General features: G+C 74.6%; 220 protein-coding genes and 1 pseudogene (1 of these 221 cut by a window edge). 76 read left to right on the top strand and 145 right to left on the bottom strand.

Annotation, left to right across the window (positions count from 1 at the left end; translation table 11 throughout):
• From Sya03_RS31465 to Sya03_RS05320, 3 genes are all read left to right on the top strand, one after another.
• A protein-coding gene (locus Sya03_RS31465) for a HipA family kinase (RefSeq protein WP_203937015.1) crosses the window boundary here: on the top strand, positions 1-522 show its 3' portion. 225 nt of this gene lie to the left of the window's left edge; only the last 522 of its 747 coding nucleotides appear in the window; the start codon falls outside the window, past its left edge; the stop codon is at positions 520-522.
• Positions 519-887 (top strand): DUF3037 domain-containing protein, encoded by a 369-nt coding sequence (locus Sya03_RS05325; protein ID WP_203937014.1) that lies wholly within the window; start codon positions 519-521, stop codon positions 885-887. The genes Sya03_RS31465 and Sya03_RS05325 overlap by 4 nt, the downstream gene beginning before the upstream one ends.
• A gap of 784 nt (positions 888-1,671) precedes the next feature.
• Complete coding sequence (locus Sya03_RS05320; RefSeq protein WP_203937013.1) at positions 1,672-2,301, top strand: helix-turn-helix domain-containing protein; 630 nt, start codon at positions 1,672-1,674, stop codon at positions 2,299-2,301.
• A gap of 3 nt (positions 2,302-2,304) precedes the next feature.
• Here Sya03_RS05320 and Sya03_RS05315 read toward each other — a convergent pair whose 3' ends face one another.
• From Sya03_RS05315 to Sya03_RS05290, 6 genes are read right to left on the bottom strand one after another with little or no spacing between them, the layout of a single operon-like run.
• Positions 2,305-2,991, bottom strand: a complete 687-nt coding sequence (locus Sya03_RS05315) for a hypothetical protein (RefSeq protein ID WP_239107120.1) — start codon at positions 2,989-2,991, stop codon at positions 2,305-2,307.
• A complete protein-coding gene (locus tag Sya03_RS05310) occupies positions 2,988-3,782 on the bottom strand; it encodes an ATP-binding cassette domain-containing protein (RefSeq protein WP_203937012.1) in 795 nt (264 codons plus the stop codon). The genes Sya03_RS05315 and Sya03_RS05310 overlap by 4 nt, the downstream gene beginning before the upstream one ends.
• Positions 3,779-4,117, bottom strand: a complete 339-nt coding sequence (locus Sya03_RS05305; protein ID WP_203937011.1) for a PadR family transcriptional regulator — start codon at positions 4,115-4,117, stop codon at positions 3,779-3,781. Before Sya03_RS05305 ends, Sya03_RS05310 begins: the two co-directional genes overlap by 4 nt.
• 36 nt (positions 4,118-4,153) lie before the next feature.
• Positions 4,154-4,987 carry a MerR family transcriptional regulator gene (locus Sya03_RS05300; protein WP_203937010.1) on the bottom strand — a complete coding sequence of 278 codons (834 nt, stop codon included), beginning with the start codon at positions 4,985-4,987 and terminating at the stop codon, positions 4,154-4,156.
• Positions 4,988-5,004: 17 nt separating this feature from the next.
• Positions 5,005-5,943, bottom strand: a complete 939-nt coding sequence (locus Sya03_RS05295) for an SDR family NAD(P)-dependent oxidoreductase (protein ID WP_203937009.1) — start codon at positions 5,941-5,943, stop codon at positions 5,005-5,007.
• 9 nt (positions 5,944-5,952) lie between these two features.
• Complete coding sequence (locus Sya03_RS05290) at positions 5,953-7,020, bottom strand: ATP-dependent DNA ligase (protein ID WP_203937061.1); 1,068 nt, start codon at positions 7,018-7,020, stop codon at positions 5,953-5,955.
• Between the two features lie 47 nt (positions 7,021-7,067).
• On the opposite strand from Sya03_RS05290, the gene Sya03_RS05285 reads away from it, so the two are divergent.
• Complete coding sequence (locus Sya03_RS05285) at positions 7,068-8,630, top strand: alpha/beta hydrolase (protein WP_370872089.1); 1,563 nt, start codon at positions 7,068-7,070, stop codon at positions 8,628-8,630.
• Here Sya03_RS05285 and Sya03_RS05280 read toward each other — a convergent pair.
• Complete coding sequence (locus Sya03_RS05280; RefSeq protein ID WP_239107119.1) at positions 8,569-9,033, bottom strand: potassium channel family protein; 465 nt, start codon at positions 9,031-9,033, stop codon at positions 8,569-8,571. The two genes, Sya03_RS05285 and Sya03_RS05280, sit on opposite strands and share 62 nt — an antisense overlap.
• A gap of 66 nt (positions 9,034-9,099) precedes the next feature.
• Between Sya03_RS05280 and Sya03_RS05275 the strand changes: the two genes are divergently transcribed.
• Positions 9,100-9,549 carry a GNAT family N-acetyltransferase gene (locus Sya03_RS05275; RefSeq protein ID WP_203937008.1) on the top strand — a complete coding sequence of 150 codons (450 nt, stop codon included), beginning with the start codon at positions 9,100-9,102 and terminating at the stop codon, positions 9,547-9,549.
• Here the strand turns inward: Sya03_RS05275 and Sya03_RS05270 are convergent.
• Entirely contained in the window at positions 9,538-10,131 is a 594-nt protein-coding gene (locus Sya03_RS05270) for a CGNR zinc finger domain-containing protein (RefSeq protein ID WP_203937007.1), read from the bottom strand. The two genes, Sya03_RS05275 and Sya03_RS05270, sit on opposite strands and share 12 nt — an antisense overlap.
• Before the next feature lie 116 nt (positions 10,132-10,247).
• Between Sya03_RS05270 and Sya03_RS05265 the strand changes: the two genes are divergently transcribed.
• The gene (locus Sya03_RS05265) at positions 10,248-10,430 is read left to right on the top strand and encodes a hypothetical protein (RefSeq protein WP_203937006.1); all 183 of its coding nucleotides are present in this window, start codon (positions 10,248-10,250) and stop codon (positions 10,428-10,430) included.
• A gap of 6 nt (positions 10,431-10,436) precedes the next feature.
• Here Sya03_RS05265 and ligD read toward each other — a convergent pair whose 3' ends face one another.
• The 3 genes from ligD to Sya03_RS05250 form a co-directional block, all read right to left on the bottom strand.
• Positions 10,437-11,462, bottom strand: coding sequence for a non-homologous end-joining DNA ligase (ligD, locus tag Sya03_RS05260; RefSeq protein ID WP_203937005.1), 1,026 nt, complete (start codon positions 11,460-11,462; stop codon positions 10,437-10,439).
• A gap of 62 nt (positions 11,463-11,524) precedes the next feature.
• Positions 11,525-12,106, bottom strand: a complete 582-nt coding sequence (locus tag Sya03_RS05255) for a hypothetical protein (RefSeq protein ID WP_203937004.1) — start codon at positions 12,104-12,106, stop codon at positions 11,525-11,527.
• A gap of 93 nt (positions 12,107-12,199) precedes the next feature.
• The gene (locus Sya03_RS05250) at positions 12,200-12,688 is read right to left on the bottom strand and encodes a hypothetical protein (protein WP_203937003.1); all 489 of its coding nucleotides are present in this window, start codon (positions 12,686-12,688) and stop codon (positions 12,200-12,202) included.
• A 71-nt stretch (positions 12,689-12,759) separates the two neighbouring features.
• Between Sya03_RS05250 and msrB the strand changes: the two genes are divergently transcribed.
• Both msrB and Sya03_RS05240 read left to right on the top strand, forming a co-directional pair.
• Positions 12,760-13,170, top strand: coding sequence for a peptide-methionine (R)-S-oxide reductase MsrB (gene msrB / locus Sya03_RS05245; RefSeq protein WP_203937002.1), 411 nt, complete (start codon positions 12,760-12,762; stop codon positions 13,168-13,170).
• A 53-nt stretch (positions 13,171-13,223) separates the two neighbouring features.
• Positions 13,224-13,826, top strand: coding sequence for a DedA family protein (locus tag Sya03_RS05240; protein ID WP_203937001.1), 603 nt, complete (start codon positions 13,224-13,226; stop codon positions 13,824-13,826).
• Between the two features lie 10 nt (positions 13,827-13,836).
• On the opposite strand, the gene wrbA is transcribed toward Sya03_RS05240, so the two are convergent.
• Positions 13,837-14,436 (bottom strand): NAD(P)H:quinone oxidoreductase, encoded by a 600-nt coding sequence (wrbA, locus tag Sya03_RS05235; RefSeq protein ID WP_203937000.1) that lies wholly within the window; start codon positions 14,434-14,436, stop codon positions 13,837-13,839.
• 104 nt (positions 14,437-14,540) lie between these two features.
• On the opposite strand from wrbA, the gene Sya03_RS05230 reads away from it, so the two are divergent.
• Positions 14,541-15,035 (top strand): MarR family winged helix-turn-helix transcriptional regulator, encoded by a 495-nt coding sequence (locus Sya03_RS05230; protein WP_203936999.1) that lies wholly within the window; start codon positions 14,541-14,543, stop codon positions 15,033-15,035.
• Between the two features lie 3 nt (positions 15,036-15,038).
• Here the strand turns inward: Sya03_RS05230 and Sya03_RS05225 are convergent, their stop codons facing one another.
• Entirely contained in the window at positions 15,039-15,893 is an 855-nt protein-coding gene (locus Sya03_RS05225) for a hypothetical protein (protein ID WP_203936998.1), read from the bottom strand.
• Positions 15,894-16,044: 151 nt separating this feature from the next.
• On the opposite strand from Sya03_RS05225, the gene Sya03_RS05220 reads away from it, so the two are divergent.
• A complete protein-coding gene (locus Sya03_RS05220; protein ID WP_203936997.1) occupies positions 16,045-17,427 on the top strand; it encodes an AMP-binding protein in 1,383 nt (460 codons plus the stop codon).
• Positions 17,428-17,434: 7 nt separating this feature from the next.
• Here the strand turns inward: Sya03_RS05220 and Sya03_RS05215 are convergent, their stop codons facing one another.
• Positions 17,435-17,713: an early set domain-containing protein gene (locus Sya03_RS05215; protein ID WP_203936996.1), complete on the bottom strand. Its 279-nt coding sequence runs from the start codon at positions 17,711-17,713 to the stop codon at positions 17,435-17,437.
• 111 nt (positions 17,714-17,824) lie between these two features.
• On the opposite strand from Sya03_RS05215, the gene Sya03_RS05210 reads away from it, so the two are divergent.
• Positions 17,825-18,271 carry a GNAT family N-acetyltransferase gene (locus Sya03_RS05210; RefSeq protein ID WP_203936995.1) on the top strand — a complete coding sequence of 149 codons (447 nt, stop codon included), beginning with the start codon at positions 17,825-17,827 and terminating at the stop codon, positions 18,269-18,271.
• Here Sya03_RS05210 and hemQ read toward each other — a convergent pair.
• From hemQ to hemE, 3 genes are all read right to left on the bottom strand, one after another.
• Positions 18,268-18,969: a hydrogen peroxide-dependent heme synthase gene (hemQ, locus tag Sya03_RS05205; protein ID WP_203936994.1), complete on the bottom strand. Its 702-nt coding sequence runs from the start codon at positions 18,967-18,969 to the stop codon at positions 18,268-18,270. The two genes, Sya03_RS05210 and hemQ, sit on opposite strands and share 4 nt — an antisense overlap.
• Entirely contained in the window at positions 18,966-20,351 is a 1,386-nt protein-coding gene (gene hemG / locus Sya03_RS05200) for a protoporphyrinogen oxidase (protein ID WP_203936993.1), read from the bottom strand. The genes hemQ and hemG overlap by 4 nt, the downstream gene beginning before the upstream one ends.
• A gap of 61 nt (positions 20,352-20,412) precedes the next feature.
• Positions 20,413-21,441: a uroporphyrinogen decarboxylase gene (gene hemE / locus Sya03_RS05195; protein WP_370872092.1), complete on the bottom strand. Its 1,029-nt coding sequence runs from the start codon at positions 21,439-21,441 to the stop codon at positions 20,413-20,415.
• A gap of 93 nt (positions 21,442-21,534) precedes the next feature.
• Here hemE and Sya03_RS05190 point away from each other — a divergent pair, with 93 nt between their 5' ends.
• A complete protein-coding gene (locus Sya03_RS05190) occupies positions 21,535-22,104 on the top strand; it encodes a DUF3000 domain-containing protein (protein WP_203936992.1) in 570 nt (189 codons plus the stop codon).
• Between the two features lie 143 nt (positions 22,105-22,247).
• Here Sya03_RS05190 and Sya03_RS05185 read toward each other — a convergent pair whose 3' ends face one another.
• Entirely contained in the window at positions 22,248-23,321 is a 1,074-nt protein-coding gene (locus Sya03_RS05185; protein WP_239107117.1) for a S1C family serine protease, read from the bottom strand.
• Positions 23,322-23,563: 242 nt separating this feature from the next.
• Here Sya03_RS05185 and Sya03_RS05180 point away from each other — a divergent pair, with 242 nt between their 5' ends.
• From Sya03_RS05180 to Sya03_RS05155, 6 genes are all read left to right on the top strand, one after another.
• A complete protein-coding gene (locus tag Sya03_RS05180; protein ID WP_203936991.1) occupies positions 23,564-24,832 on the top strand; it encodes a ribonuclease D in 1,269 nt (422 codons plus the stop codon).
• 255 nt (positions 24,833-25,087) lie between these two features.
• Positions 25,088-26,281 carry a thiolase family protein gene (locus Sya03_RS05175; protein WP_203936990.1) on the top strand — a complete coding sequence of 398 codons (1,194 nt, stop codon included), beginning with the start codon at positions 25,088-25,090 and terminating at the stop codon, positions 26,279-26,281.
• A gap of 5 nt (positions 26,282-26,286) precedes the next feature.
• Positions 26,287-28,344 carry a 3-hydroxyacyl-CoA dehydrogenase NAD-binding domain-containing protein gene (locus Sya03_RS05170; RefSeq protein WP_203937056.1) on the top strand — a complete coding sequence of 686 codons (2,058 nt, stop codon included), beginning with the start codon at positions 26,287-26,289 and terminating at the stop codon, positions 28,342-28,344.
• Positions 28,345-28,487: 143 nt separating this feature from the next.
• Complete coding sequence (locus Sya03_RS05165; protein WP_203936989.1) at positions 28,488-29,930, top strand: hypothetical protein; 1,443 nt, start codon at positions 28,488-28,490, stop codon at positions 29,928-29,930.
• Positions 29,931-29,995: 65 nt separating this feature from the next.
• The gene (locus Sya03_RS05160) at positions 29,996-30,928 is read left to right on the top strand and encodes a hypothetical protein (RefSeq protein ID WP_203936988.1); all 933 of its coding nucleotides are present in this window, start codon (positions 29,996-29,998) and stop codon (positions 30,926-30,928) included.
• 400 nt (positions 30,929-31,328) lie between these two features.
• Entirely contained in the window at positions 31,329-32,438 is a 1,110-nt protein-coding gene (locus Sya03_RS05155) for a DUF2637 domain-containing protein (RefSeq protein WP_203936987.1), read from the top strand.
• A gap of 128 nt (positions 32,439-32,566) precedes the next feature.
• Here the strand turns inward: Sya03_RS05155 and Sya03_RS05150 are convergent, their stop codons facing one another.
• The 7 genes from Sya03_RS05150 to Sya03_RS05120 all read right to left on the bottom strand — a co-directional run bounded on the left by Sya03_RS05150 (position 32,567) and on the right by Sya03_RS05120 (position 42,613).
• Positions 32,567-33,799 (bottom strand): sensor histidine kinase, encoded by a 1,233-nt coding sequence (locus Sya03_RS05150; RefSeq protein WP_203936986.1) that lies wholly within the window; start codon positions 33,797-33,799, stop codon positions 32,567-32,569.
• The gene (locus tag Sya03_RS05145; protein ID WP_203936985.1) at positions 33,796-34,482 is read right to left on the bottom strand and encodes a response regulator transcription factor; all 687 of its coding nucleotides are present in this window, start codon (positions 34,480-34,482) and stop codon (positions 33,796-33,798) included. The genes Sya03_RS05150 and Sya03_RS05145 overlap by 4 nt, the downstream gene beginning before the upstream one ends.
• A gap of 123 nt (positions 34,483-34,605) precedes the next feature.
• Positions 34,606-35,889, bottom strand: a complete 1,284-nt coding sequence (locus Sya03_RS05140) for an outer membrane protein assembly factor BamB family protein (RefSeq protein ID WP_203936984.1) — start codon at positions 35,887-35,889, stop codon at positions 34,606-34,608.
• On the bottom strand, positions 35,886-37,250 hold the full coding sequence (locus Sya03_RS05135) for an outer membrane protein assembly factor BamB family protein (protein WP_203936983.1): 1,365 nt from the start codon (positions 37,248-37,250) through the stop codon (positions 35,886-35,888). Before Sya03_RS05135 ends, Sya03_RS05140 begins: the two co-directional genes overlap by 4 nt.
• Positions 37,251-37,301: 51 nt before the next feature.
• Positions 37,302-39,221, bottom strand: a complete 1,920-nt coding sequence (gene dxs, locus Sya03_RS05130) for a 1-deoxy-D-xylulose-5-phosphate synthase (RefSeq protein ID WP_203936982.1) — start codon at positions 39,219-39,221, stop codon at positions 37,302-37,304.
• A gap of 87 nt (positions 39,222-39,308) precedes the next feature.
• On the bottom strand, positions 39,309-40,547 hold the full coding sequence (locus Sya03_RS05125) for a class I SAM-dependent RNA methyltransferase (protein WP_203936981.1): 1,239 nt from the start codon (positions 40,545-40,547) through the stop codon (positions 39,309-39,311).
• Positions 40,544-42,613, bottom strand: a complete 2,070-nt coding sequence (locus Sya03_RS05120) for an APC family permease (protein WP_203936980.1) — start codon at positions 42,611-42,613, stop codon at positions 40,544-40,546. The genes Sya03_RS05125 and Sya03_RS05120 overlap by 4 nt, the downstream gene beginning before the upstream one ends.
• Positions 42,614-42,738: 125 nt before the next feature.
• Here Sya03_RS05120 and Sya03_RS05115 point away from each other — a divergent pair, with 125 nt between their 5' ends.
• Positions 42,739-43,404 (top strand): potassium channel family protein, encoded by a 666-nt coding sequence (locus Sya03_RS05115; RefSeq protein ID WP_203936979.1) that lies wholly within the window; start codon positions 42,739-42,741, stop codon positions 43,402-43,404.
• 1 nt (position 43,405) lies between these two features.
• On the top strand, positions 43,406-44,080 hold the full coding sequence (locus Sya03_RS05110) for a potassium channel family protein (protein ID WP_203936978.1): 675 nt from the start codon (positions 43,406-43,408) through the stop codon (positions 44,078-44,080).
• Here Sya03_RS05110 and Sya03_RS05105 read toward each other — a convergent pair.
• The 4 genes from Sya03_RS05105 to dut form a co-directional block, all read right to left on the bottom strand.
• Positions 44,077-44,835 (bottom strand): DUF3159 domain-containing protein, encoded by a 759-nt coding sequence (locus Sya03_RS05105; protein WP_370872093.1) that lies wholly within the window; start codon positions 44,833-44,835, stop codon positions 44,077-44,079. The genes Sya03_RS05110 and Sya03_RS05105 overlap by 4 nt on opposite strands.
• Positions 44,832-45,212, bottom strand: a complete 381-nt coding sequence (locus Sya03_RS05100; RefSeq protein ID WP_203936977.1) for an OB-fold nucleic acid binding domain-containing protein — start codon at positions 45,210-45,212, stop codon at positions 44,832-44,834. Before Sya03_RS05100 ends, Sya03_RS05105 begins: the two co-directional genes overlap by 4 nt.
• 81 nt (positions 45,213-45,293) lie before the next feature.
• Positions 45,294-45,980, bottom strand: coding sequence for a DUF3710 domain-containing protein (locus tag Sya03_RS05095; RefSeq protein WP_203936976.1), 687 nt, complete (start codon positions 45,978-45,980; stop codon positions 45,294-45,296).
• A 4-nt stretch (positions 45,981-45,984) separates the two neighbouring features.
• Positions 45,985-46,452 carry a dUTP diphosphatase gene (gene dut, locus Sya03_RS05090; protein ID WP_203936975.1) on the bottom strand — a complete coding sequence of 156 codons (468 nt, stop codon included), beginning with the start codon at positions 46,450-46,452 and terminating at the stop codon, positions 45,985-45,987.
• A gap of 61 nt (positions 46,453-46,513) precedes the next feature.
• Between dut and Sya03_RS05085 the strand changes: the two genes are divergently transcribed.
• Positions 46,514-46,990, top strand: a complete 477-nt coding sequence (locus Sya03_RS05085; protein ID WP_203936974.1) for a DUF3093 domain-containing protein — start codon at positions 46,514-46,516, stop codon at positions 46,988-46,990.
• Here the strand turns inward: Sya03_RS05085 and Sya03_RS05080 are convergent.
• Both Sya03_RS05080 and Sya03_RS05075 read right to left on the bottom strand, forming a co-directional pair.
• Positions 46,987-47,811, bottom strand: a complete 825-nt coding sequence (locus tag Sya03_RS05080) for a hypothetical protein (protein ID WP_203936973.1) — start codon at positions 47,809-47,811, stop codon at positions 46,987-46,989. The genes Sya03_RS05085 and Sya03_RS05080 overlap by 4 nt on opposite strands.
• 117 nt (positions 47,812-47,928) lie before the next feature.
• Positions 47,929-48,225 carry a DUF4193 domain-containing protein gene (locus Sya03_RS05075; RefSeq protein ID WP_203936972.1) on the bottom strand — a complete coding sequence of 99 codons (297 nt, stop codon included), beginning with the start codon at positions 48,223-48,225 and terminating at the stop codon, positions 47,929-47,931.
• A gap of 368 nt (positions 48,226-48,593) precedes the next feature.
• On the opposite strand from Sya03_RS05075, the gene Sya03_RS05070 reads away from it, so the two are divergent.
• Entirely contained in the window at positions 48,594-49,124 is a 531-nt protein-coding gene (locus Sya03_RS05070) for a LytR C-terminal domain-containing protein (RefSeq protein WP_203936971.1), read from the top strand.
• A 4-nt stretch (positions 49,125-49,128) separates the two neighbouring features.
• Here Sya03_RS05070 and Sya03_RS05065 read toward each other — a convergent pair whose 3' ends face one another.
• A complete protein-coding gene (locus Sya03_RS05065) occupies positions 49,129-49,950 on the bottom strand; it encodes an inositol monophosphatase family protein (RefSeq protein ID WP_370872094.1) in 822 nt (273 codons plus the stop codon).
• Between the two features lie 266 nt (positions 49,951-50,216).
• On the opposite strand from Sya03_RS05065, the gene Sya03_RS05060 reads away from it, so the two are divergent.
• The gene (locus Sya03_RS05060) at positions 50,217-51,821 is read left to right on the top strand and encodes an RNA polymerase sigma factor (RefSeq protein ID WP_275411429.1); all 1,605 of its coding nucleotides are present in this window, start codon (positions 50,217-50,219) and stop codon (positions 51,819-51,821) included.
• A 245-nt stretch (positions 51,822-52,066) separates the two neighbouring features.
• Entirely contained in the window at positions 52,067-52,300 is a 234-nt protein-coding gene (locus tag Sya03_RS05055) for a DUF7455 domain-containing protein (RefSeq protein ID WP_203937053.1), read from the top strand.
• 21 nt (positions 52,301-52,321) lie between these two features.
• Here Sya03_RS05055 and Sya03_RS05050 read toward each other — a convergent pair whose 3' ends face one another.
• The 5 genes from Sya03_RS05050 to Sya03_RS05030 form a co-directional block, all read right to left on the bottom strand.
• Positions 52,322-52,582: a helix-turn-helix transcriptional regulator gene (locus tag Sya03_RS05050; RefSeq protein ID WP_203936969.1), complete on the bottom strand. Its 261-nt coding sequence runs from the start codon at positions 52,580-52,582 to the stop codon at positions 52,322-52,324.
• Entirely contained in the window at positions 52,582-53,073 is a 492-nt protein-coding gene (locus tag Sya03_RS05045; protein WP_203936968.1) for a hypothetical protein, read from the bottom strand. Before Sya03_RS05045 ends, Sya03_RS05050 begins: the two co-directional genes overlap by 1 nt.
• A 43-nt stretch (positions 53,074-53,116) precedes the next feature.
• Complete coding sequence (locus Sya03_RS05040; protein ID WP_239107115.1) at positions 53,117-54,841, bottom strand: DEAD/DEAH box helicase; 1,725 nt, start codon at positions 54,839-54,841, stop codon at positions 53,117-53,119.
• Between the two features lie 226 nt (positions 54,842-55,067).
• Entirely contained in the window at positions 55,068-55,685 is a 618-nt protein-coding gene (locus Sya03_RS05035) for a trimeric intracellular cation channel family protein (RefSeq protein WP_203936966.1), read from the bottom strand.
• A 13-nt stretch (positions 55,686-55,698) separates the two neighbouring features.
• Positions 55,699-55,923: a DUF3039 domain-containing protein gene (locus tag Sya03_RS05030; RefSeq protein WP_203937052.1), complete on the bottom strand. Its 225-nt coding sequence runs from the start codon at positions 55,921-55,923 to the stop codon at positions 55,699-55,701.
• Positions 55,924-56,063: 140 nt separating this feature from the next.
• Here Sya03_RS05030 and Sya03_RS05025 point away from each other — a divergent pair, with 140 nt between their 5' ends.
• Both Sya03_RS05025 and Sya03_RS05020 read left to right on the top strand, forming a co-directional pair.
• Positions 56,064-56,987 (top strand): pseudouridine-5'-phosphate glycosidase, encoded by a 924-nt coding sequence (locus Sya03_RS05025; protein ID WP_203936965.1) that lies wholly within the window; start codon positions 56,064-56,066, stop codon positions 56,985-56,987.
• Positions 56,980-57,810 (top strand): carbohydrate kinase family protein, encoded by an 831-nt coding sequence (locus Sya03_RS05020; protein WP_203936964.1) that lies wholly within the window; start codon positions 56,980-56,982, stop codon positions 57,808-57,810. Before Sya03_RS05025 ends, Sya03_RS05020 begins: the two co-directional genes overlap by 8 nt.
• On the opposite strand, the gene Sya03_RS05015 is transcribed toward Sya03_RS05020, so the two are convergent.
• Together Sya03_RS05015 and Sya03_RS05010 are read right to left on the bottom strand one after the other, a co-directional pair.
• Positions 57,807-58,157, bottom strand: coding sequence for a DUF3099 domain-containing protein (locus tag Sya03_RS05015; protein WP_203936963.1), 351 nt, complete (start codon positions 58,155-58,157; stop codon positions 57,807-57,809). The genes Sya03_RS05020 and Sya03_RS05015 overlap by 4 nt on opposite strands.
• Before the next feature lie 78 nt (positions 58,158-58,235).
• Positions 58,236-58,802 (bottom strand): HhH-GPD-type base excision DNA repair protein, encoded by a 567-nt coding sequence (locus Sya03_RS05010; protein ID WP_203936962.1) that lies wholly within the window; start codon positions 58,800-58,802, stop codon positions 58,236-58,238.
• 140 nt (positions 58,803-58,942) lie between these two features.
• Between Sya03_RS05010 and Sya03_RS05005 the strand changes: the two genes are divergently transcribed.
• Positions 58,943-59,311, top strand: coding sequence for a hypothetical protein (locus Sya03_RS05005; protein WP_203936961.1), 369 nt, complete (start codon positions 58,943-58,945; stop codon positions 59,309-59,311).
• Between the two features lie 58 nt (positions 59,312-59,369).
• Here the strand turns inward: Sya03_RS05005 and Sya03_RS05000 are convergent, their stop codons facing one another.
• Positions 59,370-59,840 (bottom strand): glycoside hydrolase family 3 N-terminal domain-containing protein, encoded by a 471-nt coding sequence (locus Sya03_RS05000; protein WP_203936960.1) that lies wholly within the window; start codon positions 59,838-59,840, stop codon positions 59,370-59,372.
• A 55-nt stretch (positions 59,841-59,895) separates the two neighbouring features.
• Here Sya03_RS05000 and dtd point away from each other — a divergent pair, with 55 nt between their 5' ends.
• Positions 59,896-60,318 carry a D-aminoacyl-tRNA deacylase gene (dtd, locus tag Sya03_RS04995; RefSeq protein ID WP_203936959.1) on the top strand — a complete coding sequence of 141 codons (423 nt, stop codon included), beginning with the start codon at positions 59,896-59,898 and terminating at the stop codon, positions 60,316-60,318.
• 59 nt (positions 60,319-60,377) lie between these two features.
• Here dtd and Sya03_RS04990 read toward each other — a convergent pair whose 3' ends face one another.
• A complete protein-coding gene (locus tag Sya03_RS04990; RefSeq protein ID WP_203937051.1) occupies positions 60,378-61,166 on the bottom strand; it encodes a sporulation protein in 789 nt (262 codons plus the stop codon).
• A gap of 250 nt (positions 61,167-61,416) precedes the next feature.
• Here Sya03_RS04990 and sigB point away from each other — a divergent pair, with 250 nt between their 5' ends.
• Positions 61,417-62,370, top strand: a complete 954-nt coding sequence (gene sigB, locus Sya03_RS04985; protein ID WP_203937050.1) for an RNA polymerase sigma factor SigB — start codon at positions 61,417-61,419, stop codon at positions 62,368-62,370.
• Positions 62,371-62,432: 62 nt separating this feature from the next.
• Positions 62,433-62,783: a YrdB family protein gene (locus tag Sya03_RS04980; protein ID WP_203936958.1), complete on the top strand. Its 351-nt coding sequence runs from the start codon at positions 62,433-62,435 to the stop codon at positions 62,781-62,783.
• A gap of 8 nt (positions 62,784-62,791) precedes the next feature.
• Here the strand turns inward: Sya03_RS04980 and Sya03_RS04975 are convergent, their stop codons facing one another.
• Positions 62,792-63,163 carry a VOC family protein gene (locus Sya03_RS04975; protein ID WP_203936957.1) on the bottom strand — a complete coding sequence of 124 codons (372 nt, stop codon included), beginning with the start codon at positions 63,161-63,163 and terminating at the stop codon, positions 62,792-62,794.
• 132 nt (positions 63,164-63,295) lie between these two features.
• On the opposite strand from Sya03_RS04975, the gene Sya03_RS04970 reads away from it, so the two are divergent.
• A complete protein-coding gene (locus Sya03_RS04970; RefSeq protein WP_203936956.1) occupies positions 63,296-63,733 on the top strand; it encodes an ester cyclase in 438 nt (145 codons plus the stop codon).
• Positions 63,734-63,759: 26 nt separating this feature from the next.
• On the opposite strand, the gene Sya03_RS04965 is transcribed toward Sya03_RS04970, so the two are convergent.
• From Sya03_RS04965 to Sya03_RS04950, 4 genes are read right to left on the bottom strand one after another with little or no spacing between them, the layout of a single operon-like run.
• Positions 63,760-64,254: an SRPBCC family protein gene (locus Sya03_RS04965; protein ID WP_203936955.1), complete on the bottom strand. Its 495-nt coding sequence runs from the start codon at positions 64,252-64,254 to the stop codon at positions 63,760-63,762.
• Between the two features lie 31 nt (positions 64,255-64,285).
• Positions 64,286-66,838 carry a bifunctional acetate--CoA ligase family protein/GNAT family N-acetyltransferase gene (locus tag Sya03_RS04960; protein WP_203936954.1) on the bottom strand — a complete coding sequence of 851 codons (2,553 nt, stop codon included), beginning with the start codon at positions 66,836-66,838 and terminating at the stop codon, positions 64,286-64,288.
• Positions 66,839-66,840: 2 nt separating this feature from the next.
• Positions 66,841-68,019, bottom strand: coding sequence for an acetoin utilization protein AcuC (locus Sya03_RS04955; protein ID WP_203936953.1), 1,179 nt, complete (start codon positions 68,017-68,019; stop codon positions 66,841-66,843).
• Between the two features lie 5 nt (positions 68,020-68,024).
• A complete protein-coding gene (locus Sya03_RS04950; protein WP_203936952.1) occupies positions 68,025-68,810 on the bottom strand; it encodes a sulfurtransferase in 786 nt (261 codons plus the stop codon).
• A 78-nt stretch (positions 68,811-68,888) separates the two neighbouring features.
• On the opposite strand from Sya03_RS04950, the gene Sya03_RS04945 reads away from it, so the two are divergent.
• The gene (locus Sya03_RS04945; RefSeq protein ID WP_203936951.1) at positions 68,889-69,584 is read left to right on the top strand and encodes an iron-dependent transcriptional repressor DtxR; all 696 of its coding nucleotides are present in this window, start codon (positions 68,889-68,891) and stop codon (positions 69,582-69,584) included.
• Positions 69,585-69,588: 4 nt separating this feature from the next.
• Here the strand turns inward: Sya03_RS04945 and Sya03_RS04940 are convergent, their stop codons facing one another.
• The 4 genes from Sya03_RS04940 to Sya03_RS04925 all read right to left on the bottom strand — a co-directional run bounded on the left by Sya03_RS04940 (position 69,589) and on the right by Sya03_RS04925 (position 72,056).
• Positions 69,589-70,152: a hypothetical protein gene (locus Sya03_RS04940; RefSeq protein WP_203936950.1), complete on the bottom strand. Its 564-nt coding sequence runs from the start codon at positions 70,150-70,152 to the stop codon at positions 69,589-69,591.
• A gap of 80 nt (positions 70,153-70,232) precedes the next feature.
• Entirely contained in the window at positions 70,233-70,478 is a 246-nt protein-coding gene (locus Sya03_RS04935; RefSeq protein ID WP_203936949.1) for a C1orf53 family protein, read from the bottom strand.
• A 22-nt stretch (positions 70,479-70,500) separates the two neighbouring features.
• Positions 70,501-71,127 carry an alpha-ketoglutarate-dependent dioxygenase AlkB gene (locus Sya03_RS04930; RefSeq protein WP_239107114.1) on the bottom strand — a complete coding sequence of 209 codons (627 nt, stop codon included), beginning with the start codon at positions 71,125-71,127 and terminating at the stop codon, positions 70,501-70,503.
• A complete protein-coding gene (locus tag Sya03_RS04925; RefSeq protein ID WP_239107113.1) occupies positions 71,124-72,056 on the bottom strand; it encodes a DMT family transporter in 933 nt (310 codons plus the stop codon). Before Sya03_RS04925 ends, Sya03_RS04930 begins: the two co-directional genes overlap by 4 nt.
• A gap of 207 nt (positions 72,057-72,263) precedes the next feature.
• Here Sya03_RS04925 and Sya03_RS04920 point away from each other — a divergent pair, with 207 nt between their 5' ends.
• From Sya03_RS04920 to Sya03_RS04900, 5 genes are all read left to right on the top strand, one after another.
• The gene (locus Sya03_RS04920; RefSeq protein WP_203936947.1) at positions 72,264-72,707 is read left to right on the top strand and encodes a hypothetical protein; all 444 of its coding nucleotides are present in this window, start codon (positions 72,264-72,266) and stop codon (positions 72,705-72,707) included.
• Complete coding sequence (locus tag Sya03_RS04915) at positions 72,704-73,600, top strand: alpha/beta fold hydrolase (RefSeq protein ID WP_203936946.1); 897 nt, start codon at positions 72,704-72,706, stop codon at positions 73,598-73,600. Before Sya03_RS04920 ends, Sya03_RS04915 begins: the two co-directional genes overlap by 4 nt.
• Before the next feature lie 38 nt (positions 73,601-73,638).
• Complete coding sequence (locus tag Sya03_RS04910; RefSeq protein ID WP_203936945.1) at positions 73,639-74,070, top strand: helix-turn-helix domain-containing protein; 432 nt, start codon at positions 73,639-73,641, stop codon at positions 74,068-74,070.
• Positions 74,063-74,434 carry a DUF4180 domain-containing protein gene (locus Sya03_RS04905; protein ID WP_239107112.1) on the top strand — a complete coding sequence of 124 codons (372 nt, stop codon included), beginning with the start codon at positions 74,063-74,065 and terminating at the stop codon, positions 74,432-74,434. Before Sya03_RS04910 ends, Sya03_RS04905 begins: the two co-directional genes overlap by 8 nt.
• Positions 74,435-74,624: 190 nt before the next feature.
• The gene (locus Sya03_RS04900) at positions 74,625-76,157 is read left to right on the top strand and encodes a M28 family metallopeptidase (protein WP_203936944.1); all 1,533 of its coding nucleotides are present in this window, start codon (positions 74,625-74,627) and stop codon (positions 76,155-76,157) included.
• 56 nt (positions 76,158-76,213) lie between these two features.
• Here the strand turns inward: Sya03_RS04900 and Sya03_RS04895 are convergent, their stop codons facing one another.
• Entirely contained in the window at positions 76,214-76,705 is a 492-nt protein-coding gene (locus Sya03_RS04895; protein ID WP_203936943.1) for a GyrI-like domain-containing protein, read from the bottom strand.
• Between the two features lie 337 nt (positions 76,706-77,042).
• On the opposite strand from Sya03_RS04895, the gene Sya03_RS04890 reads away from it, so the two are divergent.
• Positions 77,043-77,981, top strand: coding sequence for a calcium-binding protein (locus Sya03_RS04890; protein WP_203936942.1), 939 nt, complete (start codon positions 77,043-77,045; stop codon positions 77,979-77,981).
• A 40-nt stretch (positions 77,982-78,021) separates the two neighbouring features.
• On the opposite strand, the gene Sya03_RS04885 is transcribed toward Sya03_RS04890, so the two are convergent.
• The 5 genes from Sya03_RS04885 to Sya03_RS04865 all read right to left on the bottom strand — a co-directional run bounded on the left by Sya03_RS04885 (position 78,022) and on the right by Sya03_RS04865 (position 83,428).
• A complete protein-coding gene (locus Sya03_RS04885; RefSeq protein ID WP_203936941.1) occupies positions 78,022-78,954 on the bottom strand; it encodes a DUF2332 domain-containing protein in 933 nt (310 codons plus the stop codon).
• Positions 78,951-79,382 (bottom strand): hypothetical protein, encoded by a 432-nt coding sequence (locus Sya03_RS04880; RefSeq protein ID WP_203936940.1) that lies wholly within the window; start codon positions 79,380-79,382, stop codon positions 78,951-78,953. The genes Sya03_RS04885 and Sya03_RS04880 overlap by 4 nt, the downstream gene beginning before the upstream one ends.
• A 106-nt stretch (positions 79,383-79,488) precedes the next feature.
• On the bottom strand, positions 79,489-82,359 hold the full coding sequence (locus Sya03_RS04875) for a vitamin B12-dependent ribonucleotide reductase (protein WP_203936939.1): 2,871 nt from the start codon (positions 82,357-82,359) through the stop codon (positions 79,489-79,491).
• A 44-nt stretch (positions 82,360-82,403) separates the two neighbouring features.
• Positions 82,404-82,859, bottom strand: a complete 456-nt coding sequence (gene nrdR, locus Sya03_RS04870) for a transcriptional regulator NrdR (protein WP_203936938.1) — start codon at positions 82,857-82,859, stop codon at positions 82,404-82,406.
• Between the two features lie 275 nt (positions 82,860-83,134).
• Positions 83,135-83,428, bottom strand: a complete 294-nt coding sequence (locus Sya03_RS04865) for a LysM peptidoglycan-binding domain-containing protein (protein ID WP_203936937.1) — start codon at positions 83,426-83,428, stop codon at positions 83,135-83,137.
• A gap of 295 nt (positions 83,429-83,723) precedes the next feature.
• Here Sya03_RS04865 and lexA point away from each other — a divergent pair, with 295 nt between their 5' ends.
• Positions 83,724-84,509, top strand: a complete 786-nt coding sequence (lexA, locus tag Sya03_RS04860) for a transcriptional repressor LexA (RefSeq protein ID WP_203936936.1) — start codon at positions 83,724-83,726, stop codon at positions 84,507-84,509.
• Positions 84,510-84,939: 430 nt separating this feature from the next.
• Here the strand turns inward: lexA and Sya03_RS04855 are convergent, their stop codons facing one another.
• Together Sya03_RS04855 and hflX are read right to left on the bottom strand one after the other, a co-directional pair.
• Entirely contained in the window at positions 84,940-86,859 is a 1,920-nt protein-coding gene (locus Sya03_RS04855; protein WP_203936935.1) for a YncE family protein, read from the bottom strand.
• Between the two features lie 158 nt (positions 86,860-87,017).
• On the bottom strand, positions 87,018-88,418 hold the full coding sequence (gene hflX, locus Sya03_RS04850) for a GTPase HflX (RefSeq protein ID WP_239107111.1): 1,401 nt from the start codon (positions 88,416-88,418) through the stop codon (positions 87,018-87,020).
• 185 nt (positions 88,419-88,603) lie between these two features.
• Between hflX and Sya03_RS04845 the strand changes: the two genes are divergently transcribed.
• Positions 88,604-90,064: an NAD-dependent malic enzyme gene (locus tag Sya03_RS04845; protein WP_203936933.1), complete on the top strand. Its 1,461-nt coding sequence runs from the start codon at positions 88,604-88,606 to the stop codon at positions 90,062-90,064.
• A gap of 47 nt (positions 90,065-90,111) precedes the next feature.
• Here the strand turns inward: Sya03_RS04845 and Sya03_RS04840 are convergent, their stop codons facing one another.
• Genes Sya03_RS04840 through Sya03_RS04825 form a run of 4 tightly spaced genes read right to left on the bottom strand, consistent with a single transcriptional unit; the run spans position 90,112 to position 93,522 of the window.
• On the bottom strand, positions 90,112-91,284 hold the full coding sequence (locus Sya03_RS04840; RefSeq protein ID WP_239107110.1) for an ABC transporter permease: 1,173 nt from the start codon (positions 91,282-91,284) through the stop codon (positions 90,112-90,114).
• Positions 91,281-91,937: an ABC transporter ATP-binding protein gene (locus Sya03_RS04835; RefSeq protein WP_203936932.1), complete on the bottom strand. Its 657-nt coding sequence runs from the start codon at positions 91,935-91,937 to the stop codon at positions 91,281-91,283. The genes Sya03_RS04840 and Sya03_RS04835 overlap by 4 nt, the downstream gene beginning before the upstream one ends.
• Positions 91,934-92,956, bottom strand: a complete 1,023-nt coding sequence (locus Sya03_RS04830; RefSeq protein ID WP_203936931.1) for a peptidoglycan-binding protein — start codon at positions 92,954-92,956, stop codon at positions 91,934-91,936. Before Sya03_RS04830 ends, Sya03_RS04835 begins: the two co-directional genes overlap by 4 nt.
• Positions 92,953-93,522, bottom strand: coding sequence for a hypothetical protein (locus tag Sya03_RS04825; RefSeq protein ID WP_203936930.1), 570 nt, complete (start codon positions 93,520-93,522; stop codon positions 92,953-92,955). The genes Sya03_RS04830 and Sya03_RS04825 overlap by 4 nt, the downstream gene beginning before the upstream one ends.
• A gap of 88 nt (positions 93,523-93,610) precedes the next feature.
• On the opposite strand from Sya03_RS04825, the gene Sya03_RS04820 reads away from it, so the two are divergent.
• Entirely contained in the window at positions 93,611-94,267 is a 657-nt protein-coding gene (locus tag Sya03_RS04820) for a response regulator transcription factor (protein WP_203936929.1), read from the top strand.
• On the top strand, positions 94,264-95,514 hold the full coding sequence (locus tag Sya03_RS04815; RefSeq protein ID WP_203936928.1) for a sensor histidine kinase: 1,251 nt from the start codon (positions 94,264-94,266) through the stop codon (positions 95,512-95,514). The genes Sya03_RS04820 and Sya03_RS04815 overlap by 4 nt, the downstream gene beginning before the upstream one ends.
• On the opposite strand, the gene Sya03_RS04810 is transcribed toward Sya03_RS04815, so the two are convergent.
• From Sya03_RS04810 to Sya03_RS04795, 4 genes are read right to left on the bottom strand one after another with little or no spacing between them, the layout of a single operon-like run.
• The gene (locus tag Sya03_RS04810; RefSeq protein WP_203936927.1) at positions 95,465-96,196 is read right to left on the bottom strand and encodes a glycerophosphodiester phosphodiesterase; all 732 of its coding nucleotides are present in this window, start codon (positions 96,194-96,196) and stop codon (positions 95,465-95,467) included. The two genes, Sya03_RS04815 and Sya03_RS04810, sit on opposite strands and share 50 nt — an antisense overlap.
• Entirely contained in the window at positions 96,193-97,038 is an 846-nt protein-coding gene (gene dapF, locus Sya03_RS04805) for a diaminopimelate epimerase (RefSeq protein ID WP_203937046.1), read from the bottom strand. Before dapF ends, Sya03_RS04810 begins: the two co-directional genes overlap by 4 nt.
• 10 nt (positions 97,039-97,048) lie before the next feature.
• The gene (miaA, locus tag Sya03_RS04800; protein ID WP_203937045.1) at positions 97,049-98,062 is read right to left on the bottom strand and encodes a tRNA (adenosine(37)-N6)-dimethylallyltransferase MiaA; all 1,014 of its coding nucleotides are present in this window, start codon (positions 98,060-98,062) and stop codon (positions 97,049-97,051) included.
• Positions 97,951-98,652 (bottom strand): class III extradiol ring-cleavage dioxygenase family protein, encoded by a 702-nt coding sequence (locus Sya03_RS04795; RefSeq protein WP_203936926.1) that lies wholly within the window; start codon positions 98,650-98,652, stop codon positions 97,951-97,953. The genes miaA and Sya03_RS04795 overlap by 112 nt, the downstream gene beginning before the upstream one ends.
• 216 nt (positions 98,653-98,868) lie before the next feature.
• Between Sya03_RS04795 and Sya03_RS04790 the strand changes: the two genes are divergently transcribed.
• A complete protein-coding gene (locus Sya03_RS04790) occupies positions 98,869-100,077 on the top strand; it encodes a DUF349 domain-containing protein (protein WP_203936925.1) in 1,209 nt (402 codons plus the stop codon).
• A 16-nt stretch (positions 100,078-100,093) separates the two neighbouring features.
• Positions 100,094-100,360, top strand: coding sequence for a YciI family protein (locus Sya03_RS04785; protein ID WP_203936924.1), 267 nt, complete (start codon positions 100,094-100,096; stop codon positions 100,358-100,360).
• On the opposite strand, the gene Sya03_RS04780 is transcribed toward Sya03_RS04785, so the two are convergent.
• The 3 genes from Sya03_RS04780 to Sya03_RS04770 all read right to left on the bottom strand — a co-directional run bounded on the left by Sya03_RS04780 (position 100,357) and on the right by Sya03_RS04770 (position 102,966).
• On the bottom strand, positions 100,357-100,818 hold the full coding sequence (locus Sya03_RS04780) for a group II truncated hemoglobin (protein ID WP_203936923.1): 462 nt from the start codon (positions 100,816-100,818) through the stop codon (positions 100,357-100,359). The two genes, Sya03_RS04785 and Sya03_RS04780, sit on opposite strands and share 4 nt — an antisense overlap.
• Before the next feature lie 174 nt (positions 100,819-100,992).
• Entirely contained in the window at positions 100,993-102,477 is a 1,485-nt protein-coding gene (gene miaB, locus Sya03_RS04775) for a tRNA (N6-isopentenyl adenosine(37)-C2)-methylthiotransferase MiaB (RefSeq protein WP_203936922.1), read from the bottom strand.
• 30 nt (positions 102,478-102,507) lie between these two features.
• A complete protein-coding gene (locus tag Sya03_RS04770; protein ID WP_203936921.1) occupies positions 102,508-102,966 on the bottom strand; it encodes a hypothetical protein in 459 nt (152 codons plus the stop codon).
• Positions 102,967-103,101: 135 nt separating this feature from the next.
• Between Sya03_RS04770 and Sya03_RS04765 the strand changes: the two genes are divergently transcribed.
• From Sya03_RS04765 to Sya03_RS04750, 4 genes are all read left to right on the top strand, one after another.
• Positions 103,102-103,848, top strand: a complete 747-nt coding sequence (locus Sya03_RS04765) for an amino acid ABC transporter ATP-binding protein (protein WP_203936920.1) — start codon at positions 103,102-103,104, stop codon at positions 103,846-103,848.
• A gap of 53 nt (positions 103,849-103,901) precedes the next feature.
• The gene (locus tag Sya03_RS04760; protein ID WP_203936919.1) at positions 103,902-104,771 is read left to right on the top strand and encodes a glutamate ABC transporter substrate-binding protein; all 870 of its coding nucleotides are present in this window, start codon (positions 103,902-103,904) and stop codon (positions 104,769-104,771) included.
• Between the two features lie 85 nt (positions 104,772-104,856).
• Positions 104,857-105,531, top strand: coding sequence for an amino acid ABC transporter permease (locus tag Sya03_RS04755; protein WP_203936918.1), 675 nt, complete (start codon positions 104,857-104,859; stop codon positions 105,529-105,531).
• Positions 105,528-106,409 (top strand): amino acid ABC transporter permease, encoded by an 882-nt coding sequence (locus Sya03_RS04750; RefSeq protein WP_203936917.1) that lies wholly within the window; start codon positions 105,528-105,530, stop codon positions 106,407-106,409. Before Sya03_RS04755 ends, Sya03_RS04750 begins: the two co-directional genes overlap by 4 nt.
• A 10-nt stretch (positions 106,410-106,419) precedes the next feature.
• On the opposite strand, the gene rny is transcribed toward Sya03_RS04750, so the two are convergent.
• The 5 genes from rny to Sya03_RS04725 form a co-directional block, all read right to left on the bottom strand.
• Complete coding sequence (gene rny / locus Sya03_RS04745) at positions 106,420-108,129, bottom strand: ribonuclease Y (protein WP_370872183.1); 1,710 nt, start codon at positions 108,127-108,129, stop codon at positions 106,420-106,422.
• Between the two features lie 1,227 nt (positions 108,130-109,356).
• Positions 109,357-109,875, bottom strand: a complete 519-nt coding sequence (locus Sya03_RS04740) for a regulatory protein RecX (protein ID WP_203937044.1) — start codon at positions 109,873-109,875, stop codon at positions 109,357-109,359.
• 776 nt (positions 109,876-110,651) lie between these two features.
• Positions 110,652-111,698, bottom strand: coding sequence for a recombinase RecA (gene recA / locus Sya03_RS04735; RefSeq protein ID WP_203936915.1), 1,047 nt, complete (start codon positions 111,696-111,698; stop codon positions 110,652-110,654).
• A gap of 191 nt (positions 111,699-111,889) precedes the next feature.
• Entirely contained in the window at positions 111,890-112,090 is a 201-nt protein-coding gene (locus Sya03_RS04730) for a DUF3046 domain-containing protein (protein ID WP_203936914.1), read from the bottom strand.
• A 404-nt stretch (positions 112,091-112,494) separates the two neighbouring features.
• Entirely contained in the window at positions 112,495-113,724 is a 1,230-nt protein-coding gene (locus tag Sya03_RS04725; protein ID WP_203936913.1) for a bifunctional pyridoxamine 5'-phosphate oxidase family protein/GNAT family N-acetyltransferase, read from the bottom strand.
• Positions 113,725-113,760: 36 nt separating this feature from the next.
• Between Sya03_RS04725 and Sya03_RS04720 the strand changes: the two genes are divergently transcribed.
• Genes Sya03_RS04720 through Sya03_RS04710 form a run of 3 tightly spaced genes read left to right on the top strand, consistent with a single transcriptional unit; the run spans position 113,761 to position 116,855 of the window.
• Positions 113,761-115,092 carry an aminotransferase class I/II-fold pyridoxal phosphate-dependent enzyme gene (locus Sya03_RS04720; RefSeq protein ID WP_203936912.1) on the top strand — a complete coding sequence of 444 codons (1,332 nt, stop codon included), beginning with the start codon at positions 113,761-113,763 and terminating at the stop codon, positions 115,090-115,092.
• Between the two features lie 44 nt (positions 115,093-115,136).
• Positions 115,137-115,802, top strand: coding sequence for a UdgX family uracil-DNA binding protein (locus tag Sya03_RS04715; protein ID WP_203936911.1), 666 nt, complete (start codon positions 115,137-115,139; stop codon positions 115,800-115,802).
• Between the two features lie 30 nt (positions 115,803-115,832).
• Complete coding sequence (locus Sya03_RS04710; RefSeq protein ID WP_203936910.1) at positions 115,833-116,855, top strand: GGDEF domain-containing protein; 1,023 nt, start codon at positions 115,833-115,835, stop codon at positions 116,853-116,855.
• 86 nt (positions 116,856-116,941) lie between these two features.
• Here the strand turns inward: Sya03_RS04710 and Sya03_RS04705 are convergent, their stop codons facing one another.
• Positions 116,942-117,385 (bottom strand): DoxX family protein, encoded by a 444-nt coding sequence (locus tag Sya03_RS04705; RefSeq protein WP_203936909.1) that lies wholly within the window; start codon positions 117,383-117,385, stop codon positions 116,942-116,944.
• Positions 117,386-117,537: 152 nt separating this feature from the next.
• Here Sya03_RS04705 and leuE point away from each other — a divergent pair, with 152 nt between their 5' ends.
• Positions 117,538-118,191 carry a leucine efflux protein LeuE gene (gene leuE, locus Sya03_RS04700; RefSeq protein ID WP_203936908.1) on the top strand — a complete coding sequence of 218 codons (654 nt, stop codon included), beginning with the start codon at positions 117,538-117,540 and terminating at the stop codon, positions 118,189-118,191.
• Between the two features lie 6 nt (positions 118,192-118,197).
• Here the strand turns inward: leuE and Sya03_RS04695 are convergent, their stop codons facing one another.
• From Sya03_RS04695 to Sya03_RS04665, 7 genes are all read right to left on the bottom strand, one after another.
• The gene (locus Sya03_RS04695) at positions 118,198-119,253 is read right to left on the bottom strand and encodes a hemolysin family protein (protein WP_203936907.1); all 1,056 of its coding nucleotides are present in this window, start codon (positions 119,251-119,253) and stop codon (positions 118,198-118,200) included.
• Complete coding sequence (locus tag Sya03_RS04690; RefSeq protein WP_203936906.1) at positions 119,250-120,596, bottom strand: hemolysin family protein; 1,347 nt, start codon at positions 120,594-120,596, stop codon at positions 119,250-119,252. Before Sya03_RS04690 ends, Sya03_RS04695 begins: the two co-directional genes overlap by 4 nt.
• A 168-nt stretch (positions 120,597-120,764) precedes the next feature.
• The gene (locus Sya03_RS04685) at positions 120,765-122,318 is read right to left on the bottom strand and encodes a M28 family peptidase (RefSeq protein ID WP_370872105.1); all 1,554 of its coding nucleotides are present in this window, start codon (positions 122,316-122,318) and stop codon (positions 120,765-120,767) included.
• A gap of 85 nt (positions 122,319-122,403) precedes the next feature.
• Entirely contained in the window at positions 122,404-124,275 is a 1,872-nt protein-coding gene (locus tag Sya03_RS04680) for a serine/threonine-protein kinase (protein WP_203936905.1), read from the bottom strand.
• A gap of 60 nt (positions 124,276-124,335) precedes the next feature.
• Positions 124,336-125,097: a class F sortase gene (locus tag Sya03_RS04675; RefSeq protein ID WP_203936904.1), complete on the bottom strand. Its 762-nt coding sequence runs from the start codon at positions 125,095-125,097 to the stop codon at positions 124,336-124,338.
• A 5-nt stretch (positions 125,098-125,102) separates the two neighbouring features.
• Positions 125,103-125,969: a DUF4397 domain-containing protein gene (locus Sya03_RS04670; protein WP_239107108.1), complete on the bottom strand. Its 867-nt coding sequence runs from the start codon at positions 125,967-125,969 to the stop codon at positions 125,103-125,105.
• A gap of 479 nt (positions 125,970-126,448) precedes the next feature.
• The gene (locus Sya03_RS04665; RefSeq protein WP_239107107.1) at positions 126,449-126,853 is read right to left on the bottom strand and encodes a hypothetical protein; all 405 of its coding nucleotides are present in this window, start codon (positions 126,851-126,853) and stop codon (positions 126,449-126,451) included.
• A 141-nt stretch (positions 126,854-126,994) separates the two neighbouring features.
• Here Sya03_RS04665 and Sya03_RS04660 point away from each other — a divergent pair, with 141 nt between their 5' ends.
• Positions 126,995-131,509 (top strand): ATP-dependent helicase, encoded by a 4,515-nt coding sequence (locus Sya03_RS04660; RefSeq protein WP_425543767.1) that lies wholly within the window; start codon positions 126,995-126,997, stop codon positions 131,507-131,509.
• Positions 131,510-131,524: 15 nt separating this feature from the next.
• Here Sya03_RS04660 and Sya03_RS04655 read toward each other — a convergent pair whose 3' ends face one another.
• From Sya03_RS04655 to Sya03_RS04645, 3 genes are all read right to left on the bottom strand, one after another.
• Positions 131,525-134,971, bottom strand: a complete 3,447-nt coding sequence (locus tag Sya03_RS04655) for a TIR domain-containing protein (protein WP_203936902.1) — start codon at positions 134,969-134,971, stop codon at positions 131,525-131,527.
• Between the two features lie 1,045 nt (positions 134,972-136,016).
• Positions 136,017-136,829, bottom strand: a complete 813-nt coding sequence (locus Sya03_RS04650) for a hypothetical protein (protein WP_203936901.1) — start codon at positions 136,827-136,829, stop codon at positions 136,017-136,019.
• A gap of 70 nt (positions 136,830-136,899) precedes the next feature.
• Positions 136,900-137,820, bottom strand: coding sequence for an LLM class F420-dependent oxidoreductase (locus Sya03_RS04645; RefSeq protein ID WP_203936900.1), 921 nt, complete (start codon positions 137,818-137,820; stop codon positions 136,900-136,902).
• A 53-nt stretch (positions 137,821-137,873) separates the two neighbouring features.
• Here Sya03_RS04645 and Sya03_RS04640 point away from each other — a divergent pair, with 53 nt between their 5' ends.
• The gene (locus Sya03_RS04640) at positions 137,874-138,662 is read left to right on the top strand and encodes an SAM hydrolase/SAM-dependent halogenase family protein (protein WP_203936899.1); all 789 of its coding nucleotides are present in this window, start codon (positions 137,874-137,876) and stop codon (positions 138,660-138,662) included.
• A gap of 13 nt (positions 138,663-138,675) precedes the next feature.
• Here Sya03_RS04640 and Sya03_RS04635 read toward each other — a convergent pair whose 3' ends face one another.
• Entirely contained in the window at positions 138,676-140,910 is a 2,235-nt protein-coding gene (locus Sya03_RS04635) for an RCC1 domain-containing protein (protein WP_203936898.1), read from the bottom strand.
• Positions 140,911-140,964: 54 nt separating this feature from the next.
• Positions 140,965-141,708 carry an N-acetyltransferase gene (locus Sya03_RS04630; RefSeq protein ID WP_203936897.1) on the bottom strand — a complete coding sequence of 248 codons (744 nt, stop codon included), beginning with the start codon at positions 141,706-141,708 and terminating at the stop codon, positions 140,965-140,967.
• Between the two features lie 61 nt (positions 141,709-141,769).
• Here Sya03_RS04630 and Sya03_RS04625 point away from each other — a divergent pair, with 61 nt between their 5' ends.
• Positions 141,770-142,564 (top strand): DNA-formamidopyrimidine glycosylase family protein, encoded by a 795-nt coding sequence (locus Sya03_RS04625; RefSeq protein WP_203936896.1) that lies wholly within the window; start codon positions 141,770-141,772, stop codon positions 142,562-142,564.
• Here the strand turns inward: Sya03_RS04625 and pspM are convergent.
• From pspM to rimO, 6 genes are all read right to left on the bottom strand, one after another.
• Positions 142,552-143,319 (bottom strand): phage shock envelope stress response protein PspM, encoded by a 768-nt coding sequence (gene pspM / locus Sya03_RS04620; protein WP_203936895.1) that lies wholly within the window; start codon positions 143,317-143,319, stop codon positions 142,552-142,554. The genes Sya03_RS04625 and pspM overlap by 13 nt on opposite strands.
• Positions 143,320-143,381: 62 nt before the next feature.
• Positions 143,382-144,269 (bottom strand): PspA/IM30 family protein, encoded by an 888-nt coding sequence (locus Sya03_RS04615; protein WP_203936894.1) that lies wholly within the window; start codon positions 144,267-144,269, stop codon positions 143,382-143,384.
• Positions 144,270-144,462: 193 nt separating this feature from the next.
• Positions 144,463-144,873 (bottom strand): helix-turn-helix domain-containing protein, encoded by a 411-nt coding sequence (locus tag Sya03_RS04610; protein WP_203936893.1) that lies wholly within the window; start codon positions 144,871-144,873, stop codon positions 144,463-144,465.
• Between the two features lie 205 nt (positions 144,874-145,078).
• A complete protein-coding gene (locus Sya03_RS04605) occupies positions 145,079-145,555 on the bottom strand; it encodes a CinA family protein (RefSeq protein ID WP_203936892.1) in 477 nt (158 codons plus the stop codon).
• Entirely contained in the window at positions 145,552-146,154 is a 603-nt protein-coding gene (pgsA, locus tag Sya03_RS04600; protein ID WP_203936891.1) for a CDP-diacylglycerol--glycerol-3-phosphate 3-phosphatidyltransferase, read from the bottom strand. The genes Sya03_RS04605 and pgsA overlap by 4 nt, the downstream gene beginning before the upstream one ends.
• Positions 146,151-147,602, bottom strand: coding sequence for a 30S ribosomal protein S12 methylthiotransferase RimO (gene rimO / locus Sya03_RS04595; RefSeq protein WP_239107106.1), 1,452 nt, complete (start codon positions 147,600-147,602; stop codon positions 146,151-146,153). Before rimO ends, pgsA begins: the two co-directional genes overlap by 4 nt.
• 89 nt (positions 147,603-147,691) lie before the next feature.
• Between rimO and Sya03_RS04590 the strand changes: the two genes are divergently transcribed.
• From Sya03_RS04590 to Sya03_RS04570, 5 genes are read left to right on the top strand one after another with little or no spacing between them, the layout of a single operon-like run.
• A complete protein-coding gene (locus tag Sya03_RS04590) occupies positions 147,692-148,273 on the top strand; it encodes an RNA polymerase sigma factor (RefSeq protein ID WP_306892237.1) in 582 nt (193 codons plus the stop codon).
• Positions 148,270-149,076, top strand: a complete 807-nt coding sequence (locus Sya03_RS04585) for a cupin domain-containing protein (protein WP_203936890.1) — start codon at positions 148,270-148,272, stop codon at positions 149,074-149,076. The genes Sya03_RS04590 and Sya03_RS04585 overlap by 4 nt, the downstream gene beginning before the upstream one ends.
• Complete coding sequence (locus Sya03_RS04580; protein WP_203936889.1) at positions 149,073-149,879, top strand: ATP-binding cassette domain-containing protein; 807 nt, start codon at positions 149,073-149,075, stop codon at positions 149,877-149,879. Before Sya03_RS04585 ends, Sya03_RS04580 begins: the two co-directional genes overlap by 4 nt.
• Positions 149,876-151,198: a hypothetical protein gene (locus Sya03_RS04575; protein ID WP_203936888.1), complete on the top strand. Its 1,323-nt coding sequence runs from the start codon at positions 149,876-149,878 to the stop codon at positions 151,196-151,198. The genes Sya03_RS04580 and Sya03_RS04575 overlap by 4 nt, the downstream gene beginning before the upstream one ends.
• Entirely contained in the window at positions 151,195-151,785 is a 591-nt protein-coding gene (locus Sya03_RS04570) for a hypothetical protein (RefSeq protein ID WP_203936887.1), read from the top strand. Before Sya03_RS04575 ends, Sya03_RS04570 begins: the two co-directional genes overlap by 4 nt.
• Here the strand turns inward: Sya03_RS04570 and Sya03_RS04565 are convergent.
• From Sya03_RS04565 to Sya03_RS04530, 8 genes are all read right to left on the bottom strand, one after another.
• Positions 151,782-154,274: a DNA translocase FtsK 4TM domain-containing protein gene (locus Sya03_RS04565; RefSeq protein ID WP_203936886.1), complete on the bottom strand. Its 2,493-nt coding sequence runs from the start codon at positions 154,272-154,274 to the stop codon at positions 151,782-151,784. The genes Sya03_RS04570 and Sya03_RS04565 overlap by 4 nt on opposite strands.
• A gap of 39 nt (positions 154,275-154,313) precedes the next feature.
• Positions 154,314-154,694, bottom strand: a complete 381-nt coding sequence (locus Sya03_RS04560) for a DUF2784 domain-containing protein (protein WP_203936885.1) — start codon at positions 154,692-154,694, stop codon at positions 154,314-154,316.
• 118 nt (positions 154,695-154,812) lie between these two features.
• Positions 154,813-156,408: a S1 family peptidase gene (locus Sya03_RS31460; protein ID WP_203936884.1), complete on the bottom strand. Its 1,596-nt coding sequence runs from the start codon at positions 156,406-156,408 to the stop codon at positions 154,813-154,815.
• Between the two features lie 89 nt (positions 156,409-156,497).
• Positions 156,498-158,186 (bottom strand): ribonuclease J, encoded by a 1,689-nt coding sequence (locus Sya03_RS04550; protein WP_203936883.1) that lies wholly within the window; start codon positions 158,184-158,186, stop codon positions 156,498-156,500.
• Positions 158,183-159,103 (bottom strand): 4-hydroxy-tetrahydrodipicolinate synthase, encoded by a 921-nt coding sequence (dapA, locus tag Sya03_RS04545; protein ID WP_203936882.1) that lies wholly within the window; start codon positions 159,101-159,103, stop codon positions 158,183-158,185. The genes Sya03_RS04550 and dapA overlap by 4 nt, the downstream gene beginning before the upstream one ends.
• A gap of 69 nt (positions 159,104-159,172) precedes the next feature.
• Positions 159,173-159,667, bottom strand: a complete 495-nt coding sequence (locus Sya03_RS04540) for a DUF2752 domain-containing protein (RefSeq protein ID WP_203936881.1) — start codon at positions 159,665-159,667, stop codon at positions 159,173-159,175.
• Positions 159,668-159,672: 5 nt separating this feature from the next.
• Positions 159,673-160,902, bottom strand: coding sequence for a winged helix-turn-helix domain-containing protein (locus Sya03_RS04535; RefSeq protein WP_203936880.1), 1,230 nt, complete (start codon positions 160,900-160,902; stop codon positions 159,673-159,675).
• Positions 160,881-162,050, bottom strand: a complete 1,170-nt coding sequence (locus Sya03_RS04530) for a glycosyltransferase 87 family protein (protein ID WP_203936879.1) — start codon at positions 162,048-162,050, stop codon at positions 160,881-160,883. Before Sya03_RS04530 ends, Sya03_RS04535 begins: the two co-directional genes overlap by 22 nt.
• 31 nt (positions 162,051-162,081) lie before the next feature.
• On the opposite strand from Sya03_RS04530, the gene Sya03_RS04525 reads away from it, so the two are divergent.
• Positions 162,082-162,639 carry a GNAT family N-acetyltransferase gene (locus tag Sya03_RS04525; RefSeq protein WP_203936878.1) on the top strand — a complete coding sequence of 186 codons (558 nt, stop codon included), beginning with the start codon at positions 162,082-162,084 and terminating at the stop codon, positions 162,637-162,639.
• Here Sya03_RS04525 and dapB read toward each other — a convergent pair.
• The 17 genes and pseudogenes from dapB to rimP all read right to left on the bottom strand — a co-directional run bounded on the left by dapB (position 162,636) and on the right by rimP (position 181,831).
• Complete coding sequence (dapB, locus tag Sya03_RS04520) at positions 162,636-163,400, bottom strand: 4-hydroxy-tetrahydrodipicolinate reductase (RefSeq protein ID WP_203936877.1); 765 nt, start codon at positions 163,398-163,400, stop codon at positions 162,636-162,638. The two genes, Sya03_RS04525 and dapB, sit on opposite strands and share 4 nt — an antisense overlap.
• Before the next feature lie 28 nt (positions 163,401-163,428).
• Positions 163,429-164,478, bottom strand: coding sequence for a phosphatase PAP2 family protein (locus Sya03_RS04515; protein WP_203936876.1), 1,050 nt, complete (start codon positions 164,476-164,478; stop codon positions 163,429-163,431).
• A gap of 11 nt (positions 164,479-164,489) precedes the next feature.
• On the bottom strand, positions 164,490-165,629 hold the full coding sequence (locus Sya03_RS04510; RefSeq protein ID WP_203936875.1) for a glycosyltransferase 87 family protein: 1,140 nt from the start codon (positions 165,627-165,629) through the stop codon (positions 164,490-164,492).
• A gap of 52 nt (positions 165,630-165,681) precedes the next feature.
• Positions 165,682-167,013 (bottom strand): M16 family metallopeptidase, encoded by a 1,332-nt coding sequence (locus Sya03_RS04505; RefSeq protein WP_203936874.1) that lies wholly within the window; start codon positions 167,011-167,013, stop codon positions 165,682-165,684.
• Between the two features lie 9 nt (positions 167,014-167,022).
• Positions 167,023-169,380 (bottom strand): polyribonucleotide nucleotidyltransferase, encoded by a 2,358-nt coding sequence (locus tag Sya03_RS04500; protein WP_203936873.1) that lies wholly within the window; start codon positions 169,378-169,380, stop codon positions 167,023-167,025.
• 208 nt (positions 169,381-169,588) lie between these two features.
• A complete protein-coding gene (gene rpsO, locus Sya03_RS04495; RefSeq protein ID WP_203936872.1) occupies positions 169,589-169,858 on the bottom strand; it encodes a 30S ribosomal protein S15 in 270 nt (89 codons plus the stop codon).
• A gap of 107 nt (positions 169,859-169,965) precedes the next feature.
• Complete coding sequence (locus Sya03_RS04490; RefSeq protein WP_203936871.1) at positions 169,966-170,898, bottom strand: bifunctional riboflavin kinase/FAD synthetase; 933 nt, start codon at positions 170,896-170,898, stop codon at positions 169,966-169,968.
• 10 nt (positions 170,899-170,908) lie between these two features.
• Positions 170,909-171,790, bottom strand: a complete 882-nt coding sequence (gene truB, locus Sya03_RS04485; protein ID WP_203937039.1) for a tRNA pseudouridine(55) synthase TruB — start codon at positions 171,788-171,790, stop codon at positions 170,909-170,911.
• Positions 171,791-171,800: 10 nt separating this feature from the next.
• Positions 171,801-173,135 carry an MATE family efflux transporter gene (locus Sya03_RS04480; protein ID WP_203936870.1) on the bottom strand — a complete coding sequence of 445 codons (1,335 nt, stop codon included), beginning with the start codon at positions 173,133-173,135 and terminating at the stop codon, positions 171,801-171,803.
• 497 nt (positions 173,136-173,632) lie between these two features.
• Complete coding sequence (locus Sya03_RS04475) at positions 173,633-174,661, bottom strand: DHH family phosphoesterase (protein WP_203937038.1); 1,029 nt, start codon at positions 174,659-174,661, stop codon at positions 173,633-173,635.
• Positions 174,662-174,675: 14 nt separating this feature from the next.
• Positions 174,676-175,164 (bottom strand): 30S ribosome-binding factor RbfA, encoded by a 489-nt coding sequence (rbfA, locus tag Sya03_RS04470; RefSeq protein WP_203936869.1) that lies wholly within the window; start codon positions 175,162-175,164, stop codon positions 174,676-174,678.
• 75 nt (positions 175,165-175,239) lie between these two features.
• Entirely contained in the window at positions 175,240-175,533 is a 294-nt protein-coding gene (locus tag Sya03_RS04465) for a DUF503 domain-containing protein (RefSeq protein WP_203936868.1), read from the bottom strand.
• 19 nt (positions 175,534-175,552) lie between these two features.
• A complete protein-coding gene (locus tag Sya03_RS04460) occupies positions 175,553-176,584 on the bottom strand; it encodes a TRM11 family SAM-dependent methyltransferase (protein WP_203936867.1) in 1,032 nt (343 codons plus the stop codon).
• 69 nt (positions 176,585-176,653) lie between these two features.
• A complete protein-coding gene (infB, locus tag Sya03_RS04455) occupies positions 176,654-179,692 on the bottom strand; it encodes a translation initiation factor IF-2 (RefSeq protein ID WP_203936866.1) in 3,039 nt (1,012 codons plus the stop codon).
• 94 nt (positions 179,693-179,786) lie between these two features.
• Positions 179,787-180,129: pseudogene (locus tag Sya03_RS04450) on the bottom strand (YlxR family protein).
• A 41-nt stretch (positions 180,130-180,170) separates the two neighbouring features.
• A complete protein-coding gene (nusA, locus tag Sya03_RS04445; RefSeq protein ID WP_203936864.1) occupies positions 180,171-181,187 on the bottom strand; it encodes a transcription termination factor NusA in 1,017 nt (338 codons plus the stop codon).
• The gene (gene rimP, locus Sya03_RS04440; RefSeq protein WP_203936863.1) at positions 181,184-181,831 is read right to left on the bottom strand and encodes a ribosome maturation factor RimP; all 648 of its coding nucleotides are present in this window, start codon (positions 181,829-181,831) and stop codon (positions 181,184-181,186) included. Before rimP ends, nusA begins: the two co-directional genes overlap by 4 nt.
• Positions 181,832-182,048: 217 nt before the next feature.
• Here rimP and Sya03_RS04435 point away from each other — a divergent pair, with 217 nt between their 5' ends.
• The 3 genes from Sya03_RS04435 to Sya03_RS04425 all read left to right on the top strand — a co-directional run bounded on the left by Sya03_RS04435 (position 182,049) and on the right by Sya03_RS04425 (position 183,737).
• A complete protein-coding gene (locus Sya03_RS04435; protein ID WP_239107105.1) occupies positions 182,049-182,516 on the top strand; it encodes a hypothetical protein in 468 nt (155 codons plus the stop codon).
• Positions 182,513-182,935, top strand: a complete 423-nt coding sequence (locus Sya03_RS04430; RefSeq protein ID WP_203936862.1) for a ferritin-like domain-containing protein — start codon at positions 182,513-182,515, stop codon at positions 182,933-182,935. The genes Sya03_RS04435 and Sya03_RS04430 overlap by 4 nt, the downstream gene beginning before the upstream one ends.
• Positions 182,936-183,020: 85 nt before the next feature.
• Entirely contained in the window at positions 183,021-183,737 is a 717-nt protein-coding gene (locus Sya03_RS04425) for a nucleotidyltransferase domain-containing protein (protein WP_203936861.1), read from the top strand.
• Here the strand turns inward: Sya03_RS04425 and Sya03_RS04420 are convergent.
• Positions 183,734-184,435: a VIT1/CCC1 transporter family protein gene (locus Sya03_RS04420; RefSeq protein WP_275411427.1), complete on the bottom strand. Its 702-nt coding sequence runs from the start codon at positions 184,433-184,435 to the stop codon at positions 183,734-183,736. The two genes, Sya03_RS04425 and Sya03_RS04420, sit on opposite strands and share 4 nt — an antisense overlap.
• Entirely contained in the window at positions 184,432-185,289 is an 858-nt protein-coding gene (map, locus tag Sya03_RS04415; protein ID WP_203936860.1) for a type I methionyl aminopeptidase, read from the bottom strand. Before map ends, Sya03_RS04420 begins: the two co-directional genes overlap by 4 nt.
• Positions 185,290-185,420: 131 nt before the next feature.
• Here map and Sya03_RS04410 point away from each other — a divergent pair, with 131 nt between their 5' ends.
• The gene (locus Sya03_RS04410; protein ID WP_203936859.1) at positions 185,421-185,738 is read left to right on the top strand and encodes an STAS domain-containing protein; all 318 of its coding nucleotides are present in this window, start codon (positions 185,421-185,423) and stop codon (positions 185,736-185,738) included.
• A 3-nt stretch (positions 185,739-185,741) separates the two neighbouring features.
• Here Sya03_RS04410 and Sya03_RS04405 read toward each other — a convergent pair whose 3' ends face one another.
• From Sya03_RS04405 to Sya03_RS04375, 7 genes are all read right to left on the bottom strand, one after another.
• Entirely contained in the window at positions 185,742-189,398 is a 3,657-nt protein-coding gene (locus tag Sya03_RS04405; RefSeq protein WP_239107104.1) for a SpoIIE family protein phosphatase, read from the bottom strand.
• 62 nt (positions 189,399-189,460) lie between these two features.
• Positions 189,461-190,015, bottom strand: a complete 555-nt coding sequence (locus Sya03_RS04400; RefSeq protein ID WP_203936858.1) for a pyridoxamine 5'-phosphate oxidase family protein — start codon at positions 190,013-190,015, stop codon at positions 189,461-189,463.
• 47 nt (positions 190,016-190,062) lie between these two features.
• Positions 190,063-190,746, bottom strand: a complete 684-nt coding sequence (locus Sya03_RS04395; RefSeq protein ID WP_203936857.1) for a gamma-glutamyl-gamma-aminobutyrate hydrolase family protein — start codon at positions 190,744-190,746, stop codon at positions 190,063-190,065.
• A 209-nt stretch (positions 190,747-190,955) separates the two neighbouring features.
• On the bottom strand, positions 190,956-191,717 hold the full coding sequence (locus tag Sya03_RS04390; protein WP_203936856.1) for a 3-oxoacyl-ACP reductase: 762 nt from the start codon (positions 191,715-191,717) through the stop codon (positions 190,956-190,958).
• A gap of 9 nt (positions 191,718-191,726) precedes the next feature.
• Positions 191,727-193,091: an aldehyde dehydrogenase family protein gene (locus Sya03_RS04385; protein ID WP_203936855.1), complete on the bottom strand. Its 1,365-nt coding sequence runs from the start codon at positions 193,089-193,091 to the stop codon at positions 191,727-191,729.
• Positions 193,072-194,403 (bottom strand): glutamine synthetase family protein, encoded by a 1,332-nt coding sequence (locus Sya03_RS04380; protein ID WP_203936854.1) that lies wholly within the window; start codon positions 194,401-194,403, stop codon positions 193,072-193,074. The genes Sya03_RS04385 and Sya03_RS04380 overlap by 20 nt, the downstream gene beginning before the upstream one ends.
• 74 nt (positions 194,404-194,477) lie before the next feature.
• Positions 194,478-196,031, bottom strand: coding sequence for an amino acid permease (locus Sya03_RS04375; protein ID WP_203936853.1), 1,554 nt, complete (start codon positions 196,029-196,031; stop codon positions 194,478-194,480).
• Positions 196,032-196,743: 712 nt separating this feature from the next.
• Here Sya03_RS04375 and Sya03_RS04370 point away from each other — a divergent pair.
• Entirely contained in the window at positions 196,744-197,085 is a 342-nt protein-coding gene (locus Sya03_RS04370; protein ID WP_239107103.1) for a MerR family transcriptional regulator, read from the top strand.
• 8 nt (positions 197,086-197,093) lie between these two features.
• On the opposite strand, the gene Sya03_RS04365 is transcribed toward Sya03_RS04370, so the two are convergent.
• The gene (locus Sya03_RS04365) at positions 197,094-197,909 is read right to left on the bottom strand and encodes an SDR family NAD(P)-dependent oxidoreductase (RefSeq protein WP_239107102.1); all 816 of its coding nucleotides are present in this window, start codon (positions 197,907-197,909) and stop codon (positions 197,094-197,096) included.
• Positions 197,910-197,947: 38 nt separating this feature from the next.
• Here Sya03_RS04365 and Sya03_RS04360 point away from each other — a divergent pair, with 38 nt between their 5' ends.
• Genes Sya03_RS04360 through Sya03_RS04350 form a run of 3 tightly spaced genes read left to right on the top strand, consistent with a single transcriptional unit; the run spans position 197,948 to position 200,376 of the window.
• Complete coding sequence (locus Sya03_RS04360; protein WP_203936852.1) at positions 197,948-198,556, top strand: DUF998 domain-containing protein; 609 nt, start codon at positions 197,948-197,950, stop codon at positions 198,554-198,556.
• A gap of 30 nt (positions 198,557-198,586) precedes the next feature.
• A complete protein-coding gene (locus Sya03_RS04355; RefSeq protein WP_203936851.1) occupies positions 198,587-199,057 on the top strand; it encodes a helix-turn-helix domain-containing protein in 471 nt (156 codons plus the stop codon).
• Positions 199,054-200,376: a serine hydrolase domain-containing protein gene (locus Sya03_RS04350; RefSeq protein WP_203936850.1), complete on the top strand. Its 1,323-nt coding sequence runs from the start codon at positions 199,054-199,056 to the stop codon at positions 200,374-200,376. The genes Sya03_RS04355 and Sya03_RS04350 overlap by 4 nt, the downstream gene beginning before the upstream one ends.
• A 1-nt stretch (position 200,377) precedes the next feature.
• Here Sya03_RS04350 and Sya03_RS04345 read toward each other — a convergent pair whose 3' ends face one another.
• Positions 200,378-200,863 (bottom strand): hypothetical protein, encoded by a 486-nt coding sequence (locus Sya03_RS04345; protein ID WP_239107125.1) that lies wholly within the window; start codon positions 200,861-200,863, stop codon positions 200,378-200,380.
• Positions 200,864-200,915: 52 nt separating this feature from the next.
• Positions 200,916-201,755, bottom strand: a complete 840-nt coding sequence (locus Sya03_RS04340) for a GNAT family N-acetyltransferase (protein WP_203936848.1) — start codon at positions 201,753-201,755, stop codon at positions 200,916-200,918.
• A 132-nt stretch (positions 201,756-201,887) separates the two neighbouring features.
• On the opposite strand from Sya03_RS04340, the gene Sya03_RS04335 reads away from it, so the two are divergent.
• Entirely contained in the window at positions 201,888-202,487 is a 600-nt protein-coding gene (locus Sya03_RS04335) for a PadR family transcriptional regulator (protein WP_203936847.1), read from the top strand.
• A 31-nt stretch (positions 202,488-202,518) separates the two neighbouring features.
• Here the strand turns inward: Sya03_RS04335 and ispG are convergent, their stop codons facing one another.
• The 4 genes from ispG to Sya03_RS04315 are packed head-to-tail and all read right to left on the bottom strand — an operon-like array spanning position 202,519 to position 206,706.
• A complete protein-coding gene (ispG, locus tag Sya03_RS04330) occupies positions 202,519-203,688 on the bottom strand; it encodes a flavodoxin-dependent (E)-4-hydroxy-3-methylbut-2-enyl-diphosphate synthase (RefSeq protein WP_203936846.1) in 1,170 nt (389 codons plus the stop codon).
• Positions 203,689-203,696: 8 nt separating this feature from the next.
• Positions 203,697-204,950, bottom strand: a complete 1,254-nt coding sequence (locus tag Sya03_RS04325) for a M50 family metallopeptidase (RefSeq protein ID WP_203936845.1) — start codon at positions 204,948-204,950, stop codon at positions 203,697-203,699.
• Positions 204,950-206,161 carry a 1-deoxy-D-xylulose-5-phosphate reductoisomerase gene (dxr, locus tag Sya03_RS04320; protein WP_203936844.1) on the bottom strand — a complete coding sequence of 404 codons (1,212 nt, stop codon included), beginning with the start codon at positions 206,159-206,161 and terminating at the stop codon, positions 204,950-204,952. The genes Sya03_RS04325 and dxr overlap by 1 nt, the downstream gene beginning before the upstream one ends.
• Before the next feature lie 53 nt (positions 206,162-206,214).
• A complete protein-coding gene (locus tag Sya03_RS04315; RefSeq protein ID WP_203936843.1) occupies positions 206,215-206,706 on the bottom strand; it encodes a YcxB family protein in 492 nt (163 codons plus the stop codon).
• Positions 206,707-206,784: 78 nt separating this feature from the next.
• On the opposite strand from Sya03_RS04315, the gene Sya03_RS04310 reads away from it, so the two are divergent.
• Complete coding sequence (locus Sya03_RS04310; RefSeq protein ID WP_203936842.1) at positions 206,785-207,630, top strand: YhjD/YihY/BrkB family envelope integrity protein; 846 nt, start codon at positions 206,785-206,787, stop codon at positions 207,628-207,630.
• Here Sya03_RS04310 and Sya03_RS04305 read toward each other — a convergent pair.
• On the bottom strand, positions 207,581-209,734 hold the full coding sequence (locus tag Sya03_RS04305) for an MMPL family transporter (protein WP_203936841.1): 2,154 nt from the start codon (positions 209,732-209,734) through the stop codon (positions 207,581-207,583). The two genes, Sya03_RS04310 and Sya03_RS04305, sit on opposite strands and share 50 nt — an antisense overlap.
• Positions 209,735-209,836: 102 nt before the next feature.
• Between Sya03_RS04305 and Sya03_RS04300 the strand changes: the two genes are divergently transcribed.
• Positions 209,837-210,526, top strand: coding sequence for a TetR/AcrR family transcriptional regulator (locus Sya03_RS04300; protein WP_203936840.1), 690 nt, complete (start codon positions 209,837-209,839; stop codon positions 210,524-210,526).
• Positions 210,527-210,553: 27 nt separating this feature from the next.
• On the top strand, positions 210,554-212,143 hold the full coding sequence (locus Sya03_RS04295; RefSeq protein ID WP_203936839.1) for a phytoene desaturase family protein: 1,590 nt from the start codon (positions 210,554-210,556) through the stop codon (positions 212,141-212,143).
• 54 nt (positions 212,144-212,197) lie between these two features.
• Here Sya03_RS04295 and Sya03_RS04290 read toward each other — a convergent pair whose 3' ends face one another.
• Positions 212,198-212,686, bottom strand: coding sequence for an aromatic ring-opening dioxygenase LigA (locus Sya03_RS04290; protein ID WP_239107101.1), 489 nt, complete (start codon positions 212,684-212,686; stop codon positions 212,198-212,200).
• An 81-nt stretch (positions 212,687-212,767) separates the two neighbouring features.
• Entirely contained in the window at positions 212,768-214,315 is a 1,548-nt protein-coding gene (locus Sya03_RS04285; protein ID WP_203936838.1) for a Rieske 2Fe-2S domain-containing protein, read from the bottom strand.
• Positions 214,316-214,449: 134 nt separating this feature from the next.
• Between Sya03_RS04285 and Sya03_RS04280 the strand changes: the two genes are divergently transcribed.
• Entirely contained in the window at positions 214,450-214,674 is a 225-nt protein-coding gene (locus tag Sya03_RS04280; protein WP_203936837.1) for a DUF2631 domain-containing protein, read from the top strand.
• A 60-nt stretch (positions 214,675-214,734) separates the two neighbouring features.
• Here Sya03_RS04280 and Sya03_RS04275 read toward each other — a convergent pair whose 3' ends face one another.
• The 8 genes from Sya03_RS04275 to Sya03_RS04240 form a co-directional block, all read right to left on the bottom strand.
• Positions 214,735-215,805 carry a DivIVA domain-containing protein gene (locus Sya03_RS04275; protein ID WP_203936836.1) on the bottom strand — a complete coding sequence of 357 codons (1,071 nt, stop codon included), beginning with the start codon at positions 215,803-215,805 and terminating at the stop codon, positions 214,735-214,737.
• A gap of 37 nt (positions 215,806-215,842) precedes the next feature.
• Positions 215,843-217,051, bottom strand: coding sequence for a dual-specificity RNA methyltransferase RlmN (gene rlmN / locus Sya03_RS04270; RefSeq protein WP_203936835.1), 1,209 nt, complete (start codon positions 217,049-217,051; stop codon positions 215,843-215,845).
• A gap of 31 nt (positions 217,052-217,082) precedes the next feature.
• Positions 217,083-218,174, bottom strand: a complete 1,092-nt coding sequence (locus tag Sya03_RS04265) for a phosphatidate cytidylyltransferase (protein WP_203936834.1) — start codon at positions 218,172-218,174, stop codon at positions 217,083-217,085.
• On the bottom strand, positions 218,174-218,731 hold the full coding sequence (frr, locus tag Sya03_RS04260; protein WP_203936833.1) for a ribosome recycling factor: 558 nt from the start codon (positions 218,729-218,731) through the stop codon (positions 218,174-218,176). The genes Sya03_RS04265 and frr overlap by 1 nt, the downstream gene beginning before the upstream one ends.
• 30 nt (positions 218,732-218,761) lie before the next feature.
• On the bottom strand, positions 218,762-219,526 hold the full coding sequence (pyrH, locus tag Sya03_RS04255; RefSeq protein WP_203936832.1) for a UMP kinase: 765 nt from the start codon (positions 219,524-219,526) through the stop codon (positions 218,762-218,764).
• Positions 219,527-219,628: 102 nt separating this feature from the next.
• On the bottom strand, positions 219,629-220,459 hold the full coding sequence (tsf, locus tag Sya03_RS04250) for a translation elongation factor Ts (RefSeq protein WP_203936831.1): 831 nt from the start codon (positions 220,457-220,459) through the stop codon (positions 219,629-219,631).
• 29 nt (positions 220,460-220,488) lie between these two features.
• Positions 220,489-221,310 (bottom strand): 30S ribosomal protein S2, encoded by an 822-nt coding sequence (gene rpsB, locus Sya03_RS04245; RefSeq protein ID WP_203936830.1) that lies wholly within the window; start codon positions 221,308-221,310, stop codon positions 220,489-220,491.
• Between the two features lie 333 nt (positions 221,311-221,643).
• Complete coding sequence (locus tag Sya03_RS04240) at positions 221,644-222,618, bottom strand: hypothetical protein (RefSeq protein WP_203936829.1); 975 nt, start codon at positions 222,616-222,618, stop codon at positions 221,644-221,646.
• A 154-nt stretch (positions 222,619-222,772) separates the two neighbouring features.
• Here Sya03_RS04240 and Sya03_RS04235 point away from each other — a divergent pair, with 154 nt between their 5' ends.
• Together Sya03_RS04235 and Sya03_RS04230 are read left to right on the top strand one after the other, a co-directional pair.
• Entirely contained in the window at positions 222,773-223,132 is a 360-nt protein-coding gene (locus Sya03_RS04235; RefSeq protein ID WP_203936828.1) for a YraN family protein, read from the top strand.
• A 1-nt stretch (position 223,133) separates the two neighbouring features.
• Positions 223,134-224,651 carry a YifB family Mg chelatase-like AAA ATPase gene (locus Sya03_RS04230; protein ID WP_203936827.1) on the top strand — a complete coding sequence of 506 codons (1,518 nt, stop codon included), beginning with the start codon at positions 223,134-223,136 and terminating at the stop codon, positions 224,649-224,651.
• Positions 224,652-224,791: the final 140 nt, after the last annotated feature.

The following is a 224,791-nucleotide window of genomic DNA, read 5'->3' as shown; positions in this document are numbered from 1 at the left end:
GCCCGCGCCGAGCCCGACGAGGAGGTGCAGGAGCTGCTCAAGGCCAGCGCCGGTGCCAACCTCGGCATGGACTTCCTGCCCGGCTCCCTCGGCTACGACCCGGTCGCGCACCCGGTGGACGCGACCCTGGCGTCGCGGGTGCTGTGCTTCGACGCGTTCGTGGAGAACGTCGACCGCAGCTGGCGCAACCCCAACCTGCTGATGTGGCACGGCGGCGTCTGGCTCATCGACCACGGCGCGACGCTGTACTTCCACCACAACTGGCCGCGGGCGGCCGCCGTCGTGCACCGTCCGTACCGGGCGGACGACCACGTGCTGCGCTCGTACGCGCGGCAGACCGCCGCCGCGGGCGACTGGCTGACCGCCACGCTGACCCCCGAGCTGCTCACCGGCGCCCTGGCCGCGGTGCCCGACGAGTGGCTCGCCGCCTTCGACTTCGACACCGCCGACGAGGCCCGCGCCGCGTACCTCGGCCACCTCACGGCCCGCGCCGCGGCGCCCGGCGACTGGCTGCCGGCATGAGGACCCCGTACGAGTACGCCACCGTCCAGGCGGTCCCGCGGGTCGAGCGCGGCGAGCGGATCAACGTCGGCGTGATCCTGTACTGCCGCCCGAAGGACTTCCTCGCCGTCGCCACCCACCTGGAGCCGGGGCGGCTGCTCGCGCTCGACCCGGGCGCGGACGTGGACGCGGTGGCGGTGGCGCTGGCCGGCTGGCAGCGCACCTGCGACGGCGAGGGCCCGGCGCGCGACATGCGGCAGGGCGAGCGGTTCCGCTGGCTGACGGCCCCGCGTAGCACGATCCTGCAGGCCGGGCCGGTCCACACGGGCCTCACGACGGACCCGGCGGCGGACCTGGAACGGCTGGTCGCGCTACTGGTCCACTGAGGCCGCGCGACACCCCCGGGTGAATTGGCACAAAGAAAATTTCGCGTAACGCCGATCACCGGCGTCCGCGGGCCCGGCTACCGTGCGTGACACGGCCGTCCGGTATGGGCGGTTGGCGCACTTGGAAGGCGTGCGCCCGGAAGAATCGGATCGGGAAATGCGAAGGAATGCGCCGGGTCCTCACGTTGTCCACGGTGGACGATCGCCGGCGCGCCCATTCCGGCGTCACGACGGGTGACCCGGGCGCCGGGACAACGAGGGCGAGGCCGGTGGACGGCGCAGCGCGGGGCGACCTCGACCGGCGGCGTCCACACCGGCCGCCACCTGCGCCGATGTCCCCGGGTCCCGCCGGTGCCGCGACCGTCGCGTTGCCCGCCGCCGCGGCGGGCAAGATCCACACGCTGCGTCACAACCGCCGGCGCCGCGGCGGCCCGGCGCCGCCACGAACGGCGAAGGAATGCGCGGGCCGGCATTCCGCGGGACATTCGTCCGTTTTGTTGCGAGCCACAACAAGGTTTATTGCCGGCTCGCGCGGGGTGCGGCGCGTTGCGCGGCGGCGACTGCGGGGCGTGACGAGACGGTTGGCCGACCCCCCGTCCGAGGTGCAAGATGTGTCGCGCAGTGACGGCCCGTCACCACCCGGCACGCCGGGGGCCAGCATGGACCCACCATCGGGGAGCAGCCTCGTGACCATCCGTACCGATCCCGCCATCCGGATCCGGCAACGCGCCGTGATCGCCGTCGCCGCCCCGCTCCGGAGCGGCCGCGTCCCGAGTGCCCTGCGGTGAGCGCCACGGTGCAGGTGCCGCCGGGCACCGCCGTCCAGCTGCCGGTCGGCGCCGCCGTGCAGGTGCCGGTCGTCGCCGGGCCCCCGGCGGAGCGCGGGCCGGGCCGGCAGCCGCGGCACGCCGCCCCGGAGCCGCCCGAGCGGCGCGCCGCCCACGCCGGGGGCACCCCCGCCGACCTGGTCATCGCGCCCAGCGAGGAGCGGGTGCTGCGGCGGGTGCGGCTCATCGACAGCGAGACCGCCGGGGCGGTGCTGGCCGCCGAGCTGAAGCAGGCGTACACCGAGGCCGGCAGCCCGGGCATGGGCGAGCTGGGCGACGCGATCGTCTACAGCAAGGCGACGGTGTCCCGGGTGCTGTCGGGCAAGATGCACCCGAAGTGGACGTTCGTCGACCGGTTCGCCGTCGTGCTCGGGGTGCCGCAGGAGATCGTCACCCGGCAGTGGCGGCCGCTGTGGATCGCGGCGGACCTGTACCGGCAGAAGACCGGCGCGCCGCGCAACGGGCCGGGCCGCTCCGACAGCGCCGGGTTCGCCTGCGAGCTGTGCGGGGCGTGGGCGGTGGACTTCGACCGGCACGCCGACTGGCACGCCGACTGCCACGGCGGCCGGCGGCCGGCGGCGCCGTGACGCTCAGGCCAGGCGGGCCGGCGGGCGGATCCGCAGCCGGGTCAGCGCGGCCGCCGTGCCCGCCACCAGCACCACCGCCAGGGTGAGGGCGGCGTGCAGCAGGCCGCGCCGCAGGTAGCCGTCGTCGGTCAGGTCGACGGCGTACGTGCCGATCTCGCGGACGAACCAGAACGGCAGCAGCTTGGCGGTCAGGCTCTCCGGCTCGACGAGCATCTGCAGGCCGACGACGGTGAGCAGCACGAGGGTGCCCTCCAGCTCGCGGGGCAGCACGGCGGACAGCAGCAGCCCGAACGGCGGCGCGACGGCGACGACCCCGGCCAGGATGAGCGCGACGGAGGCGTACCGGATGCCGGGGTGCTGGTCGTCGAGCAGGATCAGCAGGAAGTACGGGACGGCCAGGGCGGCGCCGAGCACCCACAGGGCCAGCAGCCGCCCGCCGTGCAGGTCCCGCCCCCGGTAGCCCGACAGGCGCAGGCGCGGTTCGAGGCCGCGGGCCGCGTTGCCGGCGAACAGGGCGGCCGTGGACACCGCCCAGCCGATGCCGAGGCAGACGAAGCGGATCGACTGGCCGAGGTGGCCGTCGCGGCGGCTCAGGTAGAAGGCGAGCGGCAGCAGGGCGAGGATCAGCAGCACCGAGCGGCGGCGGACGATCTCGCGCAGCGCCATCTCGGCGACGGTCAGGACCTTCACGCGCGGCCTCCCAGGTCGAGGACGGTGTCGACGCGGTCGGCGGCGGCGAGCAGGTGGGTGACCACGACCACGGCGCGGCCGGCGTCGCGCCAGTCCCACACCTGCGCCCAGAAGTCGAGGTAGCTGCCGTGGTCGAAGCCCTGGTACGGCTCGTCCAGCAGCATCAGGTCCGGCTCGCCGAGCCCGGCCAGCACGAGGTTGAGCTTCTGCCGGGTGCCGCCGGACAGGTGCCGGCCCTGCGGCGCCCCGGCCGGGTCCCAGTCGACGCCGGCGGCGGCGCGGCGGCCGGCGTCGCGGGCGGCGGGGCGCGCGAGGCCGCGCCCGGCGCCGACCAGCGTGAAGTGCTCGTCGGGGGTGAGGAACTCGGCGGTGCCGCCGGCCTGCGGGCACCAGCCGAGCGCGCCCGAGCGGTGCACGGTGCCCGCGTCGGGCGCCTCCAGCCCGGCGCAGATGCGCAGCAGCGTGCTCTTGCCGCAGCCGTTGGCGCCGACGATCGCGGCCACCTCGCCCGCGCGCACGGTGAGGTCGACCCCGGTCAGGACGCGGCGGCGGCCGTACGACTTGGTCACGCCGCGCACGTCCAGCCGGACGGGCCCGTGGCTGCGCGGCCGCGGGGTGCGCAGCGAGTCGACCAGCGCGTCCGCGTACGCGGCGGGCGCGCCGAACACGGTCAGCGGCGGCTCGCCGCTCTCGCGCAGGTGGCTGGCCGCCTCGGCGACGACGGCGCCCGCCTCGACGCCGCGCCGGCGCAGTTCGGCCGCCAGCGCGTGCAGCCATTCGTCGGTGCTCACGGTGTGGCCACCCCCGTCATCAGGGCGCCCGCGCCGGCGGTGAACCGCCGCCAGTCGGCGCCGGCGTCCGCGAGGGTCTGCCGGCCCTGCGGGCTGATCCGGTAGTACTTGCGTGCGGGGCCGCCCGCGCCGGCCCGCCAGTCGGCGGTGACGTGGCCGGTCTTCTCCAGCCGCAGCAGCACGGGGTAGAGGGTGCCGCCGGGGACGGGGCCGAGCCCGGCCGCCTCGAGCCGCCGGGCGATCTCGTAGCCGTAGGACTCGCCGTCGCGCAGGGCGCCGAGCACGCAGAGGTCGATCACCCCGCGCAGCCACTGCGCCCGCCGGTCCGTGTCCACGGCCGAGAAGGTAGCACGGCTATCTAGGTTGCGGCCCTACCCATTGGCGACGGGCTGCGCCACGTACACGAACGGGTCGGTGCCCTGAATGTCGCCCCAGCAGGCGATGTAGACCTCCCGGGCGGGCCCGGCCGGGACGCCCGTGGCGGCGATGTGCTCCTCGACGGCGTCGTAGGCGTGCATGATCCGCGGATACCAGCAGTCGTCGCGGGTCACGACCGTGTACGCCTCCTCGTGCGCCGCCTCCACCCGGATCGCGATCCGCCCGGCCGGCTCGACCGGCCCGGTGAACGGCACGCACACCTCGACCTCCGCCTCGCTGTCCGGCGTCACGAAGCTCTGGAAGATCACCCAGTGCTCGGCGGTGGTCCGCGCCCCGGCCGGGGCCAGGTGCTCGCGCAGCTCCCACTCCCCCGCCCGGATCGCCTCCACCAGGCCCTGCTGGTCCGTCTCCCGGCGCAGCGCCGCCACCTTCGTGTCGGGCACCGCGCGGCGCAGCACCGGGTGCGAGTGCCGCGGCTCGTCGGCCCGGGCGAGCCGGCCGCGCAGCCACTCCAGGGTGCCGCGCCGGGCCTGCATCGACTCCTCCTGCGCGGCCCACCAGCGGTCGAGCCGCACCAGCGCCTCGTCCTCGCCGGCCGCCAGCACCTCGGCGACGACCGCCAGCGGCATGTCGAGGCGGCGCAGCAGGCTGATCAGGCGGGCCCGGTCGAGCTGCTCCGGGGCGTACCGGCGGTAGCCGCTGGCCGGGTCGACGTGGTCGGGCGGCAGCAGGCCCGACAGGTCGTACAGGCGCAGGGCCTTGACCGACAGGCCGGACCGGCGGCCGAACTCGCCGATCGTCAGCGGACGGGTGTCGGGTGCCTCCATGGCGACCAGTCTGGACCCTAGCGGCCGCGCCGGGCACGCAAGGCCACCGCGCCGGCCAGGGAGAGCGCCGCCGCGGCCGCCGCCCCCGCGGCCGCGGCGCCGCGGCCCCAGCGGGCGGGCCCGCCGTCGTCGCGGGTCCGCGAGGCGAAGACGTTGCCCTCGTGCGGGTCCACCGGCCGCCCCGACAGCGCGACGGCGCGCATCATCGGCCCGACCAGGGCGTCGTAGACGCGCGGCAGCGCGGCGAAGCCGAACTCGACGACCCGGTTGGTCAGCCCCACCGACGCCTCCGCGCGCGGCCGGTCGGCGAGCTTCAGCGCGACCCGGGCCACCCGCTCCGCGGTGTCGACCGGGGGCGGCGGGCGGCCGATCCGCCCCGCGTAGTTGGCGGCGCTGGTATAGATCGGGGTGTCGACGCCGCCGGGCACCACCTGGCAGACGTGGATGTGCTTGGCGTCGCGGGTCTCCTGGCGCAGCGTGCGGGCCAGGGCGCGCTGGCCCCACTTGGCGGTCGCGTACGCCGACATGTACGGCGCGGTGACGTGCCCGACCAGCGAGCCGGTCAGCACCAGCGTGCCGGCCCCCTGGGACCGGAACACCCGCAGCGCCGCGCGGGCCACGTTCGCGCTGCCGATCAGGTCGGTGGCGATGACCTGGTCGAACACCTCCGCCGGGACGTCCTCGAAGCGCCCGTACGCCATCACCGCCGCGGTGTCGACCCACACGTCGATGCGGCCGTACCGGGCGACCGCCGCGTCGGCGAGCGCCTCGACGGAGACCCGGTCGGCGACGTCGACGGTGTGCACGAGCGCGCCGGGCGCGTGCGCCTCGGCCAGCGCCTCCAGCCCGGCCCGGCTGCGGGCGGCGAGCACGAGCCGGTCGCCGCGCGCGGCGCAGAGCTTCGCGGCGGCCCGGCCGATGCCGCTGGACGCCCCGGTCAGGACCACCACTGTCATGCGTGGCTCTTACCCACCGGAGAGCACGTCAGCCAGGTTGAAGCGAACGGGTCGCTCGAGCTGGTCGTAGGTGCAGGAGCGGGGCTCGCGGTCGGGCCGCCAGCGCTCGAACTGGGCGGTGTGCCGGAACCGCTCGCCCTCCATGTAGTCGTAGCGGACCTCGACCACCAGCTCCGGACGCAGCGGCGTGAACGACAGGTCCTTGCCGGCGTTCCAGCGGCTCTGCTCGTTGCGCCGCGGGGTGCGTTCGCCCTGCTCGTGGGCCGCCCAGTTCCACGGGTGGGCGTCGAACGTCGTCACGTAGCCCTGCATGCGCTCGAACAGCTCCTCGCGCACGGCCACCGGGAACGCCCCGATCACCCCGACGCTGGCCAGCACGCCCTCGTCGTTGTAGAGGCCGAGCAGCAGCGAGCCGATCCGGTTGTCGGCCGACTTGTGCACCCGGTAGCCGGCGACCACGCAGTCCGCCGTCCGCTTGTGCTTGATCTTGGTCATGACCCGCTTGTCCGGCTGGTACGTCAGGTCGGCGGCCTTGGCGATGAGCCCGTCCAGTCCGGCGCCCTCGAACTCGGCGAACCACCGGCGGGCGGTGTCCAGGTTGTCGGTCGCCGGGGTGACGTGCACGGGCGGGCTCGCGTCCGCCAGGCACCGCTCCAGCATCGCCCGGCGCTCGGCGAACGGCCGCTCGGTCAGGTCCTCGTCGCCCAGCGCCAGCAGGTCGAACGCGACGAAGCTGGCCGGGGTGGTCTCGCTCAGCAGCTTGATCCGGCTCGCCGCGGGGTGGATGCGCTGCTGCAGCGCCTCGAAGTCGAGGGTGTTGCGGGCCGTGTCGGCGACGATCACCTCGCCGTCGACGACGGCGCGCTGCGGGAAGTTAGCCAGCACCGCCTCGACCACCTCGGGGAAGTACCGGGTCATCGGCTTCTCGTTGCGGCTGCCGATCTCGACCTCGGCGCCGTCGCGGAAGACGATCGAGCGGAAACCGTCCCACTTCGGCTCGTACACCTGGCCGGGCGGGATGTCGGCGACCGCCTTGGCCAGCATCGGCTTGACGGGCGGGTTGACGGGCAGCTCCATCGGCACAGTGTCCATGATTTCCAGGAACGGTCGGTACCCTTCCGACCGTGTCCCGCCTGCGCCGACTCCTGCTCGCCGTCCCGCTGACCGCCGCGCTGCTCGCCGGCGGCTGCGTCGTGCCGGTGGTCGCCCCGGCCGAGGAGCCGGGCGGCGACGGCGTGCGGGTGCCCCCGCCCGCGGCGGCGCCGGGCACCGCCGCCTGGCGGCCGTGCCCCGAGGTGCCCGAGGAGGTGATCGGCCGGGGCGCGAGCGGCATGACGTACGAGTGCGCCACCGTCACCGTCCCGCAGGACTGGTCGGCGCCCCCGGGCGGCGCCACGTACGAGATCGCGCTGCTGCGGGCCCGCGCGCGCGACCAGCGCGACCGGATCGGCTCGCTGCTGGTCAACCCGGGCGGTCCCGGCGCGTCCGGCGTGGACACGGCCGTCTACCTGTCGTTCGGCGCCGCCCTCGGCGGCCTGCCCGCCGACGTGACCCGGCGCTTCGACATCGTCGGCTTCGACCCGCGCGGCGTCGGGCGGTCCAGCCCGGTCGAGTGCATCAGCGACGCCGACCAGGACGCCTCCTTCGCCGCCGACCCCGACCCGGTCAGCCAGGCCGAGTTCGACCGGGTCGCCGACCTGCAGGAACGCATCGCCGCGCGGTGCGGCACCGCGTACGCCGGCCGCCTGCAGACCTACTCGACCGAGCAGGCCGCGCACGACATGGAGGCCATCCGCACCGCCGTCGGCGACGAGAAGCTGACCTACCTCGGCTACTCCTACGGCACCCTGCTCGGCGCCACGTACGCCCAGCTCTACCCGCGCAACATCCGCGCGCTCGTGCTCGACGGCGCCATCGACCCGGCCCAGGGCCCGGTGGCGGGTGCCGAGCGGCAGGCGCAGGGCTTCGAGCGCGCCTTCACCAACTTCGCCGCGTGGTGCGCCTCGACGCCGGGCCGCTGCCCGGTCGCCCCCGACGCCCGCGCCGCGCTCACCGCCGCGCTGGCCGCCGCCGAACGGGCGCCGGTGCGCGCGTCCGACGGCCGGCTCGTCACCTCCGGCTGGGTGTTCTACGGGGTGGTGGCGTCGCTGTACGTGCAGGACAGCTGGCGCCCGCTCGCCGTGGCGCTGGCCGACCTGGCCCGCGGCGACGGCGACGGCATCCTGGCCCTCGCCGACGCCTACGCCGACCGCGACGAGAAGGGGCAGTACACGAACATGTTCGACGCCAACCTCGTCGTGAACTGCGCCGACGCCCCCGCCGGCGTGACCGCGGCCGAGGTGCGGCGGCTGCAGGCCGAGTGGCGGGCGACGTACCCGCTGTTCGGGGCGCCGCTGGCGGTCGGCATGCTGCCGTGCGTGTTCTGGCCGGGCGAGCGCGACCCGTACCCGACCGGCGCCGCGGAGGGGGCCCCGCCCATCCTCGTCGTCGGCACCACCGGCGACCCGGCCACGCCGTACGAGAACACCCAGAAGCTGGCCGACATGCTCGGCACCGGGCAGGTGCTGACGTGGGAGGGCGAGGGGCACACCGCCTACGCCGACACCCCGTGCATCACCGCCGCCGTCAACGCGTACCTGATCGATCTGGTGGTGCCGCGGCCCGGTCTGCGCTGTCCGGCACGGTGACGCCGGCGCGCTCGGCGAGCAGCTCGGTCAGCTCGCGCACCCGGCGCAGGTTCTCCTTCAGCTCCTCCTGCTCCTCGTGGTGGAACGCGTCGCTGTCCACGATCAGCTTGCTGGCGAAGTGGGCCGTGATCAGCGGCACCACCAGCAGGACCATGACCGAGATCATGAGGGCGGCCAGCAGCCGGGCGGGCAGGCTCTCCGGCGAGATGTCGCCGTAGCCGACCGTCGAGGCGGTCACCACGGACCACCACAGCGCGTCGCCCAGCTCGGCGTCCTCGAAGTAGCTGTAGAGCACGCCCGAGATCAGGATCATGCCGAGGTACGAGAAGATCAGCGTCCGCGGGGAGTTCGCCAGGTACACCAGCCCCCGGTAGACCGCGCGGAACGGTCGCGTGATGGTCATGCCCGCCATCGTGCCGCGCCGGGGCACGCCGTGAGCTCCGTTGGCCGGACGTGTCAGGATGGCCGGGTGGCTGAGCCCGAGTTCCGCCTCGCCGTCCGCGCCGACGTGCCGGCGGTCGTGGCCCTGCTCGGCGACGACGACCTCGGCGCGGCCCGCGAGGCGGCCGTCGGCCCGGCGTACTGGCGCGCGTTCGACGCCATCGACGCCGACCCGGGCAACGAGCTGGTGGTCGTCGTGCGCGACGGCGTCGTGGTGGGCACCTGCCAGCTCACGTACACGCCGTCGCTGAGCCGGCAGGGCGCCCTGCGGGTGACCGTCGAGGCGGTGCGGGTGCGCTCCGACCAGCGCGGCCGGGGCACCGGCGCGGCGATGATGCGCTGGGCGCTGGACCGGGCGCGCTCGCGCGGCTGCTCGCTGGCCCAGCTGACCACCGACAAGCGCCGGGCGGACGCCCACCGCTTCTACGCCGGCCTCGGCTTCGCGGCGACCCACGAGGGCATGAAGCTAACCCTGTGACGACCGCCGGCCCCGGTACGCCCGCGTCTTGGCCCGGTTGCCGCACCCCTCCATCGAGCACCACGCCTTCGACGTGTTCTTCGAGCGGTCGAAGTAGACGACCTGGCAGTCGTCGGCCCGGCACAGCTTGAGGCGGTGCCAGGTGCCCGCGCGCTCGGCCAGCACGACGGCGGCGAGCACCTGGGCGAGCATGGCGTGGGCGCCGCGCAGCCCGGGTGCCGGCGCGAACCCGGCGGCGGATCCGGCGGCGGACCCGGCCGCGGGCCCGGCCGCGGGCCCGAACGTGACCCGCAGCGGCAGCTGCCCGGCCAGCTCGTCGAGCCGGGCCCGGGCGTCGCCCGGGTCGTGGGCGCCGGCGTGCCGGTCGTGGCCGGCCAGGTCGTCGCGCAGGGCGGCGCGCACCGCGCGGGCCAGGTCGAGCTCGGCCGGGCCGGGGGGCGCGCCGGGGAAGCCGTGGGCGGTCAGCCAGCGGCCGAAGCGGGCGGGCGAGTCGAGGTCGTCCTGCGCGCTGTCGACGTCGACCGAGTTGGTGAACGACTCGACCAGGTGCAGGTCCTCGGGGACCTCGGGTTCGTCGGCCATCGCTCCTCGCCATCTGCTGACACCGGCTAAATACTTTGACCGGTGTTTGTCAGCGTACTACGGTGGGCAGGACACCATCAAACAGCTTTAGCCAGTGTCGGCATGGGAGGCGTGTCATGCACCCGTACATCACCGAGGCCCTGGTGGCCGAGCACCAGCGGCAGCTCCGCGACGAGGCCGCCCGCGACCGGCTCGCCGCCGCCCTCGCCCCGTCCTGGCGCTCGCGCGCCGGCGCCACCCTCATCCGGCTGGGCACGCTGCTGCAGCGCGAGCCGCGCCCGCGCGCCCGGGTCGCCTGAGCGGCGTCAGTCCTTCTTGCGGTCGCGGTCGCGCGACGGCTGCACCCGCTTCGGCTCGCCCGCCATCTTCGGATGGTCCGGCGGGTACGGCATGTCGCCCTCGCCGTTGCGCTCGTCGCGCTCGGACCACTCCAGCAGCGGCGTGATGTCGAACGGGGTGTCGTCGATGCCGGCGTGCGGGTCGCCGATCTTCGCGAACCGGGCCGGGACCGTGCGCAGGTCGAAGTCGTCCGGCTCGACGTCGGGCAGCTCGTCCCACGCGACCGGGGCGGACACGGTGGCGCGGGCGTTGGCCCGCAGCGAGTACGCGCAGGCGATGGTGCGGTCGCGGGCCATCTGGTTGTAATCGATGAAGACCCGGTCGCCGCGCTGCTCCTTCCACCACGCGGTGGTGACCAGCTCGGGGCGGCGGCGCTCCACCTCGCGGGCGAACGCGATCGCCGCCCGGCGCACCTCCACGAACGACCACCGCGGCTCGATGCGCAGGTAGACGTGGATGCCGCGGCCGCCGGACGTCTTCGGCCAGGCGGTGGCGCCGATCTCGTCCGCGACCTCCCGGACCAGGCCCGCCACCTGCACGACGTCGCCGAAGTCGAGGCCCGGCTGCGGGTCGAGGTCGATGCGCAGCTCGTCCGGGGCGTCGGTGTCGGCGCTGCGGACCGGCCACGGGTGGAACACGACGGTGCCCATCTGCGCGGCCCACGCCACGTGGGCGAGGTCGGCGGGGCACAGCTCGTCGGCGCTGCGGCCGCTCGGGAAGCGGATCGTGGCGGTCTCGACCCAGGGCGGCACGCCGCGGGTGGCGATGCGCTTCTGGAAGAACATCTCGCCCTCGATGCCCTGCGGGAACCGCTGCAGGGTGGTCGGGCGGCGGCGCAGCGCGCGCATGATGCCGTCGCCGACCGCGAGGTAGTACTCGAAGACGTCCCGCTTGGTGTAGCCCGGCCGGGGGAAGATCACCCGGTCGGGGCTGCTCAGACGGACCGTCCGGCCGTCGACCTCGACCTCGTCGGCCGCCGCGCTCGCTGCCATGCCGTGACCCTATGCCACGGGCGGGCCCGATGGGCCCGCCCGTGATCACGGATGGGAGGTCGTCAGGCCTTGCGGCGGCGCACCGCGAAGCGGGCCGCGGCGCCGGCGGCCACCAGGCCGCCGCCGAGCGCGGCGAGCAGGCCGAGCGGGGCGCCGGTCACCGGCAGCTCGTCCGGGCCGGCGTCGCCGCCGCCGTTGCCGGGGATCGGCAGCTCGCCCGGGCTGACGCCGCCCGGCGTGTCGGTGGTCAGCGACGGCGACGGGACGGGGCCGCCGCCGTTCGGCCCCGTCGGGGTCGGGGACGGCGCCTCGTCCACGCCGCCGTAGCCGTCGTTGCCGCGGGTCGGGCCCTCGTCGTCGCCGGCGCCGCCGCCGGTGTCGCCACCCGAGTCGCCCGGGGTGTCGTCGTCGCCGTAGCCGTAGCCCGCGTTGCCGCGCGTCGGCATGCCGTCGTCGTCCGCGCCCGCGCAGGCGGCGGTCAGCTTCGCGACGGCGTTCTCGCAGTCCACCATGGCCGGCAGCGCGACCGGGCGGGCGAGCAGCTCGGCGGGGGCCGCGCTCGCGGGGGCCGCGAGGGCGAGGGCGAAGACGGTGGCGCCCGCCGCGGGCAGACCCGCCGCGATCAGCTTACGCTTGAGGCTCATGCTGGAGTTCCGATCTGTACCTAGAAGCCCGTTTTGTCCTGCGAGAGTCTAACGATCGAGACGCACGCACGACGCCGTGGGGCCCGGCGGGTCTCAGCGGATCGTTCGCCCGATCCGGTGACTGCGCCACGCGGTCGACAGCGCGAACAGCTTCCGCTCGAACTCCGGGTCGGCCTCCAGCAGACCGCCGTCGTACGGGGCGCCCAGCTGCACGGTCGTGCCGCCGTCCAGGTACACCGCCACCACGGTGCGGCTGTGCCGCCGCTCCGCCCGCAGGTCCACCACCCGCGCCCACGGCTCACGCGTCGCGAACGGCCCCACCCGGATGCCGTACGCGTCCACCTCGACGGCGTGCCAGCGGCCCAGCGCCGCCCCGAGCGCCGTGCCCAGCAGCGGCGGCACCGCCACGAGCGCCGCCCACGCGTCCGGCGACGGCGCGCCCGGCCGGTGCAGGGCCGCCCCCAGGACGGCCACCGCGCCGGTGACCAGCAACAGGACGGCGCCGGCCAGCACGCCGAGCACCAGGCCCCGGGCGGCCGCCTGCGGCCAGGTGGGGCGGAACCGGGTGGGCTCATCTCCCATGACCGGTCAACGACGACGCCCGCCGATCGGCACCGCACCGGCGGTCCGTCCCGCGACGTACCGTGGGAGACATGGCGATGGACGAGACACTCCCGGCGACCGAAGACGAGTGGAAGGTCCGGCTCACCCCGGCGGAGTTCCGGGTGCTGCGGCAGGCCGGCACCGAGGCCCCGTGGACCGGCGAGTACGTCGACACGAAGACCCCGGGCACCTACCGGTGCCGCGGGTGCGGTGCCGAGCTGTACGAGTCCGGCACGAAGTTCGACAGCCACTGCGGCTGGCCGTCGTTCGACGACGCCAAGCCCGGGGCGGTCCGCGAGATCGAGGACAGCACGCTGGGCATGCGCCGGGTCGAGATCCGCTGCGCCCGGTGCGACTCGCACCTCGGCCACGTGTTCCGCGGCGAGGGCTTCACGGCCAAGAACACCCGGCACTGCGTGAACAGCCTGTCCATCCGGCTCGACCCGGCGGCTCAGGGTTGAGCCAGGGGGAAACCCGATAGCGGCAAAGCCGCCGGTCGACCAGGCTCGACGGCATGCTCACCGCCTTCGTCGACTGGCTCGGCACCCTCGACACCTGGGTCGTCGTCGCCATGACCGTGCTGACGGCGGCGGTCGAGACCACGTTCCTGCTCGGCCTGTTCGTGCCGGGCGAGTCGGTGGTCACCCTGGCCGCCGGCCTCGAGGGCGGTTTCGCCCTGGCGCTGGCCGCCGGCACGACCGGCGCCCTCGGCGGGCAACTGCTCGGGTACGCCGCCGGGCGCGTCCTCGGCCAGCGGCTGCGCGGCACCCGGCTCGGGCGCCGCATCGGTGAGCAGCGCTGGCTCACCGCCGAGTCCTACCTGCGCGACCACGGCGCGACCGCACTCGTGGCGGCGCGGTTCCTCGCGGTCGTGCACGCCGTGGTGCCGATCATGGCCGGGGTCGCCGGCATGCCGCTGCGCCGGTTCCTGGGGTGGTCCGCCCTCGGCACCACGATCTGGGTGACGCTGTTCGCCACGCTCGGGGCGATCGGCGCGGGCGCCGTCGGCGGCTCCGGGCTGCTGCTCGTCGCCGTCGGCGTGAGCCTGCTCGGGGTGCTGCCGATGGCCGGCCGGCTGCTGCGCCGCCGACCGGCCGTGGCGCTGCCCGTCGCCTGACGGGGCGCGGTCAGGCGCTCAGCTTGCCCGCCAGCCGCACCACGCGCTGGGCCATGTGGTCCAGGGCGTTGAGCTGGACGTCGGTCAGCGGGGCGTCGTTCGAGCCGCCGGTGACGTGCGAGACGCCGTACGGGTTGCCGTCGGCGAACTTCAGCGGGTCGGTGTAGCCGGGGGCCGCCACGAGACCGCCGAAGTGGTGGATCGTGTTGTACAGCGCCAGCAGCGTCGACTCCTGGCCGCCGTGGGCGGTCATCGTGGACGTGAAGCCCGCGTACACCTTGTCGGCGAGCTGGCCCTGCGACCACTGCGGGCCGAGGGTGTCCAGGAACTGCTTGAGCTGGCTGGCCACGTTGCCGTAGCGGGTCGGCGTGCCGAACAGCACCGCGTCGGCCCACACCACGTCGTCCGCGGCGGCCTTGGGCTCGTTCTTGGTCTCGTCGAAGTGCTGGCTCCACGCCGCGTTGGACGCGATGGCCTCCGGCGGGGCCAGCTCGGCGACCTGGCGCAGGCGGACCTCGGCGCCGGCCTTCTCGCCCGCCTCCGCGAGCCGCGTCGCCATGGCGTGCACGGTGCCGGTGGACGAGTAGTAGATGACGGCGAGCTTGGTCATGTGGGTGATCCCTTCGATCGTTGCTCGGTCAAGCATCCGGGTTCCCCAGGGCCCGGGCCCCAAACGCATTGCCAGCCGGACCGCCCGGCGCGAGACTGACGCTCATGGCCGGGCCGACGCGCTGGTTGACGCCCGAGGAGCAGGCCGCGTGGCGCGCCTACCTCGGCAGCACCCGGCTGCTCGTGCATGCCCTCGACCGCCAGCTGGAGGCGGACGCCGGGCTGTCCTTCACCGAGTACGAGACGCTGGTGCGGCTGTCCGAGGCGCCCGGGCGCCGGCTGCGGATGCGCGACCTGGCGGGGGCGTCGGCGGCCACCCGCAGCGGCGTCACCCGCACGGTCACCCGGCTGGAGCGGGCCGGGCTGGTGCGCCGCGTCGAGTGCGAGCAGGACCGGCGCGGCATGCACGCCGAGCTGACCGACGCGGGCGCGGCCGCGCTGGCCGCCGCGGCGCCGGGCCACGTGGCCTCGGTGCGGGCCCACCTGTTCGACCACCTCGACCCGGCCGACGTCGGCCGCCTCCGCGAGCTGTTCGGGCGCATCCGCGACGGCCTCGACGTCACCGGCGAGGGCGCGCAGGCGGTGCCGCCGGCGGCCTGACGGTCAGCCGGCGCCGCCCGGCGTGGCGCGCACCGTGCCGTCCGCGCAGGCCGCGGGGTCCACCTCGACCATCGAGCCGTCCGGGCCCTGGCACCACACCGGGTCGCCCACCTCGGGCAGCACCTCGCCGGCGTCCCCGCCGGGCAGCACCTCACCGGGCAGCTCGCCGCCGGGCAGCTCGCCGCCGGGGACCTCGGTGAACGGGACCCCGCCGGTCGCCGGGCCGGTGGCGCCGCCGGGGCCGCCGAGGGACCCGGCCGGGCCCCAGCCCGTCGCCGCCGACAGCAGGCCCACGGCCAGGGCGGGCACCACCACCGCCGCGAGGGCGATCGTCACGACGGCCAGGCCGAGCTGGCGGCGCCGGCCGATGGCGAGGGCGGCCAGGTGCAGGGCGGCCGCGGCGAGCACGGCGGCGGCGCCCATGGCCGCCTTGAGGGTGGTGCCCTGGTCGGGCGTGCCGGTGAGGAACGCGGCCGTCGCGCCGCCGAGCACCAGGGCCGCGGCCCACGCCAGCGCGTAGCCGAGCCCGCCGACCGGGAAGCCCCGGCCCGCGGGTTCGTCGCCGTGGCCGGCGCGCCGCTCGCCCGCCGGGTCGCCGTCGGGCGTGGCCGGGCGCGGGCGGCGGGTCCGCTGGGCGCGGGGCACGGCCGCGTTCGCGGCGTCCAGGGCGGCCAGGTCCCGGGCGGCGGCGCGGGCGGCGGCGTCCCGGGCGTCGTGCCGCGGTTCCGGCTCGGTGACGACCGGGTCCGACGGCGACACCGGCGCGGCGGCCGGGCCGCCCGGGGGCCGCTCGGGAGCGCTCTGGTCGGTGACGGGCTGGTCGGCGGGCACCCGGACGGTCCCGGCGTCGGTCGGCATGTCCGCCCGATCGGCAGTGGGCGCCCCGAACTGAGCCCGTCCGGCACCCGATTCGCAACCGGCACACACCGCATCGAACCGGGCACCCACGCTGGCTCGTTGAGCAGCGCGGCGCCGGGTGTGCGACCCGGCCGGGACGGAGATCGACGGCGTGACCGGCACCGACATGCTGACCGCCCTGCTCACCGACCCCTTCGACGACCCGTTCGCCGAGCCCGTGCTGCCCGAGCCCGGGGCGTCGCTCGTCGACGGCCGGACCGGCGGGGTCCTCGGCGGCGCGCACCTGGCGGCCGCGGTCACGGCCGCCGCGGGGGTGCTGGCGTCCGCGCAGCCTGGCCTCGTGCTGGCGCTGGCGCCGCGCACCGTGTCGACGGTGCTGGCCTGGCTGGGCGCCGTGCAGGCCCGGCGGCCGATCGCGCTGATCGACCCCGCGCTCGGGCCGGAGGCCCTGGACGAGCTGGTCCGCCGCTACCGGCCGGCGGCCGTGCTCGGCGTGGCGGGCCGGCCGGAGCCGCTGCCGCCGCCGGGCTACGCGGCGGCGGCGTGGCCGCTGCTCGGCGACGTGTGGACCGGCCCCGGCGCGACCGGCGCGCACCCCGAGCTGTGCCTGCTGCTGGCCACGTCGGCGCGCACCGGCAGCCCGACGCTGGTGCGGCATTCGCGGGCCGGGGTGCTGGCGCAGGCCGCCGCGGTGGCCGCCGCCGCCGGGATCGGCCCGGCGGGCGCCACCGCCACGACGATGCCGCTGCACCACGCGAGCGGGCTGGCGATGGTCAACGCGCACCTGGCGCTCGGCGGCCGGGTCACCCTGGGCGCCGGCCCGGCGACGACGCTGGCGCTGACGCCCGGCGCGGTGCGCGAGCTCGACGGGTTCCCGGGCACCGTGCTGCAGGCCGGCGGCCGGATGCGCCCCGCCGACGCCCTCGCGGCGCGGGCCGGGCGGCTGCTGCTCAGCTACGGCCAGGCCGAGGCGGGCCGGATGGCGGTGCTCCCCGCCGAGCTGCTGGCCGAGCGGGCCGGCGCGGCGGGCCTGCCGGTGCGCGGCGGCCGGTTCGGCGTCCGCGACCTCGACCTCGGCCGCCCGCTGGCCACCGGCGTCACCGGCGAGCTGGTGTTCGCGGGCCCGGGCGTGATGATGGGCTACGCCAGCGGCGCCCACGACCTGGTGCGCGGCGACGACCTCGGCGGCGACCTGCCCACCGGCGACCTCGGGCACGTCGACGCCGACGGCGTCGTCACCGTCACCGGGCGCATCCGCCGCACCGGCACCGTGCTCGGCACCCGGATCAGCCTCGACGACGTCGAGCAGATGCTGCGCCACCGCGGCCCCGTCGCGGCGGTCGACGGCGACGACCGGCTCGTCGTCTGGACGGAACAGGCCACGGCGGAGCAGCGCGCCGACATCCGCGCCGAGCTGGCCGGCCGCACCGGCCTCGACGGCGCCGGGATCGACGTGCGGGACCTGCCCGCCCTGCCGCTGCTGGCCAGCGGCTCGGTCGACTACGGCCGGCTGCGCGAGCTCAGCACGACCTGAGGCGGGCTCAGCTGACGTCGAGCCGGCTGCCGTCGTGGTCGATCGCGTCGGCGTGCTCGTCGTCGAGCCAGACGCCGTCGCTGGCCAGGTACCGGAACCGGTACCTGCCCGGGTCGAGGCTGACCGTCACCGTGCGCTCGCCGTTGCGGCGCGCCTTCAGCTCGTGCCGCCCCGGCTCCCAGTCGTTGAAGTCGCCGACCACGCTCACCACGCCGACCGGGGACTCCCGGGGCAGACAGAACGTCACCCGGGTCTTGTTGCCGAACAACCTGCTCCGCTTGATCATGTGTGCGCCCTCCACGTGCCACTTTCCCGCTCTAACTCAACGGCAGCGGGGCCCGCTCGTCACGTAGACACACCGTACGGTCACGCAGCGGATACGGATAATCTTCCGGGGATGCACCCCGAACCCGCCGTCACCCTGCACACCGCGTCCTTCGCCGACCTCGACACCACGACCCTGTACGGGCTGCTGAAGCTGCGCACCGACGTGTTCGTGGTGGAGCAGGAGTGCGCCTACCCCGAACTGGACGGCCGCGACGCCGAACCCGGCACCCGCCACCTGTGGCTCGCCCGCGACACCGAGATCCTGGCCTGCCTGCGGATCCTGTCCGACCACGGCGAGGAGCGCATCGGGCGTGTCGCCGTGGCGAAGTCCGAGCGCGGCGCCGGCCACGCGGGCCGGCTGATGACCGAGGCGCTCGCCGTCATCGGCAACCGCCCGGCCGTCCTCGACGCCCAGTCGCACCTGCAGGCGTTCTACGCCCGGCACGGCTTCACCGTCACCGGGCCGGAGTACGTCGAGGACGGCATCCCGCACGTCCCCATGCGCCGCGAGCCCTAGGGCAGCGTCTCCACGATCTCCGCGATCGAGCGGCGGCGGCCCGTGTAGAACGGCACCTCCTCGCGCACGTGCCGGCGGGCCGACGACGCGCGCAGGTCGCGCATGAGGTCGACGATGCGGTGCAGGTCGTCGGCCTCGAAGGCGAGCATCCACTCGTAGTCGCCGAGGGCGAACGACGCGACCGTGTTGGCGCGCACGTCGGCGTACCCGCGGGCCATCTGGCCGTGCTCGGCGAGCATCGCGCGGCGCTCGGCGTCGGGCAGCAGGTACCACTCGTACGAGCGGACGAACGGGTACACGCAGATCCAGGCGCGGGCGTCCTCGCCGGCCAGGAACGCGGGCAGGTGGCTGCGGTTGAACTCGGCGGGGCGGTGCAGGGCGGTCTGCGACCACACCGGCGCCAGCTGCCGGCCGAGGGCGGTGCGGCGCAGCAGCCCGTACGCCTCCTGCAGCGCGTCGGCGGTCGGGGCGTGCCACCACACCATCAGGTCGGCGTCGGCGCGCAGGCCGGACACGTCGTAGGTGCCGCGCACGACGACGTCCTTGTGGGCCAGCTCGTCGAACAGCTCGGCCACCTCGGCGGCGACGTCGTCGCGCAGCGCCGGCAGCGGGCCGGTCGCCCGGAACACCGACCACATCGTGTAGCGGATGGTGGCGTTCAGCTCGTTGATGCGGGCGGCGTTGCTCTGTTCGGTCATCGGGGGCCCTCCAGGGTCTTCAGGACGTGTTCGGCGGCGGCCTCGCCGGAGCGCACGCAGGCGGGGATGCCGACGCCGTCGAAGGCGGCGCCGGCCACCGCGAGGCCGGGCGCGGCCGCGGCGAGGGCGGCGCGCACGGCGGCGACCCGGTCGAGGTGGCCGGGGGTGTACTGGGGCAGCGCGCCGCCCCAGCGCTGCACGAACGTCCCGGCCGGGGCGGGCAGCGCCGCACCGAGCAGGTCGCCGAGGTCGCGGTGCACGGCGGCGGCCAGCTCGTCGTCGGGCAGCTGCAGCTGGGCCTCGTCGCCGTAGCGGCCCACGGAGGCGCGCACGATCGTCGCGCCGGCGCCCAGGTGCGGCCACTTGGTGGTGAGGAACGTGGCGGCCTTGACCAGGCGGCCCTCGACGGCGGGCACCAGGAAGCCGGACAGGTGCGGCAGGTCCGCGCCGGCCGGCAGGGCGAGGCCGACGAGCGCCACGCTGGCGTAGTCGAGCAGCCCGGTGGTGTGCGCGGCGCACGCGTCGACGCGGGCGAGCAGCCGCGACGCCGCCTTGGCGGGCACGGCCAGCACGACGCCGTCCACATCGGCCGTCGCGGGCGCCGGCACCGGGCCGAGGGTGAGCCGCCAGCCGGTGGGCGTGCGGGCCACCTCGCGCACGGTGTGACCGGTCGCGATCGTCGCCCCGCTCGTCGCGGCCACCGCCGCGACCAGCGCGGACATGCCGCCGGCCGGGGCGGCGAACACGGGGGCGCCGGGCGCGCGCACCGCGGCGGCCTGCGCGGCGCGCACGGCCGCGACGAGTGATCCGGTACGCCGGGCGGCGGCCGCCAGCGCGGGCATGGTGACGGCGAGCGACAGCTGGTCGGCGTGGCCCGCGTACACGCCGCCGAGCAGCGGGTCGACGAGCCGGTCGACGACCTCGTCGCCGAGCCGGGCGCGGACCAGCTCGCCCACGGCGACGTCGGCGCCCTCGGCGAGCAGCGGGCCGGCGGTGTCCGGCTCGGCGGTGGCGTGCGCCAGCGGCGGCAGCGCGGCCGGGTCGCCGGGCACCCCGAGCAGGGTGCCCGCCGGCATCGGCAGCAGCGCGCCACCGGCGGCGATCGCGGCCGGCACGCGGGCCGGGTGCGCCAGCTCCAGGCCGGCGCGGCGGGCCAGCGCGACCGCGGCGGACTCGCCGCCGGCCGGGTCGCCCGCCAGGAACGACTCCGCGCCCCGCTCGACGGCCAGCCCGCCCAGCTCGCCCGTGCACAGCTTGCCGCCGAGGCGCCCGCTCTGCTCGTACACCACGATCTCGGTGCCGGACGGCGCACGGTCGCGCAACCGGACCGCGGCCGCCAGCCCGGCGATGCCGCCACCGATCACCGCGATGCGCCTCACCACACGTCCACCCTGACAGCTCGCGGACCGCCGCGGCCACCGGCCCGGCGCGCTGTTGCGTGGGTCATCGCCCGTGCGCGTGCACCAGCTCGACCAGCCGGGTCAGCGCGTCCGGGTCGGTCTCGGGCAGCACCCCGTGGCCCAGGTTGAAGACGTGCCCGGGCGCCTTCGCGCCCTCGTCGAGCACCCGGCGCGCCTCCGCGGCCACCACGGCCGGCGGCGCGAACAGCAGCGTCGGGTCGAGGTTGCCCTGCACGGCGCGGCCGCCGACCAGCCCGGCCGCCACGTCCAGCGGGGTGCGCCAGTCGACGCCGACGACGTCAGCGCCGGCCTCGCCCATCGCCGTCAGCAGGTGCCCCGTGCCGACCCCGAAGTGGATCTTCGGAACGGTGTCGCCGAGGCCCCGCAGGACCTTCGCCGAGTGCGGCAGCACATGCGCCCGGTAGTCGGCCTCCGACAGCGCGCCCGCCCACGAGTCGAACAGCTGCACCGCGCTGACCCCAGCCGCCACCTGCACCCGCAGGAACTCCAGCGTGATGTCGGCGAGCCGGTCGCACAGCGCGTGCCACAGCGCCGGGTCGCCGTGCATGAGGGCCTTCGTCTTGACGTACGTGCGCGACGGCCGCCCCTCGACCAGGTAACTGGCCAGCGTGAACGGGGCACCCGCGAACCCGATCAGCGGGGTGGCGCCCAGCTCGCGCACCAGCAGCTGCACCGCCTCGTCGACGAACCGCACGTCGTCCGGCGTGATCGGCCGCAGCCGGGCGACGTCGCGGGCGGTGCGCACCGGCTCCGCCACGACCGGCCCGGTGCCCGCCACGATGTCCAGGTCGACGCCGGCCGCCGCGACCGGCACCACGATGTCGCTGAACAGGATCGCCGCGTCGACGCCGTGCCGGCGCACCGGCTGCAGGGTGATCTCGGTGACCAGGTCCGGCCGGCGGCACGACTCCAGCATGCCGACGCCCTCGCGGATCTTCCGGTACTCGGGCAGCGAACGCCCGGCCTGCCGCATGAACCAGACGGGCGTGTGCGGCACCGACTCGCCCCGGCAGGCCCGGACGAACGCGGAATCCTTGGTCGTCACGGGCACATCGTCGCACGCCGCCGAAGTCGGCCCGAGGCGGGCGAAGATCGCGGCGCGGCGCACGCGTCGATGCGCTCGGGGTCGGCATAGGCTGCCGACATGTCCCCCACCTCCGCGGCGCCCGAGGCGTTCACCCGCGCCGTGGCCGGGCTGCGCGGCGCGGCGGTGCGCCCGGAGATCGAACTCGAGGAGATCGGCGCCCCGCAGAAGCTGGCGCCGTACGCGTTCGCGCTCGGCGCCACCGTGCTGCGCGACGGAGACGACGTGGCGACCGGCCGCCTGATCCTGCTGCACGACCCGGCCGGCCACGACGCCTGGGACGGCACCACCCGCCTGGTCACCTACATCACCGCGGAACTCGAGGCCGACCTGGCGGGCGACCCGCTGCTGCCGGCCGTCGCCTGGACCTGGCTCACCGACGCCCTCGACACCCACGGCGCCGGCCACACCGCGATCGGCGGCACCATCACGCAGACCACCTCGACGCGCTTCGGCGCCCTGGCGGGCCCGCCGGCCGCCGTCGAGATCGAGATCCGCGCCTCGTGGACCCCGCTCACCGACGACCTGGGCGACCACCTGGAAGCCTGGTGCGCGATGCTCTCGTCCACCGCGGGCCTACCACCCCCCGGAGTGAGTTCACTGACGGCCCGCGCCGCCCGCGGCGCGTAGGTCCCCGCCGCGACCCACGTCGGCTGACGCCGCCGCGGTGCCCGGCGCCGAGGACGGCCGAGCGCAGCGTGGGCCGCCCGCAGGCGCCGGGCACCGCGGTGCAGCGGCGTCAGCCCGGAGGCGCGGAGCGCCGACCAGAAAACTCAGCAGAACTCCACCAGCTTGCAGACCTCCGCGATCGGGATGCCCAGGCCGATGCCTTCCGCGTCGCGGGCCTTGGCCGTGGCGACGGCGACGATGCGCTGGTCGGCGTCGACGACCGGGCCGCCGGAGTTGCCGGGGTTGATCGGGGCGTCGAACTGCACGGTGGCCTGCTCGTCGTCGGTGGCGTCGCGCAGGGCGCTGACGACGCCGGTGGTGACGGTGTCCTCCAGGCCGAGCGGGGCGCCCACCACGAGCACCTGCTGGCCGGGCTTGACGTTCTCCGCCGAGATGGTCAGGCCGGGCACCTTCTTCTCGGCGCGCAGCGCGGCCACGTCGACCTCCTCGTCGACGCTCACGATCCGCGCTTTGATCCGGGTCTTGCCGCGTTCCAGGGTGACCTCGCGGTCGCCGGACTCCCACACCGACTCGACGACGTGGAAGTTGGTGACCAGGTCGTCGGTGGCGGCGGTGCCGTCGCCGACGGCGAACGCGGTGCCGCTGAAGTTGCCGGCGCGCACCCGGAACACGCTGGGCAGCACGCCCGCGGCGACGGCCTCCGGGTTGAACGCGGCCGCCGCGGCGGCCTCCAGGGCGGCGGTGCGGGCGCCGGTGGCCTCGTTCTGCTGGGCGAGGGCGGTCTGGGTGGCGTCGAGGCGCCGGTGCAGGTCGTCCACCTGCCAGGCCTGCAGGCCGACGACGGCGAGCACGGCGACGAACGCGAGGACGGCGACCACGACGGGCAGCCGGCGCTTCGGCGCGGCGGCAGCCTGGCCGGCGAAGGCGTACGGGGTGGGGCCGCCCTCCAGCCGGGGGTCGGCGACCAGCGGGTAGATCTCGTCGTCGCCGAGCAGGAAGGGCTCGCCGGCGCGGGCGGGGCGGGGGTGGCCGATGCGGCGGCTGCCGGTGTCGGTCAGCGGGTCCGGCGGCGGCACGGCCGACGGCGCCGGCGGCGGCCCGGCCGGGGCGGCGGGAGCGGGCGCGGTCCACGGCTCGGCGTGCGCGGACTGGCGGGGCACGAACGGCCGCCGCCCGCCCGGCGAGGCCGGGGTGTACGGGTCCGCATCGATCGACATCGGGCACGCTCCGCATCCGTCGAGGGGTCGCCAGGGCAGCGACCGTCCTCGCGGCACCGGGCGTCTCCGCCGGCGGATCGGCACCACGTGGGCGCAAAGATACTCCGCGTACGCATGATCGTCACCGGCGCGACGGCCGGAAGTCGATCGAGGTTCGACGCGCCGGGACCCGGCTGCGCACCCCCGACTGCCCACCCTCGTAGGGTTGGCGGGTGACCGACGCACCCCTGGACCGTCGGGACATGCCATCGGAGACGGACGGACCGGGGTCCGCCCCCGCTGCCGGCGGTCCCGTTCCCCTGCTCGCGCCCCGCGAGGGCGTACCCGCGCCCGTCGAGACGCCGGAGGCGCTCGCCGAGGTGGTGGCCGCGTTCGGCGCGGGCACCGGCGCCGTGGCCATCGACGCCGAGCGCGCCTCCGGCTACCGGTACACGCAGCGCGCGTACCTGGTGCAGCTGCGCCGGGCCGGCGCGGGCACCGTGCTCATCGACCCGCTGCCGCTGGACAACCTGCGCACCCTCGACGAGGCGATCGCCGACGCCGAGTGGGTGCTGCACGCCGCCAGCCAGGACCTGCCGTGCCTGGCCGAGATCGGCATGCGCCCGCGCCGGCTGTTCGACACGGAGCTGGCGGCGCGGCTGGCCGGCTTCGAGCGGGTGGGCCTGGCCGCGCTGACCGAGCAGCTGCTCGGCTTCACGCTGGAGAAGCACCACTCGGCGGCGGACTGGTCGACGCGGCCGCTGCCGGAGAGCTGGCTGTCGTACGCGGCCCTGGACGTCGAGATGCTCACCGACCTGCGCGACGAGCTGGCGGCGGAGCTGGACCGGCAGGGCAAGACGGCGTGGGCGGCCGAGGAGTTCGCGGCGCTGGTGGCGTCGGCGTCGCTGCCGCCGCGGGCGCGCCCCGAGCCGTGGCGGCGCACGTCCGGCATCCACAAGGTCCGCGGCGCGCGCGCCCAGTCGCGGGTCCGCGCGCTGTGGTACGCCCGCGACGCGATCGCCGCCCGCCGCGACTCGGCCCCGGGCCGGGTGCTGCCGGACGCGGCGATCATCGCGGCGGCGGAGCTGGACCCGAAGGACGAGCGCACCCTGCTGACGGTCACCGGCTTCGGCGGCCGCTCGGTGCGCCGGCTGGCCCGCACCTGGCTGGACGCCCTGGCGGAGGCCCGCGAGCTGCCGGACGACGCCCTGCCGGCGAGCCCGCCGGTCGACGGCCCGCCACCGCCGCACCGCTGGGCGGAACGCGACCCGGTCGCCGCGGCCCGGCTGGCCCGCTGCCGCGCGGTGGTCACCGGCACGGCGGCCGAGCACAAGCTGCCCCCGGAGAACCTGATCAGCCCGGACAACGTGCGCCGCCTGGCGTGGACGCCGCCGGAGGACGTGACGCCGGAGACGGTGGGCCAGACGCTGCGCGGCTTCGGCGCGCGGGCCTGGCAGGTGGGCCTGATCGCGGACGACCTGGCGGAGGCGCTGGCCGACCCGTCCCCCGTGGCGCCCGCCGAGGGCGTCTGATCCTGTCGTCCGCCCGCCGTCGCGGGTGGGGTCTGCCGCCCACGGACCCGGCAGGGCGCGTCAGGCCGCGACGGGCGGAGCCCGGCGGGTCGCGCCCGGTGTCCGCGGGAGCAGCGGTCCGGGCCACGGCGGACCGGGGCAATCCGTCCTTTGATCTTGGTTTTGCATCGAGACTGGACATGCTCTTGGAAAGGCTAGTTACTCACGAGTAGCATCGGACGTGTCCCCGGGTTCACGCCTGCAAGGAGGCCTGCTGTGCCCCGTGAAGTCCGCGATGTCGTCTTCGTCGACGGCGTCCGCACCCCGTTCGGCAAGGCCGGCGGCATGTACGCCGAGACCCGCGCCGACGACCTGGTCATCCGCTGCATCCGCGAACTGCTGCGCCGCAACCCGCAGCTGCCGCCCGAGCGCGTCGAGGAGGTCGCCATCGCGGCCACCACCCAGATCGGCGACCAGGGCCTGACCATCGGCCGCACCGCCGCGCTGCTCGCCGGCCTGCCGAAGACCACCCCCGGGTTCGCGATCGACCGCATGTGCGCCGGCGCCATGACCGCCGTCACCAGCGTCGCCGGCGGCATCGCGATGGGCGCCTACGACATCGCCATCGCCGGCGGCGTCGAGCACATGGGCCGGCACCCGATGGGCGAGGGCGTCGACCCGAACCCGCGCATCCTCGCCGAGAAGCTCGTCGACCCGTCCGCCCTGGTCATGGGCGCGACCGCGGAGAACCTGCACGACCAGCTGCCGCACATCTCCCGCGAGCGCGCCGACGCGTTCGGGCTGGCCTCGCAGGAGAAGACCGCCAAGGCGTACGCCAACGGCAAGCTCCAGGGCGACCTGGTGCCGATGGCGATCCGCGACGCCGAGCAGGGCTGGGGCCTGGCCACCGTCGACGAGGCGCCGCGCAGCACCTCGATGGAGAAGCTGGCCACCCTGAAGACGCCGTTCCGGCCGCATGGCCGGGTCACCGCCGGCAACGCCGCCGGCCTCAACGACGGCGCCACCGCCTCGATCATCGCCTCCGAGCAGGTCGCGCGCGAGCTGGGCCTGCCCGTCGCGATGCGGCTCGTCTCGTACGGCTTCGTCGGCGTCGAGCCCGAGACCATGGGGTACGGCCCCATCCCGTCGACCGAGAAGGCCCTGCGCATCGCCGGGCTCGGCATCGACGACATCGGCCTGTTCGAGCTGAACGAGGCGTTCGCCGTGCAGGTGCTGGCGTTCCTCGACCACTTCGGCATCAGCGACGACGACCCGCGGGTCAACCCGTGGGGCGGCGCGATCGCCGTCGGTCACCCCCTGGCCTCGTCGGGGGTCCGGCTGATGACGCAGCTCGCGCGCCAGTTCGCCGAGCACCCCGAGGTCCGGTACGGCGTCAACGCGATGTGCATCGGCATCGGCATGGGCGGCACGGTCATCTGGGAGAACCCGCACTGGGAGGGCGACAAGTGAGCGACCTGATCGAGCACCCGGACGAGGTCGTGACCAAGGCGCTGCTGCGCCTCGTACCCGTGCCCGGCCTGGACAAGCCGGCCGCGCTCATCACTCTCGACAACGGCCTGGACTACAAGAAGCCCAACAGCTTCGGCCCGGCAGGCATGCAGAGCCTCAACGACGCGCTGGACCGCGCGTTCGCGGCGGAGCCGGCGTTCATCGCGCTCACCGGCAAGCCGTACATCTTCTGCGTCGGCGCCGACATCACCCTCATGCCGAAGGTGTCGAGCCGCGAGCAGGCCGTCGAGCTGGGCCGGGCCGGGCACGCCCTGTTCCGCCGGCTCAAGGACAGCACCGTCCCCACGTTCGCGTTCATCAACGGCGCAGCCCTCGGCGGCGGCTTCGAGGTGGCCCTGCACTGCCACTACCGGACCGTGTCCGGCGGCGCCGCCGCGCTCGGCCTGCCCGAGGTCGCCATCGGCCTCATCCCCGGCTGGGGCGGCTCGCAGCTGCTGCCGAACCTCATCGGCATCCCCGGCGCCGCGCAGGTCATCCTGCAGAACCCGCTCACCCAGAAGGTCCTCAAGCCGGCCCAGGCCGCCGAGATGGGCGTCGCCGACGTCCTGTTGGAGGCCGCCGACTTCCTGGAGCGCTCGCTGGAGTGGGCCGCCGGGGTCGTCAAGGGCGACATCACCGTCACCCGCCCCGAGGTCGACCGCGAGATGTGGGACGGGGTGCTGTACTTCGCCCGGCAGCAGCTCGACGAGCGCCTGCACGGCGCCCACCCGGCCGCCAACAAGGCCCTGGAGCTGCTGGCCCTGGCCAAGGACGCCTCGTTCGCCGACGGCACCGCCGCCGAGGACGAGGCGCTCGCCGACCTCATCATGAGCGAGGAGTGCCGCAGCAGCCTGTACGCGTTCGACCTGGTGCAGCGCCGCGCCAAGCGCCCCGTCGGCGCTCCCCCGGCCGAGCTCGCGCGGAAGGTCACCAAGGTCGGCATCGTCGGCGCCGGCCTCATGGCGTCGCAGCTGGCGCTGCTGTTCGCCCGCCGGCTCGAGGTCCCCGTCGTCATGACCGACCTCGACCAGACCCGGGTCGACAAGGGCGTCGAGTACGTCCGCTCGCAGATCGACAAGCAGGTCGCCAAGAAGCGCATGCGCGCCGGCACCGCCGCCAAGGTCCGCGGCCTCGTCAGCGGCACCGTCGACAAGAACGCGTTCGCCGACGCCGACTTCGTCATCGAGGCCGTCTTCGAGGACCTGGAGGTGAAGAAGCAGGTCTGGGCCGAGATCGAGAAGATCGTCTCCCCCGAGGCCCTGCTCGCCACCAACACCTCGTCGCTCAGCGTCAACGCGATGGCCGCCTCGATGGAGCACCCCGAGCGGCTCGTCGGCTTCCACTTCTTCAACCCCGTCGCCGTCCTGCCGCTGCTGGAGATCGTCCGCGGCGACCAGACCGACGACGCCACCCTCGCCACCGCGTTCGCCACCGCCAAGGCGCTGAAGAAGTCCGCCGTGCTCGTCAAGGACGCCCCGGCGTTCGTCGTCAACCGGCTGCTGTTCCGCTTCCTCGGCGAGATCCACGCCGCCATCGACGCCGGCACCCCCGTGGAGGTCGCCGACCAGGCCCTCGACCCGCTCGGCCTCCCGATGCGCCCGCTCGCCCTGCTGCACCTCGTCGGGCCGGGCGTCGCCTACCACGTCGGCGGCACCCTGCACGAGGCGTTCCCCGACCGCTTCGGCCTGTCCGACAACCTGCGGCGCATCGCCGAGAGCGGCAAGCCGCTCATGGTCGACGACGAGATCAACCCCGAGGTGGTCGCCCTCTTCGAGGCCGGTTCCGCACCGCTCACGGCCGAGCAGGTACGCCAACGCGCGCTCGACGCCTTGGCCCAGGAGATCCGGCTCATGCTGGACGAGGGCGTCGTCGCCGAGGCGCAGGACATCGACCTGTGCATGATCCTCGGCGCCGGCTGGCCCTTCCCGCTCGGCGGCGTCACCCCGTACCTGGACCGCACCGGCACCTCGGAACGCGTCACCGGGCGGCGCTTCCTGCCCCGCGGGGTCGCGTCCCTGCCCTGACGGGTCCGCTTGTGACAGCGCCCCCGCACCCGGTTTCCCGGTGTGCGGGGGCGCTGTCGTCCGGTCTGTCCACTCGGGACGGCGCGGTGTCCGGGGTGGCCGCTACAGTCACGGCTCACCCCGAGCGTCGTTGGAGCACCCCCATGTCACAGCCGCCGCAGGACCCCGCCGGGCACCCGCCGTCGCCGGACCATCCGGCCCCGGCTGAGGGTGGTGCTGCGCCCGGGTATCCGGCGGAGGGCGGGGCGTCCGCGGGGGTGCCGGCCCCGCCGGGTCATCCCGCGCAGCCGGGCTACCCCACTGGGCCGGGCCAGTCCGTCGCGCCCGGCTACCCCACCCAGCCGGGCTACCCCACCGGGCCGGAGCAGTCGGCCGCGCCCGGCTATCCCGCCCAGCCCGGCTATCCCACCGCGCCGGGCCAGTCGGCACCGCTCGGCTACCCCACCCCGCCGGGCTACCCCACCGGTCCGGGCCAGTCGGCCACGCCCGGCTATCCCGCTCAGCCGGCCTACCCCACCGGGACAGGCCAGTCGGCCACGCCTGCCTACCCCGCGGAGCCCGGCTACCCCGCGCAGTCCGGCTACCCCGCGCAGTCCGGCTACCCCGCGCAGTCGGGCTACCCCGCCCGGCCCGGCTACCCCGCCGGGCCGGGCCAGTCCGCCGCGCCCGGCTACCCCATCCAGCCGGGCCACCCCACCTGGCCGGACCGATCGGCCACGCCCGGCTACTCCACCGGGCCCGGCCAGTCCCCAGGGCCGGGACAGTTCGGCCAGCCTGGCAACGCCGCCCAGCCGGGACACCCCCAGCCCGGCTATCCCGTGCCCGGCTATCCCGCGCCCGGCCGGACCGCCCAGCCGGGCCACCCCTCCGGGCCCGGCCACACCGCCTCCGCCGGCCACCCCGGCTATCCCCCGCCCGGCCAGCCCGGTTACCCGGCCTACCCCGCTGACGGCGGTCACCCGCCGCAGCCCGGCTACCCCTACATCCACCCGGGCGGCCCGGGCCAGCCGCCCAGCGGCAGCGGCAAGAAGATCGCCCTGATCGGCGCGGCCGCCGTCGTCGTGCTGGCGCTGCTGGCCGTCGGGGCGGTCGTCGTGTTCGGCGGCGGGGACAGCGGCCCGAAGACCCGGATCAGCCTGCCCCCGACGCTGGCGGGCCGGGCCAAGAGCCCCTCCTCCACCCTGAACGGCGGCGCCGTCTCCGCCGAGGTCAAGAAGGTGGTGCCCGGCGCCCGGGAGACCCTCGCCGGGTTCTACGGCGACCCGCTGAAGGACAGCCTGGTCGTGGTGGGGATCAACGGCGACATCGGCGACCCGGATGACGTGCTGGACCGCTACGGCGACCAGGTCGACGGCCAGACCGGCAACCTCGTCACGATGCACGACGTCGGCGAGGTCGACGCGGGGCCGCTCGGCGGGGAGGCGCGCTGCGGCGAGACCGAGGCCACCGTGGGGGGCACGACGGTGCGGTCGACGTTCTGCTTCTGGGCCAATTCCACCGTCGTGGGCGTGATCACGTCGACGGGCGGCACGGACATCCGGCCGGACTTCCTGCGGTTGCGCGCGGAGCTGGAGAAGGAGGTCTGAGCCGCGGGGGCGAGCCCTGGGCACGTACTGTGAGCTGGCCTGGACCACCGTTTCCTGGAGTGCTGATGTCACAGCCGCCGTACCCGCCGCAGGACCCGCAGGGCTACCCGCCGCCGGGCCAGCCGTCCTACCCGCCGCCGGGCGACCCGAACGCCGGCGCGCCGGGCGGGTACCCGCCGCCGGGGCAGGGCCCGTACCCGCCGCAGCCCGCCCAGTACCCGCCGCCGGGCCAGGGCCAGCCGGGCCAGGGCCAGTACGCGCAGCCGGGTGGCTACCCGCCGCCCGCGAACCAGGGCTTCGGCTCCGCACCCGGCTACCCGCCGCCGGCCGACCAGGGCTTCGGCTCCGCGCCGGGCTATCCGCCGCCGGCCGACCAGGGCTTCGGTGGCGCGCCCGGCTACCCGCCGCCGAAGAAGAAGTCGCGGGCGCTGCCGATCATCCTCATCTCGCTGGGCATCGTCGTGGTGCTGTGCGCGGGCGCGGCCGTCGGCGGCTACTTCCTGTTGCGCGACGAGGTCGGCGCGGGCGTCGCCGCCACGAACACCCGCCTGGTCGCGCCGACGACGCTGGGCGGGCGGCCGAAGCTGAACGACCCGCAGTTCTCGGCGATCACCGAGCAGCTGACGAGCGAGCTGGAGCGCAGCGTCCCGGCCGCGACCAGCACGGTCGGTGCCCTGTACGGCAACCCGCTGGAGCAGGACATCGTGCTGATCGCGGGCGCGTCGGCGCCGGTGACGGACCCGGCGAAGGAGCTGGACCGCTTCTTCTCCAGCATGGGCGGTTCCGGCATGCGGATCACCGACGTCGCCCCGATCGAGGCAGGCCCGCTGGGCGGCGTCGCGAAGTGCGGCAACGCCGACGCCTCCGGCGTCAAGCTGGCGGTGTGCGGCTGGGCCGACCAGGGCAGCGTCGCGATGATCGGCACGTTCTTCAAGACCGCGGACGAGGTGGCGGGCGACTTCCCGGCGCTGCGCGCCGAGATCGAGAAGAAGGAGTAACCCTCCTCGGACGACCTGACGGGCCGCGCTCCCACCCGGGGGCGCGGCCCGTCGGCATGGTGCAGACGGTCGATCGTGGCCAAGGTCACCTCCGCTGCGGCGGACGGGGCGGTCCAGGGTGGACGATGCGGCGGCGCGCGCACGACGTAGGCCGTTCCGCGGCGGGCGGTCGCGCGCCGCCGACGGGGAACGGGGCCGCGGCGGCCGCCCGGCCGAGATTGGCATGATCCACTGCCCCGCGCAGCGGCACCGTCACGGGGCGCCGATCGTTGACACTCAATCCGGCGGCGATCCGTCCGGCGGGTGGCGCGCCGAAACATCGATTGGCCAGGATGGTCGGCGGCCCGCGGGGCGTGGGCCGCCGTTCGCACGCGTCCGATCGCACGGTTAGGAGTGTCCGGTGCCCCTCCCGCAGCTTCGCCGGGTCCGGTGGGCGGTCCGCGCCACCCTGGTCCTGGGTGTCGCCGCCTCGGTGGTCGCGAACATCCTGCACGCCCAGGACAACCCCATCAGCCAGGCGATCGCCGCCTGGCCGCCGCTGGCGTTGCTGCTGACGGTGGAGCTGATCTCGCGGGTACCGGTGCACCGCCGGTCGCTGGCCGCCGCCCGGCTGGTCGCCACCGCCACCATCGCCGGGATCGCCGCGTGGGTGTCGTACTGGCACATGGTGGGAGTCGCCGCCCGGTACGGGGAGACGGGCGCGTCGCCGTACCTGTTGCCGCTGTCGGTGGACGGCCTGATCGTGGTCGCGAGCATCTGCCTGGTGGAGCTGGGCGCGCGCATCTCCGCGGAGCAGGCCCAGGTCCAGCCCGCAGCCCAGGCCGCAGCCCAGGTTCAGACCGCCCAGGCCGCAGCCCAGGCCCAGGCGGCAGCCCAAGCCGAGGCGCAGGCCCAGGCGCAGGCCCGGGCCGCGCAGCGGGAGCAGGCGGCGGGCCGCGGGCGACCCGCCGAGTCCCTCCCCCACCTCGTGCCCACCCCGGCGCAGCCCGCGGCCGACCAGGCGCTGGCCGGGCAGGGCGGCCGCCTCGACCCGGCCCTGCTGGACGCCGTCGCCTCCAGCCTGAAGCCGGCCACCCGGCGCGAGCAGCAGCCGCAGCAGATGCCCGTCGCCGCGGGCGCGCGCGCCACCCTGCCGGCCACCCGGACGGCGCCGGGCACGACCCGCGTCACCGCCTCCACCGGCAGCCGGCCGGCGGGGCGCGACGAGGCGGCGCAGAGGCGGCGGGCGGGCGCGCGGCCCGGCGGTTCGCTGGTGGCGAGCGCGGCGAAGCGCACCGGCATGACCCCCGGTGAGCCGGCGCCCGGCCAGCAGGCGGCCGGTCAGGAGGCTGCCGGTGAGCCCGCGACGGGTCAGGGCCGCGCGGCCCGGCCGCGCCGGTCGGCGGCGGAGACCGTGGCGCTGGCCGCCCGCATCAGAGCGGAGCGGCCCGAGGCCACCGACGACGAACTCGCCGCCGAGCTGGGCATCACCACGGCCCGGCTGCGCGAGGTGCGCCGCAAGGCCGGCTGAACGCCGGCCCCGCCGCGAGGCGGGCGAAGCGCAGACCCCACCGTCGGGAAGGCTGAGCGCCGACCCCGCCACCAGCCGGGGCTGAGCGCCGACCCCGCCGTCAGGCGGGCTGAACAACGGCGGAGCCGTCAGGCGGGCTGGATGGTGCTCGTGGTGCGTTCGCCGGGGACGGTGGCCGACGCGGCCACGACCGGGGTCGTCTCCGCGGCCGGGAGCAGGACCGTGACCTCCAGGCCGCCGCCCGGCTGCGCCACCGCCGACACCGTGCCGCCGTGGGCGTCGCAGACGGCGCGGACGATGGACAGGCCCAGGCCGGAGCCGCGGGCGCCGGTGCGTTCCCAGCCGCCGCGGCGGAAGGGTTCGAACAGGCCGGGGACGTCGGGTGGTTCGACCTCGAAGCCGGTGTTGCCGACGACGAGGCGGACCACGCCGTCCTCCTGGCCGGCGCGGACCCACAGGCGGCCGTGCAGGTGGTTGTAGCGGATGGCGTTCTCGATGAGGTTGCCGGCGAGGCGGTCGAGCAGGCTCGGGTCGCCGACGACGGGGGCCGGCCGCAGGTCGGTCTGGACGTCGAGCTTGATGCGGTCGGCCTCGGCGCGGACGGCGGACAGCGCGTTGGAGACGCTGGTCGCCAGGTCGGCGGGGACCTTGCGGACCAGGCGGCGGCCGGACTGGGCCTCGCTGCGGGCGAGGACGAGCAGGGCGTCGACGAGGCCGTTGGCGCGTTCGGAGGCGTTGCGGACGACCTTGGCCATGCGGCGGTACTCGGCGACGTCGGCCTCGTCGTCGCTGAGGGTCACGTCGATCTCGGTGCGCATGACGGCGAGCGGGGTGCGCAGCTCGTGGGAGGCGTTGGCGACGAAGCGTTTCTGGCTCTCGAACGACTCGGCGAGGCGGTCGAGCATGGCGTCGAAGGTGGCGGCCAGCTCGGCGACCTCGTCGTCGGCGCCGGAGTAGCGGATGCGCTCGTCGAGGGTCTCGGTGCCGAGGCGGCGGGCCGTCGCGGTGACGCGGTGCAGGGGCTTCAGGGCGCGGCCGGCGACGGCGTACGCGCCGGCGATGCCGATGAGGCCGATGGCGACGAGGGCGGCGAGGCCCTTGACGAGCAGTTCCTGCGAGGCGGCCTCGACGACGCCCTGCTGCCAGACGCCGGCCTCGATCTGGTCGCCGTTGCGCAGGGTGAGGATCTCGCCGGGGGCGAGCTGGTCGGCGGGGTGCAGCGAGTCGCCGACGAGCAGCCAGGCGAGCAGGATGAGCACGGCCCCGGCGCCGACGAGCAGGATGCCGTTGAGCAGGGTGAGCCGCAGGCGCAGGGTGGGGCGCAGCTGGTGGCGGACCTTGCGGGTGAGGTAGACGGTCACGCGCCACCGCCGGTCACGGACACGGGTTCGGGGACGCGGTAGCCGGCGCCGACCACGGTCTCGATGAGCGGCGGGTCCCCGATCTTCTTGCGCAGCGTCATGACGGTGACCCGGACGGTGGTGGTGAACGGGTCGGTGTTGGCGTCCCAGACGCGTTCGAGCAGTTCCTCGCTGGAGACGACGCCGCCGCGCGCCTTGAGCAGCTCCTCCAGGACGCCGAACTCCTTGTTGGTCAGCTCGACGGGCAGCCCGCCCCGGGTGACGACCCGGCGGGCCTGGTCGAGCACCAGGTCGCCGACGGTGAGCACGGGCGGGGCGGCCGGGGTGGCCCGCCGGCCGAGGGCCTGGACGCGGGCGACGAGCTCGGCGAAGTCGAACGGCTTGGGCAGGTAGTCGTCGGCGCCGAGCTGGAGGCCCTCGACGCGTTCGGTGACGGTGGAGCTGGCGGTGAGCATGATGATGCGGGTGAGCGCGCCCGAGGCGACGAGCTGCGCGCAGATCTCGTCGCCGTGCATGCCGGGCAGGTCCCGGTCGAGCACGACGACGTCGTAGCGCGTCACGTACGCCATCTCGTGGCCCTGCAGACCGTCGTAGGCGACGTCGACGGCCATGCCCTGCCGGCGTAGCCCGCGGACGATCGCGTCGGCGAGGTTGCGCTCGTCCTCGACCACCAGAACCCGCATGTGGGCGACCCTCCCTGATTGAGCAGCGCTCAGCCTCGCCCGCCGGGCGTGAAGCCGCTGTGAGGACACGGTAGCGCCCCGCGGCGACCCGCCGTCAGGGTGCGAACAGGCGGCGACCCGTCGTCAGGGTGCGACCAGCGGCCAGACGCCGACGGTGGCGTCCTCGCGCCGGCAGACGAGCCGGTCGGTGGTGGCGGCGCAGCGCCCGGCCACGCCGTCGGCGACGCCGAGCAGCCGGACGCTGACGGTGGCGGGGTCGATGACGGCGTACCGGACCTGCCGGTCGGCGGGGGTCTGCCGCACGGCGACGATGCGGCCGCCGGGCAGCGGCTCGCCGACGGGCTGCCACGCCCCCAGGGTGCCGCGGGGGTCGCCGGTGGCGGCGTCGAGGACGACGAGCGGCCGGTCCCAGACGGGCCCGGAGTCGAGGCTGGCCAGCATGTACGCGCCGACCCGCTCGGCGACGCCCCAGCGTTCGGCGCTCCACCGGGAGCGCCCGGTGGCGGGGTCGAGCACCTGGAGCCCGCCGAAGCGGCCGAACAGGCACAGCGCGTCGCCGCACTGGGGCAGGACGAAGTAGCGCGACAGGTCGGTGTCGCGGTGCCAGCGGGCGACGAGGGTGCCGAGGTCGTACGCGTCGATGCCGTCGGGGCCGCCGAGCAGCAGCAGGTCGTGGTCGGCCCACATGTTGATGCCGCCGTCGCGCCACTGCCGCTGGGCGGGGACCTGGGCGGCGGCGGTGACCCGGCCGGTGTCGGCGTCGCGGATCTCGACCCGGCCGGTGACCTCGGCGGTGACGACGCGGCCGCCGGGGGCCAGCTCGGTGACGGCGGCCGGGGGCACGACGTGCTGCCAGGCGACGACGCCGTCGCGGGGGCGGGCGGCGGTCCAGGTCTGGGCGCCGACGCTGCCGGGCTGGTCCAGCAGCAGCACCAGCCCGTCCGGGGAGAAGCCGGTCAGCCGGGCGGGGTGCCGCCACAGCCGGCCGCCGGTGCGCGTGTCGAGCCCGACGGTGGCCTCGCCGCCGACGAGGTCGGCCTGGTGGCTGACGACGAGGACGCCGCCGGCGAGCCGCAGGTCGGTGAGGGCGCCGGCGACGGCGAGCGGGGTGCGGGACAGCAGGGCGCCGTCGGCGAGCGCGTAGGTGCTGACGAGGCGGGTGGGTTCCTGGCCGGACACGACGAAGTAGTGCTCGCCGCCGAGCAGGGTGGCGTCGCCGGCGGCGGCGGGGATGACCAGCGGCCGGTCGGGCGGGGTGAGGCGGCCGCCGGCGGTGACGGTGGCCAGCAGCACGGCGGCGAGGGTCAGCGCGAACGGCCGCCACGCCCGCAGCCGGGCGCGCGGCGGCGGGGGCGGTTCGGCGGAGGGGGCGGCCGGCTCGTGCGGCAGCACACCGAGGTCGATCACGGGCCGGTGCGGTACGACCAGACCACCAGCCGCCCCGCGGAGCGGCAGACGAGCCGCTCGGGGGCGACGCGGCAGTCGCCGGTGTCCGTGGGCAGGGTGCCGATGGGCCGCACGGCGCGGCTGACGGGGTCGGCGGCGCCGAGCACGACGCGCACGACGCTGCCGGGGATGTCGGGGTCGTCGGGCTCGACGAGGGTGGGCCGGGTGACCATGACGGTGCCGCCCGGGACCGCGTTCGGCAGCACCTGCCAGCGGCGCAGGTCGACGGCGACCCGGCCGGTCTCGGGGTCGACGATGCCGACGGCGGCGTCGCCGTCCGCGCCGAGGCCGTACGCGAGGAGCTGGCCGCCGCGCTGTTCCACGCCGCGCCAGCCGGACCGGTTCCACAGCTCGGCGCCGGTGACCGGGTCGACGGCGCGCACCCCGGCCCGGCCGACGAGGCAGGCGTTGTCGCCGCAGACCTGCGTGTCGTACGCGGCGGCCGCCGGCCGGCTCCACCGCAGGGCGAGGGTGGCGAGGTCGTACGCGGTGACGACGGGCGACCCGGCGACGGGGTGGCGCAGCAGCAGGCTCTCGCCGACGATGCCGGGGTTGTCGGGGGCGTAGTCGGCGGGCGGCAGCCGGGTGGCGCCGAGCAGCGTCCCGGTCTCCAGGTCGCGCACCTCGGCGCGGCCGTCGTCGTGCACGAGCAGCGCCCGGAACGGCGCGCCCGGCACGGGTTGCAGCACCGCGGTGCTGGGCACGTCGACGGTCCACCGGGTGACTCCGGTGGCGGAGTCGACGCCGATGACGGAGCCCTCCACGCGCCGGCCGGCGCCGGACAGGCTGCGCACCTCGGAGACCGCCACGACGGTGGGCGCCCCGGCGACGGCGACGACGGTGCCGGGCCGCTGCCAGCGCCGTTCGCCGGTGTCCTGGGCGAGCGCGAGGGTGCCGGAGTCGTGCGCGCCGCCGGGGCGGGCGCGCAGCAGCACGAGCCCGCCGCCGGAGCGCACCCGGTACGCGACGGCGGGGGCGGGCGCCTGCCACCGCCGGGCGCCGGTGGTGAGGTCGTAGGCGGTGAGCCGGCCCTCGCCGGGCGAGTGCACGAGCAGCATCGACTCGGCGGTGACGGCGAACGTGTCGGCCGGTTCGAACGGCAGCGTCAGCATCTCCGCCAGCCGCGGGGCGGGCGGGCCGAGCGAGCCGCCGAGCAGCAGCACCGCCACGAGCGCGGCGATGACGGGGGTCCAGCTGCGCTCGGCGGTGGGGGCCGGCGAGGCGAGCAGGTCGACGTCGTCGTCCAGCCGCCCGTGGGCCTCGCCGAGGTCGATCACCACCACGGGCGGCGCCGGGTCGAGGCGCTCGATGACGGGCCGCACCCACTAACCGTAACCCGACTGTGACCTAACGGCGCGGTGAAGCGCGTCGATTCAGGCCTGGGCGGCGAACGGCGGCCGCGCCGCGTCGACGATGCGCGACAGGGTGCCGGTGACCTCCCGGGCCACGTCCTGGGCGGTCAGCCCCACCGACGCCAGGATCTCGGCGCGGGTGCCGTGCGGGATGAACTCGGCCGGCACGCCGAAGTCGCGCAGCGGCACGTCGACGTCGGCGTCGCGCAGCGCCTTGGCCACGGCGTCGCCGACGCCGCCCGCGCGGACGCCGTCCTCGACCGTCACCACGAGGCGGTGCTCGCGGGCCAGCGCGGTCAGCTCGATCGGCACGGGGCGCACCCAGCGCGGGTCGACGACCGTGACGCCGTAGCCCTGGCCGGTGAGCCGGTCGGCGACGTCGAGCGCCATCGGCGCGAACGCCCCGACGGCCACGAGCAGCACGTCCTTGCGGTCGGTCTCGTGCAGCACGTCGACCGGGCCGACGCGGCGCAGCGCCGGGATGTCGGCGGCGACGGAGCCGGTCGGGAAGCGCAGCACCGTCGGGCCGTCCTCCACCGCGACGGCCTCGCGCAGCTCCTCGCGCAGGGTGGCGGCGTCGCGCGGGGCGGCGATGCGCAGCCCGGGCACCACGCCGAACACGCTCATGTCCCAGATGCCGTAGTGGCTGGGGCCGTCCGGGCCGGTCACGCCCGCCCGGTCCAGCACGAACGTCACCGGCAGGTCGTGCATCGCCACGTCGAGCAGGACCTGGTCGAACGCGCGGTTGAGGAACGTGGCGTACACGGCGACCACCGGGTGCAGGCCGCCCATGGCGAGCCCGGCCGCGCTGGTGGCGGCGTGCTGCTCGGCGATGCCGACGTCGTAGACCCGCTCGGGGTACTTGCGGGCGAGCGTGGCGATGCCGGTCGGCTCGGCCATGGCGGCGGTGATGCCGACGACGTCGGGCCGCTCGTCGGCGATCGCGGTGAGCTCGTCGGCGAAGACGTGCGTCCACTTCATCGAGGGCGCGGCGAGCAGCTTGCCCGTCTCGGCGTCGAACGCGCCGGGGCCGTGCAGGCAGTCCGCCTCGTCCTCCTCGGCGGGGCGGTAGCCGTAGCCCTTGCGGGTCACCGCGTGCACGATGACCGGGCCGTTGAAGCCCTTCGCGCGGCGCAGCGCCGACTCGACCGCCTGCACGTCGTGGCCGTCGACGGGGCCGACGTACTTGAAGCCCAGGTCCTCGAACATCGGCTGCGGGCTGACCGCGTCCTTGATGCCCTTCTTGACGGCGTGCAGCACCTCGTAGACCGGCTTGCCGACCACCGGCGTGCTGCCGAGGGCGTCCTTGACCAGGTCGAGGACCTTTTCGTAGCCGGGGTTGAGGCGCAGCGTCGACAGGTGGTCGGCGAGGCCGCCGATGGTGGGCGCGTACGAGCGGCCGTTGTCGTTGACGACGATGACCACGCGGTTCTTCGCGCCGGCGATGTTGTTGAGCGCCTCCCAGCACATGCCGCCGGTGAGGGCGCCGTCGCCGACGACCGCGACGACGTGCCGGTCCTCGCCGCGCAGCGCGAATGCCTTGGACAGCCCGTCGGCGTACGACAGGGCGGTGGAGGCGTGCGAGTTCTCGATGAGGTCGTGCTCGCTCTCGGCGCGGCTCGGGTAGCCGGACAGGCCGCCGCCGCGGCGCAGCAGGTCGAAGCCGTCCTGGCGGCCGGTGACCATCTTGTGCACGTACGCCTGGTGGCCGGTGTCGAACAGCAGCCGGTCGCGCGGGGAGTCGAAGACCCGGTGCAGGGCCAGGGTGAGCTCGACGACGCCGAGATTGGGGCCGAGGTGGCCGCCAGTGCGCGACACCTTGGCGACCAGGAAGTCGCGGATCTCGGCGGCGAGCACGCCCAGCTGCTCGGCGGTCAGCCGCTTGAGGTCGGCAGGCGACGTGACGGAGGGGAGGAGGCCGGTACGGTCACTGTCGCTCATGAGGGGCCAGTCTATCGGCGTGTCGCACGGGCGCACCCCCGGCGGCGGCGGACCTCCACGGAACCCTCACAAATCGACGCGCCCGCCCTACCGGGTCAGCAGCGCCACGCACTCCACGTGCTGGGTCATCGGGAAGCAGTCGTACGCGCGCAGCGCCCGCAGCCGCCAGCCCGCGTCGCGGAACGTGCCCACGTCGCGGGCCAGGGCCGCCGGGTCGCACGCCACGTAGGCGACCGCCCGGGGGCCCGCCGCGACGATCCCCTCGACCACCGGGGCGCCCGCGCCGGTGCGCGGCGGGTCGAGCACGACCAGGTCGACCGGGCCGGTGACGCGGCGGCGGCGCAGGGCGGAGTCGACGCGGGCCGCGACCGCCTCCACCTGCGGCAGGTCGGCGAGGTTCGCGCGGGCCGCCGCGACGGCCGCCGGCGCCGACTCGACCAGCGTGACCCGCGCGCCGGCCGTGCGCCCCGCCAGGGCGGCCGCGAACAGGCCGGCGCCCCCGTACAGGTCCCAGGACGTCTCGCCGGGCTGCGGGTCGAGCAGGTCGAGCACCGCGCCGACGAGGGTGTCCGGGGCGGCCGGGTGGATCTGCCAGAAGCCGGCCGCCGGGATCGTCCACTCCCGCCCGGCGGCCCGCTCGCGGACCGTCTCAGGGCCGGTCAGCGGGGTGCCCTCGACCTCGTCGAGCAGGTCGGCGGCGACCGGGGCGGAGTCCAGCACGGTCACGTCGCCGGCCGTCGTGGCGACCGCGGCCACCGCGTCGGAGGCGGGCCACGCGCGGCCGGTCACGTCCAGCGACTGGATCGCCGGGTGGGCGATGCGGCACCGGTCGATCGCGACCACCTCGTGGCTGCGGTGCTTCAGCAGGCCCGCCCGGTCGCCGGCGTCCACCGTGTACCGCACGCGGGTGCGCCAGCCCAGCTCGCCGCCCGGCAGCGCCTCGACCCGCACGCCCAGCGCGTCCAGCTCGTGCTCGGTGCAGCCGGCCAGCCGGCGCAGCTGCTCGCGCACCACCGCCGTCTTCCAGTCCCGCTGGGCGCTCGGGGCGACGTGCTGCAGGTCGCAGCCGCCGCACCGGCCGGGCCCGGCCCACGGGCACGGCGGGGTGACCCGGTCCGGCGACGGGACGGTGATCTCGACCGCGTCGGCGCGCAGGTAGCCGCGGTGCACCTCGGTGATCTCGGCGACGACCTCCTCGCCGGGCAGCGTGTGCCGGACGAACACGACCTGGCCGTGCGGGCCGCCGATGCGCGCGACGCAGTGCCCGCCGTGCGCGACGGCGCCGATCGTCAGGGGCAGCCGGTCGCCCTCCACCAGGTCGGTCATCGGGGCACGTCCACGGAGTCGGCGGGCGGGGGCGTCGGGGCGGGCGGGGGCGTGGGCGGCGCGGCGGGGTCGTCGGTGCGGGCGCGCGGGCCGCGGGCCGGGGCGCGGGTCAGCTCCCGGTCGAAGCGGGCCAGGTCCTTGCTGCGGCTCGACTGCAGCTGCCACGGCACGCTGGTGACCATCACGCCCGGCTCGAACAGCAGGCGGCCCTTGATCCGCAGCGCGGACTGGTTGTGCAGCACGTTCTCCCACCACTTGCCGACGACGTACTCGGGCACGAAGACGGTGACCACGTCGCGGGGCGAGCCGCGGCGCACGTTCTTGACGAACTCGATGATCGGGCGGGTGATCTCCCGGTACGGCGAGTCGACGACGGTCAGCGGCACCGGGATCTGCCGGCGCTCCCACTCGGCCTGGATCGCCCGGGTGTCCTTGTCGTCGACGTTCACGGTGACCGCGGTCAGCGTGTCCGGCCGGGTGGCCCGGGCGTACGCCACGGCCCGCAGCGTCGGCATGTGCACCTTGCTGACCAGCACCACGGCGTGGTTGCGCGACGGCAGCACCGGCCGTTCCTCCGTCGGCTGCAGCTCGGCGGCGACGTGGTCGTAGTGCCGGCGGATCGCCAGCATCAGCCCGTAGATGACCAGCATGGCGACGATCGCGATCCACGCACCCAGCAGGAACTTCGTCACCAGCACGACGAGCAGCACCGCGCCGGTCAGGCCCATCCCGAACGCGTTGATGGCCCGGGAGCGGATCATCCGGCGGCGCACGACCGGGTCACGGCGGGTGCGCAGCAGCCGGTTCCAGTGCCGGATCATGCCGGCCTGCGACAGCGTGAACGACACGAAGACGCCCACGATGTAGAGCTGGATCAGCCGGGTCACCTCGGCCTGGAAGCCGACGATGAGCACCACCGCCGCGACGGCCAGGAACAGGATGCCGTTGGAGAACGCCAGCCGGTCGCCGCGGGTGTGCAGCTGGCGCGGCAGGTAGCGGTCCTGGGCGAGGATCGAGCCGAGCACCGGGAAGCCGTTGAACGCGGTGTTCGCGGCGAGGAACAGGATCAGCGCGGTGACGCCGCCGACCACGTACAGCATGATCGAGCCGGAGCCGAACACGGTCTCGCCGAGCTGGGTGGTGACGGTTTTCTGCACGTAGTTCGGCGGGCCCGACAGGATCTGGATGGTGGGGTCCTCGACGTACTGCAGGTGGGTGGCCCGGGCCAGGGCGATGATGCCGCCGAGCATGACCAGCGCCGTGGCGCCCAGCAGCAGCAGCGTGGTGGCCGCGTTCTTGCTCTTGGGCGCCTTGAAGGCGGGCACGCCGTTGCTGATCGCCTCGACGCCGGTCAGCGCCGCGCAGCCGGACGAGAAGGTCCGCAGCAGCAGGAACACCATCGCGAAGCTGGTCAGGTGCGACTCCTCGGCCACGATGGCCAGGTCGGCGCTGGGCGCGCGCAGGTCCTCGCCGAGCACGAACACCCGCACCAGGCCCACGGCGATCATGCTGACGATCACGATGATGAAGCCGTAGGTCGGCACGGCGAACGCGGTGCCGGACTCGCGCAGGCCGCGCAGGTTGACCGCGGTCAGCAGCACCACCGCCGCGACCGCGACGCCCACCTTGTTGTCGGCCACCCACGGCACCACCGAGCCGAGGTTCGACACCCCCGCCGACACGCTCACGGCGACGGTGAGCACGTAGTCGACGAGCAGGGCGCTGGCCACCCCGACGCCGAACTTCGGCCCCAGGTTGACCGTGGCCACCTCGTAGTCGCCGCCGCCGGACGGGTAGGCGTGCACCGTCTGCCGGTAGCTGGCGATGACCGTGACCATGACGACCGCGACGGCGAGGGTCACCCACGGCGAGTAGAAGTAGGCGCCGGCGCCGGCGATGGACAGCGTCAGCAGGATCTCGTCGGGGGCGTACGCGACGCTGGACAGCGCGTCGGAGGCGAAGACGGGCAGCGCGATCCGCTTCGGCAGCAGCGTGTGCTGGAGCCGGTCGGAGCGGAACGGGCGGCCCACGAGCAGCCGTTTGGCGAGGGAGGTGGGACTGGCCACAACGGGTCACTGTACGGCCGCCGTCGCGGCGACGCGTGCCGGACCGGTCCGGTCGTGACCTGCGTCCCCGGGGCGGGCGCGGGCATGGCAGGCTGATCGGGTACGGCCGAAGGAGGCGCGGGGAAGTGCACGTCGTGATCATGGGGTGTGGCCGGCTCGGATCGACGCTGGCGCACAAGCTGGAGGCGCGCGGCCACTCGGTCGCCGTGATCGACCAGAACGCCGACTCCTTCCGCCGCCTGGGCCCGGAGTTCACCGGCACCACGGTGACCGGCATCGGCTTCGACGGCGAGGTGATGCGCTCCGCCGGCATCGAGCGGGCGGACGCGTTCGCCGCCGTCTCGTCCGGCGACAACTCCAACATCATCTCGGCCCGCCTGGCCCGGGAGACGTTCGGCGTGTCGCGCGTCGTGGCCCGCATCTACGACCAGCGCCGCGCCCTGGTGTACGAGCGCCTGGGCATCCCGACGGTGGCGACGGTGCGCTGGGCGGCCGACCGGATGGTGCGGCACATGGTGCCGGAGGGCACGGTCGAGGTGTTCCGCGACCCGACCAGCGTGGTGTCGATCGTCGAGGTGCCGGTCAACCGCGACTGGGTGGGCCGGGCGCTGCGGTCGCTGGAGGACGCCACCGGCGCCCGCACCGCCTACCTCATGCGCTTCGGCATCGGCTCGCTGCCCGACGGCGGCACCGTGCTGCAGGACGGCGACCAGATCTTCATGCTGGTCACCGACGACACGGTCGGGTCGGTGCTGGCCATCGCGGCCGCCGCGCCGGAAGGGGTGCACTGACATGCGGGTCGCCATCGCCGGGGCCGGCAACGTGGGCCGGTCCATCGCCCAGGAGCTCATCGGCAACGGCCACCAGGTGATGCTCATCGAGCGGCAGCCGCGCGCGCTGCGCCCCGAGCGGGTGCCGCAGGCCGAGTGGGTGCTCGCCGACGCGTGCGAGGTGTCCAGCCTCGAGGAGGCCGACGTCGCCAACTGCGACGTGGTGGTCGCCGCGACCGGCGACGACAAGGCCAACCTGGTGCTGTCACTGCTGGCCAAGACGGAGTTCGCGGTGCCGCGGGTGGTCGCCCGGGTCAACCGCGCCGAGAACGAGTGGCTCTTCACCGAGCAGTGGGGCGTCGACGTCGCGGTGAGCAAGCCGCGCCTGATGGCCGCCCTGGTCGAGGAGGCCGTGACGGTCGGCGACCTGGTCCGGCTGATGACGTTCCGGCAGGGCGAGGCCAACCTGGTCGAGATCACCCTGCCGACCACGGCCCCGTACGTGGGCGAGCCGCTGCGCTCGGTGCCGCTGCCGCGCGACTCGGCGCTGGTGGCCATCCTGCGCGGCAAGCGGGTGCTGGTGCCGACGCCGGACGACCCGCTGGAGAGCGGCGACGAGCTGATCTTCGTGTGCACGTCCGAGGTCGAGGACGCGGTGCGCGCGGTGGTGCTGGGCGCGGCGGAGCCGCGGGCCTAGACGGCCGCCCGCTCCGCCTCCTGCGCGCGGGTCACCCGGCGCACCGCCCACACCGTGAACGCGAACGTGGCGACGTAGATCGGCCAGCTGATCAGGATGCGCACGATGCCGATCGCGTTCGCCTGGCCCTCCAGGTACAGCCAGCCCTGGATGCCGGCGCGCACGAACAGCGAGCCGGCCCACACCAGGGTGAGCCACTGGAAGGTGCGAAACAGCCGCGGGTTGTCGAACCAGTCGTGCCGGCCCCTGTTGGCCAGCACGCCCCACACGTAGCCGATGATCGGCCTGCGGAACACCACCGACAGCACCAGCACGGCCGACTGCCCCAGCGTGAACAGGATGCCGGGCAGGTAGAAGTCCTTGGCGTCGCCGGAGCGGTAGGCCAGGTAGGCGCCGAGCGCGATGCCGATGACGCCGTTGACGGCGTGCCGCACGGACTGCCGGCGGGCCAGCCGGTAGATGCCGATGAGCACCGCGGAGCCGACGGCGCCGCCGATCGCCCAGTACAGCGCCGTGCGCTTCGGCAGGTCGAGCCCGTCGCCCAGGATGACGTTGAGCAGCACGAACGCGAGCACCGGGATGCTCGTCTCGATGAGGCCCCGCACGCCGCCGAGCTGCTCCGAGATCATCTCGGACATCGACGGGAGCGGCTCGTCGCCGTCGTCGTCCTTCCGGACGGGGTGGAGATCGAGTTCCTCGACGACCTCCTCGGCGACGCGGTCCCCCGCGTGGGGGCGGTCGGGGCCGGCTGTCACCGGGGCGCCTCCAGCTCGTAGAACGGGTTGTAGATGACCTTGCGGTCGTCCCGGAGCGCGATGCGCCCCTTCGCGGTCAGCTGCCGGCCCGGCTCGATGCCCGCGATGTGTCGCCGGCCCAGCCACACCAGAGTGACGACATCACTGCCGTCGTACAAATCGGCCTCCAGCGTCGGCAGGTTCGTCCGCGGCGTGTACGCCACGGTGCGTAACCGTCCGGAGACCGACACGACCTGGCCGCGGCGGCACTGCTGGGCGGGCACGGCTCCGCACTCGGTGACCCCGCGCTGGAGCCGCTGGGCGTCCAGCTCCTCCTCCGAAGCGGTCAGCCGGTGCAGGAAGCGGCGGAAGGAGGAGGAACGTTCGTCGGTCGTCATGGCTGCATCACCCTTCACCCTGTGTGACGAGGGCTCTCGTCGCCAGGGTACGCCGAACGAGCTCGCCCGACAGGCCCACGTTCAGGCCTGGCGCCCGTTCACGCCGGGCTGCCGGCTCTGCTGCGCCTCCTGCTGGGCCTGCAGCTGCGCCTGCTGCTGGGCGGCCTGCTCGGCCATCTCCCTCGGCAGCCGCAGCGGCAACGGCTCCCGCACCGGCCGGGCGTCGCCGCCCCGCTCGACGATGAGCCCCTCCAGGCAGCGGGTGAGCAGCTCGCCGCGGCCCGGGTCGACGGCGGCCGCGCCCTGGTAGACGGCGCGCACCATCCAGCGCGGACCGTCCACCCCGACGAACCGCAGCGCCACCGGGCCCTGCGGGGTGGTGGCCTGGGCCTGCAGCTCCACGCCGTACGGGCCCTCGGCCTCGCGGGCCTGCACGCCGTCGGCGGCCATCGACTCGAGGATCTCCTCGCGCACCTCGCGCCAGATGCCCTCGGACTTCGGCGCGGCGAACACGCCCAGCTGCAGGGCGCTGTCGTCGTGCACGAGCACGATCTGCTGGATGGTGCCGTCCGGGTCGGCCTGTACCCGCACCTCGACGCCGTCGATGGCCGGGATGCGCAGGGCGCCCACGTCGAGCCGCTCGACGTCGTCGTCGGGGGCCAGCCCGGAGTCGTACGGGCCGCGCTCCGGCACGACGGCGTCCTCGGCCTGCCACTGGGCGCGGCCGGGGCCCTCCGAGTGCCGGCCTGACTTCCGCTTGAAGATCAACAGATCATTCCTTCGCTGAGAGGAGAGCGTGCCCACCGGTCGAGCCGTGCCCGCCCGCGCCGCGCCCCGAGCCCGGCAGCTCGGCCACGGCGTGGAAGGCGGCCCGCTCGACCCGCTGGACGACGAGCTGCGCGATGCGGTCGCCGCGGGCGATGCTCACGGTGGCCGTGCGGTCGTGGTTGACGAGGTTCACCAGGATCTCGCCGCGGTAACCGGCGTCGACCGTACCGGGCGCGTTGAGCACGGTCACGCCGAGCTTGGCGGCGAGCCCGGACCGGGGGTGCACCAGCCCGACGTAGCCGGCCGGCAGCGCCACCGCGACCCCGGTGCGCACCAGGCGGCGCTCCCCCGGGGCCAGCTCCACCGGCTCGGCCGCGAGCAGGTCCGCGCCGGCGTCGCCCTCGTGCGCGTACGCGGGCAGCGGCAGGTCGGGGTCGAGGCGCTGGACGGCCACGGGTACCACGTCGGTCACCCGACCATCCTCACATCGGCGGGCCCCGTCCGGCCGCCCGGGGTCCGGCGCGCCGTACCCTGTGCGCGTGTCCCCCACCGTGCGCGCCGACCACGCCGAGCGCCTGACCGTCCCGTGGTGGATGTGGCCCGCCGGTCTGGCCGGCGCGGCCGCCCTGGCCACCGAGATCTGGCTGGGCGCGGGCGGGGTGCAGGCGTGGCTGCCGTTCGCCCTGCTGCTGCCCGCCACGGTGGTGCTGCTGGTGCGCCTGGGCCGCATCCGGGTGGCCGTCGAGGACGGCGAGCTGCTCGTCGACGACGCCCGGCTGCCGCTGCGCTTCGTCTCGGGCGTGGTGGCGCTCGACGCCGAGGGCAAGCGGGAGATCCTGGGCGTGGCCGCGCACCCGCTGGCGTTCGTGGTGCAGCGCCCCTGGGTGCGCGGCGCGGTGCAGGTGCTGCTGGACGACCCGGCCGACCCCACCCCGTACTGGGTGGTGAGCACCCGGCACCCGCTGGAGCTGGCGGCGGCGATCGAGGCCGCCCGCGGCGGGACCGCCTAGGAGCCGAGCTGCTTCGGCGGCACCGTCGAGCCCTCGATCACGGCCCGGCGCAGGTCCTCGCGGACGGCGTCGGCGATCGTCACGGTCGCCCGCCGGTTGAGGTAGCCCGCCACGGCGGCGCCCGTCAGCATCGGGCCCAGCGTCGTCAGGTTGCGGCCGAGCCGCTTGAGCAGCATCTCGCGCAGCTCCTTGCGGGCGGCGGTGCCGAGCACCGTGCCCACGCCGGCGCCCGGCAGGAACGGGTTGACCCCGCGCCGGTTCGCCCACGCCTGCACCAGCCCGGCGGCGCGCTCGGCGCGGGTGCCGGTCACCGGGCGGCCGTACACGGCCTGCAGCTCGCCGATCAGTTTCAGCTCGATCGCCACCACGGCCACCGTCTCGGCGGCCAGCAGCACGGGCGCGGACAGCAGGGTCGGCACGACCGTCCACTGCACGGCCGCCACCCCGCCGCCGGCGGCGCCCACACCGGCCGTGGCGTTCGCGGCGTTGCGGACCAGCCGGTCGGCGAGCGCCTCGTCCTCCAGGCCGGGGAAGTGCGCGCGAAGCGTCGCCAGGTCGCGGACCGGCACGTGCGGCGCGATGTCGGCGACGGCGTCGGCGATCCAGGTCAGCGCGGCCTTCGGGTTGAACAGCCGGCCCACCTTGCGGCCGCGCACGTCCTGCACCAGGCGGGCGAGCAGCTTGCGCCGCTGGGCGGGCTCGACGTCGTCGGCGGTGAGCGCCACGACCGTCCTGCCGAGGTCGTCCCTGCCGAGCTCGTCGTCACCGCCGGTCTCGACCGGGTCCGCCACCTCGGGGATGTTGTCGTCCTGGCGAGTCATGCAGCGGCCTCCTGGCTCGTCGTCGTCCGGGTGTCCTCTACCCATTCGAGTCAAGCAGGCAACCGCCGGACGCCGCACTCGTGAACGGGTGCGGCGCCGGCGGTCGTCAGCGCCGGATCAGGCGCACTCGCGGCAGATCAGTTCGCCGTTGCGCTCGGTCGCCAGCTGGCTGCGGTGGTGCACGAGGAAGCAGCGCGAGCAGCGGAACTCGTCCGTCTGCATCGGCAGCACCTTGACCGTCAGCTCCTCGTCGGCCAGGTCGGCGCCCGGCAGCTCGAAGCTCTCGGCCACTTCGATCTCGTCGACGTCCACCGCGCCCGACTGGGCGTCGGTCCGGCGGGCCTTGAGCTCCTCGAGACTGTCCTCGCCGAGGTCGACCTCGTCGCGACGCGGTGCGTCGTAGTCGGTGGCCATCGGTTCACTCTCCTGTTTCGATGTGTCGCTTGGCGGATGCAACGCTCGCGACGGTGTTTCGGTTCCCGGTTGCCACTGCCTTTTTCCACGTCCCCCGGCGCCCCCCGGCACCGGGCCGCCGGAGAAACCACCCCGGCAGGCGGCTGCACCTTACCGCCGACGGCTCGCGGTGGTACGGGCAACGGCACGCCATTGTTCCTGATGTGACCGAGGCGACATCACGGTAGGGGGCCGCCCGCGCCGATCATGGTCGGCACGCCGGGAACTGTCGCCTGTTTCCGCGCCGCTGGCCCCGAGACGCTAACCTCAGCTCGGAGCACCTCACCAGCCTCACCCGCGCCAGCGGCCACGACCCGGGAGCCAGAACCATGACCTTTGCGCGCGTCCGGGCGCTCGTCGTCGTCGGCGTCCTCGCGGTGGCCGCCGTCATCTTCGTCGTGGTGGCGATCGTGCGCGACACGCAGCGCGGCGCCGTGGCCGGCGAGACCTGCGCCGAGGGTCAGCCCCGGGCCAACCTGACGCTGCCGGAGCCGAAGGAGGTCAAGATGAAGGTCTTCAACGCCACCGAGAACGACGGCTGGGCCACCCAGATCTCCGAGGACTTCAAGAACCGCGGCTTCCAGGCGCAGAAACCGCAGAACGACCGCAAGCAGGTGGAGAAGGTCGCGGTGCTGCGGTTCGGCCCGAAGACGGTCGGCGCGGCGCACCTGCTGGACGCGTACTTCCTCAACGAGGCCGAGACGCAGTACAACCCGAAGCGCACCGACGACCTGGTCGACGTGGTCATCGGCACCCAGTTCCGCCAGCTCGCCACCCTCACCGAGGTCAACCAGGCGCTGGTCGAGTCGGGCCAGCCGGACCTGCCGCCGGGCGCCTGCCCGGCCGACGCCGCGCAGTAACCCGTCACGGGCCGCCGGCGGCGTCCACCTCGGTCAGCAGGTCGTGCAGCTCGGCGAAGATCGCCGGCGGCGCCGCCACCAGCATGTCCGGCCCGGCCGGCACCCCGCCGAGCCCGGAGACCACCAGCCCCGCCTCCAGCGCCACCAGGCCGCCGGCCGCGTGGTCCCACGGGTTCAGGCCCTTCTCGAAGTACGCGTCCAGCGCGCCCTCCGCCGCCATGCACAGGTCGAGCGCGGCCGCGCCGAAGCGCCGGATGTCGCGCACCCGCGGCAGGAGCCGGGCCAGCACGGCGCCCTGGTGGGCGCGGCGGGCCGGGTCGTAGCCGAACCCGGTGCCCAGCAGCGTCTGGTCGAGGGTGGTGCGGGCCGAGCCGCGCAGCCGCCGCCCCTCGCGGAACGCGCCACCGCCCAGTGTGGCCGTCCACTCGGCACCGGTGGCCGCGTTGCGCACGACGCCGGCCACCACGGTGCCGTCCACCTCGGCCGCCAGCGAGACCGCGTACTGCGGCAGGCCGTAGAGGTAGTTGACGGTGCCGTCGATCGGGTCGACGATCCAGCGGACCCCGCCGTCGTCGCCGGCCGCGGCCCCGCCGTACTCCTCACCGAGGACGGTGTCGCCGGGCCGCAACCGGCGCAGCTCCTCGACCACCTGCCGTTCGACGGCACGGTCGGCGGCGGTCACCACGTCCGTGTCGGTGGTCTTGGTCGACACGTCGGTGATGGCCTCGGCGCGCATGCGCCGGGCGGTCCGCGCCGCGCGGTCCGCCACCTCCACCGCGACGGCCAGCAACTCCCCGGGCGCCGGCCCGACGGCGTTCGATGCCACGATCACCACTCCCCCTTCGGCCTCCACCATCTTCCCGGCACCCGATAAGCTGGTGCCCGGCGACCCCGCGACGAGCCGGTGGCGTGCTGCGTCGCGAGATCGACCGGCGACGGCGCTACAATTCACGCCTGCCCACGCGCCACGGACAGCTCCCCCCTCGGGCGGGTTCGCGACACGGGGGTCACACACCGACACCGGCCAGCCCCGCCGCCGCGCGCTGCGTCGGCGACGGCCGTGTTCAACAACCTGCCTCCGGAAGGTCTTTCGTGACAGAAGCCCACCAGACCGGCGCCGACGTACGCACGCTCACCGAGGCCCTGATCGCGCACGCGCAGGGCGCGGGCGGGCAGATCACGTCGGCCGAGGTCGTGCGGACCGTGGAGTCCGCCGAGGTGACTCCCGCCCAGGCCAAGAAGATCCTGCGCGCGCTGGTGGACGCCGGCATCACCGTGGTGGTCGACGGCTCGGCGAGCACCCGGCGGCCGAAGGTGGCCGCCGCCCGCGCCGCCACACCCGCCTCGAAGGCGACCACCGCCAAGGCGTCCCGCCCGCCGGCGAAGAAGGCCGCCCCGGCCCTCGCCGACGGCGACGAGGCGCCCGCCGCGCCGGCCCGCAAGGCCCCCGCCAAGAAGGCGGCCCCGGCCGCCGAGGGCGCGCCCGCCAAGGCGGCCGCCAAGAAGGCGGCGCCGGCGACCGGCCCGGCGAAGGCCGCCAAGGCGGCCAAGGCGACCGCCAAGCCCGCCGACGGCGAGCCCGTCCCCGGCGAGGACGAGGAGATCGACCCGGAGGAGCTCGCCGCCGAGATCGAGGACGTCGTCGTGGAGGAGCCGCCCGCCCTGGTGCGCGCCGCCGCCACCGACGCGGCCAGCTCGGCCAAGGACGGCGACTTCGAGTGGGACGACGAGGAGTCGGAGGCGCTCAAGCAGGCGCGCCGCGACGCCGAGCTGACCGCCTCGGCCGACTCCGTCCGGGCGTACCTGAAGCAGATCGGCAAGGTCCCGCTGCTCAACGCGGAGCAGGAGGTCGAGCTCGCAAAGCGGATCGAGGCCGGCCTGTACGCGGCGGAGCGGCTGCGCGCCGCCGACGAGGGCGAGGAGTCGCTCGAGCGCAACCTCGAGCGCGACCTGCGCTGGATCGGCCGCGACGGCGAGCGGGCGAAGAACCACCTGCTGGAGGCCAACCTGCGCCTCGTGGTGTCGCTGGCCAAGCGCTACACCGGCCGCGGCATGGCGTTCCTCGACCTCATCCAGGAGGGCAACCTCGGCCTGATCCGCGCCGTCGAGAAGTTCGACTACACCAAGGGCTACAAGTTCTCCACGTACGCCACCTGGTGGATCCGCCAGGCCATCACCCGCGCCATGGCCGACCAGGCCCGCACCATCCGCATCCCGGTGCACATGGTCGAGGTCATCAACAAGCTCGGCCGCATCCAGCGCGAGCTGCTCCAGGACCTGGGCCGCGAGCCCACCCCGGAGGAGCTGGCCAAGGAGATGGACATCACGCCGGAGAAGGTGCTGGAGATCCAGCAGTACGCGCGTGAGCCCATCTCGCTGGACCAGACCATCGGCGACGAGGGTGACAGCCAGCTGGGTGATTTCATCGAGGACTCGGAGGCCGTGGTCGCGGTCGACGCGGTCTCGTTCTCGCTGCTGCAGGACCAGCTCCAGCAGGTGCTGCAGACGCTGTCCGAGCGGGAGGCGGGGGTGGTGCGGCTGCGGTTCGGCCTGACCGACGGCCAGCCGCGCACGCTGGACGAGATCGGCCAGGTCTACGGGGTGACGCGCGAGCGCATCCGGCAGATCGAGTCGAAGACGATGTCCAAGCTCCGCCATCCGTCGCGCTCGCAGGTCCTGAGGGACTACCTGGACTAGTCCGAAGCGTCAACGGTGCGTGTCCATATGGACACCAGGCGCACAAGTGCGCGTGGTGGACAACCGGATGTGCGAAAGAGATCGTTGACGTGGCACCCTTGGGGCACGGCACACTGAAGCCCACCACGTGTGACCTCGGTCCCCCCGGGGCACAGTGGGAAGGCCACACCCAGCCAGGGTGTTGGACGATGGGTGAGCGACAACCGAGGAACTTGTTCATCGGTGACGAACAGAGGAGGAAGGCGATGAACCCGACTCTCACGCCGCCGGCGGGAACGGTGGCCGGTCCGGCTGCCGATGAACGGTGCGACCGCTGCAACGCGGCCGGCAAGCTCCGCATCACCCTCGCGGGCGGGAGCGAACTGGTGTTCTGCGGCCACCACGCCAACAAGTACGCTGACGACCTGGTCAAGATCACCGTGCAGTTCGCGGCGGACCCGGAATTCAGCTGGCGCGGCGCCGACATGATGGCGAACTGAGGCCCTACTCCTGATCGAGCTTCAAAGGGGCGTCCCCGGTGTGGGGGGCGCCCCTTCGCCATGTCCCCACAGATCCTCGACGGTGACGCCGAGCCGCTGGGCCACCTTGAGGGCCAGGTACACCGACGGCGCGTAGTCGCCGGTCTCCATCGCGATGACGGTCTGCCGGCTCACCTGTACGGCGGCGGCGAGGTCCTGCTGGGTGAGCCCGGCCGCCCGGCGGGCCGCCCTGATGCGGGCGCCGACGGCGCCGTCGGTCTCCGCGGCGCGGACGGGGGCCATCAGTCCTCGTCCCCGCCCGCCGCGGCGGCGGCGTCGCGGCGGTTGCGGCGCCGGGTCTGCACGGCGAACATCACCACGGCGAGCGCGATGCCCGCGATCGCCCCCTGGCCCATGCCGCGGGCGAAGCTGGCGGGGGCGTAGGCGGCCGAGCAGCCGAGGATGAAGGCGACGTACGGCACGACGGTCGCGGCGGTGAGCGCGACGCGCTTGAGGGTCCAGCGCTTCGGCACGGTCTCCACGCGGCGGCGGCTGACGTACACCTGGCACAGGACGATCGGCACGTAGAGCACCGCGAGGACGACGGCGAGCGGGAGCACGGCGGGGCGGCCGAGGGTCCACACGAGCACGGCGGCGGCGGCCGGGATGCCGATCCACTGCAGGCCGGCGGCCAGGGCGGTGCCTTCGAGCCAGCGCAGGCGCTCGCGCTCGTCGCCGTACAGGTCGGGGTCGAAGCTCCAGGCGACGATGCGGTCGAGGGTGTTGGCTGTCATGCCACCGATCCTGACGTCAAGTCGGCTTTACGTCAAGCCCGCTTTACATCGTCTGGATGGTGGCGATCCGCTCCTCGAGCTGTTCGATCGTCGCCTGGGCGCTCGGCGGGCCGCCGCACAGCCGGCGCAACTCGGCGTGGATCTTGCCGTGCGGCAGGCCGGTGCGGTGGTGGTGCGACGCCACCAGGTTGTTCAGCTGGCGGCGCAGCGCCACCCGCCGCTCCCCCGCCGTCAGCACCGGCGCCGCCCGCTGCTCCGCCGCCTGCGCGGGCGCGCCGACGCGGGACCGCTTCTGGGCGGCCAGCTGCTCCGCCTGGCGCTTGCTCAGCAGCACCGACACCTGGTCGGCGGTGAGCAGGCCCGGCAGGCCCAGGTACTCCTCCTCCTCGGGCGTGCCCGTCAGCGCGCCCATGCCGAACGACGCGCCGTCGAAGATCACCTGGTCGAGTTCCGCCGTCGCCGACAGCGCCTCGAACCGCTTCTCCAGCTCGCCGCTGGCGTCCTCCGTCTGCTGCGCCCGCTCCAGCAGGGCGTCGTCGAGGCCGTCCGGGTCCTTCGGGGCGCCCAGCACGTGGTCGCGCTGCGCCTCCATCTCCTCGGCCAGCCCCAGCAGGTGCGGCACGCTCGGCAGGAACACCGTCGCCGTCTCGCCCTGCCGGCGGGCCCGCACGAAACGCCCGATGGCCTGCGCGAAGAACAGCGGGGTGGAGGCGCTGGTGGCGTACACGCCGACGGCCAGGCGCGGGATGTCGACGCCCTCCGACACCATCCGCACCGCGACCAGCCAGCGCTGCTGCGACGCCGCGAACGAGGCGATGCGCGCCGACGCGCCCGCGTCGTCCGACAGCACCACCTCGGCCTTCTCGCCGGTCAGGTCGGTGATGAGCTTCGCGTACGCCCGGGCCGTCTGCTGGTCGCTGGCGATGACCAGGCCGCCCGCGTCGGCCATGCCGTGCTCGCGCAGCTTCGTCAGCCGGTTGTCGGCCGCCCGCAGCACCGCCGGCATCCAGTCGCCGCGCGGGTCCAGCGCCGTGCGCCAGGCCTGCGCCACCAGGTCCTTGGTCATCGGCTCGCCCAGGCGGGCGGCCAGCTCGTCGCCCGCGCTGGTGCGCCACCGGGTCTCGCCGGAGTACGCCAGGAAGATGACCGGCCGGACGACGCCGTCGCGCAGCGCGTCCGCGTAGCCGTACGCCGAGTCGGAACGGGACCGCTGGAGGCCGTCCAGGCCCCGCTCGTAGTTCACGAACGGGATCGGGTTGTCGTCGGACCGGAACGGCGTGCCCGTCAGCATCAGCCGCCGCACGGCCGGCTCGAACGCCGCCTTGACCCCGTCGCCCCACGAACGGGAGTCGCCGGCGTGGTGCACCTCGTCCAGGATCACCATCGTGCGGCGCGTCATCGTGCGCCGCCGGTGCACGGCGGGCGCCATGCCGACCTGCGCGTACGTCAGCACCGCCCCGTGGAAGTCGTGCGACGAGTGGATGTCGGCGTTGCGGAACGACGGGTCGAGCTGGATGCCGACCCGGGCGGCGGCGGCCGCCCACTGCACCTTGAGGTGCTCCGTCGGGCACACGACGGTGACGGCCTCGACGGTGCGGTCGGCGAGCAGCTCGGCGGCGATGCGCAGCGCGAACGTGGTCTTGCCGGCGCCCGGGGTCGCGACCGCCATGAAGTCGTCCGAGCGCTTGCGGAGGTAGTCCACGAGCGCCTTGCGCTGCCAGGCACGCAGCGGCGGGAAGGTCTCCAGGGCGGGCAACGGCGGGCTCACGCGGTCGAAGCTCCCCTCGATGGCGGCGGACGGCGGCGGCCCGGCCGGCGGGCGGCCCCGGCGGGCCGGCGGACCGGGCACGGCGGCGCCGGGGCCCGGCACCAAAACGCCCCCGCGCCGCGGGGGCGCGAAGGCGTTCCCCAGCATAGCGGCGGGCGTGGCGGATGCGCCGCATGGTGCGAACGTGGTCACGCCGGGGCGGGCGGCGCGGCCGGCGCCCGGCGTGTCAGGCCGGTCCCGCCTGCGGGGCCGACCAGCGCCGCCGCAGCGCGACCAGGCGCAGCCCGATGACCAGCGCCGCCGCGGCCGCCAGCGGCAGCGGCCCGGCCACCCCCAGGACGACGAGCACCGCCACCGCGACGGCGCCCAGCAGGGCGGCCACGGCGTAGATCTCGCGCTGGAGGACGATCGGGATCTCACCGGTCAGCAGGTCGCGGCCCACGCCGCCGCCGATGCCGCTGAGCATGCCGGCGATGCAGGCGCCGACCGGCGGCACGCCGGCCTCGAGGGCCTTGACGGTGCCGGTGACGGTGAACAGGCCCAGGCCGGCCGCGTCGAGCACCAGGACGGTGCGGCGCAGCCGGGCCAGCTGGGGGTGGAGCCAGAAGACGGCGGCGGAGGCGACCGCCGCCGTGACGGCGTAGCGCCAGTCGGCGAAGGCGAGCGGCGGGACCTCGCCGATGACGAGGTCGCGCACGATTCCGCCGCCGAGGGCGGCCACGAAGCCGACGAAGACGACGCCGAACAGGTCGAGCCGTTTGGCGACGGCCGCCGAGCCGCCCGAGGCGGCGAAGACGGCGACACCGGCGAGGTCGGCCAGCAGCAGGCCGGTGCCGAGATTCAAGGACGGAGCAGCGTCAGTGCTTCATCGACTCGTAGATCTCCTTGCACGCCGGGCAGACCGGCGAGCCGGGCTTCGGCGACTTCGTCACCGGGAACTTGTCGCCGCACAGCGCGACGACGTACGTGCCCATCACGGCGCTTTCGGCGATCTTGTCCTTACGCACGTAGTGGAACATCTCCGGACCGGTGTCGGCGTCCCGCGTCTCCGGACGCTCGAGGATCTGCGTGCTCACGGCTATTCACCCTTCGTTTCCTGCTGTGTCGGCCCGCCGAGGTCCCCCGAGCACGGCGGCAGAAGCTCCAACCCCCGAGTTTGACAGCTCACGCGCGAGCGGTCCAACGATCGGCCCGGGCCGGGGCTGCCCGTACCGTAGCCAACGTGAGCGGATCAACACGCGATTTTTCCGTCCGGTACGGCGACCACGTGCTCGCGGCGCGCCGGGCCGGCCACCCGATCGTGGCCCTGGAGAGCACCATCGTGTCGCACGGCCTGCCCCGCCCGGACAACCTGCGGGTGGCGCGCGAGATCGAGCAGACGGTCCGCGCGGCGGGCGCCGTGCCCGCCACGATCGGCATGGTGGCGGGCGAGCTGGTCGTGGGCCTGAGCGACGCCGAGATCGAGCGGCTGGCGGCGGGCGGCGAGGTGGCCAAGCTGTCCGTGCGGGACCTGGCCGTCGCCGCGGCCCGGGGCGCCGACGGGGCCACCACGGTCGCCGCCACGAGCGCGATCGCGGCCTCCGCGGGCATCGGCGTGTTCGCCACCGGCGGCCTCGGCGGGGTGCACCGTGAGGCCAATGTCACCTACGACGAGTCGGCCGACCTGGTCACGCTGGCCCGCACGCCGATCGTGGTGGTGTGCGCCGGCGTCAAGTCGATCCTCGACGTGGGCGCCACCCTGGAGCGCCTGGAGACCCTCGGCGTGGCCGTCGCGGGCTACGGCAGCCGCCGCTTCGGCGGGTTCTTCGTCACCGACAGCGGCTTCGACCTGGACTGGTCGCTGGACTCCCCCGAGCAGGTCGCGGCGGCGATGGCGGCCCGGCGCGCGCAGGGCGTGCACGACGGCGCGCTGGTGCTGAGCAACGCGCTGGGCGTCGACGAGCAGCTCGACCCGGAGCTGCACGACCGCACCCTCGCCGAGGGCCTGCGGCTGCTGGCGCGCGAGGGCGTCACGGGCAAGGCGGTCACGCCGTTCCTGCTGTCGCACTTCCACGCCGCGACGCAGGGCCGCAGCCTGGCCGTGAACGTCCGGGTCATCCTGCGCAACGCCGACCTGGCGGCCCGCATCGCCGTCGCGGATGCCTGACCTGGTCGTCGTCGGCGACCTGGTCACCGACGTCCTGGCGCTGACCGCCGGGCCGCCCGAGCCGGGCACCGACACCACCGGCACCATCCGCTTCACCGGCGGCGGCCAGGCCGCGAACACGGCCGCCTGGCTCGCCGCGGCCGGCTGCGCGGTCACGCTGGTGGCCGCTGTCGGCGACGACGCCGAGGGCCGCGACCGGGTCGCCGAGCTGACGGCCGCCGGGGTGCGGTGCGCGGTGCGCGCGTACCCGGACCGGACCGGCACCGTGCTGGTGCTGGCGGCCGCCGGCGAACGCACGATGATCGCGGACCGCGGCGCGAACCTGCGCCTGTCCCCCGCCGACGTGGACGCCGGCCTGGCCGCGGCCCCCGCCGCCACGCACCTGCACCTGTCGGGGTACGTGCTGCTCGACGCGGCGTCGCGCCCGGCGGGCCGGCACGCCCTGGCCGCCGCCCGCGCCCGCGGCCTCACCGTCAGCGTCGACGCGGCCTCCGCCGGCCCGCTGCGCCGCACCCCCGGCTTCGCCGGCTGGGTCCGCGGCGCCGACCTGCTGCTCGCCAACGACGACGAGGCCGCCGTCCTCGGCGACGTGCACACCCTCGCCCGCGAGGTGGTCGTCAAGCGCGGCGCCGCGGGCGCCTCCTGGGGTACGGAGCACTGCCCTGCGCGGGACGTGCCGGTGCTCGACGCCACGGGCGCCGGTGACGCCTTCGCGGCCGGCCTGCTCGCGGCGTGGCTGGGCGGCGCGGACCGGGCCGCGGCGCTGGCGGCGGGCGTCGCGTACGGCGCCCGCGCGGTGCAGACGCCCGGCTCGCGGCCCTAGGGCTCCAGGTCGATCGTCCGGCGCGGCGGCGCCTCGGCGGGCCCCTCGGCGCCCAGCGAACGCTGCCGGCTCAGCGGCTGCGCGGCGGCACGGCGTTCCGCCTTGGTCTTCGGCGCGCGGTCGTTGGCGATCAGCACCGCCATCCACGGCAGCGCCACCATGCCCAGCACGCACAGGCCGAGCCACAGCGGCAGCAGCGGCACCTGCAGGCTGATCAGGATGCCGCCGAGGATCAGGCACAGCGCCCGGATGCCCATCATGCTGACGTACCGGATCTGCCGGCTGCGGAGCTGTTCGGCGGGGCTGCGAGCCGCGTCGGTGATGAGCGTCGGCTGCTGTTTCGCCATGCGGGCCCCCTCGACTGGACCCGTCCATCCTTGCACCGCCGCGACAGCGCCTGCCACGTCCGTCGCCGTTGCGTCGGTTCAGCCCTTGGCGGCCGCCTTCATCTCCTTCTTGTACGCCCGCACCCGCGCCAGCGACCCGTCGTCGACGATGTCCGCCACCGACTTGTACGCCCCCTCGGCGCCGTACGCCCCGGCGGCCTCGCGCCACCCCGCGGGCGTCACGCCGTACTGCTTGCCGAGCAGCGCCACGAAGATCTGCGCCTTCTGCTTGCCGAACCCGGGCAGCGAGGCGGCCCGCTGGAGCAGGTCGGCCCCGTCCTCGACGCCGGCCCACAGGTTCGCGGCGTCGCCGCCGAAGCGCTCGACGAGCACCCGGCACACCTCCTGCACCCGGCCGGCCATGGCCTTCGGGAAGCGGTGCAGCGCGGGCGGCTTGGCGAAGATCGCGACGAGCGCCTCGGGGTCGTGGACGGCCAGCTCGGCGGCGGTGGGCGGGTGCCCGAGGCGCTGCGCCAGCACGTACGGCGAGCTGAACGCCTTCTCCAGCGGGATCTGCTGGTCCAGGGTCATGCCGATGAGCAGCGCCAGCGGGTCGGTGGTGAGCAGCTCGTTGGCCTCGTCGGCGATCGGCAACGTGATCGGCATGAGCCCCATCCTGGCAGCTCAGCGACCCTGGGACCAGCCGCGCCGGGCCGGGGCGCCGTTTGACGCGGGCCGTGCCGGGAAAGCAGGGGGCGGACAGATCACGCGGGCCCGCCGGGCCCGCCCGACCGGGAGGTGCACCCGTGCAGGACGACAGGACCTCACAGCAGCGGGTCGAGTCCGAGCTGAGGCACGGCGCCTACGGCGACCAGGTGCTCGACGACTCGACCGACACGCCGGAGGGCGCCCCGCAGTCGCCGGCCGACGTGCCGGAGCTGAAGAGCACGATCGACGCCGACGTGGACCCGGAGGTCCTGCGCAACGGCGGGCCGACGCGTACCCCCGGCATGATGACGACGACGGGCGGCAACGCCGGCCCGAACAGCATCAAGCGCCACCCCAACCGCCCGACGGACGGCACGAAGGTCGCCAACACCACCACGGGCGACGCAACGACCGGCGGCTTCACCTCGGAGGCGGGCGGCACCAGCGACGCCAGCACCGCCATCTGACGCGCACGACGACGGCGCCGGACTCCCGCGGGGTTCCGGCGCCGTCGCGCGTCCGGGGTCAGCCGAACCGGGACCAGTTCAGGTTGACGAAGTCGCCGCCCGGCCCGGCGAACGGCCGCTCGAACAGCCCGAACGCGAACTTGCGGGTGAGGATCCAGCGCACGGCGTCGTCGATCCGGTCCTCCGGCACCCGGCCGGCCTGCACCTCTGGTGCAGCAGCGGGATGACCTCCCGGTACGCCTCGGTGATCATCAGCATGTCGACGCCTACGTTCACGGATTCGCGCACGTCGCGCGGCGAGAAGCCGCACGTCTGAGATCAGGTACCGGTGGCCGTGCATATTGTCACCCCGGAAGCTGGGGTACGACACCATCACCGACGCGACGCCCCGGCGGACCGCCTCGGCGAACGGCGGCAGGTGCAGCGCCCGCAGCTCGTCCAGGGTGATGTCGGTGTCGCCCTGGTCGTCGCCGCCGGTGGTTCCGCCGGTGGTGCCGCCGTCGCCGACGTAGTGCTTGGCGGTCGCCATGACCGAGACACTTCATCTCCGAGGGACGGAGATCACGTCGGGTACGGTCGCCGGTGTGCGCGCCGTCGTCCAGACCGTCAGCTCCGCGTCCGTCACCGTCGGCGACGAGGTGGTCGGCAGCATCGCCGACGGCCTGCTCGTGCTCCTCGGCGTGACCCACGACGACACCGCCGCCACCGCCGCCACCATGGCGCGCAAGGTCCACGAGCTGCGCATCCTCGACGACGAACGCTCCGCCGCCGACGCCGGCGCCCCCCTGCTGGTGGTCAGCCAGTTCACCCTCTACGGCGACGCCCGCAAGGGCCGCCGCCCCACCTGGGTCGCCGCCGCGCCCGCCGAGGTCGCCGAGCCGCTGGTGACGGCGTTCGTCGAGGCGCTGCGCGGCCGCGGCGCGCAGGTGCAGACAGGACGGTTCCGCGCCCACATGCTCGTCCAGAGCGTCAACGTCGGCCCGCGCACCGTCCTGCTGGAGCTCTAGGAGAAAGAGAAACGGTGCGCGTGCCCACCGGGCCCGCGCACCGTCCGTCCGATCCGGATCTAGAAGAACAGCCCCCGGCGCTGCGCCGACTGCCGCAGCCAGCCGTCGAGCTGGCCCGTCCAGTCGGTCTGCTCCGCCGTGCGGTAGTCGACGTTGAAGCTGCCGAACGCGTCGTGGCCCTCGGTGAACATGCCGCCGCGCTTGTCGACCTCCAGCACCACCTGCAGCGCGTGCGGGGTCGGCAGGAACGTCAGCTCCAGCTGGTTGATGCCGCTGGCGTACTGCGGCGGCGGGTAGAACTCGATCTCCTGGTAGAACGGCAGGTGCTGCTCGGTGCCGTAGACGGTGCCGCGCTCGACGTCGGCGCGGCTGAACCGGAAGCCGAGGCGCAGCAGCGCGTCGAGGATGCGCTCCTGGGCGGGCAGCGGGTGCACCATCACCGGGTCGAGGTCGCTCTTGTCGACGGCGCGGGCGACCTCCAGCTCGGTGGCCAGCCCCATCGTCATGCCGTGCAGGCGCTGGCCGTACACCTCGGTGATGGGGGTCTGCCACGGCACGTCGAAACGGAACGGGATGTCGTGCTTGGCGCCCGCTTCCAGCCGGAACGAGCCGGTCAGCCGCTGGCGGTGGAACTCCTGGTTGCTGCTGTACTCACTGTCGCCCGACTCCACCTCGACGCGGGTCATGAGCCCCAGCGCCACGTACTCGATGTCGGTGGCGTGCTCGCCGCCGGCCACGTGCACCGTGCCCTCGAGGTAGCCGCCGGGGCGGCAGTTCGGATTGGCCAGCACCGTGTCGACCGACGGGCCGCCCACGCCGAGTGCCTGCATCATCCGCTTGAAGACCACCGTGTCCTCCGGTTCGCTCTGCGTGCCCTGGTCCGGGACAGTATCCACCCCCGGCAACGCCTCAGGGTTCTCCCTGATTCATGCCAGCCGGACGACTTCCTCACGTCTGCTTAACGCCCCCGCCGCCAAGCTTGTGATCACCGGCGCGATTGCGTGCCCGGTACTGAGCCAGACGGCCAGCGGGGAAAGGTCTGGGAAGGTGGTTCTGCACATGAAGGTGACGAATTCGACGGTTGCCGCCGCCGAGGACATGGTGCACGACGGTGTCGAGCCGCAGGTCGACCTCGACGCCACCGACGAGCGCGGCGTCTCGGCCGACCTCGTCCGGGCGTACCTCAACGGCATCGGCCGCACGAAGCTCCTCACCGCCGTGCAGGAGGTCGAGCTGTCGAAGCGCATCGAGGCCGGGCTGTACGCCGAGGAGAAGCTCGACGGCGCCACCGGTGAGCTGCGCGAGCTGCTCGAGGTCGTGATCCGCGAGGGCCAGGCCGCCAAGAACCACCTGCTGGAGGCCAACCTGCGCCTGGTGGTCAGCATCGCCAAGCGGTACACGGGCCGCGGCATGGCGTTCCTCGACCTCATCCAGGAGGGCAACCTCGGACTGATCCGCGCCGTCGAGAAGTTCGACTACACCAAGGGCTACAAGTTCTCCACGTACGCCACCTGGTGGATCCGCCAGGCCATCACCCGCGCCATGGCCGACCAGGCCCGCACCATCCGCATCCCGGTGCACATGGTCGAGCAGGTCAACCGCATGGTGCGCGCCCGCCGCGACCTGTCCGCCAGCCTCGGCCGCGAGCCGAAGGTCGCCGAGATCGCCGCGGCGATGGGCGTTCCGGAGTTCCAGGTCATCGAGCTGATCTCGTACGACCGCGAGCCCGTCAGCCTCGACCAGGCCGTCGGCGAGGACGGCGAGAGCGCCCTCGGCGACTTCGTCGCCTCCACCGACCACGCCGCCGGCGGCGAACTGACCCGCGGCGAGCTGCGCAGCGAGGTCGAGATCGTGCTCGCCACCCTGTCGGAGCGCGAGTCCGCCGTCATCCGCCTGCGCTTCGGCCTCGACGACGGCCGCCAGCGCACCCTCGACGAGGTGGGCCGCGAGTTCGGCCTGAGCCGCGAGCGCATCCGCCAGATCGAGAAGGTCACCATGCTGAAGCTGCGCGACCCCGCCCGGGCCGCCCGGCTGGAGGCGTACGCCAGCTGATCGACGAAGATGGAAGCCGGCCGCGGTTCGCGGCCGGCTTCGTTCCTTCCTGGGGGTACGCGGTGGCAGCAGTCAACCTGGGCGTGCGCTTCGTGCTGGAGCTGTGCGCCCTGGCCGCACTGGCGTGGGGCGGCTGGAGCGTCGACGCCGACACGTGGGTGAAGATCGTCATGGCGGTGCTGCTGCCGCTGCTGGGCGCCCTCGTGTGGGGGCGCTGGGTGGCGCCACGGGCGAGCCGCCCCCTGCCCGACCCGCTGCGCCTCGCCCCGGAGTGGGTGGTGTTCGGGGGCGCGGTGCTGGCGCTGCTGTTCACCGGGCACCCGGTGCTGGCGGCCACGCTGGCGGTGCTGGCGGCGGCCAACCGGTTCGCGCTGTGGCGCACCCGCACCGGCACGGGCGGCGAACCGGTCTAGCCCGCCGGTCAGCCGTTCGGACGCGACTCGATCGCCTGCAGCGCCCAGCTGTTGCCGTCGGGATCGCGGAAGTAGACGAACCGGCCCCACGGCTGCTCGTCCACCTCGCTCGCCTCGATGCCCGCGTCGAGCAGCTGCGCGCGCGCCGTCTCCGCGCTGGCCACCACGACCTGGATCTCCTGCGTGCCGGGCGCCTTGTCGGTGATGCCGTCGCCGATCACGATGGAGCACGCCGAGCCGGGCGGCGTCAGCTGCACGAACCGCAGGCCTTCGCGAACCGTGTGATCGTGGTCGGCGGTGAACCCGATCGTCTCGTAGAACGCCTTGGCCCGATCGACGTCGGTCACCGGTACGGGGATGAGCTCGATCTTCCAGTCCATCCCCTCACCGTAGGCCAGTACGGACGGCCGATGGACCCCCGTCGGCGGGCGGCGTGCAATGGGATTCGCAGGGTCCGGCGGAACGGCCCCCGCGTCGTCCGCCGGCAGCGCGACGACCCCACGGAGGCACCGATGGGACAGGCACGCCGGCTCATGGACCGGTTCACCGAGGCCGCACTGATCGACAAGGACCTGAAGCAGGTCGGGGACTGCTTCGCCGAGAACGCCGTCGCCGAGGCGCCCGACCGGACGCTCACCGGCCGCGACGAGATCGTGGAGTACGTCCGGCAGTTCGTCGACGGCTTCCCGGACGTCCGCTTCGAGGAGCGGGCCATGTACGAGGACGGCGACGCCGCCGTGGTCGAAGGCGTGTACGTCGCCACCAACACGGGACCGCTGGCGGGCCCGGACGGCCGCACCTACCCGGCGACCGGGCGGCCGATCCGGCTGCGCAGCTGCGAGGTCGGCACCGTCGGGGACGGCGTGTTCACCGCGTACCGCTTCTACAACGACCAGGTCGAGTTCCTCGCGCAGCTCGGCCTGATGGAGGACCCGGCGGCCGGACGCTAGCGAGGAGGTGCGGACGGCGACCCCGTTCAGGAGGGCTCGGCCTCGCGGACGTCCGTCCCGTGCTCGGCGAACGCCTTGAAATCGCGCATGTGCTGCAGCGACTGCTTGCGGAAGGCGCCGGTCATCACGATCGACCCGAGCCGCATCAGCAGGCCGCTGAACCGGTACTCGTTCTCGCTCTCCCAGAGCGTCGTGTCCGGGCCGTTCCCGGTCAGGCGTTCGCGCGCGGCGCTCCACATGCCGTTGCCGGCGATCTCGCGCTCGAAGCGGACGACGCTCTGTGGCGGGATTCCGTGCAGGTCCGCCGGTTCGCGGCGGGTGATGGTCTCGACGGCCTCGAACGTCTGCTGCCCCATCCGCAGCACGACCCGCGAGGTGGTGCCGACCTGACCGTGCGCGCCGTCCAGCGGCTCGTGCAGCACCAGGCCGCGCAGCCACTTCGGCAGGTGGACCGGGTCGGCGAGCAGCTGGGCCACCCGGCCCCGCGGCTGGTCGATCTGGATCAGGACGGTGTACTTCACGGCCCCACCATGACACGGCCGCGCGTGAGGGTCAGAGCCGGCGGGGCCCGGTGTCCGGCCGCGGCACGGCTGCGCCCACCTCGACGGTCGCGTGCAGCACCGAGTAGCCGTCCGGGCGGGCGAGGACCGGGTTGAGGGACAGCGACCGGATCTCCGGCCGTTCGTCGACGAGGCGGCCGACGCGCAGGAGGAGGTCGGTGAGGGCGGCGCGGTCGACGGGCTGGGAGCCGCGGTAGCCCCACAGCAGCGGGGCGGCGCGCGGCTCGTCGACGAGGGCTTCGGCGGCGCGGTCGGTGAGGGGGGCGGCGCGCCAGGCGCGGTCGCCGAGGAGTTCGCCGGCGACGCCGCCGAGGCCGAAGCCGACGACCGGGCCGAACGCCGGGTCCTCCACGACCTCGACGGTGCAGGCGACGCCCGGGGCGACCATGGGTTGCAGCAGCATGCGGGGGCCGAAGGCGGCGGCCATCTCGTCGTACGCGCGGCGCAGGGTGTGTTCGTCGGGCAGGCCGAGGCGGACGGCGCCGAGGTCGATGCGGTGGCGCAGGCCGCCCAGTGCCGCCTTGACGGCGACAGGGTAGCCGAGGGTGGCGGCGGCGGCCGCGGCCTCGTCGGCGGACTCGACCGTCACGGACGGGACGACCGTGATGCCGTACGTGGCGAGCAGGTCGGCGGCGGGGGCGTCCAGGGCGGCGGCCGCGGCGGCGGGGTCCACACCGGACAGGTCGGGGACGACGCCGGGCGGGCGGCGCAGCCAGTCGGCGTAGCCGGCGACCCGGCCGAGGGCGCGCACGGCCTCCTCGACCGACGGGTACGACGGCACCCGGTCGGGCAGCACGCCGGCCAGGAACGTGGCCACGGTGGGTTTCTCGCCGGCCAGGGCGACGCTGGCGACGGCGGTGGCGAAGTCGGCGTCCTCCTCCAGCAGCTGGCCGGGCAGCGGGGGCGCGAACACGGCCACGAGGGCGTCGACGCGGTCGTCGGTGGCGGCGTCGGCGAGGGCGTCGGCGAACTCGTGCGCCCCGGCCTGCGGCCCGAGGTGGTGCGGGTAGCCGTCGGCGACGACGAGGCCGTTGGCGCGGCAGGCGGCCACGGCGAGCCCGGCGAGGGCGGACGCGTTGCCGACGACGGCGACCCGGCGGCCGGCGGGCAGCGGCTGGTGGGCGAGCAGCAGGCCGACGTCGAACAGCTCGGCGACCGTGTCGACGCGGATGACGCCGGAGCGGGCGAACAGGGCGGTCACCGCGTGCGCGTCCGGGCCGGGCAGGTCGCCGGCGAGGCCGTCGGGGCGGGTGGCGGAGGCGACGGCGACGACCGGCTTGACGCGGCCCATGCGGCGGGCCAGCCGGGCGAACTTGCGCGGGTTGCCGAACGTCTCCAGGTAGAGCAGTACGGCGTCGGTGGCGGGGTCGTCCTGCCAGTACTGGACCAGGTCGTTGCCGGAGACGTCGGCGCGGTTGCCGGCCGACACGAAGCTGGACAGCCCGAGGCCGCGGCGTTCCGCCTCGGCCAGCAGCGCCACGCCGAGCACGCCGGACTGGCTGAAGAAGCCGACCCGCCCCGGGGTGGGCAGGCGCGGCGCGAGCGTGGCGTTCAGGCGTACCGACGGGTCGGTGTTGGCGATGCCGAGGCAGTTGGGGCCGACGACGCGCATCCCCGCCGCGTGCGCGGCCCGGATGAGGTCGCGCTGCGCGGCCGCGCCGGCCGGGCCGGCCTCGGCGAAGCCGGCGGAGACCACCACCAGGCCGTGGGCGCCGGCGGCGGCCGCGTCGGCCACCACGTCCGCGACCGAGTCCGGGGGTACGGCGACCAGGGCGAGGTCGACGGGCACCCCGGCGGCGGCCGCGGTCCGGTACGCGGGCAGCCCCGCGACCCGGGCGGCGGACGGGTGCACCGGCACCACGGCGCCCGGGAAGCCGCCGTCGCGCAGGTGCCCGAGCAGCGCCGCGCCGATGCCCTGGCCGCTGGCGCTGGCCCCGTACACGGCGACGCCGCGGGGGTGCAGCAGCCGCGCGATGGAGCGCGACTCGGTGCGGTGCTCGCGGCTCTCCTGCACCTCGCGGGAGCGCCCGGTGGGTGCGATGGGGAAGCTCAGCTCGACGACGCCGTCGGCGTAGTGCCGCTCGACGGGGTAGCCGGTGTCGCCGAAGACGCGCAGCATGGCGCCGTTGGCGGGCAGCACCTCGGCGGTGAACCGGGTGATGCCGACGTCGCGGGCGGCGGCCGCCAGGTGTTCGATGAGGACGGAGCCGATGCCGCGGCCCTGGTGCGCGTCCTCCACCACGAACGCCACCTCGGCGTCGGTGGAGTCCGGCCCGAGCCGCTCGTAGCGCCCGACGGCCGTGATCCGGTCGCCGGCCAGCACCACGAACGCCTCCCGGTCGGCGTGGTCGACGTTGACGAACCGGTCCAGGTCCTTCTCGGGGATGCGCGGGTACGGCGTGAAGTAGCGGAAGTAGCGGGTGCGCTCGCTCATCCGGGAGTGGAACGCGACGATGGCGTCGGCGTCTTCGGGGGCGATCCGGCGCAGGTGGACGGTCGTGCCGTCGCTGAGCAGCACGTCCGCGGAGCGGTCAGGGCTCGTCATCGTCAGTCCCGCGCGTCCTGCGGGTCGAGCCCGTGCAGCGGGAACACCGCCCGGCGGGTGGCCATGATCGTCTTGTCGACCGCGTCCGGTTCGGTGCCGGGCTTCCACCGCTCCCCCGACAGCCGCACGTCGTCGGTCATCCGCAGCGGGATGTCCGCGCCGGGGCGGCGCCGGGCGGCGAGCGCCCGCCAGGACGGCGGCGTGAGCGTGGCCGGGTCGAGGGCGTCCCCGGTGACGGCGGCGAGCAGGTGCGTCCACGCCCGCGGGACGGCCTCGACGAGCGCGTACCCGCCGCCGCCCGTGGCGACCCACCGGCCGTCGCACAGCTCGTCGGCGAGCGCCCGCAGCTCCAGGTACGTGGCGCGCTGGCCGTCCACGCTGAGCCGCAGGTCGGCCAGGGGGTCGAGCCGGTGGCCGTCCGCGCCGCACTGGGTGACCAGCACCTGCGGCTCGAACGCCCGCAGCACCGACGGCACCACCGCCTGGAACGCCCGGTGCCAGCCGTCGTCGGAGGTGCCGGCGGGCAGCGCCACGTTGACCGCCGTGCCGGCCGCGCCCGGCCCGCCCGTCTCGTCGGGGAAGCCGGTGCCGGGGAACAGGGTCAGCGGCGACTCGTGCAGGCTCACCGTCAGCACCCGCGGGTCGTCCCAGAAGACGGCCTGCACGCCGTCGCCGTGGTGCACGTCCACGTCGACGTACGCGACCCGCTCGGCGCCCAGCGCCAGCAGCCGGGCGATCGCCACCGCCACGTCGTTGTAGACGCAGAACCCGCTGGCCCGCGACGGCATGGCGTGGTGCAGCCCGCCGGCCAAATTCACGGCCCGGCGCGCCTCACCCCGCCACACCGCCTCGGCCGCGGTGACCGTCGCCCCCACCACCCCGGCCGTCGCGGCGTGCATGCCCTCGAAGATCGGGTTGTCGGTGGTGCCGAGGCCCCAGCCGGAGAAGAACGGGTCCAGCGGGGCGGCCCGCACCGCGTGCAGGTAGTCGGGGCGGTGCACCAGCGTCAGCAGCTCGTCGCCCGCCGGTTCGGCCCGGCACACCCGCACGCCGGGGCGGTCCAGCACGCCCAGGTCGCGGGCCAGCGCCATGGTCAGCTCCAGCCGCACCGGGTTCATCGGGTGCTCGCCCATGTCGTAGGCGAGCAGGGCCTCGTCCCAGACGACCAGCGCGTTCGCCATGCCCGTCATGCTCGCACGGTTCCCGGCTCCGCGCCGGTGGCGACGGGACGGGCCGGGTCGGTGATCCAGTGGCTCCACGAGCCGGCGTACAGGGCGGCGTCGGTGCGCCCGGCCCGGTGCAGCTCCAGCACGCCGCGCGCGGCGAACACCCCGGAGCCGCAGTACACCCCGACGCGCGGGGCGCCGAGCACCTCGGTCACCGGCACGTTGACGGCGCCCGGGATGTGCCCGGCGACCGGGTCGACGGGCTCCGCCTCGCCCCGGTACCGCTCGGCGGCGCGCACGTCGACCAGCACGCCGTCGCGGGCCACCTCGGCGGCGCCGGCCGCGTCGAGCACCGGCAGCCCGCCCGGGCGCACCGTCACGTCGCCCGGCGGCGGGTCGGGCACCCGCGTGGTGACCTCGCCGGTCCACCCGGCGAAGCCGCCCGCCAGCACCCGGACGTCCTCGACGCCCGCCCAGCGCAGCGTCCACCAGGCCCGGGACGCCGCCGCGAGGTCGCCGTGGTCGTACACGACGACGGGCCGGCCCTGCGACAGCCCGGCGGCGCGCAGCACCGCCTGCAGCGCCGCCGGGTCGGGCAGCGGGTGCCGGCCGCCGGGGCCGGGCGGGCCGCACAGGTCCGCGTCCAAATCGAGGAAGACGGCCCCCGGCAGGTGCCCGGCGGCGTAGTCGGCGCGGCCGGGCGGGCCGGTCAGCCGCCACCGCACGTCGATCAGCAGGGGCGCGTCGTTGGTCAGCTCGGCGGCGAGCGCTGCCGCGCTCACGACCGGATCGTCCGGTACGGTCACAGGCCCCAGTCAACACCAGGTCGGCCCGGCGGCCGCACCGCTGTGCCGGGGTATCATTCCTGCTGGGAGGGCCTCACCGTGAATCACCTCGTGGACACCACCGAGATGTACCTGCGCACCATCCTCGAACTCGAGGAGGAGGGTGTGCCGCCGCTGCGCGCGCGCATCGCCGAGCGGCTGCACCAGAGCGGCCCCACCGTCAGCCAGACCGTCGCCCGCATGGAACGCGACGGCCTGCTCCGCGTCGAGGGCGACCGGCACCTGCACCTCACCGAGCTGGGCCGCGGCCACGCCGTCAGCGTCATGCGCAAGCACCGCCTCGCCGAGCTGCTGCTCGTCAACGTCATCGGCATGCCCTACGAGGAGGCCCACGAGGAGGCCTGCCGCTGGGAGCACGTCATGAGCGACACCGTCGAGCGCCGCGTCTACGACCTGCTCAACCGGCCGACCCGCTCGCCGTACGGCAACCCGATCCCCGGCCTCGACGCGCTGGGCACCCCCGAGCTGCCCGACAACGAGCAGGCATCCGAGGCGATGGAGGGCGAGCGCAACCTGGCGTTCCCCGGCCTCACCGGCTCGGTCATCGTCCGGCGCATCTGCGAGAGCGTGCAGACCAACGCCGACGTGCTGCGCCAGCTGCACGCCGCCGGCGTCGACCCGGGCGCGACCGTCACCGTGGCGCAGGAGCGCGACGGCGTCACGATCGACCGCTCCGGCGAGCAGATCCGCCTGCCCCGCGAGGTGGCCTCGCGGGTCTTCGTCGCGGCGGGCTGACGGGCTACAGCTCGTCGCTGTCCAGCGCCTGGGCCAGGTTGACCAGCCGGCCCGCCATGTCGTTCGCCTCCTGCTCGCCGGCGCCGTCGCCGAACGTGAAGCGCAGCGACAGCAGCTGCTTGTCCTTCGTCAGCCAGCCCAGCTCCACCGCCGGGCCGGCGCCGTCCTCCGCCGGCAGCACCTGCCGGTAGGCGGCGGCGCCGAGCCCGCTGAGGCTCTTGGCGCCCTTCGGCTTCAGCTCCGCCAGGTACGTCCGGGCGTCCGCCGTGGTGCTCTCGACCACCACCAGCGTCAGGTCGGGCCGGGTGCTGCCCTCGGTCTGCACGACGCAGGTCGCCGTCTCCCCGGACTGGTCGGACGCGGCGACGTCGAACCGCACGCCGATGTGTTCCTCGATCTGCGGGTAGTCGAGCAGGATGCAGGCGCCCCCGGCGGCCGAGGCGGGCACCTGCAGCTCGGGCAGCGGCTGGTCGGCGGCCGCGGCGCCGGCCGGGGCGTTGTCGGGGGTGCAGGCCGTCAGCGCGAGCACCGCGCAGAGGGCGGCCGGGACGACGGAACGCGGGCGCATCAGGCGGTGTCCTCCCGGGGGCGAATTCGCGGGACACCGTAAACCGTCGGCCGCGCGCGGATCAATTCCCCGCGCGGGGCTCACGTCTCCCGGCCGGTGTTCTCCGCCGGGGTGCCGGCGTACGGGCAGTGCCGGCAGCCGCGCCCGCAGCAGGTGCCGCGGCGGGCGAGGAAGCCCGCGATCAGCACGAACAGCCCGGTGTCCGGGTCGAGGTAGCCGGCGTCGCCGCGGGCCAGCGCCGCGGTGTGGGCGGCGAGGATCTCCGCCCGGCGCGGGTGGCCGGGGGCCAGGCGGGCGGGGTGCGGCTCCTGCCAGCGCTCCCTCACGACCGCCCACCCTAGCGCCGGGTCAGCGCACCCCTCGCGGCCGGAACTGCACGCTGATCCGCGGCCCGGCCGGCCGGGCGGTCTTCGGCACCGCGTGCTCCCAGGTGCGCTGGCAGCTGCCGCCCATCACGATGAGGTCGCCGTGGCCGAGGTCGCGCCGCACGGTGGCCGCCCCGCCGCGGCGCGGACGCAGCAGCAGCGACCGGGGCGAGCCGAGCGACAGGATGGCCACCATCGTGTCGGTGGTGGATCCGCGCCCGATGGTGTCGCCGTGCCAGGCGACGCTGTCGCGGCCGTCGCGGTACAGGCACAGGCCGGCCGTGCGGAACGGCTCGCCCAGCTCGGGCACGTAGTGGGCGTCGAGCGCCGCCTTCGCCGCGTCGAGGGCCGGGTCGGGCAGCGGCTCGTCCTCGCCGTAGAAGCACAGCAGCCGGGGCACGTCGACGACCCGCTCGTACATCTGCCGGCGCTCGGCCCGCCACGGCACCGCGTCGAGCAGGCGCTCGAACAGCGCGTCGGCGCCCGTCAGCCAGCCGGGGAGCACGTCGATCCAGGCGCCCTCGGTGAGCGCGGTGCGGCGCACCGCCCCGGCCAGCGGGCCGGGGCGGCTGTCGCCACCCAGGTCGAGCAGGGATCCCTGGAACGTCACCCGCCGACTGTAACCCGGCTTCGAACAGGCGTGCTAGTGGCCGTGCGGCGTTCGGCGACCGCGAGGGCGGCCACGGCGGCGAGCAGCACCGCCATGCCGAGCAGGGCGACCGCGCCGAGCCGCTCCCCCAGCGCCAGCACGCCGATCAGCGCCGCCGTCACCGGCTCGACGAGCGCCACCACCGACGCCGTCGTGGCCCGGATGCGGGCCAGCCCGGCGAAGAACAGCCCGTAGGCGAGCGCCGTCGGCACGACGCCCAGGTAGGCGAGCCAGCCGGCGGCCGCGCGCAGGTCGCCGGCCGGCCACAGCCCCTCGGCGACGGCCGGCCCGAGCAGGCAGACCGCGCCGACGGCGAACCCGGACAGCGCCGTCCGGGCGGGGTCACCGGCCGGGGCGCCGCGGGTGAGCAGGGTGACGGCGGCGTACCCGGCCGCCGACAGCAGCGCCAGCGCGATGCCGAGCAGGGGCCGCGGCCCGCCACCGCCGCCGTCGGCGCCCAGCAGCGCCAGCCCGGCCAGGGCCAGCGCGACGGCGGCCGCGCCGCCCCGGCCGAGCCGCTCGTCGAGCAGCAGCCGCCCGCCGGCGGCGATGAGCGCGGGCCCGGCGCCGAGCGTCACGACGGTGGCGACGGCCAGCCCCGCCTGCTCGACGGCCGCGAAGTAGGCGGTCTGGTAGACGGCGAGGCCGGCGCCGGTGACCACGAGGGTCCAGCGGCGGCCGGCGGGCCGCGCGAGCCGTGCGGGCCGGCGTCCCGCGGTCAGGCGGGCGGCGGCGAGGGCGCCCGCGAGGGCGGCGGCGCCGAGGACGAAGCGCCAGAAGGAGACCGCGACCGGCCCGAGGCCGTTGTCGCGGTAGAGGAGGGCGGCCGCCGCCCCGCCGGTTCCCCAGGCGGTGGCGGCGATGAACACGTAGACGAGACCTCGGTACACAGGCTGATTCCCCACAGTCGACGGTCGGGCCGGGTCGGTGCGAGGCGGCCGCCATCGCCGCGGCCGGTGCCGGCCGCGGTGGGTTCAGGGGCGCCGCCCGTCAGGCGACGGGCGGCGGGGGGAGCAGCGTGTGCAGCACGGCCGTGACCCTACGGCGGCGGCCGGGCGCCCGCAGCTTGACATTGGGTGTCAAGTAGCATGGCGGCCGTGGGTGCGCTCGAGGACCAGCTCGTCCGGCTGCTCGACGTGCGGCTGCTCGACCCGCTGGAGATCCTGCTCGACGGCGACGACGCCGTGTGCGCGCTGCGCGAGCTGGTGCGCCGCCGGGCCGGCGACTGGGCCCGGCGCATGACCGCCGGCTCCGACGACGAGGCGGTGCGGATCGCCCTGCGGGTGGTGGGCACGCTGTACCCGTCGGACCGGGCGTTCGACCCGCCCGCCGCCTGGTGGGGCACGCCGCTGGGGCAGGTGGTGGCCCGCCGGGTCGGGCACCCGTCCGCCGAGGCCGTCTCGTACGCCACGGCGGGCGCCATGCTCGGCATCAGCCGGCAGGGCGTGCACGACCTGGTGCGCCGCGGGAAACTCACGCGCCACCCCGACGGCGGGGTCCGCCCGTCGTCCGTCCGAGACCGCCTCCGGGGGCAGCAGTGATCAACGACCGGCTCATCGACGCGGGCGAGATCCCGATCGCCGTGCGCGACTTCGGCGGCGACGGCCGCCCGCTGCTGCTGCTGCACGGCGCGGGCGGCAACCTGGCCGCGATGACGCCCCTGGCCCGGGCGCTGCGCGCGCGGCACCGGGTGGTGACCGTGGACCTGCGCGGGCACGGCCGGTCCGGCGACGCCGCGTTCACCTGGGACGCCGCCGTGGCCGACCTCGCCGCGGTGGCCGTCCACCTGGGGCTGGAGCGGCCCGCCGTCGTCGGCCACGCGCTGGGCGGCATGCTCGCCGCCCTGTGGGGCAGCCGGCACCCGGACTCCCCCGGCGTCGTCAGCCTCGACGGCACGCCCCCGCCGATGCGCACCGAGCAGCTGCCGGGCCTGGCGTCGGCCGCCGAGGAGCTGGTGCGCCTGCACGACCGGTTCGGCGTCCGGTCGCCGGGCGTCGTGCCCACCGGCGAGGTGCCGGCGCTCGTCGACCAGCGGCGGGCGGCCGCCCGCGACGCCGGCCTGCCGGAGAAGACGGCGGCGGAGGCGCTGCGCCGCAACCTGGTCACCGTCGGCGGCGAGACGGCGATCCGGCCGTCGCCCGAGATCACCGAGCAGCTGTGGCGCGCGGTCAGCACGTTCGACCCGTACCCGGTGTACGCGGCGACGACGTGCCCGCTGCTGCTGGTGCAGGCGACCCGCGACCGGCCGGACCAGGAGCCGTTCGCCGGCCTGTACGCGGCGTACCGGCAGTGGGTGGACGCCCAGGTCGAGCGGGCGGCGAAGCGGGCCCCGCGGATGCGCGCCGTGCGCCTGGCGGACGCCACCCACGACATGACCGACGAGCACCCGGCCGTCCTGGCCGACCTCATCGGCACGTTCCTGACCGCCCGCTGACTCCCTATCCTTCCCTGTCGAGGGTAGGATGCGGAATTATGGACCAGGATTGGTTGTCGGTCGAGCAGGTCGCGGAGCGGCTAGGCCTGCACGTGCGCACCGTGCGCGGCTACATCCGGGACGGCCGGCTCAAGGCCGTCCGCATCGGCAAGCAGTACCGGATCGCCCGCGCCGACCTGGCCGCCCTCACCGGCGCCCCGCCGCCCGCCGCGCGGCCCCCGGCCGAGGTGTCCGCAGTGCTGGAGGCCGACGGGCTGACCGCCGCGGATGCCGACCGGCTCGGCACCGCCCTGCTCGCGTACGCGCAGTGGCCGCAGGACGACGGGCGGCCGCTGCGCCTGCAGACCCTCTACGACCGCGACCGCGGGCGGCTCAGGGTGCTCGTGTTCGGCGGCGCCGCCGCCACCGCCGCGGTGCTCCGGACGGCCGACGACCTGCTCGGCGGGCTCGCGGGGACCGGCCGTGACTGAGCCGGCGGCCGGCGAGGTGACCCGGCGGCACGGCGTCGACGTGCTCGTCTGCGCCGCGGACGGCCCGCCCGTCGCGCACCCGCAGGACGCGCTCGACCTCATCGGCGCCGCGTACGGCCGGGCCGACGCCGTCGCCGTGCCCGCCGCCCGGTTCGACCCCCGGTTCTTCGAGCTGCGCAGCGGCCTGGCCGGCGAGGTCATGCAGAAGTTCGTCAACTACCGGATCCGGCTGGTGATCGTGGGCGACATCGACGCACGTCTGGCCGCGAGCGACGCGCTGCGGGCCCTCGTGGCGGAGTCCAACCGGGGCGATCAGGTGTGGTTCGTCGCCGATCTCACCGAACTGGACCGCCGGCTGGCGTGACGGGCCGCCGGGACGGATACCACATCCATAGTGGCTGTCGGATGGCTTGCAGAGGATCTTCCCGGCGGGCCGCTCTCGTGGGTACAGTGCGCTCGCACGCTCAGTACTGCCCTCGTCGCTGCGGGTCGCTCTCCATCGGTGCCGCCTGCCGCCGGCGGGGCCCGTCCGCAGTCGACAAGGAGAGATCCCCGTGCGAAAACTTCTGGCCATACCTGTCGCGACCGTCCTGGTCGTGGGGTTGGGCGCCAGCCCGGCCGCCGCGATCGACGAGGTCAACAGCAAGAAGCTGCGCGACGCGGTGACCGTCAACGGAATCCTCGGCCACGAGCGGGTGTTCCAGCGGATCGCCAACCAGAACGGCGGCACCCGCGCGTCCGGCACCCCCGGTTACGCGGCATCCGCCAACTACGTCAAGAGCACCCTCGCCAAGGCCGGGTACGACGTCAGCGAGCAGGAGTTCACGTTCCCGTTCTTCCGTGAGCTGGCCCCGGCCACGCTCGCCCAGACCGCCCCGACGGCGCAGACGTACACGACGGGCACCTTCAACTACTCCGGCACCGGCGACGTCACCGGCACGGTCGTGGCCGTCGACATCCAGATCCCGCCGGCGCCCACCCCCAGCTCCACCTCCGGCTGCGAGGCGTCCGACTTCACGCCCGCGTCGGCCACCGAGCCGCAGATCGCGCTCATCCAGCGCGGCAGCTGCGACTTCCGGGTCAAGGCCGAGAACGCGCAGGCCGCCGGCTACGACGCCGTCATCATCTTCAACGAGGGCCAGCCGGGCCGCACCGAGCTGTTCATCGGCGACCTGGGCCGCCCGTTCACCATCCCGGTCGTCGGGCTGTCGTTCGAGGACGCCTCCGCCCTGTACGCGCAGGTGCAGGGCCCCGGCGACGTGACCGTGCGCGTCACCACCAGCACCGAGACCGACCTCGCGGCCAAGACCACCAACGTGTTCGCCGAGACCCCGGGCGGCGACGCGGACAAGGTGATCGTCGTCGGCGCCCACCTCGACTCGGTCGTCGAGGGCCCCGGCATCAACGACAACGGCAGCGGCTCCGCGGCCATCCTGGAGATCGCCAAGCAGATGGCGAAGCTCGACATCAAGCCGCGGCAGAAGGTGCGCTTCGCGTTCTGGGGCGCCGAGGAGTCCGGCCTGCTCGGCTCCGAGTACTACGTGGACAACCTGCCCGCCGACGAGCTCGCGAGCATCTACGCCAACCTCAACTTCGACATGCTCGGCTCGCCGAACTACGTCCGCTTCGTCTACGACGGCGACGGCTCGGACACCCCCGTCGAGGGCCCGGCCGGCTCCGCCGAGATCGAGGACATCTTCACCAAGTACTTCGCGAGCCAGGGCCTGGCGTCCGAGCCGACCGAGTTCAGCGGCCGCTCCGACTACGGCCCGTTCATCGCGGTGGGCATCCCCGCCGGCGGCCTGTTCAGCGGCGCCGAGGGCGTGAAGACCCCGGAGCAGGCCGCGGTGTACGGCGGCACGGCCGGTGAGCAGTACGACCCGTGCTACCACGAGGCCTGCGACGACATCAACAACCTGAGCACCAAGGCGCTGCACGAGCTGGGCGACGCCGCCGCGCACGCGGTGTTCACCCTCGCCCGCACGAAGACCGGCTTCTTCCCGGACGGCAGCCTGCGGGCCCGGGCCGCGAAGCAGGCGTACGTGGCGCCGGAGTTCGACTACAAGGGCTCGCACGCGATCCGCTGACGAGCTGACACACAGCGACAGGGGGCCGGCCACCGCCGGCCCCCTGTCCGCTGCCGTCAGGCCATCGGGAACCCCACGTCGAAGACGTCGTCGCCGTCCGCCGCCCCGAAGAAGTCCGTCCAGTACGTCTCCCGCGGCGGCCCGCCGATGTCCCCGCCGTTGGCCATGATCCACTCCTCGACGGCCTCGTAGACGCCGCCGAGCGCCCCCGCCAGCACCGTCGCCTTCGTGACCCGCACGTACGCCTCCCGGTGCGCCGGCTGCACCTCGCCACCGTCCCCCGCGACGGGCGCGCACACCTCCAGCAGCACCGGCCCCTCGTTCGGGTTGCCGCCGTAGATCACCACGAACACCGGCTCGTCGGTGCCCGGCCGCTCCAGGTACGGCTGCGCGGCCGTGCCCAGCACCCCGCCGTGCCGCTCCTCGGCGGCCTTGGCCACGTCCGCCATGCTGCGCTGCAACAGCTCGGACAGCCCGTCCTGCCCCGTGGTGTGCCGCTCCACGACGACGCGCCGCTCCGGCACCTCCCGGACCCGTACCTCGGTCATGATCCTGTTTCCTCTCTCGGTGTGTGCGGGGTCGATCATCGGCCCGGCCCCAGGGGCAGAGTCAACGATGCGCCCGTGTCGCGGCCGGGCGCCGGAAACACCGGACACCAATCATCGGACCGAATTCAGTCGGCGACCGGACCATTCCGCGTTTTAATCAGACTCAACCATTGTGACCATCAAATGCCACGTGGTACTCCACATGCCGAAGGTCCCGACAGCTTTCCACTTGACCATTACCCCTGGTCAGGCCGATCTTCTGCGCACTTTTCCCGGGCCCGGAAAAGCGCGTCGAATCTGTCGTGACACCATCGGCAACCGGGAAAGGAAATCCCTCATGATCCGCACGTATGCCGGGCGACGCGCTCTGCGCCTCGGATTCGTCACCGCGGCGATCGCCACCGCCGCGCTCACCCTGCCGTCGGCGGCCCAGGCCACCCAGGCCGCCGCGCCGCCGCCGGGCGCCGACCCCGCCTGTGCGCCGGCGCACTGGTACGGCACGGCCGGCGCGAACACGTACCACGGCAACTTCCGGCCGGAACGCATCGACGGCCTCGGCGGCGCGGACCGCCTGTGGGGCGCCGGTGGCAACGACACCATCTGCGGCGGCAACGGCAACGACGTCACCCGCGGCGAGAACGGCCACGACCGCGAGTACGGCGGGAACGGCAACGACACCCAGTACGGCGGGAACGGCAACGACGCCCAATACGGGGGCAACGGCGACGACACCCAGAACGGCGGGCCGGGCGCCGACCGGCAGTACGGCCAGGCCGGGTACGACACCCAGCGCGGCAACGCCGGCAACGACCGGCAGTACGGCGGCAACGGCGACGACCGCCAGTACGGCGACGCCGGCAACGACCGCCAGTACGGCGGCAACGGCTACGACCGCCAGTGGGGCGGCGCGGGCGCCGACGACCAGTACGGCGACGCGGGCAACGACACCCAGCGCGGCGGCAACGGCCACGACCGGCAGTGGGGCGGCGCGGGCAACGACACGCAGTGGGGCGACAACGGCAACGACACGCAGCGTGGCGGCAACGGCAGCGACACCCAGCGCGGCGGCAACGGCGCCGACACCCAGTACGGCGACAACGGCAACGACACCCAGCGCGGCGGCAACGGCGCGGACACGATGCGCGGCGGCAACGGCAGCGACCGCCTCTACGGCGAGGCCGGCAACGACACCGTCAACGGCGGCGCGGGCGTCGACTGGTGCTACGGCGGCCCGGGCGCCGACACGTTCGTGAACTGCGAGCACGTCGTCCAGTGACCGGCGGGCCGGTGGGGCGGCGCGACCGCCCCGCCGGCCACTACCCGAACCAGCTCATCCCCTGGCCGTGCGGGCGCGTCCAGGCCAGCGGCCGCCCGTCGAGCGCCAGCACGTTGTGCAGCGTCCGGTCGGGCGGCTCGGGCAGCCGAGGGTGGGGCAGCACCTCCGCCGCCTCGTTGGCGACCCAGTGCCCGGGCAGGCCGCGCACGACCGCCGCGAACGCGTCCCGCCGCGCCGGCGGCACCTGGTACAGCACCGACGTGTGGAACACCACCAGCGTCGCCCCGGCGGGCGCCCGCGCCGCCAGCGCCGGCAGGTCGTCGACGAGGTCCCCGCGCACCAGCAGCGGCGGGTCCGCCGCGGCCACGGCCGCCGCCGCGCGCAGCCGGTCCCGCCGGTGCACCTGCTCCGGCCAGACCAGCGCCTCCAGCCACGCCAGGTCGGCGGCGCGCCGCACGTCGAGCGGGTTCAGGTCGAGCCCGGCCCGCCACACCACCCGCGGCGGCGCGGCCGGCGGCGTCACCCCGGCGGCGGCGCACTCCAGCACCGGCCCGCCGGACCCGACGGCCACGTCGCCGTAGCGGTAGGAGTACCGGTCGGGGTACAGGCACAGCCCGGCCGACGCCCCCACCTCCAGCAGCGCCAGCGGCTGCGGCAACGCGGCCAGCACCGGCAGCAGCACGGCGCACCGCCCGGCCTCGTTGGTCTGGGTGGCCCGCACGCGCAGCCCGGCCGCCACGGCCGCCCACCGCCGCACCACGTACCGCGCGAACGCCTCCGGGTCGTCCACCGGCCCGCCCAGCGACCGCACCACCGCGAACAGCAGGTTCGGCTGCCGGCGCGCGGGCGGCACCGTGCCGAGCAGCGCCAGCACCTCCGCGTCGTCCGCGACGGCCAGGGCGAGCCGCTCGTACGCGGGCGACACCCCACGCGCCTCCCGCTCGGCGAACTCCCGGTACACGTCCCCGGTCACCGCGGGCCGTCCAGCATGGACCGCAGCCGGGCGATCCCGCGCAGCACGTCACCGCGATGCCGGCCCGCCTTGATCCAGGCGGGCAGGCGGGCGACGAGGCTCATGCCGGGAGCGGTGCGCTCCCGCAGGCCCGCGCCCACGTAGCGCTCCAGCAGGTCGAGGTGGCGTTCGTTGAGGGCCCACAGCTCGCCGCCGCGGCACCGCGTCACCAGCCACAGGCGGACGGCCCGGCAGCACGGCGGCGCACCGGCGGGCAGGTCCCGCACGTGCGCGCACGCCCGGCAGCTCAGCCGCCGCCCGCCGTCCGGCCACGGCCGCACCGTGGCGTGGCCGGAGCACGCCGGGCACACCACGTCGACGGGGTCGTCGGCCGGCCGGTGCAGCGGCGGCACGTCGTCGCGGAACCGGCGCGGCAGCGTCGTGGTCATGGCGACCATCGTCGCCGGTCCGCGCCCGGTCACGCATGCGCATTCCCCGGGAAACGGGAACGTCCCCCGGGCCGCGACGGGCCCGGGGGACGTTCCGTGTGGTGGATCAGCTGCAGCCGGACGTGCTGCCGCAGCCCTCGCAGACGTAGCAGCTGCCCGCCGGGCGCATCTTCGTGCCGCAGGTGAAGCACAGCGGCGCGTCGGCGCCCTTGCCCGACACCAGCTCCAGCAGCTCGGTGGAGGAGCCGGCCGCGGGGGCCTGCTTCTCCGCCTCCAGCGGCGGCGTCGCCGCCGGGGAGGTGGACGCGCCGACCGGGGCGCTGACCGGGGCCGACGCGGCCATGCCGGCCAGGTCGACGCCGGCCGCCTCGGCGGCGGCCTCGGCCTGGATCTGGGCCGCGCGCTCCTTGGCGGTGAAGATGCCCAGCTCGGCGCGGGTGTCGTAGGGCAGGAAGTCCAGCGCCAGGCGGCGGAAGATGTAGTCCATCACCGACGCCGCCATGCGGATGTCCGGGTCGTCGGTCATGCCGGCCGGCTCGAAGCGCATGTTGGTGAACTTGCTGACGTACGTCTCCAGCGGGACGCCGTACTGCAGCCCTATCGAGATCGCCACCGAGAAGGCGTCCATGACGCCGGCCAGGGTGGAGCCCTGCTTCGACATCTTCAGGAAGACCTCGCCGAGGCCGTCGTCCGGGTAGGACGACGCGGTGAGGTAACCCTCGGCGCCGCCGACCGAGAAGGAGACCGTCTCCGACGGGCGCTTCTTCGGCAGGCGCTTGCGCACCGGGCGGTACTCGACGACCTTCTCGACGACCTTCTCGACCTCGGCGGCGGGGGTCTCCGCAGCCTTGTTCGGCTTGGCGGCCGACAGCGGCTGGCCCACCTTGCAGTTGTCGCGGTAGATCGCGAGCGCCTTCAGGCCGAGCTTCCAGCCCTGGTAGTGAATGTCCTCGATCTCCTCGACGGTGGCCGTCTCCGGCATGTTGACCGTCTTGGAGATGGCGCCGGACAGGAACGGCTGCGCGGCCGCCATCATCCGGACGTGACCCATCGGGGCGATGGACCGCTCGCCCATGGCGCAGTCGAAGACGCTGTAGTGCTCCGGCTTGAGGCCGGGGGCGTCGACGACGTGGCCGTGGTCGGCGATGTGCTCGACGATCGCCTCGACCTGCTCCTCGGGGTAGCCGAGGCTGCGCAGGGCGCGCGGGACCGTCTGGTTGACGATCTGCATGGAGCCGCCGCCGACGAGCTTCTTGAACTTGACCAGGGCCAGGTCGGGCTCGATGCCGGTGGTGTCGCAGTCCATCATCAGGCCGATGGTGCCGGTGGGGGCGAGCACCGACGCCTGGGCGTTGCGCCAGCCGTTGCGGTCGCCGAGCTTGTTGCCCGCCTGCCACTGCTTGGTGGCCTCGCGGACGATCTCGGTGGCGACGACGCCGGACGGGCGGATGCCGTCGTTGGCGGCGGCGTGCTTGCGCATGACCCGCTTGTGCGCGTCGGCGTTGCGGGCGTAGCCCTCGTACGGGCCGACGACGCCGGCGAGCTCGGCGGAGCGGCGGTACGCAGTACCGGTCATCAGCGAGGTGATCGCGCCGGCCACGCTGCGGCCCGCGTCGGAGTCGTACGCCAGGCCCGACGCCATCAGCAGGGCGCCCAGGTTCGCGTACCCGATGCCGAGCTGGCGGTAGGCGCGGGTCGTGATGCCGATCTTCTCGGTCGGGAAGTCGGCGAAGCAGATGGAGATGTCCATGGCGGTGATGACGAACTCGACGCTGCGGACGAACTTCTCCACCTCGAAGCCGCCGTCGGCCTTGAGGAACTTCATGAGGTTCAGCGACGCCAGGTTGCAGGACGAGTCGTCCAGCGACATGTACTCCGAACACGGGTTGGACGCGGTGATGCGGCCGGTCTCCGGGTTGGTGTGCCAGTCGTTGATGGTGTCGTCGTACTGGATGCCCGGGTCGGCGCACTCCCACGCGGCCTGCGCGATCTTGCGGAACAGGTCGCGGGCGTCGATGGTCTCGATGACCTCGCCGTGCAGGCGGCCGCGCAGCTCGAACGGGCGGCCCTCCTCGTAGGCGCGCATGAACTCGTCGCTGACGCGGACCGAGTTGTTGGCGTTCTGGTACTGCACGCTGACGATGTCGTCGCCGCCGAGGTCCATGTCGAACCCGGCGTCGCGCAGGGCCCGGATCTTGTTCTCCTCGCGGGCCTTGGTGGTGACGAACTCCTCGATGTCGGGGTGGTCGACGTCGAGGATGACCATCTTGGCGGCGCGGCGGGTGGCGCCGCCCGACTTGATGGTGCCGGCGGACGCGTCGGCGCCGCGCATGAAGCTGACCGGGCCGGACGCGGTGCCGCCCGAGGACAGCAGCTCCTTGGAGGAGCGGATGCGCGACAGGTTGACGCCGGAGCCGGAGCCGCCCTTGAAGATCAGCCCCTCCTCCTTGTACCAGTCCAGGATGGAGTCCATCGAGTCGTCGACCGACAGGATGAAGCAGGCGCTGACCTGCTGCGGCGACGAGGTGCCCACGTTGAACCACACCGGCGAGTTGAAGCTGAAAACCTGGTGCAGCAGCATCCAGGTGAGCTCCTGCTCGAAGATGTCGGCGTCGGCCGGCGCGGCGAAGTAGCCGTACTGCTCGCCCGCCGCGCGGTAGGTCTTGGCGACCCGGTCGATGAGCTGCTTCAGCGACCACTCGCGCTGGTCGGTGCCCACGGCGCCACGGAAGTACTTCGTGGTGACGATGTTCGCCGCGTTGACGCTCCAGAAGTCGGGGTACTCGACCCCGCGCTGCTCGAAGTTGATCGAGCCGTCGCGCCAGTTCGTCATGACGACGTCGCGCCGCTCCCAGGTGACCTCGTCGTAGGGGTGCACCCCGTCCGTGGTCCAGACGCGCTCGAGCTTCAGCCCCCCAGCTGGTGCCCCGTTCACGCGACTGCGTGCCTTACCCGTACCGATGCCGTCACCGGCCATGGTGCTTCCCCCTCGGCTTGCTGGAACACAAATCAGAAATACGTCTAGGTGGCCGGCTGCGCCTCGCGCAGCGCGGCGATCTCCCGCTCGAAGGCGTCGATGGAGTCGAAGGACTTGTAGACGCTGGCGAACCGCAGGTACGCCACCGCGTCGAGCTCGCGCAGCGGGCCCAGGATGGCCAGGCCCACATCGTGGCTCGGGATCTCGGCGGCGCCGCGCGCCCGGACGGTCTCCTCGACCTTCTGCGCGAGCAGCGCGATCGAGTCCTCGTCCACGGGCCGGCCCTGGCAGGCCTTGCGCACCCCGCTCATGATCTTGGTGCGGCTGAACGGCTCGGTGACGCCGCTGCGCTTGACCACCGCGAGCACCGCCTCCTCGACCGTGGTGAACCGCTTGCCGCACTCCGGGCACGACCGCCGCCGGCGGATGAGCTGACCGTCGTCGGCTTCGCGCGAGTCGACCACACGCGAGTCGGCGTGCCGGCAGTACGGGCAGCGCACCGGGATCCTCCAGACGGTGCGAAGCCAGCTGCGGGCACGCGGAACCGCAGCCCACCGGCGGGTGGAACCGCCGTTGCGCTGTGGATAACGTGTGGAGAACGCCGGGGAGGCAACCCCAACCCGTGGATGACTTACACCCTTGTAACTACTAGATGTTGTGGTTGACGTTAGGCCGCCGCCGACGCGGGCGCAAGTCAATCGGAGTGTCGGCGCGCCGTGTCGTCACACTCAACACGAGGGGTGGGTGGCCGGTTACCGGCAGCGCCGGGAAACGGTCATTCGGCACGCGGGAGCAGCAGACTCTCGCCCGGGTGCACCACCGAACCGGACAGATCGTTGAGCCGGCGGATGTCCGCCACGACGGCCGCGGGACTGCGGCCCGGGTCGTGCCGCGACGCGATCGACCACAGGGTGTCGTGCGGGCCGACGACCGCCGTGGGCCCCGCCGCGGGGACGCCCGGCGCGGGGTCCGCCGCGCGCGACGCGCTCGCCAGCAGGATGCCGCAGGTGGTGTTCACCACGAGGAAGAAGCCGAGGACGGCGGCCCGGCCCCGCCGCGTGAGGCGCAATCTCGGAGCCGGCACCACCGGCGCACCGCCTGCCACCATGACGTTCACCCTTCCGGTCGTACGCCCGTTCGATCGAACGGACGTACGATGGTTTATCAGAACAGGTGTGCGGAAGTCGAGCACTCCCTGGCGACACGCCGCAGAAAAGTCGTACAGATGTTTGAAAGTGTCGGGGTGCGCCGATACGGTTTCCCGGCAAGAGGGGTTAGCCGGACATCACCCTTCCCCACACGGGCGTTGGCCGGCTCGCGACGCAACCACGCCCGCGCGGGCGTGGCCGACAGGGAGGGCGGACGTGTCGACCGACGACCGGACCAGCCGGCAACACCAGGACCGAGCCGACGCTCCGGCGCAGGCTCCCGTCAAGCGGCGGCCGGCCACGCGGGCCCGCAGCGCCGCCCCACAGGTCCGCTCCGTCGCCCCGGTGGTCAGCGCGTTCCCGGACCCGGCGACCGTTGACCTCACCGCCCGGCAACGGCGCATCCTCGAGTTCATCCGCGACTGGGTGGAGCGCTACGGCTACCCGCCGAGCGTGCGCGAGATCGGCGAGGCCGTCGGCCTCGTGTCGCCGTCGTCAGTGGCCTACCAGCTCAAGGAGCTGGAGCGGAAGGGCTTCCTGCGCCGCGACCCCAACCGCCCCCGCGCCGTCGACGTGCGCCCGCCCAGCGACGCGATCGACGACGAGGCGGTGCGCGCCCAGCGCCCCACCCCGGCGTACGTGCCGCTGCTCGGCCAGATCGCCGCCGGTGGACCCATCCTGGCCGAGCAGGCCGTCGAGGACGTGTTCCCGCTGCCGCGCGAGCTGGTCGGCGAGGGCGAGGTCTTCATGCTCCAGGTCAAGGGCGACTCGATGATCGACGCCGCGATCTGCAACGGCGACTGGGTCGTGGTGCGCCAGCAGCCCACCGCCGAGTCGGGCGACATCGTGGCCGCCATGCTCGACGGCGAGGCCACGGTGAAGAACTACCGGCGGCGCGACGGCCACGTGTGGCTGATGCCGGCGAACTCGGCGTTCGACCCGATCCCGGGCGACACGGCCACGATCATGGGCCGCGTGGTGGCGGTGCTGCGCCGCATCTGAGGTCTTCCGCCGCTCCGGCGGGCGGGGCACCCTGCGGGGGTGACCGTCCGCCGGCCGGTCCACGAAGCCGACGCGGAAGGTGATTGGCCTGGCCGGGGTCCGGCTTGGGCCGGGGTCCGGCTTGGGCCGGGGTCCGGCTTGGGCCGGGGTCCGGCATGGGCCGGGGTCCGGCATGGGCCGAGGTCCGATCCGGCAAGGGTCGCGGTCCGGCCTGAGGTCCGGTCCGGCACGGGCCTAGGTTCGGATTGTGCCCCGCCGGAGTCCGAGACTGTCTGCGCCGGGCTCTGGGGTCCGGCCGTATCCGCATCCGCGCTAGGTCCGCGCCCGGGTTCAGGTCCGCGCCCGGGTTCAGGTCCGCGCCCGGATTCAGGTCCGCGCCCGGATTCAGGTCCGCGCCCAGGTTCCGGTCCAGCTTCGGACCGGGGATCCGTCAGCGGTAGTCGGCGTAGCTCTCGCCGCGGCGCCCCGCGCCGTAGCCGTCGTGGCCGTGCCCGCCGCCGGCGCCCTGCCAGCCGTCGTGGCCGCCGTCGTGCCCGCGACCACCGCCGCCGCGCCCGTAGGCGCCGGCCGGGCCGTAGCTGGTGTCAGCCGGCGCGTGGACGCCCGCCGAGCCGCGACCGTCGCCCGCACCGTGACCGCCGCCCGCGCCGCGGCCACCGCTCGGGCCGCCCGCCGACGCGTAGGCGCCGGCACCGGCGCTCGCGCCGCCGCCGCCGTACGTTCCGGCCGGCGCCGGGCCGTAGGCGCCGGAGCCGCCGGGGTTGTGCGCGCCCGGCTGGGACATGGCCTGCCGCCCACCGCCGCCGTACACGCCGGGCGGGTTGACCGGCGGAGGCGGATTGCCGTAGACACCGCGGTCACCGCGGTCGGGAGCGCGGTCAGGGCCGCGCTCGGGAGCACGGTCAGGGCCACGCTCCGGGCCACGCTCCGGGCCGCGGTCGCCGGCGGTGCCGCCGTACACCCCGCCGCCCTTGCGCGCCGGTGCGGCCGGCGGCGGGGCAGCCGGGGCTCCCCCGTACACCGAGCCCTTCTTCGGCGGGGCACCCGGCGGAGCAGCCGCAGGGGGGGCCGCCGGGCCGGCGCCGTACACGCCGCCGCGCCCGCCGCCCTGGCCCGCGGCCTGCAGCGGCCGGTCGTCCTTGACGGCGTCGATCTGGGCGGTCTCAGCGTTGCGCACCGCGGCCGGCGCCGGCTTCTTCGGCGCGGCGGCAGCGGAGGCGGCAGCCGTGGCCTTCGCAGGCACGGGCTCGTCGTCGTCCAGCGGGCGCTTGCGGCCGCGCATGATGCCGAAGATGCCCATGCCGACGAGGATCGCGCCGAGCACGCCGACGCCGCCGACCATGTACGTGATGTCGGACAGGTCGAGGCGGGCGAACCACGACGGGCCGCTGTCCTTCTCGTCCGCGCCGCCCGGCTGCTTCGCCGACGCGGTGACGACCTCGGTGGCCGGGGTGTAGCGCAGGAGCACGTTCTCCGAGTCCTCGAAGTCGCCGAGGTCGGAGACGGTGAGGAAGTTCTTGCCGTCGGGCGTGTAGGCGATGGCCTCGCCGAAGGGCTCGTCGGGCAGGGGCGTGACCCGCGGCTTGTTCTTGACGGCGGCCGCGATGTCGCCGCCGGTGACGTCCCACTCGTACGCGTCGGAGTAGGTGCGCAGCACGACCCGGGTGCCGTCGGGTGAGACGGCGCCGCCGGTGACGGTGACGCGGCCCGGGATGAAACCGGTCGGGGTGGTGCTGGCCGGCACGGTGAACTCGCCGATCTTCTCCAGCGGCACGCCCGTGGTGTTGTTCGCCTTCATCGGGCCGGTCGGCGTGTACAGGCCGGACTTGCCGATCTCCTTGGTGACGATGATCGGCTTGTTGTCGGGGGTGAGCAGCAGCGCCTCGGCGTCCTTGGGACCGTCCGGGTAGGTGAAGCGGTGGATGACCGGCTGCTTGGCGCCGCTGACCGGCATCGTCCACAGGGCGACCGTGGGGCGGCGCTCGGGGTTGGTCACGTTGTCGCCGACGTCGGCGATCCACAGCGTCTTGCCGTCGGGCGACAGGACCAGGTCCTCGGGGTCGCGCGGGGTCACCGGGAACGGGACGCGGTTCTCGATCTCGCACGTCTTGTCGAGGAAGAAGACGCGGCGCCGGGCGTCACTGTCCGTGCCGTCGTTGACGACGACGTAGCCCTCGTCGGTGGCGACCAGTCCGGAGAGCTCGTTGAGCAGCTCGCTGGTCATGGTGCAGACCTTCTTGCCCGGCGCTGCCTTCGACGCCTCGGCCGGGGCCGGCTCGGCGGAGGCGGGCCCGGCGCCGACCGCGAGCAGCCCGAGGGCAGCCGCGACCGGGAGCACGAGACGACGCATGCGGTCAGTGTTACATGCGCGCGCCGCACGCGGTGTTACGCGTGGATCAATGCTGCCCATCCGACACTTCATCACCGCGTCCAACGACCGGGAGCGAAACGCGTCGTGCCGGTCACAGTACAGATAGTGACCGGCACGGTGCGTCCACGATGGACCGACTACAGAGCGCGAAGCTCCGCGGCGAGCTGCTCGTCGACGCGCACCCGCAGTTCGGTGCCGCCGTCGGTGTGCCGGGCCGACAGCACCTGGCCCCGGCGGTGCACCCGCGCGACGAGGTCGCCGCGGTCGTACGGGACCAGCACCTCCAGCTCGACGCGCGGGCGCGGCAGCCGGGTCTCGATGGCGGCGCGCAGCTCGTCGATGCCGCGGCCGGAGTGCGCCGACACGAACACGGCCTCGGGCCACGCGCGCTTGAGGCGCAGCAGGGTCTCCTCGTCGGCGGTGTCGACCTTGTTGACCACCAGCAGCTCGGGCAGCTTGTCGGCGTTCACCTCGGCCAGCACCTCGCGGACCGCGCGGACCTGCTCCTCGGGGTCGGCGTGCGCGCCGTCGACGACGTGCACGACCAGGTCGGCGTCGGCGACCTCCTCCAGCGTCGAGCGGAACGCCTCGACGATCTGGTGCGGAAGGTGCCGGACGAAGCCCACCGTGTCCGACAGGGTGTAGGTGCGGCCGTCGGTGGCCTCCGCGCGCCGGGTCGTCGGGTCGAGGGTGGCGAACAGCGCGTCCTCGACCAGCACGCCCGCCCCGGTGAGGCGGTTGAGCAGGCTCGACTTGCCGGCGTTGGTGTAGCCGGCGATGGCGACCGCGGGCACCGCGTTGCGCTGGCGGCCGGCCCGCTTGGTGTTGCGGATGGTCCGCATGGCCTTGATCTCGCGGCGCAGCCGCGCGATGCGGGTGCGGATCCGCCGGCGGTCGATCTCCAGCTTCGTCTCACCGGGACCGCGCAGGCCCACGCCGCCGCCCGCGCCGCCGCCGGCGCCACCGGCCTGCCGGGACAGCGTCTCGCCCCAGCCGCGCAGCCGCGGCAGCAGGTACTCGAGCTGGGCCAGCTCGACCTGCGCCTTGCCCTCCTTGCTCTTGGCGTGCTGGGCGAAGATGTCGAGGATCAGCGCCGTCCGGTCGACGACCTTGACCTTGACCTTCTGCTCCAGGTTGCGCAGCTGGGAGGGCGACAGCTCGCCGTCGCAGATGACCGTGTCGGCGCCCGTCGCGACGACCACGTCGCGCACCTCGTCGACCTTGCCGCGGCCGATGAAGGTGGCCGGGTCGGGCCGCTGCCGCCGCTGCACGAGCCCCTCGAGCACCTGCGAGCCCGCGGTCTCGCTCAGCGCCGCCAGCTCGGCCATGGAGTTGTCGGCGTCGGTGGCCGTGCCCTCGGTCCAGACGCCGACCAGCACGACGCGCTCGAGGCGCAGCTGCCGGTACTCGACCTCGGTGACGTCGGTGAGCTCCGTCGAGAGCCCGGCGACGCGCCTCAAGGAGTGCCGGTCGTCCAGCTCCAGGTCACCCGTGGTGATCTGGTCCAGCTCGGCGTCACTGTCGTAAGAAGTTCGCAAAAGTAAGCCTCCTAGGCCCCGATCGTGACACGGCCGGGGTGCCGGGCGCATCCGGATATGCACCCTGCGCGTTGGTCCCAAACGTGAACTCATGGGTAACCCGTGCGGTGGGGGCGGATATTCCGGACGCGCAAGAATGCACGCACGGCGGTAGCGCCGACCCCTGCAACGACGGAGGGAAACCCGTGGTCACCACCCGCCTGCCCAGCGCCGGCTTCTCGATCACCATCCGGGTCAGCGTGACCGCCGACGCGTCGGCCATCGGCCGCCTGACCACCTGTGTCGGCGAGTCCGGGGCCATCGTGACGGCGCTCGACGTGGTCGACTCCGACCCCGTCGGCGTCACCGTCGACCTGACCTGCGACACCGCCGACTCCAGCCACGCCGACCAGGTCGTCAAGGCGCTCGAGGCGCTGCCCGGCGTGAACGTCCGCAAGGTGTCCGACCGGACCTTCCTGCTGCACCTCGGCGGCAAGATCGAGGTGTCGTCGAAGGTCGCCCTGCGCAACCGCGACGAGCTGTCGCGCGCCTACACCCCCGGCGTCGCCCGCGTCTGCATGGCCATCGCCGAGAACCCCGGCGACGCCCGCCGCCTCACCATCAAGCGCAACACCGTCGCCGTCGTCAGCGACGGCTCCGCGGTGCTCGGCCTGGGCAACATCGGCCCGTACGCCGCCATGCCCGTCATGGAGGGCAAGGCCGCCCTGTTCAAGCGCTTCGGCGGCGTCGACGCGTGGCCCGTCGTCCTCGACACCCAGGACACCGACGAGATCGTCGCGATCGTGCGCGCCATCGCGCCGGCGTACGGCGGCATCAACCTGGAGGACATCGCCGCGCCGCGCTGCTTCGAGATCGAGGAGCGGCTGCGCGAGCTGCTCGACATCCCCGTGTTCCACGACGACCAGCACGGCACCGCCATCTGCGTGCTGGCCGCCCTCACGAACGCCCTGCGCGTCGTGGGCAAGGAGATCTCGCAGGTCCGGGTCGTGGTGTCCGGCGCCGGGGCCGCGGGTACGGCCATCATGAAGCTGCTGCTGCGCCAGGGCGTCGGCGACATCATCGCGTACGACCGGCCGGGCGCCCTGCACCGCGGCCTGCCCGACCTCACCCCGTCGTGGCAGTGGCTCGCCGAGAACACCAACAAGACGCAGTACGCGGGCGACCTCAAGGGCGCGGTGCGCGGCGCCGACGTGTTCATCGGCGTCAGCGCGCCCAACCTGCTCACCGGCGACGACATCGCCACGATGGCGGACCGGTCGATCGTGTTCGCGCTGGCCAACCCCGACCCGGAGGTCGACCCGCGGGCGGCCCGCGAGCACGCCGCCGTCGTCGCCACCGGCCGCTCCGACCAGCCGAACCAGATCAACAACGTGCTGGCGTTCCCCGGCGTCTTCCGCGGCATGCTCGACGCGCACGCCGAGGAGTTCACCGAGGAGATGGCCCTGGCGGCGGCCCGCGCCATCGCGGACGTCGTCGGCGAGGACAAGATCAACCCCACGGTCATCGTCCCGTCGGTCTTCGACGCCCGCGTCGCCCCGGCGGTCGCCGCCGCCGTCCGCGCGGCCGCCGAGGGCAAGCCCGTCCCGCCGCCCCCGCCGGCGGCCGAGCCGGTCAGCCTGGACACCGCCCCACCGGCGGTCCTCTAGCCGCCTGCGCGGGGCGGAGCCGCCGGTCCCCCGCCCCGCGCGGGCCGCTACGAGGCCAGGGCGCGGGTCGGGGGCAGGGCCGCCGCGCGCATCGCCGGGTACAGGCCCGCGACCGCGCCGACCAGCGTCGTCGCCGCCACTCCCCCGGCCAGCGCCCAGCCCGGCACCACGGGTGGCCAGTCCCGGGACAGGGCGTAGCCCGCCGTCACCAGGGCGCCGGTCAGCACGCCCGCCACGCCGCCCAGGGTGGCCAGCAGCAGCGATTCCACCAGGAACTGCGTCCTGACCTGGCCGCGGGTGGCGCCCAGGGCCCGGCGCAGGCCGATCTCCGGGCGGCGTTCCAGCACCGAGATGACCATCGTGTTGGCGACGCCGACGCCGCCGACGAGCAGGGCGACCGCGCCGAGGCCCAGGAGCAGGCCGTTGAGGGCGGCGTCGGTGGCGCGGGCGGCGGCCAGGGCGTCGGACGGGCGGGACACCGTCACCTCGTTCGGGGCGGCCGGGTTGACGGTGGCGGCCAGGACGGCGCGGACCGCCTCGACGGCCGGCTCGGCGGAGCGGGTGTACACGGTGGTCGGTGCGCCGTCGAAGTCCAGCAGCGCGGCCGCCGACGACCAGCCGACCAGGGCGGAGGCGTCCAGTTCGGGCGCCAGCGGGACCGGGGCGAGGATGCCGGTCACCGCGTACCAGGCGCCGCCCAGCCACACCCGCACGCCCGGGGCGGTGACGCCGAGCCGCCGGGCGGCCGTCGCGCCCAGCACCACGGCCGGGGCGGCCGACTCCGTCAGCCAGCGGCCGCGGGCCACCGTGCCGCCGACCGTGCCGAGCAGGTCGTCGCGCGCGGCCCGGACGGCGATGCTGCCCGTCTCGGCGGCCGGGACGTGGTCGGTGCGGTACACCTTGGCGTCCAGCACCGCCGTCGCGGACACCGACTCGACGGGGCCGATGCGGCGCACCATCGCCAGCGACTCGGCGGGCAGGGTGGCCTCGTCGCCGAACAGGGTCTGGCCGGGCGCCGCCGTCAGCAGGTTGGTGCCGAGGGCGGTGAGGGCGCGGTCGACCTCGGCGCGGCTGGAGGCGGAGATGCCGACGACGGCGAGCATCGCGGCGATGCCGATGGCGATGCCGACCGCGGACAGGGTGACCCGCAGCGGGCGGGCGCGCAGGCCCGCGGCGCCGACGCGCAGGACGTCGGCCGGGGCCAGCCGGTGCGGGCTCACGCGGTCACCAGCCGGCCGTCGCGCAGGTGCACCCGGCGGGGCAGGCCGTCGGCGATCTGCCGGTCGTGGGTGATGACCAGCACCGTGGTGCCGGCGGCGTGCAGGTCGTGCAGCAGGGTCAGCACGCCCGCGCCCGACACCGAGTCGAGGTTGCCGGTGGGTTCGTCGGCGAGCAGCAGCGGCGGGTCGCCGACGACGGCGCGGGCGATCGCGACGCGCTGGCGTTCGCCGCCGGACAGCTCGTGCGGGCGGTGGTGGGCGCGGTGGGCGAGGCCCACGCGTTCCAGGGCGGCGGCCGCGCGCCGGCGCCGCTCGCGGCGGCGCACCCCGGCGTAGAGCAGGCCGTCGGCGACGTTGTCCACGGCGGACACCCCGGGCGCCAGGTGGAACTGCTGGAACACGAACCCGACGGTGCGGGCGCGCAGCGCCGACAGCGCCCGGTCGGGCAGCGTCGCCACGTCGGCGCCGCCGATCGTCACCGAGCCCGTGGTCGGGCGGTCGAGGGCGCCGAGCAGGTGCAGCATCGTCGACTTGCCCGAGCCGGACGGGCCGACCACGGCCACGAACTCCCCCGCCGCCACGTCCAGGGTCACCCCGGCCAGGGCGGTCACCCCGCCGGGGTAGGTCTTGCCGACGTCGCGCAGCGCGATCACGACGGCATCCCCACGGTCAGGCCGTCGGCGACGCCCGCGCCGCGCACCTCGGCCGTGCCGCCGGCGACGAGGCCCACCTCGACGGCGACGTGCCCGCCGCCCGCCAGCTCCAGGCCGTAGCCGCCCTCGGCCAGGGCGACCAGCGCGGCGACCGGCACGGTGAGCACGTTCTCGCGCCGCTCGCCGACGTACTCGACCTCGACCGGCCCGGACCGCACCGCGACCGTCCGCTTCAGCGCGATCGTGACGGGCAGGGTGGCCGCGCCGTCGGCGCCCTTCTCCGCCTCCGCGCCGACCGCGGTGACCGTGCCGGCGACGTCCTCGCCGCCGGGCAGGGTCACCGTCACGGCGACGCCGGGCTCGGCCCACGCCACGTCGGACGCGTCGGCGTCGACGGTGACGACCGGCGCGGTGCCGGTGTGCCGGAGCACCTCGCCGCCGGCCGGGCCGCCGAGCCGGGCGGTCAGCGACGCCACCCGGATCTCCCCCGGCGCCACGGCCGCCCACGCCGCCGACACCCGGCCGGTCCCGGGGCGGCCCAGGTCGTCCTGCCACTCGCGCACGGCGCGGGCGGTCGCCGCGGTGTAGTCGTCGTCGGCGGTGAAGCCGTCGTAGCCGAGGGCGCGCAGGTTGCGCTCCAGCTGCCGCACGTCGGCGCCGGACAGCCCGGGGCGCAGCTCCCGGTACAGCGGCAGCGTGCCGTACAGCAGCACGACCGGGTCGTCGTCGGCGCGGAACAGGGTGCCGCCGCGGCGCACGGTCCGGCCCGCCGCGGGCAGCCACGTGACGGTGCCGGTGGCGGTGGTGACCAGCGGCACCGGGTCGCCGTGGCCCAGCTCGCCGTCGACCGTCGCGGTGTCGGCGAGCGTCCCCGTGCGGACCGTGGTGGTGGCGGCCGGGCCGGTCGCGGGCGGCGTACCCCCGGGGCCGGAGTCGATGGCCCAGGCGGCCGCGCCGGCCGACGCCAGGGTGACCACCGCGGCGGCGGCGCCGACGGCCGCCCGCCGGCGGGGCCTCACTTCCCACCGCCGGGCGCCACGGCGGGCGCGTCGCCGACCCGGTCCGGGCCGAGGTGCTTGCACGCCTCCGCGGCCCGGCGCATCGCCTCCGGGTCGGCGTCGCCGTCCTCGCCGAAGCGCAGCACGCCGGTGGCCGGGTCGGGGTCGGGGAAGCCGGGCACGCCGTTGGCGCGCATGCACCGGGCCATCGCGCGCATCTTCTCGACGTCCTCCGGCGACAGCTCGGGCGGGACGCCGCCGTTGGGCAGCAGGCTGCGGCACTTCTCCATCGCCGCCTCGACCTTGCCGCCGGGCTTGCCGCCGGGCTTGCCGCCGGAGCCCGGCTCAGCGGCCCGGACGGCGATCCGCCCGTCCTCCGCGTCCTCGATGTCCACGCCGTTGTCGCGCATGCACCGGGTGAACTGCCGGCGCTGCTCGGCCTCGTCGGCGGACGGCGTCGGCGCGGCGCTCGCGCCGCCGCCCGCCGGGCCGCCGGCCGTGGCGACCGCGGGGCCGCCGTCGTCGCGGGCGCAGCCGCCGAGCAGCGCGATGACCACCATCAGGGGTACGACCAGGGTTCGTCTCATGGCGCCCAGCTCACCGCCCGGGCCGTAAAGGGATCATCAGCGCCGGCGCTCACAGCTTTCTTACGGCCCGGCGGTCCACCATGTGCCGATGCGGGTGCTGATAGCCGAGGACGAGACCGTGCTGGCCGACGCGATCGCCGAGGGGCTGCGGCTGCAGGCCCTGGCGGTCGACACGGTGTACGACGGCGACGCCGCCCTGGAACGCCTGGCCGTCAACGACTACGACGTGCTCGTCCTCGACCGCGACCTGCCGCTGGTGCACGGCGACGACGTGTGCCGCGCGGTCGTCGAGTCGGGCGGCGCGGTGCGGGTGCTCATGCTGACCGCCGCCGCGGACGTGTCCGCCCGGGTGGCGGGGCTGGCGCTCGGCGCGGACGACTACCTGCCGAAGCCGTTCGCCTTCCCGGAGCTGGTGGCGCGGGTGCGGGCGCTCGGGCGGCGGGCCCGCCCGGCGGCGCCGCCGGTGCTGTGCCGGGCGGGCATCCGGCTCGACACCAGCCGCCGGGAGGTGTTCCGCGACGGCCACCACGTGCCGGTGTCGCGCAAGGAGTTCGCGGTGCTGGAGGAGCTGCTGCGGGCGGGCGGGGCGGTGGTCAGCACCGAGCAGCTGCTGGAGCGGGCGTGGGACGAGCACACCGACCCGTTCACGAACGTGGTGCGGGTGACGGTGATGACGCTGCGCCGCAAGCTCGGCCCGCCGCAGGTCGTCGAGACCGTCACGGGCGTCGGGTACCAGATCCGATGACGCACCGGTGGACCGTCCGCGCCCGGCTGACCGCCCTGTACGGCTCGCTGTTCGTGCTCGCCGGGGCGGCGCTGCTCGGCATCACGTACCTGCTGCTGCAGCAGGCGCTCGGCGACCAGCTGATCGACCGGCAGCTGGTGTTCCGGGCCGAGGGGGCGATCGGGCCGGTGTCCGGACCGGTCGCGGCCTCCGTGCCCGCCACCCTGCCGCTGCCGGAGGGGCTCACCCCCGACCAGCGCACGGCCGCGCTGGGGCGGCTGCAGCTGGCCGAGACGCTGCAGCAGGACTTCCGCGACCGCACCCTGACGACCCTGCTGCAGCGCGGCGCCATGGCGCTGGGCGCGGTGGCGCTCGTCGGCATCTGGCTCGGCTGGCTGGCCGCCGGGCGCACCCTGCGGCCCATCCAGCAGATCACCGCCACGGCGCGCCGGGTCGCCGACCGCAGCCTGCACGAGCGGATCGCGCTGACCGGCCCGCGCGACGAGCTGAAGCAGCTCGCCGACACGTTCGACGACATGCTGGAACGCCTCGACGCGTCGTTCGACTCGCAGCGCCGGTTCGTCGCGAACGCCTCGCACGAGCTGCGCACCCCGCTGGCCATCAACCGCACGCTGCTGGAGGTGGCGCTCAGCCGGCCGGACGCGCCGCCCGCCCTGCACCAGCTCGGCGGCACCCTGCTGGAGGTGAACGCCCGGCACGAGCGGCTCATCGACGGCCTGCTGGTGCTGGCGTCCTCGGAGCAGACGATCGCCGACCCGGCCCCCGTCGACCTGGCCGACGTGGCCGGGCGCCTGGTCGAGGGGGCCTGCCCCGGCGCCGCGGTCGCCGTCACGCTGGACGCCGCGCCGGCCGTCGTGGCGGGCGACGCGGTGCTGCTGGAACGCCTGACGCAGAACCTCGTCGCCAACGCGGTCGCCTACAACCGGCCCGCGGGGCGCGTCGCGGTCACCGTCGGACCCGGCCCGTCGGGGGTACGCCTCACCGTGGCCAACACCGGCCCGCCGATCGCCGCGTACGAGGTGCCGGGCCTGTTCGAGCCGTTCCGCCGGCTCACCGACCGGGTCGGCTCGGCGCGCGGCACCGGGCTGGGCCTGTCGATCGTGCGCTCGGTGGCGCGGGCGCACGGCGGCGAGGCGACGGCGGCGCCCGGCCCGGACGGCGGCCTGACGGTGACCGTGGACCTGCCGGCCGCGCCGGTCAGCCGCGCGCGGCCAGCCAGCCCCGCAGCTCCGCCGGGCGGTCCGTGATGATCCCGCCGACGCCCAGGCCCAGGGCGGCGGCCCAGCCGGCCGGCTCGTTCACCGTCCACGGCATGACGGCCGCGCCGGCGGCGGCGACGGCCGGCACCACCGACGGGTCGCCGACCACGTCGGCCAGCGACGGGTTGTAGAAGACGGCGCCGTGCGCGCGGACCACCGCGGCCGGGTCGGCGTCCAGGCCCTCGCGCAGCACCCCGCGGCGCAGCTCCGGCAGCAGCTCGGCGGCGGCGTGCAGGACCGGGTCGGCGAAGCTCTGCAGCACCGTGCGGCGCACCAGCCCGCGCTCGGTGAGCTGGGCCAGGATCGCCTTCACCTCGTCGCCGGTGGCCGGGGGCTTGATCTCCAGCAGCACCTGCGGGCCGGGCGCGGCGGCGAGCAGGTCGAGCACCTCGGCCAGCGTCGGCACGCGCACCCCCGCGAACACCGGGGCGAACCAGCCGCCCGCGTCGCGGGAGCGCAGGTCGTCGAACCGGACCTCGGCGACCGGCCCGGCGCCCGGCACCGTGCGCCCGAGCAGCCGGTCATGGATCACCACCGGGACGCCGTCGGCGGTGGTGCGCACGTCGAACTCGATCCAGTCGGCGCCCGCGGCGACGCCCGCGTGCAGGGCGAGCAGTGTGTTCTCGGGCGCGATCCCGGCGTAGCCGCGGTGCGCGACGACGAACGTCACAGTGCCGCCCGGTCGACCGTGCCCGTCGCCACCAGGACGGCCGGGCCGGACAGCCACGCCGTCCGCTCGTCCACCGTCACCGTGAGGCGACCGCCGGGCAGGTCGACCGCCACCACGCCGGTGGCCCGGCCGGCGTCGCGCAGGGCGACCGCGCCCACCGCGAGCGCGCCCGTGCCGCACGAGAGGGTCTCGCCGGAGCCGCGCTCGTGGACCCGCATGCGCACGTGCAGGTCGGCGCCGTCGACGGGCTCGCCCGGGGTGGTGAACTCGACGTTGACGCCGGCCGGGAACACGGCGGCGTCGTGGGCGGGCGCGGTGTGCAGGTCGAGCGACTCCAGCGGCACGGCGGCCGGCAGCGCGCAGACCAGGTGCGGGTTGCCGCAGTCGACGGCGGTGCCCGGCACGGTCAGCGGGCCCATGGTCGCGGTGCTCGCGTCGTACACCCGCGGGGTGCCCATGTCGACGGCGATGGTGTCGCCGTCGGCGACCGCGCGCACGAGCCCGGCGCGGGTCGCCACCGGCACGCCGCCGGCGGCGGAGCCGTCGGCGAGGCCGTGGGTGAGCAGGTAGCGCACGAAGACGCGCACGCCGTTGCCGCACATCTCGGCGAACGAGCCGTCGGCGTTCCAGTAGTCCATGAACCACTCGGCCTCGCCCGCCAGGCCGGCCCCCTCGGGGTGCTTCGCGGCGCGGATCACCCGCAGCACGCCGTCGGCGCCGATGCCCCGGCGCCGGTCGCACAGGGCGGCGACCAGCCCCGGCGTCAGGTCGAGCTGCCCGTCGGGGTCGGCGAGGACCACGAAGTCGTTGCCGGTGCCGTGGCCCTTGGTGAACGCAAGCATCACGCGCCCATCATCGCGCAGCCGCGCGCACCGCCGCCAAGGCGGCCCCGGTGAGGTCCGTCGCGGCGCCGTCGAGCCAGTGGATGCGCGGGTCGCGGCGGAACCACTTGCGCTGGCGCCGCACGAACCGCCGGGTCGCCAGCTTCGTCTCCGCGCGGGCCTGCTCCTCGGTCAGCTCGCCCGCCAGGAACGCCAGCACCTGCTGGTAGCCCAGCGCCGCCCGGGCGGTGCGGCCGTCGCGCAGACCGTGCCGCTCCAGCTCGCGCACCTCGCCGACCAGCCCGGCCGCCCACATCACGTCGACCCGGCGGTCCACCCGGTCGTCCAGGCCGGCCGGGTCGCGGTCCACGCCCAGCTGGACCGACGGGTAGTGCGGGGTGGGTTCGGGCAGCGACGCCGCGAACGGCGCCCCGGTCAGCTCCACCACCTCCAGCGCCCGCACGATGCGGCGGCCGTTGCTGGGCAGGATCTTCGCCGCCGCGTCCGCGTCGAGCCGGGCCAGCCGGGAATGCAGCGGTGCCGGGCCCGCCGCGGCCAGTTCGGCCTCCAGCCGCGCGCGCAGGCCCGCATCGGTGCCGGGGAACGAGAACTCCTCCAGGACGGCGCGCACGTACAGGCCGGAGCCGCCGACCAGCAGCGGGGTGCGGCCGCGGGCCAGGATGTCGTCGACGGCGGCGCGGGCCAGCCGCTGGTACGCCGCGACGCTGGCCGGCTCGGTCACGTCCCAGACGTCGAGCAGGTGGTGCCGCACGCCGCGGCGCTCGGCCGGGGTCAGCTTCGCGGTGCCGATGTCCATGCCGCGGTACAGCTGCATCGAGTCGCAGTTGACGACCTCGCCGTCGAGGGCGTGCGCCAGCGCGATGCTCAGGTCCGACTTGCCGGCCGCGGTCGGGCCGACGACGGCGACGACGGTCACGCCGGGCTCCACGTGGCGACCGCGTAGTGCACGCCGTAGGGCGTCTCGTCGTAGGTGACCGCGCCGCGCCCGGGCCGCCCGCCGACCGCCCCGGCCAGCACCTGCCAGGCCGCCCGGCCGGCCGCCTTCAGCTCCGCCGACAGTGTGGTGTCCAGCCCGAGCAGCGCCACCGGGTCCGCGCCGGCCAGGGCGGACACCACCGCCGCCCGGTACGCCTCGGCGCGCGGGTCGTCGTAGCCGGGCGCGGTGCGGCCGTGGCACGCCGAGCCGTCGCCCAGCGCCAGCAGCGCCACCCGCGCCCGCCGGCCCGCCCACTCGGCGCCCAGCCGCGCGCACGTGCCGGGGTCGGCGCCGGCCGCCACCGCGTCGAACCACACCGTCCGCCCGCCGAGGTCGTGCCGGCTCAGCAGCCAGCCGCCCACCAGCAGGCTCAGGTCGGTCAGCGGGTCGCCGTCCGGCGGCCCGAAGTCCGCGCGCGCCCCGAACGGGGCGAACGTGCCCCGGTACGGGAAGGTGTGCCGGCGGGTGCGCTCGCCGCCGCCCACCACGAGCAGCGCCTCGGCGTCGGCCGCCAGCAGGTGCGCGACCGCGGCGTCGCAGGCCTCCCGCAGGCCGTCGAGCTCGGCGGCCGCGCCCGCCGCGACCGCGGGGACGAGCAGGGGCGGGCAGGGGCACACCGCGGCGGCGACCAGGGACACGGGACCTACCGTATCGGTCGTACCCGCCCGCACCGGTCGCCCGGCCCCCGCCCGGGCCGAGGACACCGTATGGTCACGGTCGTCGGTGGGCGCTTCCCCGTAACCGGGTTGGACCTGTGACAATGCGCGAGAAAGAATGCCTGAGGTACGTTTCGCGCGCGACGGCGGCACCGGCCGGGACCTCCCGGCGGGGCCGGGACGAACTGAGGATGGGCTATGAACGACTGGACGGCCTTCGGCCGGGTGGACGCCGACGGCACCGTGTACGTCAAGACCGCCGCAGGTGAGAAGGTGGTCGGCTCGTGGCAGGCCGGCACCCCTGAGGAGGGCCTCGCCCACTTCGCGCGCCGGTTCGAGGACCTCGTCACGGAGGTCGACCTCGTCGAGGCCCGCCTCAAGTCCGGCGCGGCCGACGCCGCCCACTCGCTGACCAGCGTCAAGCGGCTGCGTACCACCCTCGACGAGGCCCACGTCGTCGGCGACATCGACGGCCTGGCGACCCGCCTCGACAAGCTCGCCGCCCAGGCGGAGGAGAAGGCCGGCGAGGCCCGGGCCGCCCGGGACGCCGCCCGCGTCGAGGCCGTCGCCCGCAAGACCGCCCTGGTCGAGGAGGCCGAGAAGCTGGCCGCCGAGTCCACCGGCTGGAAGACCGCCGGCGACCGGCTCAAGGAGATCCTCGACGAGTGGAAGACCATCCGCGGCGTCGACAAGAAGACCGACGGCGAGCTGTGGAAGCGGTTCGCCGCCGCCCGGGACGGCTTCACCCGCCGCCGCGGCGCCCACTTCGCCACCCTCGACGGCCAGCGCAAGCAGGCGCAGACCGCCAAGGAGGCCCTGGTCACCGAGGCCGAGGCGCTCGCCGACTCCACCGACTGGGCGCCCACCGCCGCCCGGCTCAAGGAACTCATGAACGAGTGGAAGGCCGCCCCGCGCGCCTCCAAGGAGGCCGAGCAGCGGCTGTGGGAGAGGTTCCGCGGCGCCCAGGACTCGTTCTTCTCCAAGCGCAGCGAGGTGTTCTCCGCCCGCGACGCCGAGCAGAAGGAGAACCTCGACCGCAAGCAGGCCCTGCTCGCCGAGGTCGAGGCCATCGACGTCGACGCCGACCCGAAGACCGCCCAGGCGAAGCTGCGCGACGCCCAGGCCCAGTGGCACGACATCGGCCGCGTCCCCCGCGAGAACGCCGCCTCCCTCGACCGCCGCTGGCGCGCCGTGGAGGAGAAGATCCGCGTCGCGATGGATTCCGCGTGGCGGCGCACCACCCCGCAGGACAACCCGCTGCTCGCCCAGATGCGCGAGCAGGTCGCCGAGGCCGAGCAGCGCCTCGAGCGCGCCCGGGCGGCGGGCGACCAGCGCCGGGTCAAGGAGGCCGAGCAGGCGCTCGCGTCGAAGCGGCAGTTCCTGGAGCTGGCCGAGAAGGCGGGCTGACCCGGCCGTGTACCTGATGATCTCCACCTACCTGCGGCCCCTGCCGGAGGTCGACGCGGCGCGGCCCGACCACTTCGCGTTCATGGACCGGCTGGAGGCCGACGGCCACGTCGTCGGCGCCGGCCGGCAGGAGTCCGGCACCGGCGGCATCGTGCTGCTGCGGGCCGGCTCCGCCGACGAGGCCCGGCGGCTGATGGCCGACGACCCGTACGTGCTGCGCGGCCTCGCCACCTACGAGCCGGTCGGCTGGACCGTCACCCGCGGGCCGCTCGCCGCCCTCTAGGGCTCGTACGGCGGGGCGACGCCCCACCCCCACCGCGGCACCGGCGCCTGCAGCACCACGTCGGCGCCGGGCCGGGAGTTCAGCACCGCCAGCCGGGTGCCCCACTCCAGGTATCCGGCGAACGCCGCCCGGAACTCCGGGTCCTCGGGCAGCCCCACCTCGTCGGCGGCGTCCAGCATGAGGTTCACCCAGCGCCGGCGCTGCGGCTCGGTGATCGCCCGGCCCAGGTGCATCCGCACCATGTGCGGATACCCGCCGTGCTCGCCGGTGTAGGCGGCCGGACCGCCGAACACCTCGGCGAGCCACAGCGCCACGTGCCGGGCATGCTCGGGGTGCATGGTGGCGAACAGGCCGGCCAGCAGGTCGTCCGCGGTCACCCGGCGGTAGAACGCGTCGCAGAGCCGCACGAAGGCGTCGGTGCCGCCGGCCCACTCGTACAACGTCGGAGGTCCAGACATGACGACAGCTGAGCAGGCCGTCCCCGGCGGCACAAAGTACGCACCGTCCGGTGCGTGCCCCGAGCTGCGCCGTCGAACTGGCGGGCGTGCTCGGCGGACGCTGGCGCACGGTGGTCCTGGCACACCTCAAGGAGGGCGCGCGGACCGGGGTCGTCCTGCCGGCGCCCTGAGCCGTCAGGCCTGGCAGGCGTTCACCGGCGCGGCGGCCGGCGGCGGCGCGCCGATCGTCGGCAGGCCCAGCGAGACGCCCCGGGTGCGCGGCGTGGTGCCGGCCTCCCACGCGTCGCCGGCGCGGGTGCGCCGCACCGACAGCGGGGCGCCGTCGGCGTTCAGGTGGTGCGGGGCGGCGTAGGTGACGACGGTCTCGACGACGTCGCCGGGGCGCGGGGCGGTGTCCCCGGTGGCGAAGTGGACCAGCCGGCCGTCGCGGGCGCGGCCCGACAGCCGGCCGGTGCGCTCGTCCTTGCGGCCCTCGCCGACGGCCACCAGCACCTCGACGGTGCGGCCGACCTGCTTCTTGTTCTCGTCCCAGGTGATGTCCTCGAGCGTGGCGATCAGCCGCTCGTAGCGCTCCTGGACGACCTGCTTGGGCAGTTGGTCGTCCATCACCGCGGCGGGGGTGCCGGGCCGCTTGGAGTACTGGAACGTGAACGCGCTGGAGAACCGGGCCTGGCGCACCACGTCGAGGGTCTGCTCGAAGTCGGCCTCGGTCTCGCCGGGGAAGCCGACGATGATGTCGGTGGTGATGGCGGCGTCGGGCATGGCGGCGCGCACCTTGCCGATGATGCCGAGGTACTTCTCCGAGCGGTAGCTGCGGCGCATCGCCTTGAGCACCCGGTCGGAGCCGGACTGCAGCGGCATGTGCAGCGAGTGGCAGACGTTCGGCGTCTCGGCCATGGCGGCGATGACGTCGTCGGTGAAGTCCTTGGGGTGCGGGCTGGTGAACCGGACCCGCTCCAGGCCGGGCACGCCGCCGCAGGCGCGCAGCAGCTTGCCGAACGCAAGCCGGTCGCCGAACTCGACGCCGTAGCTGTTGACGTTCTGCCCGAGCAGGGTCACCTCCAGCACACCCTCGGCAACCAGCGCCTCGACCTCGGCGAGGATCTCGCCGGGCCGGCGGTCCTTCTCGCGGCCGCGCAGCGACGGCACGATGCAGAAGGTGCAGGTGTTGTTGCAGCCGACGCTGATGGACACCCAGCCCGCGTACGTGGACTCGCGGCGGGTGGGCAGCGTCGACGGGAACACCTCGAGCGCCTCGAGGATCTCGACCTCGGCGGCGGAGTTGTGCCGGGCCCGGTCGAGCAGGGCGGGCAGCGAGCCGATGTTGTGCGTGCCGAACACGACGTCGACCCACGGCGCCTTGCGCACGATGTCGCCGCGGTCCTTCTGCGCCAGGCAGCCGCCGACGGCGATCTGCATGCCCGGCTTCTTCAGCTTGGTGGGGCGCAGGTGGCCGAGGTTGCCGTAGAGCCGGTTGTCGGCGTTCTCCCGCACCGCGCACGTGTTGAACACGACCACGTCGGCGTCGTCGGACTCGGCGCGGACGTAGCCGGCGTCCTCCATGAGCCCGGAGATGCGCTCGGAGTCGTGCACGTTCATCTGGCAGCCGTACGTGCGCACCTGGTAGGTGCGGGCGGCGGTCTCGGGTGCGGTAGTCATGGCAGTTGCCCAGCGTACCGGCTGGCGTTCCTAGGCCGCGGCCGCCGGTCGGCTGCCGCCCCGGCCGCCCTGGCACCACACGTCGATGCCGGTGCAGGGGCGCACGTTCGTCCAGCGCGGGCCGGCGTCGGTGTCGGCCACGTCGACGTGCACGGGCCGGATGCCGCCGTCGGGGGTGATCAGCAGGTGCCGGGACGGGTCGAGCGAGTCGTCCGGCAGCAGGCAGCGGCTGTCGAGCCGGGCGGCCACCGCGCGGGCGGCCACGGACTCCGGCACGTCGGACGGGGCCAGGTAGCAGTCCACGACCGTGGGGAACTCGCCCTCGGTGTGCCAGACGTCGCACTGCACGGCGCCCGGGACGGGGGGCCCGGCCAGCTCGATCGTGGGCCGGCGCACGGCGACGGCCACGGCGGCCCGGACCCGGCCGGGGTCGAGCGTGCCGTCGAGGCACCAGTTCCAGAGGCCCGTCGCGGCCGGGGGGTCAGCCATACCGTCCATGGTGAATGCGTCTCCGTCGGCGTATGTGTGGTGTTACCGCTCCGTGACCCTGTACGGAGTGAACCGACACAGTACCGCCCCTAGAGTGGCCCCATCCGAGTGATGCGGACGGACGGTGGTGCAGCGATGACGACGGGCGAACCGCTCATCGTGCTCGACAAGGTGAACAAGTACTTCGGGCCGTTGCACGTCCTCCAGGACGTCGACCTGACGGTCGACCGCGGCGAGGTGGTCGTCGTCATCGGTCCGTCGGGCTCCGGCAAGTCGACGCTGTGCCGCGCCATCAACCGCCTCGAACCGATCAATTCGGGCACGATCACCTTCGACGGGCGCGAGCTGCCCGCCGAGGGCAAGGCGCTGGCCAAGCTGCGCAGCGAGGTCGGCATGGTCTTCCAGTCGTTCAACCTCTTCGCGCACAAGACCATCCTCGAGAACGTGATGCTCGGGCCGGTCAAGGTGCGCAAGGAGAAGGCGTCGGTCGTGCGCGAGCGGGCCATGAAGCTGCTCGACCGGGTCGGCATCGGCAACCAGGCCGACAAGTACCCGGCCCAGCTGTCCGGCGGCCAGCAGCAGCGCGTGGCGATCGCCCGGGCCCTGGCCATGGAGCCCAAGGCGCTGCTCTTCGACGAGCCGACCAGCGCGCTGGACCCCGAGATGGTCGGCGAGGTCCTCGACGTCATGACGTCGCTGGCCCGCGAGGGCATGACCATGGTCGTCGTCACCCACGAGATGGGTTTCGCCCGGCACGCCGCCAACCGCGTCGTCTTCATGGCGGACGGTCAGCTCGTCGAACAGGACACCCCCGACGCCTTCTTCGGCAACCCCAAGAGCGACCGGGCCAAGGACTTCCTCTCCAAGATCCTGACGCACTGAATGTCCACACTGAAGCCCGCCACCGCGGGCTTCGCAGCAGAGGGAGCGTAACGATGCGCATCACCCGATTTGTGGCGACGGCCGGGGCACTGGCCCTGGCGTTCTCCATCGCAGCATGCGGCGGCGACGGCGAGGGCGGCAGCGACACCGGCTCCGGCGGCGCCGCGGCCGGCATCGTCGGCAAGGCGTCCAGCCAGAAGAAGCTGGTCATCGGCGTGAAGGCCGACCAGCCGGGCCTCGGCCTTCAGACCGGCGGCAGCTACGAGGGCTTCGACATCGAGATCGGCAAAATCATCGCGAAGGGCCTCGGCGTGCCGGACACCGGCATCGAGTGGAAGACCACGGTCTCCGCCAACCGCGAGCCGTTCATCCAGCAGGGTCAGGTCGACCTCGTCGTCGCGACCTACACGATCAACGACGAGCGCAAGAAGGTCGTCAACTTCGCCGGGCCGTACTACGTCGCGGGCCAGGATCTGCTCGTGCCGACAAACTCGACGATCACCGGACCCGAGGCGCTGGCCGGCAAGAAGGTCTGCTCCGTGAGCGGCTCCACGCCGGCCAAGCGGATCCAGACCGACTACAAGGACGCCTCGCTCCAGCAGTTCGACTCGTACTCCAAGTGCGTGACGGCCCTCGCCGGCGGTCAGGTCGACGCCGTGACCACCGACGACATCATCCTGGCCGGGTACGCCGCCCAGGATCAGTACGCCGGCAAGTTCAAGGTCGTCGGCAAGAAGTTCAGCGACGAGCCGTACGGCATCGGCCTGAAGAAGACCGACACGGAGGGCTGCAACAAGGTCAACGAGATCCTGAAGGCCGCCGCGGCTGACGGCACGTACAAGACCGCCTGGGACGCCACCCTCGGCAAGAGCGGCACGCCCGCGCCCGAGCTGGACACCACCAAGCTGACCAACTGCGCCTGACCAGCACGTGACGAGCGGGGCCGGCGCGCCGGCCCCGCTCTTCGCGGCCCGCACGCCGGCTCGCGACGGCCCCTGAGGAGGGCAGATGGACGTCTTCTCCGATCCCGCCAACTTCGACGAGTACACGACCGGCTTCCTCTGGATCCTCAAGCTCACGGCGGCAGGCGGCTTCGCGGCGTTCGTGCTCGGTGTCGTCCTGGCGGCGATGCGCGTCTCCCCCGTGCCGGTACTGCGGGGCTTCGGGGCCGCCTGGGTCAACCTGTTCCGCAACACCCCACTGACGCTGATCATCTTCTTCTGCTACTTCGGCCTGTACACGAACCTGGGCCTGGTGCTCTCCGACGAGCTGGAGCTGAACAACTTCTGGCTCGGCGTCGTCGGACTCGCCGTCTACACCGCGGCGTTCGTCTGCGAAGCCATCCGCTCCGGCATCAACACGGTGGACGCTGGTCAGGCAGAGGCGGCCCGTGCGATCGGCATGACATTCTTCCAGAACCTGCGCATCGTGATCCTCCCGCAGGCCGGTCGCGCGGTGGTCGCTCCGCTCGGCAGCATCCTCATCGCCCTGTGCAAGAACGCCACCATCGTCGGCACGATCGGCCTGGCGGAATCCTCGAACGCCATGAAGAACCTGATCAACTTCAACGGCGACCAGGTCATCCCCATCTTCCTGGTCTTCGCCGGCACCTTCGCGGTCGTCCTGATCCCGACCGGCTACGGCTTCGGCTGGCTGGCCAACCGACTGGCGGTGAAGCGATGAGCAGCACGGACGCCGTTCTGTACGACCACCCGGGACCGAGGGCGAAGGCGCGCAACGCGATCATGACCGTCCTGTTCGGGATCGGGCTGCTCGCGCTGCTGTACTGGATTTACGCGAAGTTCGAGGAGAAGAACCAGTGGGCCGGCCCGCTGTGGGAGCCGTTCACCCAGAGCACCACCTGGGTCGACTTCATCCTCCCCGGCCTCTGGGCGACCGTCAGCGCGGCCGCCGTCGCCATGGTGCTGTCGCTGGTCTTCGGCATCGTCTTCGCCGTCGGACGGCTGTCCGAGCACTGGTTCATCAGCATCCCGGCCGGCGCCGTCGTCGAGTTCTTCCGCGCGGTTCCGTTGCTGCTGCTGATGTTCTTCATCTTCTACGGCATCCCGTTCATCACGTACCAGCCGATGTCGGTGTTCTGGGCCGTCGTCATCGGCCTGACCCTGTACAACGGTTCGGTCCTCGCCGAGGCGTTCCGCGCCGGGATCCGATCGGTGCCGCGCGGGCAATCCGAGGCGGCGTATGCGGTCGGCATGCGCAAGGGCCAGGTCATGCAGCACATTCTGGTGCCGCAAGCGGCGCGCGCGATGCTGCCCGTGATCGTCAGCCAGCTCGTCGTCCTGGTGAAGGACACGGCGCTCGGCTACATCATCGGTTACAGCGAACTCCTCCAGATGGGCGTCAACAACCTCGGCGCCAACTTCGGCAATTTCGTCGCGGCGGCGATGGTTGCCGCGGTCATCTACATCCTGTTGAACTGGTCCTTGACGTCGCTCGCGGGCTACTTGGAGCGGCGTACCCGGCGCGCCGGGAAGGCACCGGGCGGGGCCGCACCGGTGGGCGAGGAGGCCGGCAGCGCCGTGGTCGAGCCCCAGGGCTGACCGGCGGACGCTAACGCGCGAGTTCGGTGACCCGCGACTCGCGGACCACCGTGACGCGGATCTGGCCCGGGTAGGTCAGCTCCTCCTCGATCTGCTTCGCCACGTCCCGCGCCAGCACCGCCGCGCCGATCTCGTCGACGTCCTCCGGCCGCACCATCACCCGGATCTCCCGGCCCGCCTGCATCGCGAACACCTTCTCGACGCCCGACTTGCCGCCCGCGATCTCCTCGATGCGCTCCAGCCGCTTCACGTACGCCTCGAGGCTCTCCCGGCGCGCCCCCGGCCGCCCGCCCGAGCAGGCGTCCGACGCCTGCGTCAGCACCGCCTCGATCGTCTGCGGCAGCACCTCGTTGTGGTGCGCCTCGATCGCGTGCACCACGTCGTCGGACTCGCCGTACTTGCGGGCCAGGTCCGCGCCGATCAGCGCGTGGCTGCCCTCCACCTCGTGGGTCAGCGCCTTGCCGATGTCGTGCAGGAACGCGCACCGCTTGATCGTCGGCACGTCCAGGCGCAGCTCCGCCGCCATGATGCCGGCGATGTGGGCCGTCTCCACCAGGTGCTTCAGCACGTTCTGGCCGTAGCTGGTGCGGTACCGCAGCCGGCCCAGCAGCGTCGCCAACTCCGGGTGCAGGTCCGTGATGCCCACCTCGACCAGGGCGTCCTCGGCGGCCCGGTCGCACAGCCGCTCCACCTCGTGCCGCGCCGAGTCGTACACCTCCTCGATGCGGTGCGGGTGGATCCGCCCGTCCAGTACCAGCTTCTCCAGCGTCAGCCGCCCGATCTCCCGGCGCACCGGGTCGAAGCAGGACAGCAGCACCGCCTCGGGGGTGTCGTCGATGATGAGGTTGACGCCGGTCACCGACTCGAACGCCCGGATGTTGCGGCCCTCGCGGCCGATGATCCGGCCCTTCATCTCGTCGCTCGGCAGGTGCAGCACACTGACCACGCTCTCCGCGGTCTGCTCGCTGGCCACCCGCTGGATCGCGTCGACCACGATGTGCCGGGCCCGCGTCTCCGCCGTGCTGCGCGCGTCGTGCTCGATGTCCCGGATCAGGATCGCGGCCTCGCGCTTCGCCTGCTGCTCGATGCCCTCGACCAGCTCCGCGCGCGCGGCGTCCGCCGTCAGCCCCGCGACCCGCTCCAGCTCCAGCCGCCGCTTGTCCTCCGCCTCGCGCAGCTCCGCGTCCCGCCGCGCCAGCGCCTGCTCCCGCTGCGCCAGGTCGGCCTCCACCGCGGCCAGCCGGCGCTCCCGCTCGACGAGCCGCTCGACCTCCTCCGCGTGCAGCCGCTCCCGCTCGTCGATCCGCGCCGCCCGCCGCTCCACCTCGGCGGCGCTCTCCTTCGCGGTGGCGTTGAGCAGCGCCACCTCCCGCTCCCCGCTGCGCCGCGCCGCCGCCCGGACCTCCTCGGCGTCCGCCTCGGCCTGCCGGTGCGCCCGCTCCAGGATCGTGTCCGCCTCCGCGTGCGCCGCCTCCAGCACCCGCTTCGCCTCGGCCCGCCCCGCCGTCGCCTCCGCCTTCGCCGCGGCCGCCTCGGCCCGCGCCGTCGCCGCCGCCGCCTTCGCGTCGTCCACGGCACTCGACGCCTCGTCCGCCGCCGACCGCAACTGCGCCAGCGACCGCTCCTGGCGGTCCTTCTGCGCGAGGAACTGCGGATCATCGGGATTCACGACGGGCTTGCCCGGCTGCAGCCGCTTCAGCGCCCGCGCCCCGAGGATCATCCCGGCGACGACGGCGCCCGCCAGCACCACCACCGCCACCAGCAGCACCCAGTCGAGAGAGCTCGTCATCGCGCCACCGGCGATCCGGTGCGGGCGTCGACCATCGCCGCGTCTCCCTTCGCCACGCCCACGCCGACCGGGACAAACCCGGCGGTACGCGGCCGTCGGCAGCTATGGGACAGCCCGACCGAGGCGGCTGGCCGCGCGTACGACCGACCCCGACGTCGCTATGACGCCGATGCCGGCCGCGGCTATGTCAACGCCGCCACCCCACGCGGCCTCCGGGATGGCGGAACACCCTTCACCGACTCAGAGCGGTGAAACGATGCCGTACTGTTACGCGATCTATGTTGTGCGCTTAGCCTGCGATGGTCGAGCAATCCTTGTGTAACGCGAGGCTAGGTCGCGAGTGCCGGTTCGGTCAAGGACTCATGATCGGGCAGCAGATGGGACGTACGGCACAGGGGCGCTCACGCGCAGGTGAGGAGCTATCGGCGGGTATCCGGGATGTTCGGACATATCGCGGAGCGGCTTTTCACGCTGGGTGAACGGGGTCCCTGGTTGGTCCTCAGGGTGATCGCTTCGGGGCGTGGTGGGGCGGTTACTGGTTCTCTTGGTGGGCCCCTCGTCCGTCTTGGGGGGCGGTGGGTTTCGGGGGTTGCGGTGGGGGTTTCGGGGTGGGGTGACCCACTCCGGGCGGTCAGGCTTGATCCCTCCGTGGGTCACCCCACCCCGAAACCTTTCTTGGTCGCTGTCCCCCACCTTGCTGTCCGCGGGCCTCGCTTCCGGTTCATCGCCTTGCTGCTGTTGCGACCTTCCCTGCGGCCGGATGCCGGGTCTCGGGTGACCGGGCGCGCCTGCTGCGTCTGCCGGCTGGCGCCTGCCCTGCTCAGTCGACGGCCGGCGGATCGCTTCAGCGGCGGCCGATCCGCCCCTCCGGTCGAAGGGCCCCCCTCTCCCTTGCCCGGCATCGCTCACCTTGCTTCGCCGGGTGTCGCCCACCTCGACCTGTCGGAAAGCGCGCCACCTCGCTCGGCCGGGTCGCCCACCTTGCATCGCCGGATGTCGCCCACCTCGACCGCTCGGAAGGCGCGCGACATCGCTCGGCCGGGCGTCGGCCACCTTGCATCGCCGGAGCCGTCTACGCCTGCTCGGCCGAAGGGGTCCCGCCCTGCGCGTGGTGGGCCGCCCGCTGTTTCGTCGCTGGGGCGGGTCGGCGCGGCGGGGTCAGTCGGGGGTGGTTTCGGCGGCTGTCAGGGCTTCGGCGTCTAGGTTGTCGGCGAACTCCGCCGCCTCCTCGTCCCTGGCTGCCAGGGCGTCCTTGACGGCGGAGATGGCCACGCCCGCCGGGTAGCCCTTGCGGGCCAGCATGCCGACCAGGCGGCGGAACACCTGCTCCGGCGTGCCGCGGGCCGAGCGTAGTTTGCGGTCGACCAGGGCCCGTGCCGCCGTCGCCTCGGCGTCGTCGTCCACGGTTTCCAAGGCCTCCGAGGCGATCTCGGCGTCGACGCCGCGCTGGCGCAGCTCGTTCGCCAGGGCTCGGCGGGCCAGGCCCTTGCCGTGGTGGCGGCTGGTGACCCAGGCGCGGGCGAACGCCGCGTCGTCGATCAGGCCGACCTCGTCGTAGCGGTCGAGGACCTCCGCGATGACCTCCGGGGCGATCTCGCGCTTCGTCAGGGCCTTGGCGAGTTCGGCGCGGGTGCGCGGGCGGACGGCGAGCTGGCGGATGCAGATCTCGCGGGCCAGTTCGCCCTGGTTCTGGGGCTGGTCGGCGCCGGTTCGCGGGCCGCGGCGTTGCCGGGCTTGATCCCCGGCGCCGGGGCCGCCGGTGTTAGCGCCTCTGCCGCGGGTGCCGCGGCGGCGTGGTGGGTCGCCGTCTGCCGGCTCGTCGTCGCGTGCCGGGGGGCGGTCGGCCGCGTCGCCGGGGTCGGTGAGCGGGCGGTCGGACCACGGGAGGATGCGGCCCGTGTAGGCGTCCGGGTCGTCCGGGGTGGACGGCTCGGCGGTGGCGGGGCGCGCGGGTGTGGGCAGGGCGCTGGCGGGGCGGAGTGCCGCGCGGGCGTCCGTGACGCCCGGCGGCCAGCCGGCCTCGTCCGCTGACGGCGCGAACTCGTCGTCGGGTGGGGGTGCGTCGCCGAAACGGCGCCGTGGGCGGCCGGTGGCGCCGGAGTCGGAGTCGGGGGCGCGGCGGGACGGGGCGGCGTCCCAGCCTCGGCCGGTGCGGGCGCCGCGTCGGCGGGGCGGCATCTCAGCTCACCTCGCCGCGGCGGCCGGGCTGGCTGACGGCCCGCGGGGAAGCGAAGGTGACGCAGGCCCACGGCGAGGCCGAGGTAGCGCCGATCCACGGAAAGACGGACACAGCGCTCACCCGCGGGGAGGTGGAGTTAGCACCGGTCCGTGGGGAGACGGACGCGGCGCGGACCCGCGGGGGCGCGGGTGTGGCGCGAGCCCGCGGGGAGGCGGGTGTGGCGCGGGCCCGCGGGGAGGCGGGCCCGCGCGACGGGTGCGTGCGGGGCACGGGATCAGAAGTCGACCGGGGGGAGGACCGGGCCGCCGGCCGCGTCGCCCGTGGTGACGCCGACGCCGAGCTTCTCGAGGATCTTCTTCTCGATCTCGGCCGCGACGTCCGGGTTCTCCTTCAGGAACTCCCGGGCCTTCTCCTTGCCCTGGCCGAGCTGGTCGCCCTCGTACGTGTACCAGGCGCCCGACTTGCGGATGATGCTCTGCTCGACGCCCACGTCGATGAGGGAGCCCTCGCGGGAGATGCCCTTGCCGTACATGATGTCGAACTCGGCCTGCTTGAACGGGGCCGCGACCTTGTTCTTCACGACCTTGACGCGGGTGCGGTTACCCACGACGTCCGTGCCGTCCTTCAGGCTCTCGATGCGGCGCACGTCGAGCCGGACGGACGCGTAGAACTTCAGCGCGCGACCACCCGTGGTGGTCTCGGGCGAGCCGAACATGACGCCGATCTTCTCGCGGAGCTGGTTGATGAAGATGGCGGTCGTGCCGGTGTTGTTGAGGACACCGGTGATCTTCCGGAGCGCCTGGCTCATGAGGCGGGCCTGGAGGCCGACGTGGCTGTCGCCCATCTCGCCCTCGATCTCGGCGCGCGGCACGAGGGCGGCGACCGAGTCGATGACGATGATGTCGAGGGCGCCGGAGCGGATCAGCATGTCGGTGATCTCGAGGGCCTGCTCACCCGTGTCGGGCTGCGAGACCAGCAGGGCGTCGGTGTCGACGCCGAGGGCCTTCGCGTACTCCGGGTCGAGGGCGTGCTCCGCGTCGATGAACGCCGCGATGCCGCCGTTGCGCTGCGCGTTGGCCACCGCGTGGAGGGCGACCGTGGTCTTACCGCTGGATTCCGGGCCGTAGACCTCCACGACGCGGCCGCGGGGAAGACCGCCGACGCCGAGAGCCACATCGAGGGCGATGGAGCCGGTGGGGATGATGGCGGTCTGCACGACCGGCCGCTCCCCCAGCCGCATCACCGAGCCCTTGCCGAACTGCTTGTCGATCTGCGCCAGCGCGAGATCGAGCGCCTTGTCCCGATCGGGTCCTGCTGCCATGTCGGACACCCCTGCATTCGACTTCGCGGTCGTTTTCGCCGAAGAGCTTCTGTTCACGCGGTCACGCTAGGCCCTGGGTCTGACAAAATCAGCCGACGGGCCGTGGCCTGTGGACAAGTGAGCCGGTGTGGACAATAGCCGAACACCTGTACGATCTTCGAGCGACACGCCCGAACGGGTGTACGAAATTGTCAGTGCAGCCGGGCAGGTACACGCTCCGGGTACGCGGCGACTACGGCGCGCCACACCACGACCGCGTCGACGCCCTCGGCGAGCGCCTGGTTGATGGTCCGGCCGTTCAGTTCGGTGAGTACGTGGTCGGCGGCGAAGCTCGGGGCGTACGCCGGGCCGAAGGTCTGATCCAGCCGGGCCCAGAAGTCGGTCAACCGCATGGGATCCCAGCGTAATGAGCGCCCGGGCCGGGCCGCCAACCAGCCGACGGCACGGACGGGTGCCGGGGCCGCGACCTAGATCCGCGGTCGGGAGGTGGGCCGCGTAGAGATCCCGACTCCAGCCTGGATGGACCGCGGACCCGGCGCCGGCCTGCGGTCCAGGGTGGGCAGCGGCGTGGCGCGGCGCCCGGGTCAAGCCGGCGGCCACGGGGCAGCGCACCGGAGTCGGGCCCGCGGTCACGCGGGCGATGCACCGCCGGCCAGTCGGGAACAACCGCCGCGACCAGGCCCGTGACCAGGCGGGCAGCACGCCCGCCGGAACATGCCGCGGCCAAGCCGGCAACGCGCCCGCCGGACAAGGTCCGCGATCAGGCGGGCACCGCGCCACCGGGCCAGGCCCGCGGTCAGGCCGCTGCCGCCCGGGTCAGGCCTGCGGTCAGGCGGCTGCGGGTTTCCGGCCAGGTCGTGGACAGCAGGGCGTAGAGGACCGTGTCGCGCCAGGTGCCGTCCGGGCGCAGGCGGTGGTGGTGGAGGACCGCCTCGCGGGTGGCGCCCAGCGCCTCGATGGCGCGCCGGGAGCCGTCGTTGCGGGCGTCGGTGTGGAGTTCGACGCGTTCGCAGGTGAGGGTGTCGAAGGCGTGGGTGAGGAGGAGGAGCTTGGCCTCGCGGTTGACGCCGGTGCGCCAGTGGGCACGGCCCAGGAAGGTGTGGCCGATGGCGAGCTGGCGGTTGCGGGTGTCCATGGCGTAGTAGGACGTGGAGCCGATGGTGCGGCCGTCGACGCGGACCGCGTACGGGATGCGGGTGCCGTCGTGGGCCGCCGTGAGGGCGGCGCGGACGATCGTGCGCATGTCGGCCGGGGTGCGGGGTTGCGGGACGGACAGCCAGCGCCACACCTCGGGGTCGGTGGTGGCGGCGTAGAGGTCGTCCACGTGGGACTCGTCGAGCGGGACGAGGGTCACGCGGGGGCCGGTCAGCGGGGTGGCGAAGGTCCACACGTACGGCGGGAGCGGGGTGGTCGCCGCCGGGTCGGTCTCCGGTACGCCCGTGACGCGGCGGACGGGGACGACGCCGGCCCAGTGGGGCAGGGTGAAATCTTCGGGGTCGTCGTTGACGCCGCCCGTGCGGGTGCGCACCGAGACCTCGCGCAGGGGCAGGGCGAGGACGGCGGTCTGGTCGAGTTCGCGGCGGGTGGGCGGGCGGCTGTCGGCGGGGCGGTCCGCGCCGAGGCGGGCGACGAGGGCGTCCATGGCGGCGCGCTTGGTGTCCGGGTCCGTGACCAGGGTGGCCCGGCCGTGGGCGATCACCGAGCGGTAGTTGGCGCTGTGGTGGAACTGGGAGCGGGCGTACACCAGGCCGTCGAGCAGGGTGACCGAGACGCAGACGGCGATGCCGTCGCCGCGGGCGTGCAGGCCCATCCGGCCGCCGGAGGAGGCGTGCAGGTAGAGGGTGTCGCCGACGCGGGCGTGCAGGGTGGGCAGGGCGCGCGGGGCGCCGTCGACGACGAACGCGACGGTGCAGTCCCAAGCCTCGTCGAGGATCGACCAGGCGGCGGCGCGGTCGTAGGTGGTGCGTTCGCGCATGCGCAGCGACGTGGTGCGCGGGGTGGCCGGGTAGTGGGCCGGGTCGGTCATGGCGGTCCCCCGTTGTGCTAGTACATAATCGGGATTGTGTCAGGACGTTACCAGGTCGCCGGGTCGACCGCCGCCGCCATTTCCGCCAGCGTCGAGGACGGGGTGCGCACCGGGGCGCTGCCGCCCGGCGAGGGCCTGCCGCCGGTGCGCGGGCTGGCCCGCCAGCTCGGGGTCAGCCCGGCCACGGTCGCCAAGGCGTACCGGGAACTGCGGCAGCGCGGCCTGGTGGAGACCGCCGGGCGCAACGGGACGCGGGTGCGGCCGCGCTCGGTCGCCACCCGGGCGGCGGCGCGGCCGGCGGCCGGGGCGGGGCTGCGCGACCTGTCCGCCGGCGAGCCCGACCGGCGGCTGCTGCCCCCGCTCGCGGCGCACCTGCGGGCGGTCGCCGGCGCCTTCGCGGCCCCGCTCACCTACGCCGACGCCGGGGTGCTGCCGGAGCTGGCGGACGCGGCGCGGGAGCGGTTCGCCGCCGACGGGGTGCCCGCCGGGGACGTGACCGTCACCAACGGCGCGCTGGACGCCGTCGAGCGGCTGCTCACCGCGCACCTGTGCCCGGGCGACGCCGTCGCCGTCGAGGATCCGGGATGGGGCAACCTGTTCGACCTGGTGGCGGCGCTCGGGCTCACCCCCGTACCCCTGGCCGTGGACGACGAGGGGCCGCTGCCCGGCGCCCTCGCCGCGGCCCTGAGCGCCGGCGTGGGCGCCGTGCTCGTGACCAGCCGGGCGCAGAACCCGACCGGCGCGGCCGTCACCGCGGACCGCGCGGCGGCGCTGCGCCGGGCGCTGCGGGAGCGGCCCGGCACGCTGCTCGTCGAGGACGACCACGCGGCCGAGCTGGCCGCCGTCGCGCCGCATCCGCTGGCCGGGGCGACGGACCGGTGGGCGTTCGTCCGGTCGGCGTCCAAGCCGTTCGGGCCGGACCTGCGCATCGCGGTGGTCGCGGGCGACGAGGCGACGGTGGCGCGCGTCGCCGGCCGGATGCGGATCGGCACCGGCTGGGTCTCGACGGTCACCCAGCGGCTGCTGCTGCGGCTCTGGTCGGACCCGGGCGTGACGGCGGCCGTCGCCGCGGCCCGCGCCGGCTACGACGCGCGGCGCGACGCCCTGGCCGCGGCGCTGGCCGCGCGCGGGTGCGCCGCCCACGCCACCACCGGCATCAACGTGTGGGTGCCCGTGCCGGACGAGACCCGGACGGTCGCCGCCCTGCGCGACGAGGGCTGGGCCGTGGCGCCGGGGTCGCTGTTCCGGCTGGCGTCCGCGCCGGGCGTCCGGCTGACCGTCAGCCCGCTCGACCCCGCCGACGTCGAGCCGCTGGCCGACGCGGTGGCGCGGGCGGTCCGCCCCCCGACAGGGCGGTTCACCCGGTGAACCCGCCGGGTGTGCCCGGCGGTCGATGGGGTAGACCATCCGGCATGGCCCGCACCGCTGCACCCGGCGCGCAGGAGTTCGTCCCCGATGCCGCCCGTGACCTCGACACCCTCAAGGCGGCCGCGCCCGGCTGCCGCGGCTGCGAACTGTACGAGCCCGCCACGCAGGTCGTCTTCGGCCGCGGCGACGCGCACGCGCGGGTGGTGTTCGTCGGCGAGCAGCCCGGCGACGTCGAGGACAGGCAGGGGCTGCCGTTCGTCGGCCCGGCCGGGCGGCTGCTGCGTGAGGCCGTCGACGCGGCCGGCATCGACCCGTCCTCGGTCTACATCACGAACGCCGTCAAGCACTTCCGGTTCCAGCTGCGCGGGTCGCGGCGCATCCACCAGACGCCCGACCAGGTGCACATCACCGCGTGCCGGCCGTGGCTGGTCGCCGAGTTCGCGCTGCTGCGCCCCGAGATCGTCGTGGTGCTCGGCGCGACCGCCGCGAAGGCACTGCTGGGGCCGTCGTTCCGGGTGACGAAGGAGCGCGGCACGCTGATGCCGTGGCCCGCCTCGGCGCAGCACCCGGAGGACTTCCCGGTGGCAGAGTGCCGGGCGCTGGCCACCATCCACCCGTCGGCCGTGCTGCGTGCCGACAACCGCGATGTCGCTTTCGACGGCCTGGTCGACGACCTGAAGGTGGTGGCCGGGGCGCTCGCCGGCGCTTGAGAACGGCCGCCGCCTGCCGATAGGGAGCCCGTGGAATCTGCGGGCGAGAGCAGGCGCAGGCGCGACACGGCCACCGCCGCCCGCGTCAGCGGAGCCATGCTCTTCGCCGGCGGGGCGTTCCCGATCGTGCTGTCGCTGGCGGTGCCCGTGACCACCAACGGGGTGATCCTGCCCAGCATCTTCCTCGGCGCGCTGGCGATGGCCGTGGGCGGCTGGTGCTTCGTGCGGCCGCAGCGGGTGCCGCGCCGGGTGCTGGCGCTGCTGCCGCCGTTCGGGACCGCGCTGATCGGCATGGCCGCCTGGCTCGACGGCACGGCCGGCGACGGCAGCGAGATGCTCTACGTCTGGCCGGTGCTGCTGGCCGCGTACTTCCTGTCCATGCGCGCCGGCCTGATGAACGTGGCGATCGTCGCCGTCGGCTACCCGCCGCTGGCGATCTCGATCCTCGGGCCGGTGGGCATCACGTCGTCGGTGTACCTGATCGGCACGCTGCTGGTCACCGTCATGATCGTGTCGAGCCTGCGGCGGCAGCTGGCGCGGGTGCTGGACGCCTCCGAGCACGAGGCCCGCACCGACCGGCTGACCGGCCTGACCAACCGCCGCGGCTGGGACGAGGACCTGCACCGCGTCCTGGCCCGGCAGCAGGCGCACGGGCAGCCGGTGTCGGTCGTCATGATCGACCTGGACCACTTCAAGCGCCTCAACGACACCCACGGCCACGCCGCCGGCGACGCGGCGCTCGCCGGGGTCGCCCAGGTGCTGCAGTCCGGGGTACGCCCCGGCGACGTGCTCGCCCGGCTCGGCGGCGAGGAGATCGGCCTGCTGCTGCCCGGCCGCGGCGCGGAGGAGGCGGCGTCCGAGGCGGACGTGCTGCGCCGGCGCATCGAGCAGGAGTCGAGCGCGTGGCCGGCGCCGGTGACGGTCAGCATCGGCGTCGCGGGTGCCCGGGAGGACGTGGCGACCGGCGAGGCGCTGATGGAGGCGGCCGACTCGGCGCTGTACGCGGCGAAGCGCACCGGCCGCAACCGCGTGGCGGCGTTCCAGCCGGCGTAGCAACGGCGGCGCGGGGCCGGCGTCCCGGGGCGTCCCTCCCGGTGCGCCGGCCCCGCGGCCGGTCGTGCGCTGCTGCCCGTGGGGGGTCAGGCGGCAGCGGGCTCGGGTGTCGTGGCGGGGGCGGGCGCCGCGCGGCGGGCGCGCAGCACCGCGTCGAGCGACCACGGCCCGGCGCCGACGACGGCGATGGTCAGGAACGCCCAGGCGTACAGGGCGGGGGTGACGCCGCCGTTCTGCAGCGGCAGCAGGCCGTCGGGCTGGTGCACGACGAAGTAGGCGTACGCCATGGAGCCGGAGGCGAGCACGGCCGCCGGTGCGGTGAACAGGCCGATCAGCACGAGCATGCCGCAGACCAGCTGGATGACCCCGGCGTACCAGCCGGGCCAGGTGCCGGCCTCGACGGCCTGGCCGGTGCCGCGGCTGCCGCCGAACAGGCCGAGGACCGTCGCCAGTCCGTGGCAGGTGAAGAGCAGGCCGACCACGATGCGGAACAGGGACCACACGGGTCCCGCGTACCGGTTGGTGCTCACGATGTACCTCCTGGGGGGCGGGACACTGATAGACGCATGTTAATGAGTGGTCCGTTGAAATTTCAATAAAACGGACATGGGCCGTATATCGGCGGTACGTGTCGCACGTGACACCGGAAATCGCTGTCCCGGCCGCCCGGCCGCGCGTGAGGATGGGCGCCATGTGGGGCATCACCGACCTGACGACGTACGTGCTGGGCACCATCGCCATCGTGCTGCTGCCCGGGCCGAACTCGCTGTTCGTCGCGTCCGTGGCCGCGCGCCAGGGCGTCCGGGCCGGCTACCGCGGCGCCTGGGGCGTGTTCCTCGGCGACGCGCTGCTCATGGTCGCCGCCGCGGCCGGGGCGGCGTCGGTGCTCACCGCGTACCCACCGGTCTTCCTCGTCGTGAAGTACGCCGGCGCGGCGTACCTGGCCTGGCTGGGCCTCGGGATCCTGCGCGGCGCCCTGCGCCGCCGCCGCGACGGCGCGGCGGCCGTGGCGCCCGCCGCCGACGCCACCGTGCGCGCGCCGTTCCGGCGCGCCCTGCTGATCAGCCTGCTGAACCCGAAGGCGATCCTGTTCTTCGTCTCGTTCTTCATCCAGTTCGTCGACCCGGGGTACGCCCACCCGGCGCTGTCGTTCCTGGTGCTGGGCGCGATCCTGCAGGTCTTCAGCGCCCTCTACCTGACCGGGCTGATCTTCGGCGGCCGCTACCTGGCGGCGCAGTTCGCCCGCCGGCGCGCCCTGTCGAAGACGCTGTCGGCGGGCGTGGGCGCGGTGTTCATCGCGTTCGGCGTGAAGCTGGCGACCGCCTCGGCGGGCTGACGCCGCTCAGCGCATGCGGCGGCCGCTCGGCACCGGGTCGGTCTCGTCGTCGAACTCGCCGATGACCTGCTCCAGCAGGTCCTCCAGCGCGACGAAGCCCACCCGCGCGCCGGCGCGCTCGACCAGGGCCAGCTGGGCGCGGGCGCCGCGCATGGCCGTGACCGCGTCGGTGACGGTGACGTCGGCGCCCAGCACGAACGGCGCGGTCATCAGCTGCGCGGCGGTCGCCGGGCGGCCGGTGGTGGTGGCGCGGACGGCGTCGCGGATGTGCACGACGCCCGTCACGGCGCCGTCGCCGCCCGCCACCGCGAGCCGGGAGCGGCCGCAGGCGCGGGACAGCTCCTCGATCTCGGCGGCGGAGCTGTGCGCCTCGACGGTGACCAGTTCCTCGTCGGGCACCAGCACGTCGGCCAGGGTGGTGCGCTGCAGGCGCAGCATGCTGCTCAGCAGCTCCTGCTGCTCGCGCGGCAGCGTGCCCTGGTCGCGCGACTCCTCCAGCAGCAGCTGCAGCTCCTCGGGGCCGTGCACCTGGGCCAGCTGGTCCTGCGGCCGCACCTTCACCAGCCGCAGCAGGCCGTTCGCCATGGCGTTCAGGGCGGTCAGGGCGGGGCGCGCGACGCGGGCGAAGGCGCGGAACGGCAGCGCCAGCAGCGTCGCGGCCCGCTCGGGGTCGCTGATCGCCCACGACTTCGGCACCATCTCGCCGAGCACCAGGTGCAGGAACGTGACGATGAGCAGCGCGATCAGGAACGCCACGACGTGGCTGGGCGCCTCGGGCAGGCCGACCGCCGCCAGCGCGGGGCTGATCAGATGTTCCAGGGCGGGCTCGGCGAGCGCGCCCAGGCCCAGCGAGCACAGGGTGATGCCGAGCTGGGCGCCGGCCAGCATCAGCGACAGCTCACGGCTGCCGTCCAGTGCGGCCCGGGCGGCGCGGCTGCCGCCGGCGGCGGCGTGCTCCAGCCGGTACCGCTTGCTGGCGACCAGCGCGAACTCGGCGGCGACGAAGAAGCCGTTCAGCGCCAGCAGCAGCAGGGAGACGACGGCGGCCCAGGTGGTGCTCACGGGGCGGCCTCCACGGTCTCGGTCTCGCGGCGCAGCCGCACGGTGGCCGGCACCCGCCGGTCGACGCTGAGCACGGTGACGTGCGCGCGCTGGATCACGTCCGGGCCGGTGGGCGGCAGGTCGATCGTGACGGTGTCGTCCACCTGCGGCACCCGGCCCAGCCGGGCCATGACCAGGCCGGACACGGTGTCGTAGTCGTCGTCCTCGGGCAGCGGCACGCCGGTGGCGTCGGCGACCTCGTCGATGCGCCAGCGGGCCGGAACCACCCACGAGCCGTCGGGGTGCGCCACGGGCGCGGGCTCGTCCAGATCGTCCTCGTCGCTGATCGGGCCCACCAGCTCCTCGGCGATGTCCTCCAGCGTGATGATGCCGGCGAAGCCGCCGTACTCGTCGACGACGCAGGCGAGCTGCCGGTGGCCGCCGCGCAGCCGGTCGAGCACCGCGGGCAGCCGCAGCGACGCGGGCACCAGGATCGGGGGTACGCCGAGCGAGCCGACCGGGACGTCGGCGCGGCGCTCCGCGGGCACGTCGAGCACGTCGGCGATGCCGACCACGCCGACGATCTCGTCGACGCCGTCGCCGCCGCGCACCGGGAACCGCGAGCGGCCGGTGTCGAGCAGCTCGACGATGCGGGTGGCGGGCTCGTCGGCCCGCACGCTGACCACGTCGACCCGCGGCACCATGACCTCGGCGGCGGTGCGCTGCCGGAAGTCGAGCCCGCGGTCGAGCAGCGCCGACATCTGCGGCGACAGGTGCCCGCCCGCGCGGGACTCCGCGATGATCTGCTCCAGGTCCTCGGCGGTGGCGCCCTCGCTCAGCTCCTCGACCGGCTCGATGCCGGCGCGGCGCAGCAGCCGGGCGGCGGCCATGTCGAACAGCTTGATGACCGGGCCGAACACCGTGAGGTAGACGATCGTGGGGCGGCTGAGCGCCTTGGCGAGCGACTCGGCCCGGGCGATCGCGTAGTTCTTCGGGGCCAGCTCGCCGAGGACCATCTGCACGATCGTCGACACCGCGATCGCCACGACGATCGAGACCGGCAGGCTGACGGCCGTGGGCACGCCCGCGCCGCCGAGCAGCGCCGACAGGCCCTCGCCGAGGTACGGCTCCGCCACGTAGCCGACGAGCAGCACGGTGACGGTGATGCCGAGCTGGGCGCCGGACAGCATGAACGACAGGCGCTCGGTGACGGTGAGTGCACGGGCCGCCGCGGCGTCACCGGCCTCGGCCTCGCGGCGCAGCTTGCCCCGGTCGACGGCGACGTAGCCGAACTCCTGGGCCACGAAGAAGCCCGTGGCGGCAGTGACCAGGATGATGAGTGCGAGCCCGACGGCGATCAACATGTCGCGCGGCGCTCAGGAGGCCGGGGTGAACCCGGCGCCGTACTGCTGCCCTCCGGGGCAGGCGCTTGGTGCATCAGCAGACAGTAACAGCAGTCGCTGGACGATTCCTGGGAGAAGGCTGGAGCGGGCGGGGCGACGACCGCCCGCTCCAGCCCGGTGCCCCGGCCGTCAGCCGGAGGTGACCCGCACGTCGTCCACGGCGGCCTCGACGAGGCTGGCCGTGCCCGCGTCGGCGGCCTCCACGGACAGCCGGACGGTCTGGCCCGCGTACGCCGCCAGGCTCACCGAGGCGGACTGCCACGCGGCGGCCCGGTCGGTGGCCGCGCCTGCCTGGCTGAACACCGTCGTGGCCGAGGACCCGGCGACGACCCGCACCCGCAGGTAGTCGGCGCTGGAGGCGTTGTTGAGGTGGGCCAGGTACCAGCGGAACGTCAGCGTCGACGCCGCGGCGGGCAGGGTGATCGCCGGCGAAACGATGGTCGTCGAGCCGCCGTCGACGTCGTTGGCGCCCGCGCTCGCCCCGGCCGACGCGCCGGTCACCAGGTCGAACGTGCCGCTGGCGGCGGTGCCGAGCTGGGTGGCGACGCCGGAGCTGGTGGCGGCGGGGTCGCCGCGCTCGAACCGGCCCGCGGTGGCGGTGTCGCCCGTGCCGGCCGTCCAGCCGCGGGCGGCCTCGAAGTCGTCGGCGAACACGACGTTGCCGGGCGGGGGCTCGGTGCCGCCGTCCTGGGCCAGGTCCCACACCGAGTAGGCGATGGCGTCGGCGTTGCGGTCCAGCGCGGTGTCGCTGACGTTGCTCAGCCCGTCGCAGGCGCGGTGGTAGCAGGGGTCGAACGCGGTCTGGGTGCCGCCCCACAGCTGCACCTGGGCGGCGGTCTTGCGGCCCTCGGCGCCGGTGAACGTGCCGCCGGCCGGGATGCCGTACTGGATGAACGGCCCGTAGTCGCTGCGGCCGTCGAAGTCGGTGCCGCGGGTCGGCACGCCGATGGACGCGAAGTACGCCTCCAGCGAGTCCTCGATCCGCGCCGACCCGGCCGGGCCGGGACCCGCGCCGACGCCGTCGGAGTTGTCGCCGTCGTAGACGAAGTAGCCCGGGTTCGGCGAGCCGACCATGTCGAAGTTCAGGTAGCCGGTGATCCGGGCGCGCTCCGCGGCGGGCAGCGTCGACACGTAGTTCGTCGAGCCGCGCAGGCCCAGCTCCTCCGCGCCCCACCAGCCGAACCGCAGGTGCCGGGCGGGCTGGAAGTTCGACCGGGCGACGGCCAGCGCCGTCTCCAGGATGGCCGCCGAGCCGGTGCCGTTGTCGTTGATGCCGGCGCCCGAGGAGACGCTGTCCAGGTGGGAGCCGATCATCAGCACGTCGCTGGTGTCACCGCCGGGCCAGTCGGCGATCAGGTTGTAGCCCGTCGCGCCGCCGTAGGTGAAGGACCGGACGCTGGTGGTGAAGCCGGCGGCGTCCAGCTGCGCCTTCACGTAGTTGACGGAGGCCAGGTAGCCGGGCCGGCCGTGGGCGCGGTTGCCGCCGTTGGCCGCGGCGATCGAGGCGAACTGGCTCAGGTGCGCCTTCACGTTCGCCAGCGGGATGTCGGGCGCGGCGAGCAGCGCCGGCGCGGCGGCCGGGACCGGTGCGGCGAGGGCGGGCGGCGCGGCGGCGGCGATGCCGGTGACGCCGGTGACCAGGGCGGCGGCCAGGCCGGCGCGGGCGAGCGGGCGGAGTCTCACGTGGGTCCTCCCCAGGACGGGCGGTGACTGCTGTGAGCCTGGCAGAACGGGCCGGGCCGGGACTCATCCCGATCCGGCCATACCGTCACGCCGATCCGGGGGCGAAGCTGCTGCGCACCAGGAGCAGGTACGCCCGGTTCGTCGTCCAGTCGAACTCGCGGGTGACCCACCCGACCGCGTACGCGCGGTCGCCGGCGCTGAACCAGCGCACCCCGGCGTGCAGCTGGGTGCCCTGCGCGTCGGCGTACGTGTACTCCCAGTCGGCGGCCTTGCCGTAGTAGGCGACCGGCCGCATCTCGACCTTGCGGTACGCGGGCAGCAGCCCGGCCCCGGTGAGCCGGCGCTCCTCGGCGACGCACGCGGTGATCGGGTCCGCGCCGGCGTTGCGGGCCGGGTCGACGGTGAGCAGCCGCACCCCGTCGGGGTCCTTGAAGCACCACGTGGTGCCGACCTTGCGGTACGACCAGCCGTCGGGCACCGCCACGCCGAACTCGGCCGTGGTGTGGAACGACCAGTTCGGCAGCATCCTGTAGCCGTTGGGGGCGGTCCGCACCGCGTTGGCCGCGGGGGTCCTCGGCAGGTCGCCGGTGGCCGGCGCGTCGCAGACGCGCGGGCTGAAGGCCTCGATCGGGGCGGCGCTCACCGGCGGCACCAGGTCGCCCGGCGACGCCGCCGGGGTGGGAGCGGCCGCGCCGGCGTCGCCGTCGCGCCAGTAGCGGCTGCCGAGCACGCCGGCCGCGCCCGCGGCCACGACGAGCAGCACGACCAGCGCCAGGCCGAACACGCTGCGGCGGCCGCGCGCGGGCTCCTGGGTCCGCTGCGGACCGGACGGCCACGACGGCGCCGGCTCGTCGTCGGGCTGCACCCCGGGGGTACGCGGTGCGCCACCGCCGGTCGCCGCGCCGTTCTTCGCCGGGTCACCGCCGTTCGCGGGCGCCTGCGCCGGCGGCGTCATCGGCGGGGCCACCGCGGTGCCGTTGAGCGTGCCGTGGTTGGGGCCCGCGGGCAGCTCGGCGGCGGGCTCCGGGGTCTCGTGGGCGATCGGGGCGACGGCGCGCACCGCGGCGCGGCCGCGCTGCCGGGGCACCCGGCCCGCCGCCCGGTCGCCGGCCGGCTCCGGGCGGGCGCCCGGTGCGGGCACCCCGCCGAGCACCCGGCGCAGCTGGGCGGCGATGTCGTCCGGCTTCAGCCGCTTGGCCGGGTCGTGCCGCAGCAGCCCGGCCAGCACCGGGCGCAGCGCCCCCGCGCGCTTCGGCGGGTCGGGCGCCTCGGTGGCGAGGGCGAGCAGGGTCGCCATCGACGTCTCCCGGGCGTACGGCGAGCGGCCCTCGACCGCCGCGTACAGGGTCGCGCCGAGCGACCACAGATCCGCCTCGACGGTGGACGCGCCGTCGCGGGCCCGCTCTGGCGACACGAACTGCGGCGAGCCGACGATCAGTCCGGGGCCCGTCACGCCGCCGTCGTCGACGAACGTGGCCAGGCCGAAGTCGGTGAGCACCACCCGGCCGCCGTCGCCGATCAGCACGTTGTGCGGCTTCACGTCGCGGTGCAGCACCCCGGCGCGGTGCGCGGCGGTGAGCGCGTCCAGGACGTACAGGCCGATCCGGGCGGCGACCGGCGGGTCCACCGGGCCGTCCTCGCGGATGAGCTGGTGCAGCGACCGCGACGGCACGTACTCCATGACGATCCACGGCAGGCCGTCGGCGTGCACGACGTCGTAGATCTGCACGACGTGCGGGTGGTGCACCCGCGACGCGGTGCGGGCCTCACGCAGCGTGCGCAGGCGCAGCTTGTCCCGATCCTCTTCGGTCATCCAGGAGGGCGGCACGAACTCCTTGACGGCGACGTCGCGGTCGAGCATCTCGTCGCGCGCCAGCCAGACCCGGCCCATGCCACCGCTGCCGACCGGCTCCCGGAGTCGGTACCGCCCGGCGACGAGGTCATCCCTGTCCGCCATGCGCCCCCACCCGTCGACCCTGTCCAGGATAGGTCAGCGCCGGCCGGGGTGACATGGTCGTCACCCGGCTACCGCGTAGACGACCAGGTTGTCCCGATAACTGCGCCGGGACGGGTCGAAACCGCCCCCGCAGGTGATCAGGCGGAGCTGGCGGTCCGGCGTGGGGCCGTACACGCGCTCCGTGGGGAACGCGCTTTTCGGATACCACGCGGTGGACACGACCGTGAATGTCACCTGCTGATCACCCCGCGAAACCTCGATCGTGTCGCCCGCCGCCAGCTCGCGCAGCCGGAAGAAGACGGCGGGCCCGTCGACGGAGTCCACGTGGCCCGCGATGACGGCCGGGCCGACGTCGCCGGGGGCGGTGCCGTCGGCGTACCAGCCGGCTTGGCCGAAGTCGCGCGGCGTGGTCAGCTCGCCGTTCGCGCCGATGCGCAGCCGCTCCAGCGGCGAGTCGACGCCGATCGCGGGCACCCGTACCCGGGTCGGCGGCGCCGTCAGCGGCGCGGCGCGCGGCGCGAACGGGTCACCCGGGGCGCGGGCCGTGGCCGACGACCCGGCCCAGGGGGCGGCCGGCGCGCTGGACGGCAGCCAGCGCCCCGCGTCGGGCGCGGCGGTCGAGCCACCGGCCACGCCGAGCCAGACCGCCGCCGCGACCACGGCGGCGACCACCGCCGCTACCAGCGGCGCGGCCAGCCGCCGCACGCCGCGGCCCGCCGGCTTTGGGTGGGACGGCGTTGCCGTCGGCGTCACCCCGGACGGCTCGGCCGGCGGCGTCACGCCCGCGCGGTCCGTCGGTGCCGGTTCGGACGGCGCGGCCATGGGCGTCACGCCCGGGCGGTCCGCCGGCGCCGGCCCGCGAGGGCGACGACCACGAACGCCAGCACGGCGGCCGCCGACGCGGCGAGCGCGGCGCCCGGCCAGGCGGCCGGCCGCGCGCCGGGCGCGGTGCCGCCGGCCCCGGTGTCGACGCCACCCGCCGGCACGACGCCCTGCCGGCCCGCGTCCGTGTGCAGCTGCGCCTTCAGGCCGCCGTCGGAGTCGAGGATGAGCAGCGAGTACACGCTGCCCGCGGCCAGCGTGCACGGCAGCGAGCTGCTCGCGCCCCCGTTCGCCGGCTGCACCTCCACCGTCCACCGGCCGGGGTCGACCTGGCGGTAGTCGGTGGTGCTGGCGAACGTGACGTCGGCGCCGATCTCCGCGCCGTCCTTGACGGCCACGTCCAGCACGGGCGCCTGCACCGATGCCTGGATGATGCGCACCTTCGCCGCGCCGGCCGGCGGCAGCCGCAGGTCATCCTCCAGCACCCGCAGGCCCAGGTCCGCGAAGCGGCCCACCCCCGCGACCGTGTACGCCCCGCCCTTCTCGACCGTGACCTCGGTGGTCAGCACCGGCTTCTCCGACTCGGGGGCGCCGGCCTTGCGCATGGCCACCGCGTACGAGCCGGTGGGCAGCTCCAGGTAGTCCGACAGCGCGCCGTAGCCGACGCCCGGGAACTCCTTCTCCGGGATCGAGCCGGTCTGCGAGCTGAGGTATACGTCGACCTCGGGGGTGTCGGGCGACAGGTGCGCGAGGCGCACGTACCCGGTGCTCGGGGCCGCCGCGGCCGGCAGGCCGGGCAGCACGACGGCGGCGGCGACGCCGAGTCCGGCGACGGCGCGGAACAGTCGCCGCGGCGACGCGGGTGCGGACACGGGTGCCTCCTACGGGAACGGATGTCGTGGGGCCGGGGTGGAACCGCATCATGGTCCGCCACGGCTTCCGTGCCCGCACGGTGACGGCCCGCGATGTCGTTCGATGTCCCATTGTCCCGGCCGGCCGCCCGGCGGCCCCGTGCGAACGGACTAGTGCGATCGGGGCCCGCCGGAGGCGCGACTGCGCGTGGGTCGGCGCTGCTCGGCGGCTCTGGCCGCGGGGGTCCGGCCGAGTGGCTTCGCTTGCGGGGGCCGCGGCCAGGTCGCTTCCCCACGGGGCCGCGGCCAGGTCGCTTCCCCACGGGGCCGCGGCCAGGTGGCCTCGCCCGCGGGGGCCGCGGGCGGTGGCTTCGCCCGCGGGGCGGCGACAGGGTGACTCCGCCCGCGAGGCCGCGGGAGGGTGGCTCCGCTCGCGGAGGTGGTGTGCCTCCGGCCCCCGCGTATTGGCGGAGTAGGTCCTCGTGGCGACCCGCCGCCAGCTACCCGGCCGCTCGCCTCGCCGCCGTCTGCCGGGCGCCCGGGCCGTGGGGCGCGGGGTAGATGGCGGCCGGGACGCCGGACGCCGCGACCGCCACGTCGAGGCGGCCGAGCTGGCGGGCGATGTCGGCGATGACGCGCTGGTCGGCGGCGAAGCTGCGGACCGGGAGCCGGTCGTGCCGGGCGGTGCGGCGCAGCACGAAGTAGCGGACCGCCGCGCGGACCCGGGCCCGGTCGGCGGCGCACGCGGAGCCGGTGCCGGCGATCAGCTCGCGCAGGCAGTCGGCGAGCCGCTCGGCGAGGGCGATGTCGGGGACGCCGCGGACCGTGCGGAGCCGGGCGACGTGCCGGTCGACCTGGGCGATGAGCAGGTCGGTGTCCGGCTGGGCCCCGCACTGCGTGCTCATCTGCCACTCCTGTCGTCGCCCCGGGAGACCGCCGAGCGTGAACGTACTTGATCCGGGCATTTCGGACAAGGAGGGATGCGGCGGACGCGTTCCGCGGTTTCGTCACACCCCTGGGGCAGGATGGTCGGCGTGACGACGGACGTGCTCGACGGCTTCGGGGTGGCCACCCGCGAGTGGTTCCGCGCCGCGTTCGCCGCGCCCACCGACGCGCAGGCGGGCGCGTGGCGGGCCATCGGGGCGGGCCGCAACGCGCTGGTCGTCGCGCCCACCGGCTCCGGCAAGACCCTGGCCGCGTTCCTCTGGTCGCTCGACCGGCTCGCCGCGGCGCCGCCGCCGGCCGACGCGCGGCACCGCTGCCGCGTGCTCTACGTCAGCCCGCTCAAGGCCCTGGCGGTCGACGTCGAGCGCAACCTGCGCGCGCCGCTCACCGGCATGCGCCAGGCCGCGGCCCGGCTCGGCCAGCCGCCGCCCGACGTCACCGTCGGCATGCGCACCGGCGACACCCCGGCCGACGAGCGGCGCGCCTTCGGGCGCACCCCGCCCGACATCCTCATCACCACGCCCGAGTCGCTGTTCCTGCTGCTCACCTCGGCCGCGCGCGAGTCGCTGCGCGGCGTCGAGACCGTCATCCTCGACGAGGTGCACGCCGTCGCCGCCACCAAGCGGGGCGCGCACCTGGCGCTGTCGCTCGAACGCCTCGACGCCCTGCTGCCCAAGCCGGCCCAGCGGGTCGGGCTGTCCGCCACCGTGCGCCCCATCGAGGACACCGCCCGGTTCCTCGGCGGCGCCCACCCGGTGGAGATCGTCCAGCCGCGCACCAGCAAGACCATCGAGGTCACCGTCGAGGTGCCGGTGGAGGACATGACCCGGCTCGACGAGGTCTCCGACAACCCGGAGGACTCGCTCGGCGGCGCGCGCCGGGCGTCCATCTGGCCCGCCGTCGAGGAGCGGGTCCTCGACCTGATCCAGGCCCACCGCTCGACCATCGTGTTCACCAACTCGCGCCGTGGCGCCGAGCGGCTGTGCGCGCGCATCAACGAGCTGGCCGCCGAGCGCGAGGCCGGCGAGCCGCCGCCCGCGGCGCCCCCGCCCGCCCAGATCATGGCGCAGGCCGGCGGCACCACCGGGGCGCCGCCGGTGATCGCGCGCGCCCACCACGGCAGCGTCTCGCGCGAGGAGCGCAAACACATCGAGGAGGCGCTGAAGTCCGGCGACCTGCCCGCCGTGGTCGCCACGTCCTCGCTCGAACTCGGCATCGACATGGGCGCCGTCGACCTGGTCGTGCAGATCGAGGCGCCGCCGTCGGTGTCCGCCGGGCTGCAGCGCGTCGGCCGGGCCGGCCACCAGGTCGGGGCGGTGTCGCGCGGCGTCGTGTTCCCCAAGCACCGCGGCGACCTCATCTCGTGCGCCGTCGTCGCCGAGCGCATGGGCGACGGCGCCATCGAGGAACTGAAGTACCTGCGCAACCCGCTCGACGTGCTCGCCCAGCAGATCGTCGCCATGGTCGCGCTCGACCCGTGGCAGCTCGACGACCTGGCCGTGCTGGTGCGCCGGTCCGCGCCGTTCGCCGAGCTGCCCGAGTCGGCGCTGCGGGCCGTGCTCGACATGCTGTCCGGGCGCTACCCGTCCACGGCGTTCGCCGAGCTGCGCCCGCGGCTGGTCTGGGACCGCGCCACCGACCAGCTCACCGGCGCCCGCGGCGCCCAGCGGCTCGCCGTCACCAGCGGCGGCACCATCCCCGACCGCGGCATGTTCGGCGTCTTCCTGGCCGGCGCCGAGCGGGCCGCGCGCGTCGGCGAGCTCGACGAGGAGATGGTCTACGAGTCGCGCGTCGGCGACGTGTTCCTGCTCGGCTCCACGTCCTGGCGCATCGAGGACATCACCCCCGACCGGGTGCTCGTCAGCCCCGCGCCGGGCGCGCCCGCGCGCATGCCGTTCTGGAAGGGCGACTCGCTCGGCCGGCCCGTCGAGCTGGGCCGCGCCATCGGCGCCCGGCTGCGCGCCCTGGCCAAGGCGTCCGACGACGACGCGGTGGCCGGGCTGCGCGCCGGCGGGCTCGACGAGTGGGCCGCCGGCAACCTGGTGGCGTACGTGCGCGAGCAGCGCGAGGCCACCCGCAACCTGCCCGACGACCGCACCATCCTGGTCGAGCGCTTCCGCGACGAGCTGGGCGACTGGCGGATGACCGTCCACTGTGTGCTGGGCGCCCGCCTCAACGCCCCGTGGGCGCTGGCGATCGCCCGCCGGCTCAGCGAGCGCTACGGCGTCGACGCGCAGGTCATGCCGTCCGACGACGGCATCGTGGTGCGGCTGCCCGACACCGCCGACGAGCCGCCCGGCGCCGAGCTGGTCAGCTTCGACCCCGAGGAGATCGTCCAGCTCGTCGAGGAGAGCGTCGGCACGTCGGCGCTGTTCGCGTCCCGGTTCCGCGAGTGCGCGGCCCGCTCGCTGCTGCTGCCCCGCCGCGACCCGCGCCGCCGCCAGCCCCTGTGGCAGCAGCGCCAGCGCGCCTCCCAGCTGCTCGACGTGGCCCGCGAGTTCGCCGACTTCCCGGTCACCCTCGAGGCCGCCCGCGAGTGCCTGCAGGACGTGTTCGACGTCCCCGGCCTCGTCGCGCTGATGCGCGACATCGGCGGGCGCAAGGTCCGCCTCGTCGAGGTCGAGTCGCAGCGCCCGTCGCCGTTCGCCCGCTCCCTCCTGTTCGGGTACGTGGGCGCGTTCCTCTACGAGGGCGACGCCCCTCTCGCCGAGCGGCGGGCGGCGGCGCTCGCCCTCGACTCCACCCTGCTCGGCGAGCTGCTGGGCCGCGTCGACCTGCGCGAGCTGCTCGACCCGGCCGTCGTCGCCGAGACGCACCGGCAGCTGCAGTGGCTGTCGGCGCAGCGCGCCCCGCGCGACGCCGAGGACGCCGCCGAGGTCCTGCGCGTGCTGGGCGACCTGTCCGCCGCCGAGGCCGTCGAACGCGGCGTGCCCGCCGACTGGCTGGCGTCGCTGGAGACCGCCCGGCGCGCCATCCGGGTGCGCATCGCCGGCGAGGAGCGCTGGCTGTCCATCGAGGACGCGGGCCGGTTCCGCGACGCGCTCGGCGTCGCCCTGCCGGTCGGCATCCCCGAGGCGTACCTGGAGCCGGTCGGCGACCCGCTCGGCGACCTCGTCGCCCGCTACGCGCGCACCCACGGCCCGTTCCACGCCGCCACCTGCGCCGCCCGCTTCGGCCTCGGCGTGTACGTGGTCGAGCAGGCCCTCAAACGCCTCTCCGCCACCGGCCGCGTCGTCTCCGGCGAGTTCTCCCCCGACGGCGCCGGCACCGAGTGGTGCGACGCCGAGATCCTGCGCCTGCTGCGCCGCCGCTCGCTGGCCGCCCTGCGCCGCGAGATCGAACCCGTGCCGCCGCGCGTCCTGGCCACGTTCCTGCCGCGCTGGCACCAGATCGGCGGCAACGCCCGCGGCGTCGACGCCGTCGCCGCCACCGTCGAGCAGCTGCAGGGCGTCGCCGTGCCCGCGTCCGCGTGGGAACGCCTCGTGCTGCCCGCCCGCGTCGCCGACTACTCCCCCGCCCAGCTCGACGAGCTGTGCGCCAGCGGCGAGGTGCTGTGGTGCGGGTCCGGCTCCATCAGCGGCGGCGACGGCTGGATCACCGTCGCGTACGCCGACGCGGCGCCGCTGCTGCTGCCGCCCGTCGCCGACGACCTCGCCCTCACCCCGCTGCACCAGGGCGTCCTCGACGCGCTCGGCGACGGCCAGGCCCTGTTCTTCCGCTCCCTGTCCGACCGGGTCGGCTCCACCGACGACAAGACCCTCGGCGAGACGGTCTGGGACCTCGTCTGGGCCGGGCACCTCACCAACGACACGTTCGCGCCGCTGCGCGCCCTGCTCGGCGCCACCGGCGCCCACCGCGCGAAGGCCGCCCCGCCCCGCACCCGCTACCGCCGCCCCGGCCGCCCCACCATGCCGACCCGCACCGGCCCGCCCACCATGGCCGGCCGCTGGTCCCGCCTGCCCGACCGCGACCTCGACCCCACCCGCCGCGCCACCGCCCTCGCCGACCTCCTGCTCGAACGCCACGGCGTCGTCACCCGCGGCGCCGTCATGGCCGAGGGCCCCACGGGCGGCTTCGCCGGCGTCTACCCCGTCCTGTCCGCCCTGGAGGAACGCGGCGCCGCCCGCCGCGGCTACTTCGTCGAGGGCCTGGGCGCCGCCCAGTTCGCCGTTCCCGGCGCCGTCGACCGCCTCCGCGCCCTCGGCGACACCGCCGACCGCGACCGCACCCCCGGCGCCCTCGTCCTCGCCGCCACCGACCCGGCCAACCCGTACGGCGCCGCCCTCCCCTGGCCCGACCGCGTCGTCGACGAGACCACCCCCGCCACCACCGGCCACCGCGCGGGCCGCAAGGCGGGCGCCCTCGTGGTCACGGTCGCCGGCGACCTGGTGCTGTACGTCGAACGCGGCGGCCGCACCCTGCTCTCCTACACCGACGACGCCGACCTGCTCGTGGCGGCGGCGCAGGCACTGGCCCGGTCGGTGACGTCGGGGGCGCTGGGCGCCATGTCGGTGGAACGCGCGGACGGCGAGTCGGTGCACGCCTCACCGCTGCGGGACGCGCTGACGACGGCGGGCTTCCGGGCGACCCCACGCGGGCTGCGCCTGCGCGGTTGACCGGCCGGTTCCCTGTCAACCGGTGCAGGTCGGCTCATAGGCAATCTCCGGTATCTCGCGGGTCCACTCGGCTGGGGTGAGACCGCCGCCGACGACGGCGCATCCGAAATCGCCCGGATCGGCGCGCAGGTGGTTCAACTCCGTGAGATCCCACAGGCCGACCTCCTGGAAGGTTCGGGTGGGCCGCGTGTCGTTGTTGGTCACGACGGTGACGGCAAGGGTTCTGCCGTCCGGGTTGAAGGCCAGGGCCCGAGGCGACCTGTGCGCATGAAGCCATGCCGTTGCGAGCCGCACCGGCTTCGCAGTCCCATCCAGGCCCCACAGGATCACCCGGCCGTCATGGCCGGCAGTCGCGGCGGTCTTGCCGTCCTGGCTGAATGTCACCGACTCAACCGCCGCGGTGTGGTCGTTGAGAGAGGTGAGCCGCGCGGGCTCGGCAGGGTTCCCGATGTCCCAGATCAAAGCGCGTTGCCCGGCGGTGGCGGCCACCGTACCGCTGTCCGGGCTGAACTTCAGCGACGTCACGTAGTTGAGTGGGCCCGACAGCGGGGCGAGATACCTGACGTTCGTCCAGTCGGACACATCCCAGAGGGAGAGGGCGAAGTCCCGGTCCGACGTCTGAACAACCAGCTTCCGGCCGTCCGGACTGAGAGCGTATCTGTCGCTGAGCGCGTCGTTGGACCAGACTGCGGTCCGGACCGGGCCTTGATCTGCCAGGTGGACCAGATTCCAGTATTCATAGGCGGTGTAGCTGGCGACGAGGAGTCCGCGTCCGTCCGGGGTGAAGGTCGGTGGTTTGGAGACGAACCTGCCGGACTTGAACGTGGCGAGCGTTGCGGGCCGGCTCAGATCGGCAACGTCGGTGAGGGTAATTGTTCTACGCTCGCGCTGTATCGTGGTGGCGATGATTCGCCCATCGGGGCTGAAGGCCGCCTGATCGACGCCGCGGGAGTCCTTGCCGCCCGTGTGCGCGCCCTCGGGGACGAGGGGCAGGAAGCCTCGTCGAACCGGCATCGCCCGGTCGGTGAGCTCCCACACCTCCGCGGCCTCGTTCGTGACGATCTTGACCCATCGGCCGTCCGGACTGTGCCACATCGCCAGCACGGACACCGTTGCCTGCGTGGTCATGACGCCGACGCGTGCAGGTGCGGCGAAGTCTGTCACGTTCCACAGCGTTCCCGTGTGCCCCTGGTCCACGGCGGCCAGCGTCCGGCCGTCATTGCTGAACGCCACCGACGTGACCTCACGGTTGTTCGAGAACCGGTGCAGCTCCCGCGGCGTCGCGGCGATCTGCCACAGAAGCGCCGTGCCTTCGAGGTCGCCTGCGGCGAGCAGGCTGCCGTCTCGGCTGAAGTCCAGCGCGTAGACGCCGCCCTTCCCGCCGGCCAGTTCGAACTTCTGCCTGGGACTCGCCGGGTTGGTCAGATCGTGGACCGTGACCTTGCCGCTGGAGTCTCCGATCGCCAGCGTGGGCGCCGACGGGCTCAGTGCCACCGAAACGATGTCTTCGCCTAGTGGTGCCTTTACATCGCTCTGCCAGACCGGGTCGATGCGGTCAGTGACGTTCAGGACGGTGGTTCGCTCACCCCGGCCGACCACCAGTGTGTGACCGTCCGAGCTGAACTGGAACGCAACCACGCTGTCCTCCGACCGGTCAGCGAGCGCCGACAGTTCGGTGGGCCGAGTCCGATCGGTCACGTCCCACAGTGTCGCGTAACCGGCTGGGACCTGAGAGTTGTAACGGCCCTGAGGGCCGGGATCGGCGGTGACGAGGGTGAGCCCATCAGGGCTGAAAGCCACCTTCGAGTAGTCTCTGCCCCCGGAGGCTGGTAGTCCGGCCGCCTTCACCGGCCGGGACGGCTCCGTCACGTCCCACAGTTCTCCCGTCTTGTCCCGGGTGACGGCAAGGGTCGTCCCGTCCGGGCTCAGGGCCAGGTGGGTCGGGAACTCGACGTAGGGTTCCCCGAAGGTGGACAGCCGGCGTGGATCGGCCCTGTTCGTCGCGTCCCAGAGGGATACGGTGCCGTTCCCATTAGCGGTGGCGAGGAGTCCGCTCGGGCCGTACTCAGCCCGCCACACGTCGGTGAGGGTGCCGAGCTGCCGGGTCGACGTGATGAGGCTGGCGAGGTCTCGGCTCGTCCCGAGCCCGCGGTCGAGCGCCTGTGCGGCTATGCCGAGCTTGAGCGCGGTCTGCGGGTCGTAGCGAACGGTATCCCTCGCCTCGTTGACGAGGCGGCGGCTGACGGCGATCCGCTGCTGCAGGTTGGCGTTGTCCTTCTGCCGGGCGGCTTCCTCGCCGGCCTCCTTGGCCCGCTCCTCCTCCTTCCGTGCCTGCTGCTCCTGTTCGTCGGCCCGCCGCTGCTGCTCTTCGGCGCGCCGCTCCTGCTCTTCGGCTCGTTGCTGCTGGCGTCGTGCCTCCGCGCCGGCCTCGGCCGCCACCTGCTCCTGTTCGGCGGCCAGCCGTTCTTGTTCCTTCGCCCGCTGCTCCAGCCTGCGCAGCTGGACCGCCGACTCCGCCGCAAGCTCGCTCTGCCGTTGCGCCAGCCGCTCCTGGTGTCGCGCTCGCGTGGCCGCCTGGTCCGCGTTGCGCAACTGCCGGATCACCTCCGCGGACGCCTGGTCGGCCGCGCGCCGCTGCTGGTGTGCCAGCTTCTCCTGCCGCTCGGCCTCGGACCCCGCGGCCTTCGCCCGCGCCTCCTGGGCGCGCGCGTTGCCCTCCTGACGGCGAGCCTCGTCGGCGAAGCGGGCCGCGCTGCCCTGCTGCTCCGTCGCAACCCGCTGTTGGCGGCGGGCCTCGTCCGTCGCCGCCCGCGCCTCCGTCGCGTTGCGCATGGCGAGTGCGCTCGCGACGGAGGCGACCACCGTGAGCGCCAGCAGAGACGTCACCGCCGCCGCACGCAACCGTCCCGCCCGGCGGTGCTGCCGGACGTCCTCGCCCTCCAGCTCGTCCTTACTCACGCCGTGCATCGGAGCCGCGAGCTGCGCGATCCCGTCCCGAAAGCGGGAGTGCCGCAGCGTCAGGTGCCGGTCATCGCGCGCCCAGCGCAGGTCCAGGTACAGCGGCTCCTCGGCGAACACGCCCCGCAGCGCGTCGGGCACGGCCGTCGAATCAGCGGTGAAGTCCCGGCTTGCCGTGTCCCACTGCCATGACCCGTCGGTCAGCACCGGAAGGATGCGGTCGGGCGACTTGCTCTGCAGCCAGTGCTCGATCTCCCGGTCGACCCACGGGGACCGCGCCGCCTCGGGTGATGCCATGAGTACGAAGTACTCCGACGAGTCGAGGGCCTGCTGGATGGACGTCCACAGCTTCGGTGTGACGGACAGACCGGTCTGGTCCCGGAAGATCCATAGCGCTCGCCGCCGGTGCCACGGCTTCGCCAGCCGGTGCAGGCCGTGCTGCACCGCCGGGGCAAGCTGCCCGTCGGCGGCATGGCTGTACGAGATGAATCCGTTGAACGACACGACTGAGCCCCCGTTGTTGGCCGCACGACGATCTGCGCCGACAGATTGTCCACACCGGGGCCGTTCGACGAAAGTCCGGTGCGACCACGTCAGCCGCAGGCTCCGGCACGCCGTGGCGCTGCACGAGGCTCGCCTAGGCCGCCGCGACGGCTTGGCGGGGTGGCTCCCGTGCTGCTCCACGACCTCGCCGCGCGGTCCGCTCACGTTCACGGTGCGGCTGGCGGACCGATGTCCCCCCTCAAGCGCCTCGGCGAGATCGTGAGGCGACGGGCGCCATCCGGCATCCGGGGCGGTGAGCCGGTAGGCCCCTGCGGCGACGCGGTGGGCGGCGACGCGGTGCTGCAGAACGCCGGCTAGGTGCCAGACGGCCTCGGCGGATCAGGTCGCGCTGATGTCGTCGGGCGGTCGAGGGCGCGGCCGAACGCCGCCCGGTCGCTTGTCTCGGTGGGCGTGATGGCGCTGGCGAGAATGCCCGAGTGCGCCTCGGGCGGGCGGCCGCGCAGGGGCACCCTGAGCCGTAGCAGCGGGCACCGCGACGTACCAGGGCAGCCGGCGGCGAGGGCGACTGCCGCGCAACCCTGGAGCAGCGCGGCCAGCGCCGCCCGTGCGAGGCCGTGCCGGGTAGCCGCTGCACCGGAGGCGGACTCGGCGACGGCGTCCTAGCGGTGGCGGGTGGCGCGACCGCCGGCGGCGCGATGCGGTGCCGGGACACGGTCGTGGTGGTGGCGTCGGAGGCGACCCGGAGCAGTGTCTACCTGTGTAGTGGTGGTCCCGGACCGATGCCGCCGGCCTGCCGCCGCGCAGCCTGGTGCGGGCCGGCCGGGCACATCCACTGTGCCGTCGGCCGGCGGGCGAGGTCGGCTGCGGCGATGGCGGTCAGCACCACCTCCACCGGCCCGAGCACCGCGGTCGTCCACCTCTGTCAGCGAACAGGTCGCGCCAGGGTTGTCAGGCCATCGGACTACCCCTCACCTTCGCCTGTCCCGATTGTTCGCCTGCCCGGCCCGCGCCGCCGGTTCGCCCGCCGCGGGGCGGGGGCGTGGCATCAGTTGTGGATCGGGTCCGCGCGGGTGTCACCGTGTGCGGTCGCGAGGGCGCGGTACGCGGCCAGGACCGCCTCCGGGCGGCCCTCCGGCCGGTCCGGGGTCACGGAGCGGGTCGTCCGGTCGAAGTTCCGGCGATGGGAGTAGATGCGGCCGGCCTCCGCCGCGCCGGACAGGGCGGTAAGGCGGCGGGCGACGTCGGCGTCAAGGGCCGAGAGGCGACGCGTGACCGCGGCACGACGGGACTTCGGGTCCGGGTCCGCAGAGGCCGGGGTGGTGAGCATGAAGGCCGTGGCCGAGCGGCGGGCGTCCTCGCGGGCGGACAGGATGCCGGCCAGGTGCCACAGGAACTCGGCGAGGAGGCGTTCCACGTGCGGGACGTCGATGAGCGGGGTGAGGGCCGGCCAGGAGGCGCTGATCTCGTCGGCGTGGGTGAGGGCCTTGGCGAAGGCTGCCCGTTCGCGGTGTTCGGTGAGGGTGATGGCCGCCGCCGCGTCCTGGGCGGGTGGGAGGCGGCGGCGGTGGACGAGCAGGTACCAGGTGGCCGTGGTGAAGACGATGGCGGCGGCGGCCGCCGACAGGGGCCACGGGGTGCCCGTCAGGGCGAGGCCGAACGCGGTGGCGACCGGCCCGAGCGTGATTATGGCGGCGGCCCAGAGGCTGTGCGGGGCGGCGGCCTCGGGGACGGTGCTGGTCGTCTCGAGGACGGCCGGCCAGCGGCGGCGGGTGACGCGGCCGCCGGTGGTGCGCAGGCGGTGGCGGGACACGACCGTGACGGTGGTGTCGCTGGCGACGTGGAGCAGCGCGGCCGGCATGCGCGCACAATAGCGATCTTGCCGGGCCCACTGCACACCGAGGACGGTGCACAGTGGACCACGGTCGGCGTCAGGGCAGCTGCGGGGCGACCGCCTCGGCGACCAGGTCGAGGTGGTCGAGGTCGGTGAGGTCGATGGTCTGCAGGTGGATGCGGGTGGCGCCGGCCTCGGCGTACCGGCCGAGCAGGTCGGTGACCTCGGCGGGGGTGCCGACGGCGGCGCCGCGGGCGCGCAGGTCGTCGACGGTGCGGCCGATGGCGTCGGCGCGGCGGCGGACCTCGGCGTCGTCGCGGCCGCAGCACAGTTCGACGGCGGCGGACAGGGCGGGCAGGTCGGTGCGGCCCGCCTCGGCGCAGGCGGCGCGGACGCCGTCGAACAGGGCGGTGGCCTGGTCGAAGGGCTTGAAGGCGGCGTTGAACTCGGCGGCGTGGCGGGCGGCAAGGGCGGGGGTGCGCTTGCGGCCGGCGCCGCCGATGATGATCGGCGGGCGCGGGGTCTGCACGGGCTTGGGCAGGCCGGGCGAGTCGGTGACCCGGTAGTGCTTGCCCGCGAACGAGAACGTGCCGGGCGACCACAGGCCGGTGATGATCTCCAGCTGCTCGGTGAGGCGGTCGAAACGTTCGCCGAGCGGCGGGAACGGGATGCCGTAGGCGGTGTGCTCGGCCTCGAACCAGCCGGCGCCGAGGCCGAGTTCGATGCGGCCGCCGCTCATCTCGTCGACCTGGGCGACGGTGATGGCCAGCGGGCCGGGCAGCCGGAACGTGGCCGAGGAGACCAGGGTGCCGAGGCGGATGGTGCTGGTCTGCACGGCGAGCGCGCCGAGCGACACCCACGCGTCGGACGGGCCGGGACGGCCGTCGACGCCCATGGCCAGGTAGTGGTCGGAGCGGAAGAAGCCGTCGTAGCCGGCCTGCTCGGCGTGCTGGGCGACGCGGACGAGGTCGGCGTGCGCGGCCCCCTGCTGGGGCTCGGTGAAGATGGTGAGGCGCATTTTCGCAACGGTAGCCCGCAGCGCACCGACCGCCGGACCACTACCGTGTGGACATGGCTGGTTACGGATGGGTGAGCCTGACGACGGACTACGGGACGTCGGACGGGTTCGTGGCGGCGTGCCACGGCGTGCTGGGCCGGTTGGCGGCGGCGGTGCGGGTCATCGACGTGACGCACCAGGTGCCGCCGGGCGACGTGACCCGGGCCGCGCACGTGCTGGCGCAGACCCTGCCGCACCTGCCGCCTGCCGTGCACGTCGCCGTCGTCGACCCGGGGGTGGGCACGGCCCGGCGCGGCATCGCGATCGCCACCCCGGACGGCCTGCTGGTGGGCCCGGACAACGGGCTGCTGCCGTGGGCGGCGGAGGCGCTGGGCGGCATCACGGCCGCGGCGGAGCTGGCCAACCCGGACTGGTTCGCGCCGGACGTGTCGCGCACCTTCCACGGCCGGGACGTGTTCGTGCCGTGCGCGGCGCGGCTGGCGCGCGGGGCGCCGCTGGAGGAGGCCGGCCCGGCCGTCGACCCGGCGACGATCGTGCGGCTGCCGGACCCGCGCGCGGCGCACGGCGACGGCTGGGTGGAGGCCGAGGTGGTGACGGTGGACCGGTTCGGCAACGTGCAGCTCGCCGCGACCGGGTCCGCGCTGACGGGGCTGGGCGCCGACGTGACGGTGGGCGGGGTGAGCGCCCGGCACGGCGCCACGTTCGCCGACGCGCGGCAGGGCCAGCTGGTGGTCTATGTGGACTCCGCGGACCGGGTGGCGGTGGCGGTGAACGGCGGGCGGGCCGCCGTGGTGCTGTCGGTGACGCCCGGCGACACGCTGCGGGTGGAGGACCGCCGCTGACCCGTCGCGCCGGTCACCCGCGCAGCATCAGCGTGATGTGGGACGTCGGGCCTCCGATGACCGGCCGCCCGATCACGCCGGGCAGCTGGGTGGGCACGAGACGCGTGGTGGTGTCCCCGAAGCCGAGCTGACCGGTCGCGTTGTGGCCCCAGCACCAGACGCTGCCGCCGGTCCGGGTGGCGCAGGTGTGCTGGCGGCCGCCGCTGACGGTGCGCCACGTGGTGTCGCTGCCGATCTGCACCGGCGCCAGCACATCGGTGGTCGCGCCCGTGCCGAGCCGCCCGTCGGCGCCGGCGCCCCAGCACCACAGCGCGCCGGTGGTGCGCAGCCCGCACCCGTGGTCCGCGCCCAGGGCAAACGACGACCAGCCGGTGCCGGCCACCTGCGCCGGCGTCGTCTGCTGCGCCGTCGAGCCGAGTCCGAGCCGCCCGGAGCCGCCGTCGCCCCAGCAGAACAGGAGGTTGGTCCGGAGCCCGCACGCGTGCTGCCATCCGCCGCGCACCGTCGTCCAGCCGGTGGTCGCGGGCGTGCTGACCAGCACGGGGCTGCTCTGGTTGACGGTGGAGCCGATGCCCAGCTGACCGCCGTTGTTCGAGCCCCAGCAGTACAGGGCGCCGCCCGTGCGGATCGCACACGTGAAGTACGCCCCGGCGGTCACCGACAGCCATCCCGTGGCTGCGGGAGAGGTCACCTGCACCGGCGCCACCTGGTTCGTCGTGTGGCCCAGCCCGAGCTGACCGTCGGCGTTCTGGCCCCAGCACCACAACGTTCCGTCGGTCCGGGTGGCGCACGCGTGCGCCATGCCCGCCATCACCGACGACCACGTGGTGGCCGAGCCCACCTGCGCGGGCACCGGCCGGTGCGCGTTGTCCCCGGCGCCGAGCCGCCCGTTCCAGTTGCGCCCCCAGCACCACAGCGTCCCGTCGGTGCGCGTCGCGCACCCGTAGTCCTCGCCGGTGCTCGGTGTTTCCCACGTCTGCACGGCGCTGACCTCGACCGGTGCGGTGTCGAAGGCGCCGGTGTTGCCCCAGCACCACAGGGACCCGTCGGAGCGCACGCCGCAGGTCTGCTGTGCCAGCGGGCCGGCCGACACGGACGCCCAGGTGGTGGCCGAGCCCGCCTGCGCGGGGGTGTGCCGGTCGGCCAGGTCGGCCACGCCGAGCTGGCCGCCGGGGTTGTCGCCGAAGCACCACGCCGTGTTGTCGGTGCGGGCCGCGCAGGTGTGGTAGCGGCCGCCGGTGACGGCACGCCACGTCGTGTCCGCGCCGACCTGCACCGGGGTCAGCACGTCGGTGGTCCCGCCGTTGCCGAGCCGCCCGTCGGTGCCGGTCCCCCAGCACCACAGGGTGCCGGTGGTGCGCAGCGCGCACGAGTGGTCGGCGCCCAGGCTCAGCGCCGACCACGTGCTGCCGGTCACCTGCACCGGCGCGTTCTGCTGCGTGGAGCTGCCCAGCCCGAGCCGCCCGCCCCCGCCGTCGCCCCAGCAGAAGAGGAGGTTGGTGCGCAGGCCGCAGGCGTGCTGGAACCCGGTCCGCACCGACGTCCACCCGGTGGTCGCCGGCGTGCTGACCAGCGCCGGGGTGCTCTGGTTGACGGTGGAGTTGATGCCGAGCTGGCCGGCGTTGTTCTCGCCCCAGCAGTACAGGGCGCCGCCTGTGCGGGTGGCGCACGTGAAGCGCGCCCCGGTGGTCACCGACAGCCACCCCGTCGTCGCGGGGGAGGTCACCTGCACCGGTGCGAGCTGGTTCGTGGTGTTGCCCACGCCGACCTGACCCATGCCGTTCGCGCCCCAGCACCACAGCGACCCGTCCGTGCGGGTGGCGCACCCGTGCGAGTCACCCAGCGACACCGACTGCCACGTGGTGGACGAGCCCACCTGCGCCGGTGCCACGCGGTTGGCCGTGTCCCCGGAACCGAGCCGCCCGTCGTAGTTGCGCCCCCAGCACCACAGCGTCCCGTTCGTCTGCGTGGCGCACTGGTTCTCGTTGCCGGCGGCCGCGGTGGCCCACGTGCTCAGGGCGCCGATCCGCTGCGGCGATGAGATGACGGGGACGGTGTCACCCCAGGCGAACAGGCGGCCGGTGTCGAACTCGCCGGCGGCGAAGGTGCTGGTGGGGTTCGCGGCCTGCGCGCTGAAGGCGGCGTTGACGGGTTGCCAGGCGCCCCACCCGGCGACGACGGCCACGAGCACGACGACGAGCGGCAGCACCCGCTGCCGCGGCCGCACCCGCCATCCCCGTTCCGCCATCGCCTCTCCCGGTGTCTCCCGTGACCGTCGGCAGGCCGCGGGGCGACATGAGGGTCAGGCGCCGGTGCGGTGGTGCACCCACACGTTGGGCTCGACGTACACGGCGACGTCCTGGTCGATGTCGCAGTGCACCGGGCTCAGCGCGAACGGCACCTCGACCGGCCCCGTGGTGTCGAACGGCAGGCCCGTCCACTCGCGCCAGCGTTCCGGCCGGGCGGGCACGACCATGCTGTGGTGGGCGACGTTGACGATGCGGCCGCCGGCGCGGACGTGCACCCGCAGCCACGGGTCGACGGGCAGGCCGTCAGGGCGGGTCGCGAACGCGTACTCGTCGATGGGCCGGTGGGGTTCGAGGTGTTTGCCGCTGGGGCGCACGGGGGCGACGAGGTCGGCGAAGCCGAGCCGGCGGGCGTTGTCGCGCATCGCGGCCAGCATGACGCCGGACAGGCCGCCGCCGCGCAGCTCGGGGTGGACGAGGATCTCCAGGGCCGAGGCGATCGTCGGCTGCGCGCCGCTGAGCCGGTCGTGGGCGCTCTGCCGGATGGCCCAGTCCCAGCCGCCGTCGGGCAGGCCCGCGGCGATGTCGCCGGCGAAGGACAGCGGCACCGAGTACGCCTTGGCGACCGGCCGGCCGGTGGCCCGGTCGAGCGCCACGAGGCAGAACTCGGGGAAGTGCTCGTCGACGTAGCCGTAGTACAGGCCGCTCGTCGGGTCGTTGGTCATGAACGGCGGCCAGTGCCCGTCCAGCGGCGCCCGGTCGACGGGGCGGTCGGCGACGGTGGCGATGTCGAGGTCCACGGCACCGACGCTAGCGGCGCCGACAGGACTGGGCGAACCGTTAACCGGGCACGATAGGGGTGTGCCCGAAGGTGACACCGTGTGGAACACGGCCCGCGTGCTCCAGCGCTCGCTGGTGGGCGGCGTGCTGACCAGGTCCGACTTCCGGGTGCCGCAGCTGGCCACCACCGACCTGGCCGGCTTCACCGTCGCCGAGTCGGCGAGCCGCGGCAAGCACCTGCTGCTGCGCCTGACCCGCGGCGACGACCACCGCACCCTGCACTCGCACCTGCGGATGGAGGGGGCGTGGCGGGCGTACGCGCCGGGCGAGCGGTGGGCGGCCCGGCCGGCGCACCTGATCCGGGTGGTGCTGCGCACCGCCCAGGCGGTGGCGGTCGGCTACCACCTGCACGAGCTGGCGCTGTTCCGCACGGCCGAGGAGGAGTCGCACGTCGGGCACCTGGGGCCGGACCTGCTCGGGGCGGACTGGGACGCGGCGGAGGCGACGCGGCGGATCGTGGCGCGGCCGGACCGGGAGATCCAGGAGGCGCTGCTCGACCAGCGCAACCTGGCCGGCATCGGCAACCTGTACAAGTGCGAGACCCTGTTCATGCGGCGGGTCTGGCCGTGGACGCCCGTCGGCGAGGTCAAGGACGTCGAGGGCGTGGTGACGCTGGCGCAGAAGCTGGTGGCGTCGAACCGGGGCCGCTGGACGCAGACGACGACGGGCTCGCTGCGCCGCGGCGAGACCAGCTACGTGTACGGGCGCCGCGCCCAGCCGTGCCGCCGCTGCGGCGCGGCGATCCAGAAGGACGACCAGGGCGAGCGGATCACCTACTGGTGCCCGCGCTGCCAGCCGGCGCCTCAGGCGACCTGACCGGGCGCGGGGCGGCGCAGCTCGGACAGGCCCTCGGCGACGCCGCGCAGCAGGTCGGTGGCGTCGGTGAGCCGGCCGAGCGTGGGGTGGTCGCCGGTGACGGGGCGGCCGTCCTCGGCGACGTAGCTCGCGGCGGCGGTGACGAGCCGCTCGTAGGCGGAGACGCCCTCGTCGAACTGGCCCATCAGCACGGTGTGCGCCTCGCCGAGGGCGGGGCGCTGGTCGGGCGGCGCGACGGGCAGGGCCCGCTCGACGCTGGCGACGCGCTGGCCGAGGTCGCGCAGCCACTGCTCGGCGACGGCAGCCTCCAGCACGGCGACCTCGCCGGGGCCGGTGAGCCGCCCGCTCAGGCCGGCCAGCGTGGCGGCGGCCCGGTCGAGGCGTTCCCAGGGGCGGGCGACGGCCGAGCCGCGCAGCGCGAACCGGGCCTTCTGCCGGCGCATCTCCTCGATGGCGGTGCGCCCGGCGGGGAACCGCTCGGCGAACGCCACCAGCTTCTGGCCGGGCACGGCCGGCGGCAGGGCGGGCGGCGCGGGCTGGGCGGCGAGGACCTTGTGATCGGACCAGCGCCAGCCGGCCAGCGCGATGGAGGCGCCCGCGGCGGCCGCCCAGGCGGCGTCGGCGAGACCGATCCCGGCGTACGGGGTGAGCACGGTCGCGGCGGCGGCCAGGCCACCGCCCAGCACGCTCCAGCGACGGGCGCTGCCGCGCAACTTCCGGAGCCGCCGGAAGTACCGGGCCCGCTCGTCCGCCATCGTGACCGCCTCCCCGAGGTGTGGTGGCCGGGCCCCGGGCGGGACCCGGCCGGTGCGCTGTGTCAGCCGGCGGCGGAGCTGTCGCCCGCCTGCTTCTCCTTGGCGGCCATGCTGGCCCGGATCTCGTCGAGCCGGGCGACGCTGGCCGGGTCGTGCTGCGGCGCGGCGGCCTTCGGCTGCTGCTGGCCCTGGCCGACGGCCTGCTGGCCGGCGCCGCTGCCGAGCTTGTCGCCGGCCATGCTGGCCCGGATCTGCTCGAGCCGGGAGGTGCCGGCCAGGTCGAGGCTGGACTTCTGCACCTCGAGCATGCGGCCCTCGACGGAGTTCGACGCCAGCTCGGCGCGGCCCATCGCGTTGGCGTACCGGCGCTCGATCTTGTCGCGCACCTCGTCGAGCGACGGGGTGTTGGCCGGGGCGGCGAGCGACGACATCGACTCCAGCGAGCGGGCCACCGTCTCCTGCATCTTCGCCTGCTCCAGCTGGCTGAGCAGGCGGGTGCGCTCGGCGATGCGCTGCTGGAGCACCATCGCGTTGTTCTCGACCGCCTTGCGGGCCTGGCCGGCGGCGCCGAGCGCCTGGTCGTGGAGGGTCTTCAGGTCCTCCATCGACTGCTCGGCCGACACCAGCTGGGTGGCGAGCGTCTGCGCGGTCTGCTCGAACTTCTGCGCCTCCGCCTCGTCGCCCGCGGCGCGCTTCTGGTCGGCCAGGACGAGCGCCTGCCGGGCCATGCCCTGCAGCTTCTCGACCTCGCCCATCTGGCGGTTCAGCTTCATCTCGAGCTGCCGCTGGTTGCCGATGACGGCCGCCGCCTGCTGGACGAGCGTCTGGTGCTGACGCTGCGCATCCTCGATGGCCTGCTGGATCTGCACCTTGGGGTCGGCGTACTCGTCGACCTTGGCGCCGAACAGCGCCATCAGGTACTTCCAACTCTTGACGAACGGGTTCGCCATCTCCGCGTTATCCCCTCACAGTCGCCCAGCCGGACCGCGCCGCCGACACCTGCTCGGCGCCCCGCGGCAAGGTTCCATCGTGGCAGGCCGACGCCAGCATCGTCAGGGGGCTCGGGGAGATATCAGGGTCTCCCTGGTGCCCGACGCCTACGAGGCTACGCGCACCCCGGGCACCCGGCGAGGGCAGCGCCGATCAGGCGGCGTAGACGACGTCGCGCTTGCCGCCGCGGCCCACCGTGCGAGTGGTGCGCAGGGTCGCCTTGAGCGGCGTCTCCTGGCGCACGGAGACCGACACGTCCCCGTCGGTGGCGACCTGGCGCACGGCGGTCGCCGGCACCGGCTCGACCGGGCTGAGCACGCCCTGCATCTCCTCCGCGAGGGCGAGCGTGTCGCTGACCTCGCCGAGCAGCTCGGACAGGCGGGCGCCCAAGGCCTCGCAGATGGCGGCCAGCAGCTCGCTGGAGGCTTCCTTCTGGCCGCGTTCGATCTCGGAGAGGTAGCCGAGGCTCACGTTGGCGGCCGTCGACACCTCGCGCAGGGTCCGGTGCTGCCCCTGCCGGCGCGCCCGAAGTGCGTCACCGATAACCCGGCGTAGCAGGACCATGACACCCCCTCCTGCGGCGGTGACCCCCCGGCGACGCGCCGGAGGCTTCCCGCAACCGTACCCGCTGGCGGCCACGTCGACATACCGCCCCGCCGCATCCCGGGACCGATGCGGCCGGCCGCCCGCCGCCCGGACCGGCGTCGCCGCACCTCGGAGCCCCTGAGGCCCCCGGCCGCCCGGGAGCCCGAAAGAGTGAACGCCGCGCTCAGCCGCCCTGCAGATGGCTCAGGAGCAGCTCGGCCGCGGCCACGACGGTCGCTTCGCGGATCGCCGCGCGGCCGCCGTCGAGCTTCAGCTCGCGCACCTCGGCCACGCCCGGCCCGGCCACCGCCACGAACACCCGGCCGACCGGCACGCCGTCCTGCGGCTCGGGGCCGGCCACGCCGGTGGTGGCGACGCCCCAGTCGGCGCCGCAGCGCTCCCGCGCGCCCTGCGCGAGGGCGGCGGCCACGTCGGCGTCCACCGGGCCGCGCTGCGCCAGCAGCTCCTCGGGTACGCCGGCCAGCTCGTGCTTCAGCTCGGTGGCGTAGACGACCAGCCCGCCGCGGAAGGCGGCGCTGACGCCCGCGACCGCGACCAGCTCGGCGGCCACCATGCCGCCGGTCAGCGACTCGGCCGTGGCGACCGTCTCGCCGCGCTCGACGAGGGCGTGCACCACCCCCGCCACCAGGCTGTCCGTCACCGCTGCACCCCCCGTCGCAGGCGTACCGCCTGCACCACGTAGTCGACGCCGGTAACCGCCGTCACCAGGACCGCCGCGCCCATCAGCACCGGGCCGGCCACGTCGAACGGCTCGGGCACGGGCCACAGGTACCAGGCGATCGCGGCGGTCTGCAGCGCCGTCTTCAGTTTGCCACCGCGGCTGGCCGGGATGACCCCGTACCGGATCACCCACAGGCGCAGGGCGGTGACGCCCCACTCGCGGACGAGGATCAGCACCGTCACCCACCACGGCAGCGCGTCGTAGATCGACAGCAGCACCAGCGCGGCGCCGGTCAGGGCCTTGTCGGCGATCGGGTCGGCCACCTTGCCGAACGAGGTGACCAGGTCGAAGCGGCGGGCGATCCAGCCGTCGGCGAAGTCGGTCGCCGAGGCGACGCAGAACGTCAGGCACGCGGCGATGCGCCAGCCGGGCGAGGTCAGCTCGGACAGCGCCGTGACCACCACGAAGACGGGGACGAGCAGGATCCGCAGCGCCGTGAGGACGTTCGCCGGGTTGTGCAGGGGCACCACCCGGGGCGGCACGGCCGGGGGCGCGACGACGGCCGGCTCGTCGGTCACCGCGCGGCCGCCGAGACCAGCTCGACGGGCACGGCCACGAGGTCGACCCCCTCGGTGGCGGTGACGGTGGCGCGGACCAGGTCGCCCGGGCGCAGCGCGGCCAGGTCGACCCCCGCCTCGCCGGCGACCAGGGTGGTGGAGCCGTCGACCTCGGGCGCCTGGTGGGCGCTGCGGCCCTCGACCTCGCCGTCGACGATCGCGTCGACGAGCACCTCGACGGTGCTGCCGAGGCGCTCCTCGGCGCGCTGGGCGCACAGCTCGTCGGCGAGCCGCACGATGCGGTCGTACCGGCGCTTGACGACGTCCTCGCGGACCTTGCCGGTCATGCCGGCGGCCTCGGTGCCGTCCTCGTCGCTGTAGTCGAAGACGCCGACGGCGTCGAGGCGCGCGTCGGTGAGGAAGCGGGCCAGCTCGTCGACGTCGGCGCGGGTCTCGCCGGGGAAGCCGACGATGAAGTTGCTGCGGGCGCCCGCCTCCGGGGCCATTTCGCGGGCGGCGGCGAGCAGGTCGAGGAACTTCTCCGTGGAGCCGAACCGGCGCATCCGGCGCAGCACGGGCTCGCTGGAGTGCTGGAACGACAGGTCGAAGTACGCGGCCACGCCGGGCGTGGTGGCGATCGCCTCGACCAGGCCGGGCCGGGTCTCGGCGGGCTGCAGGTAGCTTGCCCGCACCCGGACGATGCCGGCGACCGCGGCGAGCTGCGGCAGCAGCTTCTCCAGCGCCCGCGGGTCGCCCAGGTCCTTGCCGTACGAGGTGCTGTTCTCGCTGACCAGCACCAGCTCCCGCACGCCGTTCGCGGCCAGCCACTCGGCCTCGGCGAGCAGCTCCTGCGGGTCGCGCGACACGAACGCCCCGCGGAACGCCGGGATGGCGCAGAACGCGCACCGGCGGTCGCAGCCGCTGGCCAGCTTGAGGCTGGCGACGGGGCCGTTCTCCAGCCGGCGGCGCAGCACCGGCCGCAGGTGGGCGGGGGTGTGCTCGTCGACCGTGGCGTGGCCGGGCACGACCACCTTGGCCGTGCGGCGCTGCACCGGGGTCAGCGGCAGCAGCTCGCGGCGGTCGCGCGGGGTGTGCGCGTCGAACCGCTCGCCCGCCAGCACGCCGTCGAGCCGGGCGGCGATGTCGGTGTAGTCGTCGAAGCCGAGCACGGCCTGCGCCTCGGGCAGGCTCTCGGCCAGCTCGCGGCCGTACCGCTCGGCCATGCAGCCCGCGGCGACCACCTTCGCGCCGGTGGACGCGGCGTCGAGCAGCGTCTCGATGGAGTCCTGCTTGGCCTTCTCGACGAAGCCGCACGTGTTGACCAGGACGACGTCGGCGCCCTCGGCGTCGGTGCTGACCTGCCAGCCGCCCTCGTCGAGGCGCGCGGCCAGCTCCTCGGAGTCGACCTCGTTACGGGCGCAGCCGAGGGTCAGCAGGGCGACACGGCGGGGGGCAGGGGTGACCGACACTCCGTAAAGGTTACCGGTCGGGCGGGAACGGGCCGTCCCCCGTGCGGGCATCACGACCTCACGGTCGGTGCTGTGAGTCAGGTCACACGGTGGATCCCGTCCGGGGCGGCGCGGCCGCCGTCTACCTGGGCGTGACCGATGACGACGAAGCGCAGCTGGTGCGCCGCTGCGCCCGCGGCGACCGGGCCGCGTTCGACGAGCTGTACCGGCGCACCGCGCCGATGCTCGCCGTGCGCCTGCGCCGCCGCTGCGCCGACGAGGAGATCGTCGCCGACGTGCTCCAGGAGACGTACCTGGCCGTGTGGCGGGCCGCCGGCTCGTTCGCCGGCACGGCGGTCGGCGGCAGCGCCGTCGGCTGGCTGTGGACGATCGCGGCACGGCGCCTGGTGGACGCCTTCCGGCGGCGTGCCCGCACGGCCGGACCGCCGGCCGCCGCCGGCGAGCCGGCCACAGCGCCCGCCGCCGAGGAGGAGGCCCTCGCCGGCCGGCTCGGCCCGGACCTCGCCGCCGCCCTGCACGCGCTCACCCCCGAGCTGCGCCAGGTGCTCCAGGCCATGGTCCTCGACGGGCTCTCGGTGCGGGACACCTCCGCACTGCTCGGAGTGCCGGAGAGCACGGTCAAGACGCGGGCCCGCCGGGCCCGGATCCAGCTGCGGGAGGCCCTGTCGTGAACGCCCACGTCCCGGACGCCCAGCTCACCGCGTACGCCGCGGGCGACCCGGGCCTGGCCGACGCCCTGTGCTGGGGCATCGAGGTGCACCTCGAGTCGTGCCCGTGGTGCCGCGAGCGGCTCGGCGCCGCCCTCGACGGACCGACCGCGGCGCTGGTCGCCCGGGTCGGCGCCGCGCTCGCCCCGGCCGGGCCCGCCACCGCCCCGCCGCCCGCCCCGCTGCGCGGCCGGGCCCGCCGCGCCGTCCGCCGGTGGACCACCTGGTCGCTGCTCCCCCGGCTGGCCGTCACGGCCGGCGCCGTCGGCGCCGCGCTCGCGCTGGAACTGCTGATGCCCGCGTACCCGTCGCCGGTGCTGCTGGTGGCCCCCGTCGCGCCGCTGTTCGGCGTGGCCGCCGCCTGGTCGCGGCGCGGCGACCCCGCCTGGGAGCTGATCGCCGGCACGCCGCAGGGCGGGCTGCTGCTGCTCCTGCGGCGTACCCTCGTCGTGCTCGCCGCCCTGGTGCCGGTGCTCGCCGTGGCCGGCGGCCTCGCCGGGCAGAACCCGGCGCTGTGGCTGCTGCCCGCCCTCGGCGGCACCGCCGCCACCCTCGCGCTCGGCAGCCGCATCGGGGTGTCCCGCGCCGCCGCCGTCGTCGCCGCGACCTGGGCCGCCGCCGTCGTGGTGCCCGCCCTCACCACCGCCCGGCTGCCCGCCCTGCTCACCACCGCCGGCCTGCCCGGCTGGGCCCTCGCCACCGCCGCCCTGGCCGCCCTCGTGTGGGCCCGGGCCGGCGACTTCCGCCTCGACAGGAGCTTCCGATGATCCGCGCCGTACCGGCCGCCGAGCTGGCGCCCACCACCCACGCGTTTCCCGTCCGGGCCCGCGGCCTGCGCGTGCGGGCCGGCCGCCACCTCGCCGTCGACGGGCTGGACCTGGACGCGGCCGTCGGCGTGCACGGCCTGCTCGGCCCGAACGGCGCGGGCAAGACCACGCTGATGCGCGCGCTCGCCACCGTCACCCGGCCGGCCGGCGGGCAGCTGGAGGTGCTCGGGCACCGGGTGCACGAGCGCGGCACCGACCTGCGCGAGCTGCGCCGGGCCCTCGGCTACCTGCCGCAGCACTTCGGCTTCTACCCGCGGTTCACCGTGCGCGAGTTCGTCGAGTACATGGCCTGGCTCAAGGAGGTGCCCCGGCGCGAGGTCGCCGGCGCCGCCCAGCGGGCCGTCGAGCGGGCGGGCATCGCCGACCGCGCCGACACCCGGCTCAAGACCCTGTCCGGCGGCATGCTGCGCCGGGCCGGCATCGCCCAGGCCATCGTCAACGACCCCGCCGTGCTGCTGCTCGACGAGCCGACCGTCGGCCTCGACCCGGAGCAGCGGCTCGGCTTCCGCGACCTGCTGCGCGACCTCGGCACCGGCTGCTGCGTCCTGGTCTCGACCCACCTGGTCGAGGACGTCGCCGCCGCCTGCACCGACGTGGTCCTCGCCGACGCCGGGCGGGTGGTCTGGCAGGGCACGCCGACGGAGCTGGCCGCCGCGGGCGGCACCGGCGACGCCGGCGACAGCGCCGCCGAGCGCGGCTACTCGGCGCTGCTGCGCCGCGCCCGCCAGGGCGTGGCCGCGTGAGCCGGATGCTGCGCATCGACCTACGCCGCTCGTCCGCCGTCGGCGCCGGGCTCCTGCTCCTCGTCCTCGGGGTGGCCGCCATGTACCTGCCGGGCACCAGCTGGACCGGCCAGTGGACGGCCGCCGTGATCCAGCAGCGGGAGTACCTGGCCCTGCTGTGGCCGCTGGGGCTCGCGTCGGGCGCCTGGCTGGTCGGCCGGGACCGGCGCGGGAAGGTCGGCGAGCTGTTCGCCACCACGCCGCGCCCGGCCTGGCAGCGGTACGCCCCGCCCGCCCTGGCGCTGGCGCTCACCGTCGGGTGCGCGTACCTGCTCATGTCGGCGGCGCTGCTGCCGCTGCTGGCCGGCCGGAACGGCCACCTGAACCCGCTGATCGCCGGGATCGTCGGCGTCGGGACCGTGTCGCTGGTCGCCGCCGGGCTGCTCGGCATGGCCGCCGGCCGGCTGCTGCCGTCGCCGCTGACCGCCCCCGCGCTGGCGGTCGCCGGGCTGCTGTTCACCCTGCTGCCGGTCACGGGCCGGCTCGACGGGCGGGCCGCCGCGGCCGCCGAGGCGCTGCCGCCCGGCATCGTCAGCCCGTTCTCCGAGTTCGCGATCGTGCCCGCGCACGTCAGCGCCGCCCAGCTGATCTGGTTCGGCGGGCTCGGCGTCACGGGGTACCTGCTGCTCGTCGCCCGCGACCGGGTCCGGCGCGTCGCCGCCGTGCTGCCCGCCGTCCTGGGCGCCGCGGTGGCCGTGCCGATGCTGCCCGCGGACCCTGACCTGTCGGCGGTGCTGGTGGCCGACCGCGGCGCGCTGGAGCAGGTCTGCACCCCCGACGCGCCGACGGTGTGCGTGACGCGCGAACACCTGCCCCTGCTGGCCGAGATCGTCGGCCCGGCCCGGTCCGCGCTGGCCCGGCTCAGCGTGCTGCCGGACGCGCCCACCACGGTGCGGGAGAGCACCGGCCGGTACACCGAACCGGCCGACCGGCCCGACCCGGCGGTCGCCCGGTACTACGTCTCGCTGGACACCGACGGCTCGCTGTTCCAGGCCGACCTGCTGGAACGGGAGCTGCTCGACGGGGGCGGCACGTCGGCGTGCCGCACGGGCGGGGAGCTGCCGGACCCCGAACGCCACTTCGCCGCCCGGCGGGCGGTCGCCCACTGGCTCGCGGGCAGCCTGCCGCAGGACGCCGAACCGTACGAGGCGGAGGGCTACGGCGTGCTCGCGGCCCTGCCCCGCGACGAGGCCCTGCGGCGGGTCGCCGCCGTCCGGGCCGCCGCCCTGCGCTGCGAGCCGGACCTGTGGCCCGTGCTGACCGCGGGCGGCGCCCGGTGACCGGCGTCGCGCTGCACCTGCGCGCCCGCCGGGTCCCCGCCGCGCTGGTCGCCGGCGCCCTGTCCACGGCGATCCTGTGGGCCGCGTGGGTGTGGCTCAGCGACGCCGCCGAGATCGCCGTCGAGGTGACCGTCCCGGCGATCCTGTTCGCCGTGGCGGCCGCCGCGACCACGCTCGGCGGCGCCGACGAGGACCTGGAGCGCACCGCCGCCCGCCGGTGGCCGCCCCGCCGGGCCCTGCACCTGCTGGCGGCGCTGTCGGCCGTCCTGCTGCTGGTCGTGGCCGCCGAGCTGACCGCGACGTCGTTCGCGGGCCCGCGGATCGTGCTGCGGGACGCGGCCGGGCTGCTCGGGCTGGCGGCGCTGGGGGCGGTGGCGTCGGGGGCGTCGCGGGCCTGGTTCGGGCCGGTGGCCTGGGCGCTCGCGGCGATCGCGCTGCGCGGCGGCGAGAGCACCGCCATGCAGGTCGTCACGTGGCCGGTCCAGCCGGAGACGTCGCGCGCGGCGACCGTGACGGCGGCGGTGCTGGCGGTGGCGGGCGGCGTCGCGTACGCGGTGCGCGGCGCCCGGGCCCGGCCCGCCGACTAGCCGTCGACGCGCAGCGCCGCCAGCGACTCCTCCAGCTCGTCGGGCTTGACCAGCACGTCGCGGGCCTTGGAGCCTTCGGACGGGCCGACGATGCCGCGCGTCTCCATGAGGTCCATGAGGCGGCCCGCCTTGGCGAAGCCCACCCGCAGCTTGCGCTGCAGCATCGAGGTGGAGCCGAACTGCGAGGTGACGACCAGCTCGATAGCCTGGATGAGCAGCTGGAGGTCGTCGCCGATCTCCTCGTCGATTTCCTTCTTCTTGTCCTGCACGGGGGTCAGCACGTCGGGCCGGAACTCCGGCTCGCGCTGGTCCTTGCAGAACTTGACGACGTCGGAGATCTCCTTCTCGTCGACCCAGGCGCCCTGGAAGCGGGCCGGCTTGGAGGCACCCATCGGCAGGAACAGCCCGTCGCCGCGGCCCAGCAGCTTCTCCGCGCCGGGCTGGTCGAGGATGACCCGCGAGTCGGCCAGCGAGCTGGTGGCGAACGCCAGCCGGGACGGCACGTTCGCCTTGATCAGGCCGGTGACGACGTCGACGGAGGGGCGCTGGGTGGCCAGCACCAGGTGGATGCCGGCGGCGCGGGCGAGCTGGGTGATGCGCACGACGGAGTCCTCGACGTCGCGCGGGGCGACCATCATCAGGTCGGCCAGCTCGTCGACGATCACCAGCAGGTACGGGTACGGCTTCATCTCGCGCTCGCTGCCGGGCGGGGCGGTGATCTCGCCGTTGCGCACCTTGCGGTTGAAGTCGTCGATGTGCCGGACCCCGTTGGCGGCGAGGTCGTCGTAGCGCATGTCCATCTCGCGCACGACCCACTCGAGGGCGTCCGCCGCCTTCTTGGCGTTCGTCACGATGGGCGTGACCAGGTGCGGGATGCCCTCGTAGCCGGTCATCTCGACCCGCTTGGGGTCGATCAGCAGCAGCCGCACCTCGTCGGGCGTGGCCCGGGTGAGGATCGACACGAGCAGGCTGTTGAGGCAGCTGGACTTGCCGGCGCCGGTCGCGCCCGCGATGAGGATGTGCGGCATCTTCGCCAGGTTCGCCACCACGTAGTGGCCCTCGATGTCCTTGCCGAGGGCGACGAGCATCGGGTGGTGGTCGGCGGTGGCGGCGTGCGAGCGCAGCACGTCGCCCAGCGACACGTTCTCCGGGTCGGAGTTGGGGATCTCGACGCCGACCGCGCTCTTGCCCGGGATCGGCGACAGGATCCGCACGTCGGGGCTCTTGACCGCGTACGCGATGTTGCGCGACAGCTGGGTGATGCGCTCGACCTTGACGCCGTGGCCGACCTCGACCTCGTAGCGGGTGACGGTCGGGCCGCGGGTGAACCCGGTGACGGCGGCGTCGAGGTTGAACTGCTCGAACACGCCGGTCAGGGCGTTCATGATCTCGTCGTTGGCCTTGCTGCGCGACTTCGGCGGGGTGCCCTTGCCGAGGATGCTCGCGGGCGGCAGCCGGTAGTCGCCGACGACCCGGGAGATGTCGAGCTGCTCGCCCTTGACCGGGGTGTCGGAGTGCGCGGGCGGCGCGGGCGGCTTGCGGCGGCCCGGCACCTTCGGCGGGGCGGGCAGCAGCACGGTGTCGTGCACCACCGCGTCGTCGTCGCCGAGCAGGTCGAGGCCGTCGTCGTCGGGATCGTCGGCCAGGGCGACCGGCCGGCGGCGGGCCGGGCGGCGGGGCGCCGGGCTCTCGTCGTCGGAGTCGTCGAGGCCCACGTCGAGGTCGTCGCCGGCGGCGGGCCGGCCGCGGCCGAGCAGCGTGTCGGCGAGCAGGGCCAGCCGCTCGGGAATCTGGCTGATCGGCGTGGCGGTGACCACGAGCAGGCCGAAGAACAGCAGCAGCACCAGCAGCGGCACCGCCACCCACGCGGTGACGGCGCGTTCGAGCAGGCTGCCGACGCCGAAGCCGATCAGGCCGCCCGAGTCGTCGATCTGCCGGTCGGTGACCGGCCGCTGGGCCAGGTGCAGCAGGCTCGCGGCGGCCACGATGAGCGCCGTCCAGCCGACCATGGAGCGGCCGCGCTGGCCCGGCTCGGCGGGCTCGCGCATGAGCCGGACCGCGCCGTAGAGCAGCAGCAGCGGCAGCGCCACCGCGATGGCGCCGAAGAACAGCCGAACGGTGTCGGCCAGCCAGGTGCCGACCGGGCCGGCCGAGCCCGCCCACACGGCGACGCCGACGAGGATGGCCAGGCCGAGCACGAGCAGGCCGGCGCCGTCGCGGCGGTGCTCGGGGTCCAGCTCACGGGCGGTGGCGGCCTGCCGGCCGACGGCCCGGAACCCCCAGCCGACGCCGTGCGCCAGGCCCATCCACACCGCACCGACCGCGCGGCCGACGCCCTGCGCGGCGGACGCGCCCAGCGAGGGGCGGCGGACCGGGGTGCGGCGGGCGGGGCTGCGCCGGGCCGGCGTCGCCGCCCGGGTACGGCTCGCGGCGCCGCGCGCCGTGGTCGCAGACCGACGCCGGCTCGCCGGAGGAGTGCGGCCCGCCATGGGACCACCGTAACGGCGCGGCGCGACGATTCCTCGCATTCACCGCCGTGTCGGGCGTGGCCGCTCCATCGATGAACGGCGCCGCCACGCCAGGCCGGCCCAGGACAGCGCCACCACGGTCAGCATCAGCCCGTACGCGACGGGCTCGAACGCGGCCGGGAACAGCACCCCGGCGACGTAGCGGTCGATGAACCCGGCGAACGGGCCCACCTCCCCCGCCTGCCGCCGCGCCCAGTGCTCCAGGTAGGTCAGCGGGCAGTCGAGGCTGGCCACCACGATGAGCACGATCCACGCCACGGCCACCAGGTGCGGCCAGACGGTGCGCGGCCACCGGTACGCCAGGAAGCCGCCCAGCAGCACGTACGCCAGGAAGGCGAAGTGCGCCGCGACGACCAGCACCGTCAGCACCCGGAAACCCACGCAGGCAGGGTAACGGGCCCGGACATGCGGCGACGCCCGCGCCGGTCGGAGGAAGGCGGCGCGGGCGTCGCTGACCCCGCCGGTCCCCGGCTGTGCCCCGGGGACCGGCGGGAGCCCGTCAGCGGATGTCGAAGCCGAGCGTCCAGGCGCCCGACCCGGCGGTGCGGGTGATCTCGTACCGGTAGGTGCCGGCGGGTCCGGCGAAGCTCAGCGTCCGGTCGCCGGGGCCGGTGCTCTCCGCCACGGTCTGGAAGCCGTCGCCGGTGAAGCGCTGCAGGGCGAGGCCGAACTGCGCGCCGTCGGGCACGTCGAGGCAGGCCACCTGGGTGCCGGCCGTGGCGCGGAAGAACAGGTTGTCGGGCTCGACGTCGCGGCGGTCGCCGCGGCCGAGGGTGCCCTGCCGGCCGGCCGCGAGACCGGTGCAGTCGACCTGCTCGTCCTGGCCGCCGCCCTCCTCCTGGCCGCCGCCGTCGCCCTCCTCCTGGCCGCCGCCGTCGCCCTCCTCCTGGCCGCCGCCGTTGTCGCCGCCGCCCGCGTTGCCGGTGGTCAGCAGGGTCAGGTCGTTGTCGGTGAGGATCTCGTTGACCGGCTGGAAGAACGTCTCCGCGATGTCGCGGTTCGCGCCGCAGTCGCCGGAGCCGCCGGACGTCACGCCCTGGGCCTGGTCGCCGGACAGCCACGGGCCGCCCGAGTCGCCGCCCTCGGCGCACACGTCCGTGCCGGTGAGGCCGCTGACCGAACCCTCCGGGTAGTTCACCGTCTGGTTCTTCGAGGTGATCCGGCCGCACTCGGTGCCCGTGGTGTCGCCGGTGCGGCAGACCGCCGCGCCGACCGGGGCCTCGTCGCTGCCCGCCACCGGCACCTCGCCGTTGTCGGTCACCACGACCGGCCGCAGGACCGTCTCGTCGACGGCGGCCACGACGCCCGCGTCCGCGGTGCCCGGGAACACCGACGCCACGAACTCGCCGGTCTCCTCGCCGTTCAGGTCGGACGTCGACGAGCCGGGACGGCCGCAGTGCCCGGCGGTGACGTAGCCGCCCTCGACGGCGAAGCCGACCGAGCAGCGGAACTCGTTGTCGATGAGGTAGCCGTCGCCGCCGTCCACCTCGGCGAACGTGCGCGGCTGCGCCCGGGTGGTCCGGACCCGTACGGCGTCCGCCGGGACGCCCGCCCGGTCGGCCAGCGCCCGCGCCCGGTCGCCGTCACCCGGCGCCGCCAGGATCACCACGGCGTTCGTGGCCGGGTCGACGTACCAGCCGGGCAGGTCGCGGTCGGCGCGGGTGGCGTTGCCGTCGAGGGCAGCCTTCACCCGGTCGAGCTCGTGCTCGCTGCGGTCCACCAGCTTCGGGGTGGCGCCCGCCTGGCGCACCTCGTCCGCGGCGGCGGCGTCCGTCACCGCCACGTTCAGGGTCATGCCGTCCTGGGCCAGCCACGAGCCCGCGTACGCGGCGCCGGTGGTGGCCGCCAGGCTCCGGGTCGTGCGCGCCGCCCAGGTGCTGCGCTGCAGCAGGGTCCGCGCGGTGTCGGCGTCCACGCCGCGCGAGCGCCGCATCGCCGACAGGATGTCCGGCGACAGGTCGCCCGGCGCGGACTCGGCCCGCGCCGGGCGCTCCGGCTCCGATCGGGTGTCAGCGACCGCCGGCAGCGTCAACGCCACCGCCGTGCCCGCCACGGTCACCATGGCCGCCACCGTGATGATCCGTTTCCGCTGCATCCGCTGCTCCCCTCATCGGCCGCGCGCCAACGAGGCGCCGTGCCGGGAGATACGGATGGGTCCCGGAAATAGTTGAACGAACTCGATCCCTAAACCTCGACGACGGTCGGGACGATCATGGGCCGGCGCCGGTACGCGTCGTTCACCCACCGGCCCACGGTGCGCCGCATCAGCTGCTGGAGCTGGTGCGGGTCGGTGATGCCGTCGTCGGCGGCGCGGTCGAGGGCGGCCGTGATGAGCGGGATGACCGGGTTGAACGCCTCCGGGTCCTCGCTGAAGCCCTTCGCCGAGATCGTCGGCCCGGCGACCACCTTGCCCGTCACCGAGTCGATGACCACGGTCGCCGTCACGAAGCCGCCGTCGCCGAGGATCTTGCGCTCGGTCAGCAGGGACTCGCCGACGTCGCCGACCGCGAGGCCGTCGACGAACACGTAGCGGCTCTTGACGTGCCCGACCAGCCGGGCGTGGCCCTCGACCAGGTCGACGACGTCGCCGTCCTCGCACAGCACCACGTTCTCGGTGGGCACGCCCGACTCGACGCCGAGGCGGGCGTGGGCGCGCAGGTGCCGCCACTCGCCGTGCACCGGCATCAGGTTGGACGGGCGCACCACGTTCAGCAGGTAGAGCAGCTCGCCGGCGGGCGAGTGGCCCGACACGTGCACCTTGGCGGTGTCCTTGTGGATGACCGTGGCGCCCGCGCGGGCGAGCTGGTTGATGACCCGGTAGACCGACGTCTCGTTGCCCGGCACCAGCGAGCTGGCCAGCACGACCGTGTCGCCCGGCGCGATCGTGATGTGCCGGTGGTCGCCGGTCGACATGCGGCCCAGGGCGCTCATCGGCTCGCCCTGCGACCCCGTCGACATGAAGACGATCTCGTCCGGCGGCAGCGACGTCGCCTCGTCGAGGCCGACCACCAGGCCGTCCGGGATGCGCAGCAGGCCCAGGTCGCGGGCGATGCCCATGTTGCGGACCATCGAGCGGCCGATCAGGGCCACCTTGCGGTCGTACTCGTACGCCGAGTCGAGCACCTGCTGCACCCGGTGCACGTGCGAGGCGAAGCTGGCCACGATGATGCGGCCGCGCGCCTTGGAGAAGATCGAGTCGAGGACCGGGCCGATGTCGCGCTCGGGCGTGACGAAGCCGGGGATCTCCGCGTTCGTCGAGTCGCTCAGCAGCAGGTCGACGCCCTCCGCGCCCAGCCGGGCGAAGCCGGCCAGGTCGGTGATGCGGCCGTCGAGCGGCACCTGGTCCATCTTGAAGTCGCCGGTGTGCAGCACCAGGCCGGCCGGGGTGCGGATCGCCACGGCGAGCGCGTCCGGGATCGAGTGGTTGACCGCGAAGAACTCGCACTCGAACGGGCCGAGCTGCTCGCGCCGGCCCTCCTTCACCGTCAGCGTGTACGGGTCGATGCGCCGCTCGGCCAGCTTCGCCTCGACGAGCGCCAGCGTGAACTGCGAGCCGACCAGCGGGATGTCGGGCTTGTGGGCGAGCAGGTACGGCACCGCGCCGATGTGGTCCTCGTGACCGTGGGTCAGCACGATCGCCTGCACGTCGCCGAGCCGGTCCAGGATCGGCTCGAAGTCGGGCAGGATCAGGTCGACGCCGGGCTGGTCGACGTCGGGGAACAGCACCCCGCAGTCGACGATCAGCAGCTTGCCGTCGTACTCGAAGACCGTCATGTTGCGGCCGATCGCGCCGAGCCCGCCGAGCGGGATGATGCGCAGGGCGCCCTCGGGCAGCGGGGGCGGCGGCGACAGCTCGATGTGGGCCTGGGTCACTGGTTGAGGTTCTCCTTGTTCAGGGGCAGCCCCGCCGCCTCGGCGTCCGCGAGCAGCTGGGCGGTCTCGGCGTCGGTCGCGTCGACCTGCGGGGGCCGCACGGGCCCGCCGGGCAGGCCGAGCACGCGCAGGCCCGCCTTGACCAGGACGACGCCCTGGCTGCGGAAGATGCCGTCGTAGAGCGGGAGCAGCCGGCGGTGCAGGGTGCGGGCCGTCGCCACGTCGCCGCGCTCGAAGGCGGTGATCATGTCGTGGGTGCCGGCGCCGGTGAAATGGGTGGAGGTGCCGACGACGCCCACGCCGCCGATGGCGAGCATCGGCAGGGTGCCGGCGTCGTCGCCGGAGTAGAACGCGAGGTCGGTGCGGGCCGTCACCCACGAGGTGCCGGTCAGGTCGCCCTTGGCGTCCTTCACCGCGACGATGCGCTCGTGCTCCGCCGCCCGGACCAGGGTCTCGGTGGCGATCGGGACGCCGGCGCGGTGCGGGATGTCGTAGAGCATGACCGGCAGGGCGGTGGCGTCCGCGACCGTGGTGAAGTGCGCGAGGATGCCCGCCTGCGGCGGCTTGGAGTAGTACGGCGTGACGACCAGCAGGCCGTGCGCGCCCGCCTTCTCCGCGGCGCGGGCCAGCTCGGTGGTGTGCCGGGTGTCGTTGGTGCCGACGCCCGCCACCACCTTGGCCCGGTCGCCGACGGCCTCGACGACGGCGCGGATCAGGGTCTCCTTCTCCGCGTCCGTGGTGGTCGGCGACTCGCCGGTGGTGCCGTTGACGACGAGGGCGTCGTTGCGCTGCACGTCCACCAGGTAGGTGGCGAGCCGGCTCGCGCCCTCGACGTCCAGCGCGCCGTCCGGGGAGAACGGGCTCACCATGGCCGTGATCAGCCGTCCGAAGGGGCGGCCGGGGTGGTCGTGCGTCATGAGTGACAACCTAGCGGACGACCCGGACGGGCCGCCGCGCCGCGGGCGGTCCACCCGCGAAGTGGTGGCTCAGACCATGAACCACGTGAACGGCGCCCACGGCAGGTTGCGCAGGACGCTCCACACGCCCCACACGCCCATGAAGATCGCCAGGGTGGTGCCGGTGAGCCGCAGCTCGGGCAGCCGCCAGCCGAACACCCGCCGGCCCGCCCACGCCGCGTAGAGGTAGAGCAGGAACGGCACCGCGAACACGAACACCAGGTGGTGCCGGGCGGCGGCGGGCAGGTCGGCGTGCAGCAGGTAGAAGAACGCGCGGGTGCCGCCGCAGCCCGGGCACACGAAGCCGGTCGTGTATTTCAGCAGGCAGGTGGGCAGGTCGCCCGCCGAGGCGTCGGTGGGGTCGCTGACCAGCGTGTAGGCGGTGGCCGCGCCCATGCAGCCGAGGACCGCCGCCGGGGCCAGCCACAGCGGGGTGCGCCGCAGGAGGCGGTCGGTGAGCCGGGTGAAGGCGTCGGGCCGCGCCGGCGGGGGCGCCCAGGGGGCCTGTTCGGTCACGCCGGTCATGACCGTCACGGTACACGCGCGGGGCTCGCCAGCGCGTCCGCCAGGGGGCGCGCCAGGTCGCCCCGTTCGGGCGCCGCCACCTCGCCCAGCCCGAGCCACCCGGCCAGCCGGTGCAGCTCGGCGGCGAGCTGCTCGGACGTGTGGCCGGCATCGGCGCCGGGCTCGGCCCAGGCCGCCGGCACCCGCAGCACGCCCGCGCGCCGGTCGGCCTTGAGGTCGACCCGGGCGGCGAACCGGTCGCCGAGCAGGAACGGCAGCACGTAGTAGCCGAACTGCCGCTGCGGCGCCGGGACGTAGATCTCGATGCGGTAGGTGAAGTCGAACAGCCGCTCGGTGCGCGCCCGCTCCCACACGATCGGGTCGAACGGGCTGACCAGCGTGCGCGCCGCCACCCGGCGCGGCAGCCGGGCGTCGCGGTGCAGCCAGGCGGGCTTCTGCCAGCCGCGCACCCGCACCGGCGTCAGCACCCCCTGCTCGGTCAGCTCGGCGACGGCCGTGCGGGTCGCCGCCACGGGCAGCCGGAAGTAGTCGCGCAGCTCGAACTCGGCGGCCACGCCCAGGCACCGCGCCGACACCTCGACGAGCCGCCGGTAGGCGTCGGCGGGCTCGGGCGTGGGCTCGGCCAGCACCGCGGCGGGCAGCACCCGCTCGGGCAGGTCGTAGCGCCGCTCGAAAGCGGTGGTGCGCCCGGCCGCCGTGACCTGGCCGGACCAGAAGAGGTATTCGAGCGCCTGCTTGACCTCGGACCAGTTCCACCCCCAGTTGCCGGTGGGGCGGGGGGCGTCGTGCTCGATGGCGGCGGCCGTGAGCGGCCCGCGCGCGGCGACCTCGGCGAGCACCCACGACACCAGCTCGGGCTTCTCGCGGGCGATGCTCCGCATGTTGCCCCACGCCTCGGTGGCGGCGGCCGCCATCCGCCAGCGCAGCGCCGGCTGCAGCTCGACAGGGATGAGCGAGGCGACGTGGCCCCAGTACTCGAACAGCTCGCGCGGCGCGGTGTGCGACGCCCGGTCGAGCAGCGCCGTGGGGTAGGGACCCAGGCGGCTGTAGAGCGGCAGGTAGTGGGTGCGCTGGAGCACGTTGACCGAGTCGATCTGGAGGAGGCCGACCCGGCTCAGCACCCGGCGCAGGTGCCGGACGGTGACCGCGCCGGTGGGCCGGGGGTCGGTGAACCCCTGCGCGGCGAGCGCCACGCGCCGGGCCTGCGGGATGCTCAGTTCCTCGGGTACGCCCACGCCCGCACCGTACCGGCCCGGTCCGACAGTCCGGCGCCGCGCCGCGGCGGGACGAGGAACAGCAGCGCCACGCTGATCCACACGTACAGGTTGCTGCCGAGGAACCCGACCGGCCCGGCCGGGTTGCGCTCCCAGATCCACACCACCCGGCTGCACATCAGCGCCCACGAGACGCCCGCGAACCACAGCAGCCGCCGCTCGCCGCCCAGCCCCCGCTCGACCACCAGCAGGAACGCGGGCAGCAGCCAGACCAGGTGGTGCACCCAGGTGACCGGGCTGACCAGGCAGCCGAGCACCCCGGTCAGGGCCAGCCCGGCCGGCACGTCGGCGCGGCGCACCCGCCACGCCCACACCGCCAGGGCGGCCGCGGCCAGCAGCAGCCCCCACACCGGCGACGCGGCGGGCGACAGGCGGGCCACGACGCCCTGCAGCGACTGGTTCGACACGAAGGCGAGGGTGCCGACCCGGTTGGTGTCGAAGATCGCCGAGGTCCAGAACTCGCGGGACATGTCGGGGGCGGCCGCGGCGGCCAGCAGCGTCGCGGCGGCGGCCGTGCCGGTGGCGACGGCGGCCGCCCGCCAGCGCCGGGTGACCAGCAGCCAGAGCAGGAACACGCCGGGCGTCAGCTTCACCGCCATCGCCAGGCCGACGCCGACGCCCGCCCAGCGGCTGCCGCGGGCCACCAGGAACAGCAGGTCGGCGGCCACGACGGCGAGCAGCAGCGTGTTCACCTGGCCGAAGACGAACGTCTCGCGCATCGGCTCGAACACGGCCACGGCCAGCAGGGTCAGCGCGGCCATGAACGCCGGGGGCCGGCCGTGCCGCCGGATGGCGGGCCCGAACACCCACCACACGATCAGCGCCGTGGTCACCACCGTCGCCACGCACGCGACGACGATGACCAGCGGCCACGGCAGGTACGCCATGGGCGCCATCAGGAACGCCGCGAACGGCGGGTAGGTGAACCCGTAGCGGCTCTCCAGCCGCAGCCAGTCGTAGATCATCCCGCCGTCGCGCAGCCAGTAGCTCACCGCGCCGTCGTAGATGCTCAGGTCGAAGAAGGCGTGCCAGATGGTGGCGAACCAGGTCAGCGCGGCGGCCGCCACGGTGGCCCCGGCGAGCAGCAGGGCGCGGTCCCGCCTGCTCATCGCCGCCTCCCTGTCCGTACGCTTGCGCCTCATGGCACTCGGGTTCGTCCGTCCCGCCCGCTCCGTCGACGCCGACGAGATCGCGCGCATCCAGCTGTCGACCTGGCGCACCGCGTACCGCCGGATGCTGCCCGCGCAGGTGCTCGGCCAGATCGACGAGGCGTACCTGGCGCGCGGCTGGCGGGAGGCGATCGACAGCCCGCCGTCGCCGCGGCACCGCGTGCTGGTGGCGGTCGAGCAGGCAGAGGCAGACTATCTGGTCGGTTTCGCGGCGTCCGGCCCGGCCGACGAGGAGGCCCTCGCGCCGCAGGAGAAGCCGGACGACCTCGGCGACGGCACCGTGGCGGTCACCGACATGCTGGTGGAGCCGCGCTGGGGCCGGCGCGGCCACGGCAGCCGGCTGCTGGCCGCGTGCGTCGAGCTGTGGCGGGCCGACGGCTTCACGAACGCGGCGGCCTGGGCGTACGAGCGCGACGAGGCCACGAAGAAGTTCCTGACCAGCGCGGGCTGGGCGCCCGACGGGGCGGGCCGCGCGCTGGACGTGGACGACATGCTGGTGCCGCAGCTGCGGCTGCGCGTGGCGCTCTAGTCCTCGAGCAGGGCGTCGAGGCCGATCGTCAGGCCCGGCCGGGACGCGATCGAGCGCACCCCGAGCAGCACGCCCGGCATGAAGCTGGCCCGGTCGAGCGAGTCGTGCCGGATGGTCAGCGTCTCGCCGGTGGTGCCGAACAGCACCTCCTGGTGCGCCACGAGGCCGGCAGAGCGCACCGAGTGCACCCGCACGCCGTCGATCTCGGCGCCGCGGGCGCCGGGCACCTCGTCCTTGGTGGCGTCGGGCATCGCTCCCAGCCCGGCGGCGGCGCGGGCCTCGGCGACGAGCTTCGCCGTGTGGATGGCCGTGCCGGAGGGCGCGTCGAGCTTGCGCGGGTGGTGCTGCTCGATGATCTCGACGGAGTCGAAGTAGCGGGCGGCGCGGGCCGCGAACTGCATCATCAGCACGGCGCCGATGCCGAAGTTCGGGGCGACGAGCACGCCGACCTCGGGCTTGTGGGCCAGCCATGAGCGCACCCGGTCGAACCGCTGCGGGGTGAAGCCCGTGGTGCCCACGACGGCGTGGATGCCCTGGTCGACGCACCAGTGCAGGTTGTCCATCACCACGTCGGGGGTGGTGAAGTCGACGACGACCTGCGCGCCGGCGTCGGACACGTTGAACAGCCAGTCGCCCTGGTCGACCATGGCGACCAGTTCCAGGTCCTCGGCGGCGTCCACGGCCCGGCACACCTCGGTGCCGACTCGGCCGCGGGCGCCCAGGACGCCCACGCGGATCGGCTCACGCACGTCGTCAGTCACGCCGACAACCTACCAACCGGCGGGCGTCTCAGCCGCGCGGTGGGGCGACTCCGCCGTCGGGTGTGACGGGCAGGTCGCCGCCGGGTGCGGGGGCGTCGAGGGCGCCGCGCTCGAGCGGGGCCGGGTGCCGGCGCGCCCACCACCGCTCCCCCGCACTGACCAGGGCGAACACGGCGCCGACGTACGCCCAGCCGACCAGCACGTCGATGATGTAGTGCTCGCCGGAGTAGACCAGGGTGAAGGTCATGGCCAGCGGGTAGGCGAGCAGCAGCGGCCACCACCGGCGGCGCACCGCCGGCAGGAAGAACACGATGACCAGCAGCGCGTACGCGGTGTGCAGCGACGGCATGGCCGCGACCGGGTTGGACGCAGACACCTGCAGCGCGTTGAGGGTGTTGCCGGCGCTGTGCAGGCCGATGGCGTCCCAGCCGTTGGTGGAGATGCGCTCGACGGGCTGGGCGAGGTAGCCCTCCACCCGGGCCCACCACGGCGGGGCGGCCGGGTAGAGGAAGTAGGTGATCAGCCCGGCGAGGGTGAGCACCATCCAGCGGCGCATGTAGCGGGCCCACTGCGGCCGCGAGCGCACCCACAGCACGACGGCGGCGGCGGGCACGGCGAGGAAGTGCGAGAAGTAGACGACCGAGACGACGATCTCCCACCACTGCACGACGCCCGGCTGGTAGAGGTGCTCCTGGAGCCACGCGGTCGGCACGACGCCGCCGGTGAACCAGCCGAACAGCACCTCGTCGGCCTCGATCAGCTCGGTGACGTGCGGCTCGCTCAGCCCGTCGGCGACGCCGCGGGAGATGTTGTAGATGAGCAGCATGACCACGACCGGCGCCCAGTCGCGCAGGAACGCCAGGTGCCGCCGCCAGGGCAGCTCGCTGCGCCAGGCGATGGTGGCGAGCCAGAGCCACAGGAACGGCAGCACCGGGTCGCTGGTGGGCAGGCCGATCAGCCACACACCGGCCGCGAACAGCACCGCCCAGATGCTCATGGCGATCACGCGGCGGCGCAGCGGGGCGGTCGCGGACGGCTCCGGGGCGGCGGGGGGCTGGGGGTCGAGCGCTGTCGTCATCGCAGGCAAGGCTAGCGTCCGCCCGCCGCCGCCAGGTCGGCCGGTGCACCCGCCGGGGTGCGCCGGCGGGTCGCGGCGAACGGCACGGCGGTGGCGACGGCGACCGCGAGCAGCATCCGCACGTCGCCGGTGATCGCCCCGCCGGGCAGGTCGGCGAGCAGCGCGGGCAGCGGCAGGACCAGCACGGCGAGCACCCCGGCGGCCCACCAGCGCCCGGCGCGGTCGACGACGAGCAGGGCGGCCAGCACGAGCCAGATCTGGTGGTGCGTCCACGACACCGGCGACAGCACCAGGCTGGCCGCGCCCATGATCACCACCGCGGCGAGCGGGTGCCCGGCGCGGTCGGCCCGCACGGCGCGCACCAGGGCCAGCACGGCGATGGTGAGCCCGATGACCGGCACCACGTCGGTGCGCACGGTGGCGCCGACCTCCCAGCGCAGCAGCAGCCCGTTGACGGAGCTGTTGCCCAGGTTGAGGATCGCGCCGAGGCGCTGCACCTCGAACACCTCGGCCGTCCAGAACCGCACCGACTCGGCCGGCGCCACCGCCCAGGCGAACGCGCCCAGCCCGGTGAACGTGGCCGTGGCGGTGACGGCGGCGCGGCGGCGGCCGGTGAACCACAGGTACGGGATGAAGATCAGCGGGGTGAGCTTGACCGCCGCGGCCAGGCCGGTGGCCACGCCCGCCCACCGCTCGGGGACGAGCCGCAGCGCGTCGACGAGCACCAGCGCGGCGAGCAGGAAGCTGACCTGCCCGAAGCGCAGGTTGCTGGAGACGGGGGCCGACGCGAACAGCGCCAGCGCCACGGCGGCGGGCGCCCAGCCGCGCACCTCGGCACGCCGGGCCAGCACCACGGCGACCAGCGCGACGACGGCGACGGTGGCGACCGTCCACACCCAGGCCAGCGCCGGGAACGGCAGCCAGGTCAGCGGCCGCATCAGCAGGCCCGCGAACGGCGGGTAGGTGAACGGCGCGCCGTTGGCGGCCACGAAGTCGTACAGGCTGCCGCCGTCCTTCGCGAACCCGGCGCCGCCCTGGTAGACCTGCAGGTCGGTCAGCCGGCCGGGCAGCGGGCGGCGCAGCGCGGCCCACGCCTGCAGGCCGGCGGCGAGGCTCGCCGCCGCGGCGAGCAGGATGGTGGACCGTCGCATGATCGGCACGCTAGCCGCGCCGGGCAACGACCCGGCCTCGAAAGCGGATCGGTCAGGCCCCGAACGCGGCCGGCTCGAACGGCCCGACGACGGCCAGTGACATCGGCCGGGCGAGCAGGTCCGCGGCCAGCGCGTTCACCTCGTCGAGGGTGACCGCGTCGACGTGGGCGAGCAGCTCGTCGACGCCCATCAGGTCGCCGAACAGCAGCTCCGACTTCGCCAGCCGGCTCATCCGGGACCCGCTGTCCTCCAGGCCGAGCACGTACGAGCCCTTCACCATGCCCTTGCCGCGGGCCAGCTCCTCGGTCGTCACGCCGGTCGCCGCGACGGCGGCCAGCTCGGCGCGGATCAGGTCGAGCACCTCGTCGGCCTTGCCGGGCGCGCAGCCCGCGTAGACCGCGAAGACGCCCGCGTCGGCGTACTGGCCGGCGTACGAGTACACCGAGTAGGCCAGGCCGCGCTTCTCCCGGATCTCCTGGAACAGCCGGCTCGACATGCCGCCGCCGAGCACGTTGTTCAGCACGCCGAGGGCGAACCGCCGGTCGTCGAGCCGCCCGATGCCCGGGCAGCCCAGTACCAGGTGCGCCTGCTCGGTGTCGCGGGTGCGGACCAGGGTGCGGGCGCGCTGGGTGCGCACGGCCCGCGCGGGGCGCAGCGGCGCGGCCGGGGCGGGGGCCGTGTCCAGGGGCGTTCCGGCGAGCGCCCGGCGCACCAGCCGCACCACCGTGGCGTGGTCGAGGTTGCCCGCGGCCGTGACGACGATGTGCGGCGGGGTGTACCGGCGCTTGTAGAAGCTGTGGATCTGCCGGCGGGTCATCGGGGAGATGGTCTCCTCGGTGCCGGAGATGAGGCGGCCGAGCGGGGCGTCGGCCCCGAAGATCGCCTCGGTGAAGACGTCGTGCACCTCGTCGCCCGGCTCGTCGTCGTGCATGGCGATCTCCTCGAGGATCACGCCGCGCTCGGTCTCGACGTCCGCCGGGTCGACGATCGAGTCCGCCACCGCGTCGCACAGCACGTCGACCGCGAGGGGCAGGTCGGCGTCGAGCACCCGCGCGTAGAAGCACGTGTACTCCTTGGTGGTGAACGCGTTCGTCTCGCCGCCCACCGCCTCGATGTCGGCCGAGATGTCGAGCGCCGTGCGCTTGCGGGTGCCCTTGAAGAGCAGGTGCTCCAGGAAGTGCGAGACGCCGGACAGCGCGGGCGTCTCGTCGCGGGAGCCGACGCCCACCCACACGCCGATGGAGGCGCTGCGGGTGGTCGGGATGGCCTCGGTGAGGATGCGCAGCCCGCTGGGGAGCACGGTGCGGCGCACGCCGTCGGCGAGGGTGGAGGTGACGACGCGGGCCGGCCCGGAGGCCGGCCCGCGATCGGTGCTACGCGTCATGCGGCGTGATCAGTCCCGCCGCTGCCGGCGACGCCGGGGCTCGCCGCCCTCGCCGCCACCCTCGGCGCCGCCCTCGCGGCGCGGGCCGCGGTCGCCGCCGCCCTCGCGACGGGGGCCACGGTCGCCGCCCTCACGGCGCGGGCCGCGGTCGCCGCCGCCCTCACCGCCGGCCGCCTCGGCCGGGGCCGGGGCCTCGGCGCCCTCGGGGCGGACCTTGTCGAGGTAGATCTTGCCGCGGGCGTCGATGTCCGCGATCTGGACCTCGACCTTGTCGCCGACGTTGAGGAAGTCCTCGACCTTGTCAACCCGCTTGCCGTCGCCCACCTTGGAGATGTGCAGCAGGCCGTCGCGGCCCGGCAGCAGCGAGATGAAGGCGCCGAACGCGGCGGTCTTCACCACGGTGCCGAGGAACTTGTCGCCCGCCTTCGGCATCGTCGGGTTGGCGATGGCGTTGATCCGCTCCACCGCGGCCTCGGCCGACGGGCCGTTGGTCGCGCCGACGTAGATCGTGCCGTCGTCCTCGATGGAGATCTCGGCGCCGGTCTCGTCCTGGATGGCGTTGATGGTCTGGCCCTTCGGGCCGATCACCATGCCGATCTTGTCGACCGGGATCTTCACGCTGGTGACGCGCGGCGCGTACTCGCTCATCGTGCCCGGGCCGCTGATCGCGGCCTGCATGACCTCGAGGATCGTCGTGCGGGCGTCGTGCGCCTGCTGCAGGGCCGCGGCCAGCACGTCGGACGGGATGCCGTCGAGCTTGGTGTCGAGCTGCAGCGCGGTGACGAACTCCGGCGTGCCGGCGACCTTGAAGTCCATGTCGCCGAACGCGTCCTCGGCGCCGAGGATGTCGGTCAGCGTCACGTACTGGGTCTTGCCGTCGACCTCGTCGCTGATGAGGCCCATGGCGATGCCGGCGACCGGCGCCTTCAGCGGCACACCGGCGCTGAGCAGGGCCAGCGTCGAAGCGCAGACCGAGCCCATCGAGGTGGAGCCGTTGGAGCCCAGCGCCTCCGACACCTGCCGGATGGCGTACGGGAACTCCTCGCGCGACGGCAGCACCGGCACGAGCGCCCGCTCGGCGAGCGCGCCGTGGCCGATCTCGCGGCGCTTCGGCGAGCCGACCCGGCCGGTCTCACCGGTCGAGTACGGCGGGAAGTTGTAGTTGTGCATGTAGCGCTTCGACTTCTCGGGCGCGAGGGTGTCGAGGGCCTGCTCCATGCGCAGCATGTTGAGCGTGGTGACGCCGAGGATCTGCGTCTCGCCGCGCTCGAACAGCGCCGAGCCGTGCACCCGCGGCAGCACGCCGACCTCGGCGGTCAGCGGGCGGATGTCGCGCGGGCCGCGGCCGTCGATGCGGACCTGCTCGCGCAGCACGCGGTTGCGCACCTCGGACTTGGTCACCGAGCGGAACGCCGCGGCGACCTCCTTCTCGCGACCCTCGAACTGCGGGCCGACGCTCTCCAGCATCGTGGCCTTGATGCGGTCGAGGGCCTCCTCGCGCTCCGCCTTGCCGGCGATCTTCAGCGCCTCGCCCAGCTCGCCGCGGACGGCGTCGCTGACGGCGGAGTAGACGTCGTCCTGGTAGTCGAGGAAGACCGGGAACTCCAGCACCGGCTTCGCGGCGACCTCGGCCAGCTCGCTCTGCGCGCGGCACAGCTCGCGGATCGCGGCCTTGGCGGCCTCGAGACCGCTCGCCACGACCTCCTCGGTCGGCTTGGCGGCGCCGCCCGCGATCAGCGACAGCGCGTGCGGGGTGGCCTCCGCCTCGACCATCATGATCGCGACCTCGCCGTCGGGCAGGGCGCGGCCGGCGACGATCATGTCGAAGGTGGCGCGGGCCAGCTCGTCCAGCGTGGGGAAGTTGACCCACTGGCCGTCGATGTGCGCGACCCGGGTCGAGCCGACCGGGCCGGAGAACGGCAGGCCGGACAGCTTCGTGGACGCCGAGGCCGCGTTCATCGCGACGACGTCGTACGGGTGCTGCGGGTCGAGGGCCATGACGGTCTCGACGACCTGGACCTCGTTGCGCAGGCCCTTGGTGAACGACGGGCGCAGCGGCCGGTCGATGAGGCGGCAGGTGAGGATGGCGTCCTCGCTCGGCCGGCCCTCGCGGCGGAAGAACGAGCCGGGGATGCGCCCGGCCGCGTACATGCGCTCCTCGACGTCGACGGTCAGCGGGAAGAAGTCGAAGTGCTCCTTCGGCTGCTTGCCGGCCGTGGTCGCGGAGAGGACGACGGTCTCGCCCAGCTGGGCGATGACCGAGCCGGCGGCCTGACGGGCCAGCCGGCCGGTGGAGAAGGTGATCTCACGGGTGCCGAAAGCCCCGTTGTCGATCACCGCGGTACGGGACTCAGTACCGAGTGTCATGGTGTGTGGTGCTCCTTCGATCGTGGAACCGCTCACGCCCGGATTTTGCGCAGGGCGGCCGGTCTTCGATCGAAGTGCCCAGGAATCTCAGCCTGGGAACCACTACCGAGGACCGGTGCGCTGACGCCCTGGGTCGCGCGGGTCCGTGTCTTCTGTTGTGCAGTGTTGCCAGAAGGGGAGGGACCAAACGGCCCCTCCCCTTCTTACGTCATCGCCGCAGGCCGAGGCGCTCGATCAGCGCACGGTAGCGGTTGATGTCCTTCTTCTGGACGTAGTTCAGCAGTCGGCGGCGGCGACCCACCAGCAGCAGCAGACCACGACGGCTGTGGTGGTCGTGCTTGTGCACCTTGAGGTGCTCGGTGAGGTCGGCGATCCGCTTGGTGAGCATCGCGACCTGGACCTCGGGGGAACCGGTGTCACCCTCGGTGTTCGCGTACTCGGTCATGATCTTGGTCTTGGTGTCCTGGTCGAGCGCCATGATCTCCGGTTTCTGTGGTGACGAGAAAGGCGGTTGCTCGCCCCCGCGGCGTCGGGCAGGCAGGCGAGACCGGCGTCGGTCAGACCGACGGCTGCGCCAACCCTACCTCATCGCCGGAGAAGGGCCCGGGTTCGGTCGACGTCCTCGCGGATCTGGGCGATCAGCGGGTCGATCGCCGCGTACGTGCGCTGCTCGCGCAGCTGGGTCACGAAGTCGAGCCGGACGCGCTCGCCGTACAGGTCGCCGTCGAAGTCCAGCACGTACGCCTCGACCCGGCGCTCGCGGCCGCTGAAGGTGGGGTTCGTGCCGACGGACACGGCCGCCATCATCGGCGGGTGGGCGCCGCCGCGCACGAACCAGGCGGCGTAGACGCCGTCGGCCGGGACCGCCGCGTACCGGTGCACCATCAGGTTCGCCGTCGGGTAGCCCAGCTCGCGGCCGCGCTGGTCGCCGCGCACGATCACGCCCGCCAGCCCGTGCGGGCGGCCCAGCGCGGCGGCCGCGGCGGTGACGTCGCCGGCGTCGACCAGCGCGCGGATGTACGTGGACGAGAACACCGTGCCGCCCTCGCTGACCAGCGGCGCCGACTCGACCACGAAGCCGAAGCTGCGGCCCAGGCGCTCCAGCAGCGCCGTGTCGCCCGCCGCCCGGTGGCCGAAGCGGAAGTTCTCCCCCACCACGACGGCGGCGGCGTGCAGGCGCTCCACGAGGATGTCGTGCACGAACGCCTCGGCGGGCAGCCGGGAGAAGTCCGGGGTGAACGGGATGACGCACAGCGCGTCGACGTCCAGCGCCTCGACCAGCTCCGCCTTGCGGGCCGGCTCGGTCAGCACGGCCGGGTGCGAGCCGGGCCGCACCACCTCGGCCGGGTGCGGGTCGAACGTCACGACGACCGAGTGCAGGCCGCGGTCGCGGGCCAGCTTCACCGTGTGGCCGATGGTCGCCTGGTGGCCGCGGTGCACCCCGTCGAAGACCCCGATGGTCACCACCGACCGGCCCCAGCCACCCGGGACCACCTCGTACCCCCGCCAGCGTTCCATGCGCCCCACCCTATGCCGGGGCCAGGACGATCTCGGCGCGGGCGCGGCCGCCCCGCTCGCTGACGATCGCCAGCAGGTCGCCCGCCGGCCCGTAGACCGCGTACGGCCCGGCGATGCCGGCCGGGCTCAGCGGGCCGCCGTGCGACAGGGTGACCGCCTCCTCCGCGGTGGCGTCCCGGCCGGGGAACGCCCGGCGGGCCGCCCCGGCCAGGTCGAGGGTCACCACGTCGGGGGCGCGCTCCTCCAACTGCTCCAGGGTGGCCGCCTCGGCGAGGGTGTAGCCGCCGACGGCGGTGCGGCGCAGTGCGGTGAGGTGCCCGCCGACGCCGAGGCCGGCCCCGAGGTCGCGGGCGATGGCCCGGATGTAGGTGCCGGACGAGCAGGTGACGTCGACGTCCACCTCGACGTGCCCGCCGCGGCGGATCGCCAGGACGTCCAGGGTGGAGACGGTGACCCGGCGGGCGGTCAGCTCGACGGCCTCGCCCTCGCGCACCCGCTTGTACGCCCGCTGGCCGTTCACCTTGATGGCGCTGACCGCGCTGGGCACCTGGTCGATCTCGCCGGTCTGGGCGGCCAGCCCGGCGGCGATCGCGGCGTCGGTGACCCCGGACGCGTCGGCCGTGGCGGTCACCTCGCCCTCGGCGTCGTCGGTGAGGGTGGACTGGCCCAGCCGGATCGTGGCGCGGTAGCTCTTGGTCGCGCCGATCACGTAGGTGAGCAGCCGGGTCGCCCGGTTCACGCCGATGATCAGCACCCCGGTGGCCATCGGGTCGAGCGTGCCGCCGTGCCCCACCCGCCGGGTCTTCGCGAGCCGCCGCACGCGCGCGACCACGTCGTGCGACGTCATGCCGCCGGGCTTGTCCACCACGATGAGTCCGTCCACGACGGTCAGCCTTGCAGACTCACCGCTCGGCCCCCACGACCACCCAGCGCCCGCTGCGCCACCGGGCGAGCAGGGTCGCCAGGCGCAGCCCGATGAACGCGGCCAGCCCGGCCCACACCCCGCCGAGGCCCAGGTCGAAGGCGTACGCGATCCAGATGAGCGGCAGGAACCCGCCGAGCGCCGCGGCCAGCGTGGCGGTGCGCAGGTAGCGGACGTCGCCGGCGCCGAGGAACACGCCGTCGAGGGCGTAGACCACCCCGGCGAACGGCAGCAGCGCCACGAACCACGGCCACACGACGGCCGCCTCGGCGTGCACGGCGGCGTCCGGGGTGAACCACCCGGGGATCCACGGCGCCCCGGCGCCCACCACTGCCGCGAAGCCGAGGCCGCCCACCGCCCCGGCCAGGGTGATCCGGCGGGCGACCGCCCGGGCGCCGTCCGGGTCGTGCCCGCCCAGCGCGGCGCCGACGAGCGACTGCGCGGCGATCGCCACCGCGTCGAGGGTCAGCGCCGCGAAGAACCACAGCTGCAGGGCGATCTGGTGGGCGCCGACCGCGGCCACGCCGAACCGGGCGGCGACGGCGGTGGCGGACAGGAAGCACGCCTGGAACGCGACGCCGCGCAGCAGCAGGTCGCGGCCGAGGACGAGCTGGCGGCCCATCACGGGCAGGTGCGGCCGCAGGGGAACGCCCGCGCGCAGCAGCGCCGCCGCGAACAGCCCGCCGGACAGCGTCTGGGCGATGACGTTGGCGATCGCGGAGCCCTCCAGCCCGAGGCCGGCCGGGTAGACGAGCACCGGGCACATGACGGCGGACAGCACGTTCGCGCCGAGCACGTAGATCAGCGGGCGGCGGGTGTCCTGCACGCCGCGCATCCAGCCGTTGCCGGCGGCGGCGAGCATGAGGCCGGGGGCGCCGAGCGCGGCGATCCGCAGCCAGCCGGCGGCGGCGTCAGCGACCTGGGCGTCGTCGGCGAGGCCGCGGGCGACGGGGCCGGCGAGGAACTGGGCGGCGACGGCGAACAGCACGCCCGCGGAGCCGGCGAGCCAGCTGGCCTGGACGCCCTCGGCGACCGCAGCGGTGCGGTCGCCCGCGCCGTACCGCCGGGCGGACCGGCCGGTCGTGCCGTACGCGAGCACGGTGCCGAGCCAGACGGCGAACGACATGATCGTGCCGCCGACGGCGACCGCGGCGAGCGGGACGCGGCCGAGGTGCCCGACGACCGCGGTGTCGACGAGGACGTAGAGCGGCTCGGCGGCCAGCACCACGAGGGCCGGCAGCGCGAGCGCGGTGATCCGGCGCGCGCTCGGCGGGGCGGTGCGCGGCGGGGAGGTGCCGGGGGTCGCCGTGCTCATGGGCGCATCGTCGCACGCCCGATGTAAGGCATGCAATGCGCGTCAGTGCTTACCCACCGGTGGCGGCCGGCGGGCGGCGGGCCTACTGCCGGGTGTCGAGCGAGACCTGCAGGGCGCGGCGGGCCTGCTCACGCTCGCGGCGAGCCTGCTCGCGGGCGGCGGAGTTGTCGTGCTTGGTCTTGGCGGGCGCCAGGGGAGCCATGACGGGTCCTTCCAGGGGAACGGGTGCGGTGACGAGCGGCGCGCGGGCCTGTGCGATCGGCCGACCCGGGGTCGCCGGAGTCGTGGGCCGAGGGCCGCGCCCGGGTCGGTGGACCCTGGAGGCTCTCAGGACGGCCGGTGCCGGGTGGCACCCGAACCATCGTTCACTCAAACTATCGTTCAGGTTTCCGGGCCGCTGAGTGCTTCCCGCCCATCGGGACAACGCGTCACCCGCACGGGCGGAGACGGCAGAGGCCGGTGCCACCTGGCACCGGCCTCTGCCCCTCTGAGTGGGTCTAGAGCTGCGCGCGGATCGCCGCCATCACCTCGTCGGCCGTGCCGTGCCCCGTGAAGCCCGCCGCCAGCCGGTGCCCGCCGCCGCCCAGCGCGCCCGCCACCCGGCTCACGTCGGCGCCGCCCTTGCTGCGCATCGACACGTTCCACGAGCCGTCCGCGGCCTCCTTCAGCACGCAGGCCACGTCCGCCTCGGCGGTGGCACGCACCGGGTCGATCAGGGCGTCCAGCACGTGCGGGCGCTGGCCGTGCGCCGCCAGGTCGGCCAGCAGCGCGTACGTCCAGACCAGGCCGCCGCCGCCCGCCGCCTCCGGCTCCAGGCGCGCCCGGGACAGCACGTCGGCGAACAGCCGCACCGCCCCGAACGGGCGCGAGTCGAACACCCGGCGCGACACGTCCGCCGGGCGGACCCCGGCGCGCAGGAGCCGCGCCGCCATCTCGTGCACCGCCGGGGTGGTCAGATCGAACCGGAACGAGCCCGTGTCCGTCACCAGCGCCACGTACAGGCACTCGGCGATCTCCGGGTCCAGCGGCACGCCCAGCCGGGCCAGCAGCTCCTCCACCAGCACCGAGGTGGCCGCCGCGTCCGGGTCGACCAGGCTCACCGTGCCGAAGCCCGGGTTGGAGGCGTGGTGGTCGAGCACCACCGAGGCGCGGGCCGTGGCGAACCGGCCCGCCAGCGCGCCCAGCCGCGACGGGCTCGCCGCGTCCAGCGTCACCAGCAGGTCCGGGTCGGGCCACGCCTCGTCCTCGGGCACCACCGCGTCGAGGCCGGGCAGCCACGCCAGCGAGCCCGGCACCTCCAGCGGTCCCGGGAACGACGCCTGCACCCCGGTGGCGCCCAGCCGGCGCAGGCCGGCCGCCAGGGCCAGCATGCTGCCGAGGGCGTCGCCGTCGGGGTTGACGTGGCAGGCCAGCAGGACGCGGCCGGCCGGGGCGTGCGTGCGGACCGCCTCGACGGCGGCGGACCAGGCGGCCGCGGACGGGCCGCGCGGCCCGACCGCGGAGGCGGGCGGCGGCGCCTGCGCCAGCGCCGGCCCGTCCGTCACCGCGATTCCTCGCCGGCGGTCACCCGCTCCTCGGCGTCGGCGAGGTCGTCGCCGTCGTCACCGTCGTCGCCGTCCTCGCGGTACGGGTGCGCGTCCCCCGCGTACTGCTTGCCGGCGGCGAGGCGCTGCACCTCCTCGTCGCGCGCCCGGGCGGCGGCCAGCAGCTCGGTCATGTGCTTCGCCTGGTCCTGCACGTCGTCCAGGACGAACGCCAGGCTCGGCGAGTGGCGCAGGCCGAGGGCCTTGCCGACCGTGCTGCGCAGCATGCCCTTCGCGCTCTCCAGCGCCGCGGCCGTGCCCGTCTGGGCCGCCGCGTCGCCGAGCACCGTGTAGAAGACCGTCGCCTCGCGCAGATCGGCCGTGATGCGGGCGTCGGTGATCGTCACCATGCCGAGTCGCGGGTCCTTGATCTGGGTGCGCACCACCGAAGCCACCAGCTCCCGCACGCGCTCGGCGTGCTTGCGTACCCGGGCCGGATCGCTCATGTCAGCCACCTCCGCTGCTCGATCTGCAACATCTGAACCCTACCCGTGGGCAGGTGACCCCATACGCATGCGTCGTCAGTCGTCGTCGCCGTGCAGCCGGCGCCGCACCGACAGCAGCTCCAGCTCGGGGCGGCCCGCGACGAGCCGCTCGCAGGCGTCGACGACCTCGCCGGCGTGGCCGGCCTCCGCCGACACCACGGCCACCCCGATCAGGGCGCGGCCGTGCAGGTCCTGCTCGCCCACCTCGGCGGCGGACACCTCGAAGCGGCGCAGCGCAGCGACCACCGGGCGGACGTAGGAACGCTTGGCCTTCAGCGACCGCGAGTCGCCCGGCAGGAGCACGTCGAAGACGGCGGTGGCGGTGTACACGACCCGGAAGGCTACGGAATCAGGCCGGTTTACGCGCCACCAATACGTCGCGCTCGACGGTCTGGTCGACCCGGTGCAGGAAGCCCGTCACGTCGTCGGCGACCGTCAGGCCAGATTCCTCCACCAGCTCGGCCACCTCGTCGCGCGGCGACACCCGGGTGTTGAAGGACAGGCCCATCGCCCCGCCCGGGCGCAGCAGCCGCTCCCACTCCGGCAGCGCCGCCGCCAGCAGCTGGGCCGGGCGGCGGGACACGCCGCGCTCGCCGCCGTGGCTGCCGTGCGCCACCCCGTACGGCAGGTCGGTCACGATCACGTCGACGCACGCCGGGCGCAGCACCGCCTGCGCGTCGAGGGTGTCGGCGTGCAGCACGACCAGCTTCTGGGTGACGCCGGACCGGTGGTCGTCCTTCGACGCGGCCACCACCACCTCCATGCGCCGCGCCACCGTGCGCTTGTCGCGACGCACCGGGTGGAAGTCGGTGGTGTGCTTCAGCCGCTTGCGCTTCAGGTACGTCTTCAGGAACGACAGGTAGATCTCGACGTCCTTGCCGTCGATCTCGATGCCCAGCCCGTCGTGGCCGTACATCAGCGCCTGGTTCAGGGTGGTGCCCCGCCCGCACAGCGGGTCGCCGACCACCACGCCGCCGTCGAGGAACCGCCCGGCGCTGTCGCTGGCGAGCAGCGTCACGTTCAGCAGCAGCCGGGTGAACTGCTCGTTCGTCTTGCCGGCGTACTTCGGGATGGTGATGAGGTCGGTGTCGTAGCGGGCCAGCGGGGTCAGCTCGACCGGGCGCAGCAGGTCGTCGTCCGTCACCTCGAACAGCGCGTACGCCGCCGACAGGTTCGACAGCAGCGCGACGTCGCGGGCCGGCAGCCGCCCGGGCGCCTCGAAGACCAGATAGTCCACGCCCGCCACCGTCGTCTCGGCGACCTCGTCGAGCGGCGTCGCCAGCGCGCCGGCGAACACGGCGAGCTCGGCCCGCGCCAGCGCGGGCGCCTGGGCGGCGTAGACGTGGTTGGCCGACGGGGCGAGCAGCAGTGCGTACCTCATCCGGACATCCTGCCCGGCACGCGAAACGGCCCGGGACCGAGGTCCCGGGCCGTCGTCGCCGTGCGTGTGTTACGAGCGGGGCTTCTCGCGCATCTCGAACGTCTCGATGACGTCACCGATCTGCGGAGTGCCGAAGCCGCCGAAGGTCAGACCACACTCGAAGCCCTCGCGGACCTCGGTCGCGTCGTCCTTGAACCGCTTGAGCGACGTGATCGAGACGTTCTCGGCCACCACGGTGCCGTCGCGCAGGATGCGCGCCTTGGCGTTGCGGCGGATGAGACCCGACCGGACCAGACAACCCGCGATGAGACCGATCTTCGACGAGCGGAACACCTCGCGGATCTCCGCCGTGCCGAGCTCGACCTCCTCGTACTCGGGCTTGAGCAGGCCCTTGAGCGCCGCCTCGATCTCCTCGATGGCCTGGTAGATCACGCTGTAGTAGCGGATCTCCACGCCGGCGCGGTCGGCCATCTCCTTGACCTTGTTCGAAGCCCGGACGTTGAAGCCGATGATCGTGGCGATCGAGTCCGAGGACGCGCTCGCCAGGTTGACGTCGCTCTCGGTGATCGCACCGACGCCGCGGTGGATGACCTTGAGCTGCACCTCGTCCGGGATCTCGATCTTGAACAGCGCGTCTTCCAGCGCCTCGACCGAACCGGAGCCGTCGCCCTTGAGCACCAGGGTGAGCGACGTCTTCTCGCCCTCCTTGAGCTGCTCCATGAGCGTCTCGAGCGTGGCCTTGCTGCCCGAGTTGGCGAAGCTGGCCGCCCGGCGGCGGGCCTGCCGCAGCTCGGCGATCTGCCGCACCGTGCGGTCGTCCTCCGCGGCGAGGAACGTGTCGCCCGCGCTCGGGACCGAGGTCAGACCCAGGACCAGGACCGGACGGGCCGGACCCGCCTCGGGCACCTGGTTGCCGTGCTCGTCGAGCATGGCGCGGACGCGGCCGTGCGCGCCGCCCGCCACGATCGAGTCGCCGGCCCGCAGCGTGCCCTTCTGCACCAGGACGGTCGCGACGGCGCCGCGGCCCTTGTCCAGGTGGGCCTCGACCGCGACACCCTGCGCCGGCCCGTCGACCGGAGCGGTGAGCTCCAGCGACGCGTCGGCCGTGAGCAGCACGGCCTCGAGCAGCTCGTCGATGCCGAGACCCGGCTTGGCGGCCACGTTGACGAACATCGTGTCGCCGCCGTACTCCTCGGCGAGCAGGCCGTAGTCGGTCAGCTGCTGGCGGACCTTGTCCGGGTTGGCGTCCGGCTTGTCCACCTTGTTGACCGCGACCACGATCGGCACCTCGGCCGCCTTGGCGTGGTTGAGCGCCTCGACCGTCTGCGGCATGACGCCGTCGTCGGCCGCGACCACGAGGATCACGATGTCCGTCACCTGGGCGCCGCGGGCACGCATGGCGGTGAACGCCTCGTGTCCCGGGGTGTCGATGAAGGTGATCGCGCGCTCTTCGCCCTGGTGCGGGACCACGACCTGGTAGGCGCCGATGTGCTGGGTGATGCCACCCGCCTCGCCGGCGACCACGTTGGTCTTGCGGATCGCGTCCAGCAGCTTCGTCTTACCGTGGTCGACGTGACCCATGACGGTCACGACCGGCGGCCGGGTGACCAGGCGGTCCTCGTCGATCTCGGCGTCGAGGTCGATGTTGAACTGCGCGAGCAGCTCGCGGTCCTCGTCCTCGGGGCTGACGATCTTGACGTCGAAGCCCAGGTGCTCACCCAGCAGCAGCAGGGTGTCGTCCGAGCACGACTGCGTCGCCGTGACCATCTCGCCCAGGCCGAACATCTCCTGGACGAGCGAGCCCGGGTTCGCGTTGATCTTGTCGGCGAAGTCCGAGAGGGACGCGCCACGCGACAGCCGGATCTCCTGACCCTGACCGCGCGGGGCGCCCGAGCTCATCTGCGGCGCCGACAGGTTGTCGAACTCCTGACGCCGCTGCTTCTTGGACTTGCGGCCGCGCGTCGGCCGGCCACCCGGACGCCCGAAGGCACCCGCGGCGCCGCCGCCACGACCACGACCGCCGCCACCCGGGCGACCGGGAGCGCCGCCACCGGGCGCGCCGCCACCGGGGCGGAAACCGCCACCGGCGCCCGCGCCCGCGCCGCCGCCGCCACCGGGGCCGCCGCGGTAACCGCCGCCGCCACCGCCGCCACCGGGACCGCCGCGGAAGCCGCCACCGGCGCCGCCGCCGCCACCGGGACCGCCGCGGAAACCACCGCCGCCGCCACCGGGGCCGCCACGGCCACCGCCGGGACCACCCGGGCGGCCCGCGCCGCCGGGACCGGCCGGACGGGCCTGCCGGTTGGGCATGGACGCCGGGCTCGGCCGCGGCGGCATCGACGCCGGGCTGGGCCGCGGCGGCATGCCGGGCTGGTTGGGCCGGGGCATGCCCGCGGGCGACGGCCGGGGACCGGCCGCCTGACCGCCCTGCGAGATGCCGAACGGGTTGTTGCCGGCGCCGCGCGCCGGCGGGCGCTGACCGCCCGCGGGACCGGGGCGGCCGGGAGCGCCGGGCGCACCCGGGGCGCCGGGACGACCCGGAGCGCCGGTCGGGGTGCCCGGACGCGGCGGCACCGCGTTCGGGCCCGGACGCGGGCCCGGACGGCCGTCGGCCGGGGGCTCACGCCGCGGGGCCTCCGCCGGGCGGGCGGCCTGCGCCGCACGCGCGGCCTTGACCGCGGCCTCCTGGTCGGCCTTGAGCTGCGAGGCGCGCGCCTCGGCGGCCGCCACCTCGATGTCGTGAGCACTCGCCGGCTTCGTCACCGGGGCCGGCGGGGCCGGCGGTCCGGGGACGGGAGCCTTCGGTCCGGGCCGGGCGGCCGACGGGCCGGGCGCCGGGGCGGCCGGGGACGTCGGGGCCGCCGGACGGCGGGGCGGACCCGGGCGCGCCGCGGTGCGGGCGTCCGGGGCGGCCGGGGCCGCGGGAGCCGCCGCGGGGGCGGACCCGCCGGCGGCCATGCCGGCACGCAGCCGCCGGGCCACGGGGGCCTCGACGGTGCTCGAAGCGGATTTGACGAACTCGCCCATTTCCTTCAGGGTCGCGAGAACGGTCTTGCTGTCGACCCCGAGCTCTTTTGCAAGCTCGTGTACGCGGGCCTTGCCTGCCACTGCACTCCTCACTTTTGAGGTCGTGCGGGCAGCACCCGCAGCGACCTCACTCGTGCACTTGAAGCCTGGTCATTTCAGGGACTTCATCGTGTGCTCATGTCGGTCGTCCTACCTTGCTGATCAGGTGGGGCTCCCACGCCCCACCATCGGTGGCGCCGCGCGGCGGTCTAGACCGCGCGGACGTGCTCGGCGAGCGGACCGGTGTCCGGGACACCGGTGAGGCGCAGCGCGCGCCCGAAGGCTCGACGCCGCTCCGCCTGCGCGAAGCAAGCCGGACCGGGATGCAGGTGTGCTCCCCGACCCGGCAGTCTGCGGCCCGGATCGGGGCGGAGCTCGAGGCCCACCGCGACGAACCGCAGCAACTCAGATGCCGGCGCGCGCTCGCGGCAACCGATGCAGGTGCGCACCGGCGCAACGCTCGACACGCGTCGTACCAATGGAAAGTCTACTCCTCGCCGCGCCGGAGCGCTCCGCCCGGTCAGTTCCCGCCCTCGGGGGCGGGCCGGCCGCCGGCGGGAGCCTGCTCGGTGTCGGGACGGATGTCGATGCGCCAGCCGGTGAGCCGGGCCGCCAGGCGGGCGTTCTGCCCCTCCCGGCCGATCGCCAGCGACAGCTGGAAGTCGGGCACCGTGACCCGGGCCGTGCGGGTGCTCGCGTCGACCACCTCGACCCGCAGCGCCTTCGCCGGCGACAGTGCGTTGCCGACGAACTGGGCCGGGTCGTCCGACCAGTCGATGATGTCGATCTTCTCGCCGTGCAGCTCGCTCATGACCGCCCGGACGCGCTGGCCCATCGGGCCGATGCAGGCGCCCTTGGCGTTCACGCCGGGCGCCGTCGAGCGGACCGCGATCTTCGTGCGGTGCCCGGCCTCCCGGGCGATCGCGGCGATCTCGACCGTGCCGTCGGCGATCTCCGGCACCTCCAGGGCGAACAACCGCTTCACCAGCGCCGGGTGCGAACGCGACAGCGTGATCTGCGGGCCGCGCATGCCCTTGACCACGTGCACGACGACGCAGCGCAGGCGCATGCCGTGGTCGTAGGTCTCCCCCGGCACCTGCTCCGACTGCGGCAGCATCGCCTCGAGCTTGCCGAGGTCGACGGTGACGATGCCCTTCTCCGAGCGGGCCTCGTGCGCCTGCACCACGCCGGTGACCAGGTCGCCGTCGCGGCCCGCGTACTCGCCGAAGTGCACCTCGTCGGTGGCCTCGCGCAGCCGCTGCAGGATGACCTGCTTGGCGGTCATCGCCGCGATGCGGCCGAAGTCGTGCGGGGTGTCGTCGTACTCGCGCACGACCGTGTGGTCCTCGTCCAGCTCCTGGGCGTAGACCAGGGCGGCGCCGGTCTTGCGGTCGATCTCCACCCGGGCGTGGCTCTGCGCGCCCTCGGTGTGCCGGTAGGCGGTCAGCAGCGCGGTCTCGATCGCCGCGAGGATGGTGTCGAACGGGATCTCCCGCTCGCGCTCAAGGGCGCGCAGCGCCGCGAGGTCGATGTTCACCTCTCCTCGTCCTCCAGATCCTCGTCGTCGTCGACGTCGTCATCCATGTCGTCATCGTCTTCGTCGTCGTGCTCGTCGTCACCGGCGTCGCCGAGGTCGGCCTCGTCGACGCGGTTGAACTCGATCTGCACGCGGCCCGGCCCGAGGTCGGCCCACGCCGCCTCGACCGTCGTGCCGCCGGCGTCGAGCACCACGCCGTCGTCGTCCGCGGACACCACCCGGGCGGTCAGGGCCTTGCCGGCCACCGTCACGGCGACCAGGCGGCCCACGTTGCGCCGCCACTGCCGGGGCAGCCGCAGCGGGCGGTCCACGCCCGGCGAGCCGACCTCCAGCTGGTACTCGCCGACCAGGATCTCGCCGCCGGACTCCTCGGCCGCGTCGAGGGCGGCCGACACCTGCCGGGACACCACCGCGACCGCGTCGAGGTCGATGCCGCCGTCGGCGTCCACGAGCACGCGCACGACGTGCCGGCGCCCGGCCCGGGAGACGGTCAGCTCCTCCAGGTCGTAGCCCGCGGCCTCGACGACCGGCTCCACCACCCGGCGGACCCGCTCCGGGTCGACCCGCGGCGGGGGCGGGGCGCTCGGCCGCTGACCGGCGGGGCGCCGCGGCGCCGCCTTCCCTGCACGACCACGCTGCGTCATCAGGCCACCCTCCCGTCCTCGTCCGGCCGACCGAGCGGCCGGGCCCGCGAGGGCTCGGCGACCATGCCAGCACACCGCCGGGCCCGAAACGCCCAGCGGCTGTGCAGAGCGTAACGCGCCGCCGCCGGGGCCCACCGGCCGCCGCACCGATTCCGGCCCCGGGTCCATTGTCAACCCCGCGGCGGCCCGGTGGCAGGCCTGGTGTTGACTTGTCGCCGTGGACGAACGGGTCACCCGGCGGTGGGTGCTGGCCGCCGGCGCGGGCGCCGGACTCGCGCTCGGCGGGTGCGGGCTGTTCGACGACGACCCGGCGCCCCCACCGCCCCCGGACCCGCTGCTGCCGCTGCGCGACGCCGCCCTCGCCCTCGCCGGCACGTACGACCGCGCCGTGGCCGCCCAGCCCGCCCTGCAGGCCCGGCTGGCCCCGATCGCCGCCGCGCACCGCGCGCACGCCGCCGAGCTGGACCGGATCCTCGACCCGCCCGCCCCCGCCCCGTCCGCGTCCGCCGCCGCGTCGGCCGCGCCGGACGCCGTGGGCGCGCCCACCGTCGCCGAGCTGCGCGCCGCCGAGCGGCAGGCGCACAAGGACGCGGCCGCCGCCTGCCGCGCCGCGCCGGCGGACCGCGCCGCGCTGGTCGGCTCCGTCGCCGCCGCCCGCGCCTGCCACGCGGAGGCGCTGCGATGAGCCAGGCCCTGGTCGCCGGGCTCGCCGCCGAGCAGGCCGCCATCTACGCGTACGCCCCCATCGGGGTGCGCCTCACCGGGGCCGAGCGCGCCGAGGCCCGGGCCGCCGAGGCCGCCCACCGGGCCCGGCGCGACACGCTCGTGCTGCGGCTGGAGCAGCTGCGCGTCACCCCGTCGGCCGCGCCGCCCGCGTACGTGCTGCCGTACCCGGTGACCGACCGGGCGGCCGCGCTGAAGCTGGCCGGCGAGATCGAGGACGGCGTCGCCGCGACCTGGCGGGCCGCGCTGCGCGACACCGAGGGCGGCGACCGCGGCACCGCCCTGGCGGCGCTGACCGACGCGGCGGTGCGCGCCACCCGCTGGCGCCGGCTGGCCGGGGTGACCCCGCTGACCGTGCCGTTCCCCGGCCGCCTGGGCTGACCGCCGCACCCCGCGCCGAAACCGTGGCGCAATCGCCGCCTGCGGGGGCCTGACGCGGAGCCCGCCGGGGCCGCAGAATGACGCCGTGCCGCAGCACGACGACGAACACGAACCCGACAATCCCCGCTGGTGGCTGGCACGGCGCGTGGCCGACGTGCTCCGCCACCGGCACTCCGCCGACCTCATCGCCATCGGGCTGCACGGCTCGATGGCCCACGGCGACGACGCCGACGCCAGCGACGTCAACCTGCTCGTGGTCACCTACCGCCGGGGCGCCGGGCCGCGGCCCGTGCAGCGCCGCGTCGACGGCACCATGGTCGACCTGACCGTGGTCAGCGCCGACGACCACCTGCGGCAGGCCCGCACGCTGACGTCGGCGTGGCCGCTGCAGGCCGACAGCTTCGTCACCACCCGGGGCCTGCACGACCCGCAGGAGTGGCTGAAGGCGCTGCGCGACACCCACCTGGGGCGGCTCGCCGAGGCCCGCCCGGCCGAGTTCACCACGCTGGCGCGCGAGGCGTGGTGCCGGGCCGCGGCGGCGCACGAGCGGGCGGTGCGGCTCGCGTCCTGGTACGACACCGACGCCGCCCTGCTGCTGCTCGGCCAGGCCCGGCTGCACGCCGCCGTCGTCGTGGGGCTGCTCAGCCGCACCTACTTCCGCAACGCCGCCGACGCCGTCAAGCGCGCCGGCACCGCCGGTGTCGACATGGCCGAGCTGGGCTCGGTGCTCAAGCAGCAGGCGGAGGAGCTGGCCGCCCGCGGCCGCCCGGTCGACGGCCCGCTCAATTCGCTCTGGGACTAGGCGGCGGTCACGCCGATCGCCGCGCCGACCAGGTAGGTGATGCCGGCCGCCGCCGCGCCCAGCAGCAGCTGGCGCAGGCCGCTGCGCCACCACGGGCGGCCGGTGAAGCGCGCCACCAGCACGCCCGCCCCGAACAGGCCCACGCCGCCGGCGGCCAGCGCCAGCCACAGGTCCGGCCGGCCCAGCAGGTACGGCAGCAGCGGCACGACGGCGCCGAGCGCGAAGCAGACGAACGACGACAGCGCCGCCGTCCACGGGCTCGGGTGCTCGTCCGGCACCACCCCGAGCTCCTCCTGGGCGTGCACCCGCAGGGCCTGCTCCGGGTTGCGCTTGAGCACGTCGGCGACCTGGCGGGCCAGCGACTCGGGCAGGCCGCGGCCGGTCCACGCGGCCACCAGCTCGTCGGCCTCCGCGTCCGGGTGCGCGCGCAGCTCCCCCAGCTCCTTGCGCAGCTCGGCGGCGATCTGCTCGTTCTGCGTCTGCACGCTCGTGTACTCGCCGATGCCCATCGACACCGCGCCCGCCACCAGGCCCGCCACGCCCGTCAGCACGATGGTGTGGGCGGCGGTGCCGGCCCCGCCGACGCCCGCGATGAGGGCGATGTTGGTGACCAGGCCGTCCATGGCGCCGAACGTGGCCGCCCGCAGCCAGCCGCCCGAGACGTCGGCGTGGTGGTGCTCCGCGCGGTCGGCCGTCACGGCAGCGTGAGGATCTCGAACCCGTCGTCGGTGACCACGAGGGTGTGCTCGAACTGCGCCGTCCACCGGCGGTCCTTGGTGACGACCGTCCAGCCGTCGGACCACAGGTCGTAGTCGTGGGTGCCGAGGGTGATCATCGGCTCCACCGTGAACGTCATGCCGGGCTCCATGACGACGTCCAGCCGGGGATTGTCGTAGTGCGGCACGTAGAGGCCGCTGTGGAACGTCTCGCCGATGCCGTGGCCGGTGAAGTCGCGCACGACGCCGTAGCCGAACCGGCGCGCGTACGCCTCGATGACCCGCCCGATCGCGTTGATCTGGCGGCCGGGCGCCACCGCCTTGATGCCGCGCATCATCGCCTCGTGGGTGCGCTCGACGAGCAGCCGCGCCTCCTCGGACACCTCGCCGACGCAGAACGTGGCGTCGGTGTCGCCGTGCACGCCGCCGATGTACGCGGTGACGTCGACGTTGATGATGTCGCCGTCCTCGAGCACGGTGGTGTCCGGGATGCCGTGGCAGATGACCTCGTTGAGCGAGGTGCAGCACGACTTCGGGAAGCCCTTGTAGCCCAGCGTCGACGGGTAGGCGCCGTGGTCGCACAGGAACTCGTGCACGACCCGGTCGATCTCGTCGGTGGTGACGCCCGGCTTGCAGTGCTCGCCGGCGAGCTGGGTGGCCTGGGCCGCCAGCCGCCCGGCGACGCGCATCCTCTCGATCGTCTCGGGGGTCTGCACGTGCGAGCCCCGCCACACCTTCGGCTGCTTCTTGCCCACGTACTCCGGACGGGCGATCTGCGGCGGGACGGCCCGCCACGGGGAGAGCTTGCCCGGGCGGAGCGGCGCGCGAACGGTCATGCGGGCCAGCCTATCGCCGCCCGTCCGGCCGCCCCGTCCCGCGGGAGCCGAAACGTCCGACGTAATCGGGACGTTCGGGCACAACCTCGCGGTTGTTGCCGGGGGACAACCGCTGTGTCATCGTGTCTGGCGTGGATCAAGAGGGCTCCGACGAGCCGGTCTTCGCCGTGTCCGCCGACCTCGACGGCGGGCACGTCACCGTCGTGGTCACCGGCGAGGTCGACATGTCGTCGGCGGCCGACATGTACCGCGCCGCCACGCCCGACGGCGCGGCCCGCGCGTCGGTCGACCTGCGCGCGGTCACGTTCTTCGACTCGGCGGCCATCCACGCCCTGGTCCGGCTCGCCGACCGGTACGGCAGCGCGCTCGACGTGACCCCGTCGCGGTCCGTGCGCCGGGTGCTCGACATCTCCGGCCTGGGCGGTCAGCCCTGGCTCGTCACCGACTGACCGTCAGGCCCCGAGCGGGCGCCGCAGGGTGACGACCGTCCCGGTCTCGCCGCGCTCCACGGTCAGGTCCGCCAGCGCCCCGATCAGCGCCAGGCCGCGCCCGCGGAACCCGGTCGCCGGCTCCGCCCGCCACCGGCCGCTGTCGCGCACGCTGGCCGACACGACCCCGCCGGCGCCGCCCTCGATGCCCACCTCGACGGTGATGGTGTCCTCGGCCGGGTCGACCGGGTGCTCGATGGCGTTGGCGGCCGCCTCGGAGATCGCCACGACCAGGTCGAACGCGTCGTCGTCGGGCACCCCGTGCGCGCCGAGGAACGCCTCCAGGCGGCGGCGCAGCACGATGAGCCGGGCCGGGTCGGCGGGCAGGCGCAGGCTGAACTGGCTCGGCTCGGTGGCCTCCAGGGCGAGCAGCGCGATGTCGTCGCGGCGGTCCCGGCCGGTGGTCGCCGCGAGCAGCTCGTCCAGCAGGTCCTCGACGTGGTCGGTGGGCTTGGCGGCGGCGACGCCCAGCTCGGCGAGGCCGGTGTCGATGTCGCGGTGCCGGTCCTCGACCAGGCCGTCGGTGTAGAGCAGCAGCCGGCTGCCGGGTTCGAGGACGGTCTCGCCGGTCGCGTACGTCGCGTCGGCGAGCGCGCCGATGGGCGGGCCGAGCGCCTGCTCGTAGAGGAACCGGCCGTCCTCCCCCGGGACGGCCAGCACGGGCGACGGGTGCCCGGCGGCGGCGAACCGCAGCCGCGACGTGCGCGGGTCGAAGGCGACGCAGACGACGGTGGCGAACTGGCGCCGGCCCAGGTTGTCGACGAGGCGGTTGAGGCGGGTCAGGGCGGCGCCCGGGTCGAAGCCCTCCAGCAGGTACGCCCGCAGCGCGTTGCGCAGCTGGCCCATCCCGGCGGCGGCGTGCACGCCCTTGCCGACCACGTCGCCGATGACCAGCAGCAGCTCGTCGGCGGGCGTGACGACGGCGTCGTACCAGTCGCCGCCGACCTCGGCCTCGTTGCTGCCGGGCACGTAGCGCCCGGCCACCACGGCGCCCGGCAGCCGCGGCAGGGCGGCCGGCAGCAGGCTGTGCTGCAGCGTGGTGGCGACCCGGTGCTCGGTCTCGTACAACCGGGCGTTCTCCAGGCGCAGGCCGACGAGGCGGGCGAGCTGAGCGAGCAGGGTGCGGTCGGGCTCGCCCTCGGCGCCGGACCAGACGCGCAGCTCGCCGAGCGGGCCGCCGGAGGTGTCGGGCAGCGGCAGCACGGCGACGGGCTCGGCGCGGGGCGGGGCGCCGCCGTCGCGCTCGGCGCGGCCGCCGGGGGCGGTGACGACGACCCGGCCGGCGCCCGTCATGGCCTGGATGTGCTCGGCGGCGACGGCGACCACCTCGGGGATGGTGCGCACGGTGTTGACGGCGGCGGCGGCGTCGACGAGGCCGCGCAGGCGGCGCACCGTCTGGCCGCGCAGCTGGCCCAGCTCCAGACTGGACCGGACGCGGGCCAGCAGGTCCCGGGCGGAGAACGGCTTGACCAGGTAGTCGTCGGCGCCGGCCGCCAGCCCCTCGACGGAGGCCTCCTCGCCGGCCCGGGCGGACAGCATGACGATGGGCAGCTCGCGGGTGCGCTCGTCGGCGCGCAGCGCGCGCACCACCCCGAAGCCGTCGAGCCGCGGCATCATCACGTCGGTGAGCACGAGGTCGTAGCGCTGGCGCAGCGCGGCGGCGACGGCCTGCTGGCCGTCGGCCACGGCGGTCACGTCCCAGAACGGCGAGAGCAGCCGGGTGACGTGGTCGCGCAGGTCGGCGTTGTCGTCGGCGACGAGGATGCGGCCGCGGCGCGGCACGGTGGACCGCTCGGCGGCGGTGGGCGTCAGGTCGCCCGGGCGGGCCTCCTCGACCTGCACGCTGCCGGCGCCCGCGTCGCCCCACCAGTGCGCCTCGCCGGCGTGCAGGCCGGGCTCGACGTCCTCGACGATCGGGGAGCCGCCGTCCACCACCGACTCGGGCGGCAGGTGGACGTGGCCGAACGGGACGGTGACGGTGAACGTGCTGCCGCGGTCGGGTTCGCTCTCGACGCCGACCGTGCCGCCGTGCAGCTCGGTCAGCTCCTTGACCAGCGCCAGCCCGATGCCGGTGCCCTCGTGACTGCGCGACCAGGCACCCTGCACCCGGTGGAAGCGGTCGAACAGCCGCGGCAGCTCGTCGGCGGGGATGCCGACGCCCGTGTCGCGCACGGTGACCACGGCCGCGCCGTCCCCCGCGCGCACCCGCACCTCGATGCCGCCGGCGAGGGTGTGCTTCACCGCGTTCGACAGCAGGTTGAGGACGATCTTCTCCCACATCTCGCGGTCGACGTGCACGGGCGCCGGCAGCGGCGGGCAGTCGACGGTGAGCCGCAGCCCGACCCGCTCGGCGGCGGAGCGGAACGTGCTGGCCAGCCGCGCGGTGTAGTCGGCCAGGTCGGTGGCGCGGAACTCGGCGTGCAGCCGGCCCGACTCGACGCGGGAGAAGTCGAGCACGGTGTTGACGAGCTTGAGCAGGCGCAGCCCGTTGCGGTGCACGGTGGCGAGCCGCTCGCGCTGCGGCTCGGCGAGGCCGGCGTCGGCGAGCGCGTCCTCGACCGGGCCCAGGATGAGCGTGAGCGGGGTGCGGAACTCGTGGCTGACGTTGGAGAAGAAGTTGGTCTTCGCCTGGTTCAGCGCGATGAGCGCGGCGGCCCGCTCCCGCTCGTGCCGGTACGCCCGCAGGTTCGTCACCGCCCGGCTGATCTGCGCGCCGGCGAGGTCGACGAAGTCGCGGTAGGCCTGGTCCTGGGCGAGCAGCCGGCTGACCCCGACGACCACGGCGCCGACGGTGCCGGTGCCGCCGCCGACGGGCAGCACGAGGGCCTCGTCGGCGGACGTGGCGGGCGGCGGCGAGGCGAACAGTGCGGCGGGCGCCCGGCCGGACGCGCCGGTGCGCACCACCTCCTCGACGGCGGCCAGGGCGGGGTCGTCGGCGCGCGGGGCGTCGACGCGGCGCACCGGTCCGCGGTCGCCGTCGTCCAGGTACAGCGCGCAGAACGGCACGTCGGCCGGGTTGGCGGCGAACACCTCGGTGATCCGGCGGGCCAGCTCGTCCTGGTCGCCGGACTCGGCCAGGCGGGAGCCGAGGGCGCTGAGCGTGGCGACGCGGCGCTCGCCGAGCACCCGGTGGGTGGTGTCGCTGACGATGCAGAAGATCCCGCCGACGCTGCCGTCGCCCATCCGCACCGGGTCGTACGAGACGTCGAAGTACGTCTCCTCCAGGAACCCGTGCCGCTCCAGCATGAACGGGTAGTTCGCCGCCCAGAACGCCTCGTTGTGGCGCACCACGCCGTCGAACAGGGGCTGGATGACGCCCCACGCCTCGGTCCACATGTCGGCGCCGGGGCAGCCGAGGAAGTCGGGGTGCTTGACGCCCATCGTGGGGATGTAGGCGTCGTTGTAGAGCGCCGCGTACTCGGGACCCCAGAACAGCACGACCTGCGCGCGCGACGCGAGCATCGTGGCGACGGCGCCGGCCAGTTCGTGCGGCCAGGCCGACGGCGGGCCCAGCGGGCTGGCGGACCAGTCGTGGGCGGCCATCCGGCGGCCCATCTCGCCGCCGTGCGCGAAGGCGGTGCGCAGCCGCGGGGGCAGGTCGTCGCCCGGCGCAGCCCCCATACAGCCCCTCCAGCACCCTCGAACCGGCCGGTCTGCACCGTAACACCCGGCCGCCGCGTGGATCAGCCCAGCGCGGGGAGCCCGTCGATGCTGGTGGCATTCTTCGTCCGGCGGTAGGCGGCGAGGTCGGCGTCGGTGCGCCGCTCGTGCGCCCGGACGAGCAGGTCGCGGTCGCCGGAGTAGCTCATCAGCGGCACGGCGTAGCCGCACGAGTCGCTGACCCGCTCGACGTCGACCTCGACGACGGCGCGCAGCGCGTGCGGGTCGGGGGCGTCCGGGAAGTGGGCCAGCAGCGCCTGCGCGCCCGGTTCGCCGACGACGTGCGCCCGGCCGCGCCCGTGCAGCCGGACGATCTTCGGCGGCCCGTCGAACGCGCAGAACATCAGCGTGATCCGCCCGTTCTCGCGCAGGTGCGCGATGGTCTCCGCGCCGCTGCCGTGCCAGTCGAGGTAGGCCACCCGGTGCTCGCCCAGCACCGCGAACGTGCCGGTCATGCCCTTCGGCGAGACGTTGACCCGGCCGCCGGGCCCGGTGGGCGCCGTGGCGACGAAGAACATGCGCTGGGCGGCGATGAAGCCGGCCAGCCGGCCGTCGATGCGTTCGTAGACCTTGCCCATGTCCCGATGCTGTCAGCCGCAGCCCCGCGCGCGGCAGCGCATTCCCATCAGGCGGCGGCCGCCACGAACGCCCGGAAGATCCGCTGGTCCGCCGCCGTCTCCGGGTGCCACTGCACGCCGAGCACGAACCGCTTCGCCGGGTCCTCCAGGGCCTCGATCAGGCCGTCGTCGGCCCAGGCCGTCGCGGTCAGCGCGCCCGGGTCGGCCACCCCCTGGTGGTGGTACGCGTTGACCTCGGCGTCGTCGCCCAGCAGCGCGGCGATCCGGCTGCCCGGGGCGAACCGCACGCCGTGGCTGCCGTACACGCCGACGGCCGGCTTGTGCTTGTCGTGGCCGAGGGTGTCGGGCAGGTGCTGGTGCAGCCGCCCGCCCGCGGCGACCGCCATCAGCTGCACGCCCCGGCAGACGCCGAGCACCGGCAGGTCCCGGGCCAGGGCGGTGCGCAGCAGCAGCAGCTCGCCGGCGTCGCGGTTGGGGTCGGGCTCGGTGTGCGGGCCGGGCCGTTCGCCGTACAGCGCCGGGTCGACGTCGGCGCCGCCGGCCAGCAGCAGCCCGTCGAGCCGGTCGAGCACGCCGGCGTCCAGGTCGTCGGCGGGCAGCAGCACGGCGCGGCCGCCGGCGGCGGTGACGTTCTGCACGTAGTCGTGCGGGACGAGCGTGCTGGTCAGGTCCCGCCACGGGCCCCAGGTGGCGGTGGTGGTGTAGGCGGTCACGCCGATCACGGGTCGCACCCGGCCAACGTAGCCCGGACACGAGCGCGCGGCGGCACCCGGAGAGGTTCCCGTGGCGTCGCCGCGCTCAGGCCCGTCTGTCCCGCCCCCACAGCGTCGCCGCGTGCGTAGGCGGGGATTCGACCCCTGACGCCGGTGGATCATGGCGCCGACCTGCACAGTTCCCGCCCGCGCCGATCACAAACCGGTGGTTCAGATGGTGCACATTCCTACAGCGGCGTGACGTACGCGCCGGTGATGCCGCCGTCCACCACGAACTCCGCGGCCGTCATGAACGACGAGTCGTCGCTGGCCAGGAACGCCACGGCCGCCGCGATCTCGGTCGGGTCGGCGAACCGGCCCATCGGCACGTGCACGAGCCGGCGGGCGGCGCGCTCCGGGTCCTTGGCGAACAGCTCCATCAGCAGCGGGGTGGCGACCGGGCCCGGGCACAGCGCGTTGACCCGGATGCCCTCCCGGGCGAACTGGACGCCCAGCTCGCGGGTCATCGCCAGCACGCCGCCCTTGCTGGCGGTGTAGGCGATCTGCGAGGTGGCGGCGCCCATCAGCGCCACGAACGACGCGGTGTTGATGATCGAGCCCTTGCCCTGCCGCTGCATGTGCGGGATGGCGTACTTGCAGCACAGGTAGACGCTCGTGGTGTTGACGCGCAGCACCCGCTCCCACGCCTCCAGGCCGGTGACGAGGATCGAGTCGTCGTCGGGCGGCGAGATGCCGGCGTTGTTGAACGCGACGTCGACCCGGCCGTGCCGCTCGGCCACCCCGTCGAACAGGGCGCGCACCTGCGCCTCGTCGGACACGTCCGCGACGACGGCCTCGCCGCCGACCTCGTCGGCGACGGTGCGCGCGTTCGTGGCGTCGATGTCGACGCAGACGACCCGGGCGCCCTCGGCGGCGAACCGCCGCGCCGTGGCCAGCCCGATGCCGCTGGCCGCCCCGGTGACGACGGCGACCCGATCCTGCAGCCTCACGACAGCTCCCTACTCGGTGGCGATGAAGACGTTCTTGACATCCGTGAACGAGTGCAGCGCGTCCGGGCCGAGCTCGCGGCCGAACCCGGACTGCTTCATCCCGCCGAACGGCGTCCAGTAGCGCACCGACGAGTGCGAGTTGACGCTGAGGTTGCCGGAGTCGACGCCGCGGGCGACCCGCAGGGCGCGGCCGACGTCGCGCGTCCAGATGGACCCGCTCAGCCCGTACTCGGTGTCGTTGGCGAGCGCGACGGCCTGCGCCTCGTCGTCGAACGGCAGCACGGACAGCACCGGCCCGAAGACCTCCTCGCGCCAGTGCCGGTCGTCCGGGCCCCGGGCGAGCAGCACGGTCGGCGGGTACCAGAAGCCGTCGCCGTCGGGGGCGCTGCCGCGGAACGCCACGTCGGCGCCGTCGACGTACGACGCCACCGACGACCGCTGCCCGGCGGAGATCAGCGGGCCCATCTCGGCGGCCTCGTCCGCCGGGTCCGTCACCCGGAAGCCGCGCACCGCCGGCTCCAGCAGCTCCAGGAACCGGTCGTACACCGACCGCTGGACGAGCAGCCGCGACCGGGCGCAGCAGTCCTGGCCCGCGTTGTCGAACACCGACGCGGGGGCGCCCGCGGCGGCTCGCTCCAGATCGGCGTCGGCGAAGACGATGTTCGCGCTCTTGCCGCCCAGCTCCAGTGTCACCCGCTTCACCTGGTCGGCGCAGCCCGCCATGATCGACTTGCCGACGGCGGTGGAGCCGGTGAAGCACACCTTGCGCACGGCGGGGTGGGTGACGAACCGCTGCCCCACGACCGACCCCTTGCCGGGCACGACGGTGAACACCCCCGGCGGCAGCCCCGCCTCCAGCGCCAGCTCGCCGAGCCGGATCGCGGTGAGCGGGGTCAGCTCGGCCGGCTTGAGCACCACCGTGTTGCCGGCCGCCAGCGCCGGGGCGAACCCCCAGCCCGCGATCGGCATCGGGAAGTTCCACGGCACGATGACGCCGACGACGCCGAGCGGCTCGTGGAACGTCACGTCGAGGCCGCCCGCGACGGGGATCTGCCGGCCGCTGAGCCGTTCGGGCGCGCCCGCGTAGTAGTCGAGCACGTCGCGGACGTTGCCGGCCTCCCAGCGCGCGTTGCCGACGGTGTGCCCGGCGTTGCGGACCTCCAGGGCGGCCAGCTCGTCGACGTGCGCGTCCACCGCGGCGGCGAACCGGCGCAGCAGCCGCGCCCGGTCCCCCGGCGCGACGGCCCGCCACGATTCGAACGCCCGCGCGGCCGCCTCGATCGCGGCGTCGGTGTCCGCCTCGGTCGCGGCCGGCACCTCGGTGAACGGCCGCCCGTCGACGGGGCTGACGACCTCAGAGACGTTCGAACCCACGGCGCAGCTCCCAGTCGGTGACGGCGGCGTCGAAGGCGGTCAGCTCCACCTTCGCGTTGTTGGCGTAGTGCGCGACCACCTCCTCGCCGAACGCGGCGGGAGCCACCCCGGACGTCTCCCACAGCCCCAGGGCGTCACGCAGCGTCGACGGTACCCGCGGGGCGGTCGCGTCGGCGTAGGCGTTGCCGCGGAACTCGTCCTCCAGCTCCAGGGAGTTCTCGATGCCGTGCAGCGCCCCGGCGATCAGGCCGGCGATCGCCAGGTACGGGTTCACGTCGCCGCCCGGCACCCGGTTCTCCACCCGCATGCCCTGGCCGTGCCCGGCCATCCGCAGCGCGCAGGTGCGGTTGTCGACGCCCCAGCGCAGGGCGGTCGGCGCGAACGAGCCCGCGGCGTACCGCTTGTAGGAGTTGATGTTCGGCGCGAACAGCAGGCTGAACTCGCGCATGGTGGCGAGCAGCCCGGCGACCACCTGCTGCCCGACCGGCGACAGGTGGGCGGGGCCGTCGCCGAGCATCGCCGAGCGGCCGTCGGAGCCGCGCAGCGAGAAGTGGATGTGGCACGAGTTGCCCTCGCGCGCGTTCGGCTTGGCCATGAAGGTCAGCGCCATGCCCTCCTGGGCGGCGATCTCCTTGGCCCCGTTCTTGTAGATGACGTGGTTGTCGGCGCAGGCCAGGGCGTCGGCGTAGCGGAACGCGATCTCGTGCTGGCCCAGGTTGCACTCGCCCTTGGCGCTCTCCGGGGTCAGGCCGGCGCCGTACATCTCGTTGCGGATGCGCCGCAGCAGCGGCTCGACCCGCGACGTGCCCAGGATCGAGTAGTCCACGTTGTACTGGTTGGCGGGGGTGAGGTCGCGGTAGCCGCGGTCCCATGCGTCCTCGTAGCTGTTGCGGTAGAGGACGAACTCCAGCTCGGTGCCGGCGAACGCGGTGAGGCCGTGCTCGGCGAGCCGGTCGATCTGCCGGCGCAGGATCTGCCGGGGCGACGCGGGCTCGGCCGGCAGGTCGGCGAGCACGAGCACCGTGCCGGGCAGCCAGGGCACCGGGCGCAGGGTGCCGAAGTCGGGCTTCATCTCGAGGTCGCCGTACCCGGTCGACCAGGACGACGTGGCGTAGCCCTCGACGGTGTTCATGTCGACGTCCACGGCCATCAGGTAGTTGCAGCCCTCGCTGCCGTTCTCGGCCACCTCGTCGAGGAAGTGCCGGGCGTGGAACCGCTTGCCCTGCAGCCTGCCCTGCATGTCGGTGAGCGCCAGCAGGACCGTGTCGACCGAGCCGTTGTCGACGGCGACGTCGAGCTCCTCGAGGTTCATGCCTGAGGTCTACGGGAAAAAGATCAGCGGGTCAACGAGGGCGGGCGCACGGATGCGCCCGCCCTCGCCGCACCTCAGGCGCCGGGGGTGGCCTCCGGCAGGGTGGCCTCGCCCTGGTGCGCCTTCTCCAGCACGTTCTGCTTGGGCCCGGTGAACCAGCGCCGGGCGCTGGCGAACCACCAGACGGCCGCGAAGCCGAGCACCACCAGCACCGCGACGATCGTGTAGTTGAAGTTCGACGCCGTGATCGGCGCCGCCGTGGGCAGCACGAACAGCACGCAGATCACGCCGACCCAGACGATCGCGATCCAGCCGACCGCCGCGCTGTACCGGCCCAGGTGCCACGGGCCGTTCTCGAACCCGGCGCCCAGCCGGCGGCGCAGGAACACCGGGCCGACGTAGGCGATGTACAGGCCGATGACCGCGATGGAGGTGGCCGCCAGGTAGGCGGTGGTGTTCCACAGCGACGGCAGCACCAGGATCGCCGAGCAGGTCACGCACAGCCAGATCGAGTTCGTCGGGGTGCCGGTGCGCGGGTTGACCTTCTTCCAGATCCGCGAGCCGGGCAGCGCGCCGTCGCGGGCGAACGCGTACGCCATCCGCGAGTTCGCCGTCACCGAGGCCATGCCGCAGAACCACTGCGCCACCATGCAGATGAACAGCAGGAACGCGCCGAGGTTCTGGCCGGCCGCGTCGATGAAGATCTGCGCGGGCGGCAGGGCCAGCTCGGAGGTGCGGGCGGCCTCGTAGTCCTGGATCGACCAGGTGATGGCGAACAGCAGCACGAAGCCCGCGATCACGCTGACGACGACGGACAGCACGATGCCGCGCGGGGCGGCCCGGGCGGCGTCGTGGGTCTCCTCGGCGACGTGCGCGCTGGCGTCGTAGCCGGTGTAGGTGTACTGGGCCATGAGCAGGCCGATGAGGACGGCGTACGCGGCGGCCCCGCCGAAGTCGAAGCCGGTCTCGTTGCGGACCTCAAGGAACACCTCGGAGATCGGCTTGTGGTTGTCGGGCACGATCGCGAGCACGGCCACGATGACGGCCACGCCGACGAGGTGCCACCACGCGCTGATGTCGGACAGCAGCCGGACGAGGTTGACGCCGAACGTGTTGAGCAGCCCGTGCACGATGATGATGACCAGGAAGATCAGGAACGTGCGCCCGACGGTGACCTCCATGTCGAAGGTCAGGCTGAGGAACGCCGAGGTGGTGATCGCGGCGCCGAAGTCGATGGCCGCGGTGACGGCGACCTCGCCGAGGAAGTTGAACCAGCCGACGAACCAGGCCCAGGCGGCCTTGTTGCGTTTGGCGAGCGCGGCCGCCCACCAGTAGAGCGCGCCGGCCGTGGGGTAGGCCGAGCAGACCTCGGCCATGGCGAGCGCGACGAACGTGACCATGATCCCGACGAACAGCCAGCCGAGCGTGATGGCCATCGGGCCGCCGGCCGTCATGGCGATGCCGTACGAGGTGATCGCCCCGGCCAGGATCGAGATGATCGAGAACGAGACGGCGAAGTTGGAGAACCCGGACAGCCGGCGGTGCAGTTCCTGCTGATAGCCGAGCTGGGCGAGCCGGTGCTCGTCGGACCCGGGTGCGTGGGTGGGGGTGGTGGGATCTGCGCTCATCGGGTGTCTCCTTGACCGTCGAGGCGATCGTGACTGTGACCCGCGCCATAGTCTGCGGCCGATGATCTACCCGCGCTGTTACCGCGTCAATGCGCTGAGGCGTACCGGCCGGTAAATGCGTTGCCGGGGCGGCCCGGCGGGGCAGACACTGGTCCCCATGACACGGACGACCACCCGACAGGCGTGGTCCTTCCCGGGTGTTCCCACAGCGCCGCACTGAGCGCGCGCCGGGCACTCGGAAGGCCCGCTCGGACACCCTTCGCCGGGGCTCATCCTCCCGGCGCCCGCGGCGGCGCGGGGCGCGGTCACCTCTCTCTGATTCAGGTACGGCTCCGCCGTGCCGGCGCCCGCCCCGCGCCGCCGCACCTCTCTCACCCGGCCGGGTGACGGCCGAAGAATCTACAGCGTCGACGGTAGAAATCCTGACGCGACCGGCTTAGCATCGAGGGTGCCGGCGTTACCGGCCGGCACCGCAAGTGGCACTGACCTTCGAGGGTGTGTGAAGGAGGACGAGATACCTGCGAGACACGGACATCTCCCGTCCCCGACCCGACAAGAGGTGATCGCTTCTGACCTCTCCCCAGAACCGCGCACCGGCCCACCGGTAACGCGCGGTACATGACGGCCGGCGTCACGCCGGCCACCAGTGAGATGCAGGGGCTCCGGCGACCACCGCCGGGGCCCCTGTTCCGTCCCCCCGCGAAAGGATCCCGTGAGCGAGCGGTTCGACGACGCGGACTTCCCGGCGTACACGATGGGCCGGGCCGCCGAGCTCCTCGGGGTCACCCCCGCCTTCCTGCGCAGCCTCGGCACGGCCGGCCTCGTCGTGCCGCAGCGCTCCCCCGGCGGCCACCGCCGCTACTCCCGCCACCAGCTCCGGCTCGCCGGCCGGGCCCGGGTCCTGCTCGACGAGGGCATGCCGCTGGCCGCCGCGTGCCGGATCGTCCAGCTGGAGGACGACCTCGCCGAGGCCCACGACCGGCTCGCCCGGCTGGGCGCCGACATCCCGCACCAGAGCTCGCCCGCGCCCGCCCTGGACGACGCCCAGTCCTGAGGGGCGCCCTACAGGCCCGTCGCCACCAGGCTGGCCTCCCACAGCGCGCGGGCCCGCGCCGGGCGCGTCGAGCGGGGCGTCGCCGGGAACGGCGCGCGGCCGCAGAAGTACCCGCCGGGCACCAGCGCGGCGTCGTCGGTGGCCAGCCAGACCAGCGTGTCGGCGCCCTCGGCGGGTCCGACGAACAGCGCCGGCACCAGCCGGGCCAGCGCGAACCCCGGGCTGGTCAGCCCGAACCCCGTGCGCACAAGGCCGGGGAAGAAGCACGTCGGCACGACGCCGAGCGGCGCCCAGCGGCGGGCGGCCTCCACCGTGAACAGGATGTTGGCCTGCTTGCTCGCCCCGTACGCCAGCCACCGGCTGGGCGCGCGGGACGCCGCGCGGCGCACGTCCAGCCAGCCCCACGCCTCCGCCAGCGACGCCGTGGAGATGACGCGGGCCGGGCGGCCGGTCGCGTCGGCCGCGGCACGCAGCCGGTCGAGCAGCAGGTGGCTGAGCAGGAACCCGCCGAGGTGGTTGGTGCGCAGCGCCAGGTGCGGGGCGGTGAGGCGGCCGGCGTTGTTCGCCAGCACGTCGATGCGCGGGTGGGCGGCCGCCAGCGCCGCGGCGACCCCGCGCACCGCGGCGGCGTCGGCCAGGTCGGCGGCGTACGTGGGCGGGGTGCGGCCGCTCACCGCGGCCACCGCCCCGGCGGCGGACGCCAGGCGGTCGCGGTCGCGGCCGAGCAGGACGACGTCGTCGCCGGCGCGGGCGAGCGCGACCGCGGCGGCCCGCCCGATGCCGGAGCTGGCACCGGTGATCACCACGGTCCGCCGCCCGGTCACCTGATCATTGTCGCCGACCCGCGGCTAGCGTGGCGGCCATGACCATGATCGGGACGGCGCGCGCCGCGGCGGCCGCCGCCGCCGTCGCCGTGCCCGCCGGGTTCGGCACCGTCGCCTTCGCGCTGTCCGCGGGCCCGGGGCTGTGGTCGCCCGGGTACGTCAGCGAGGCCGGCCTGGGCATCCACGGCGCGGCGTACGGCACCGGCATGCTGCTCGTCGCGGCCGGCGTGCTGCTGCTCGGGGTGTCGCTGGCGCCGGTGTCGCGCGCCGTGGCGGCGCTGCTGGTGGTGTCGGCGGCCGGGGCGGGCACGTCGGGCGCGGTGCCGTGCTCGCCGGGGTGCCCGCTGCCCCCGTACGAGCCGGCCACCGCCGCGGACCTGGTGCACGGCGGCGCGGCGATCGGCGGGATGGCGGCGCTGGCGCTGGCGATGCTGCTGCTGGCGGCGACGCCCGCGGCGGCGTGGGCGCTGCGCCGGGTGGCGGGGTTCGGCGCGCTGGTGCTGGTGCCCCTCGGCGTGCTCCAGGCGCTGACCATGCTGGTGCTGGGCCGCGGCGCGACCGGCGGCGTGGTGGAGCGGGTGATGCTGTGCGTCGTCACGGCCTGGCTGACCGGCGCGGCCGCCCTGCGCCTCCGCACGACGCTTTGACGTTCTTACGTATTCGCGTAATAGTGGGTCATGGATCTGGAGGAGCGCGTCGCCGCGCTGGAGGCCGCCGTCGCCGCCCTGACCGCCGGCCGCACGCCCGGCCCGGCCACGTTCTGGGCGCTCGAGGGCCTGCGCGAGCGCGTCGGCGACGGCGTGCTGTTCACCGGCGCGGTCGACCTGCCCACCGGCGCGCACTGGGAGTGGCAGCAGGCGGCCACCACCGCCGACCTGCTGGACACCGACTGGTCCGCCCTCGCCGGGGGCCTCGCCGCGCTCGGGCACCCCGTCCGGCTGCGCCTGCTGCACCGGGTGCTGACCGGCGTCACGTCCTCGGCCGAGCTGGCCGCCGACGAGACGCTCGGCACCACCGGCCAGCTCTACCACCACCTGCGCCAGCTCGTCGCCGCCGGCTGGCTGCGCGCCGCCGCCCGGGGCCGCTACGAGGTCCCCGGCGAGCGGGTCGTGCCGCTGCTGGTCGTCCTGGAGGGAGCCCGCCGATGAACCGCCGATCCCTGCTCGTCCTCGCCCTCACCGCCGCCCTCGCCGCCGCGCTCGCCGCGTTCCTCGCGCCCCGGCCGCACCACCTCGGCGACGCCGGCACCGGCGACGCCGCCCTGGCCCAGCGGGTCCGCGACGCGGCCGGCGACGTCCCCGGCCACCGGGGGCTGCAGGTGGCGCTCGTCGAGGGCGGCCGCACCGCGACCGCGACCGTCGGCGCCCGGGGCGGCGGGCCGCTGTTCGAGATCGGCTCGCTCGCCAAGCCGCTGACCGCGATGCTGTTCGCCGACCTCGTCGCCGACGGCGTGGTCCGGCCCGGCGACACGCTCGCCGCGACGCTGCCGCAGGTGGCGTTCGAGGACCCCCGGACCGGCGCGGTCACGCTGGAGGAGCTGGCCACCCACCGCTCCGGGCTGCCCCGCCTGGCCACCGGCAACCCGGTCGTCTCGGGCCTGCGGACGCTCGCCGGGCGCAACCCGTACGAGGGCCAGGACGTCGGCGCGGTGCTCGCCGCGGCCGCCGCCGCGCGGACCGGCGACGACCGGGGCCGCGTCGTGTACTCCAACTTCGGCATGACGCTGCTCGGCCAGGCGCTCGCCGCCCGGACCGGCATCCCGTACCCGGAGCTGCTCGCCGACCGGGTGCTGCGCCCGCTCGGCATGACCGCCACCGTCGTCGCGGGCCCGCCGCCGCCCGGCGCGGACGCCACCACCCCGCGGTTCGACGCGGGCGACGGCGGCCGGATCGGGTGGGCGTGGTTCACCGACACCCACGGCGGCCGCGAGATCACCTGGCACAACGGCGCGACCGGAGGCTTCTCCGCCTACCTGGCGATCGACCGGGCCGCGGGCAGGGCGGTCGTGGTGCTCGGCGACACCGACCGCGGGGTGGAGAACCTGGGGCTGCGCCTGCTCGGCGTCACCGGCGCGCCGGACCCCGCGCCGCACCGCCCGTTCGCCGTGGCCGTCACGCTGCTGGCCCTGCTCGCCGGGGCCGGCACGACGGCGGCCGCCGCCCTCGCCCCCGCCCGCCCCGGCCCGTGGTGGCGGCCCGCCGCCGACCGGCTGCGCGTGCTGACCGCGGCGCTGTCGGCGGCGGTGTGGCTGGCGGGCGTGTGGCGGTTCGGCGCGTGGCTCGCCGTGCCGCCGTGGCTGTGGGTGGTGGCGGCCGGTCTCGCGGCCGGCGGCGCGGCGGTGGCGGTGCTGCGCTGGCGGTCCCTGCCGGCCGACGCCACCGGCCGGCCGGGCGCCCGGTGGGCGGCCGTGGCGGTGTCGGCGGTGGTGGACGCGGCGGCGCTCGCCGTCCTGGCCTGGATGTGGTGAGTCAGGCGGTCTTGGCGGGGCCGGGCGTCGAGGCGGAGACGCCGAGCCGCTCGTGCAGCATCCCGGCCTGCCGGGCCAGCGTGCCGACCACGGCGGGCACGACCGGCAGCAGCCAGTTCGCGACGACGCCGGTCGCGGGCAGGTTGACGATCAGCACGGCGGCGCCCGCGGCGAAGCAGCCCTGCACCAGCGCCCGCCAGGCCGCCCGGCCGGTGTGCACCATCGCCGCCCGGCGCGCCGCCCGGTCGGACAGGTCGGGGAAGCCGCTGTACGCCTGGGCGTCGCGGCGGCCGAAGTTGACGCCGGTGACGCCGGCCGTGGCGGAGGTGCCGAAGACGACGGCGGGCAGCAGGTCGCGGCTGAAGATCCACACCCCGGCAAACACCAGCAGGCCCACCACCAGCGCCAACGCGGCCCGGCGCCACTCCTTCATGTCGCCCGGGTACCACACGTAGTGCACCGTGTTCTCCGTGACCTGCTTCACCATGCGACCCACGCCACGGATCGTATGCACCCGCCGACGTTTCAGATGATGAAAATCAGAACAGGACGGTGGCGAACGCCCCGGCAGGCTGGAACCCGCAGTTCGCGTACACGCGGCGGGCCGCGGTGTTGTAGTCGTTCACGTAGAGGCTGACCGACGGCGCGACCCGGCGCAGCGCGTCGTGCACCACCGCCGCCATCGCTGCGGTGGCCAGCCCGCGCCCCCGTAGGTGCGGCGCGACCCAGACGCCCTGCACCTGGGCGGTGCGCCGGGTGACGATCGCCAGCTCGGCCTTGAACACGACCTCGCCGCCGACGAATCGCGCGTACGCCCGGCGCCCCTTGACCAGCTCGGCGACCCGGCGCCGGTAGCCGCGGCCGTTGTCGTCGGCCAGCGGCGAGACGCCGACCTCCTCGGTGTACATGGCGACCGCGGCGGGGAACAGCGCGTCGACCTCGTCGGGGCGCACGAGCCGCACCTCGGGGTCGGGCGCGACGGCGGGCTCGCCGTCGATGACCAGCAGCGGCTGGTGCGGGCGCACGTCGCGGGCCGGCCCCCAGTGGCCGGCGAGGCGCTCCCAGAGGCCGAGGACCGCGTCGGCGCGGCCGATGATCGACGAGCAGGCGCGCGGGCCGGAGCCGAGTAGGTCGGCGTACGCGGCGACGGCGGGACCGCTGGCGCACACGGGCACGACGTGGGCGCCCGACCAGCACAGCGACTCGACCCGGCGGCCGCCGCCGTAGCCGTAGATGCGGCCGTCGGAGCGCCACCAGCTCAGCCCATGCGTCGCCACCCGCTCCGCCACCTGAGCGCCGGCGAAGGGGTCCTGGTCGAGGACTCGCTCGACCGCCGCGCGCTCCCCTTCGCCGAGCGCGCGCACCGGCACTGTCAACACGGGTACCAGCGTGCCAGATGTGAACGCGGTTCGACGGGCTGCCCCGGCGGTTCGGCTCCGGCTCTTGTCGGCGATGCATTGCCGATATATCGTTGAACCATCGGAAACACATCGCCCACGGAGGAGAACGACATGGGATTCCGTCACTTCCACGAGGCACACGAGGGACACGAGACCCGGCGGCGCGGCGGCGGCTTCGGCTTCCCGCCCGGCTTCCCGTTCGGCCCCGGCTTCGGCTTCGGCGGCCGCGGCGGCTTCGGCGGTCCCGGCCATCCCGGGCACCGCGGCCGCGGGGGCGCCCGGCGGCCCAACGTCCGCGCCGCTGTCCTGGCGCTGCTCGTCGAGCGCCCGATGCACGGCTACGAGATGATCCAGGAGCTCGACACCCGCACCAACGGCATCTGGCGGCCGAGCCCCGGCTCCGTCTACCCCACGCTGCAGCTGCTGGAGGACGAGGGGCTCATCGCCGCCGAGACCGACGGCGGCCGCAAGCGGTTCGCGCTCACCGACGCCGGCCGCGCCGAGGCCGAGACCGCCGCCCAGACGCCGCCGTGGCAGCAGTTCGGCGGCGACGAGACCATGTCGCAGGTCCAGGACTTCCGCGACGCGGCCGTCGGCATCATGGACGCGCTGCGCCAGGTCGGCTTCAACGGCACGCCCGAGCAGCGCCAGCAGGCGCTCGACGTGCTCGGCGAGACCAAGCGCAAGCTGTACGCGATCCTCGCCGAGTGACCCGCGGGCCGGGCCCGCGGGCCGGCGGCGCTCAGTGCACCGTGACCTGCGGGCCCATCAGCTCGCGCAGCTCGTCCGGCAGCTCGGCGCCCATCTCGTCGGCGATCCGCAGGGCCTCCTCGACCAGCGTCTCGACGATCTGCGACTCCGGCACCGTCTTGATGACCTCGCCCTTGACGAAGATCTGGCCCTTGCCGTTGCCGGACGCCACACCCAGGTCGGCCTCGCGCGCCTCGCCCGGGCCGTTCACCACACAGCCCATCACGGCGACCCGCAGCGGCACCGGCATGCCCTCCAGCGCCGCCGTCACCTGCTCCGCCAGCGTGTAGACGTCCACCTGGGCGCGCCCGCACGACGGGCACGACACGATCTCCAGCCCGCGCTCACGCAGGCCCAGCGACTCCAGGATCGCCTGGCCGACCTTGATCTCCTCGACCGGCGGGGCGGACAGCGACACCCGGATCGTGTCGCCGATGCCCTCGGCCAGCAGCGCCCCGAACGCCACCGACGACTTGATCGTGCCCTGGAACGCCGGGCCGGCCTCGGTGACGCCGAGGTGCAGCGGGTAGTCGCACTGCGCGGCGAGCAGCCGGTACGCCCGGATCATCACGACCGGGTCGTTGTGCTTCACCGAGATCTTGATGTCGCGGAAGCCGTGCTCCTCGAACAGCGAGCACTCCCACAGCGCCGACTCGACCAGCGCCTCCGCCGTCGGCTTGCCGTACTTGGCGAGCAGCCGCTTGTCGAGCGAGCCCGCGTTCACGCCGATGCGGATCGGGGTGCCCGCGTCGGACGCCGCCTTCGCGATCTCCTTGACCTTGTCGTCGAACTGCCGGATGTTGCCCGGGTTGACCCGGACCGCCGCGCAGCCCGCGTCGATCGCGGCGAACACGTACTTCGGCTGGAAGTGGATGTCGGCGATGACGGGGATCTGCGACTTGCGGGCGATGGCCGGCAGCGCCTCCACGTCGTCCTGCGACGGCACCGCCACCCGGACGATCTGGCAGCCGGACGCGGTCAGCTCGGCGATCTGCTGAAGGGTGGCGTTGACGTCGGCGGTGAGCGTGGTGGTCATCGACTGCACGCTGACGGGCGCGCCGCCGCCGACCGGCACGGAGCCGACCATGAGCTGCCGGCTCTGCCGGCGCGGGGCCAGCGCGGGCGGGGGGACGGCCGGCATGCCGAGGCTGATCGCGGTCACTGGGGTTCCTACCTGAAGATGGAGATCGGGTTGACGATGTCGGCGGTGACCGTGAGCAGCGTGAACGCGCCGCCGATGAGGATCACCGCGTACGTGACGGGCATGAGCTTGAAGTAGTCGACGCGGCCCGGGTCGGGCCGCTTGAGCTTGGCGTACAGCCACGAGCGGACCCGCTCGAACCAGGCGATGGCGATGTGCCCGCCGTCCAGCGGCAGCAACGGCAGCAGGTTGAAGATGCCGATGAACACGTTGAGCGCGATGAAGATCATCAGGAAGTACTGCGGCAGGCCGGCGGCGATCGCCTCGCCGCCCAGCCGGCTCGCGCCGACCACGCTGATCGGGGTCTCCGGGTCGCGCTCGGAGCCCGTGATCGAGTTCCACAGCGCCGGGACCTTCTCCGGGATCTTCTTCAGCGACTCGAACGTGCCGACGACCAGCTGCTGGGCGTAGTCGCCGACCGCCGGGAACGCGCCGGTCGCGCCGTAGGTGACGAACGCCGGCTTGGTGGTCGTCCAGTTCACGCCGGCCAGCGCCACCCGCTGCACCGGGCCGTCCGGGTCGCCGATCGGCGCGCGCTCCACGGCGACCAGCGTCACCGTCGCGGTGCCGGTCTGCCCGTCGCGCACGTAGGTGAACGGCACCGGCCCGGGCTGCTGGGCGCGGATCGTGTCGGTCAGCTCGCCGTAGTTGTCCACCGGCGTGGTGCCGACCTGGGTGATGACGTCGTTGGTGCGCAGGCCCGCCGCGAACGCCGGGCTGGCGATGTCGGTGCCGGTGCCGACCGCGCACGGCCGCTCCGACGCCTGGATCTTCACGCACTCGCCCACGAACACCTGGGCGGGCTGGCTGCGGACCTCGGTGTCGTCCTTCGGCAGGTCCGGGTTCGGCAGGCCGACGAACGCCGCCGCGAACCACAGCGCGACGAGCGCCAGCGCGAAGTGCGTGATCGAGCCCGCCGACATGACGATCGTCCGCTTCCACACCGGGAAGCGCCACATCGCCCGGGGCTCGTCCTCCGGGTCGATGTCGTCGTCCTGCGGCGTCATGCCGACGATCTTGCAGAAGCCGCCGAGCGGGATCCACTTCACGCCGTACTCGGTCTCGCCGCGGCGGAACGAGAACATCGTCGGCCCGAAGCCGACGAAGAACCGGGTCACCTTCATGCCGAAGCGCTTCGCGGTCACCATGTGACCCGCCTCGTGCAGGCTCACCGAGATCAGGATCGCCAGCGCGAACCCCACCACACCGAGCGCGTACAGCATCAGGCTCCTCTTGCCGCAGTCACGATGATGTCCTGGGCCTGCGCGCGCGCCCAGGTCTCCGCGGCCAGCACCTCCTCGACGGTACCCGGTTCCGCGAAGTCCGGTGCCGACGCGAGCACCCTCTCCAGCGTCTCCACGATGCCGAGGAACGGCAGCCGCCCGGCGGCGAAGGCCGCGACGCACTCCTCGTTGGCCGCGTTGTAGATCGCCGGCCGGCAGCGGCCCGCCTCACCGGCCTGCTTCGCCAGCCGCACGGCCGTGAACGCCTCGTCGTCGAGCGGCCGCAGCTCCCAGTTGTGCGCCTCGCGCCAGTCGACGCCGGCGGCCGCCCCGGGCACCCGGTCGGGCCAGGCCAGCGCCAGCGCGATCGGCAGCCGCATGTCCGGCGGGCTGGCCTGGGCCAGCGTCGAGCCGTCGGTGAACTCGACCAGCGAGTGCAGCACCGACTGCGGGTGCACCATCACCTCGATGTCGGCGTACGGCACGCCGAACAGCTCGTGCGCCTCGATGACCTCGAGGCCCTTGTTGACCAGCGTCGCCGAGTTGATCGTCACCACCGGGCCCATGTCCCACGTGGGGTGCTTGAGCGCCTCCTCGGGCGTCACGCCGGCCAGCTCCTCGCGCCGCCGGTCGCGGAACGCTCCTCCGCTGGCCGTCAGCACGAGCCGCCGCACCTCGCCGCGGGCGCCGCCGCGCAGGCACTGCGCCAGGGCCGAGTGCTCGGAGTCGACCGGCACGATCTGGCCCGGCCGGGTCACCGCCGCCCGCACCAGCGGGCCGCCGGCCACCAGCGACTCCTTGTTCGCCAGCGCGAGCGTGCGCCCGGCGCGCAGCGCCGCCAGGGTCGGCGCCAGCCCCAGCGAGCCCACCACCCCGTTCAGCACGACGTCGCACGGCCACTGCGCCAGCTCGGTCATCGCGTCCGGCCCGGCGACGATCTTCGGCAGCTTGAAGCCGCCGGTGGCGTACCCCTGCTTCTGGGCCTCGGCGTAGAAGGCGAGCTGGAGGTCCTGCACGGCGCCGGCCCGGGCGACGCCGACGACGTCGACCTCCAGCGCGAGGGCCTGGGCGGCGAGCAGCTCGACGTTGCCGCCGCCCGCCCCGATGCCGGCGACGCGGAACCGGCCGGGGTTGCGGCGCACGATGTCGATCGCCTGTGTGCCGATCGACCCGGTCGACCCGAGCAGCACGACGTCCCGCGGTTCACTCACGCGGCCATTCTCCCCGACGCCCGCCACCGGCAGGACCCGCGGTGTCCGGCGTCTCAGGCGGCGCCGTCGCCGGCGGTGGTGAGCTCGCGCTCGGCCAGCAGCCCGGCGATGCGGGCGCGCTGCTCGGCGCTCAGGTCGGCGACCGGCAGGGTGAGGAACCGGGTGCCGCCCAGGCGCAGCACCCACTGGCCGGGCAGCCGGTCGGCGGCCTCCACGTCCGGCCACGCCACCATCCCCTCGGCGAGCGCGTTGCTGGTGCGCACCCCGTCGTCGCCGATGTCGTAGCGGGTGGCCAGGCCGGCGAGCCGCCAGCTCGCCTTCACGCCGGCCTGCGTGGCGGCGAACGGGCCGACCACCGCCAGGCAGACGCCGCCGACGGCGTAGACGAAGCCCACGGCGGCGTCGCCCAGCATCAGCAGCAGGACGCCGCCGGCGATCGCCAGCACGCCGATGACGCGGATCGCGAGCAGGCGGCGGCGGAAGACGTGCTTGTAGGCGTCCGCGAGGGCGCCCCGGCTGTTCCTGGCCTCGAACATGATCCGCATCCGGGGATGGTAGACCCGCCGCGGCCCGGCGGCCGATCATGGTGGCCGCCCGTCCGTTCTGGGTAAGGACGTGCCGTGATGCGGCGGACCCGGAAGGTGCTCGCGGCGGCGTTCCGGCCGCTGCGCGGGCACGACCTCGCCCTGCACGCCGCGGCGGTGACGTTCTACGGCGGCATCGCCATCGTGCCGGTGGCGCTGCTGGCCATCTGGCTCAGCGCGCTGGTGGGCGGCGCGGACCGGATCCGGCGGCTGACCGGCAACCTGGTCGAGGCGCTGCCCGACGCGATCGGCGCCGACCGCGCGCTGGCCGCGCTCGTCGATGCGGGCCTCGACCTCGGGCCCGGCCTGGCGCTGGCGTCCCTGCTGCCCGCCACCCTGTACGGCGAGGGGCTGCGCCGGGCGTTCGTGTCGCTGCGCGACCCGGGCGAGACCATGGTGGGGTGGCGCGGGCGGGTGCTCGTGCTGCCGCTGCTGGCCGCCGCGCCGGCGCTGGTGCTGAGCCTGCTGGCGGCCATGCCGCTGGCGACGAACCTGGTCACCCGGGGCGGCTGGGTCGGCGTCGGCGGGATCGTGCTGTCGTTCTTGGCCACCTGGCTGGTGCTCAGCCCGGTGATCATCTGGGTCTACCGGGCGGTCGCGCCCGGCCGGCCGGAGTGGCTCGCCACGGTGCTGGTCGGCTCGTTCACCGCGGCGAACCTGTCCGGCTTCCTGCACGGGGCCGTGCTGTTCTGCGCCATCCCGGTCGACCTCGGCATCCCGTTCGGCGGGTTCACCGCGGTCGGCGGCACGGTGGCGGTCGGGCTGTGGCTGTACCTGCTGCACGTGATCGTGCTGGCCGGCTACGCGGCCACCCGGCAGGCGAGCGCCTGGCTGGTCAGCCGACGGGAGCGGGCTCCCGCCGCGGAGCCGGCTCCGACTCACTGATGCCGTAGCGCCGGTAGACCCGCGCCAGCGGCCCGGGGGCCCACCAGTTCCACCGGCCGAGCAGCCGCATCGTCGCGGGCACCAGCAGCGCGCGGACCAGCGTCGCGTCCACGATGATCGCGACGATCATGCCGACGCCGATCGTCTTGATGACGGTGACCCCACCCGTCGCGAAGCCCGCCACCACGACGATGAGCAGCAGCGCCGCCGCGGTGATGATCCGGCCGGTGCGCTGCAGCCCCGTCGCGACCGCGCTGGTGTTGTCGCCGGTGCGGTCCCACTCCTCGCGCACCCGCGACAGCAGGAACACCTCGTAGTCGGTGGCCAGCCCGAACAGGACGGCCAGCACCAGGATCATGTTGCTGGGCTCGATGAAGCCGGTGGACTGGAACCGCAGCAGGCCCTCCAGGTGCCCGTCCTGGAAGATCCACACCACGACGCCGAACGACGCCCCGATCGACACCAGGTTCATCAGCACGGCCTTGATCGGCAGCAGCACCGAGCCGAACGCCAGGAACAGCAGCACCATCGTGGCGCCCGCCATGATCAGCGCCATCCACGGCAGCTTCTGCGCGAGGCTCTCCAGCAGGTCCAGGTCGTACGCGGGGCGGCCGGTGACCAGCACCTCCGCGCCGGCGGGCGGCGGCAGGTCGCGGATCGCGCCGACCAGCTCGCGGGCACCCTCCGAAGTGGGCGCGCCGTCGTAGCCGACGGAAACGACCGACGCGTCGCCGCGGCTGCCGCTGACCCGGGCGCCGGTGACGCCGTCGAGCGCGTCGACGCGCGCCGCGAAGGACTCGGCCCCGGCCTGGGACGTGCCGGAGACGAGCACGTCGATCGGGGCAGGCGGGCCGCTGGGGAAGTCGCCGCGGATGCGCTCGGCGACGATCCGGGCCGGGGTGTCGGCGGGCAGCACCTGCTCGTCGAACCCGCCGAACTGCACCCGGGTGAACGGCACCGCGAACAGCCCCAGCACGAGGATGACGCCGACGGCGTACAGCACGGGCCGGCGCATGACGCTGCGGGCCAGGCGGGCCCAGCCGGCGCCGGGCTCGCCCGGGTGGCGGCGCAGTCGTGGCAGCGGGATGCGCAGGCTGTCGATGCGGCGGCCGAGCAGCACCAGGGCGGCGGGCAGCACGGTGAGCGCGGCCAGCATGGCGATGAACACCGCGGCCATGCCGCCGATGGCCATGCCGCCCAGGAACGGCTGCGGGAAGATCAGCAGGCTGGACAGCGCCAGCACGATCGTCAGGCCCGACACCATGACCGTCCGGCCGGCGGTGGCGACGGTGATCCGGATGGCGTCGGGCACGTCCCGGCCGTTGCCCAGCTCCTCGCGGAACCGGCTGACCACGAACAGGGCGTAGTCGACGGCCATGCCGAGGCCGAGCAGCGTGATGACGTTGATCGCGAAGACGGAGATCTCGGTGACGTAGGTCAGCGCGCGCACCGCGACGAACGCGCCGAGGATGGCGACGCCGCCGATCAGCAGCGGCGACAGGGCGGCGATGAGCCCGCGGAAGATCAGGATGAGCAGCAGGAGCAGGACGGGCAGCGAGATGATCTCGGCCCGCACGATGTCCTTCTCGGTCTGCGAGTTCGACTGGTCGAGGAACGCCACGTTGCCGCCGACGTGGGTCTGCACGCCGGCGGGCGCCAGGTCGTCCTCGACGGCGCGCAGGGCGGCGATCTTGGTGTCCTCGTCGCCGTCGACCAGCGTGATCGCGCCGTAGGTCGAGTACCGGTCGTCGGAGACGAGCGTCGGCGGCGCCTGCGGGTCGAGGTAGCTGACCACCGAGACGACCTCGGGCCGGGCGCGCAGCTCGGTGACGACCTCGCCGACGGCGGCGCGGAAGGCGGGGTCGTCGGCGGTGCCCGAGTAGCCGGTCCACAGCACCACGAGGTCCGGGTCCTCCCGGCCCACCTCGTCGGCGATCCGCTCGTACGCCCGCATCGCCTCGCTGCCGGGGTCGGCGTAGCCGCCGCCGGTCAGGGCGCCGAAGACGCCGGCGCCCCAGGTGGCCCCCGCCACGACGAGCGCCAGCCCGGCGGCCAGCACCCACCAGCGCGTCCGGACGACCGCCCGCCCCCACCACGCGAACATGGCCCGTCCCCCTCGCCCCCGGCTACAGTCGGGACCACCCGCCGCCCCGGTGAACACCGTTAACTTCAGCAACACCGTACCCGTCGGTCAAGGGGAATCCGCATGACGACGACCACGCCGAGCCGGCGCTCGGCCACCGTGGCCGCGATCAAGGCGACCGCCCGGCGGCTGCTGCGCTCCGGCGGGCCGGCCGCCATCTCGCTGCGCGCCATCGCCCGCGAGATGGGCATGACCGCCCCCGCCATCTACCGCTACTTCCCCGGCCTCGACGCGCTGGTCGTCGACCTCACCGGCGACCTGTTCGCCGAGCTGCGCGACGCCGTCGACCGGCCCGGCGACGACGACCCCCTCGTGCGCCTCGCCGAGATGGGCCGCCGGTTCCGCCGCTGGGCGCTCGCCAACCCCGGCGAGTTCGCCCTCGCCTTCGGCAGCCCGGTCCCCGGCGTCACCCAGTTCGACCGGCACTGCCTCGAACTCACCGACGGCGGGGCCCGCTTCGGCGAGGTGTTCCTCGACACCATCGCCGCCGTGTACGCCGTTCACCCGCCCCCGCCGATGCCCGCGAACCTGGGCGACCCGGGCTTCCTGGCCGCGCTGCAGCCGTACCGCGACGCCCACGGTGACCGCTTCCCGCTGCCCGTCGTGTCCGCGTTCCTCATCGGATGGACCCGCCTGTACGGTCTGGTCGCGATCGAGGTTTTCGGGCATCTGAGGTGGGCCGTCACGGACGTCGAGCCGCTGTTCGAGGCCGAACTGAGCAGGACGATCACCGGAATGACCGGCGGTGCCTGACGGACCCAGGCGCTAGGCTCGTCCGCCATGACCGAAGAGAAGCCGACCGCGCCGCCCGACCGGGCCGACGTGGTGATCATCGGAGCGGGCCACAACGGGCTCGTCTCCGCGGTGCTGCTCGCCCGTGCCGGGCTCGACGTCGTCGTGCTCGAGGCCGCGGACGTCCTCGGCGGCGCCACGCGCACCGAGCACCCCTTCCCCCGGGTGCCCGGCCTCGGCCAGTCCACCGGCTCGTACCTGCTCGGCCTCATGCCCCCCGAGCTGCTGCGCACCCTCGACGTGGACATCCCCGTGCTGCGCCGCGACCCGCACTACTTCCTGCCGACGCCCGGCCCGCCCGGCTCGCCGTACCTGCTGTTCGGCAGCGACCCGGCGGCCACCCGCGCCCAGCTGGAGCGCCACTTCTCCGCCCGCGACGTCGCGGCGGACGAGGCGCTGCAGGTCGAGATCGCCGCGCTGCGCGCCGACCTCGCGCCCGCCTGGCTCGACGAGCCGGCGTCCGTCGAGGAGATCGCCGACCGGCACATCCGGCCGCAGCTGCAGTCCACGTTCATCGACCTGGTGCGCGGCTCGGTCGCCGACTACCTCTCGCGGTTCGGGTTCAAGAGCGAACTGCTGATGAGCATGTACGCGGTGACCGACGGGCTGTCCGGCCTCAACGCGGGCCCCGACGACCCGGGCACCGGCCACAACTTCCTGGTGCACAACATGTGCCGGCTGCCCGGCGCCGACGGCACCTGGATGATCGCCGAGGGCGGCATGGGCACCGTGTCGCGCACCTTCGCCGACGCCGCCCGCGCGGCCGGGGCGCGGCTGTTCACGTCGTCGCCCGTGGCGTCCGTGACGGTCAGCAACGGGGCCGTGCGCGGCGTCGTGCTGGCCGACGGGCGCGAGGTCGCGGCGCGCATCGTGCTCGGCGCCTGCGACCCGTACCGGCTGATCGACCTGGTGCCCGACGGCGCGCTGCCCGCCGCGCTGACCGAGCGCATGGAGGCGGTGCGCCGGCCCGGCACCACACTGAAGATCAACATGGCGCTGCGCGGCCTGCCGCGGTTCTCCTGCCTGCCCGAGGGCGCGCCCAGCCCGTTCGGCTCCACCGTCCACCTGCTGCCCGGCACCACCGGCGAGTCCCCGATGGCGGCGCTGCGCGCGATGTGGCGCGACGTGCAGGACGGCCTGCTGCCCGCCGAGCCCACCATCGAGTGGTACCTGCACACCACCGTCGACCCGTCGCTGCGCGACGCCGACGGCCACCACTCGGCGGCCCTGTTCGTGCAGTCGGTGCCGTACCAGCCCGCCGGCACGACCTGGGACGCGGCGCTGCTCGGCTACGTCGAGCAGATGCTCGCCATCTGCGACCGGTACGCCCCCGGCACGTCCGACCTCGTGGTCGACACCATGCCGCTGAGCCCGCAGGGCATCGAGCGGCACTTCGGGATCACCGGCGGGCACATCCACCACGTCGACAACACGGTCTCGTTCGCCGACCGCATGCCGTACTCCACCGGCCTCGACGGCCTGTACGCCGGGTCCGCCGGCTGCCACCCGGCGGGCAGCGTCATCGGCGCGGCCGGCCACAACGCCGCCCGGCGCATCCTCACCGACCTGTCCCACTGACGACGCGACGGCCCGCAGCCTCCGGGGAGGCTGCGGGCCGTACACATTGCGGGTTCAGGCGGCCGCGGGCGGCGGCGCGGTGGCCGCCCGGCCCGGCGGCATCAGCGCCCAGCCGATCAGCACCAGCACCAGGCCGAGGCCCATCGCCATGGCGGACACGCCGAACGCCAGCACCGAGGTGAACAGCGACGCCCGCAGGAACGACGCGTTCATCATGGTCGCCCGGACCGGGTCCTCGCGGTCCAGCTCGGCGTACGTCCTGCCGCCGCTGGCCTCCATCGCGTGGTGGTTGATGATGTCGGCCTGCGCGTACGCGGTCAGCGGGCCGTCGACGACGTCGCCGCCGAACCAGCGCGCGTCCTCGGCCACGGTGATCTTCTCGTCGGCGAGCTGGTCGCGGATCATCGTCCAGGTGGTCGCGCCGGCGAGCAGCATGACCGCCCCGGCGAGGATGACCAGCAGCCCGAGCAGGCGGTTGCGGTGGGCGGCGTGCGCCGCGGCCGCGCCGGCCGGGGTCGGCGCGACGGCAGTGTCTCCGGACATGAGCCCTCCCTCGACAAGTCTTTTGTCAAGAGCGTAGGAGGGCGAATCCGGCCATTGCGTCGATTCGCGCGAAATCGGAGATCACTCCGCGGCGCGCTCCGCGCGGATCTTGTGGCCGACGCTGGTCAGGCAGCGGCCCGACGGCAGGTCGAACTTCCAGCCGTGCAGCTGGCAGGTCAGCACGTTGCCGTCGACCATGCCGAAGCGGCTCAGGTCCGCCTTCAGGTGCGGGCAGCGGCGCTGCACCGTCCAGCCGCCCAGCTGGGTGTCCTCCGCCTCCACCGACCTCTCGTGCTCGTCGTACCAGCCCTCCGCGTACTGGAGGCGCTCCTCCGACAGGCACTTGAAGAACGCGTAGACGAACTCGTTGTACTGCCCGATCCGCGCCGCCGAGAAGCGGCACGACAGGAACAGCGAGTTCACCCAGTCGCCCTCGTCGATGAAGATCAGGTGCTCGATCAGCGCGCGCTGCGTCCGGAAGCGGTACCGCACCTTCTCGTCCGCGTACGGGCGCACCTGCTTGCCCGGGAAGTCGACCACGATGGACTCGATCGCGTCGCCGTCGTACGACTCCAGGTCGAAGCGCACCGGCCCGCCGACGCCCTTCGCCAGGTAGATCGACTCCTCCAGCAGCGGCTCGATGCGCGCCTTCAGCTCCTTCAGCACGTCGATCTCCGGGTGCCGCCAGGACGCCTTCTCCGCCTCGATCACCGGGCGCTTGCGCTCGCGCATCTCCTCCAGGTGCGCCACCTTGTCCGCGAAGAACTCGTCCACCGGCACCGGGTGCGTCGTGACGATCGATTCGCGGGTCAGCTCGCTCACGCTGCCCGGCAGCAGCACCACGCCGTTCGTGCCGCCCACCTTCGCGTACTCGCGCAGGAACACCGACTGGTCCGGGAAGATGTTGCCCTCGTCGCCGAAGATGTCGTTGAACTGCCACAGCTCGTCGTCGAGGAAGCACGGCGGGCCCGCGATCGGGAAGACGTGGTCGGCCTTCAGGTCGTCGATGTAGCGCCACGTGCGGTCGAACTGGCGGTCGCGCTTCTGCTTGCCGAACGCCCGCTTCGCGCTGTCCGGCAGCTCGTAGACCATCGGGTACCAGATCGCGCCCGAGAACTGCAGCATGTGCGCGTGCACGTGGCCCAGCTCGGCGAACCGGCTCAGGTCCGACGGGCGGGCGTCGTTCTGGTTCAGCACCCGGATGCCGTCGTGCTCCACCCACAGCGACGAGTCGCCGATCGGGCCGTCCGTCGGGCTGATCAGCGCCTGGATCATCACGCGCAGGCCGCCGTCGAGCTCGTGCACCTCGTCGGACTTCGTGCGCACGAAGCTGGTGAAGCCCAGGTCGCGCAGCTCGTCCTCGAGCTGGCTGGTCGGGTACTCCGGCAGCAGCACCGTCGCCTTCTTGCTGACGAAGTTCCGCAGGTGCGCCGCGTCGAAGTGGTCGCGGTGCAGGTGCGACACGTACAGGTAGTCGACGTCGCCGAGCGTCTCCCAGTCGAGCAGGGAGTTGTCCGGGAACGGGAACCACGACGCGAAGTACGCCGGGTTGACCCACGGGTCGCACAGGATGCTGCCGGCGGCCGTGTCGATCCGCATGCTGGCGTGGCCGGTACCCGTGATCCGCACCGCACTTCTCCCTCTGCCTCGGCTCGCGTGACCGCAACGACGCTACCCGAGGCGCGAACCGAGGGTCCGCGCCACCCGGCCGGGCAACACGTGGGAGACTGACCGCGAACGTGAACGAACCTGGAGGGACCGACGTGGCGGAACACGAGCCGGTTGTCGCACCGGACCAGCTCAAGCCGGGCAGCCGCAAGGGCGCGCGCATCGGCGCCGTGCTCACCGCGGTGATCCTCGTGGCGATGCTGTTCGGCAACAACGACATCAGCGGCACCGAGAAGATCTGGATCATCGGCACCGCGGTCGGTCTCATCGCCGTCCTCGGCATCGACGCCGTGCTCAAGCGCAACGGCCTGCGCAGCTGACCGAGCGCTGAAAAGGCCCGCCCCCGGCAGGGAGCGGGCCTTTCGTGCGTCCGGGGACGGTCAGCGGCGGCGCAGGATGTCCTTCACCTCGCGCAGCGCCGCGTCCACCTCCGCCTCGAAGTAGCCGTTGGGCACCAGGCCGAACTGCAGCGTGTCCAGCTCGTTCTCGTGCACCGGCATCGGGCCGCGGCCCGCCATCGCCTGCAGGATCTGGTCGAACAGCCCGTCCACCTGGGCCGGGTCGTAGCCGCTGCCGAACCGGCGGGGCTGGAACGTGCGCCGCAGCTGGTCCACCCGGTGCAGGTCGCCGCCCGGGCCGCCCATCGGCGGGCCGCTCATCGGCGAGCTGGGCAGCGGGGGCGCGCTCATCGGCGACGGGCCGCCGAAGCCGTTGCCCTGACCGCCGTAGCCGCCCGGACCGCCGCCGAAGCCGTTGCCCTGGCCGCCGCCGTAGCCGCCGCCCGGCGGGGGGCCGTAGCCGCCCGGCTGGGGGCGCTCGTAGTCGCCGCGGTCGCCGCGGTCCGGCGGGCCCAGCGGCGGGCGCTGCTGCTCCCGCTCGGGCATGCGGATCTCCGCCGTCATGTCCATCTTGCCGTGCCGGCCCGGCTCGAACGCGTCGTAGCTGCCGGTGTCGTAGCCGCCCGCGTCGTAGCCGCCCGGCTGGGCGGCCGCCGGCTGCTGCTGGCCGTAGCCGGGCTCGTCGTAGCGGCCGCCGTACGGGTCGGGCTGCGGCGCGCGCGCCGGGGCCTGGCGGGCCGGCATCGGCGGCGCCGGCGGCGGCATCGGGCGCTCGTCGCGCACCGGCGCCTGCAGCCGCTCCGTCGGCGGGGCCACGTTGCGGCTCATCGAGCCGGTGCGCTCCGCGGGCCGCGGCTCGGGGCGGCCGCCGCGCTCCTCCAGCTCGGCCAGCTGCCGCTCGACACGGTCGAGGTGCAGGTCGACCTGCCACTCGTCGTAGCCGCCGAAGCGCACGCGGAAGACGACGTCGTGCACCTCCTGGGCGCCGACCGGCCCACCGACCTGCTCACCGGCGAGGGTGGCCTCCACCCGGTCGAGGAAGGCGTCCACCTCGTCGACCTTGTAGCCCCGCCGGAGCGCCCGCCGCCGGAAACGCTGCCCATGGCTGCTCACTGTGTCTCCCGTTTCGCCCGCTGGGATCGCCGCCCAGTCACTGTGCCACCTCCGCCGCGCCGGCGCCCGGCACGGCGGGTCGCCCGCCGTCCGCGCCGCCCACGGCCCCCACATCGGTCAGCTCACTCGCGGCCAGCTGGCCGCACGCCCCGTCGATCTCGCGGCCACGCGTGTCGCGGACCGTCGTCGCCACCCCGGCCGCCCGCAGCCGCCGGACGAATTCACGCTCGGCAGGCTTCGGGCTCGCGTCCCAGCGGCTGCCCGGGGTGGGGTTGAGCGGGATGAGGTTGACGTGCGCGAGCTTGCCCGCGAGCCGCCGCCCCAGCAGATCGGCGCGCCACGGCTGGTCGTTCACGTCCCTGATCAACGCGTATTCGATGGAAACGCGACGGCCGGTGCGAGCCGCGTACTCGAACGCGACATCGAGCACTTCGTCCACCTTCCAGCGCTGATTGACGGGAACAAGCTCATCGCGCAGATCATCATCGGGCGCGTGCAGGGACAAGGCAAGGGTCACGGACAGGTCCTCGGCGATCAGCCGGCGCATCGCGGGCACCAGGCCCACCGTGGAGACCGTGATGTGCCGCTGCGACAGCCCCAGGCCCTCGGGCGCCGGTGTCGTCAGCCGCCGCACCGCCTCGATCACCCGCGGGTAGTTGGCGAGCGGCTCGCCCATGCCCATGAACACGATGCGCGACAGCCGCGGCGGGCTGCCGGTGACCGCGCCCGAGGCCGCGACGCCCGCCAGGTGCACCACCTGGTCGACGATCTCGGCGACCGACAGGTTGCGGGTCAGGCCCGCCTGGCCGGTGGCGCAGAACGGGCACGCCATGCCGCAGCCGGCCTGGCTGGACACGCACGCGGTGATGCGGTCCGGGTAGCCCATCAGCACGCTCTCGACCATCGCGCCGTCGTGCAGCCGCCACAGCGACTTGCGGGTGGCGCCGTCGTCGCAGCTCAGCTCCTTGACGGACGTCAGCAGCCGCGGCATCAGCCGCTCGCCGAGCGCGTCGCGGGTCTTCGCCGGCAGGTCGGTCATGCGCTCGACGTCGCGCTCGAACCGGCCGAAGTAGTGCTGGGACAGCTGCGCGGCGCGGAACGCGGGCTCGCCCAGCTCGGCGGCGGCCGCGCGGCGGCCGGCCAGGTCGAGGTCGGCCAGGTGGCGCGGCGGCATGGCGGGGCGGCGTCGCGTGGCGACGGCGTCGGGGGTGTCAGGGCTGGTCGGAATGACCGGAAGCATCGTCATGGCCGGTCAAGTGTCCCACGCGTCGCTGTGCTCATGACACCGGCGCGATCAGGCTGAGCAGCAGGTAGGCGGCCGGGACGGCGAACAGGATCGAGTCGAGCCGGTCCATCAGGCCGCCGTGGCCCGGCAGCAGCGAGCTCATGTCCTTGATCCCCAGGTCGCGCTTCATCATCGACTCGGTCAGGTCGCCCAGCACCGCGACCACCGCGATCACGGCGCCGAACAGGGCGCCCTCGAGGAAGTTCGCGCCGTCGACCGCCAGGGCCAGCAGGATGCCGCTGCCCAGCGCCGCCGAGAACACCGAGCCGCCGAAGCCCTCCCACGACTTCTTCGGGCTGATCTTCGGGGCCATCGGGTGCTTGCCCAGGAAGACGCCGAACGCGTACCCGCCGGTGTCGCTCAGCACCACCGCGAGCAGCACCGCCAGCACCCGCCACTCGCCGTCCGGCTGGTCGCGCATCAGCACCGCGAACGACAGCAGGAACGGCACGTACACCGCGATCAGGACGGTCGACGTGAGGTCGCGGCGCAGCGCGGCCACCCCGTCGGCCAGCCGCCACAGCAGCGCGGCGCACACCGTCACCAGCAGCGCCATCGTCAGGCCGTCCGTGCCCGCCCACCACGCCAGGCCGGTCATCAGCAGGCCGCCCGCGACCAGCGGCAGCAGCGGCGGCCGGGCGTCGTCCGCCTCCACCGCGCGGACCATCTCCCAGATGCCGATGCCCGCCGCCACGGCGATCACGCCCAGCAGCGCCGGCTCCCACAGGAACAGCGCCGCCAGCAGCACCGCGCCCAGCCCGGAACCCACCCCGACCGCCGCGGGCAGGTTGCGGCCCGCGCGGCTCGTCGTGGGCTCGCCCGGGGACGGCCGCGGCGACCGGCCGGCCCGCCGCTTGCCGCGGGCGCCGCGCGGCACCGGCTCGCCGGCCACCGGCGCGGTCGGCGAGTTCCACGCCGGGTCGTCACCGCTCACCGGGTACGCGGCGGCCGGCTGGTCCCAGCCCTCGGGCTGCCAGCCACCGCCGTTCGCACCGGAACCGGTCTCGGCGTACGCATCGGGCGCGGCACCACCGTGCCGCGCCCAATGGCCGGTCTGCTCGCCGTGGGAGTCGGGATAGGACATCAGACCTCGAGTAGCTCGGCTTCCTTGTGCTTGCTGAGCTCGTCGACGTGGGCCACGTACCGGTGCGTGACGTCGTCCAGCTCCTTCTCGGCGCGGCGCACCTCGTCCTCGCCGGCCTCGCCGTCCTTGACGATGCGGTCGAGCTCCTCCTTGGCCTTGCGGCGCACGTTGCGGATCGCCACGCGCCCCTCCTCGGCCTTGTGCTTCGCCACCTTGATCATCTCGCGGCGGCGCTCCTCGGTCATCTGCGGCAGGTTGATGCGCAGCTGCGAACCCTCGTTGTTCGGGTTCACGCCGAGGTCGGAGTCGCGGATCGCCCGCTCCATCGCGCCCAGCTGGGACATGTCGTACGGCTTGATGAGCACCATCCGGGGCTCCGGCACGCCGATCGAGGCCATCTGCGGCAGCGGGGTGGGCGCGCCGTAGTAGTCGATGATGATCTTCGAGAACATCGCCGGGGTCGCGCGGCCGGTGCGGATCGCCCCGAACTCCTCCTTGGCGTGCTCGACGGCACGCTCCATCTTCTCCTCGGCCTCGAAGAGGATCTCCTCGATCACCTGGGTCGCCTCCTTCTCGTGTACCGCGTGTTACCGGGTGATGAGGGTGCCGATCTGCTCGCCGCTGACGGCGCGGACGATCGTGTCCTCGCCCTCCGCGCCGAAGACCAGCATGGGCAGGTCGTTCTCCATGCACAGGCTGAACGCCGCGGCGTCCGCCACCCGCAGGCCGCGCTGGAGCGCCTCGGCGAACGTCACCGCGTCCAGCTTGCGGGCCGTCGGGTCCGTGCGCGGGTCGGCCGTGTAGACGCCGTCCACGCCGTTCTTGCTCATCAGCACGAGGTCCGCGTGGATCTCCAAGGCCCGCTGCGCGGTCACCGTGTCCGTCGAGAAGTACGGCATGCCGGCGCCCGCGCCGAAGATCACGACGCGGCCCTTCTCCAGGTGCCGGATCGCCCGCAGCGGTATGTACGGCTCCGCGACCTGGGCCATCGTGATCGCGGTCTGGACCCGCGTCTCGATGCCCTCCTTCTCGCAGAAGTCCTGCAGCGCCAGGCAGTTCATGACCGTGCCGAGCATGCCCATGTAGTCGGCCCGGGCCCGGTCCATGCCCCGCTTCTGCAGGTCGGCGCCGCGGAAGAAGTTGCCGCCGCCGACGACCACCGCGACCTGCACACCGCGGCGCGTGACCGTGGCGATCTGCCGGGCGATGCCCTGCACCACGTCCGGGTCCACGCCGACGGCCCCGCCGCCGAACACCTCGCCGGACAGCTTCAGCACGACCCGGCGCGGCTTGCGGGACGGATCGAACACGGGGTCGTCCAGTCCCTGGGTCTGCTGCGTCACCATGGTCATGCGAGCCCGCCTTCCCTTCGCCTTGCTGTGGACCCTATGTGACGGGGAGGCCGGGTGCTCATCGCGATGCACCGGCCTCCCCGTCCACGACTGCCGTCAGGCTCAGGCCTGGCCGACCTCGAACCGCACGAAGCGGGTGACCTCGAGGCCCGCGTCAGCGGCGACCTGCTTGACCGTCTTCTTGTTGTCGGCGACCGACGCCTGCTCCAGCAGCACGAAGTCCTTGAAGAAGGAGTTCACCCGGCCGTCCACGATCTTGGTGATCGCCTGCTCGGGCTTGCCCTCCTCGCGGGCGGTCTGCTCGGCCACGCGGCGCTCGGTCTCGATGACGTCGGCCGGCACCTCGTCCCGGGTCAGGTACTTAGGGCGCATGGCGGCGATCTGCATGCCGACGGCGCGGGCGTCCGCGTCGGCGGCCTCGTCGTTCTTGCCCGTGTACTCGACCAGCACGCCCACCTGCGGCGGCAGGTCCTGCGCCTTGCGGTGCAGGTACACGGCGACGTTGTCGCCCTCGAGGACGACGAAGCGGTTCAGCACCAGCTTCTCGCCCATCTTCGCGGCGAAGTCCTGCAGCACGTCGGCCACGGTGCGGCCCTCGTACTGCGAACCCAGCAGCGCCTCGGCGTCCTTCGCCTTGATCTGCTCGCCGTGCGCGACGAGCGACTGCGAGAACGCCACGAACTCGGCGTTCTTCGCGACGAAGTCCGTCTCACAGTTGATCTCGAGCAGCGCCTTGCCGGAGTGGGCGACGAGCCCGTTCGCGGCGGTGCGGCCGGCACGCTTGCCGACGTCCTTCGCGCCCTTGATGCGCAGCAGCTCGGTGGCCTTGTCGAAGTCGCCCTCGGCCTCGTCGAGTGCCTTCTTGACGTCCATCATGCCGGCGCCCGTGAGGTCGCGGAGCTTCTTGACGTCCGCGGCGGTGAAGTTGGCCATGACTCTCTCTCGGTCCTCGGTCTCGATGATTACTCGGCGGCGGCCGCGACGGGCTGCTCGTCCGGCTTCTTCTCCTCGAGCAGGTCGCGCTCCCACTCGGCCAGCGGCTCGCCACCCGCGACGCCCGCCTCGGGCTTGTCCTCGGCGTTGCGGCCCCGGCCCGAACGGGCGATCAGACCGTCGGCGACGGCAGCGGCGATGACCTTGGTCAGCAGCTCGGCCGAACGGATCGCGTCGTCGTTGCCCGGGATCGGGAAGTCGACCTCGTCCGGGTCGCAGTTGGTGTCGAGCACCGCGATGACCGGGATGCCCAGCTTGCGGGCCTCGTCGACGGCGATGTGCTCCTTCTTGGTGTCGACGACCCAGATCGCCGACGGCACCTTCGTCATGTCCCGCAGACCACCGAGGGTCTTGGTGAGCTTGGTCTGCTCACGGAACAGCTGGAGGGTCTCCTTCTTCGTGTAACCCGCGGCGGTGCCGGTCAGGTCACCGATCGCCTCCAGCTCCTTCATGCGCTGCAGCCGCTTGTACACCGTCTGGAAGTTGGTGAGCATGCCGCCCAGCCAGCGGTGGTTCACGTACGGCTGGCCGACCCGCGTCGCCTGCTCGGCGATGGCCTCCTGCGCCTGCTTCTTGGTGCCGACGAAGAGGATGTGACCACCCTCGGCGACGGTGCCGCGCACGAACGCGTAGGCCTTCTCGATGTAGTCGAGGGTCTGGCGCAGGTCGATGATGTAGATACCGTTGCGCTCGGTGAAGATGAAGCGCTTCATCTTCGGGTTCCAGCGGCGGGTCTGGTGCCCGAAGTGGACACCGCTCTCCAGCAGCTGACGCATGGACACGACGGCCATGGTGATGTGCTCCTTGCAGGTCCCTGGTTGTCACGCCCGCCGGCCGGCGGGCGTCCTGGCGCCCGGTCGCCGGCCATGGTGGGCCCGATGAAGATCGGGACCAGGGGGCCGCCGCTGCCGGTCTTTGTGACGGACCGTGCAGAGGGCGCGCGAGGTCGACCGCACAGGGCGGTCGCCGGTTGACAAGTGTACGCCCCGCGGCGCGCGGCGGTCGGGCAGGTCACCGTGAGGCTGAGCGGGACGCGCGAAACGGACTAAGGGTTCGTTATCCGGCGCGGTTATGGGCGGTTCGGACGGTTCGCGGCCTTGGCATGCGCTTCCGCCGCCCTGGTCTCAGCCCACCGCGAGTGCGGCGGCCGCCAGCAGCGCGAGCCCCACGGTCAGATACCCCACCGGCGGGCGCAGCCACGCCCCCTGACCACCGACCCGGCCGCCGTTGGCGAGCGCCCACAGCCCCATCCCGGTCAGCGGAAGCCCGAGCAGCAGCAGGCTGGCCGGCACGATCTCCCGGGCCACCGGCTCACCGCCGAACGCCGCCGACAGGAACAGCCGCACCGCCGGCACGGCCAGCAGCACCACGAGCACGATCATCCCGATGCCGACGGCGGGCCGCCGGCTGGCGTAGACGGCGTCGTCGGGCCGCGCGACGGGCACGGGCGGCAGGACCCCGGTCGGCTCGGCCGCCGGGATGCCTCCGCCGCCGTAGGTGGTGCCGCCCCCGGAGACCGGCCCGACGGCAGGCGCGCTGACGGGCGCCGGCCCGCGGGGGCCGGGCGGTGCGCTGCGCGGGACGGCGGGTGCGCTGCGCGGGGCGGCCTGCGCGCCGCGCGGTGCGGGCGGCGGCTCGGTGGGCAGGGCGCCGGGCGGCAGCGGCGGGACGAGCGGCGCGGGCACCACCGGGTCGGCGGTGTGCCGGGTGCCCTCGGAACGCAGCGGGAAGCGCATGGGCTCGTGGGCGGCGCGCACCTGCTCGTCACCGAACCCGCCGGAGTCGGCGCCGAACGAGCCGGGCTTGGCGTCGCCGCCGAACCCGCCCGCGGCGCTGTCGAAACCGCCGGGCTTCGGGTCGGCGCCGAAGCCGCCGGACCCGCTGTCGAATCCACCGGACCCGCCGTCGAAGGCGCCGGTGCCCGGCTCGGCGCGCAGCCGCCCGGTGCCGGTCTCGCCGGGCAGCCGCGAGCTGTCGGACCAGCGCTGTTCCGGCACCCGATAGGGCTCGTCGGCCTCGTCGGCGGCGGGGCGCTCGAAGGCGGAACCCCCGTACCAGCGGGGGTCGGGTTCGTCGGCGTAACGGCGATTGCCTTCCACGGTGTCGCACCGTATGCGACCGGCGGGACGCGCGCCAGCCGGGAGGTAGCACAGCGACGCAAGCGGACGGCCCGTCGTCCACACCGTGCGGCCGTCCACAGGATCCGGCGCCGACAGGGGCGGCGGGGGCGCCGGTGCGGCCACGGTGTGCGCCATGACGAATGCACGGCAGGCCCTCGGCGCGTACGGCGAGCGGCTGGCGGAGGCGAACCTCGTGGCGCAGGGCATGGTCGTCGTCGACCGGAACTGGCGCTGCCCCGACGGCGAGGTCGACCTCATCCTGCGCGACGGCGACGCGGTGGTCTTCTGCGAGGTGAAGACCCGCCGGACCGCCACGTACGGCCCGCCGGCGGCGGCCGTCGCGGGCGCCAAGGCCCGCCGCCTGCGCCGGCTCGCCGCGCACTGGCTGGCCACCACCCGGGTACGCCCGCGCGACGTCCGCTTCGACGTCGTGGCGATCGTGCTGGGCCCGGACGACGCGGCGGCCATCGACCACATCCGCGCGGCGTTCTGAGGTGAGCTACGCGAAGGTGCTCGCCGTCGGCCTGACCGGGGTCACCGGTCACGTCGTGGCGGTCGAGGCCGACCTGGCCCTCGGCCTGCCCGCCATGACCCTGACCGGCCTGCCGGACACCGCCCTCAACGAGGCCCGCGACCGGGTCCGCGCCGCCATCGTCAACTCGGGCCGCACCTGGCCGAACCGCCGCATCACCGTCAACCTGCTGCCCGCCACCCTGCCCAAGCACGGCTCGGGCTTCGACCTGCCGGTGGCGGTCGCGGTGCTGGCCAGCGCGGGCGAGCTGCCGCCCGCCCCGCTGGACGGCGTCGCCCTGATCGGCGAGCTGGGCCTCGACGGCACGGTACGCCCGGTGCGCGGCGTCCTGCCGATGGCCGTGGCGGCGGCCCGCGCCGGCCTGACGCACCTGATCGTCCCGGCGGCCAACGCCCGCGAGGCCTCGGCGGTGCCCGGCCTCACCGTGCGCGCGGTCGACACCCTGCACCGCCTGCTCGCGTACGTCCGCGACGGCGGCGCCCTGCTCGACCCGCCACCGCCGGACGACGCGCCGTCAACCTCGATGCCCGACCTGGCCGACGTCACCGGCCAGGCGCTGGCCCGCCGCGCCCTGGAGGTCGCCGCGGCGGGCGGTCACAACCTGTCCCTGCTGGGCCCGCCCGGCGCCGGCAAGACCATGCTCGCCGAGCGCCTGCCGTCGATCCTGCCGCCGCTGTCCGACGCCGACGCGATGGAGGTGACGGCGGTCCACTCGATCGCCGGCGCCCTGCCCGCGGACGGCCGCCTCATCCGCCGCCCGCCGTTCCAGGCCCCGCACCACAGCGCCTCGGTCGCCGCGCTCGTCGGCGGCGGCTCCGCCCTGGCCCGGCCGGGCGCGCTGTCGCTGGCCCACCGCGGCGTGCTGTTCCTCGACGAGGCGGCCGAGTTCAGCACCCGCGCCCTGGACGCCCTGCGCCAGCCCCTGGAGAGCGGCCGCGTGACGATCGCCCGCGCCCACGGCAGCACCGAGTACCCCGCCCAGGTCCAGCTGGTCCTCGCCAGCAACCCGTGCCCGTGCGCGAAACCGGCCGGCGACACCGCCTGCGAGTGCACCCCGCTGGTCCGCCGCCGCTACCTGGCCCGCATCTCCGGCCCGCTGCTCGACCGCATCGACGTCCAGGTGACGCTCAACCCGCTGCGCGCCGCCCACCTGATGACGGACACCACCACGGAGCCGTCGTCCGCGGTGGCCGCCCGGGTCGCCGCCGCCCGCGCGGCCGCAGCGGCCCGCTGGTCGCCGGGCGCCTGGCAGGTCAACGCGGAGGTCCCCGGCCCGCACCTGCGCCGCCCGCCGTGGCGGCTGCCCGTGCGCGACACCGCCGACCTGCGCCGGTCGCTGGACTCGGGCGCGCTGTCGGCCCGCGGCTTCGACCGCGTGCTCCGCCTCGCCTGGACCATCGCCGACCTCGACGGCCGGCCACGGCCGGACCGCCACGACGTCAACGAAGCCTCGCTCCTCCGACTGGGAGACCACCGATGACCATCCCGCCCCCGTGGCCCCTGGCCCTGTCCGCTCCCCCGCCGCCCGGCGCGCCTCGGCCTGGCCCACCGTCCGACGCGCCCCCGCCTGGCCCACCGTCCGACGCGCCCCCGCCTGGCCCACCGTCCGACGCGCCCCCG

Origin of the sequence: Spirilliplanes yamanashiensis, assembly GCF_016863475.1 — a bacterium.
Lineage (GTDB): Bacteria > Actinomycetota > Actinomycetes > Mycobacteriales > Micromonosporaceae > Spirilliplanes > Spirilliplanes yamanashiensis.
Note: the sequence above shows the minus strand (reverse complement) of the source record. Positions and strands in the feature narration are given on the sequence as shown.

Bases quoted from the DNA above. Each gene is read 5' to 3' on its own strand.
- Sya03_RS04375 (WP_203936853.1), bottom strand. From the start codon at position 196,031: ATGAGCGCAGATCCCACCACCCCCACCCACGCACCCGGGTCCGACGAG.
- Sya03_RS04730 (WP_203936914.1), bottom strand. From the start codon at position 112,090: ATGCGGTTGACCGACTTCTGGGCCCGGCTGGATCAGACCTTCGGCCCG.
- miaB (WP_203936922.1), bottom strand. From the start codon at position 102,477: ATGACTACCGCACCCGAGACCGCCGCCCGCACCTACCAGGTGCGCACG.
- Sya03_RS05010 (WP_203936962.1), bottom strand. From the start codon at position 58,802: ATGCCGATCACGTTGCCGATCGCCGACGAGGCCAACGAGCTGCTCACC.
- Sya03_RS05080 (WP_203936973.1), bottom strand. From the start codon at position 47,811: ATGACTCGCCAGGACGACAACATCCCCGAGGTGGCGGACCCGGTCGAG.
- Sya03_RS04645 (WP_203936900.1), bottom strand. From the start codon at position 137,820: ATGCGCCTCACCATCTTCACCGAGCCCCAGCAGGGGGCCGCGCACGCC.
- hemQ (WP_203936994.1), bottom strand. From the start codon at position 18,969: ATGACCGAACAGAGCAACGCCGCCCGCATCAACGAGCTGAACGCCACC.
- tsf (WP_203936831.1), bottom strand. From the start codon at position 220,459: ATGGCCAACTTCACCGCCGCGGACGTCAAGAAGCTCCGCGACCTCACG.
- Sya03_RS04295 (WP_203936839.1), top strand. From the start codon at position 210,554: ATGACCGAAGAGAAGCCGACCGCGCCGCCCGACCGGGCCGACGTGGTG.
- Sya03_RS04580 (WP_203936889.1), top strand. From the start codon at position 149,073: ATGATCCGCGCCGTACCGGCCGCCGAGCTGGCGCCCACCACCCACGCG.
- Sya03_RS04400 (WP_203936858.1), bottom strand. From the start codon at position 190,015: ATGGGCAAGGTCTACGAACGCATCGACGGCCGGCTGGCCGGCTTCATC.
- Sya03_RS04315 (WP_203936843.1), bottom strand. From the start codon at position 206,706: ATGCGGATCATGTTCGAGGCCAGGAACAGCCGGGGCGCCCTCGCGGAC.
- Sya03_RS04880 (WP_203936940.1), bottom strand. From the start codon at position 79,382: ATGACCACGACGCTGCCGCGCCGGTTCCGCGACGACGTGCCGCCGCTG.
- msrB (WP_203937002.1), top strand. From the start codon at position 12,760: ATGGCGATGGACGAGACACTCCCGGCGACCGAAGACGAGTGGAAGGTC.
- Sya03_RS04815 (WP_203936928.1), top strand. From the start codon at position 94,264: ATGACGCACCGGTGGACCGTCCGCGCCCGGCTGACCGCCCTGTACGGC.
- dapA (WP_203936882.1), bottom strand. From the start codon at position 159,103: ATGACGCACGACCACCCCGGCCGCCCCTTCGGACGGCTGATCACGGCC.
- Sya03_RS04890 (WP_203936942.1), top strand. From the start codon at position 77,043: ATGATCCGCACGTATGCCGGGCGACGCGCTCTGCGCCTCGGATTCGTC.
- Sya03_RS04510 (WP_203936875.1), bottom strand. From the start codon at position 165,629: ATGCGACGGTCCACCATCCTGCTCGCCGCGGCGGCGAGCCTCGCCGCC.
- Sya03_RS05075 (WP_203936972.1), bottom strand. From the start codon at position 48,225: ATGGCCACCGACTACGACGCACCGCGTCGCGACGAGGTCGACCTCGGC.
- Sya03_RS04790 (WP_203936925.1), top strand. From the start codon at position 98,869: ATGAACGACTGGACGGCCTTCGGCCGGGTGGACGCCGACGGCACCGTG.
- Sya03_RS05125 (WP_203936981.1), bottom strand. From the start codon at position 40,547: ATGACCGACCTGGTGGAGGGCGACCGGCTGCCCCTGACGATCGGCGCC.
- sigB (WP_203937050.1), top strand. From the start codon at position 61,417: ATGGTGCACGACGGTGTCGAGCCGCAGGTCGACCTCGACGCCACCGAC.
- ligD (WP_203937005.1), bottom strand. From the start codon at position 11,462: ATGGCAGCGAGCGCGGCGGCCGACGAGGTCGAGGTCGACGGCCGGACG.
- Sya03_RS04715 (WP_203936911.1), top strand. From the start codon at position 115,137: ATGGCCCGCACCGCTGCACCCGGCGCGCAGGAGTTCGTCCCCGATGCC.
- Sya03_RS04855 (WP_203936935.1), bottom strand. From the start codon at position 86,859: ATGCGTCGTCTCGTGCTCCCGGTCGCGGCTGCCCTCGGGCTGCTCGCG.
- Sya03_RS05255 (WP_203937004.1), bottom strand. From the start codon at position 12,106: ATGAGCCTCAAGCGTAAGCTGATCGCGGCGGGTCTGCCCGCGGCGGGC.
- Sya03_RS04290 (WP_239107101.1), bottom strand. From the start codon at position 212,686: ATGTCCGGAGACACTGCCGTCGCGCCGACCCCGGCCGGCGCGGCCGCG.
- Sya03_RS05300 (WP_203937010.1), bottom strand. From the start codon at position 4,987: ATGGAGGCACCCGACACCCGTCCGCTGACGATCGGCGAGTTCGGCCGC.
- Sya03_RS04675 (WP_203936904.1), bottom strand. From the start codon at position 125,097: ATGGCCGCGCCGTCCGAACCGGCACCGACGGACCGCGCGGGCGTGACG.
- map (WP_203936860.1), bottom strand. From the start codon at position 185,289: ATGACCGTTCGCGCGCCGCTCCGCCCGGGCAAGCTCTCCCCGTGGCGG.
- Sya03_RS05100 (WP_203936977.1), bottom strand. From the start codon at position 45,212: ATGACGACCGACGAACGTTCCTCCTCCTTCCGCCGCTTCCTGCACCGG.
- Sya03_RS04500 (WP_203936873.1), bottom strand. From the start codon at position 169,380: ATGACACTCGGTACTGAGTCCCGTACCGCGGTGATCGACAACGGGGCT.
- rny (WP_370872183.1), bottom strand. From the start codon at position 108,129: ATGATCCTCGGGGCGCGGGCGCTGAAGCGGCTGCAGCCGGGCAAGCCC.
- leuE (WP_203936908.1), top strand. From the start codon at position 117,538: ATGGGCGCCATGTGGGGCATCACCGACCTGACGACGTACGTGCTGGGC.
- Sya03_RS05190 (WP_203936992.1), top strand. From the start codon at position 21,535: ATGTCCCCCACCTCCGCGGCGCCCGAGGCGTTCACCCGCGCCGTGGCC.
- Sya03_RS04765 (WP_203936920.1), top strand. From the start codon at position 103,102: ATGACGACGGGCGAACCGCTCATCGTGCTCGACAAGGTGAACAAGTAC.
- Sya03_RS04300 (WP_203936840.1), top strand. From the start codon at position 209,837: ATGACGACGACCACGCCGAGCCGGCGCTCGGCCACCGTGGCCGCGATC.
- Sya03_RS04430 (WP_203936862.1), top strand. From the start codon at position 182,513: ATGAGCCAGGCCCTGGTCGCCGGGCTCGCCGCCGAGCAGGCCGCCATC.
- Sya03_RS05070 (WP_203936971.1), top strand. From the start codon at position 48,594: ATGACCTTTGCGCGCGTCCGGGCGCTCGTCGTCGTCGGCGTCCTCGCG.
- Sya03_RS04760 (WP_203936919.1), top strand. From the start codon at position 103,902: ATGCGCATCACCCGATTTGTGGCGACGGCCGGGGCACTGGCCCTGGCG.
- Sya03_RS04725 (WP_203936913.1), bottom strand. From the start codon at position 113,724: ATGACCGACCCGGCCCACTACCCGGCCACCCCGCGCACCACGTCGCTG.
- Sya03_RS04955 (WP_203936953.1), bottom strand. From the start codon at position 68,019: ATGGCGAACGCGCTGGTCGTCTGGGACGAGGCCCTGCTCGCCTACGAC.
- pyrH (WP_203936832.1), bottom strand. From the start codon at position 219,526: ATGACCATGGTGACGCAGCAGACCCAGGGACTGGACGACCCCGTGTTC.
- Sya03_RS04325 (WP_203936845.1), bottom strand. From the start codon at position 204,950: ATGCTGTACGCGCTCGGTGTGGTGGGGTTCGCGCTGGCGATCCTGATC.
- dxs (WP_203936982.1), bottom strand. From the start codon at position 39,221: ATGAGCGACAGTGACCGTACCGGCCTCCTCCCCTCCGTCACGTCGCCT.
- Sya03_RS04665 (WP_239107107.1), bottom strand. From the start codon at position 126,853: ATGAGCACGCAGTGCGGGGCCCAGCCGGACACCGACCTGCTCATCGCC.
- Sya03_RS05050 (WP_203936969.1), bottom strand. From the start codon at position 52,582: ATGGCCCCCGTCCGCGCCGCGGAGACCGACGGCGCCGTCGGCGCCCGC.
- Sya03_RS05110 (WP_203936978.1), top strand. From the start codon at position 43,406: ATGCGGGTCGCCATCGCCGGGGCCGGCAACGTGGGCCGGTCCATCGCC.
- rlmN (WP_203936835.1), bottom strand. From the start codon at position 217,051: ATGACGATGCTTCCGGTCATTCCGACCAGCCCTGACACCCCCGACGCC.
- Sya03_RS04515 (WP_203936876.1), bottom strand. From the start codon at position 164,478: ATGACGACAGCGCTCGACCCCCAGCCCCCCGCCGCCCCGGAGCCGTCC.
- Sya03_RS31460 (WP_203936884.1), bottom strand. From the start codon at position 156,408: ATGCAGCGGAAACGGATCATCACGGTGGCGGCCATGGTGACCGTGGCG.
- Sya03_RS04910 (WP_203936945.1), top strand. From the start codon at position 73,639: ATGGACCAGGATTGGTTGTCGGTCGAGCAGGTCGCGGAGCGGCTAGGC.
- Sya03_RS05055 (WP_203937053.1), top strand. From the start codon at position 52,067: ATGAACCCGACTCTCACGCCGCCGGCGGGAACGGTGGCCGGTCCGGCT.
- Sya03_RS04680 (WP_203936905.1), bottom strand. From the start codon at position 124,275: ATGGCGGACAGGGATGACCTCGTCGCCGGGCGGTACCGACTCCGGGAG.
- rpsO (WP_203936872.1), bottom strand. From the start codon at position 169,858: ATGGCGCTCGACCAGGACACCAAGACCAAGATCATGACCGAGTACGCG.
- Sya03_RS04505 (WP_203936874.1), bottom strand. From the start codon at position 167,013: ATGACGCGTAGCACCGATCGCGGGCCGGCCTCCGGGCCGGCCCGCGTC.
- Sya03_RS04305 (WP_203936841.1), bottom strand. From the start codon at position 209,734: ATGTTCGCGTGGTGGGGGCGGGCGGTCGTCCGGACGCGCTGGTGGGTG.
- Sya03_RS04610 (WP_203936893.1), bottom strand. From the start codon at position 144,873: ATGGTCCTGCTACGCCGGGTTATCGGTGACGCACTTCGGGCGCGCCGG.
- Sya03_RS05020 (WP_203936964.1), top strand. From the start codon at position 56,980: ATGCCTGACCTGGTCGTCGTCGGCGACCTGGTCACCGACGTCCTGGCG.
- Sya03_RS04335 (WP_203936847.1), top strand. From the start codon at position 201,888: ATGGGATTCCGTCACTTCCACGAGGCACACGAGGGACACGAGACCCGG.
- Sya03_RS04635 (WP_203936898.1), bottom strand. From the start codon at position 140,910: ATGGCGGAACGGGGATGGCGGGTGCGGCCGCGGCAGCGGGTGCTGCCG.
- rimP (WP_203936863.1), bottom strand. From the start codon at position 181,831: ATGACGCAGCGTGGTCGTGCAGGGAAGGCGGCGCCGCGGCGCCCCGCC.
- Sya03_RS05270 (WP_203937007.1), bottom strand. From the start codon at position 10,131: ATGGCCGACGAACCCGAGGTCCCCGAGGACCTGCACCTGGTCGAGTCG.
- Sya03_RS04235 (WP_203936828.1), top strand. From the start codon at position 222,773: ATGACGAATGCACGGCAGGCCCTCGGCGCGTACGGCGAGCGGCTGGCG.
- Sya03_RS05160 (WP_203936988.1), top strand. From the start codon at position 29,996: ATGTCACAGCCGCCGTACCCGCCGCAGGACCCGCAGGGCTACCCGCCG.
- Sya03_RS04530 (WP_203936879.1), bottom strand. From the start codon at position 162,050: ATGAGCAGGCGGGACCGCGCCCTGCTGCTCGCCGGGGCCACCGTGGCG.
- Sya03_RS04565 (WP_203936886.1), bottom strand. From the start codon at position 154,274: ATGGCGGGCCGCACTCCTCCGGCGAGCCGGCGTCGGTCTGCGACCACG.
- Sya03_RS05295 (WP_203937009.1), bottom strand. From the start codon at position 5,943: ATGACAGTGGTGGTCCTGACCGGGGCGTCCAGCGGCATCGGCCGGGCC.
- Sya03_RS04875 (WP_203936939.1), bottom strand. From the start codon at position 82,359: ATGGCCGGTGACGGCATCGGTACGGGTAAGGCACGCAGTCGCGTGAAC.
- rpsB (WP_203936830.1), bottom strand. From the start codon at position 221,310: ATGGCCGTCGTGTCCATGCGTCAGCTGCTGGAGAGCGGTGTCCACTTC.
- Sya03_RS05265 (WP_203937006.1), top strand. From the start codon at position 10,248: ATGCACCCGTACATCACCGAGGCCCTGGTGGCCGAGCACCAGCGGCAG.
- Sya03_RS05325 (WP_203937014.1), top strand. From the start codon at position 519: ATGAGGACCCCGTACGAGTACGCCACCGTCCAGGCGGTCCCGCGGGTC.
- Sya03_RS05280 (WP_239107119.1), bottom strand. From the start codon at position 9,033: ATGACCATCACGCGACCGTTCCGCGCGGTCTACCGGGGGCTGGTGTAC.
- Sya03_RS04690 (WP_203936906.1), bottom strand. From the start codon at position 120,596: ATGTTGATCGCCGTCGGGCTCGCACTCATCATCCTGGTCACTGCCGCC.
- Sya03_RS04345 (WP_239107125.1), bottom strand. From the start codon at position 200,863: ATGGTGAAGCAGGTCACGGAGAACACGGTGCACTACGTGTGGTACCCG.
- Sya03_RS04540 (WP_203936881.1), bottom strand. From the start codon at position 159,667: ATGACCGGCGTGACCGAACAGGCCCCCTGGGCGCCCCCGCCGGCGCGG.
- Sya03_RS05185 (WP_239107117.1), bottom strand. From the start codon at position 23,321: ATGTCGATCGATGCGGACCCGTACACCCCGGCCTCGCCGGGCGGGCGG.
- Sya03_RS04895 (WP_203936943.1), bottom strand. From the start codon at position 76,705: ATGACCGAGGTACGGGTCCGGGAGGTGCCGGAGCGGCGCGTCGTCGTG.
- Sya03_RS05210 (WP_203936995.1), top strand. From the start codon at position 17,825: ATGCACCCCGAACCCGCCGTCACCCTGCACACCGCGTCCTTCGCCGAC.
- Sya03_RS04350 (WP_203936850.1), top strand. From the start codon at position 199,054: ATGAACCGCCGATCCCTGCTCGTCCTCGCCCTCACCGCCGCCCTCGCC.
- Sya03_RS04770 (WP_203936921.1), bottom strand. From the start codon at position 102,966: ATGGCTGACCCCCCGGCCGCGACGGGCCTCTGGAACTGGTGCCTCGAC.
- Sya03_RS04360 (WP_203936852.1), top strand. From the start codon at position 197,948: ATGACCATGATCGGGACGGCGCGCGCCGCGGCGGCCGCCGCCGCCGTC.
- Sya03_RS05145 (WP_203936985.1), bottom strand. From the start codon at position 34,482: ATGCGGGTTCTGGTGGTCGAGGACGAGCGCAACCTCGCCGACGCGATC.
- Sya03_RS04380 (WP_203936854.1), bottom strand. From the start codon at position 194,403: ATGAACCTCGAGGAGCTCGACGTCGCCGTCGACAACGGCTCGGTCGAC.
- Sya03_RS04460 (WP_203936867.1), bottom strand. From the start codon at position 176,584: ATGAGGTACGCACTGCTGCTCGCCCCGTCGGCCAACCACGTCTACGCC.
- Sya03_RS04750 (WP_203936917.1), top strand. From the start codon at position 105,528: ATGAGCAGCACGGACGCCGTTCTGTACGACCACCCGGGACCGAGGGCG.
- wrbA (WP_203937000.1), bottom strand. From the start codon at position 14,436: ATGACCAAGCTCGCCGTCATCTACTACTCGTCCACCGGCACCGTGCAC.
- Sya03_RS04785 (WP_203936924.1), top strand. From the start codon at position 100,094: ATGATCTCCACCTACCTGCGGCCCCTGCCGGAGGTCGACGCGGCGCGG.
- recA (WP_203936915.1), bottom strand. From the start codon at position 111,698: ATGGCAGCAGGACCCGATCGGGACAAGGCGCTCGATCTCGCGCTGGCG.
- Sya03_RS04265 (WP_203936834.1), bottom strand. From the start codon at position 218,174: ATGTCCTATCCCGACTCCCACGGCGAGCAGACCGGCCATTGGGCGCGG.
- Sya03_RS05290 (WP_203937061.1), bottom strand. From the start codon at position 7,020: ATGGAGCTGCCCGTCAACCCGCCCGTCAAGCCGATGCTGGCCAAGGCG.
- Sya03_RS04405 (WP_239107104.1), bottom strand. From the start codon at position 189,398: ATGGGGGCTGCGCCGGGCGACGACCTGCCCCCGCGGCTGCGCACCGCC.
- dapF (WP_203937046.1), bottom strand. From the start codon at position 97,038: ATGCTTGCGTTCACCAAGGGCCACGGCACCGGCAACGACTTCGTGGTC.
- Sya03_RS04480 (WP_203936870.1), bottom strand. From the start codon at position 173,135: ATGAGCACGGCGACCCCCGGCACCTCCCCGCCGCGCACCGCCCCGCCG.
- Sya03_RS04780 (WP_203936923.1), bottom strand. From the start codon at position 100,818: ATGTCTGGACCTCCGACGTTGTACGAGTGGGCCGGCGGCACCGACGCC.
- Sya03_RS05180 (WP_203936991.1), top strand. From the start codon at position 23,564: ATGCCATCGGAGACGGACGGACCGGGGTCCGCCCCCGCTGCCGGCGGT.
- Sya03_RS04755 (WP_203936918.1), top strand. From the start codon at position 104,857: ATGGACGTCTTCTCCGATCCCGCCAACTTCGACGAGTACACGACCGGC.
- Sya03_RS04940 (WP_203936950.1), bottom strand. From the start codon at position 70,152: ATGCGCCCGCGTTCCGTCGTCCCGGCCGCCCTCTGCGCGGTGCTCGCG.
- Sya03_RS05240 (WP_203937001.1), top strand. From the start codon at position 13,224: ATGCTCACCGCCTTCGTCGACTGGCTCGGCACCCTCGACACCTGGGTC.
- Sya03_RS05230 (WP_203936999.1), top strand. From the start codon at position 14,541: ATGGCCGGGCCGACGCGCTGGTTGACGCCCGAGGAGCAGGCCGCGTGG.
- Sya03_RS04355 (WP_203936851.1), top strand. From the start codon at position 198,587: ATGGATCTGGAGGAGCGCGTCGCCGCGCTGGAGGCCGCCGTCGCCGCC.
- Sya03_RS04310 (WP_203936842.1), top strand. From the start codon at position 206,785: ATGCGGCGGACCCGGAAGGTGCTCGCGGCGGCGTTCCGGCCGCTGCGC.
- Sya03_RS05225 (WP_203936998.1), bottom strand. From the start codon at position 15,893: ATGCCGACCGACGCCGGGACCGTCCGGGTGCCCGCCGACCAGCCCGTC.
- Sya03_RS05250 (WP_203937003.1), bottom strand. From the start codon at position 12,688: ATGGGAGATGAGCCCACCCGGTTCCGCCCCACCTGGCCGCAGGCGGCC.
- pspM (WP_203936895.1), bottom strand. From the start codon at position 143,319: ATGGCGGACGAGCGGGCCCGGTACTTCCGGCGGCTCCGGAAGTTGCGC.
- Sya03_RS04615 (WP_203936894.1), bottom strand. From the start codon at position 144,269: ATGGCGAACCCGTTCGTCAAGAGTTGGAAGTACCTGATGGCGCTGTTC.
- rbfA (WP_203936869.1), bottom strand. From the start codon at position 175,164: ATGAGCGATCCGGCCCGGGTACGCAAGCACGCCGAGCGCGTGCGGGAG.
- Sya03_RS05215 (WP_203936996.1), bottom strand. From the start codon at position 17,713: ATGATCAAGCGGAGCAGGTTGTTCGGCAACAAGACCCGGGTGACGTTC.
- Sya03_RS04650 (WP_203936901.1), bottom strand. From the start codon at position 136,829: ATGCCGGCCGCGCTGCTCCACGTCGCCAGCGACACCACCGTCACGGTC.
- Sya03_RS05015 (WP_203936963.1), bottom strand. From the start codon at position 58,157: ATGGCGAAACAGCAGCCGACGCTCATCACCGACGCGGCTCGCAGCCCC.
- Sya03_RS04525 (WP_203936878.1), top strand. From the start codon at position 162,082: ATGGCACTCGGGTTCGTCCGTCCCGCCCGCTCCGTCGACGCCGACGAG.
- Sya03_RS05000 (WP_203936960.1), bottom strand. From the start codon at position 59,840: ATGGCGACCGCCAAGCACTACGTCGGCGACGGCGGCACCACCGGCGGA.
- Sya03_RS05165 (WP_203936989.1), top strand. From the start codon at position 28,488: ATGTCACAGCCGCCGCAGGACCCCGCCGGGCACCCGCCGTCGCCGGAC.
- Sya03_RS04825 (WP_203936930.1), bottom strand. From the start codon at position 93,522: ATGAGACGAACCCTGGTCGTACCCCTGATGGTGGTCATCGCGCTGCTC.
- Sya03_RS04490 (WP_203936871.1), bottom strand. From the start codon at position 170,898: ATGGAACGCTGGCGGGGGTACGAGGTGGTCCCGGGTGGCTGGGGCCGG.
- Sya03_RS05045 (WP_203936968.1), bottom strand. From the start codon at position 53,073: ATGACAGCCAACACCCTCGACCGCATCGTCGCCTGGAGCTTCGACCCC.
- Sya03_RS04960 (WP_203936954.1), bottom strand. From the start codon at position 66,838: ATGACGAGCCCTGACCGCTCCGCGGACGTGCTGCTCAGCGACGGCACG.
- Sya03_RS04640 (WP_203936899.1), top strand. From the start codon at position 137,874: ATGGCTGGTTACGGATGGGTGAGCCTGACGACGGACTACGGGACGTCG.
- Sya03_RS04970 (WP_203936956.1), top strand. From the start codon at position 63,296: ATGGGACAGGCACGCCGGCTCATGGACCGGTTCACCGAGGCCGCACTG.
- Sya03_RS04975 (WP_203936957.1), bottom strand. From the start codon at position 63,163: ATGGACTGGAAGATCGAGCTCATCCCCGTACCGGTGACCGACGTCGAT.
- Sya03_RS04820 (WP_203936929.1), top strand. From the start codon at position 93,611: ATGCGGGTGCTGATAGCCGAGGACGAGACCGTGCTGGCCGACGCGATC.